Raw genomic sequence first — 230,686 nt, 5'->3', positions numbered from 1 at the left:
ACGTTCTGCTGTTTCCAACGTTAAAATTTTTTCCATAGTGCCGCTTGCTCCTTTTGTTCCTCGGTCTTTTCCTCCATGCCCCGGATCAAGGACGATGGTTTTTCCTTTTAGAACGCTTGGATCCAGTGCTGATTGGGAAGAAACATTGGCTTGATGAACAGCGACTACCCAGCTGGCTATATACCCTGTCTGCCCTTTCGATAAATAAATTTCATACCAATTTCCAACCTCTTTGTTGATCGGATAACGATCACCCGCATTTGCTTTTGCCGTAACAGCGGAATCGGTAGATGGTTCAGTTCGAATATTGGTATTGTTGTAAAGAACGACGGCCATCCTATTGTTCAAAACGTTTTCTTTTTGATCATTGAGGCGAATAAATTGTTGATTTACCCAAGCTGTTTGGTTTTGGTATTCGATTTGCACCCATTCATTTTTCGTTTGTTCGGCCTTCACTGAATCTCCGCTATTCAACTTTCCGACAATATCTCCTTGCTCTGAAGGAATGTTTCGAACATTGACGTGGTCTGCTATGATGATCCCTTGTCGGCTGAAATCGCTCTGTTTTTGATCCAACGTAGTTAAGTAGCCGGCGATCCATCCTTTTGTTCCATTCTTTAATTCAATTTTGTACCAGCCGTTTTGTGATTCCAGCACAGAATAGGTTTCGTTGTTTTTCACGTTGCCGATGATTCCAAAAGAATAGCCGGGGCCTTCCCGAACATTGACGACATCAGTGTTTACGGTGATGCTGTTTGCGTAAGCCAAGCTAGTCTGAAGCAAAACAATCAAAAGCGACAAAAGAAACAACGTCAAAAAACGTGTACCCATCACTCACCATCCATGTCTGTTTTGATTCTGATCCGTCTTTTGAAAGGAACTCACTGTTTCAATTCTTCTTTTTCAAAAAAAATCCTGTTTTTTTATGAAAAATTAGGAAAAAGGAAATAATAGAAACAATCTCACTGCGGATGGATCAGATTTTACGAAAGGCAGGTATCATCATGCGGGCAAACGATAAACAAACAATGGTCTCAAGTGAAAACAAGCCTTTATTTGGCATCCATTTCCATGATCGTATAGATAGAGAAGAAGCGAATTTATGGGAGCTTGCTTCTGAATTCGGTGTGTCTCTGAACGAAATCAAGCGGATAAAAAAGAGGCTTGAACGTTCTTGAGAAATTCCTTATAATAAGGACATTGGCATGTGCGAATTCTATCAAACACATATAGATAAAACCAATGAGGGAGAAGAGTAGTTAAAAACGCATGCAAAGAGAGGAAATGCCTTGGGCTGAAAGCGTTTCTGCATGGCTGTTTAACGAAAAACACTCCTTAGGTTTCCCTCTGAACTTTTAGTAGGAGGGAACGCAGATGGCGTTAACGGACAAAGTGGGAGCAATTTTCGCTCCAATTAGGGTGGTACCACGGGAATCTACTCTCGTCCCTTGTTTTGGCAAGCGCAAGCAAGGGGCGAGAGTTTTTTATGTGCGCCCGGCATGTACATGAACTATAGGGTGTAAGTCCCAAACCCCGAAGACAGAAGTAGAGGTTAGCCAAGAGCAAGGGTGTCCGTGGTGACGCGGAATCTGAAGGAAGCTGGAGGCAAAACACCGGTCCGAGGAACACGAACCTCATATAAGGCTAGGTATGATTGAGTGAGTTTGCATAACAAAACAAAGCTCTTTCTGTCGAAGGTCATATCGAGTAAATGAGGCGGATAGATGGTGTGAAAGTGCATGTACTTACCCGGGGAGGTCTGGCGGATATGTGAAGTACTCTTCATAACCTACTTAGTGATAAGTAGCTGAACCGTCAGAAGTCAGCAGAGGTCATAGTATTAGTTGGTCTAGAACAACTAAGAAGGACCGAACAATTAAGAGAGAATAGCCCTTGGTATTCAGTGAGTCATGATGAACACAGAAAACGTAGTACCTCACTTGAGGGAGGAAGCGGTGAATCCCGTGGGAGACCTCTTGGAGGGTGGAGTGACCACTGGCATAAAGAGAACAGCTATTCACGGAAGTTATAAAGACTTGCGTCAATTATCTTAATTGAACCGCCGTATACGGAACCGTACGTACGGTGGTGTGAGAGGACGGGAGTTAATCGCTCCCTCCTACTCGATTAGCCCGATGGGTTCATCCGTAAGAACTCATGTACATAGTGGTTAGGTACGAAGGAGGAGAAATCATGATACAAATTCCAAGAGGCACTCAGGATATCCTTCCGGGAACTGTAGAAAAATGGCAGTGGATTGAGCAAACGGCCAAAGAGGTTTGTCGGACCTATAATTATTCTGAAATTCGTACTCCGATTTTTGAACACACTGAGCTTTTTCAGCGGGGGGTCGGAGATACAACGGATATTGTGCAAAAAGAAATGTACACGTTTGAAGACAGGGGCGGACGCAGTCTGACGCTTAGACCGGAAGGAACCGCTTCTGTCGTCCGTTCTTATGTGGAAAATAAAATGTACGGAGATCCTAATCAGCCTGTTAAGCTGTTTTACACAGGGCCGATGTTTCGCTACGAACGTCCTCAGGCCGGACGTTTTCGCCAATTTGTCCAGTTTGGGGTTGAAGCGATTGGAAGCGAGGATCCGGCTATAGACGCTGAAGTCATTTCAATTGTCATGACTATTTTCAAAAAGTTAGGTCTAAAAAATATTCAACTTGTCATAAATTCGTTGGGCGATAAAGAAAGTCGACTTGCTCATCGGGAAGCTCTTATTCAGCATTTCAAACCTCGGATCGGTGAATTTTGTGCTGATTGTCAAAATCGGCTGGACAAGAATCCGCTGAGGATTTTAGACTGCAAAAAAGATCGCGACCATGAATTGATGAAGACGGCTCCATCGATATTGGATTATTTAACAGAACCTTCCAGAAAATTTTTTGATAAAGTTCAATTTTATTTAAAGGAACTTGGAATTGAATTTATTGTAGATCCTACGCTTGTCCGCGGATTGGATTACTACCATCATACCGCTTTTGAAATTATGAGCAATGCTGAAGGATTCGGTGCCATCACGACTTTATGCGGCGGCGGACGATATAACGGACTTGTCCAAGACTTGGGAGGTCCGGAAATGCCGGGAATTGGCTTTGCATTCAGCATCGAACGGCTTTTGCAGGCACTTGAAGCGGAAAAAGTCAAATTGCCTGTAGAACGAGGTCTCGATTGTTTTCTTGTTTCTTTGGGAGAGGAAGCAAAAGATTATTCCGTCAAGCTGTTGCAAGAGCTTCGCCATGCCGGAATTCGGGCCGATAAAGACTACCAAGATCGAAAAATGAAAGCTCAGTTGAAACAGGCGGACCGGTTAGGCGCTCGCTTTGCGGCGATTTTAGGTGAAGACGAATTAAAGAAACAGGTGGTCGTCCTAAAACAGATGGAAACAGGTGAGCAAAGAGAAGTTCCTATTGACCGGCTTGTTTCTGAATTAAAAGAAATATAAAGTACGAATCAATCTGTATATCGACCCCTCTGCAAAACAGAGGGGTAAATGCCAAGATCAATGAACCATTTCATCTATGTCTATCAATTGAGGAGGAGAAAAGATTGTTTGGAAGAACTCATTATTGTGGAGAAATTACAGACCAGCACATTGGTGAAGAGGTCGTTTTAAAAGGATGGGTGCAAAGAAGAAGAGATTTAGGCGGCTTGGTTTTTGTGGATCTGCGTGACCGGACGGGAATTGTCCAAGTGGTATTCAGCCCGGAAACATCAAAAGAAGCTTATGAAACAGCAGATAAAGTTCGGAACGAGTATGTTCTTGACATAAAAGGAAGAGTGGTGGCGCGCAGTCGTGAAACGATCAACCCTAATATTAAAACTGGGACCATTGAAATTCAGGCGAATGAAGTGACGATTTTAAGCGCAGCCAAAAATCCGCCGTTTACGATTGAAGACCGGACCGAAGTTTCGGAAGATGTGCGCTTGAAATACCGTTACTTGGATTTGCGTAGAAATACGATGTTTGAAACGTTTCAAATGCGTCACAACATTACAAAATCGGTTCGCAGTTTTCTTGATGAAGAAGGATTTATCGAGGTAGAAACGCCGATTTTGACAAAAAGCACACCGGAAGGAGCACGCGATTATTTAGTGCCGAGCCGAGTGCATCCGGGAGAATTTTACGCACTTCCGCAATCTCCCCAAATTTTTAAACAGTTGTTAATGGTGTCGGGATTTGATCGCTATTATCAAATTGCTCGCTGTTTTCGAGATGAAGATTTGCGCGCTGACCGCCAACCGGAATTTACTCAAATCGATATCGAAGCAAGCTTTTTAAGTCAAGAAGATATTATGGACTTGACTGAACGAATGTTGAAACGATTAATGAAAGAAGTCAAAGGACTGGAAATCACCGAACCATTTCCGCGAATGACTTATGCAGAAGCAATGAGCCGCTATGGTTCCGACAAACCGGATACCCGCTTTGGCATGGAACTGATCGATGTCTCTGAAATTGTTAAAAATTCAAGTTTTAAAGTATTTGCCAATGCCGTAGCTCAAGGGGGGCAAGTAAAGTTAATTAACGCCAAAGGAGCTGCAGGCCAGTATTCCCGAAAAGATATCGATCAGCTGGCAGAATTTGCAGCGCGTTACGGTGCTAAAGGTCTCGCATGGCTAAAAGTAGAAGATGGAGAATTAAAAGGACCGATCGCCAAATTTTTCAGCGAAGAAGAACAAGATCAGCTGAAGAAAACGGCGGAAGCAGAGAGCGGCGATTTGCTTCTTTTCGTCGCAGATAAAAACTCAATTGTGGCCGATGCTCTCGGTGCTCTTCGTCTTAAACTTGGAAAAGAACTAGGTCTGATCGATGACAATCAATTTAATTTCTTATGGGTAACCGATTGGCCGCTCCTTGAGTATGACGAAGAAGATGGAAGATATTACGCTGTCCACCATCCGTTTACGATGCCTTTCAGAGAGGATTTGCCGTACCTTGAAAGCGAGCCTGAAAAAGTACGGGCTCAAGCATATGATATCGTTCTCAATGGCTATGAACTGGGCGGAGGTTCACTGCGGATTTTTGAGAAAGATATACAGGAGAGAATGTTTAAAGCGCTAAGTTTTACAAAAGAAGAAGCAGAGGAACAATTCGGTTTCCTGCTTGAAGCGTTTGAATATGGAACTCCGCCGCATGGAGGAATCGCATTAGGACTGGATCGGATCGTCATGCTTCTGGCTGGCCGGTCTAATCTGCGCGATACGATTGCTTTTCCGAAGACGGCCAGTGCAAGCTGCTTGTTGACGGATGCACCGGGGGAAGTTAGTCAAAGCCAACTGGAAGAGTTGCATTTGAGACTGTCTGTTGAAAAAAATGGGTAAAGATTATGTGTATTGAATGTTGATAAATCAAGAAGGCTATGTTAATATATCAGTAACGATTACGAGTCCTGATGTGTACGTTAGTAACCTATTCTGTTTTGACCGAACACTTAGATTTACGGGAGCCTGGAGTTTTTAAGTAGCGCAAATGCCTCTTTCTCTGGATGGAGGACTTGCAAAGCTTAAAACAGGGCACCCACCTGCCGAGAGCGGGTTCAAAACGTATAGATCTTTGACAACGGCACGATTGGGACTCGTACTTTTGTTTCCGTAGACTTTAAATAGCCCGAATAAACCATTTTGCTTTGATGAACAACCGCTGCATGCAGCGGTTGTTTTTGCGTATTGAATGAAAAGGTTTTCTTATCAGGCAGGTCATTCGACTATCCTCCATAAAAACGTCTATTGAATCCTTTCTATTAGATGAGGTAAGATAGTTTTTGGCGAAAAAACTGTCGAGCTTAGGCAACGGCTGATTACATAATAGGAGTGAGAATATGCTTCACCAATTTTCGAGAAATGAATTAGCGATTGGAAAAGAAGGGCTGGAAAAATTAGCAAACAGCACGGTTGCTGTACTAGGCGTTGGAGGAGTCGGTTCCTTTGCTGTTGAAGCGTTGGCACGTTCCGGAATTGGACGTATTGTAATGGTGGATAAAGATGTAGTGGATATAACGAATGTGAACCGGCAAATTCCCGCTTTGCTGTCCACGATCGGAAAAGCAAAGGTGGATGTGATGAAAGAAAGAATCGCGGATATAAATCCTGATTGTGAAGTCATCGCCTTAAAAATGTTTTATACGGAAGAAACGTATGAGCAATTCTTTGGCTATCGCCCTGATTTCGTCATTGACGCATCCGATACCATTACTTATAAGATTCATTTAATGAAAGAATGTTTGAAACGAGATATTCCCATCATTTCTAGCATGGGAGCCGCTAATAAGATGGATCCAACCCGATTTCGGATTGCCGATATATCCCAAACGCACACTGACCCGATTGCGAAAGTGGTTCGTACCCGATTGCGGAAAGAGGGGATCAAAAAAGGGGTCCCTGTTGTGTTTTCCGATGAAAGCCCCATCGTTATCCGCGAAGACGTCCGCAAAGTGGTCGGCAACGACGAAGCAAGTATTCGAAAAGCGAAAATGCCCCCATCTTCGAATGCGTTTGTTCCATCTGTATGCGGCCTGATTATGGCCTCATACGTGGTTCGAAAGCTGCTAGAAGGAATAGAAATAGCACGGGTGCAAAACGGGTAAAAGCCGCCGGTACAGGCGGCTTTTTATGTGCGCCCGGCATGTACATGAACTATAGGGTGTAAGTCCCGAACCCCGAAGACAGAAGTAGAGGTTAGCCAAGAGCAAGGGTGTCCGTGGTGACGCGGAATCTGAAGGAAGCTGGAGGCAAAACACCGGTCCGAGGAACACGAACCTCATATAAGGCTAGGTATGATTGAGTGAGTTTGCATAACAAAACAAAGCTCTTTCTGTCGAAGGTCATATCGAGTAAATGAGGCGGATAGATGGTGTGAAAGTGCATGTACTTACCCGGGGAGGTCTGGCGGATATGTGAAGTACTCTTCATAACCTACTTAGTGATAAGTAGCTGAACCGTCAGAAGTCAGCAGAGGTCATAGTATTAGTTGGTCTAGAACAACTAAGAAGGACCGAACAATTAAGAGAGAATAGCCCTTGGTATTCAGTGAGTCATGATGAACACAGAAAACGTAGTACCTCACTTGAGGGAGGAAGCGGTGAATCCCGTGGGAGACCTCTTGGAGGGTGGAGTGACCACTGGCATAAAGAGAACAGCTATTCACGGAAGTTATAAAGACTTGCGTCAATTATCTTAATTGAACCGCCGTATACGGAACCGTACGTACGGTGGTGTGAGAGGACGGGAGTTAATCGCTCCCTCCTACTCGATTTTTAAGGCAAGCATTTCTTTTTTGAGCAGTAATCCATGAAAATAAAGGCAAAGAGAATGACGCCCGTTTGACATGCTGGTAAAGGTGTCAAGAAACGACGTCATCGTTCATCATTTAGGCTGCCGTAATAGAACGATGATGTTCTTTCCAATGATCATCGCTCTTTTTTTGGTACATTGATGGATCGAAGTTTTCCCTCATCTAATCAGCTGCATTTTCGGCATTAAGCCAGATCTTTCGCTTTTGTTTCCGTTCCTAATAGGGCGATGCTGACAACGCTGATGATAATCGCCGCACAAAAAATAGGGAAGATGGCGGAGATAGAAGTCTCGCTGCCAAGAAAACCGATCAAAAGCGGACCGAGGATGCCTCCTATTCGTCCGAAAGAAGTGGCCATTCCAACCCCTGTACCGCGGATAGCCGTCGGGTATTGTTCCGGTGAATAAGCATAAAGTGCTCCCCAAGCGCCTAAGTTAAAGAAAGATAGTAAAATTCCATAAGTAATCAACAACGGCAAAGTTTCCGCATTTCCAAAAAGCCATGCGCTGATGGAAGTACCCAGCAAAAAGATTATTAAGACCCATTTACGGCCGATTCTGTCAATCAGCCAGGCAGCAGTGAAATAGCCGGGAAGCTGTGCAAGAGTCATAATCAGCACATAGCCGAAACTTTTAATTAGGCTGAATCCTTTCATGACCATAATGCTTGGGAGCCAAAGGAACATGCCGTAATAAGAGAACACGACGCAAAACCAGACGATCCATAGCATGATCGTTTTTCGAATATGTGGACGAGACCATACTTCTTTTATGTTTAGAATGAAAGAACGTTTTGTTTTTACCGATTGAAAACGGGCTGAATCGGGTAAATTCCAGCGTAAATACAGGGCGTACAGTGCCGGAATGGCTCCTAATAATAATGCCATTCTCCAACCGTATTCTGGAATAATAAAATAGGAGACGACAGCAGCAAGCAACCAGCCGCCTGCCCAGAAACTTTCCAAAAGGACAATGATTCTGCCACGATCTTTGGCCGGTACGCTTTCCGATACAAGTGTTGATGCAACGGGAAGTTCGCCCCCTAAGCCCATCCCGATAAAAAATCGGAAGAATAGAAATAAGACAAGAGTGCTTGTGAACGCCGATAATCCGCTCCCGATCGTAAAGAGAAGCAACGTGATCAGAAAGACCGGCTTTCTTCCGATTCTGTCAGCCAGCAAACCAAATAAAAAGGCGCCTGCTGCCATACCGATGGAGTTAACGCTTCCAATCCATCCCATTTCCTTGACCGACAAATTCCAATCTTTTTGCAGGGCAGCTTGGATAAACGACAGCATTCCGACATCCATGGCGTCAAACAGCCAAGCGAAACCGGCTATACCTAGGAGCTTGCGAGTGTTTTGTTTTAATGCGTCATTCATTGAAGATTTCCTCCTGTAATTACATATGTAAACAAATGTATTTACAACTAATTATACAGATAAAGGCTCATTGGAACAATCCTTTTCGTATTTTTTGAATCATCCTGCAAGGATTTATCAATTTTATTGTCAAAGAAAATATAATGAGATCAAGGAAAGGATAGGATCATTCATTATGTATGTAATATGGACGTTGTTCTTTGGATTATTAGCCATTGGGACCATTTTAATATTGGTTGGGAAAATATGACGAGTGGTCAACAATTAACGAATGGCATTTTATTCGTTGCTTGGGTTGTCCGTACGAGGGGACTAAGTGCGGATGAACATTCCGTTGCATGCATCTTATTTTCTAAAAAGTCAATGTTGAATTTTTATCGAACAGTTCAAAACGAAGTGCTAGAGGGTCATGCCGAAGAAAAGAGGTAACGGAAAAGCTTTCTGAATTAGTGGAAAGCTGTGAAATACAGATCATCACGTTTCTTGAAAAGAGATGAAAAAGCTTGTCCACTAAATACGGACAAGCATTTCATTTCTTTACGAGACTTCTTTCAAATATTCTTTTCCTTTTTCAGCGTCGTATTGTCCAACCAATTTGGAAACGATAATAGAAGCAAGTGAATTTCCGATAACATTGACAACTGTACGTGCCATGTCCATAATTCGATCAATTCCAGCTATAAAGGCCAATCCTTCCACTGGTAAATGGGTGGTGCTCAGTGTCGCAAGTAACACAACGAATGAAACACCGGGAACCCCCGCAATTCCTTTGGAAGTGACCATAAGAACTAACACTAGGGAAATTTGTTCAGCAATTGAAAGATGAATGCCGTACATCTGGGCGATAAAAATGGCGGCTATTGATTGATAAAGAGTGGAGCCGTCCAAGTTGAAGGAATAACCGGTAGGAATGACAAAAGTGGTAATCCCTTTTGCACATCCGAATCGTTCCATTTTCTCCATTAACTTTGGCAGAACGGTTTCTGAACTGGAAGTGGAATAAGCAAGGATTAACTCGTTTTTTAGGATTTTAAAGATATGAAAGATATTAATGCCAAATAGTTTGGCAACTAATCCTAAAACGACCAGAATAAATAAAAACATGGTTCCGTAAACTGTTAATATAAGTTTACTTAGCGGAATTAAAGAACTTACTCCAAACTTCGATACGGTAATGCCGATAAGGGCAAAAACGCCAAACGGTGCAAACCTCATGACCATGTTTGTCACATTAAACATGGCATCGGCAGTTGCTTGGAAAAATTTCAGTACAGGTTTTCCTTTGTCTCCGATCGCGGCAACTCCGAGCCCGAACATAACGGAGAAAAAGATAATGGCTAACATATCGCCGTTCGCCAATGCTTTAAATAAATTGTCAGGGACGATGTTGACAATGGTATCTGCAAATGAGTGAGAGGTTGCTTGTTCTGTGGTGCTTAAGTAACTTGAGATATCACCTTTTTGAAGAGAGTGTATGTCTACGCCAACACCAGGTTTTACGATATTTCCTACCAACAGCCCTAAAATGATTGCGACGGTGGTAATGATTTCAAAGTAAAGCAGCGTAATACCGCCCAATTTTCCCAATTGTTTGATGTCGCCAAGCCCTGCAACTCCAACGATGAGGCTGGAAACAACAATCGGGATTACAATCATTTTAATGAGTCTTATGAATATATCGCCGATAGGTTGTAGGAATCCTTGAACGGAGGGATTGCCATAAAAAATAACCCCGACGATAATTCCTAATATTAGCCCAATAAATATTTGCCAAGCTAATCCAATTTTTTTCAAAAAAACCACTCCTTTCTCTCTATTCGACAAAATAACATAAAATGCGACGAATATCATTTTAATTTATTTTTTTGAAAAGAGTCAAGATTTTTGTAAAGAAAATGGTCTACTTTTTATTTTCAGAAATCGATAATTGTCACAGCCATAGCATGATGAAGAGGTCACCACTGGCCGATTGACCCTCGTCAGTTGCGTTTAAAAAATAGCGGTATGACAAGCCGTACCTTTATGTCAATTACCATGAATATAAGGGGAATCTGCCGTTCGAATGATCCTGGCATCGTTTTATTGGGTTTTAAGAATGATCGTTTTGAAGTTTGGAAATATTTTCGTAAACAGATGCCAGCGCCTTTTCGAATTTCCCGGTTGTTTTTGGGTGATAATAGACGGCATCTTTTAATGTGTCTGGTAAGTATTGTTGTTTTACCCAGCCGCTTTCATAGTCGTGCGGATATTTATAGCTGATTCCTCTTCCTAACTCTTTTGCCCCTTTGTAATGGGCATCTTTTAAATGGTCTGGAACATCTCCGCTTTTCCCTTTTCGAATGTCCGCTAAAGCCGAATCAATGGCCATGATGGCAGAATTGGATTTTGGAGACAAACAAAGTTCGATAACGGCTGCTGCCAACGGAATTCTCGCCTCTGGAAAGCCTATTTTCTCTGCTGTTTGGACGGCGGCCAATGTTCGAACTCCAGCTTGAGGATTGGCAAGGCCGATATCTTCGTAAGCGATGACAAGAAGCCTTCTTGAAATGCTGGGAAGGTCGCCAGCTTCAATCAGCCTTCCTAAGTAATGAAGTGCGGCATTTACGTCGCTTCCTCGAATGGACTTTTGGAAAGCGCTGAGCACGTCGTAATGGGCATCTCCATCTTTATCATGAACAAAACTTTTCTTTTGCAGACATTCCTCTGCTATTTCAAGATTAATGTGGATCGTACCGGTTTCATCCTCTTTTGTAGATAAGACAGCCAATTCGAGCGCGTTTAAAGAACTGCGGGCATCTCCGTTTGATCCATGCGCGAAATGGAGCAACGCGTCTTCGTCGATTTGAATGTTCCATTTTCCGAGTCCCCGTTTTTCATCATGAAGAGCTCTTTTCAACAATGAGAGAATCTGATCCGGGGTTAACGGCTTTAATTCGAATATTTGACAGCGGCTGCGAATAGCCGGATTAATCGAAAAGTATGGATTGTTGGTTGTAGCTCCGATTAATGTAATGCTGCCATTTTCAAGATAAGGAAGAAGAAAGTCTTGCTTCCCTTTATCCAGACGATGTACTTCGTCTAAAAGCAGAATCACTTTTCCGGACATTTTCGCTTCCTCAGCGACAATTTCCATATCTTTCTTGTTATTGGTGACTGCATTCAGTTGTCGAAAAGCATATTGAGTACTGCCGGCAATCGCGGAAGCAATGGAAGTTTTGCCTATTCCTGGCGGCCCGTAAAGAATCATAGATGAAAGCTGTTTTGCTTCGACCATTCTTCTAATGATTTTTCCTTCTCCGACTAAGTGTTCTTGTCCGGCAATTTCATCAATGGTTCTCGGTCTCATTCGAAATGCTAACGGTTTTGTACTCATACTTCATCTCTCCAGATCTAAAGTTATATCGGTTTCCCGTTTTTAAAATGTCTTTTGTCTTTTAAACATCTTTGACAATAACTTACCATAGGAAAAGGCAAGTTCAACTGTATTCGCTCAGATTGTATGCTATAATGACAAAAGCTAATCTTTATTTGTTCTACGCGGGGGATCTAAAGGGGCGTTTATGTGAAAACAAAGGGGAATATCATCTTTCGATTAGTCGTTTTTATGGCTGGTTTGCTTGTCATGTCTCTCGGCCTTGTGTTCATGATTCGATCGGATCTCGGAGCAACACCTTGGGACACGATGCATGTAGGATTATATTATAAACTAGGGTTAACGGTTGGGACTTGGTCAATACTTGTAGGGTTGGCTGTTTTAGCTTTATCTGCTTTACTGATGAAAGAGTGGCCTCAATTTGGCGCTTATTTAAATATGCTTCTTGTTGGCATATTCATGGATATGTATTTAAGTCTGCCTTTTATCGTAACACCCCACAGTTTTTTAGGAAAGCTGTGCATGTTTCTGCTCGGCATCATCATCAATGGATACGGAATGGGTATTTACATTTCTGCCCAAATTGGAGCCGGACCTCGAGATAGTTTAATGATTGCCGTTACTTCGAAAACGGGATGGAAAGTTTCCCACGTTCGAAGGGGAATGGAAGTAATCGTTCTCATAATGGGTTTTCTTTTGGGAGGACCTGTACATGTCGGAACCATTTTATTTAGTCTGTTCATGGGTACGATTGTAGGCATAACACTTCCACAATGTCAAAAAATCACTGATTACTTTATCCATAAAATGCAAAAATCAAAAAATGAATTGAATAGAGGTGCAAAATATGAAAATTTCCACTAAAGGCCGATACGGCTTGACGATTATGATTGAGTTAGCCAAGAAATACGGAGAGGGACCGACCCCTTTGCGCTCCATTGCAAAAACGCATGACTTATCTGAGCATTACTTAGAGCAGCTAGTCGCTCCACTAAGAAATGCTGGCTTGGTCAAAAGTATCCGCGGAGCATACGGAGGTTATGTACTTGCCAGAGACCCTTCCAAAATTACAGCAGGTGATATTATCCGTGTATTGGAAGGGCCGATTAGCCCGGTGGAAGGAATCGAAGATGAAGATCCTCCAAAACGAGAGTTATGGATGCGCATTCGAGATGCTGTGAAGGACGTTCTTGAGAGCACAACATTGGAGGACTTAGCGAATTATACCGATCGAGGCGAATCGGATGCCTATATGTTTTACATTTAAGGAGGAATTTCTCAAAATGGAACGCATTTATCTGGATCATGCAGCAACAAGTCCTGTTCACCCGGAAGTGATCCAAGTCTTAACCGAAACCATGCAAAATCATTATGGAAACCCGTCCAGCATCCATTACTTCGGCCGCGACGCTCGTCAAGTAGTGGATCTAGCTAGAGAATTCATCGCGAAAAGCATTCATGCCAACTTTGATGAAATTATTTTTACAAGCGGTGGGACTGAAGCGGATAATCTGGCGTTAATCGGTGTGGCCAGAGGCATGGCGGATAAAGGCAAACATATCATCACGACAGCCGTTGAACATCATGCTGTTTTGCATACATGTGAATTTTTGGAGAAAGAAGGATTTGAAGTTACTTATTTACCGGTGGATGAAACCGGCCGTATTTCTGTGGAAGAGTTGAAGAAGGCTTTGCGGGACGATACGATCCTTGTTTCGATCATGTTCGCCAACAATGAAGTTGGTACGCTGCAGCCGATCCGGGAAGTTGGAGAGTTGTTAACGAATCATCAAGCTGTTTTTCATACGGATGCAGTTCAAGCATACGGATTGGCAGACATCGATGTGCAAGACCTTCATATCGATTTATTGTCTGTCTCCAGTCATAAAATTAATGGACCGAAAGGAGTAGGCTTCCTGTATGTTAGGGACGGTGTTCGCTTAATTCCAACGGTTCACGGTGGGGAACAGGAAAGAAAACGGCGGGCAGGAACGGAAAATGTCGCATCGATTGCTGCTTTTGCTAAAGCCGTGGAAATTTCCCAAAAGACAAAGCCGGAAAAATATGCTTTTTACCATAAATTGAAGCAATTGCTCATCGAAACGCTGAAAAAAGAAGGAGTCGAGTTTTCAATCAACGGAACGCTTGAACAGTCTCTTCCGCATGTAGTAAACTTGAGTTTTCCTGGCACGAATGTGGAAGCGATGCTTGTGAACTTGGATTTAGAAGGGATAGCAGCTTCCAGTGGATCTGCATGCACAGCTGGGTCTGTGGATCCTTCTCATGTTCTCCGAGCTATGTTCGGAAGCCAATCTGACCGTTTGACCAACTCCATCCGATTTAGCTTCGGCATTAATAATACAGAAGATCAAATTCTTCAAGCGGCGGCTATTATTTCAAAGATAGTAAAACGATTGACAAAGCAGTGAGGGAAGTGGACAAGCAGAATGAAAAAATCACCGAAAGATACCCGTGTCGTCGTCGGCATGTCCGGCGGAGTAGATTCATCTGTAGCCGCTCTTTTGCTAAAGGAGCAAGGGTATGATGTAATTGGCATTTTTATGAAGAATTGGGATGACACAGATGAAAATGGCGTTTGTACAGCCACGGAGGACTATAATGATGTCGTTCGCGTTTGCAACCAAATCGGCATTCCTTATTATGCGGTAAATTTTGAAAAACAATATTGGGATAAAGTTTTTACGTATTTTTTGGATGAATACAAGGCGGGCCGCACTCCTAATCCGGATGTCATGTGCAATAAAGAAATTAAATTTAAGGCCTTTTTGGATCATGCCATGAATCTTGGTGCGGACTATGTGGCCACCGGACATTACGCTCAAGTTGAAGAACGGGGCGGAGAAGTAAAACTTTTGCGAGGAAAAGATTCGAATAAAGATCAAACGTATTTCCTCAATCAATTGCAGCAATTCCAGCTCGAAAAGGTAATGTTTCCCATCGGACATTTAGAGAAAAAGCAAGTAAGGGAAATCGCACAGGAAGCAGGGCTTGCTACAGCGAAGAAAAAAGACAGCACCGGAATCTGCTTTATTGGGGAGCGGAATTTTAAAGAGTTTTTAAGCCAGTATTTGCCCGCTCAGCCCGGTAAAATGGAAACGCTGGATGGAAAAGTGATGGGAGAACATGATGGATTAATGTATTATACCATCGGACAACGCCATGGCCTTGGAATTGGTGGTTCAGGCGAACCGTGGTTTGTCGTAGGAAAAGATGTGAAACGCAATGTTCTATATGTAGGACAAGGCTTCCACAATGATGCCCTATACTCAGATTCGATTATTGCGACAAACGTCGGCTGGGTATCGGATCGCGAAAAACCGCAGCAATTTACCTGTACGGCTAAATTCCGCTATCGTCAACCAGATACGAAGGTAACAGTCCAATTGCTTTCGAACGGTCGCGCCAGCGTCGTGTTTGACGAACCCGTACGAGCTGTGACCCCGGGACAAGCGGTTGTTTTTTACAACGGTGAGGAATGTTTGGGCGGCGGAACCATTGACCAAGTGTTTAAAAACGGCAATCGTTTGTCGTATGTCGGGTAATAGGAATCCAAATCGCTTCAAAATAAACCAAAGATTTACCGCCGTTTTCAAGTGATCATCTAGAATCAGTCGATTTATCAGGGTTTGACCTAATCGGGCTGCACGATATATAAACTTATTATATATTGTGTCGGAAGGTCTAACCCTTTCTTTTTGTAAATGAAAATGGGATCTCCAAATATGATATACTTCCTATTAGAACAAATCAGAGGTGTCATGATGGACAAAAATGCAAAAGGAATTGAATATTTGCAAGCTGGAAAAGTCGAAGAAGCATTGAAGATGTTTACAGAACATATCGAAGAGAATCCGCAAGATCCCGCTGCCTATATTAATTTTGGAAACGTTCTAGTTTCTGTGGGCGAGATGCGCAAAGCGGAAAATTTTTTTCAAAAAGCCATTGAGGTGGACGGCAATGCGGCCGCTGCTTATTATGCACTCGGCAGCCTTTATTATAATGAAAATCGTTTTGAGGATGCGGTCGGCTGTTTTGAAAAAGCGATTCAAAAAGGAATGCAAGATGAAGACAGCTATTTTATGGCCGGGATGTGTTTTGTCCAACTGGAACAAAACAAACTCGCTTTGCCTTATCTACAACGGGCAGCCGAATTGAATCCGAACGACAGCGAAGCTCTTTTTCAATACGGACTTTCTTTGGCAAAGCTAAACGTTTATGAAGAAGCGATTCGACAGTTTGAAAAAGTCATTCAGCTCAATCCTAATCATGCCGACGCTTATTATAATTTAGGAGTTGCTTATGCCGGTTATCGAGAGGACCGGGAGCAAGCTAAAAAAATGTTTCAAAAAGCGCTTGAACTGCAAGAAGATCATCTTCTTGCCGGCTACGGTTTAAAGATGCTGGAAAAAATCTAATGAAATTTTCATCTTCTGTGAAACTTTTTCCGATCGCTGGTTGGTGGAACGAATCGTCCTTTAAGGAGAGTTTCCCGTTTTCTTTCCACTTTCGAGATGAAGGGAATCATCAAACATGAGCTGTGGGATTTGGAGCCGAAGCAAGGAGGTTCAATGATGGAAGGGCAGCACAATATCGGCCTGTTTGCAGAACAGGAAACATATGTGAAAGGCCGCCATATCGCGACCATCTTTCGCAATGAACAAAATCTTTATACCGTCATAAGGGTAAAAGTGGAAGAAACAAATGACCAATATGAAGAAAAAGAAGCGGTCATTACTGGTTATTTTCCGCAAGTACACGAACATGAAACATACACCTTTTATGGCTTTTTTCAAGAGCATCCAAAATTCGGAATTCAATTTCAATGCAAACATTTTCAAAAAGAAGTTCCTCAGACAAGGCAAGGAGTGATCAATTATTTATCGAGCGAATTGTTCAAGGGAATCGGGCGAAAAACGGCGGAAAGAATTGTCGATCACTTAGGCGAAGATGCCATTTCCAAAATATTGAAATCCCCTTCCGTGCTTGATGGTGTTCCGAATCTATCCTCAGAAAAAGCGAAAGCTCTTTACGATGTTTTAAAGGAAAATGAAGGGCTCGAACAAATCATGGTCGCCTTAAATCAATACGGATTCGGTCCGCAAATGTCCATGAAAATTTACCAGACCTATAAAGAACAAACGTTGGATATTATCCAAAAAAATCCTTATCAGCTTGTGGAGGACGTGGAAGGGATCGGATTTTCGCGCGCTGATGAATTAGGAAAACAGCTTGGAATGGATGAGACACACCCAGAACGTTTGAAAGCAGCCTGTTTGTATACGCTGGAATCGGAATGTCTGCAAGAAGGTCATGTCTATTTGGATCAAAAGGACTTGCTTTCAAAAGGAAAAGCTCTCTTGGATAAAAACAGCAGCACTCCAATCGCTGAGACTGACATATCCGAACAGCTTCATCAATTGAAAAAAGAGAAGAAGCTGATTGAAGAAGAGGACAGAATTTATATTCCGTCTCTCTATTTCGCTGAAAAAGGGATTGTTTCCAATATTCAGCGAATCTTAGCCCAAGATCAATACGAGGAACAATTTCCTGAATCAGAATTTTTATTAGCCTTGGGAAAATTAGAAGAAAGAATTGGCGTACAGTATGCTTCCTCTCAGAAAAAAGCGATCCAAACGGCTTTATTATCGCCGATGCTGCTGCTGACGGGCGGCCCCGGAACGGGAAAAACCACAGTAATCAAAGGAATTGTCGAATTATACGCAGAGCTGCACGGTCTATCTTTGGATCCGAAAGATTATAGTAAAGACGACCCTTTTCCAATCGTCTTAGGAGCGCCTACGGGAAGAGCTGCAAAAAGGATGGCGGAATCAACGGGCCTGCCGGCAGCAACGATCCACCGATTGCTTGGCTGGAACGGACAAGCCGGAATCGATTTTGAACAAGACCGGACCATTAACGGAAAATTAGTGATCATTGATGAAATGTCCATGGTGGATACATGGCTGGCTTATCAATTTTTTAATGCGCTGCCGGAGGAAGTTCAAGTCGTGCTGGTAGGGGACGAAGATCAGCTGCCATCTGTCGGCCCGGGACAAGTGTTAAAAGACTTGCTGGACTCGAAAACGATACCGACTGTACAGCTTACGGATATTTATCGGCAAGAAAACGGATCTTCCATCATTGAATTAGCTCATGAAATCAAAAAGGGAAAACTGCCTGCTGACCTAGCTGTTCAAAAAAAAGATCGCTCGTTTATTAAATGTTCCACACAACAAATTGCCAGCGTTGTTGAGCAAGTGGTGGAAAATGCTCGCAACAAAGGATTTACGGCAAAAGATATTCAAGTTTTGGCTCCGATGTATAAAGGGCCTGCCGGGATTGACCGTTTAAATAAAATGCTGCAGGAAATTTTAAATCCAAATCATGATCAATCTCGAAAAGAATTGGCTTTCGGGGATACAGTCTACCGTATTGGAGATAAAGTGCTTCAGCTTGTCAACAAACCGGAAAAAAATGTATTTAACGGCGATATCGGTGAGGTCATTTCCATTTTTTACGCGAAAGAAAACACGGAAAAACAAGACATGGTCCTTGTTTCTTTTGAAGGAAATGAAGTCACCTATACACGCCAAGAATTGAATCAGATCACTCATGCTTATTGCTGTTCCATCCACAAATCACAAGGAAGCGAATTTCCTATCGTGATTTTGCCTGTTGTGAAAAGCTATTATCGCATGCTGCGAAAAAATTTATTATATACTGCCGTGACGAGAAGCAAAAAATTTTTAATTTTATGCGGCGAAGAAGAAGCGTTTCGTTGGGGCGTTGAACGTAACGATAGTTTGTTGAGAAAAACAACTCTTCGCCAAAAACTGTCAGAAGCGTTGGCTAATAAAGATGCTGACAGCAAGGAGGAAAATTCCATTTCCTATCCGGTGAGTGAAGAAGAGTGGATGCAAATCAATCCTATGATAGGAATGGAAAACGTTACCCCTTATGATTTTATGGAGTAAGTCCCACAATAATAAATAGTTCGGGAAAGGTGGGACACTTTTTGCGAACATTTTCTTCCTTAAACAGGCTGCCTGTTTTCGATGTCTGTACAGGCAGCCGCCTTGGGGAGGTTTGCGATCTTTGTATATCGGAAAAAGGCGAGGTAAAGTCGCTGTTAGTTAAGACGGTCTCCCTTTTTTCTGTGAAAAAGCAGCTGCCGATTGATTCGGTAGAATGCTTTGGGGTCGACTGCATCATGACGAAAAAGGAATGGTTGATTCCATTTTGTTCAGATAAAATTTTTACGTTTTTTCATAAACAATCGATCGAAGGAACGCCTTTTTTTGATAAAAATGGAGAAATCCTTGGCCGGTTGAAAGATGTATATTTTCTGGAAAATTTGGGCATGATCGTAGGGTATGAGTTGACGGATGGTTTCTTTTCGGATCTATTGGAAGGCAGCAAAATTATCCGCACGAATACACCCCCTGCGATCGGAAAAGATGCCGTTATCGTCACGCCAGAACGTGTGCGAGGTGGCTTTCATGCTTATTTGTCCAAATTGCCAGAGTAAAGATATCGGCAAAATAGGGATCAACCAGTATTATTGCTGGAATTGTTTTATTGAGTTAACCGTATCCAATCAAATGATTTACACTCATCAAGTGGAGGAAGATGGTTCTTTAACCTCTTTGGACGATTTGTTCGATGAGAAACAACGACGACTAAGCTGAAGGAGTGTTTGTTTCATGAACAAAGCCATGATTTCATTGCTGGGATTTGGAGCCGGTGTGGCTGCTTCTGCTTGGGCCGGCCGTTCCTCCATGCTTAATCAACGGCAAATACGGAAACTCAGAAAACAGGTGAGAAAATTATTTTAGCGAGAAAAGAGATGCAGTCCGCTGCATCTCTTTCTCTTTCCATCTTCCTTGAACATTCAGTCTGAAGCCCCTCAAAACTTCAAGTCACGATTTGAAACCAACCAATCTTGGTTGAAAAGTACAGCAGGCTGGATGATTTAGGAAAAAGATTCTTCGAATAAAGTCAGCATCCCACTCGCAACCTAATAGTAGATGGTGTGCTATGTTGGGGATGAGATGATGGATCCTAAAAGATACATAAAATGGATGTACCAATTGGGTTTTTTATTATTGGTCTTTGTGACACTTTATTTGCTTGTTCTCTTAAAACCGGTATGGCTGCCTTTTTTAAAAGTCATCTTCACCGGGCTTTTTCCATTTTTCTTAGGGGCTTTTATTACCTATTTGCTTCATCCGTGGGTGGAGAAACTTTATCAAGCGGGCCTGCCTCGCGGACTGTCTATTTTCCTGATTTATCTCCTCTTTTTCGGGGGAGTGGGTTATTCCATTTACAAAGGTATTCCTGTCATTATCGAGCAGCTGAACGAGTTGTCTGAGAACGCTCCCGTGTTAGTATCTCAATATCAACATTGGATGTTTCACCTCGAAAGAAAAACTTCCACTTGGCCGGATGGCCTTCAAGATCAGATTCAAGCGAGAATTCATGCTTTTGAAACTTGGCTTACCAATCTTTTGGCTTTGTTTATCGGTTGGTTGACGAAAATGCTGAATTTTCTTTTGCTGTTTGCCGTTGTTCCATTTGTTTCTTTTTATTTGTTAAAAGATTTTCATGATGTTAAAAAGGTGATTTGGTATTTAACGCCGAAAAAGTGGCGGAGAAAAGGGCTTTATTTTCTGAAAGATTTGGATGAATCGCTTGGTGGGTATATAAGAGGACAGATTCTAGTCTGTGTGCTGCTCGGAACGGTTGCTGCTTTCCTTTTTTGGATGATTCATATGAAATATCCTGTATTGCTTGGAATCATTATAGCTGTTACCGACATCATTCCTTATTTTGGGCCTATTATCGGTGCGGTGCCGGCCGTTGTCATTGCGGTGGCCATTTCAAATAAAATGGCCGTCTACGTGATCATCATCATTTTGGTTCTGCAGTTTTTAGAAGGAAATGTATTGTCCCCGTTTATTGTCGGCAAAAGCTTAAACATGCACCCTTTATTTATCATGGCTGCCCTTATCATCGGCGGAGAAGTCGGAGGAATTGCCGGATTAATTTTCGCCGTGCCGTTTCTGGCCGTTGTAAAAGTGGCAATGGTGCATGCAAAAACGCATTTATGGAAGCCCCAGAAATAACGTTGACAAATATTGAATAACTTTCTATAATGCGACATAGACAAGTGAATCCAAATTGTATGAACAAATTAAGGAATTACCAAGATTGATCGATAAGGCCATTTCCTTTAAAAACAATTTCAAATGGGTATAAAACAAAGAAGGATCGAGTATGTTATAGACCATCTGAGTGTAATGATGATTACACGCAAGAGAGGAATTTCCCCGGGCTGAAAGAAATTCCAGATGAAGGATAACAGAAGGCTAATCCGGAGTGCAGGCAAAAACTGCCGTAGTACGCCGCGTTAAGGCGCCAAAGAGATGGATTGTGTGAATCGATGGATCCATAATCAGGGTGGTACCGCGAAGAGCCCTTCGTCCCTGTCCGGGAAGGAGGGCTTTTTTTATGTGCGCCCGGCATGTACATGAACTATAGGGTGTAAGTCCCGAACCCCGAAGACAGAAGTAGAGGTTAGCCAAGAGCAAGGGTGTCCGTGGTGACGCGGAATCTGAAGGAAGCTGGAGGCAAAACACCGGTCCGAGGAACACGAACCTCATATAAGGCTAGGTATGATTGAGTGAGTTTGCATAACAAAACAAAGCTCTTTCTGTCGAAGGTCATATCGAGTAAATGAGGCGGATAGATGGTGTGAAAGTGCATGTACTTACCCGGGGAGGTCTGGCGGATATGTGAAGTACTCTTCATAACCTACTTAGTGATAAGTAGCTGAACCGTCAGAAGTCAGCAGAGGTCATAGTATTAGTTGGTCTAGAACAACTAAGAAGGACCGAACAATTAAGAGAGAATAGCCCTTGGTATTCAGTGAGTCATGATGAACACAGAAAACGTAGTACCTCACTTGAGGGAGGAAGCGGTGAATCCCGTGGGAGACCTCTTGGAGGGTGGAGTGACCACTGGCATAAAGAGAACAGCTATTCACGGAAGTTATAAAGACTTGCGTCAATTATCTTAATTGAACCGCCGTATACGGAACCGTACGTACGGTGGTGTGAGAGGACGGGAGTTAATCGCTCCCTCCTACTCGATTTTAGAGCGCCACAATTGGTCAGTTAGCCGGACTCTTTTCATCCGTTTTGCTTGCAAAACGATTTTATCCATAACTCTAGTTTTTCATTGTACATACAGAATTGTTTATGTAGGAGGTTATATCATGAAAAAATTAACTGGCGCCCAAATACGCCAAATGTTTTTGGACTTTTTTAAAGAAAAAGGCCATCAAATTGAACCGAGCGCATCACTCATTCCAAATAATGATCCATCTTTGTTGTGGATCAACAGCGGTGTGGCCACTTTAAAAAAATATTTCGATGGCAGGGTGGTACCGGAAAATCCGCGAATTACAAATGCTCAAAAATCTATTCGCACAAATGACATTGAAAATGTGGGGAAAACGGCTCGCCACCATACGTTTTTCGAAATGCTTGGAAACTTTTCTATTGGAGATTATTTCAAAGAAGAAGCCATTGCATGGGCATGGGAATTTTTGACCGATCCAAAATGGATGGGTTTCGAGAAAGAAAAGCTTTCTGTTACCATCCATCCCGAAGATCAGGAAGCCTATGAAATTTGGAACAAGAAAATTGGGATTCCAGAGGAGAGGATTATTCGTTTAGAGGGCAACTTCTGGGATATAGGCGAAGGGCCAAGCGGTCCCAACTCGGAAATTTTTTATGACCGCGGTCCGCAATATGGAGACGACCCTAATGATCCTGAACTGTATCCTGGCGGTGAAAACGACCGCTACCTGGAAATATGGAATTTAGTATTTTCCCAATTCAATCATAATCCGGATGGCACTTATACACCGCTTCCAAAGAAAAATATTGATACCGGTATGGGTCTTGAGCGAATGGCTTCCGTTGTTCAAGAAGCGGAAACGAACTTCGATACCGATTTGTTTTTGCCTATTATAAGAGCTACTGAAAAAATTTCAGGAGAAACTTACGGAAAAGATCCGGAAAAAGATGTTGCATTTAAAGTGATTGCCGATCATATTCGTACGGTCACTTTTGCCATTGGAGACGGGGCATTGCCTTCCAACGAAGGAAGAGGCTATGTTCTTAGACGATTGCTGCGCAGAGCTGTTCGCTATGCGAAAAAGATCCGTATAAATCGTCCTTTCATGTATGAACTTGTCCCAGTTGTGGGAAACATTATGATTGATTACTATCCGGAAGTAAACGATAAAGCTGCCTTTATTCAAAAAGTCGTGAAAAATGAAGAAGAACGATTCCATGAAACACTGCATGAAGGTCTTTCTATTCTCGAATCGGTGATCCGTAAGGCAAAAGTACAAAATCACAAAACGATTAGCGGTGAAGATGCCTTCCGCCTATATGATACTTACGGATTCCCGGTGGAGTTAACGGAAGAGTATGCAGAAGAAGAAGGCTTGAAAATCGACTATGAAGGATTTGAAAAAGAAATGGAACGTCAGCGGGAACGAGCCCGTTCAGCACGTCAAGACGTCGATTCCATGCAAACTCAGAACGTTCTTCTGCAATCCATTACAACGAAAAGCGAATTTATCGGATATGATCAGCTGGAAACAGACGCAGTGGTAGAAGTGATTTTGAAAAACGGAGAAATAGTTTCAAAAGCCAGTGCAGGCGACACCGTCCAATTCATCCTCAATCGGACTCCTTTTTATGCAGAAAGCGGCGGTCAAATCGCAGATAAAGGAGTACTTGTGGCTGATCATGTGAAGGTCACCATTCAAGATGTACAAAAAGCGCCAAATGGACAACACCTTCATAACGCCGTCATTGATGAAGGGATTCTCGAACAAGGACAATTGGTTCACGCGCAAGTTGATAAAACGGCCCGTGCAAACGTGACTCGAAACCATACAGCTACTCACCTTTTGCATCAGGCGTTGAAAGATGTACTTGGAAATCACGTTAACCAAGCAGGTTCGCTGGTAGAACCTGAACGGCTGCGTTTTGACTTCTCCCATTTCGGTCAAGTGAGTCCAGAAGAATTGGAAAAAGTTGAAGCGATTGTGAACGAAAAAATTTGGAAAAGCCTTCCGGTCGGAATTGAATATAAAGGACTGGAGGAAGCAAAAGCACAAGGTGCGATGGCTTTATTCGGCGAAAAGTACGGCGATATTGTCCGCGTTGTCTCCATCGGAGATTACAGCTTGGAGCTGTGCGGTGGCTGCCATGTGCCGAACACGTCAGTTATCGGGTTGTTTAAAATTGTTTCCGAGACGGGGATCGGCGCTGGAACCCGCCGGATTGAAGCTGTCACAGGTGAAGGAGCATACCAGCTGTTAAACAGCCAAGTGGCGTTATTAAAAGAAGCGTCTGAAAAATTAAAGACGCATCCAAAAGACATTTTGACGAAAATTGACAGTATTCAAGCAGAAATGAAAGAATTGCAGCGTGAAAATGAATCACTTGCTGCAAAATTGTCCAATATAGAAGCGGGCAGTCTTATCAATCAAGTGAAACAAGTTGATGGAATCAATGTGCTGTCAGCGAAAGTCGATGCGTCGGATATGAATCAATTGCGAAGCATGGCAGATGAATTAAAGCAAAAATTGCCGTCAGGAATCATCGTTTTAGGTTCCGTTCAAAAAGAAAAAGTGAATTTTATCGCCGGCGTGACGAAAGACCTTGTGGCGAAAGGATTCCATGCAGGAAAACTTGTAAAAGAAGTGGCCGCTGTTTGCGGCGGGGGCGGAGGAGGCCGCCCGGATATGGCTCAGGCCGGCGGGAAACATCCGGAAAAAGCGGAAGAAGCGCTCGCTTTTGTCGAAGAGTGGGTGAAATCCGTTTCCATTGAATAAAAGATAGTGTACAATATGGGTAAATGGACTGAAGGCGTGAAGCCGAAACGAGGTGCGAGGGAATGAGCTCTTTTGATCAGACAATGAAATTCCATTTTTCAGATGAGCCTTTTGATCATGACGTGAAAGAAATTCTTTTCCAAGTTTATGACGCTCTTCAAGAAAAGGGATACAATCCCATTAATCAAATTGTTGGCTATTTGCTTTCAGGAGACCCAGCTTATATTCCCCGGCATAAAGATGCCAGGAACTTGATTCGAAAATTGGAACGGGACGAAATTATTGAAGAATTGGTGAAGACGTATTTGAAGCAGCGAGAGGAATAATCATATGAGAACTATGGGGTTAGACGTGGGCTCCAAAACAGTCGGCGTTGCGATAAGCGACGAATTAGGCTGGACAGCCCAAGGGATTGAAACCATCAAGGTGGATGAAGACAAAGGCGATCTTGGTTTCGACCGTTTAAAAGAACTAATCGAAGATTATCAAGTCGATAAGATTGTGGTCGGGTTGCCCAAAAACATGAATAACACGATCGGCCCGAGAGGAGAAGCTTCTCAAGCGTATGCGAAAAAACTGGAAAAAGAGTTTTCTCTTCCCGTTGTGCTCTGGGATGAAAGGCTGAGTACGATGGCTGCCGAAAGAGTTCTGTTAGAGGCGGACGTGAGCCGCAAAAAAAGAAAAAAAGTCATTGACAAAATGGCTGCTGTCATGATTCTACAAGGTTATTTGGATAGTTTGAAATAGCTGTTAGAAAACAATGCGGTTGCCGTTCAATAAATAATGAGGTGAAGAGATGGAACACGGAGATCAACATATTACTGTAGTAGATGAAGAAGGAAATGAGATTTTATGTGAAGTGCTTTTTACATTTGATTCCGAGCAATTTGACAAATCTTATGTGCTCTATTATCCGGCGGAAACAACCGATGATGAAGAAATTGAAATTTTTGCCGCTTCTTTTCATCCCGGCGAAGGAAATTCCGGTGATCTCGAACCGGTAGAAACCGAAGAAGAATGGGATCTTATTGAAGAAATGCTGAATACGTTTCTCGATCAAGAAGAAGAGCACGAACATAATCATGAACACGAACACGAAAAATAATCATTGGAGAATTTTTCAGGCCGTTCTAAAATTTAGAACGGCCCTTTTCCACGTTCTGTAGTATAATGATGGATGGAAAAAATGATCGATTGATCCCGTTTTATGTCGGAAGGGGAAAGAGAATGTCGAAGTTTCATTGGAATTTAACTGACTATAGAAGAAAAAAAAGAAAAAGAACCTTTTTTTTATCACTATTTGCTGTCATTGTTGCCTTGGCAGCAGTGGTCTTTTTCTATATCTACCAGTCGCTGCAGCCAGTAGATAAGGGAAATCGCACACCGGTCAAAGTGACCATCCCCCAAGGGTCAAGCGCCGCAAAAATCGGAGAAATCCTAGAAAAAAAAGGTATTATCCGCAATCAACAAGCCTTTAAATATTACATACAATGGAAGGGAAAAACAGGATTCCAAGCTGGAACCTATTATTTTGCGCCCTCCATGTCTCTTGATGATATCATACGTGATTTGCAGAAGGGAAATTCTTATGAATTTGCCAAAATCGTATTCACGATACCAGAGGGACGTCAATTGCGCGAGATTGCCAAAACGATTAGCAAACATTCGCCTTATGATTACAATACTGTCTGGAATCGTTTAAACGACCGTGCTTTTATTCAGCAATTGATCAAAAAATATCCGGATTTGCTGACAAAGGAAATTTTGAATCCAAAAGTAAAATATCCATTAGAAGGGTATCTGTACCCGGCTGTTTACGCTTATTATGATCCGAAAACTCCGCTGGATACGATCATTGAAGATATGATCGCCAAAACAGATCGCGTCCTATCTCAATATCAAAAAGCCATGAAGGTCAAACATTTGACCCCTCATCAATTGCTTACAATGGCTTCTCTTATTGAAGAAGAAGCGACAAAGAAAGCGGATAGACGTAAAATCTCCAGCGTTTTCTATAACCGGCTGGCCAAAAAAATGCCGCTGCAAACAGATCCGACTGTGCTTTATGCACTCAACAAGCATAAAAGTCGTGTCGTATATAAAGACTTAAAAGTGAATTCGCCATACAATACGTATAAATATAAAGGATTGCCCCCTGGTCCCATCTCAAATTCCGGAATATCTTCTTTAGAAGCAGCTTTAAATCCGGAACAAACGGATTACCTGTATTTTCTTGCGGCGCCTAGCGGGGATGTTTATTATGCTAAAACGTTGGAAGAACACAATCGATTAAAACAAAAATTTATTACCAATTACTACGATGCTGAAAAGAAATAAGAGCTATTAGCATTTATGATAAAAGTATGGTAAACTAGACAAAGTTAAACTTCCGCCAATTGTACTCCTCGGCATCAACGGTCGGGGGAAAAGGCTTTTTAGAAGACGAAATGAAAGACGAGTGGAAAGCTTTCGGGCTTTCTGCTTTTTCTTGTCAATCGATTTTCGCTTCTTTTCAATTCATTTAGCAGGAATGGGGAAGAAAGATGGAAGAAAAGATAGCACAATACTGGCAGTCGCTCCTTCCTGAAAAACCGCTTTTCATTCAGGAGATGGAACAATTGGCGAAAGAAGAACATGTTCCTATTATGGAATCGGCCGGCATCGAAACGATGCTGCAATTTATGAGAATCCAAAAGCCTAAAAAAATTCTCGAAATCGGCACGGCGATTGGATATTCAGCGATTCGAATCGCACAAGCCATCAGCGGGTCTGAAATTGTCACGATTGAACGTGATGAAAGCCGCTACAATCAAGCGATTCAATTTATTCGTCGGGCAGGTTTAGAGAACCGCATTTCCGTGATTTTGGGCGATGCATTGGAAGTGGCAGCGGAAGCAGGCGAGATGGGGTCTTATGATGCCATTTTTATCGATGCGGCAAAAGGTCAGTATCAAAAGTTTTTTGAAATGTACACACCGTATTTAGCGGAAAACGGTGTTGTGTATACTGATAATGTGCTCTTTAAAGGACATGTGGCTGAAACGGATATAGCAAAGAAGCGAATTCGCCAATTAGCATCCAAAATCCGTCAATATAATCAATGGTTGGTGAATCATTCGTCCTTTTCGACGATGATCATTCCTGTTGGCGACGGGCTGGCAATCAGTATTTATCGAGGTGAAAAAGATGGCAAATAAACCAGAGTTACTCGTTACTCCTACCAGTGTTCAAGATATTTTGCCTTTGTGCGATGCTGGAGCAGATGCATTTATGATAGGGGAGCAGCGATATGGGCTCAGACTGGCCGGCGAATTTTCTCGCGATGACGTGAAAAAAGCAGTTGAACTTGCACATTCGCGAGGGAAAAAAGTATATGTGGCAATGAATGCCATCTTTCATAATGAAAAAGTCGAAGAATTAAAAGATTATATTCTGTTTTTAAAGGACGTAAAATGCGATGCGATCGTTTTTGGCGATCCTGCGGTGTTGATGACAATCCGGGAAATAGCACCAAATATGAAATTGCATTGGAGTACGGAGACTACGGGAACCAATTGGTATACTTGCAATTACTGGGGGCGCCTTGGATCAAAGCGTGCCGTTTTGGCTCGTGAATTAAGCATGGATGCCGTCATTGAAACAAAAGAACATGCCGAAGTGGAGATCGAAGTTCAAATACATGGTATGACTTGCATGTTCCAATCGAAGCGTGCTTTGCTTGAGAATTACTTTGAATATCAAGGAAAAATGTTGGAAATAAAGAATAAAAACCAAGACAAAAATATGTACCTTTATGATAAAGAACGGGACAATAGATACCCGATTTTTGAAGATGAAAACGGTACTCATATTATGAGTCCAAACGATGTTTGCATGATCGATGAACTCACCGAAATGGTGGAAGCAGGAATCGATAGCTTCAAAATCGACGGCATATTAAAAGAACCGGACTATATCATCGAGGTGACAAAACTGTATCGCAAAGCAATCGATTTATGTGCAGAAGATCCGGATGCCTATGAAGAAGTGAAAGATCAGTTATATGAACAAATAGTGGCCATCCAGCCGAAGCATCGTCCATTGGATACGGGCTTTTTCTTTAAGGAAACGGTTTATTAATTAAGGACTGTAGGGAATGCCAAGTTGAATACAGCCCAATGGAGATTGAGTGGAGCGGATGTTTAAGTCTTTTTCTATATTTTAAAAGGAGGCATCGGAATGTCTACGATATTGAAAGATAACATTTCACAAATTGTTGACGGAAAACGAGTGATCGTCAAAAAACCAGAGTTGCTGGCGCCTGCCGGCAATTTGGAAAAGTTGAAAATTGCTGTCCATTACGGCGCCGATGCTGTCTTTCTCGGAGGGCAGGAATATGGATTGCGCTCCAATGCCGATAACTTTACCCTTGAAGAAATAAAAGAAGGGGTGGAATTTGCGAAGAAATACGGCGCTAAAATTTATGTCACAACCAATATTTATGCTCATAACGAAAATATGGACGGACTAGAAGAGTATTTAAAAGCTTTGGAAGATGCAGGGGTAGCTGGAATTATCGTCGCTGATCCGTTAATCATTGACGCGGCTGGACGAGTTGCTCCTAAACTGGAACGACATTTGAGCACGCAGCAGTCTTTAACGAATTGGAAAGCTGCCCAATTTTGGAAGGAGCAAGGACTCGAGCGTGTTGTGCTTGCGCGTGAAACAAGCGCGGAGGAAATTAAAGAAATCAAACAAAAAGTCGATATTGAAATTGAAGCGTTCATCCATGGCGCTATGTGCATCGCTTATTCAGGAAGATGCGTTTTAAGTAATTATATGACAGCACGCGATTCCAACCGTGGAGGATGCTGCCAGTCCTGCCGTTGGGATTACGACCTCTATCAATTAAACGGAGACAAGGAAAAGCCTTTATTTACTGAAAAAGATGCTCCGTTTGCGATGAGTGCCAAAGATTTGAAATTAGTCGAATCGATTCCGAAAATGATTGAACTCGGGATTGATAGTTTGAAAATAGAAGGCCGAATGAAGTCCATTCATTATATTGCGACTGTTGTCAGTGTATATCGGCAAGTGATTGATTCTTACTGCGCGGACCCGGATCATTTTACGATAAAACAAGAATGGCTGGATGAACTTGAAAAATGTGCCAATCGTGAAACGGCTCCTGCCTTTTTTGAAGGGGGAGTACCGGGTTATGAAGAACAATTATTTGGCACACACAGCAAAAAAACAGCTTTCGATTTCGCGGGGCTGGTATTGGATTACAATCCGGATACCCAAATGGTGACATTGCAGCAACGCAACCATTTCCGTCCGGGAGACGAAGTGGAATTTTTCGGCCCTGAAATCGAAAATTTCACCCAAACCATTGGAACGATTTGGGATGAGGAAGGAAACGAAATCGACGCTGCGCGCCATCCTTTGCAGATTGTACGATTTAAGGTGGATCGCCCGCTTTATCCATACAACATGATGCGAAAGGAGACAAAATAGCTAGATGGATAAAAAGCCAGTGATCATCGGGGTTTCCGGCGGTTCCGGCTCCGGAAAAACGAGCGTTACAAAAGCAATATATAATAATTTTAAAGGACACTCCATTTTGGTATTGGAGCAAGATTCCTATTATAAAGACCAAAGCGATGTGCCTTTTGAAGAACGATTAAAAACGAATTACGACCACCCTTTGGCTTTTGACAATGACCTATTGATTGAGCACTTAAAAAAATTGCTTAATTATGAACCGATCGAGAAACCGGTTTACGATTATACCATCCATACTCGATCTAACGAAACGATCCATGTAGAACCGAAAAATGTCATTATATTAGAAGGCATATTAGTACTGGAAGATGAAAGGCTTCGCAATTTAATGGATATTAAGCTCTTTGTGGATACCGATCCAGACTTGCGCTTCATAAGACGCTTGACACGAGACATAAAAGAGCGCGGTCGAACTTTAGAATCCGTAGTCGAACAATATATTCAAGTGGTTCGTCCAATGCATAATCAATTTATCGAACCAACGAAACGGTATGCGGATATTATTATTCCGGAGGGCGGTCAGAACCATGTAGCCATCGATTTAATGGTTACTAAAATTCAAACGATTCTTGAACAAAAATCAATTTTGTAATAACATGTTTAAAAAAATGCAATAGATATGAATAGAAAAGCGAAACATTGCTAGTTGTTTTTTCAATTAGAGATGGACAGCTTAAAAAGGAGTGAAGGGACATGTCTACGGAGAAAGAATATCCAATGACACGGGAAGGAAAATTAAAACTGGAACAAGAACTTGAATACTTAAAAACGGTGAAACGGAAAGAGGTAGTTGAAAGAATTAAAATTGCCCGCAGTTTTGGTGACCTTTCCGAAAACTCAGAGTATGATTCTGCAAAGGAAGAGCAAGCATTTGTTGAAGGACGGATTAACACGATTGAAACGATGATCCGCAATGCGAAAATTATTGAAGATGATGAATACAATCCGGATACAGTAACGCTTGGAAAAACGGTTACCTTTGTGGAACTTCCAGAAGGAGAAGAAGAAAGCTATACCATTGTAGGAAGTGCAGAAGCTGATCCTTTTGAAGGCAGAATTTCCAATGATTCACCTATAGCGAAAAGCTTATTGGGCTGCAAAGTAGGCGATGAAGTGACCGTGCAAACACCGGGCGGGGAAATGTCTGTAAGAATTGTCGCAGTAAAATAAGAAAAAGGAGGGCTGAATGCGAAAGCGTTCAGCCTTTTATGCATGAAGCTCAAATTGAATTCTCCCTTGTTTTGTTCTTTTTGCCTTTCGGCTCATAAAACAATATGGAAGATCTCCGGCTATTTACATAATCTTTTTTAAAAACTGCATCATTATAGTAGAATAATGTACAAGAGCGACTTCGAATTTGGTTAAAAACGAATAGAAAGTCACTTTTCAACGGACGAGATATATGGTACATTTCATCATGTTGCAAGGGATGGTTTCTTGCACATCCGTCAGTGTGTACCAATGGAGATCACGAATGGGAAGGGGTAGTTGGCCCTAGAGGAAGTTTCACTTTATCAGCAAACATGATAGAATGATGAATAATCCCCTAAGAGAGGAGAAGGTTTTTCCATGAATGATCAATATCCGTCTCGTTCAGAGAAGCGATTGAAACGAAAGAAAACGAATCGCATTTTAAATACGGCGATTGTTGTGGTTATTATTTTAATTATTCTAGTAGCTTTTTCTATTTTTTCCGGCGGAAATGATGATGAAACATCGAAAAAAACAAGCGATGAGCCGAAAACTTCCCAGCAAGAAACGGCTAGCGTGAATAATAAGGACAAGCAGGAATCTAAACAGGAAAAGCATACGAAGAAGGAGAAAAAAGAGAAGAAAAAGGAAGAGAAAAAAGAAAAAGTGATTGTTGAACAAGGCGGCGGTCCCAATGTCGAGGAGACGATCAAGGATCCCAACTGGGAGCCGGTCGCCACTCAGCAAAGCGGAGAACATGTGTCTTCTTTTGATACGAATTCAGTCGACTGGAAAGAAAAGGTGAAGGCGCTTTCTTATGCTACCGGCATTCCCGAAGACAGCATGACTGTATGGTTTATAAGCGGCCAAGGACCCGATAAGGCCATTGGAACGGTTTCTCCGAAAGGCCGTAAAGATGATGCGTATCGGGTATATATAGAATGGGTAGACGGGAAAGGATGGAAGCCTGTTCAGGTGGAAAAATTGATTCATAACGATAAAGCCTAACCCAAGTTGGAATAGGAGGAAAAAGGGTGAAAATCGCAATCATTGGCGCCATGGAAGAAGAAGTGGCGATTTTACGCAATCAAATCAAATCTAGCAGTACTGACACAATAGCGAACAGCGAATATACGTCCGGCAAGCTAAAAGGGGCAGATGTCGTCTTGCTTAAATCGGGCATCGGAAAAGTGAACGCCGCTATGTCAACAGCTGTGTTGCTTTATCACTATCAGCCGGATGTGGTGATTAATACCGGTTCTGCAGGAGGATTGAACCCTGAATTGCAAGTAGGAGATATCGTGATCTCAACAGAAGTACGCCATCATGATGTTGATGCCACCGTATTTGGATATGAATATGGACAGGTGCCGCAGATGCCTGCCGCGTATTTGGCGGATAAACGTTTAATTGAAGCGGCAGCCCGATCTGCAGAAACATTGACTGGGGTTCAAGTTGTCAAAGGGCTGATCACGACGGGAGATTCTTTTATGAGCGATCCGGATCGCGTCGAATCGATCCGTCATAAATGGAATGATTTGCAGGCAGTTGAAATGGAAGCTGCAGCGATTGCACAAGTATGCTATCAATTTGGTACACCTTTTGTCATCATTCGTTCTCTTTCCGATATTGCCGGCAAGGAGTCGAATATCAGTTTTGATCAGTATTTAGAAAAAGCAGCTCGAAATTCTGCTGAACTTGTGGTTAAAATAGTAGAATCTTTAAAATAGATTGCTACTATCATTATTTTTAAGATGATTTTCCAGACCTGTATTTAAGTTACTAATTCATGATTAACTCCTCTATGCTAAAGTAGAAGAAAGGGTTTGAACCCATCTTTTAGAACGGCCTTCAAAGACAAGAATCCGGATGCCCCGCCATTTCTCGAATGTGCCTTAAAGCTGTTTTTGGTTCATGTTTTTTATGGAAGTGAAGACAACCAAGAATAACGATTGTACGATCAAGCTTTAGTATGGAGGTATAGGTCGAGTGGAAAATCAATGCAAAAAAATAAAAGAGAAAATAGTAGATTTCAAAAGGTTTGGATGTACTTTGACGGCGCTAAGTGTTTTTCTTTATTTAGGTGTGGTTTTGCCGGTTGAAGGGAAAACAGAGATCCAGACCAATATGCTGATGGCAGGTACAATGGTTTTGATCATAGGGTCTGCTCTTTTTTTCTATAAAGCTCAGAAATATCATGTTCAATTGACTGAGTACGAAGAAGATGACTGAAGAAATTGGAAGAGAACGGATATTGTGCAGGTATTTTCTCTGTTTTCAATATATGTAATGCCATCCATCTTTTTACAAAAAATGATATGATATTTGTGGCACTCTTAGTGTAAGATGTAAGAAGGGGTGGTTCGATGGCATTAATGATCCTTGGATTGCTTCTTGCGACGACTATCGGTATCGTGATTGCTCTCGAGGTTGGAGCCGAATAGTGCCTAAAAAGGAAGAGCCGAGATACCTTTAAGGTGTCCCGGCTCTTCCTTTTTATCTTAGTCAGGCTCCATCTTTTTCTTTTCTTTTTCTTCTCGATAAAACTCATGAAACATTTTCATAAGTGCGCGCTTTTCAATTCGAGAAACATAGCTGCGTGAAATGCCGAGTTCTTTGGCAATTTCCCGTTGTGTTTTTTCTTCCTGCATATTCAATCCAAATCTGCCGATGATCACTTCTTTTTCTCTTTCATCAAGTACCCGTAAATATTTCATTACTTTTTCCAGTTCCATGTTTAATTGAATTGTATCAATCACATCTTCAGATTCGGATTTTAAAATGTCAATGAGCGATATTTCGTTTCCTTCTTTATCTTGCCCGATTGGATCGTGAAGAGAAACATCTTTTTTCGTCTTTTTTAATGCTCTTAAATGCATTAAAATCTCATTTTCTATACAGCGGGCTGCATATGTGGCCAGCTTTGTTCCTTTTCCTTCTGAATAACTTTCAATTGCTTTAATGAGCCCTATGGTCCCGATGGAAATCAAATCTTCCGGGTCTTCCCCTGTATTTTCGAACTTCTTGACAATGTGGGCGACAAGGCGCAAATTGTGCTCGATTAATAAATTTCGTGCTTCTTCGTCGCCTTCTGCCATCCGTTTTAAATAGATTTTTTCTTCATTTGGGGACAGAGGCTGGGGAAACGCGTTGTTTTTTACATAGGAGACGAGAAAGAGAAGTTCTTTAAAAAAATACGAAAAGGCTGAAAATACTCCAAACATAACATCCCCCCTCAAAAGGTGTGCCTATTCTCTATTCATATGCACATGGGGGAACATCATTGCACGTCCTGTTTTTTCTCCATCCGATTTAATGAAATTCCTCAGCAGATTGGATGTTCATCCATCCGGGACGGTGCATTCGTTTCTAGCGCCGGAAAAATCGTCGAAGTCTAAACAATCGGATAAAATATTTTCGGAAAACGTTAGCGAAAGTGCACTTGATTGGTCACAGACATTTTTTTTTGAGACTTACGCGTTCAATGAAAGCGATAGCCATTATGTTAAGACGAGAGGGAGAAATAGCACCTTTAAGGAAGAAGAAATCATGAGAGCGGCGGCAGATGCTGTTTGCGCTGTTCATGACTGGTGCACGGCATTCTTCCTTTTCCTCCACAATCTGGACAATGTACTTTGAAAATATAGAATTTCGGAATGGTTCCTTTTCCGTTGCACGTTTGGCAAATTTGAATCACCTTCATCTTTTGAGACCTTCTTTCTTCTTTTTCTACTTATTTTATTCATTACCTTTCGGCAAGGTGTTATTCATGATTCAGCTCATAAATGGCCATTTTTGATTAGAGTTTTAGAAACAAAAAAAAGCCCGGTGTTTTGGCACGGGCAGAAAAAAGAATGGGATTAAGAGGAAACCTTTACGTTACGATTCAAAGCTCGACGATCCATTTCCGTTTCAATGAGGCGAATAAATTCAGGACTCAACTTGAGTTCAATTGCCTTATAATAGGTTTCAATTAAAAGCTCATCTGATAAAAGTCGCATTCATCTTTCACCTCCAATGAAACGTTCTACTTGTGAATCGTTCTGCATATCATGGTAGGTTACTCAAGTTGTATCTTTACTTTAGCAGATTTTTCTAAATAGAACAAGCGTTCTGTTGTCCACATCGATAAGTGGATAAGTTGTGGTTAACCTGTTTATAAAAAAAATAATGGGTTATTTTACTGGCGGGAAAATGTGAATAAAGTTATCCACAATGGGGGATGCAGGGAATTTGTCGAAAAGTTTTTCCGACGAAACGGTCATATTTTATTGAAAATCAAAGTCTCTTTTCATCTTCAATCATGTATGAAATGGAAAAAGCAAGCCGTTCGGCAAAATTCGATCTTCCTTATAAAGAATCAAGTTTCAATGGTCGGTTGGCATTTTAAAACTCTATCTTCGGACCTTCTTTTTTGGAAGCAGGCGGAGTGTCGGCTTGGCGCTTACATGATAATGAAAAAGACGATTTTTGCATTGTCTAAGTTAAATTTTACAGTGATGATTGCGAAGTGGGCGAGACTCCTGCGGGAAAGCTCGCGGATCGCCCGCAGAAAGCAAGTGAATTTTGCGATCATCAACAATTCTCGATAAAAAAGGGGTCCCCAGGTCATTTTACTGCCTTTTGGGACAGCTCCGACCGAGTTGGCACAGATAATAGATACGAATTTATTTTGAAACTATGAAGAAATTTATGTATGATAATATCGACATCTACATCATAATTGAGGTGCACTTAATTGATTAAAGCATTTTTGCCGAATGAACAAGTCAAAAGCATTTTCGACATTGATCCAGCTACCTTGAAAAAAAGAGGCATAAAGGGGATTATTACCGATCTGGACAATACGTTGGTAGAATGGAATCGACCGAGCGCGACTCCTGAGCTTGAAGAGTGGTTTAATAGAATGAAAAAACACGGTATTCAAGTGACCATCGTTTCGAATAATAATGAAGATCGTGTAAAAGCATTCGCTGAACCGTTGAATATACCTTTTATTCATAAAGCAAGAAAGCCGATGGGCAAGGCTTTTCGCAAAGCGCTGAAAAGGATGAATATAAGCAAAGAGGAAACCGTTGTGATTGGAGACCAGCTTCTGACAGACATTTTAGGCGGAAACCGCGGCGGATTTTATACCATTTTAGTCGTGCCGGTTGCTCAAACAGACGGATTTTGGACGAGAATCAATAGAACGATTGAAAGAAGAATTATGAATGTGTGTAAAAAGAAAGGGTTAATACAATGGGAGGATGAAAGGTGAGCGAACAAGAAATTTATTGTACAGGATGCGGAGTGAAAATACAGACAGAAGATCCGGAAAAAGTAGGCTATACGCCACCTTCTGCATTGCAAAAAGAACAAGTGGTATGCCAAAGATGCTTTCGCTTGAAACATTATAATGAAATTCAAGATGTTTCGTTGACGGATGATGATTTTTTGAAAATTTTACATACGCTTGGCGAGACTAAGAGTCTCATTGTAAAAATTGTGGACATCTTTGATTTCAATGGAAGTTGGCTGCCTGGTCTGCCTCGTTTTGTCGGAAATAATCCTGTTTTGCTGATCGGAAATAAAGAGGATTTGCTTCCGAAATCATTGAAACGGGAACGATTAATAAACTGGATGAAAAAAGAAGCGGAGAAACTGGGGCTCAGACCTATTGATGTTATTTTGGTAAGCGCCTCTAAAGGACATTTTATAAGGGAAGCAATGGAAATGATCGAACACTACCGCGCGGGAAAAGATGTGTACGTGGTGGGATGCACCAACGTAGGAAAATCCACTTTTATCAACCGTATTTTGAAAGAAAGCGGTGAGTCGGGCGAACTGATCACCACATCCCATTTTCCCGGGACCACACTCGATAAGATCGAAATTCCGTTGGAGGACGGAAGTGCTTTAATTGACACGCCGGGGATTATAAACCACCATCAAATGGCGCATTTCGTAGATAAACGTGATTTGAAAATCATCATGCCCAAAAAAGAAATTAAACCGAAAGTATATCAGCTGAATGAAAAACAAACGTTGTTTTTCGGGGGTTTGTCCCGTCTTGATTATCTGAAGGGCGGTCGTCGCTCGCTTGTTTGCTACATGCCGAACGAACTGCAAATTCATCGTACAAAATTGGAAAAAGCCGACTCGTTATATGAAAAGCATGTCGGTGAAATGCTCGTTCCTCCACGGGAAGAACAGCTGGATGATTTTCCGCCGCTTATCCGCCACGAATTCAAAATCACAGATGCCAAAACGGACATTGTCTTTTCAGGACTTGGTTGGGTAACGGTTCATGAACCGGGTGCAGTGGTAGCGGCTTACGTGCCAAAAGGAGTCAGTGTATTGATTCGAAAATCTTTAATATAATGGTGGGGAGAATGATGAAACTGTATGGAGTGATCGGCGATCCTATCGCTCATTCGATGTCGCCGGCCATGCATAACGATGCTTTTAGCAGGTTGGGAATACCGGCTTATTATCATCCTTTCCATGTCAAGCCAAATGATCTGAAAAAGGCTGTGGAAGGCATGAAAGCCATTGGTGTGGAAGGATTCAACGTAACAATTCCGCATAAAACGGCGATTATTCCGCTATTGGATGAGCTTGATCCTCTGGCGGAAGCGATTGGAGCTGTGAATACTGTTGTTCGCAAAAACGATCGCTGGATCGGTTATAATACAGATGGCGATGGATTTGTCAGAGGATTGAAAGAAGCACTGGGCAGAGATCTTCATCTTGATCATATTTTAATCATCGGTGCCGGGGGAGCGGCGAGAGCCATCTATTATACACTGGCATCTGAACATGTACGATTGATTGATATTGCGAATAGAACGATGGAAAAAGCGGCTCGTCTTGCTGAACAGTGCCCGTTTGAAACAAAAACAAACGTTCTTTCGATTTCCGAAGCTGAGCAAAGAATGGGAAACTATTCGATTGTCATTCAAACGACATCGATCGGGATGAGTCCAAAAACAGATGAAATGCCGTTGTCGCTTTCTTTGTTAAAGAAAGGAACATTTGTATCGGACATTATTTATAATCCACTTGAAACAAAATTTCTGGCGGAAGCCAAAAAACAGGGGGCTATCACCCAAAATGGAATCAAAATGTTTGTCTATCAAGGTGTGTCCGCCTTTGAAAAATGGACGGGCGTGGCTCCTGATGCAAACAGAATGGAGAAAATTGTGCTCGAACAACTAGGAGGGTATCATGTTAACAGGTAAACAAAAACGTTTTTTGCGATCGCAGGCTCATCATTTGAATCCGATTTTTCAAGTGGGAAAAGGCGGCGTGAATGAAAATATGGTGAAACAGATCAATGATGCGTTGGAGGCGCGTGAACTATTAAAAGTGAGCGTCTTGCAAAACTGCGAAGAGGATAAATCGGAAGTGGCCGAACAGTTGGTGAAGGGGACAAACGCAGAACTCGTGCAATTGATCGGTAATACCATTATTTTGTACAAAGAATCCTCTAATAACAAACAGATCGTTCTGCCAAAATGAAGAAAAGAGTAGGCATACTGGGCGGTACTTTTAATCCTCCCCATATCGGTCATTTGATTATTGCGAATGAAGTGCTTTGTGCACTTGGTCTGGATGAAGTTCGATTTATGCCGAATTATGAGCCGCCGCACAAACAAAAAATGGACAGCGTAAGTGTGGAAGATCGACTGGCCATGGTGTCGTTGGCGATTGCCGATCATCCAAAATTCACCATTGAAGAAATTGAACTTTTGAGGATGGGAAAATCGTACACGTACGATACGATGGTTCTATTGAAAGAAAGAGAGCCTGATACGGAATTTTACTTTATCATCGGCGGCGATATGATTGAATATTTGCCTAAATGGTATCGCATTGAAGAGTTGTGCAAGTTGGTCCAATTTGTTGGCGTTAAGCGCCCCAACTACAGCGTGGATACTCCTTATCCTGTTCTAATCGTGGACGTTCCTGAAATTCAGCTGTCATCTTCGTTGATTCGAAAAAAAATAGCCAAAAACGAAACAGTGAAATATTTATTGCCGGATAGTGTGATTGCCTATATAAAGGAGAATCGATTGTATGAACCGTGAGAAAGCGTTAAAGATTGTGAAAGAACAATTGACGGAACATCGCTTCCAGCACACATTGGGCGTCATGGAGACAGCCATCAAGCTGGCTGCGAAATACGGAGCGGATGAGAAGAAGGCGGAATTGGCGGCTATTTTTCACGATTATGCTAAATTCCGGCCTAAAGAAGAAATGAAACAAATTATCATTGAACAAGCAATGGACCCTAAGCTTCTGCAATTTAATGCTGAATTATGGCATGCACCGGTCGGAGCGTACTTAGCGAAAACAGAAGCAGGCATTGAAGACGAAGAAGTTTTGGATGCCATTCGCTACCATACGTCTGGCAGACCGGATATGACGGTGCTTGATAAAGTCATTTATTTAGCTGACTACATCGAACCGGGCAGACAGTTTCCGGGGGTGGATGAAGTACGGGAAATGGCGGAACGAAACTTAGATGAAGCCCTTATTCAGGCATTAAAAAATACCATCGTGTTTCTTTTGAAAAAAAACCAACCTGTTTTTCCCGATACGGTTGATACGTACAATCACCTAGTGAAAAAGTGGAGGGAAGTAAATGAGTAGTCATGATCTCTTGTTTACCGCCGTTAAGGCAGCGGATGATAAAAAAGCCGAAAATATCGTCGTTTTAAATATGAAGGGGATTTCCCTTATCGCTGATTATTTTGTCATTTGCCATGGCGGCTCAGATAAGCAAGTTCAGGCCATTGCCAGAGAAATAAAAGAAAAAGTAGAAGAAAAAGGCTTGTTTGTCAAGAGAATGGAAGGGTTCGATGAAGCACGTTGGATTCTTCTTGATCTTGGCGACGTCGTTGTCCATGTTTTCCACCGCGATGAGCGAAGTTACTACAACCTAGAGCGTTTGTGGGGAGATGCGCCGACGGTTGACGTTCAAAGTGAGATTCTAAAATGACGTACGAACGTTTTGCTCTTATATACGACGATTTGATGGAAGATGCTCCTTATGATGCCTGGATTGCATTTTTGGACAGGCATATGAAAAAACATGGGAACGGAGGGGCTCGTATACTGGACTTGGCATGCGGCACAGGAGAGTTAACGGTAAGGCTTGCAGAAAAAGGCTGGAAAACAACAGGCGTTGACTTGTCTGAGACCATGCTGATCGTTGCTCAACAAAAAATAAGCGAGCACGGCTTTCATGTTCCGCTGTTTCAGCAAGATATGCGAGAATTAGAAGGGTTAGGGCGGTTTGACGGAGTAGTGATGTTCTGCGATTCACTGAACTACTTATTAAAAGAGGAAGATGTCCTCCGTACGTTTGAAAGAATATATCAACATTTGGAAGACGAAGGGCTTTTTATGTTTGACGTCCATTCCTTATATAAGATGAACCATGTTTTTCTTCATCATACGTATGCTTTTAATGATGAGGATGCATCCTATATTTGGAATTGTTTTCCCGGTGAGCAGGAGAACAGCGTCGAACACGAACTAACTTTTTTCGTGCGGCAGCAAGAAAACGGCTTATATGAGCGTTTTGACGAATTTCATGTTCAGCGTACTTTCCCGATTGCGGAATATCAAAAATGGCTGGAACAATGCGGTTTTCAAGTGCTTCAAATTAGTGCGGATTTTACGGATGATCCGCCACTAGAACAATCAGAACGAATTTTTTTCGTATGTAAAAAGCTAAGTTCGTAAACAATAGGCCAACCAACTATATGGAAAAGGGGCAGTCACTCAAAAAAGAGTGCGCCCCTTTTTTAAAAAAATTTTTGAAAGCGGAAGGATATTGATCTGTAGAAGAAGAATTCATTATGTTAAGCTCCGAACTGCTGATTGATCTCCGCAATATCTTCTGCAAATTTCGCGTGAGTTTTGGCAAACAGCTTCTCAAACATATCTCCGATTTCTTGCTCCAAAATAGCAATGCCTTCTCCGGTTATACCGCCTTTGACACAAACTTTTTCTTCCAAGCTTTGCAGTGTATAAATCTTCTTTTTCAATAGTTCTCCCATTCCGATTAGCATTTCAGAAGCAAGATTTTCCGCTGTTTTTTGACTGATGCCCGTTTCGTTCACCGCAGCTTGAATAAACTTGCGGGTCATATAACTGAAAAAAGCCGGCCCGCAGCTGACGATATCCGAAGCGGCCCTTGTCCAACGATCATCTATTTCAACCGGATGAGAAATGGCCTTAATTAAGTGTAAAAATTGATTTTTCCACTCCTCTTGGCAATTTTCTCCAAATGTTACTAATACAGCACCTGCCAAAGCCCGGTTCGTGATGCTGGGGATCGCTCTTATACACGAACAGGGCAGAAGCGACTCCAATTGGGCCGTGGTAATGGGGCTAGTGATCGAAACGACGCATTTTTCTTTTAAAAAAACCGACTGGTGTTCGGCAATAAGCGAATAGATTTCTTTTGGTTTGACACATAGAAAAATGATGTCGCTTTTTTCAATGACTTCACGGTTATTAGCCGCTACGTTTAATCCAGGGTATTGGGATTTAAGTTTAAGTGATTTCTCAGGAGTGCGATTGTGTATATATACATCCGAAGGGACTAGGGCTTTTGATTCGATGAACGATTCGACTAGAATGGTTCCCATATTTCCCGTACCGATAATTCCTGTCTTCAAATGAGGTCCCTCCTTAAATGACATTTCTCCTACAATGTATGCGTTGAAAAAAATAATATGACTTGAGGTGAAGAGGAACAAAAATGGAACTGCTGCAGCGATATCGTATCCCCGCCTTGATTGCGGCCTCTATTGGGATTCTTCTCTTATTTTTTTACCAAACCGGCCATAAGGAGAAAACAGACCAACCGTCTATTGTGATGCCAAAGGAAGAAACAAAAGAGAATATGACTGAAAAAGCTGTAGAGGAGAAAGAAGAGGGAGCGGCAAAACCACAATCGGTGGTGATTGATGTAAAAGGAGCAGTCATGAGACCGGGAATTTATGAAGCAACGACCAATGACAGGATTTATGATATCGTTCAAAAAGCAGGGGGCTTTCGGAAAGAAGCCGATCAAACAAAAGTAAATTTAGCACAGAAACTACAAGATGAAATGGTTGTGTACATCCCGAAAGTCGGGGAAAAAGAATCGACAACGCTTTCTCAAAGTATTCCTTCCGCTCATCCCGCTATTAGTGGAAATGGCCAAGGAGAGCAGCTTGTGAATATTAATACGGCAACGGCGGAGGAATTGCAAAATTTACCCGGCATCGGTGAAACAAGAGCACAATCTATTATTGAGTATAGGGAAACAAACGGAGCCTTTCAAAAGGTCGAAGATTTAAAAAACATTTCTGGAATCGGAGACAAAACTTTTGAAAAATTAAAAGATAAAGTAACAGTGAAATAAGGCGGTATTATTGACGTCAACTTTTCGTTGCCTATAAACTAGAAAGAAAAGCAACGCTTCAGAAAAATATGTCGATTTAAAGGAGAGCATCGCTGTGAGCACAAGAATCACTTGGCATCAATATTTTATGGCTCAAAGCCATTTATTGTCACTAAGAAGTACATGTACGAGATTGGCGGTCGGAGCTACTATTGTTCGGGAAAAAAGAATTATTGCGGGTGGATACAATGGATCCATTGCTGGTGGGGAACATTGTGTGGATGTCGGATGCTATATGGAAGAAGGACATTGCATCCGGACGATTCACGCTGAAATGAATGCTATTTTGCAATGCGCCAAATTTGGAGTGCCGACGAAAAATGCGGAAATTTACGTCACTCATTTTCCGTGCGTGCAGTGTACAAAATCCATTATTCAAGCGGGAATTTCCTCCGTATATTATGCGAATGGCTATCACAACCATCCTTTCAGCCTTGAATTATTTGAAAAAGCGGGGGTAAAAGTAGAACACATTCCCTTTGAATGGCCGATCATTGATCGCAAAAACGAGGAAAAGAAAAAACTTGTACAAACATTGATGGACAAATTGGAATTATCCGGAGAAGATGCTGAAACTTTGCAACAGTTAAAAGCGCAGGTCACGGACTTATTTGGCTAATATATTGGGGGTGGGGAATGAAAGGAAATATTCTCTATTTCGCCGTTTTTTCTCTTTTCGGCAGCATTTGGGCACTGCCTCGTTCTTTAGGCAGCGTCCGTCTTTTTCTTTTGATGATTTGCTTGTTTCTTTTATTCAAGCTTCCTAAAACAGTAGTCATTTCCCTGTTAGCGGTGTCTGTGTTTTTTTATTTGGCCACCTTCATTCGCTCAAGTCATCATCATAGTTTATATGTTGGTACGGAATCGAATTGGACGGTTTCTTTTCAACAAGATATGACCTTCGACGGCGATCAGCTGAAGGCCCGTGTTATTTCTCAAGATGGAGAAAAGCTCGAATTGCGATACACTCTTCATTCTCCAGAAGAAAAACAGCTTCTCCAGCAAAAATTGGTTTCTCCCCTCGTTTGTTCGTTTTCCGGAAAATTACTGGAGCCATCCACAAGCAGAAACGAGAACAGCTTTGATTATAAAACCTATTTATCGGATCATCAAATTTATTGGATCATCGAACCGATCGGCAACATTCGTTTAGACGATTGCTACTACACAAAACCGACGTTTTTGGATCGACTTCAAAAGATGCGTGCACAGGGCATCCAATTAGTCATGGATCAATTTCCGCAAGAAATGAAAGCTGTAGCGGCAGCCCTTCTATTTGGTGATCAAAGCAAAGCAGATGAAGAATTGATGACAGCTTATCAAAAATTGGGGATTATTCATTTGCTTGCCGTTTCCGGTCTCCATGTCCAATTGATAGCAGGCGCCTTTTTTTATCTTTTGATCCGACTAGGGGTGACAAGAGAAACCTCAGCGTGGATTCTGCTGTTTTTATTGCCTCTTTATGCGGTGATGACCGGAGGATCTCCTCCTGTTGTAAGATCTGTACTGATGACGAGTTTTCTCCTCCTTGCCTCTCTAACCAAAAGGGGATGGACTTCATTAGATGCCATCGGAGCCAGTTTTATGTTGGTCATCTTATACGATCCTTTTTTGCTGTACCACATCGGTTTACAGCTGAGCTATATGGTGAGCGTTTCTCTTTTGCTTTCCTCCCCGTTGATTTCCCGATTGAAAAGTGCTTTGGGAAAGTCATTTGCCATTACGTTGATCTCCCAAGCGTCCAGTATTCCGCTTCTACTTTATCATTTCTATGAAATTTCCATTATATCCCTTGCGGCCAATTTATTCTTTGTTCCATTTTATTCTTTTTTGATGATGCCGCTTTCTCTTTTCAGTTTTTTGTTTCTCAAAGTTGCTGGAGGATTGCCGCCACCCGTCCAAACATTTTCATGGTTGTTCGGCAAAATCAATCAGTTTGCTGAAGATTGCGGAAACCTGCCATTTGCCACTATTGTCACTGGAAAGCCTAATGAGTTCTTTCTTTTTTTGTACATGGGGGCTGTTTTCTTCTTCTTTTTTTTGTGGGAAAAATATCATTCCATGATAAAGGCAAGTCTTTTATTAGCTGCAGTATTGGTCGTCCATCTTATGTGCTTGCGTATGAGCCCTTATGGAGAAGTTACTTTTATCGATGTCGGTCAGGGGGACTCTATTTTCATCCATCTCCCGTTTCATAAAGGCAACTATTTAATCGATACTGGCGGACATCTTCCCTTTCAAAGAGACGAATGGCAAGAAAAAATCAGGGAATTTTCCGTTGGGAGGGATATTTTAGTACCTTATTTGAAAAGCAAAGGAATTACGGAAATTGATAAACTGATTTTGACTCACGGCGATTATGACCATGTCGGAGCGGCGACAGAAATCATTCCTTCTGTCCATATCCGGGAAATCATCATTACTCCGGGATCTGAAAAAGACGCCATCATGAAAAGAATAATTCGGCTTGCTTTCCAAAAACAAATCAAAGTTACAGAAGGGATAGAGGGGCAAGGATGGAACACAGGCAACTTTGCCTTTTTGTTTCTTTCTCCTGACGATTCATTTTATGAAGGAAATAATGATTCTCTAGTGCTGTATGCCAAGATAGGCGGATTGAGATGGCTGTTTACAGGAGATTTGGAGAAGGAGGGGGAGGCTGAGCTTGTCCAGCAATGGAATTTAAAAGCGGATATATTAAAGGTCGGGCATCATGGGAGCAAGACATCTACATCCCCAAAATTTCTAGAGGCTGTGAACCCGAAAATCGCAGTGATTTCAGTCGGAGTGAAAAATCGTTACGGACATCCTCATCCGGAGGTGATCCGTTTGTTGGAGGAGCAACATATCAAAGTGTTTCGCACAGATCTCAATGGGCAGATCACCTACAAATTTTACAAGGAAAAAGGAACGTTCCAGACTCATTTTCCATAGCATATAGTAGTTCAAAAAAAGAAGTTCGTCCCTTTATGACGAACTTTTCATCCACTTACCCAATCGCTTTAATCGTTACTCCTATCAGAAAGATAATGGTGAAGAAAAGAAACGAAACCCCAAAACCTACACCAGAATCTACGGCGTCATTGCGCTTTGACTGGACATCTTTTTCGAATTCGTTCATCCTATCCCCTCCTATTTTTTTCAGTATATTCGATCTATACAAAAAAATCTATAGCTCCTCGAACAATTTCCTTCTATGACAAGAGTTGACACCTATATTTTGATCTTGTATGGCGACAATATAAACAGCGAGGTTTACCGCTGGCCAACAAAAGTTCCCGGGACTTTTTTGCCAGCGTTTATATAGATTTGGCAAGGGGTGCATCAACGGGTAAAAGATGTTCCCCTTGTCAAAAAGGAATTGCTTTTTTATGATAGATCTGCAATGGATGAATAAAAAAGCAATTGGAGAGTATAGACGCTGATGAATGTATGGGAAAAAATTGAGAAAAGACAATTTTCTCCGCTTTACTTAGTATATGGACCAGAAACGTTTTTTATGAGTGAATTAAAGCAAAAGTTGCTTCAATATGCGTTAAACGAAGAAGAAATGGATTTTAATTTTTCCTCGTACGATTTGGAAGAAACACCGGTCGAGTTGGCGATTGAAGACGCCGAAACGCTTCCGTTTTTAGGGGAAAGGCGTTTAGTGGTGCTACATAATCCCGTTTTTTTAAAGGCGGAGAAGTCGAAAGAAAAAGTGGAGCATAACCTAAAAAGGCTGTTGGATTATATTGAAAAACCGGCGCCTTATTCCATCGTCGTTTTTGCCGCGCCTTATGAAAAATTGGATGAACGTAAAAAAATCACAAAGCGATTAAAGGAAAAGGCTGAAACGTTTGAGGCGAAAAAACTGAATGAGAAAGAAACCATGATCTGGATAAAAGAACGCGCAAAAGCCAAAAACAAAGAAATGGATGATGCTGCTGTCCAACAACTGATGACTCTTGCAGGAATGAATTTAATGATTTTGGCCAGCGAGATTGACAAACTTGCCATGTACGCTACAGAAACAAGTGTTATCGATGCAGGAATGGTGGAACGGTTAACGGCAAAATCACTCGAACAAAATGTTTTTTCTTTAGTGGATAAAATAGTGAACGGCAAGATCGAAGAAGCGTTTGAAATTTATTATGATTTGTTAAAACAAAATGAAGAACCCATCAAATTATTATCTATCATTGCAAGCCAATTTCGGCTTATTTACCAAGTAAAAGAGCTGGCAAGGAAGGGTTATGGACAGCAAAAAATAGCTGCCATTTTGAAGGTGCATCCTTTTCGTGTAAAGCTGGCTCTTGAAAAGGCACAGAAATTTACAGAAGAAGATTTGGCGCGGATCATCCATCTGCTGGCAGAATGCGACTATGCGATGAAAACAAGCGCGATGGATAAGAAGATGGTCATTGAGTTATTTTTATTAAAATTTTTTGGAAGGAATCAAAAATAAGCAGTGTTCCTCTTCGAGAATGGACCATCTACCATCTTTTGTCGGGGTTTGAAAAACTGGAATTTTGTCTGTGGGGGAAATTAAGTCACCTTCATGGATAAAAAGTGCAAAATAAAAAAGGATGTCCGTTTGACATCCTTTTTTATTTATGCGTTGACAGATAATTTTTTCATTAAGCGGGATTTAGTACGGCTTGCCGTATTTTTATGAATAATGCCTTTAGCCGCTGCTTTGTCGACGAGCTTCACCGCATTTTGGAGAAGTTCTTGAGCATTATCGGCATTGTTTACAGCCGCTGCTTCGAACTTTTTGATCGCTGTACGCATAGAAGATTTAAATTGTGCGTTTCTCGCTCTGTGTTCTTCATTTGTTTTTACACGTTTAATTGCAGACTTAATATTTGGCATCTCTGTCACCTCCTGTGAGCGATCGAGATTTTTATAGATACTCGACTTTCACTTTTCTTAAACAATAAGAACAAAAGTTATTCTATCAAACGAATGCCGATATTGCAATACTGGAATTGATAAAGCGAACTTTAAGCCAAGCCGATTTGCCAATAACGGAAAACATCTGTTCGTTTGTAATATCGAAGGAATGAAGCTTTGTCTAATGGGAAAAATAATCAAAACAGGTGGTTTCGGAAAGGGCTGATCATAGTGGAAAAAGAAAAAAACATCGATTATAGCGTATATGCCGTTCGAACGGATTTGGCGATAGAAGCGAAAGAAATGATTGAGGAGAAGGATAAAGAAAAATCAGAACTTAAGGGAGTCATTGTTCAAGAGCGGGACAAAAATGGCGTCCACATTTCCTATGTGGAAATTACAGAGGAAGGCGAGAAAAAAATCGGGAAGAAAGCCGGTCATTATTTAACGATTGAAGCTCAAGGAATTCGGGAGCAAAACACGGAACTGCAAAAAGAAGTAACCGCCGTTTTTGCCAACGAATTCTCGCAGTTTTTGCAAAAAAATCATATTTCTAAAGATGCCAGCTGTTTAATAGTCGGCCTTGGAAATTGGAATGTCACCCCCGACTCGTTAGGGCCGATCGTTTGTGAGAATGTGCTAGTGACAAGGCACTTATTTCAATTTCAGCCTGAAGCGGTAGAAGAAGGGTATCGGGAAGTGAGTGCTCTTGCTCCAGGAGTCATGGGTCTGACGGGGCTTGAGACGAGCGACATTATTTACGGAGTGGTTGAAAAATCAAAACCTGATTTTATTATTGCGATTGATGCTCTGGCCTCAAGATCTATTGAACGTGTAAACGCTACGATTCAAATATCGGATACAGGCATCCAACCCGGCTCAGGTGTCGGAAACAAACGGAAAGAATTGAGCAAGCAAACCTTAGGAGTGCCGGTTATTGCCATTGGAGTGCCGACTGTTTTGGATGCAGTGTCGATTACGAGCGAAACGATTGATTTTATGCTTAAGCATTTCGGACGAGAAATGAAAGAAGGAGACCGGCCTTCTAAAGCACTTGCACCTGCCGGCTTTCTGTTCGGGAAGAAGAAAAAATTAACAGAGGAAGACCTTCCCGATGAGGAACCGCGAAAAATGTTTTTAGGGCTGATTGGCACTTTAAGTGAAGAAGAAAAAAGAAAGCTCATTCATGAAGTTCTGGCTCCACTTGGCCACAATTTAATGGTGACGCCAAAAGAAGTGGACGTGTTTATTCAGGACACTGCCAATATTATTGCTAATGGTCTGAACGCTGCTCTTCATAGTGCTATTGGACAGCATAACGCCGGTTTCTACACTCGCTGAAACCGGCTGCTTTTTTTTGGGCAAAATCATCGATAGCATCACGATTTTGCCAAAACGGGAAAGAGAAGTTCTACCTTTTCTATGAAAGTCATAGATATATTACTAGACTGAAACGAAAGGGTGGAACGATGAAAAAAACAAACTCCCACTATATCCTGTCTATCGACATTGCGACTATCGTAAAAGCAGCTTTTACTTTTTTTGCCGCTCTTTTATCCGTTTTTTCTTTGGTGGGGATTTTAACAACGTTTCAAAATGAATACCGGCTATCCTCCAATTCTGTGAATAAGGCGACAAAAAATATATCGGGAGCGGTCCTATATCATCTATTTACGATGGAGAATAAGTTGTTTTTAAAAGAGGAACCAAAAGATATCCGCGTTCCTTCGCTGAATGAAGTGTTATTTCAATTTGCGACGAATATTAAAATGAAAGATCAGCGAAGTTTATTAGGCAGGGAAATCCCCGGATTTTCCATTTATGATGGTTATATCCTCGTAGCCGGAAAGGGGACAAACTATACGAACCTTCCGATTGAGTCGGAACCGCCAAAAGAAGTATTAAGCAAAGAGAAGGAGGCGCCTTTGAAAAACACGAAGGATCTCGAGACCGAAAAGAAACAGAATCCTCCTCTGTCGACTAACGAAAAACAAACCGTATATCTTTATTTTACCCACACCCATGAATCATACTTGCCATATTTGAACGGGGTGAATGATCCGGATGCTGCGCAAAATTCAAAACTAAATGTCACAAAAGTGGGAGAAATTTTAAAAAGCAAGCTTGAAGAGAAGGGAATTGGCACTTATGTAGATAAGACGGATATCGTCGATTTACTCAATAAACGTGGATGGGACTACGGATTGGCTTACCAAGAATCAAGGCAAGTTGTCGCTTCGGCCATGAAACGTCATCGAGATTTACAGTATTTTATCGATATTCACCGTGATTCTCAGCGGAAAAATGCAACCACCACTCGAATTCATGGAAAGAGCTATGCGAAAATCGCTTTTATTATCGGAGCTGAACATCCGAATTATGAAAAAAATGCTGCCCTTGCCACGGAGCTTCATAAACGATTAGAAAAAAAATATCCTGGGTTATCAAGAGGGGTTATCGTCAAGCAAGGCAAAAACACAAACGGAAAATTCAATCAAGATTTGTCGGACAAAGCATTTTTAATCGAGGTGGGAGGAGTGGATAATACAATGGATGAAATCACTAGAGCATGTGAAGCCTTTGCCGATGCCTTCAGCGATTATTATTGGCAAGCAGAAAAAGTGAATCAGTCCGGCGAAACTCAGCGTTCAAAACAGTAGAATTCATATGATCCACTGCTTTTAAAAGAAGAGGGTGCTATGAGCCCCTCTTCTTTTATGTAAAAACGTTCTTTCAAGCAGGAAAAAGATACTTCTTCCACTAAGAGAGGGATAACCGCCGTGAATATCTCGAAACACATGAGTGATCCGAACTAACCGCATCAGATAAAATCGGATAAATCCGATTGAACAGCCAAATATGTGTACGGATTGTGGAAGAGAAGAAGACCGTTTTTGATAAGAAAGGTTTTCATTGAATCTTGGCAATCTGACTGCTATAATCGACAATAGTGTACGTGTGCCGATAAACAGGAGTGAATGAGTATGAAGCGGGAAGAAAAACTGAACAGACAGAAGCATATTCGCAATTTTTCCATTATCGCCCATATCGATCATGGGAAATCCACGCTTGCTGATCGCATTCTTGAAAAAACAAACGCCCTATCGGAACGGGAAATGAAAGATCAGCTGCTGGATACGATGGATCTAGAAAGAGAACGCGGCATTACAATCAAGCTGAATGCTGTTCAATTGAAGTATAAAGCGAAAGACGGAGAAGACTATATCTTTCATTTAATCGACACGCCTGGGCATGTCGATTTTACGTATGAAGTTTCGAGAAGCTTGGCAGCTTGCGAAGGAGCCATTCTCGTCGTGGATGCTGCCCAAGGCATTGAAGCTCAGACGCTTGCCAATGTCTATTTAGCCATTGATAATGATTTGGAAATTATCCCAGTCATCAATAAAATTGATTTGCCGGCCGCTGATCCGGAAAGAGTGCGCCAAGAAATCGAGGACGTCATTGGATTAGATGCTTCGGAAGCCGTGCTGGCATCAGCGAAAGCAGGTATCGGGATCGACGAGATACTGGAGCAGATTGTGGAAATGGTTCCGCCTCCGGAAGGGGATCCTGACGCCCCTTTGAAAGCGCTCATTTTCGATTCTTTATATGATCCGTATAAAGGGGTTATCGCCTATATTCGTGTAGTGGATGGATCGGTCAAAGTAGGGGACAAAATTAAAATGATGGCAACGGGAAAAGAGTTCGAGGTTACGGAAGTGGGTGTGTTAACTCCTAAGCCTGTCACTCGCGATGAATTAATGGTTGGAGATGTCGGCTATTTAACGGCCTCCATCAAAAATGTCGGTGATACAAGAGTCGGTGATACCATTACTTCGGCAGTCAACCCGGCTTCTGAACCGCTTCCCGGCTACCGGAAATTAAATCCGATGGTTTATTGCGGAATGTACCCTATCGACTCTGCTAAATTTAATGATCTTCGCGAAGCGCTTGAAAAATTACAATTGAACGATTCTGCTTTGCAATTTGAACCGGAAACGTCACAAGCACTCGGTTTCGGTTTCCGCTGCGGTTTCTTAGGACTTTTGCACATGGAGATTATTCAAGAGCGGATTGAGCGTGAATTTAAAATTGATTTAATTACGACGGCGCCAAGCGTTATTTATAAAGTTCATACGACGGATGGGAAAGAAGTTCAAGTAGATAATCCGACCAATATGCCGGATCCTCAGAAGATCGATCGGATCGAAGAACCTTATGTTCGAGCTAGCATGATGGTCCCAAATGATTATGTCGGTGCTGTCATGGAACTGGCGCAAGCAAAGCGCGGTCAGTTTATCGATATGCAATATCTTGATGACACTCGCGTCAATGTTATATATGAAATTCCGCTTTCTGAAATTGTGTATGACTTTTTTGATCAGCTAAAGTCCAGTACAAAAGGGTACGCTTCTTTTGATTATGAACTTATTGGATACAAACCGTCGAAATTAGTGAAAATGGATATCTTGCTGAATGGGGAGAAAGTCGATGCCTTAAGCTTTATTGTCCATCGCGATTTTGCTTATGAGAGAGGAAAAGTGATTGTAGAAAAGCTGAAAGACTTAATCCCTAGACAACAATTTGAAGTTCCGGTACAAGCCGCGATCGGGAGCAAAATCATAGCCAGATCCACGATCAAAGCAATGCGGAAAAATGTATTGTCGAAGTGTTACGGAGGAGACGTTTCCCGGAAACGAAAACTGCTGGAAAAACAAAAAGAAGGAAAGAAACGGATGAAGCAAGTAGGGTCCGTTGAAGTACCGCAAGAAGCCTTCATGGCAGTATTAAAAATGGATGACTCTAAATGACAGCGACTGTATTATCAAGTTTCTTTGTAAATAGAAAACGAACGATCGAATGGGAAGGCGAAGTTCCGCTTTCCCTTTCTCGTTTTTTTTCTTGGACCCATTTCTAGATCAACGTCGTGTAAAGGACTTTGCTGATTGTGTACAAGGATCTTTTTTAATAGGAAAGGGGTGAAGACTTTATGATCGAGTCTGCCTATATCCATATACCGTTTTGTAAACAAATTTGTTATTATTGCGATTTTAATAAGTTCTTTTTGAAAGGTCAGCCGGTTAAACGCTATTTGAAAGCGTTAAAAGAAGAGATGAGGATCACTCTTGAAGCATTTCCCACCCGAGAGCTGAAAACGATCTTTGTCGGAGGGGGGACTCCCACCGCGCTGGAAGCTGACCAGCTGGAAGAGCTTTGCAAAACGATCCGCGACATTCTTCCTTTCCAAAAAGGAGAATTTACATTTGAAGCCAATCCGGATGACTTAACAAAAGAAAAATTGGCCATTCTACACCATTATGGCGTAAACCGACTGAGTTTAGGAGTTCAATCATTTGATGATGAATTGCTGAAAAGAATCGGCCGGACTCATACGGGCAAAGACGTCGTGAAAACAGTGGATATGGCAATCAAAGCAGGATTTGAAAATATCAGTATTGATCTAATGTATGCCCTTCCCGGACAAAAGAAAGAGGATTTTCAGTTGTCGCTGGAAAAAGCGCTTCAACTCGATCTTCCTCATTATTCAGCGTATTCTTTAATCATTGAACCGAAAACGGTTTATTACAATTTAATGAAAAAAGGGAGACTGCCGCTGCCATCCGAGGATTTGGAAGCGGAAATGTATGATCTGCTGATGGATGAAATGGAACGGCATGGAATTCATCAATACGAAATCAGCAATTTTGCTAAAAAAGGCTATGAAAGCAAGCATAATCTTGTTTACTGGAATAATGGCGAATATTATGGGTTTGGCGCTGGGGCACATTCGTATGTGAATGGGAAGAGACGAGCTAATTACGGGCCGCTGAAAAAATATATGGCGCCGGTGGAAAACGGCCAGTTTCCTGTTATGGAAGAAATCAGTCTCAGCCAAGAAGAAAAGATGGAAGAAGAAATGTTTTTAGGATTGCGAAAAACAGAAGGAGTGTCAATGACTCGCTTTCAGCATAAATTTGGGATAGAGCTTATGGAGATTTTCTCATCTCCTGCGAAAGAAATGGAAAACAAAGGACTAGTGGAAGTACAAGGAGATTTTATCCGTCTCACGAAAAAAGGAAGGTTTTTGGGAAATGAAGTGTTCCAAGCTTTTCTTGGCATTAGTTAAATGATTGACAGAGGAGTCCCCTTTTGATAAGTTATTTAATAGATTTAGCACTCGATAGAAGAGAGTGCTAACAGAGGTGATGTAAGGTGTTAACAGATCGCCAATTGCTGATTCTGCAAGCAATTATTGATGACTTTATTCGATCTGCACAACCTGTCGGCTCGCGCAGTTTATCCAAAAAAAGCGAAATCCATTTTAGTTCGGCCACCATTCGCAATGAAATGGCTGATTTGGAAGAATTGGGATTTCTCGAAAAAACGCATACTTCATCAGGGAGAATTCCGTCTGAAAAAGGGTATCGCTACTACGTTGATCATCTCCTTCATCCGGAGAAACTCAATAAACAAGATATTATGATGATCCGCTCCATCTTCGCTGAAAGGATTTATGAAATGGAGAGGATCGTACAAAAGTCGGCGAAAATTTTATCAGAGCTGACCAATTATACAGCGATTGCGCTGGGGCCAAGATTAAAAGAGAACAAATTAAAAAGAATCCAAATTGTCCCTTTAAATAAGGAAACGGCGGTTGCCATCATTGTGACGGATACTGGACATGTGGAAAATCGGACCTTTACTCTCCCGAAAACGATCAGTTCAGGCGATATAGAAAAAATGGTCAATATTTTAAATGAACGATTATTTGGCGTTCCGCTTGACAATTTGCAGGATCACATATATAAAGAAGTGGCAACGCTGCTTCGCCAGCATATATCTAATTATGACGATATTCTTCGCTCGCTGGTGAGGGCGGTAGAACTTCCAGCCGATGAAAAATTATTTTTCGGCGGGAAGACCAATATGTTGAATCAGCCTGAATTTCATGATATCGAGAAAATTCGGTTATTACTGGATATGATTGAACAAGAGAAAGGCATTGCCCGTTTGTTGAACCAAATTCCAATCGGCATTCAAGTGAAAATTGGAAGAGAAAACAAAAATTTGGCCATGAAAGATTGCAGTCTCATCACGGCTTCCTATTCTATAGGAGATAAACATGTGGGAACCATTGCCGTTTTAGGTCCGACTCGTATGGAGTATTCAAGAGTCATTAGTCTGCTCCAGTTTTTTAGCGATAGTTTGAGTAATGTATTGACAAAATTGTATCAAAATTAAACATGGTGGAAATATTGAGGAGTGTTGATAGCGGGCGGTAACCGGCTTTTAGGCTGGCTGCTCTCTTTTTCTTTGTCTTTCCACTTTCCGCCATTTTAAGGAGGTGAATCCATTGACAGAAGAAAAAAAACAATCGATGGATGAGACAGAGCAAGAATTAAAAGAGAAAGAAAACGAAGAACTTCAGTCTGAAACTGAGAATAAACCGGAACTTTCTAAACAAGTAGCTGAATCCGAGGAACAATCGGAAGAATCTCCAGAAAATGGGGAGAATGTTCAAGAAGAAAATCAAACAGATATCGAAAAGCAAAAACAAAAAATTAAAGAATTGGAGACTAAACTGGAGGAAGCAGAGAATCGTTATTTGCGATTGTTGGCGGACTTTGAAAATTATCGCCGGCGTGTGAATATCGAAAAGCAAGCCAGCGAAAAATATCGAGCCCAAAGCTTAATCTCTGACCTTCTTCCCGTTCTGGACAATTTTGAACGAGCATTGCAAGTAACGGTCTCTGATGAGCAAGCAAAATCTCTTCTTCAAGGAATGAAGATGGTTTACAATGGTGTTTTGGAAGCCTTAAAAAAAGAAGGACTTGAAGAAATTGAAGCGGCTGGAAAAGAGTTTGATCCAAATATTCATCAAGCCGTCATGGTGGCTAACGATGAAACGGTTGGTCCTAACATCGTAGTGGAAGAACTTCAAAAAGGCTATAAATTAAAAGACCGTGTGATACGTCCTGCGATGGTGAAAGTAAATCAATAGGACGGAAAGTTTTACATAACAAGTTAGGAGGTATGAGACATGAGCAAGATCATTGGGATTGATTTAGGAACTACAAACTCTTGTGTTGCCGTTCTTGAAGGCGGTGAACCGAAAGTAATTCCCAATCCAGAAGGAAACCGTACAACTCCTTCGGTTGTAGCCTTTAAAAATGGGGAAAGACAAGTAGGGGAAGTGGCAAAACGTCAAGCCATTACCAACCCGAATACCATTATTTCCATTAAACGTCATATGGGAACGGACTATAAAGTGGAAATTGAAGGAAAACAATATACTCCACAAGAAATTTCTGCAATGATTTTACAATACTTAAAATCTTATGCAGAAGACTATTTGGGAGAAAAAGTAGATAAAGCGGTTATTACTGTACCTGCTTATTTTAATGACGCACAACGTCAAGCCACAAAAGATGCCGGTAAAATTGCCGGTTTGGAAGTCGAACGGATCATCAACGAACCAACTGCGGCTGCTCTTGCTTATGGATTAGACAAAATGGAAGATGATCAAACAATTTTAGTATACGACCTTGGTGGAGGAACGTTTGACGTCTCCATTCTTGAATTGGGCGACGGCGTGTTTGAAGTGCGCGCTACTGCCGGAGATAACCATCTTGGCGGCGATGATTTTGACCAAGTGATTATTGACTACTTAGTGGAAGAATTCAAAAAAGAAAACGGAATTGATTTGTCAAAAGACAAAATGGCTATGCAACGTTTAAAAGATGCTGCCGAAAAAGCGAAAAAAGATCTTTCCGGTGTAACGACGACACAAATCTCCTTGCCGTTCATTACAGCAGGCGAATCAGGACCTCTTCATTTGGAAATGACCTTGACGCGTGCTAAATTTGACGAACTCTCCGCGCACCTGGTAGAACGTACAATGGGACCGACGCGTCAAGCACTTCAAGATGCCGGTTTAACTCCTGCTGATATCGACAAAGTTATACTTGTCGGGGGATCTACTCGTATACCGGCGGTTCAAGAAGCCATTCGCAAAGAAATTGGAAAAGAACCGCATAAAGGGGTCAATCCGGATGAAGTAGTGGCCATGGGTGCTGCTATTCAAGGGGGAGTTTTGACAGGCGATGTGAGAGACGTTGTATTGCTGGACGTTACTCCGCTTTCACTCGGAATTGAAACGATGGGCGGCGTGTTCACGAAATTGATCGAACGCAATACCACGATTCCGACATCGAAGTCGCAAATTTTCTCCACTGCAGCCGATAACCAAACGGCTGTGGATATTCACGTTCTTCAAGGAGAACGCCCGATGGCAGCGGATAACAAAACACTTGGCCGCTTCCAATTAACGGATATTCCACCTGCTCCAAGAGGAGTACCGCAAATTGAAGTGACTTTCGATATCGACAAAAACGGTATTGTTAACGTTAGTGCGAAAGATTTAGGAACTGGAAAAGAGCAAAAAATTACGATTAAATCGTCCTCTGGATTGTCCGAAGAAGAAATTCAACGCATGGTCAAAGAAGCAGAGGAAAATGCGGAAGCCGACAGAAAACGCAAAGAAGAAGCAGAACTTCGCAACGAAGCTGACCAGCTCGTCTTTACGGTTGACAAGACTTTGAAAGAGCTGGAAGGAAAAGTGGATGCCGGCGAAGTGAAAAAAGCGGAAGAAGCTAGAGATGCCTTGAAAGCCGCCATTGAAAAAAATAATTTGGAAGAAATTCGCCAAAAGAAAGAGGCTCTTCAAGAAATCGTTCAAAACCTCTCCATCAAACTTTATGAAAATGCAGCCCAACAAGCACAATCTCAACAAGGAAATGACAGCAAGAAAAAAGATGACAATGTAGTGGATGCGGAATTCGAAGAAATGAACGACGACAAGAAATAATGGCCGTTTGAGGAAAAGAAAAAAGTCAAAGTCAGGTGTTCTTCATGGCTTTGGCTTTTTTCTTCATTGGCATCAAACATTTCCTTTCACCGCAGCTAACGATTTCATTGCATAACGGCTGGATTCAATGATAAAATATTCTTTATGTGAGATGCGGGAGTGTTCTAGGTATGAGTAAAAGAGATTATTATGAAGTTTTAGGCGTGAGTAAAAACGCTTCAAAAGATGAAATTAAAAGAGCATATCGAAAACTTTCAAAGAAATACCACCCGGATATCAATAAAGAACCTGGCGCCGAAGAAAAGTTTAAAGAAGTGAAAGAGGCATATGAAGTTTTAAGCGATGATCAAAAACGCGCCCGCTATGACCAATTTGGACATGAGGATCCAAGTCAAAATCAAGGCTTTGGCGGAGGATTCAGCGGTTTTGATGGTTTTGGCGGCTTTGAAGACATTTTCAATACATTTTTTGGCGGGGGCGGTTCAAGAAGAAGAAATCCGAATGCTCCAAGAGCAGGAGCCGATCTGCAATATTCCATGAGCATTTCGTTTGAAGAGGCCGTTTTTGGAAAAGAAACCGATATTCAAATTCCAAAGGAAGAAACATGCGATACTTGCGGCGGTTCCGGAGCAAAGCCGGGAACGAAACCGGAAACTTGTCCACATTGCCACGGAACCGGGCAAATCAGCACGGAGCAAAATACGCCATTTGGACGCATTGTCAACCGACGGGTATGTACGCATTGTGATGGCACTGGTCAAATCATTCGAGAAAAATGTTCGACTTGCGGCGGAACCGGTAAAGTGAGAAAAAGACGTCGCATTCATATTAAAATACCGGCTGGAATCGACGATGGACAACAACTGCGTGTGGCCGGTCAAGGAGAACCTGGGGTTAACGGGGGTCCTCCTGGAGATTTGTACATTGTATTCCATGTAAAGCCTCATGAGTTTTTCGAGCGGGACGGAGACGATATTTATTGTGAAATGCCACTTACCTTTGCCCAAGCGGCATTGGGAGACGAGATAGAAGTCCCTACCCTTCATGGCAAGGTGAAATTGAAAATTCCTGCCGGCACACAAACAGGAACAAAATTCCGCCTGCGCGGAAAAGGGGCTCCGAATGTGCACGGCTATGGAGTCGGAGACCAGCATATCATTGTGAAAGTCGTAACGCCAACGAAGCTCACCGAAAAACAAAAACAATTATTGCGTGAATTTGCGGAGATTGGCGGTTCCATTCCAGATGAACAACACGAATCATTGTTTGATAAGGTGAAAAGGGCAATTAAACGCGATTAATAAGAAACGGAGCAAAGCAAAACATGAAATGGTCGGAAATCAGTATCCATACAACAAACGAAGCAATTGAACCTATTTCAAATATTTTGCACGAAGCTGGGGCAAGCGGTGTTGTGATTGAAGATCCTTATGAGTTGAAAAAAGAAAGGGAAGATCAATTCGGGGAAATTTATCAACTAAATCCTGATGATTATCCTGAAGAAGGGGTTATTATTAAAGCCTATCTTCCCATTAACAGTTTCCTTGGCGAAACGGTAGAAGAGATCAAGCAAGCAATCAACAATCTTGTCTTATTCGACATTGATATCGGAGAAAATAAGGTTACGATCAGCGAAGTGCATGAAGAAGAATGGGCGACGGCTTGGAAAAAATATTACAATCCTGTCAAAGTATCCGAGAAATTCACGATTGTACCGACATGGGAGGAATACAAGCCCGTTTCGACGGATGAACTGATCATTGAATTAGATCCGGGAATGGCGTTTGGAACCGGCACCCATCCAACGACGGTTATGTGCTTGCAGGCGTTGGAGAAAATCGTCAAACCGGGGGATAGAGTGATCGATGTCGGTACTGGTTCCGGGGTATTGAGCATCGGTGCTGCCTTATTGGGAGCCGAAAAAGTGATGGCCTTCGATTTAGATGAGGTGGCCGTTCGGGCCGCAAGGTTAAATACGAAATTAAATAAAGTCCAAGACGTCGTAACAGTGCAGCAAAATAATTTATTGGATGGGGTCTCCGAACAAGTGGACGTTGTCGTAGCCAACATATTGGCGGAAGTGATTGTAAGATTTGCGGAGGATGCTGCAAAGGTTGTCAAACCAGGGGGATATTTTATTACTTCCGGCATTATTCAGAAAAAACGTCAAGAAGTAATAGAGGTCCTTACAAACTGCGGATTTAAGATAGAAGAAACAATGTTGATGGAAGACTGGGTGGCGATCATCGCCAAACGAATGTAGAGATTGGATGGTGACAGCGTGCAGCGCTACTTTATTCACGAACCAATAAAGGATGATCAGTCATTTAGAATAAAAGGCGAAGATTTTCATCATTTGTCGCGGGTTATGAGAATGAAAGCCGGAGACCATTTTTATGCTGTTTTTTCTGATCGCCAAAACCAAACGGCGTTGGCGGTTTTGGACGAAATTTCTAGCGACTGTGCCCGGGCCACGGTAGTAAAATGGATCCGTGATGAAAAGGAGTTGCCGATCCAAGTGACGGTGGCCAGCGGATTGCCAAAAGGAGATAAACTAGAGCTGATCATTCAAAAAGGAACGGAACTTGGAGCTTCTTCTTTTTTGCCTTTTATGGCAGAGCGCTCCATCGTAAAATGGGATGAAAAGAAGATGCACAAAAAAGTAGTCCGCTGGGAAAAAATTGCGAAAGAAGCGGCGGAACAATCTCAGCGAACCGTCATTCCGGAAATATACGAGCCCGTTTCGATTGAAAAGTTATGTGAAATGGCTGACCGCTATACTTGGAAATTATTTGCCTATGAAGAAGCGGCAAAAGAAGGAGAGCATCGGCAATTTTATGAAACGTTGAAAAATGTAAAGCAAAAAGACACCCTGTTGATCGCATTTGGGCCGGAAGGAGGCTTTTCCCAAGAAGAAGCTTCCTTATTGTCTGAAAAAGGGTTTATTCCGTGCGGCTTAGGGCCAAGAATATTACGGACGGAAACGGCTCCTCTTTATGCTTTATCCGCGATTTCCTATCATTTTGAATTAATGAGGTGATTTACATGCCGACAGTGGCATTCCATACATTAGGATGTAAAGTAAACCACTATGAAACGGAGGCCATTTGGCAGCTGTTTAAAGGTGCAGGCTATGAACGGGTTGATTTTGATTCTATTTCGGATATTTATGTGATTAATACTTGCACGGTGACCAATACAGGCGATAAAAAAAGCCGTCAAGTCATCCGGCGTGCTGTTCGAAAAAATCCTGACGCTGTTATTTGTGTCACGGGCTGCTATGCGCAAACATCGCCTGCGGAAGTTTTGGAAATTCCGGGAGTCGATATTGTCATCGGCACTCAAGATCGGACGAAAATTCTTGATTTTGTTGAGAAGTATCAAAAGGAACGGCAGCCAATCAACGCTGTCAAAAACATTATGAAAAACCGAGTGTTTGAAGAAATGGACGTTCCGGCCTTTACGGATCGCACAAGAGCTTCTTTAAAAATTCAAGAAGGCTGCAATAATTTTTGCACATTCTGCATTATTCCATGGGCTAGGGGACTTATGCGTTCACGCGATCCGAAAGAAGTCATTCGCCAAGCGCAACAGCTTGTCGATGCCGGCTACAAAGAAATTGTTCTTACCGGAATTCATACAGGCGGATATGGGACTGATATGAAAGATTACAATCTGGCTATGCTATTAAGAGACATAGAAGAACAAGTTCATGGGCTGAAGCGCCTGCGTATTTCTTCGATTGAAGCGAGCCAGCTCACGGATGAAGTAATTGATGTAATCGACCGCTCCAACATCGTCGTTCGTCACTTACATATTCCGTTGCAATCGGGTTCTAACACTGTGTTGAAAAGAATGCGCCGCAAATATACGATGGAGTTTTTTGCGGAACGGTTAAATCGACTGCGCGAAGCGCTTCCGGGATTAGCTGTCACGTCCGATGTGATTGTGGGCTTTCCGGGAGAAACAGAAGAAGAATTTATGGAAACCTATAACTTTGTAAAAGAACATAAATTCGCAGAGCTCCACGTATTCCCGTATTCTAAAAGAACGGGAACTCCGGCAGCCAGAATGGAAAATCAAATTGACGAAGAAGTCAAAAATGAACGGGTTCACCGTCTCATTACGCTTTCCGATCAATTGGCAAAAGAATACGCTTCTCAGTTCGAAGGGGAAGTGCTGGAAGTGATACCGGAAGAACGTTATAAAGAAGACCCAGAAAGCGGGCTGTACGAAGGATATACCGATAATTACTTAAAGGTAGTGTTCCCTGCTTCAGAAGACATGGTAGGAAAGCTTGTCAAAGTGAAGATTACAAAAGCCGGCTATCCATACAACGAAGCACAGTTTGTCCGCGTCCTTGATGACGATGTTCCCGCTGGAAAAGCTGCGCGTTTAGCGTAAAAGAAAGGAGAATGCACTAGAGGCATTCTCTTTTGCTTTTATACAAGTTCCATCGTATCCTGCCTTTGTTATACATGGATCGTCTCATTGTTCTGTTCTTTTTTGGGACGCGACAAGAAACTGTGCAAAAGCATGCCGATAACGACAAAACTGATTCCCAGCCAAGACAGGGGAGAAGGAAGCGGAGCGGATAATACGATCATTTCACCGATTATGGCGAACAACACTTCCGATGACTGGGTTGCTTCCACAGCGCACAATTTTTGCATGTTTCCTTTTACCATATCAGTAGCCGCAAAAAACATAACGGTTGCGATCACTCCGGAAAATATAGCCACCCAACCAGTTTGAATGATCTGTCCGAGGCTGGGAGGGCCGATCACAGCTGCTCCGTACAACGAAAGGACGATCCAAAAAGGAAGGCTCGCGATCGTCATGCCAAGTACACGTTGATAAGCGTCTAAGCGATGAGAAACGGCCTCCATCATTTTCCGATTCCCGAGCGGATAAGCAAAGGAAGCCAACATAACGGGGAAGATGCACAGCACAGCGTAGGCAGCTGAAATTCGAGCAGCGTGTTCGAATTGTATAAAAGCCACCCCTAACAGAATGAAGCTAGACATGGCCAGACCACGGGTGGGAATGTGTCCTCGCAGCTTGAGGGGGCCTCGTGCGGTTTGGACGGTTTCGTAAAAAAACGGTGCAAGAAGTGAACCCGAAATGATGGTTATTTGCCAAGTGGTGGCAATCAGCCAACCAGGACCATAGGCAGCGGCAAAACACAAAGGCGCATAAAATAGGCCAAAGCCAACCGTACTCCATAACAGCCATTCATAAGGCTGGTTTTTCATTTCTTGCCAAAGAGTTTTAAGACCCTTGCGGAAAGCAACGATCACCATCATGGGAGGAACCATAAAAAAATAGCGCAAAGAAGCGCTCCATATCCAGCTTCCGCCTTCTAAATCCATCATCCGGTTGAATAGGAATGTAAACGCAAAAAAGAAAGCGGCTAAAACCCCTAACAGAATCGGACGCATACTCATCGTCTGCCTTTCGGAAAAGAGTGAATATTCTTACAAAAATGTTTCGTTTTTATCCGCTGAAAAAACTTATGGTCTAAATTTGATCCATTTTGAACCATTTGGATAAATTGAACGCAACAAACTACTCGAAAATTATTTTACTCCGGGCAGTTTGTCTATGTAACCAGTTATCAGAAAAAAGAGATTCGAATCATTCAATACTGTTTCTCCAGAAATGGAATGGTGGCTGTAGAAACATTTTGTCTAAGGCATCCATTTCCTCATGAGGAGAGAATTGTTGACCTAAAGACAAGCATATATTATAATGTCATAGTACATGTTATGGTCATAAACCAATATGTAATCGTACTGTGTTCGGAGGGAGGGGAAGAGAGATGTCAAAAACGATTGTTCGCAAAAATGAATCGCTTGAAGATGCTCTTCGTCGTTTTAAACGTCAAGTATCTAAAACAGGTACTTTACAAGAGTACAGAAAACGCGAATTTTATGAAAAGCCAAGCGTAAGACGCAAGAAAAAGTCTGAAGCGGCCAGAAAACGCAAGTATTAAGAGAGGGTGTAGTCATTGAGTCTTCTCGAACGTTTAAATCACGACATGAAACAAGCGATGAAGAATAGGGAAAAAGAAAAGCTTTCTGTCATTCGCATGCTGAAAGCTGCTCTTCAAAACGAAGCGATCAAGCTTGGAAAAAGTGAGTTGGCAGAAGACGAAGAGTTGACAGTCCTTTCTCGCGAAGTAAAACAACGGAAAGACTCCCTCCAAGAATTTCAGAATGCAGGTCGTGAAGATCTTGTTGAGAAAATTCAAACTGAACTGACTTACGTGAGTGAATATATGCCTAAACCATTAACAGAAGATGAACTTGAGCAAATTGTTACGGAAACAATTGCTGAAGTGAATGCTTCTTCAAAAGCTGATTTGGGAAAAGTAATGAGCGCCATAATGCCAAAAGTAAAGGGGAAGGCAGATGGCTCTCTTGTCAATAAGCTAGTTCAGAAACATTTATCGTAAATAAAAAAGAGAGGCGAAGACGATCGCCTCTCTTTTTTTGCGGGCAAATTTTGAGCGTTTAACCTCCTTTTTCTGATCCATTTTCATATATAAATAACTCAACTTTCGCACACAGAAATATTTAAGCATTGCTTGATATAATTAGGTATAGTGGCCAACCATTTATTCATTTGATTTTTAAAGATGTCCATGTTCAAAGAAACCTCGGCTTCCGCCAAAGTTTGGAAAAGGTCAATAAGTGATTGAAGGGCAGTAATAAAATCTATGTCTTTTACATCTTCGCAAAGGATGTAAAAAAGGTTGCCAATCGTCTTAGGATCCTCCTCTTTTCGCATTTGCCAAGCAATGAGAATATATCGTGTAAAAACAATGGTTGTATGGCTAATTAACATGTCGTAGGAACGTCCCTGGAATTCTTTCTCTAAATTTAAAAGGGATTTATTGCATTTGAAGAAGACTTCAATGTCCCAACGCATGCCGTAAATACGAATGATCTCTTCATTTTCTAATGTTGTATCTGTGCTGAGAATGGCAAGCCATTCGCTCCGTTTATTACGGTTTCGTACAAATAGAATTTTTACTGGAATTCCATTGTCTAAAGTAGCATAAACGGATCCGCGAATGTCTTTTTTACCCATGTGAGGTTTTGCCAATTTGTAAAGTTGATTCAGTGTGAAACGTTCACCATTGTAAACGTATCGCTGCTTTAATTGCTTCACCAAGCCAATGACAAATAACCCTTTGTTCGTAATCTTCTCAATTAAAGGCGCTTGTGTAAACCAGGAATCCATGAGAACATAGTCAGCTATAATCCCTTTTTCAAGCGCATGATCAAGTAAAGCTGAAGCCACGTCCGGTTTTGATTTCAGAGCTTCCTGGCGACGCTTATAGCCAGATGTTCGTTTATCAATATTGGTATTGATTTCTTGCAGGCGATTTTCCTTTTTCGGTGAACTTAGAAGAGCAAAATCAACGGGAATAAAAGTAAAACTATCGGTCCAGCCAAGGGTAAGCATTTGAAACCCTTTCAAGTACTGATGGGTAGAGTGATCAAAAACCTTAGCCAACAGTTCAACCGACTTACTACGGTTTCTTGAAAAGACAGAATCATCAATCACAAAAGCTGTGACACGATCTTTTGAAGTTAATGGTTGAAGCAGACGGATCATTTCACTGCTTAATGAAAGCAGAAACTTTCTCCAATGATAGGTTGGTGTATTTAAAAAGCGATAGACTGTATCCTTTCCGGGCAGATCCTGAGATCGTTTACTCATAAAAGCACGAAACCAGTTCTTATATTGGAAGACTAAAAGAAAAATCAGTTTGAAAACAGTAAGACAAGAATACCCGGAAAGTTTCGTAATATTCGCTTTTCTTAAATGATATCCAATATTTAATTCGGAAAATCCTTGTTTAATTTCTTTTGGTAATTGCGCAAAGTAGTCTTTATTCGTTATCATAGTGGTGACACCTTTCTTTTGGATTTGGTTTCGTCACCAATATTTTACCAAAAGAATAGGTGTCTTTCTTTATGTTTTAAAAAATGTCAAATGATAATTTTGTACTTCCCAAAACCATTTACATCAAGCATTTAAACAAGATTTTGGACTGCGAAAGCTGAGTAAATAAAAAATCATTCGAAACTTTTTTCGGCATCGGGCGTAAATAAGATAACGGGAATGGTGGAGGTGTAAGCGATCGCGAGAATATCATTTTTATTCGTACTTTGTTTACTGTTGCTGCCTGTAGAAGTGTGTGCCAATCAATCGGAATCCTCTCTTCAGCAAGGGAAATCGTTTCCCGGAGAGAAGAGTGTTTTGGCGTTTGAAAAGGAGAAGGGAATGACAAATGAAGTTCATGAAAGCTTTGCAGAGAAGTGGAGCCGTATTCTGACCCATCCAGCCATGGTGACCATTTTGTTGAGCATTGCCAGTTTGGCATTCGTCATGGAACTTTTTACTCCTAGATTTGGAATTGTCGGAATTATAGGTATATTGGCTCTTGCGTTTTTTTTCTGGGCACATATTACTGCTGGTACGGCCGGGTATGAAGCCGTTGCATTCTTTTTAGTGGGTGTTGTTCTTTTAACCGCTGAATTATTTTTACCGGGCGGAATAGCCGGAATATTAGGGCTTTCCGCCATGATCGTAAGCATTTTGACGGTTGGAGATAATCGATTATGGATGGGGATTTCACTGTTGATCGCCATCGGGGTTGCCGTGACGGGGATGATCGTCATGAGAAGAGTGTTTCACCAAAAAATGAAGCTTTTTCAAAGGATGGTCCTGACCGATTCCACAGATTCAGAAAAAGGCTATGTTTCCCATGTGAATCGATATGATTTGATCGGAAAAACAGGTGTTTCGGTTACTCCTCTTCGTCCATCCGGGACTATTCTGATAGATGAGGAACGAATCGATGCGATTACGGAAGGAAATTATATTGCGAAAGATAAAAAAATTCAGGTAGTAAAAGTGGAAGGCGTTCGTATTATTGTAAGAGAAGTAAAACAATAAAAGGCAGGAGGAATAGGAATGGATCCAGGAATGATATTTGTTCTTATCCTGATTGTGATTGGACTTATTTTATTAGCCATACTTTTGACCATTGTTCCGGTTATGCTTTGGATTTCGGCATTGGCGGCCGGAGTCAGAGTCAGCATTTTCACATTGATTGGGATGAGGCTTAGAAGGGTGATTCCAAGCCGTGTCATCAATCCGTTAATTAAAGCGTCGAAAGCCGGCTTACACGTAACAACCAACCAGTTGGAAAGCCATTATTTAGCAGGCGGGAATGTCGATCGTGTCGTCAACGCTTTGATCGCAGCGCACCGGGCGAATATCGAACTTTCCTTCGAACGCGCCGCTGCGATTGATCTTGCCGGCCGTGACGTCTTGCAGGCAGTGCAAATGAGCGTCAATCCAAAAGTCATTGAAACTCCTTTTATTGCTGGTGTAGCGATGAACGGGATAGAAGTCAAAGCGAAAGCTCGAATTACGGTAAGAGCCAATATTGACCGCCTTGTCGGGGGAGCGGGGGAAGAAACGGTTATTGCCCGTGTCGGGGAAGGAATTGTTTCGACGATCGGTTCAGCTGATGACCATAAAAAAATATTAGAAAACCCGGATATGATTTCGCAGACAGTACTTGCGAAGGGGCTTGATTCTGGAACTGCATTTGAAATTCTTTCGATCGATATTGCCGATGTGGACGTTGGAAAAAATATAGGGGCCGAACTGCAAACAGAACAGGCGGAAGCAGATAAACAAATTGCTCAGGCTAAAGCGGAGGAACGTCGCGCCATTGCTGTGGCGACCGAACAAGAAATGAAAGCTAAAGTTCAAGAAATGAGAGCGAAAGTTGTAGAGGCAGAAGCAGAAGTGCCGTTGGCCACTGCGGAGGCTCTTAGAAAAGGAAATCTAGGCGTTTTGGATTATTTCAATCTTCGTAATATCGTAGCTGATACAGGGATGAGAGAATCAATCGGCAAACTGACTGGGGATTCAAAAGAGAATGATACACGAAAAGCGTAGAAGATGAAAGGAGAATCGCGATGGAAACCATGATCGGACTTTTGATTATCATTGTCGGAAGCTATCTATATAACATGTTCATGAGAAAAGCGAAAATCCAGCAAAAACGTTCAATCAATCGCATTAAAAAGGAAAGAACGGCGGAAAAAACGCATCCTTTGTCGGCAAAGGCTACGAAGGAACTTGAACCGAATTTCATTCGACATTCAAAACGAAATGAACGAGAAGATCATCAAGCCCGGGCAGCGTTTGAAATCAAAGAGGCTGCGGAAGAACAGTCTGCCATGACCATTCAAGAAAAGGAATTGGTTAAGGGGATCATTTTAGCTGAAGTTCTTGGTCCTCCAAGAGCGAAAAGGAATTATTTTTCCTAGGCAGGAAAGATCAAAAGAAGTGCTGAAACTTCCTTTTATTTCATACATATGAAATGAGAGGAGGTTCTTTTTTTATGGCAAAAAAGTGGCGGCAGCAAGTAAAAAGCTGGTTTGCTAAAACACTTGACCTACCTGAAGATGTCATGATGGACCTTCCAAGAATTACGATGATCGGACAAATCCATATATACGTGGAAAACCATCGAGGGTTGCTATCTTTTTCTGATAAAGAAGTTAGGCTGTTGCTGAAACAAGGACAGTTATTAATAAAAGGAAGTTCGTTTGTCATAAAAACCATTTTGCCGGAAGAAATTTTGCTGGAAGGTAGAGTAGATCAAGTTTTGTATTTGGAACAGTAGGGGGATAGTGATGAAAAACCAGTGGACGATGTTTTTGAAAGGAAAAGTATTGGTCAAAGCGGAGGGCCAAGGGACGGAACGATTCCTTAATCATTTGATAAGATCCAACCTTTCTGTCTGGAATGCCAAAAAAACCGGGACGAAATCGGTGATATTCTATATTCAATTGGAGGATCTTTCCGAATTTCGTAAAATTGCCCGTCATTTCGAAGGAAAAATCACGTTTCTCGAAGGAAGCGGCGGTCCGTTTATAGGAAAGAAGCTTATGAAAAACAGCGGCTTGTTGGCGGGGGTGCTCTCGTTTCTCATTATATTGGTGGTGCTTTCCAATATGGTATGGGGGATCGAAATAACGGGCGCCAGTCCGGAAATGGAACATGCCATTCGGAAAGAATTAAAAAGCATGGGCATTCAAAAAGGAAAACTGCAATTTTTCATAGATGACGTCGATTCGATTCAACGCCAGTTAACAAGTCGGGTAGAAGGAATTACATGGGTTGGTGTACATTTAAACGGGACAACCTATCATTTTCAAGTAGTCGAAAAAACGGAGCCAAAGGAAAAAAAGACAACAGGACCGCAAAATTTAGTAGCGAAAAAGAAAGCTGTCATTGTTAAAATGTTTGTTGAGAAAGGACAGCCTGTAGTGAAGCGAAATCAGTTTGTTCAAAAAGGACAATTGCTTGTTTCCGGTTGGGTTGGCAACGAAGAACATCTAAAAAGCGTGGCTTCCAAGGGAAAGGTTTGGGGAGAAACGTGGTATAAATCATCCGTTGAACTGCCGCTTGAGACGACGTTTCAAGTTTTTACCGGCAAGGAAAATCGAAGCTATTTTTTGAAAATAGGAAAGTTTTCTTTTCCTGTCTGGGGATGGTGGAAGAAGGAAACATTTAAATTGACGGCCTTGGAAGAAAGCAGCCATCCTATCAAGTTTTTCCGTTGGGAACTTCCAGTTGAATGGGGCCAGTCGATCAAACGTGAATATAAAATCGTGGAACGTCGATATACGGTGAATCAGGCGGTTCAAGAGGCGAATCAATTGGCAAGAAAGGATTTGAGAAAGCATCTTCAGTCGGATGCACAAATTACGGGCGAAAAAATTTTGCATCGAAGAATAGAGAATGGTAAAGTTAGGATAACAGTATATTTCCAAGTGATTGAAGATATTGCAAAAGGACAACCAATCATTCAAGGAGATAAAGAGAATGACAGAAAAAACCAAAAATCTGGAAATCATCCTGGAAGATCCGAATGAGGCAGTAGCTTTGTTCGGCATCTCAGACAGCAATTTAAAAACGCTGGAAGAAGAATTTCAAGTTTCTCTCATTACAAGAGGTGAAACGATTCTTATTTCAGGGAAAGAACAAGAAGTCGAGATTGTACACAACATATTAAAACAGCTGTTGAATGTGATGAGGAAAGGGATCCACATCAGCCAAAGAGATGTTGTGTACGCTGTACAAATGGCGAAACAAGGGACAATCGATTACTTCGATGGATTGTATGACAAAGAAATTGCGAAAAATGCGAAAGGAAAATCCATTCGCGTCAAGACGATTGGCCAGCAGCATTATGTTTCAGCCATTCGACAACATGACCTTGTATTTGGGATAGGACCTGCGGGAACGGGGAAAACGTTTTTAGCGGTCGTGATGGCGGTGCATGCACTCAAAAATGGATTCGTAAAACGCATCATTTTAACAAGACCTGCCGTTGAAGCAGGGGAAAGCCTAGGATTCTTGCCCGGGGATTTAAAAGAAAAAGTAGATCCCTATCTGCGGCCTCTCTACGATGCGCTTCATGATGTATTAGGCGTTGAACATACGCAGCGCTTGATTGAGAGAGGAACGATTGAAATTGCTCCGCTTGCCTATATGCGGGGCCGAACATTGGATGATGCTTTTATTATATTGGATGAGGCTCAAAATACCACTCGTGCCCAAATGAAAATGTTTTTGACCCGGCTTGGATTCGGATCGAAAATGGTCATCACTGGCGACAGAACTCAGATAGATCTCCCGAAAGGGGTCCATTCCGGACTTATTAGTGCTGAACATATTTTGCGGGATGTACCGGGGATTGGTTTTATATACTTAGAACAAACGGATGTTGTAAGGCATCCATTAGTTTCTAAAATTATTGAGGCCTATGATCGTTTCGATGAATAAGTCCGGTGGCGACACCCGGGCTTATTCTTTATCCAAGTTCCGTCTGTTAACGTTTCCTTGCTTCAGATGAATGACAGTTTTTTAAAAAATTCATTGATACAAAGCTATCATCGCTTTCATTGTTGGATTCTACTGATATCAGGTGAGTAGTGGATGGACGTGTCGGATATCGCCGTTTAAAGGAGTCATCACACGATGTCCGTAAAAGATCCTGATGCTTGATCGGGGGATATGTACGATGATTGTACAAAAGTGGATAACCCGTATACGCTCTGCTGTCAGCTATTCGATGTTGGCTGCGCTCATGTATACACTCCTCACAATTATTTTGTTTGTCGTCCTTTATATGAATGTAAAACCCGAAACGTATGATGTAGAATTGTTTTCCGTTGCGGATAAAACAATCCGTTCACCGAAAACGATCGTTGATAAAGAAAAAACGGAAGAGGAACGAAAAAAGGCAGCTGAAGAAGTGGAAGATGCCTATGTCTATAATCAAGATACTGCTCTCAATCGGGTTTCTCTCGTGAATTCCATATTTGATTTTATACAAGAAGTGAAAAAAGAAAGTCAAAAGGAAGAACGGGCGCCATTAGCCGAACTGAAAGATAAACTGACGAAAAATGTGACAGAAGATGTGACGAAATCGATTAGCGATGATGTTTTTTTAACGTTGTTGTCCGCCGATCAAGAAGAACTAGAAAAAACACGGAATGCGATTGTGGACAATGTGGAGTTTACGTTGCAGCAGCGGATTCGCAAGGAACATTTGACTGATTTTCAAAACCAAGTCGAACAAGCGATTGAAAAAAATCCATTGGCCCCAGATTTAAAACGGGCTGCGGTTGAAATTGGACGTTATGCCATCGTGCCAACTGAAGAGTATGACAGCCGGTTGACCTCCGAGCGGAAAGAACAGGCCCAAGAAGAAGTGGAACCGGTAAGGATTTTACAAGGACAAGTCATCGTCCAAGAAGGTCACTTAATTGACAGGGACATTTATCGGCAATTAAAACTGCTGGGTCTTATCAATCACCAACGTTCTTATAAACCTGTTTTTGGACTCCTTATTTTTGTTTTGGTTGTCGTTTTTTTGCTCATTTATTCTTTTCATACCGCTTCTTTGCCTTCAGAAAAGAAAAAGAGCTATCTGCTTTTAGTGGGCATGATTTTTACTTTTTCTTTTTTGTTAATGAAAATCATTGCCTGGATTGGAAATAACGACTATGCTCAGTTGAGCTTCCTGTATCCGGGAGCGCTTTCTTCCATGCTCATTACCATTTTAATCAATGAGCGGACAGCAGCAATCGTCGCCATTCTTTTGGCGGCTTGCGGGAGCATTATGTTTCATAATGGAACGAGTGAAACCATTCATGTCGAAATGGCTATTTATCTATTGTTCAGCGGTTTAACGGGAAGTTTGTTTTTATTGAAGCATCGCCGCCGCTTGAATATTTTACAGGCGGGAGTTTATGTGTCCATTGTCAATGTGCTCGTCATCTTATTTTTGAAATTAATCGGCAATGGATCGTATTCTGGAAAGGAATATTTGTTTTTTGCCTTGTTTGCTTTTATATCCGGGATAGCATCTGCCGTGCTGACGCTAGGCTTATTGCCGATGATTGAAAGTGGATTTGGCGTTTTGTCGACGATGAAGCTGATTGAACTATCGAATCCGAACCATCCTTTATTGAAAAAGATTTTAATGGAAACGCCGGGTACTTACCACCATAGCATCATGGTGGCCAACCTTTCAGAAGCGGCATGTGAAGCGATAGGAGCGAATGGCTTGCTTGCAAGGGTGGGATGTTATTACCATGATATCGGCAAAACAAAAAGACCAAAATTTTTTATTGAAAACCAAATGGATCATGAAAATCCCCATCAACATCTGTCTCCTGAGGTCAGTAAACAAATGATCATCGATCATGTGGTGGACGGAGCGGCTATGCTGCGAAAAGAAAAGCTGCCGAAGGAAATTGTGGATTTTGCTGAGCAGCATCATGGGACCACTTTGGTAAAATATTTTTATTATAAAGCGATTGAAAAAAACCACGAAGTGAATGAAGAAGATTTTCGATATCCGGGTCCTAAGCCGCAGACAAAAGAAATTGCCATCGTCAGCATTGCCGATAGTGTGGAAGCGGCTGTCCGATCGATGAAACAGCCAACTGTTGAACAAATAAAAAGCCTCGTCCATAATATTATTCAAGACCGTTTGCTGGACGGGCAGTTTAGTGAATGTGATATTACTTTAAAAGAACTGGAAATTGTCAAACAAACGATTTGTGATGCATTAAATGGCATTTTTCACTCGCGGATCGAATATCCGGAAATGAAAAAACAGACGGAGGAAGCAACATGAGTTTAATGATTGATTTAGTCGATGAAACGAATGAATTAAAGCAAGAAGATTTGGAATTAGTGGAGCAACTGCTGCAATTTGCGTCTGAAAAAGAAGGGATTCAGGAGGAAAGCGAAGTGTCTGTAACCTTTGTCGATAATCAGCGCATCCAAGAAATTAACAGGGATTATCGCCATAAAGATCAACCGACAGATGTGATTTCCTTTGCTCTTGAAGAGACTGACGAGGAGGAAGTGGAAATCATTGGTGAAGATATGCCTAGAGTTTTAGGGGATATTATCATCTCTGTTCCTAAAGCACGTGAACAGGCTCATGATTATGGCCATTCTTTTCAGCGTGAACTCGGATTTTTAGCGGTGCATGGATTTCTTCATCTTCTCGGATATGACCACATGACAGAGGAAGAAGAAAAAATCATGTTTTCACGGCAAAGGGAAATTTTAAATGAATATGGACTCAAAAGATAAAGATCGGAACGTTTTCAGCGTCCATCGATTAAAACGGTCCTTTTCGTTCGCTTTTGGCGGAATAGGTACGGCATGGAAAGAAGCGAACTTTAAAATTCACGTTATGGCGGCATTCTTAACTACGGCGGCCGGTCTCGCTTTTCAACTCTCAAAATGGGAGTGGGTGATCCTCTTACTTTTATTCGCAGGAATGTTCGCGCTGGAAATGGTGAATACCGCCATAGAAAAAATAGTGGATTTAGCGACACAAGACTACCATCCGCTGGCAAAAGAGGCAAAAGATTTAGCGGCGGGGGCGGTGCTCGTCTACGCTATTTTTGCTGTTGTGATCGGCATGATCATCTTTTTACCAAAATGGTTTCGACTTTTTGTATGAATGGAAGAGTCGCCCTAAAGGCGGCTCTTTTTCAAATCATGCGATTTGTGGGTAGTTCAGAGGAAGCGAAACGGAATTTCCATGAAATACGACGCATTTGGTTGAAAATGATGGATATGGGGGAGAAAACACCAAGTTTTAACTTACCCAATTTGAAATCATGCCATTTGTCGGTTAAAATGAGAGCGTAAGCCAATGAAAAACAGCCTTGTGGAATTAAATGGTTTTTTGAATCAACGAGGCAATAATGACGAATTTTTCTGAAATTTTCACTTCTCTCTCTCCATATGGAGAAAAAATGGTGTAAAATATAGATAGTGATTCAATCCAGTTGGGGATTTGGCTTTTTAAAGCGCTTACAAACGAAAGTCTTTGGTTTCACAAAGGATTTGCTCAAAATCATCATACTAAGAATCTTACAACAGTGGAGGATTTTCGAAAACTATGGCGACAATCAATGCAGATTATAAATCAGGATTTATTTCCATTATTGGTAGACCGAATGTCGGTAAATCAACCTTTCTGAACAGGGTGATCGGTCAAAAAATTGCTATTATGAGCGATAAACCGCAAACAACAAGAAACCGAATTCAGGGAGTTTATACAACGGACGATGCCCAAATGATTTTTATCGACACTCCCGGCATCCATAAGCCAAAGCACAAACTTGGCGACTTTATGGTAAAAACGGCTGTAAACGCCCTTAAGGAAGTAGATTTGATTTTATTTATGGTGAATGTGACGGAAGGGCTCGGCCGGGGAGAACAATATATCATCGAAATGCTAAAAGATATCCAAACACCCGTTTTTTTAGTATTAAATAAAATTGATCAAATACATCCTGATGAGCTTTTTCCTATGATTGAACAGTACAAAGAACTTTATCCTTTCCAGGAAATATTTCCGATTTCCGCGCTTAATGGAAATAATGTTGATCGCTTGCTTTCGGCCATTAAAGAATATTTGCCGGAAGGTCCTCAATATTATCCGGCGGATCAAGTGACTGACCATCCGGAACGTTTTATCGTTTCGGAATTGATCCGGGAAAAAGTTCTGCATTTGACAAGAGAAGAGGTTCCGCATTCGATTGCGGTTCTGATTGACAAAATGGAACGCGAGGAAGAGAAGGATCTTGTGCATATCATGGCCACGATTATCGTAGAACGAGATTCCCAAAAAGGCATTATCATCGGTAAACAAGGGAGAATGCTGAAGGAAGTAGGAAAACGAGCTCGAATAGACATTGAAAATCTTCTCGGTTCCAAAGTCTTTTTAGAATTATGGGTAAAGGTTCAAAAAGATTGGCGTGATAAAATATCTGCTCTACGCGAATATGGTTTTCGAGAAGACGAATATTAAGATCTTGAGTTTTTGACAAGGTACTTGAAAAAATTGCACCTAATAAATCGGGTATAGGCGGGGGAAAATATTATCACAACATTTTTGCTAGTTTCAATCAAAGAAAGGCGGGGTTATGATGTTGGATTTTACCTGGAAGCTGTTTTCGAAAACGGGTAATATTGATACGTATCTCTTGTACAAAGAGTTGGAAAAAGAAAGCCAATCTGCTCGCTTGAAAGAAGAGGAAGAACTAGCAGAAGCCGAATTTCCTTTGTCTTGAAAAGGCCCGTTGGTGCAATGAAAGGATGGCCTTCAACGTGTTTCAAAAGTGTGAAGGAATTGTCATACGATCGACTCCGTATGGCGAATCAAATAAAATCATCACATTGTTTACAAGAGAGTTTGGAAAAATGGCTTTAATGGCGAGAGGGGCTAGAAAACCGAATAGCCGCCTCTCCGCCATTACCCAGCTGCTCTTTTGCGGGCAGTTTTTGTTTCAGCAATCAAGAGGATTAGGAACTCTGCAGCAAGGAGAATCTATTCATTCTTTCAAAGAAATAAGGGAAGACTTGTTTAAAACTGCTTATTCTTCGTATTTGGCTGAACTGCTGGATAAAGGAACAGAAGAAAGTAAAGTCAACCCGTATTTGTATGAGCTTTTTTACCAAACATTGGATTACATAGATGAAGGCTATGATGCAGCTATATTGACCAATATTTTTGAAATGAAAATGCTGCAGGTGATCGGCCTTCGTCCGGAGTTGAATCAATGTGTGAACTGCGGCAGCAAAGAAGGGCGTTTTGCCTTCTCGATTAGAGAAAACGGTCTTCTTTGTCATCGCTGTTTTGAATTAGATCCTTATTTGCTTCCAGTTTCTCAAGCCACTGTAAAATTGCTGCGCCTTTTTTATTATATTGATCTTCGGCGTCTTGGAAGTATATCAGTGAAACCTCAAACAAAAAAAGAACTGCGTACTGTCCTTTCCATGTATTATGACGAATATTCGGGTTTGTTTTTGAAATCTCGAAAATTTCTCGAGGAGATCGAAAAAATGCAAAGCATGCTTGGTCCATCTGCGAAAGAAGGAGATTGACAAACGTGGTGGGATCGATTATTTTTGAATATGAGGAATAGCTATTCAATCTGTGGTATTATTAGAGTCCACGGTTAGTTGAAATGTAAATTTCATATTTTGCGAAGAAGGAAAGGAGTACCTGAATACGTTCTATCTCAGCGAATCCGGGATGGTGGGAGCCGGACATAGGGCATCAGGGAACGGCAGTCCGGAGCAAATATTTTAAAAAGTGGCCAGACGCTAAGAAAGCGGAGGCAAATAGGGTGGAACCGCGGGTGTAACTCTCGTCCCTATGCAGATTTACTGCATAGTGGCGGGAGTTTTTGTTTTGGACTCCATGCGTGGAAAAACGAAGAATGTCTTTAGCAAGACTTGTTTTTAGCAATTGGATCATATGGAGGTGTACGAAATGAATATACAAGAAATGATTCTTACGTTGCAGAAGCATTGGTCGGATCATGGCTGCATTCTCATGCAGGCTTATGATGTAGAAAAAGGAGCAGGGACGATGAGCCCGTATACGTTTTTACGGGCAATTGGACCGGAACCTTGGAATGTTGCTTATGTGGAACCAAGCCGACGGCCGGCAGATGGCCGTTATGGGGAAAACCCCAATCGACTGTATCAGCACCATCAATTTCAAGTGATTATGAAACCTTCGCCATCCAATATTCAAGAAATCTATTTGGATTCTTTGCGTGCTCTTGGAATTGATCCGCTTGATCATGATATTCGCTTTGTAGAAGATAACTGGGAAAACCCGTCTCTCGGCTGTGCAGGCCTCGGTTGGGAAGTATGGCTAGACGGGATGGAAATCACGCAATTTACTTATTTTCAACAAGTAGGCGGACTGGAATGCAAGCCTGTGTCCGTGGAAATTACGTATGGAATTGAACGATTGGCTTCCTACATACAAGAAAAGGAAAATGTTTTTGATTTGGAGTGGACAAATGGATTTACTGTAAAGGATATTTTCTATCAGCCTGAATATGAACACTCCAAATATACATTTGAAACATCGGATCCTGACATGTTGTTTAACTTGTTTAATACGTATGAAAAGGAAGCGAAGCGCCAAATGGAGGAAGGATTGGTTCATCCTGCCTATGACTACATTTTAAAATGCTCCCACGTATTTAATATTCTCGATGCGCGGGGCTCCATTTCAGTGACTGAACGAACGGCTTATATCGCTCGGATGAGAAATTTGGCAAGGCAAGTAGCCAAAACATTCTACGAAGAAAGAGAAAAATTGGGATTTCCTATTTTAAAAGGGAAAGGGGAGAAAGCGCATGACTAAAAGGGACCTTTTGCTTGAGATTGGATTGGAAGAGATGCCGGCCCGTTTTGTGACCGAGTCCATGAATCAGCTTGGAAAAAAAGTAGAGGAATTTTTTCAAAAAGAAAACATTGATTATGGAACGGTTTCCCTATTTTCCACTCCTCGCCGATTAGCTGTTCTTGTGAAAGATGTGGCGGAATCCCAGGCAGATGTTCATGAAGAAGCTCGAGGCCCAGCTAAAAAAGCGGCTTTAAATGAAGCGGGTGAATGGACAAAAGCAGCAATCGGGTTTTCAAAAAGCCATTCAGCTACTGTTGACGACATTTATTTCAAAGAGGTCAAAGGGATTGAATACGCTTTTGTGAAGAAATTTTTGAAAGGCCAGCCAACGGTTCAATTGCTTCCCAAATTAAAAGAGTTGATTGAGGGTATGAGCTTTGGGAAATATATGCGCTGGGCCGATTACGATTTGCGGTATGTACGTCCTATCAAATGGCTCGTTGTCTTATTTGGAAGCGAAGTGATTCCATTTGCGATTACGGATGTAGAAACGAATCGATTCAGTTATGGACACCGTTTTCTTGGCGGGAAAATTCAATTGGATTCTCCTGCTGAATATGAAACGAAGCTAAAAGCGGAATATGTCATTCCGAACCCCGATGAGAGAAAACAGTTAATCCGCAGCCAGTTGAAGAATTTAGAAGAAAAGCATGGCTGGGTCATCCCGATTGACGAAGAATTATTGGAAGAAATAAATAACATTGTGGAATACCCTACCGCTTTATTCGGCTCTTTTCAGGAAGAATTTTTAAATCTGCCAGAGGAAGTGTTAATTACTTCCATGAAGGAGCATCAGCGCTATTTTCCTGTAAAAACTGCCGACGGAAAGCTTCTTCCTCATTTTGTGACGGTCCGAAACGGAAACGATCGGTCTCTTGAAACGGTAGCTAAAGGGAACGAAAAAGTGTTGAAAGCGCGTTTAGCTGATGCTGATTTCTTCTATAAAGAAGATCAAAAGCTGAAAATTTCTGAAGCGTTGGAAAAACTTTCGTCCATCGTATATCACGAGAAAATTGGGACATTGGCAGAAAAAGTAGCCAGGATACGAAAATTGTCGTCTTATCTTGCAGAGAGACTGCGTGTAGAAGAAGAAACAGCGCAGAAAGCAGACCGTGCTGCTGAAATATGCAAGTTTGATTTAGTCACGCATATGGTATACGAGTTTCCGGAATTGCAAGGGATCATGGGAGAAAAATATGCGCTTCTTCAAGGAGAAAATCCTGAGGTGGCAAGGGCGATTAATGAACATTACCAACCGCGGAATTCGGAAGATGAACCTGCGGAATCACTTGTAGGCGCCATCGTAGGCGTGGCCGACAAATTAGATACGATTATCTCTTGTTTTGCTGTGGACATTATCCCAACCGGCTCTCAAGACCCATATGCTCTTAGAAGACAGGCGACTGGCATTGTACAGACCATGTTGAAGCATAAATGGAATCTTTCGCTGGAAGCTTTGTTAAAGGACAGCATTGATATCGTGTTAAGCGATGGAATCGGCCAAAAGGAAACAGCAGAAATCTATACGGCTGTATTGGACTTCTTTAAACAACGAATGAAACACATTTTAGAAGAAAAAGAAGTGCGCTATGACGTTATTGAGGCTTTGTTAGATGTTTCCATTCATTCTTTGGCAGAGGTTGAAGCGAAAGCGGAAGTTCTGATGAAACGAATCGGTCAACCTTCATTCAAGGAAGTGGCGGAAGCACTAAGCCGAGTCCTTAATATTACGAAAAAAGCAACTGAGGACAAAGAAATTCGTGAAAATCTATTTGCGAACGAAAGTGAAAAAGAACTATATGAACGTTATGTGAACTTGAAAAAAGAATGGAAACAAGATGTTTCTGCTGAAGAGCGTTTCCAACTGCTTGAAAGTTTGCGTCCTGTGATTGAACGCTATTTTGATGAAACTATGGTCATGACCGACGATGAAGAGATCAGAAACAATCGGTTGGCGCAAATGAAGGAGCTTTCCCGCTACATTCTAGAGTTTGCCAACGTGAATTTGTTAGTGATAAAATGAACTTTCAGAAGGAAAAGATGGTTTCCGTTGTAAGTTGTTTTTGCGTAAGTTTGACTGTTCCGGCCCATACTATATCAAGATGTGAGAGCCTGTCGAACGAAGGCGGGCTCTTCCTCGTTTATGTTAAATAGTATATAATATTTTCGTATGAGTATAACACTTTTAATTGTGTTGGGTGGTGAGGATCATAGAACTTACAAAGCGTCAGGAACAAATATTGCAAATCGTGAAAAATAACGGACCTATTACAGGAGAACATATCGCTGAAAAATTAAATTTAACCCGGGCGACATTGCGTCCGGATTTAGCTATTTTAACAATGGCCGGCTTCCTTGACGCAAGACCTCGGGTAGGATATTTTTATACTGGAAAAACGGGCGCGCAGCTGCTGACGGAAAATTTAAAAAAAATTTATGTAAAAGACTATCAATCGATACCCGTCGTTGTGCATAAAAACGTATCGGTTTATGACGCCATTTGCACGATGTTTTTAGAGGATGTCGGCACTTTATTTGTAGTGGATGACGATTCTTTGTTGGTAGGGGTGCTTTCGCGAAAAGATTTATTGAGAGCAAGTATAGGGAAACAAGATCTCAATAGCCTACCGGTAAACATTATCATGACGAGAATGCCCAATATTACGATGTGCTATAAAGATGATCTTTTGATCGATGTCGCCCAAAATTTAATCGAAAAACAGATTGACGCAATGCCTGTAGTAAAAGAAAAAGGAACGGGCTTCGAGGTGATTGGTCGAATCACAAAAACGAATATTGCGAAAGCGTTTGTCGCTTTAGCGAATGAAGATTAATGCCGAGAAAGAGAGAGGACAGTGATGATGAATGAGTGATCCAATTATCTACGTTGTTTCCGACTCTGTTGGCGAGACCGCAGAACTGGTCACAAAAGCTGCCCTCAGCCAGTTTGACGGTTCATATACGGTCCTCAAACGCTTTCCATACGTAGAGGAAATTTCTCATATTGAGGAAGTTATTTCTTTAGCCAAAATGGATAACGGAATGATTGTCTATACGTTAGTAAAGCCTGAAATGCGCCGATATTTGCAGGAGCGAGCCAAGAAGGAAAACATACAATCCTTTGATGTTATAGGTCCCATCATTGATGAGTTGGAGAATATGTTTCAGAAAAAGCCGCTGTACGAACCGGGACTTGTCCGCCGACTGGACGATGAATACTTTAAAAAGGTGGAAGCAATCGAGTTTGCTGTCAAATATGACGATGGACGAGATCCACGAGGATTAATGAAAGCTGATATAGTGTTGGTCGGTGTTTCCAGAACTTCCAAAACGCCCCTGTCCCAATATTTGGCGCACAAACGTTATAAAGTAGCCAATGTTCCGATTGTACCAGAAGTGGATCCTCCTGAAGAGCTGTTCAAAGTACCGAAAGAAAAATGCTTTGGTTTAAAAATTGGACCGCAAAAATTGAATCAAATTCGGAGGGAACGGCTGATTACTTTAGGGTTGGATGATCAAGCCAGCTATGCACAGTTGGACAGAATCAATAAAGAATTAGAGTATTTTGATTCAATCGCCAAAAAAATTGGTTGTGAAGTCATAGATGTAACGAATAAAGCGGTGGAAGAAACGGCCAATATTATCATAGAAAAAATTCGAAAAAAATAAGCGCATAATCACATGATTGTGTGCTTCTTTCCTTTTGAAAAAGAATTAGCTTTGACGATCCTTCTAATGTCTTGCCAAATGAAATAAATAATAGCCAAATAAAAAAGTTTGTATTATAATAAAAAATTGTGATAAAAATATCTATTCGAGGTTTAGACTGGCCTCATTACGAATAAACTATTTATGGTGATATGTCAAAGACCGGGGCAATGGATACCCAGCGGCCAAATTGCTATCTGTTTGAACAGCCCGTAAACCTACACCAGAGAAAGAAAGAGAAAAGGATGATGATTCATTAATCGTCATAGGTCGGAACGTTGGAGAATAAGAGCGAATCGTCACTTGATGAATGCTGGCGAGAAAGCCGTGAGAAAATTCGACAAACCTGGCTACACTTCTTTTTGACAGGAAACTTGCTGTGAAAAAGAAGGAATCCACCATATGGTGTAGAATAATTAATTTATGACAAAGAAGAAAAGAACGATGAATATTTTTGTCGATGCAGATTCCTGCCCTGTAAAAAAGGAAATTATTTCGTTGGCAAATGAATATGGCTTGAATGTGTTCTTTGTGGCATCGTACAAACACCAGCCGTCTGAAGAAATTGGAGGCATATGGAAATATGTCGACTCCCATTTTCAAGCTGTGGATCTGTTCATAGTCAACCATTTGCAAAAAGGAGATCTGTTGATTACACAAGATATTGGATTAGCAAGTTTGGCCACCTCAAAAGGAGGGTATGCTTTTTCGCCGCGGGGGAATCAATACAGCGAGAGTGAGATGGCTTACATTTTGGACATACGGCATCTCCAGGCAAAGGCACGCCGGTCAGGACGTTTTGAAAAAGGGGCAAGGCCTTTTACAGACGCTGACAGGAAGCAATTTTTAAAAAAAGTACGGAGATTTTTGTCGAAGTATGAAGGATAAATTCGACACTTTCGCGAATGTAATAAGCTGGTGATCTTTTATGGCAGGAAAAATCCCTGAGGAAACGCTTGACAGAATTAAACATTCGGTGAATATTGTCGATGTTATTCATGACTATGTTCAATTAAGCAAACAAGGGAAAAATTATTTTGGTCTTTGTCCGTTTCATGGCGAAAAAACCCCATCTTTTTCGGTTTCCCCTGATAAACAGATTTATCACTGTTTCGGCTGTGGAGCAGGGGGAAATGTTTTTACCTTTCTGATGGAAATCGAAAATATTTCTTTTCAAGAAGCGGCTGTCCAATTAGCGGAAAGAGCCGGGATCAAGCTGAATGTGGACGTAACAGCCGAACCCGTTCAAGCGTTGCCGAAGGACCATGAACTCATGATGTCTGCTCATGAGCTTCTAGCTAAATTCTACCATCATTTGCTGATAAATACAAAAGAAGGCCAAAATGCACTGGAATATTTATTCTCGAGAGGCTTCACAAAAGATCAAATAGAAAAATTCCAAATTGGCTGGTCTCCAACGGGGTGGAACGTCGCTGCGCTTTTTTTAAAAAGAAGAGGGTTTCCGATTTCATTGATGGAAAAAGCGGGTCTTGTTATCCGCCACGAAGGAAAAGGAGACTACTATGACCGATTTCGCGATCGAATTATGTTCCCTTTGCATGATTCGAAAGGAAGGGTCGTGGCGTTTTCCGGACGAAGTTTGAGGGATCTGCAGCCGAAATATTTGAACAGTCCGGAAACTCCCATATTTCATAAGAGCCGACTCTTATACAACTTGAACCGCTCAAGAAACTCGATTCGAAAAAAACGCCAGTTGATTCTATTTGAAGGATTTGCGGACTGCATAGCAGCGGACCGAGCCGGGATTGACAACGGTGTTTCAACGATGGGCACATCTTTGACGGAAGATCATGTGCATATTATTCGCCGTCTAACCGATGAAGTGTTAATATGTTATGATGGAGACTCTGCCGGAGTTGAAGCAGCATTTCGGGCCGGGAATCTTCTTGAAGAGGCTGGCTGCCGTGTGAAAGTTTCCGTCATTCCCGACAACTTGGACCCCGACGATTACATTCAAACATACGGCGGAGATAAATTCCGTCTGGATGTTATAGAGGCCAGCATGACGTATATGGCTTTTAAAATGCAGTATTATAAACGGGGGAAAAATCTTCAAAAAGAAGATGAGAAACTTCAGTATATCGATGAAATATTGAAAGAAATTACAAAGCTTTCAAAGGCGGTGGAGCGCGATTATTATATGAGACAGCTGGCGGAAGAATTTTCGATCTCATTGGACGCGTTAAAATGGCAACAGCGTCAAATATATTATGCAGAAAAACGGAATTTGCCGCCATCGCGACCGAATTGGGCAGGGAGAATTTCCGAAATGCCTTCAACCGGAAAAATATATCCTGCCTATATAACGGCAGAACGCCGCTTGATTGCTTATATGCTGCAAGATCCTGAATTAGCGTATCAAATCCACGAAAAACTGGCAGGGGAGACTTTCAATCTGGATGAGCATCAAGCAATTTTCACTTATTTATTAGGTTATTACGAAGAGGGAAAGCACCCTGATGCCAGTGCTTTCATCAATTTTCTGCCGGATCCGAATTTAAGAAAAACGGTGACGGAAATAGAAATGATGAATGTCAACATGGATGTCTCGGATGAAGAAATAAATGATTATATAAATGAAGTGTTAAATCACCAAAAAATGTTAAAAATAAAAGCGAAGATGGAAGAAAGCAAAAGAGCAGAACAACAACATGATTATAAAAAAGCGGCAGCCATAGCCATGGAAGTTATGCAATTAAGAAAGATGTTGAAAAGGAAAGGCAGTTTCAAGGATGTTGGAAGGAGGGGAACTAATGGCTGAAAAGTCAACACGTTCCAAAGAAGTTGAGCCTGAATTAACACTAGATAAAGTAAAAAATCAAATAGTGGAAAAAGGAAAGAAACGCGGTGAGCTTTCATACGATTATATAGCCGATAAACTATCGAATTTTGATCTTGATTCCGAACAAATGGATGATTTTTATGAATACTTGAACGAACAGGGAATAGAAATCGTCAATGAAGATAGCGATCATGAAGAGGATCCTGATATTCATGAGCTCTCAAAAGAAGAGGAAGAAGAATTTGATTTAAACGATTTAAGTGTTCCGCCTGGAGTTAAAATTAATGACCCTGTTCGTATGTATTTAAAAGAAATTGGGCGTGTTGATCTTCTCTCCGCTGAAGAAGAAATTGAGCTGGCAAAACGTATTGAACAAGGGGATGAAGAAGCAAAACGTCGTTTGGCAGAAGCGAATTTGCGTCTTGTTGTAAGCATTGCGAAGCGGTATGTTGGGAGAGGTATGCTGTTCCTTGACTTAATCCAAGAAGGTAACATGGGGCTGATTAAAGCCGTTGAAAAATTTGATTACCGAAAAGGATACAAATTCAGCACCTATGCAACATGGTGGATTCGTCAAGCGATTACTCGCGCTATTGCAGACCAAGCAAGAACCATTCGGATTCCGGTTCATATGGTTGAAACGATCAACAAGCTGATTCGAGTTCAGCGGCAATTGCTTCAAGATTTAGGCCGCGAACCGACTCCGGAAGAAATCGGAGAAGAAATGGATTTTTCTCCTGAAAAGGTACGAGAAATCTTAAAAATTGCCCAAGAGCCAGTTTCGCTTGAAACACCGATCGGGGAAGAAGACGATTCTCATTTAGGCGATTTCATCGAAGATCATGAAGCCACTTCACCGTCGGAGCACGCAGCTTATGAGTTATTGAAAGAACAGCTTGAAGATGTTCTCGATACTTTAACGGACCGTGAAGAAAATGTCTTGCGCCTGCGCTTTGGTCTGGATGACGGCAGAACTCGTACTTTGGAAGAAGTCGGGAAAGTGTTTGGCGTTACCAGAGAACGTATTCGCCAAATTGAAGCGAAAGCATTGCGCAAACTTCGCCATCCAAGCCGCAGCAAAAGATTAAAAGACTTTTTAGAATAATTTCATTTTGCCTTTAAAGTTTACTTCTTTTGAAGTAAACTTTTTTTTGTCGAAGAAAACGAATCATTGTGAATCTGAACGGCATTGAAAATCAGTGCCTATATTGCAATGGAAAGTGGGTTGAACATGGATAAGCGAAAGCAAATCATTATCAAAGAAATCTTATTTTGGAAGCAAAACAAGATGCTGCCTGAAAAATATTGCGATTATTTACTAACACTATACAGTGAAGGAGAAGAACTAAACTCAGCCGCTCATTTGCCACGGTTCCATCGATCATATCGAATTCTGCAAGCCATATTGTTGCTGTTCATTCCAATTTCATTATTTGTCCTTTATTTTACTGAAATGCCTTTCATAATGCAAATGGCGATTTTGACAATTTTTGTCGTTTTATTGATAGGAGCGGGTATCTACTATGGGCGAAAAGGATTTTTTGTGCAGTTCATATTTCTATCTGCAGCGCTCATTTTTTTATTTTTCACAATCAAAATCAATGATAAGTTTTTGTCGGGAAATTCTATCAGCCTGTATTTGATTATTTTGATGAATTGCCTTTTATGGATAGCGGTTGGAAAAACCAAAAAATTACTATATTTTACTATTTCGGGGATTGCAGGAATATTCATAACCTTTGCTTTCATCCTGTTTCATTCTTGAGGAGAGGGAGGCTTCGGATGAATATTTGTTGACGAGAAATGATAAAATATAAGTCGAATTCTTTTTTCTGAAAAGGGAAAAACGGGAAAAAATTAACAATCAAGGACTTTTCCTCATCCGGTTTTTGAAGTAAAATAGAAGGTGTTTGTACTGTGAAGATTGAAATCGCATACATAAAGGAGGGGATAGCATGAATCGAAATCCAATTATTCCGTTTTTGCTGATTATGGTATTTGGAATCGGCCTGGTGTTTTTTTTATCATTAAAAGGTCTAAATGACAGCGAACAGGCTGCCAAAGAAAAAAAGGGCGGCGGCGAAAAAACGGAACAGACGGCTGAGACTTTTGATCCCGAAGGTTTCTTTAAACAAACATGTGCGGGCTGCCACGGGCAAAATTATGAAGGCGGCGTAGGGCCATCCTTAAAAGGGGTTGGCAAGAAATTATCCAAAGATCAAATCAAAAACATCATTCAGAACGGAAAAGGCGCTATGCCTTCAGGACTTGTGTCCGCTGACCATGCTGACCAAATGGCAGACTGGCTGATGAAATTAAAATAATGGTATCAAAGTTCTTTGCTGATCGACGCAAAGAGCTTTTTTTGTGGCAGCATTCCGTTTAAAATAGATGAGGAAAGAAAAATGGTTAAGTGGTGAAAACATGAATATCTATCAATTATCGAAACGTCTGGAAACTGTGGCAGAATACATACCGAAACATTCAACAGTGGCTGATATCGGCTCTGACCACGCTTATTTGCCTTGCTACGCTGTAAAGAAAGGATTGGCAAAAGCGGCTGTCGCCGGGGAGATTGCAGAAGGTCCTTTTCAATCGGCGAAGAAGCAAGTGCAATCGTCCGAACTGGAACATTTAATTGACGTCCGTAAAGGAGACGGACTGGAAGTGATAGCAAAAGGAGAAGTTGATTGCATCGTCATTGCCGGAATGGGTGGCAGTTTAATCGCCTCCATTTTAGAAGCGGGAAAAGAAAAGCTCCCGGGAGTGAGCCGGCTTATTCTTCAGCCGAACGTCGGATCTGGACAAGTTCGAGAATGGCTTTTAAAAAACGGTTGGGAAATCGTCGACGAACAAATTCTGGAAGAAGATGCAAAAATATATGAAATTATCGTCGCCGAAAAAGGGGACCCGTATCGCCCTTATGATCAGTTGGAAGCCGGCATTTTAATGGGACCGATCTTATTAAAAAAGAAAAACGACGCTTTTTATCAAAAATGGAAGCATGAATATGAAAAGTGGGGAAATATTCTTAACCAATTAAATAAAGCAGAATCAGCGGATAAGACAGTGGAAAAACGTACCGAACTCATGAAAAAAAGGAATTTGGTAAAGGAGGCGCTGGGATTATGAAAACAGTCAATGGACATGAAGTGATCCAGTGGTTTGAACGCTTTGCTCCTAAATCTTACGCGATGGAAGGCGATAAAATTGGTTTACAAGTGGGAAGACTGAATCAGCCAGTGAAACGGGTTCTGATTGCTCTGGATGTGTTAGAGGAAGTAGTCGATGAAGCCATTGAGCAAAACGTTCAATTAATTATTGCTCATCATCCGCCCATTTTCCGTCCATTAAAAGCGATACGGACGGACGAACCGAGTGGAAGAATAATGGAAAAATTAATCAAAAACGACATTGCCGTCTATGCCGCTCATACCAATCTTGACATTGCTCCCGGTGGCGTCAATGATTTATTGGCTGAATGTTTGCAGCTGGAAGACACGGAAGTGCTCGTCCCGACCATCGAAGAGCAATTGAATAAACTAGCTGTTTATGTACCTGTCGACCATGCAGAAGAAGTCCGAAAAGCAATAGGAGATGCCGGTGCCGGTTTTATTGGCGAGTACAGTCATTGTTCTTTTTCGGTAACGGGAACAGGAAGATTTCTTCCAGGGAGTCATGCTAATCCTTATATTGGCGAAAGAGGAAAACTGGAAGAAGTACAGGAAGTAAGAATTGAAACGATTTATCCAAAACGGTTGGAGAAAAAGATTTTGACAGCGATGCTGAAAGCACATCCATATGAAGAAGTGGCGTATGATCTTTACCCTCTGGAAAATAAAGGAGAAATTCTTGGGCTGGGGAGAATTGGCAAACTAAAGCAAGAAATGACGCTCGAAGAATTTGCCCGTTTTGTGAAATCCCAGTTGGAAGTAGAAGGTGTGAGAGTCGTAGGAGATTTGAAGAGCAGAGTGAGAAAAGTGGCTGTTCTTGGCGGCGACGGCAATAAATATTATCAATCGGCTGTGTTTAAAGGCGCCGATGTATATGTGACGGGAGACATGTATTATCATACCGCCCATGATGCCATGATGGCTGGTTTAAATATAGTCGACCCGGGACATAATGTGGAAAAAGTAATGAAAACAGGGGTGGCCAAAATATTATCCGCCATTTCGGACGAAAAAGGGGCGGACGTAGAGTTTATTCCTTCAAAAGTCAATACGGATCCGTTTCGGTTTTTATAATTTGCTTATGATTTGATCTCTACTGTTGACGATGCCTCATTTTGTGGGGAATAAAAAACCGGCAAAGGCTGTGGATCAGCCTTTTGCCGGTTTTTTTGGATGTTTAATTTTAGGCAAGATCTTTTCAAGCGGAACTTTCTTTTCGCGGACCCAAGTCGTTTCGTCATTTGGATCAAAGGCTTCCAAAAATTCAATCACTTCTCTTACGATCGGCGTCGGTGTGGAAGCTCCTGCGGTAACAGCCACTTTTTTCACGTCTTTAATCCAATCGATTTCAATCTCGGTAATATCGGAAACGCGGTAAGCTTTTGTTCCTGCAATTTCTTCAGACACTTGGGCTAGACGGTTGGAATTGTTGCTCTTAGGATCTCCAACCACAATCAAAACATCCGCTTCTTTTGCCTGTTCAGCAACCGCTTCTTGGCGCACTTGAGTGGCAAGGCATATTTCTTTATGAGTTTCCGCTTGTGGATATTTTTCTTTCACTTTGTCCATAATGTGAGCGACATCCCATTGGCTCATGGTCGTTTGGTTGGTCACGATCACTTTATCATTTTGGATGGACAAATTCTCAACATCTTCCGGCGTTTCCACCAAATGTACAATGTCGGGCGCCACCCCAACTGCTCCTTCCGGCTCGGGATGCCCTTTTTTGCCGATATAGATGACATCATATCCTTGTTCTTTTTTTTCGCGGATTAATTCATGGGTCTTTGTGACATCCGGACAGGTAGCGTCAATTGTCACCAGTCCTTTTTCTTTGGCCAGCTTTCTGACTTCCGGCGAGACGCCATGGGCGGTAAAAATAACCGTTCCTTTATCGACTTTTTGCAAAATTTCTTTGCGGTTTTTTCCGTCTAATGTAATGATCCCTTCTTTTTCAAACGCCTCTGTGACATGCTGATTATGAACAATCATGCCTAAAATATGAATGGGGCGGGGAAGGGTTTTATCTAAAGCGGCATTGCGGGCGATGACCATGGCATCTACAACGCCGTAGCAATAACCGCGAGGTGATATTTTAATGACTTCCATGCGCTAAAATCCCCCTGTACAATAATAGAATTCGGGTCCTTACGATTTTTATTATATAGGAGGATACAAAAGAAGACAAAGAAAGATTGTTTGGGTCCGTTATTGTAAAATAAGAATAGCCTTGTTAAATATAGAGTTTAGGAACGGATTCGCCGCTTCTTTTCTCCGCTTTGGCGGACGATGCTTTTTTGCTTTTTTGGATGCGTGATCTTTTTGTCTGATGAGAAGAGCTGGATGCTTTTTTTGCGCTGTCCTTTTTTTCGGCGTTTTTTTCCTCTTCATGACTGTCTTCATCCGGTGAATCGGATTCTGTATCTGCGTCTGCGTCTGCATCTGCATCTTCTTCGGCGGTAGCATTTTTAAATCCTTTGTAAAGCCTCCACATAGCCGGCAAATTTCTCACCATAGGCCCGTATTGCTGGATCATAGGCCCGATTTGCTGAGCAGTATTTAAAACTTGCTGGGTGTTTGCTAAAAATTTATTCAGTGTTCCAGGGGAAGCAAGATTTTGGACAGGGGACTGGCCGATCAAGGAAGCGGGGCGTTCGAAACCGGTCATCCCGGGAAAAGCGGTGTTGCCCATTCGTCCCGATCGATTCAAAAGTCGCGACAATAATCCCCCACCGCGGGCAGGTCTGCTCACAGGGGATCCGGCAAAAGGTGGAAAAGATTGAAAAGGCTGCGTTGGCTGCGGTCCGCGAAAAAGATTGAAACCTCTTTGTACAGGGGGCATTTGTCTAGGGGGCATGTACGTTCCTCCTTTCTGATACGATTACACTCTTTTATAGAATATGCAAGGAAGATATAAAGTGAAACATCTTGTCAGCGAGCTCTTTTCCAATGAAGAACAAGTTGACATTTCTCAAACAGTTACGGCGAAAACGGATTGGTAAAAGAAATGAAGTATGAACTCTTGGCATCAACCTCTTGATAAAAGAAAAAAAGCGAAGGCACATAAACAGGCTGAAAAGCGGGAAAAGGTTTTTGGTTAAAGAAGAAGCGATGAAAATCGAATTTTGACTCAATCATACAGAAAAGATGAGGGCGGAGAGAAAAATGAGGAGTTTATAATCCGAAAAATAGAAAGAAAAGATGATTTATTGGATTGATTATTATATAATGTGGCAATGGAAATGACCTTCAAGGAGTGGCTTAAATGATCAACCATCAATTTAAGAAATTTGGATTTCAGCCTTTTCTTAATAAAGCAATTGAAGAATTAGGATTTTATCAACCTACAGAAATACAGGAAAAAATGATCCCTTTGATCTTGAAAGGGGAGAGTGCGGTCGGCCAGTCGCAAACGGGGACGGGGAAAACGCACTCTTATTTGCTGCCGATTTTAGAAAAAATAGATCCGGAAAAACAAGAGGTGCAAGCTGTCATAACGGCTCCGACGAGAGAATTGGCCAGTCAAATTCACCAAGAAATAGTATCGATTACGAAGTTTTCTGAGAAGACGATCACCGCCCGTTGCCTAATAGGCGGAACGGATAAACAAAAAGATATGGAAAAGTTAAAAAAACAGCCGCATCTTGTGGTTGGTACACCTGGAAGGATTCGTGATTTGATTACAGAGCAGGCTTTATCCGTTTATAAAGCTCAAATTCTTGTGGTGGATGAAGCGGATTTAATGTTGGACATGGGGTTTATAGTGGAAGTGGACCAAATTGCCAGCCGAATGGACAAAGATTTGCAAATGCTTGTTTTTTCTGCAACCATTCCGGAAAAATTAAAGCCTTTTATAAAAAAATATATGGAAAACCCGGAATACGTTCAAGTACAGCCTAAAAAAGCGTCGGCAGAGACAATCGAACATATTCTAGTCCCTCTGAAAAGTCGGGAAAAAATCGACTTGCTTTATCAGCTGCTGATTGCCTTTAACCCCTATCTGGCTTTGGTTTTTACCAATACGAAACAAATGGCAGATGAAGTGGCAGATGCGTTAGCAGCAAAAGGATTAAAAACGGGAAGAATTCATGGCGATTTAACTCCCCGCGAAAGAAAGAAAATGATGAAACAAATCCGCGACCTTGAGTTTCAATATATAGTGGCCACAGATTTGGCTGCTAGGGGTATTGATATTGAGGGAGTCAGCCATGTAATAAATTACGAATTGCCGCAAGATCTCGATTTTTATATTCACCGTTCAGGACGGACCGGTCGGGCGGGTTTTTCAGGAATATGTGCTTCGATTTATACACCGAGCGATGAAGATATTTTAAATCGTTTGGAGAAAAGAGGAATTCGCTTCTTGCATCGTGATATTCAAAAGGACGCCATTATAGAAATTCCGGATCGGAACAGAAGGAAAAACCGGGAGAAGATGGCGGATGAAACAGAATTAAAAGCGAAAGCCCTCGTACGCAAGCCTAAAAAAGTGAAGCCGGGTTATAAGAAAAAAATCAGACAGGAAATAGAAAAATTAAAGCGAAGAGAAAAACGATTGAAAGCGAAAAAGAAATAAACCTTTTGTTCGATGACACGAAAGCAGCAACACCATTGGTGAACCGCTGCATTTAAAGGATAAGGAAAAGGGAGCTGAAACGGATGTTGAAAATAGGGTCTCATGTTTCAATGAGCGGGAAAAAAATGCTTTTAGCGGCGAGCGAGGAAGCTGTTTCCTATGGGGCGAACACGTTTATGATTTATACCGGTGCACCGCAAAATACGAGACGCAAGAAAATAGAAGATTTAAATATAGAAGCGGGCCGCAAGCATATGGAGGAACATGGAATTACGGAAATTATCGTCCATGCACCTTATATTATTAATATCGGTAATGCCAAAAACCCGGATACGTTTCAATTAGGTGTTGACTTTTTGCGCAGCGAAATTGAAAGAACAGAAGCGATCGGAGCTAAACAAATTGTTCTCCATCCCGGCGCCCATGTCGGAGAAGGACCGGAAGTCGGCATTAAAAAAATTATTGAAGGTCTAAACGAAGTATTGACTCGTGAGCAAAATGTACAAATTGCGTTGGAGACGATGGCTGGAAAAGGTTCGGAATGCGGAAGGACATTTGAAGAATTGGCGATGATCATCGATGGTGTGGTTCATAATGACAAGCTTTCCGTATGCTTTGATACGTGTCATACACACGATGCAGGATATCCGATTGTCGAAGATTTCGATGGAGTGCTTGAGGAATTTGACCGAATCATCGGCATTGATCGTTTAAAGGTGCTGCATGTGAACGACAGCAAAAATGAAAGAGGGTCCCGTAAAGACCGCCATGAAAATATTGGCTTTGGTCATATAGGCTTCAAAGCTCTTCATTATATAATTTATCATCCACAATTAGAAGATGTGCCAAAAATTTTGGAAACGCCGTATGTAGGGGAAGATAAGAAAAACAAAAAACCACCGTATAAATTTGAAATCGAAATGATCCGTAGCCAAAAGTTCGATGAGAATCTTCTGCAAAAAATTGCAGAAAGCTGATTAGAGAACAGAGAACTCCAAAGCCCTTTTCGATAAGCCGCAAGCGGGGAATATAAAGGCAAGGAAAAGGGCCAGGAGTTTTTCGCCTTTATCTTTGCTGTTTTCATCACCGTCATTCTGAGTTCATAAACAATATAAACAGCTCATTGATTTCTTTTGCTTTTTTCGGTCCGATGATTTTAGCGATTTCCTTGATTAGCTGAGTCCGCTGCTTATCATCAAACAAGTCGATTTTTTTTCCGCGCAAATGCGCCGCAATCGCATCTGCTTGTTCTTTCGTGATCGAAATTTTGAACTGTTTTCCCCATTTATAAAGTTCTGTTCCCGTCATGGTGCTGATTTTATGATTGATCATCGTTTGAATAAATTTCAACGCCCATCACTCCCTGATTCACTATATGCGTCAACTTGAAAATTGTGTCTATAAAAAGGGAATGGAACGGAGAATTTTCATTTTCGTTTACTTATTGGCGTTTTTCATGTATACTTCACTTATCTATAAATCGGAATCATTCTGAAAAATGAGAATGAAAATCGCCCTGAAAGCGATGATTAAAATCAAATAAAATTCGTTAAGCATATAGGTTTGAAAATATTCATAGTTTTTTCTGGCATTAGAACGGTTATTTATTTTGTCCATGAGCTCGGCAGCATACGGAAAATGACACAGTGGGGGTGCAATGTATGGAAGTAGCAGAAGCCATTTCGATTTTGAAAGAAAAAGGATTTAAACATACGGATAAAAGGGAGGATTTGCTTGCATTATTTGCCAAGCACGATAAGTATTTATCGGCCAAAGAAGTGCTGGAGATGATGAAAGGACGTTATCCGGGCGTCAGCTTTGACACGATTTACCGGAACTTGGCTTTATTTGTCAAAATCGGAATATTAGAAGATACGGAACTAAACGGAGAAAAATTGTTTCGGTTTTCTTGTTCTGCCATGGAGCATCATCACCATTTTATTTGTCTATCTTGCGGAAAAACAAAGGAAATTCATATTTGCCCGATGAATTCGATTCAAGAAAATTTGGACGGATATGAAATCGCAGATCATAAATTTGAAGTGTATGGAACATGTCCAGAATGCAGAAACGGCGAAAAATAAGGATTTTTTCCTTATTCTTCGCCGTTTTTTTGATGGGTTTGTACGTACTCACTGTTAAAATAATCGTTTTACAATATCATTTGCTTCTTTCCATGAGTCGACCCGCATCACTCCTTTAGGGACTGGCTCCTGGTTGTAAGGGGTATTGAACAAAATAACTGGAATATCCAATTCTTTATGGATTGAAACAGCATTGTCATGCTTATCCTCAAAAAATATATCCACTTCATGTTTTTTGGCGGCTTCAATTTTGTGGTGAGTTCCGATCAATTCAATGTGATCATAGAGGATGTCGTTCTCTTCAAACCATTTTTTTGTAATATCGAACGCATGATCGCCTCTTGCGCTGATAAAGAACAGCTGAAAACGTTTTTTCCATTCTGTTAATACTTCTTTTGCTCCTTCTGCAATCGGGGAAAGTTTATATATGAGCGGTTCTTTTTCCGTGTACCATTTGTTAAAAATGTCTTCCGGGATATTTAATGCTTCTGTTAAATCATATTTTGTAATATCTTTTAAAGTGATGTTTAATTGGAAGTCTTGGTTGATAAAAGGAATTAAACTGTCAGGGGATGTTACTGTACCATCGATATCTATGCCAAACCGTTTTTGTTTCATTTCTCTCTGCTCCTTTGATTCATCCTGCTTTTTTCTGTTGTCGCTTTTACGGTAATCCGTTGCAAATAAAAGTGTATCATACTTTATTTTTATAAGATACAAAAGGTTTTTCAAACCGAAAGGGCAGGAAAGGTGATATTGATTAAAATGTCTTTCCTTCAAGTTTTTTACCAAAAGCACCAACCATTCACGGAAGTAATGAGATGCCTGTTCGGTAATATTATAAATGTTCCTGTAACAAGGAACCTCAAATGAGCATCCATATTCCGTATGAAAAGCGGGGGATTGCATTGGACGAAGAAAAACAAGGTACAGAAGAAAACGAATATAAAAATACGGATCATAAAGAGGAAACGGCTGCAGAAATTGCCGCACCTGTAATAGATGATCGAGAGGATCATACAGTTCATGAACGTGAACGGGATGACGATGAGGAAAACTCCGGAAATTATATCGGCATCGCCGCGCTGGTGCTTTCCATTATTTCTCTGTTTACCATGCCTATTTTATTTGGGGTTGCCGGCATCATCGTCGGTTTCATGGCCAGAAGAAGAGGGGCGGAGTCGCTTGGAATATGGGCGATCGGCATTGGAGCTGTTGCAGTCGTGATGGGACTTTTTGTCCTTCCGTTCTTTTAGCATTTTACAGAAAAAAAGAGGCTGGCTTAAGCCGACCTCTTTTTATGCATTTTGTTCTTGCTTTTGTTTTTGATAATATTCTTCTGCAATGGCATCGATTTCTTTTTTCAACTCTTCAACCATCGTTTCTTCAGGTACTTTTCGCACGATTTTTCCTTTTCGGAACAGCAGTCCTTCACCGCGTGCTCCCGCGATGCCTATATCTGCTTCTCTTGCTTCACCAGGACCATTGACGGCGCATCCAAGAACGGCCACTTTAATCGGGGCTTTAATTTTTTGAATATATTCCTCGATTTCGTTTGCAATGCTGATTAAATCAATTTCAATTCGGCCGCATGTCGGGCAGGAAATTAATGTCGCCGCATTGGAAGAAAGACCAAATACTTTTAATAATTCCCGGGCAACCTTTACTTCTTCAACAGGATCGGCGCTTAAAGAAACACGCAAGGTGTTTCCGATGCCTTTGCTAAGAATGGCTCCTAATCCAGCTGCGCTTTTGACGGTGCCGGCAAAAAGTGTTCCGGATTCCGTAATTCCTAGGTGAAGCGGATAATCAAACGTTCTTGCAGCCTTTTCATATGCTTCGATCGCTAAATTGACATCAGAAGCTTTTAAAGACACGATGATATCGTGAAAGTCGAGGTCTTCTAAAATGCGAATATGGTGCAGTGCACTTTCCACCATTCCATCAGCGGTCGGATATCCGTACTTTTCAAGAATTTTTTTCTCAAGACTTCCTGCGTTGACGCCGATTCGGATCGGGATCCCTCTTTCTTTGGCTGCTTTGACAACCGCTTCTACTTTTTCCCGTTTCCCGATATTGCCGGGATTAATCCGAATCTTGTCTGCTCCGCCTTCAATGGCTTTTAAAGCTAATCTATAGTCAAAATGAATATCCGCTACTAATGGGATATGGATTCTTTTCTTTATCTCGGGGATCGCATTTGCTGCTCGTTCATCCGGACATGCAACACGAACAATTTGGCAGCCGGCTTCTTCCAATTGATGAATTTGCCGTACTGTCGCTTCTACATCATGCGTTTTCGTGGTGGTCATGCTTTGAATAATCAATTCATTGCTACCGCCAATCGTTAAATTTCCCACTTTTACCGGCCGCGTTTTTGAACGATGTATAATTTCACCCAAGTGGATTCTCTCCTTTTGATATCATTAAATTAATAAGCTCTTTTCATTAAATAATTGTACCAGTCTTTGTTGAAATAGCAATAAATAAACTTAAGTTCACTCATATACGGGGAATTTATACGTTCTTCCAACCATAATGTCCTCCGGTTTCAGACCGTTGTTTAATGTTTCGAAGTCATGGATGACTTCGTCAATCGATACCGGCAAAGTTCCCTGTTGAATTCGTTCAGCGACCGACAGAACCGTATCTCCCGAGTGGATTTTGATTTCCTTATAAGGAATGGATGAATGGGCGGCAGGTGCTGATAATGAAAATGGGCTGGTTTTTGGTTGGTTTGACGGAAGAGTTCCAATTTTTAGATCATATCCTATGGCTATAATGACGACAACAAGAGCGAGTAACATTCCTAATCTTTTCATATTTGTCCCTCCGTAGTATACCTTATGACCGCTTTGTTCTTTTTATGAAGGGATAGAAAGAATGTTTTTCTGAAACCACGAATATTTTCTTTATGTTTTCTCTTTAAAATGTGCGTGTTTTTTTTTGTTGATCGGTGAAAAGGTTTTGAAGTATCGTCGTTTTCCGCTACAATAAATAAAGCATAATGATCTTTCTCTCATGTATGTTTTATTGGGGGCATAAAACTTTCTGTAAAGACATGAAATGAGAATGGTCGAAAGCAAAAAAAGGGAGGAGACTTTTTTGTCGATTCTTTTTTGGATCCTTATATGGATTTGCATCATCATTGCCTTTATCGGACTCATTTATCCGGTCATACCAGGAGTGCTATTTTTGATGGGCGCTTTCTTGCTGTATGGACTGTTTTTTTCATTTGAACCGTTTAGCTGGGTATTTTGGACGGTTCAAGGGATTTTGGTCGTTTTGCTGTTTCTTTCAGATTATATGGTCAATTACTTCGGGGTCCAAAAGGTTGGCGGTTCCAAAGCAGGAATTTGGGGAAGCACAATTGGGCTTATTCTCGGGCCTTTTGTCATTCCGGTTTTCGGTATCGTGATCGGACCGTTTCTTGGCGCGTTGATTGGAGAATGGGTATTTCATCGGACTTCTTTTTCTCAAGCGGTGAGAATTGCTCTTGGTTCTGTTGTGGCCTTTTTTGCGTCCGTATTGACAAAAGGTATCATTCAGATCGCCATGATCGTGTATTTCTTCTGGCAGATTCATTGATGTCATTGACAGATCGATCATCAGGGTGTTATATTGTGGGGTGAAATGAGGAGGACCCTTAGCTCAGCTGGTTAGAGCAGACGGCTCATAACCGTCCGGTCGCAGGTTCGAGTCCTGCAGGGTCCATAGACTTTGTTTAGCCGCAAGATCGTTGCGGTTTTTTTTGTCAAAAAAAATCGCAGTTTTAATTCAGGCGAGTATTGGGAATCCTATCATTGGTCCTTTCGCGAAGAAAGAATTTCAACAAAACAATCCAGCTTAGATGAAAAGGAAAAAGGACAAATAGGGGGCGGGTACATTCCATTTTGGCAAGTGCTTGCCATATTTTTTATGGGTAATGGCCAACACAAATTTTATGCAAATAAAAGCAAAAAAATTGAAAGTCCACACTATCTTTGGTAATGTAATAATTGGAAACGGTTGAATCACATGATTCAAAATTTAAAAATGGATTACATAGGGAGGAATTAATCATGGCTTTTGAACTTCCAAAATTGCCTTATGCTTATGACGCTTTAGAACCACACATTGACGCGAAAACAATGGAAATTCATCATACGAAACACCATAACACTTATGTGACAAAATTAAACGATGCATTGAAAGGAAATGATGAACTTCTCAGCAAATCTGTTGAAGAAGTGATTTCTAACCTAGATGCCGTTCCAGAAAATGTACGTACGGCTGTTCGCAATAACGGCGGTGGACATGCTAACCATTCTCTTTTCTGGACGATTCTTTCTCCAAGCGGCGGCGGTGCTCCTTCAGGCGAATTGGCAGATGCTATCAACCAAAAATTTGGAAGCTTTGAGAAATTTAAAGAAGAATTTTCTGCTGCAGCAGCAAACCGTTTTGGTTCCGGCTGGGCTTGGCTCGTAGTGAACAACGGTGAATTAGAAGTAACGAGCACACCAAACCAAGATTCTCCATTAATGGAAGGTAAAACTCCTATTTTAGGATTAGACGTTTGGGAACATGCTTATTATTTGAATTATCAAAACCGTCGTCCAGACTATATCCAAGCATTCTGGAATGTAGTCAACTGGGATGAAGTAGCAAAACGCTACAGCGCTGCAAAATAATGACAAAGGCGAATCCTTTCAAAGGGATTCGCCTTTTCTTGTATAAGAGCCCCCTTTGTTTCAAAAGATAGGAGAGAGACAAAGGGGAGTTTTTTATGAACAAACAATACAAAAAATGGTTTGGAGATGTAGAATTAACAAAAGAATTGCTGATTTTATTAACGATCGGCGGATGCTATTCTTTAAGCGTGGCGCTTTCCAACACATTTGTAAACATTTATTTATGGAAACAGTCCGGAAAGTTTATGGATTTGGCGATTTATAATTTAATGGTGGTCATCTTTCAGCCATTAACGTTTATTCTCGCCGGGAAATGGGCCAAAAAAGTCGATCGAATCATGGTTTTGCGTATGGGAGTCAGTTTCTTGGCCCTTTTTTATTTATCTGTCCTTTTTTTTGGCGAACGGGCCCATGAATTTTTAGCTATTCTCGGCGCTTTGCTGGGAGTGGGATATGGTTTTTATTGGCTGGCGTACAATGTCTTAACGTTTGAGATTACGGAACCAGAAACCCGTGATTTTTTTAACGGATTTCTCGGAACGTTAAGTTCAGCCGGAGGGATGGTCGGTCCCGTTTTAGCCGGATCCATTATTTCACGGTTTGAGTCGTTTGTCGGGTATTCCATTATCTTTGCCGTGTCGCTCGGCTTATTTACGATCGCTGTTCTTTTAAGTCTTATGCTGAAAAGAAGGCCGGCTCATGGTCAATATTTTTTGAAAAGGATATGGAAGGAGAGGAAAACGAATCAGAATTGGAACCGAATTACGATTGCTCATTTTTTCCAAGGTTTGCGGGAAGGCGTGTTCGTATTTGTTATTTCCGTTTTCGTCTTTATTTCGACGGGAAGTGAATTTTCGTTAGGTACCTATGGGTTGGTGAACTCAGGAATTTCTTTTATTGGCTATTCTTTAGCTTCGCGTCTGATCAAACAGGAATTTCGGAAGCCAGTGATACTGGCTGCAGGTGTGGTCCTATACTTGTCCCTTTTTTTGATTGTGTTTCATCCCACGTTCCCGAAACTTTTGATTTATGCAAGCATGATTGCCATCGCGTATCCCTTTCTACTTGTTCCGTATATTTCGATTACTTATGATGTGATCGGCCGTTCTTGGAAAGCAAGTGAAATGCGGGTCGAGTATATTGTGGTGAGAGAATTGTTTAACAATGCCGGCCGTATTTTTTCGATTTTATGCTTTATATTCGCCATTCATTTTTTTCCTGAACAAAAAAGCATTCCGATCTTGTTGTTAATCGTTGGAGCTGGTCATACGCTGATTTATTTTTGTATTCGAAACATTCGCATCGAATAGTCAGTGCTCGTACTTAAGGACGGATCCTTCCATTTCATCATGGAAAATACAATAAATAATTCCGTGAAAAGGAGGGATCTGTTCCAATTACGATATCTTAATCTATAATTCACCATACATAACATTAATAGATGTAGATTTACGCACCAAAATGGGCGTTTTCCGTTTTAATATTCGATTTTTCCATGTTTTAAAAGAAATCATCTATCATTTTACATGCTCTTTTTTATAGAAAAATGGCTTGGTTTTGTTTAAAATGATAAAGAGAAAAGAGTTATTGTAAAGAGAGGATTGTTCCCATTGAAAAAAGCAAAGAGAGCAAAAAGAACGCATGTACCTTTTCGGGTGAACATGTTGTTTTTTATTGTCTTTGTGTTGTTTTCTATTTTAATTTTTAGGTTAGGGGTTGTACAAATCGTTCAAGGGGAGGACTACGAAAGGAAGATTGAACGCACGGAGAATGTGACGGCCAATACAAGCGTTCCTCGCGGCATCATCTATGATCGAAATGGTCAACCGGTGGTGGAAAACCGCTCCAAATACGCCATTACGTATACAAGATCGAAAAATGCCGGTCCTAAAGAAATGCTGAAAACGGCCAAAAAATTGGCTGCTTTGATTCACATGGATACGGATAAAGTCACCGAAAGAGATAAAAAAGATTATTGGATCATGACTCATCCGAAAGAGGCGAAACAGAAGATTACGAAAGAAGAATGGAAAAAATATAAAGACAATCAATTGTCTGACGATCAATTATATCAATTGCAGCTGAAGAGAGTCACCAAAAAGGATTTAGCTTCCTTGACAAAACATGACTTAGAGGTATTGGCGATTTATAGTAAATTTAATTCTGGATATGCGATGACGCCGCAGATTGTGAAAAACAACGGAGTGACACCGAAGGAATATGCTTTGGTTAACGAGAATCTCGATTCTCTTCCTGGTGTGGATACAACCGTTGACTGGGACCGTTCCTACGCTTACGGGGAAACGTTAAAGTCGGTGCTAGGGAAAATTTCGTCTTCTAATGAGGGGCTTCCTCAAGATATGCTTGATTATTATTTATCAAAAGATTACAGCCGTAATGACCGTGTTGGCAAAAGCTACATAGAATATCAGTATGAAGACGTTTTGCGCGGACAAAAAACAAAAATTAAAAATATAACAGACAAAGACGGCAACATCCTTGATTCCCAAGTTGTCAGCAAAGGGAAGCGGGGAGATGATCTTGTTCTGACAATCGATATGGATTTGCAAAAAGCGGTGGATGAGATCATTTCCCAAGAACTGTCAAGAGAAATTCCGGGAAGACGGTATTTGGACCGAGCTTTTGTCACTATGATGGATCCGCATACCGGTGAAATTTTGGCCATGGCCGGAAAAAAATACGAAATCGACAAAAAAACCGGTAAACCTGAACTTGTGGATTTTTCCCTTGGCAATATGACGACTTCCTATGCTATGGGGTCAGCTGTCAAAGGGGCCACATTATTAACAGGGTATATGACTGGTGCGATTCATCCGGGACAATACCTCGTGGATGAACCTTTAAAATTTAGAGGAACCCCCCCTAAGAGCTCATGGTTTAACCGCACCGGCGCCATGTCCATTAATGATTTATATGCTCTTAAGCGGTCTTCAAACGTTTATATGTTTAAAACGGCCATTGCCATCGGAAAAGGAACCTATCGTCCGAATCAAAGCCTTCAAATTGATATGAATGCCTTTAATGTCATGAGAAGCCATTACGCTCAATTTGGCTTAGGTGTGCCTACGGGTATCGATTTGCCGAATGAACAAGTCGGCTATAAAGGAAAGATCGATCCAGGTCGTCCTGGTTTGCTTTTGGACCTTGCGATCGGGCAATTTGATACGTATACGCCTCTGCAAATGGCACAATATGTTTCAACCATTGCCAACGGCGGCTATCGAATGGAGCCGCACATCGTAAAAGAAATTCGCGAACCAGTATCAGATTCCAAAAAGATTGGTCCGGTCATCAAAACGGTTGAACCAAAGGTGCTGAACAGAATCGATGCTAAAACCTCTTGGATTCAACATGTACAAGAGGGCTTTAGAGAAGTCATGCAGGATCCGCAGGGAACGGCTTACAGCGCTTTTCATGATGCGCCTTACAAACCGGCCGGGAAAACAGGGACGGCAGAAGGGGTATATGATGGACCAAAAAGCGAAGAATTTTTGAAAAGAGGTCAACAGCTGCCGATGGTTTGGAATTTGACGCTTGTTGGTTATGCTCCTTATGACAATCCGGAAGTTGCGTTTGCCGTCGTTGTGCCGTGGGTCTATGAAGGAAACGGAAGCTCGCAAATCAACTATCGTATTGGTCGTCGAATTTTGGACAAATATTTCGAACTAAAGAAAGAACGTGCGCAAAAACAAACATCCGACGTCGTCGTGGACGAAATGCCAAAACAGGACAACCAATCCAACGATAAGTCGAAGAGCAAAAGCTCCGATTCAGATAATAGCCAAGGATAATCGAAAAAGGGCCGAAACGAACAGTTGAGATGTTCGTCTCGGCCTTTTTATGTGCGCCCGGCATGTACATGAACTATAGGGTGTAAGTCCCGAACCCCGAAGACAGAAGTAGAGGTTAGCCAAGAGCAAGGGTGTCCGTGGTGACGCGGAATCTGAAGGAAGCTGGAGGCAAAACACCGGTCCGAGGAACACGAACCTCATATAAGGCTAGGTATGATTGAGTGAGTTTGCATAACAAAACAAAGCTCTTTCTGTCGAAGGTCATATCGAGTAAATGAGGCGGATAGATGGTGTGAAAGTGCATGTACTTACCCGGGGAGGTCTGGCGGATATGTGAAGTACTCTTCATAACCTACTTAGTGATAAGTAGCTGAACCGTCAGAAGTCAGCAGAGGTCATAGTATTAGTTGGTCTAGAACAACTAAGAAGGACCGAACAATTAAGAGAGAATAGCCCTTGGTATTCAGTGAGTCATGATGAACACAGAAAACGTAGTACCTCACTTGAGGGAGGAAGCGGTGAATCCCGTGGGAGACCTCTTGGAGGGTGGAGTGACCACTGGCATAAAGAGAACAGCTATTCACGGAAGTTATAAAGACTTGCGTCAATTATCTTAATTGAACCGCCGTATACGGAACCGTACGTACGGTGGTGTGAGAGGACGGGAGTTAATCGCTCCCTCCTACTCGATTATCAAAACCATAATGGGATTGCGTGAGAGAAGCTCTTTTCTTAGCTTCTCTTATGTACAATATGGTCTATCATATCGAAATCGGAAAAACACTTGATGGCTAAAATCGATTATTTTGACTTTGTAATGGTGTTGGCAATATCCTCCATCGTCATTTGCGAGTTTAATGAATACGTACCGATTTGCAGTTTTTTGGAAAAGCCGTTTTGGTTCATGTACTCACTAAATTGACTGGCGCTATTGATGATTTTTTCTTGTTCCAAACGTTGGGCGATTTGATCTGGCGTCGTTCCAGGCGATATCGTTAACCGGAACGAACGATTGGCATTGTTCGTTTCTTTAGATGACTCATTCTTCGTCTTGCGAGATGTATCCGCCTGCAGTTTTTCGCGCTTCGAGCTATATGATTTTCGATTTATCGGCTGATTACTTGACTCTTTCGGGGAAGAAACCGTGTACCCCTGTTTTTTCAATGCGTGTATCATCTCTTGAGTGCTCATACTGGCTTCAGGTCGATAAAAAAACTGTACAAATAAAAATAAGGCCAATGCTGCTGAAAGCAATCCAAAAGCGAATGCACGTACTGTTTCTCTGCTCATTTCCATTCCTCGCTTTTTATTGTCTTGCGGGTTTTCGATTTTTTATTTTCAGAATCCGTTTCCAATCATCCGGATTCTTTGCATCCCGTCATCAAAAAATCATGTCCTTCTTATATTCATTGCTTTGATAGGGTTTTAAAATTTGTTTGACTTGGCTGAGAGAAAGGGAAGATTGTTTGGCGATTTGATCCATGCTCTTTCCTTGGAAATATAAGGATATCACTTGATTGCGAATGATTTCGTTCACTTTTTGACGGGAATTTTTCTCTTCGGAATAGGGATCTCCCATTAAAAGTTCCTCTTCTAAAACTTTCAGCTTCTTTTTCACCTGGTAATTTTCTTGAAGGAATTGAAGCGATATTTCTTCTAGCTGCTGTTCCATCGTTTTGAAACGACTTTTCATGAAGAAAGATAGAATGAATAAAAGGAGCGATGCGGCTAATAATCCCAAGATAAATCCATACATACTTTTCACCCCAAATCGATATAGATACTGTTAGTTATAGCATATTCCGCAAAATTCTTCCATACATCATTGTAGAATAAGAGTATCTAATAAACGAAGGGAAATTTAAAAAAGGTGCCTGAAAACACATTGGTGGACTCTTAATCTGTGTATAAAGGGAAAGAGTCGATAGGGAATGGTAGATGAGAGCAAAGGGGCCTGTGCAAAGAATCGTCATGATCCATAAGTGGTGGGTCTATGCAGAGAAAAGAGTTTTCTTAATTTATTTTGAAAAAATCAGTCGATCAGAATGGATAACAAGCGGTGCGGCAAATTTTGACAAAATGCGTTTATTGTGGAAAAGCGGCAGGGGTGATACCATGAAGATAACGAAAAATATACTGAATGCGAGAAATGGCAACGGAGGACCAAAAAGAAGCAAGAGAGGGCAGATGAAATGGTGCAAACAACTTGGAAGCCATTTGTGAATGAATTATCGGCGGCTCTTCTTCCGTTTCAAAAAGCGCTATGCTCATGGATCATAGATGAGCGATTTGTTGCGGCCGTGATGGAATTTTATCAAAAACCAGCTAACGAACATATTTGGGATTTGCGGCTGTATGACATAACGGGTATTTGTTTCGATGGCAATAATGCTTTTAGTGCCCAAACATTTAAAATAGCGAAAGATCATCATTATTGGATCATAAAAGGATTGCAATCAGGACATTCTTACATTTTTGAATTGGGGTTTTGGACCATTACCCATGAATTTTTTCCTCTTCTTCGTTCTAATGAAATTCATTGTCCTAGTGCCGAAACAGGGGCTGAAAAACTTTCAGATGGGGTGATCAGCGAGGATAGACAACGACCTAAATGGCGCGGACATATAAGCACCTATTCTTATTATGAATAATGGAGGTGCTTTTGCTTTATTGACAAAATAAGGGAAGCTTTTATTGCAATACAAAAAAGGGCTCTGCGAATAACCTCCTTAATCTTCCCGATTCATCGGAAAAATGGTCCTCGAAATAAACAGAGCAGAAGAATCGACATCCGGAAAACAAAAGCTTTCACGAAAGTATATGAAGGAGATACGAATTTATGATGAGAAGGGAAAAACGGGAAGGAAATGAATTTCTAATCTTTGTCCTTTGTCATTTTTGGAAAAATGTTTCGCCCATTTTCTTGCCGGGAGTTTTGCAGCTGTGACCAACTCTTGCCGACTTGCTGTTTTGATGTTTTCATGGGAGTTTCCTCCGCATTTGGCAGGAGGGCTTGCGAGACATGTGGAGGGGTTGTCATCGGCGCTTTCAGACGAAGGTGTTGAGATTCATCTCATCACTGCTGAAAGCGAGGGAATGCCCGTATATGAACGAAAAAACGGCATCCATATTTACCGATCAGGTCCCCTTCATCCAAATGAACCCCAATTTCTGAAGTGGGTCGCCGATTTAAATAGTTGTATGATTCGCAAGGCAGGAGACATTCTCGCCCATCATGAAATACATCTCATCCATGCCCATGATTGGCTGGTAGCAGGCGCAGCGCTTTCGTGCAAACGAATTTTTGGTCTTCCTCTTATCACAACGGTTCATTCCACTGAATATGGTCGAAGCGGAAACAGGATGTCCGATATACAGCGAATCATTCATGAAAAGGAATGCGAATTGATGCTGCAGAGCGACCGCTTGATTGTCTGCAGCGCACCAATGAAAAAAGAAGTCCAACAAATCTTGACTCACCACCCGCCGTTATCCGTTATTGCCAACGGCATCGATACAGAAAAAGATAAAGAATGGTCATCTTCGTGTTTGAGTGGACGCTTTCAATGGCTGAAAGACAAGACGTATTTCTTTTCAATTGGAAGAATGGTATGGGAAAAAGGATTTCAGACTATCATCGAAGCGGCGCCGATGATGGACTCGGCTGATCTTTGTTTCATCATTGCCGGAAAGGGACCGTTGTTGGAACGGTTTCGCCAACAGGTAAAAGAACGCGGTTTGGAAGATAACGTTTATTTTGTCGGATATGTAACGGAAGAAGAGCGCATTGCGTTATTAAACCATTGTACGCTTACGATTTTTCCCAGCCTTTATGAACCGTTTGGCATCGCTGCCTTGGAAGCAATGGCCGCCAAGAAATTGGTCGTGTCCGCCAACACCGGAGGACTCGAGACGTTTATCAAGCACCAGCATTCCGGGATTCTTTTCGAAGCAGGAAATCCCGAAAGTTTAACGAAAGAAATCGTCTCTGTATTGAATCATCCAAGTATGATGAATAAACTGGCGCGGCAAGGCTATCATACGGCAAAACACTTATACAGCTGGGAAGAAGCCGCGAAGAAAACGAAAAAGCTATATGAGTCCATATGGACCGTTTAATAGAATCGAAGACGAGGGAACCGTTTTATAAAACAATAAAGAATAGGGTGTGAAGAGATGAAAAAAAAGCAGCGACTCGTAAAAAATGACATGGGTAGCACTCATTTTCATTGCTATTGTTTGGTGAATAGTCGGAAATTTTCGAACATAGATAACGGCATTTTCTTTGAAATCGAAGAAAATAACGGTTATGACGGAAAAAAGCTTGATTTTCGCATAGAAAGCAAATCTCCGAAAAATAATGAGATTCAAATCATCTTTGTATTGGCAACGTCGCCAATGGCTGAAAAATCCCAAACAATCGGCTATCTTTCGCCCATAGACGGAACGGTTTGGAGTTTTGAACAGAAAAAGAGATGTATGTTATCGGCCGAAGCAACGAATGGAACGGTGCTGAAAAGCGTTTACCCGGTCAATGAACGAAAAACATTTATGAAGTGGTTTGAAGAGCTTCCATACGGAACCGTTCATTATCATCCATTTGTTTTCGGGCGGCATGCTGTCATCTTGTCCTTTCGCTTTCACCTTTGTGAAGGAGAATCGGGCAGAGGAACCATCTTGCTGTTTGAACAGGAATATGAGGAAAATCAATATTCCAAGAAGGATCTGCGGGAAAAACAGACTAGCATTTCGAAAAAAAAGATGATATTATAGAAAAGTCATATGGAAAACGAGACTTGCTTTGAGGTTTGGAGGGAAAAAAATGCGCGTAAACATCACTTTAGCATGTACGGAATGCGGTGATCGTAATTATATTTCTACGAAAAATAAGCGTAACAATGCTGATCGTCTTGAGCTTAAAAAATATTGCCCAAGAGAAAAACGCGTTACTTTGCACCGCGAAACAAAGTAAACAGCAGGCTGTTCCCTGCTGTTTTTTTGTGCATGTCGACTGCGGCTGTTTCCGTTTTTTTAATATAATTAATAGAGACAGGTATTAGAAGAACGAAGGCGGTTAAAAGGAGGAGGATGTTTTGGACAAGAAGGAATGGAGAAAGAAAATGAAAAATACGTTGTCATCTCTTTCTAAACAAGAATATGAGCAATATTCTTATCGTATTTCTAAGTCATTGTTTTCAACAAAAGAGTGGCAGGAGGCTGCTGTCGTCGGTGTAACGGTTTCCATCGCTCCGGAAGTGGATACATGGCAGGTGATCCGTGAAGCATGGAATCAAAAAAAGACAGTGGCCGTTCCTAAATGTCTTCCCGATGAAAAAAGGCTCCAGTTTCATACATTAACTTCTTTTCTGGAGTTGGAAACTGTTTATTACGGGTTATTTGAACCGAATCCGGAACGAACGGAAAAAATGGATCCGGCAGATATCGATCTTCTCCTTGTACCGGGCCTTGCTTTTATGAATAATGGCTATCGATTAGGCTTCGGCGGCGGCTACTATGATCGATTTTTAAAACTATATAAAAAGCAAACGGCGTCGCTGGCCTTCTCTAGTCAAATCGTTTCGCAGCTGCCTGTGGAATCTCATGACATTCCTGTTCAAAAAATCATCACGGAAGAAAGGATCATTGAATGTGACAGCATTTGATTGTTTCGTGATGACTGTGATTGTTCTCGTTAGTTTGGCGGGCGTTTATGGAAATGCCTTATCTGTTTCAGGTGGTATCGCGGCCATTATTACGGGTTTGACGATTTATTGGGCTGCCGATTGGAAAGGGCTCGTCGTGCTGGGTGCTTTCTTTTTCTCTTCAAGCCTCTTGTCTAAGTGGAAATCGAAAGTGAAAGAGCCATCGGAAGAACGTTTGGCGAAAGGATCCAGGCGAGATTGGCAGCAAGTATTGGCTAACGGGGGACCGGCTGTCCTTTTTCTAATCATTTACCATTTCGAAAGAGACATACAATGGCTTTGGGCCTTTATCGCTGCCATTGCTGCGGCCAATGCTGATACATGGGCTTCAGAAATCGGGATTGTCGGTAAAAAGAAACCGATTTCCGTAAAAACATGGAAACAAGTCGAAAAAGGTGTGTCCGGTGCGGTGTCTTTAGTGGGAACAGCGGGGGCTGTCGGTGGCGCGGCGTGGATTGCTGTCATTGCATACTTACTATATTTGCCCTCCCTTTTAAGCGTGATCGGTTTCGCCGCAGCAGGCTTTTTCGGAAATGTAATCGATACGTTTTTGGGTGCTTATTTCCAGAGCGAATATGAATGTCCGAATTGCGGGGTTCATACTGAAAAACGTTTTCATTGCGGGAAGAACACCATCCTTAAGAAAGGGCATCCTGTGTTTAACAATGAAACCGTCAACTTTCTTTCAAGCTTATTGGGCGGCTTGTTGGCATGGATGATGATCTAAATGATTCCTTTTTGTCTTTGCCGCTAAGAGATATTATCCCTTGAAATCTTGAATGAGCGCGTGCTGAAGAAAAGTTGTTGCCGGCTTTTGAAATTTGCTCCATTCATAATCTCACGAAATGGCGCTGGCCAATCTGTTTTTCTTTATATGAGGAAATCATTCCTTCAATCGGAATAATTGCGACCAATGTATCGCAAATTAATCCTAGGAGGGATGAATATGAGAACAAACTGGACAAAATGGATCGGCTTCGGAGTACTGGCCGTTGTTATATACCGCTATCGTTATCGGCTGGTCAATCTTGCGCTGGGAAGCATGATTCTTAGAAGGGTTGCCGTCCAACTATTCATGCGCATTCCAGGCGTCCAAAACAGAATCATGCGTGTACTGACTCCTGTTACGAGCTATAAATGAATGGAAAATGGATCCTTCAAAATTCTTTACAATTGGATTGTGACTTCGCTATAGTAGAGTCATAATAGATGCGCTCTTTTTGCGCAGTGGCTCAAAGGAATGTGATTTCATGAGTTTTCGCGAAGACTATATTTTTTGGCGCCTTGCTTATTTTTTGTTGATGGAACAAGATTATCAGCTCATGGCAATATCCGATGACCGCCGGGAGATGTGGTTGGAAAATACGGCAATAAAACGAGCTCCAGTTGTCCGGTTGCTTCGCCGTGAACTTGACTGGAGCAATTGGCTGCAAAGGGACATTCAGCTGACGGCAGCAAACGGGGAGAAGATCCGCAAGCGTTTCATGAGAAGAAGGCTCAATGTTGTCAGTATGTATGTATCCAAATACCCACCGGTCGATGATTATGAACATTTGCTGAAAGCACCTTATACTCCGCTCGAGACTTCTCAAACAAACGTCACCCCAATATTGTTCGCTCAAGGTCATGAAGAAGAAGCATTTGATCAGTTGAATACGCTGTTTCAAAATGGAGCTCGACACTGGCATTTTCGTGATGCTTATGAGGAAAGCGAAGTTCAATCCCTTGAACAGCTTGTTTTGACTGGAGCTGTTCAAAAAGAAGAAAAGGATCGAAATTTACTTGAGTATGGCAACCCTTTTTTCACCTACCTTTTTATCGCTGTTCAAGTCGCCGTGTTTCTCTTGCTGGAGATAAACGGCGGGAGTACGAATACGGATACGTTGATTCGATTTGGCGCTAAGTTCAACCCGCTTATTCTTGATGGGGAGTGGTGGCGCTTTTTTACCCCGATTTTTCTTCATATCGGCGTTCTGCATTTGCTGATGAATACGATGGCATTGTATTATCTTGGAACAATGGTCGAGAAAATATTCGGAAGATGGCGGTTTTTATGGATTTATTTGTTTTCCGGTTTTCTCGGTTCGGTTGCCAGTTTTGTCTTTACTCCCAATCTGTCCGCAGGGGCGAGCGGTGCTATATTTGGTTGTTTCGGCGCTCTTTTATTTTTCGGATTTGTAAATCGTAGTTTGTTTTTTCGGACAATAGGGATGAACGTGATTGTGGTCATAATCATCAATTTAATTTTCGGGTTTACTGTGCCCGGAATAGATAATTCGGGACATATCGGCGGATTAATCGGCGGATTTTTAGCTGCCGGTGTTTCCTATGTTCCGAGTCAACGCAACTGGAGCCTTCAGGCGACGTTTTTCCTCCTTTCTTTCCTGCTGACCGTTTTTCTTTTATGGGCAGGATATCATGGCGGATTTTTTCGGATAGCTTAAATTTGGTTTATCATGCCGGTTAAACCCATATCAGCGATAGGCAAAGGAACTATAAAAGATTAAGGGATGATTTGTTTTAATGCGACGATCTCTCCGTCTTTCGTTTCAAAAACGACGTAAAGGACATTTCCTGTTTTAGGGAGAAGAATAAGCGGAATGGTGCTACCGATAGGATCCTCGATAGTGCCATTTTCTTTTTTTATTCCAAGAAAATAATTTTTGTAAAGCCCTTCCCATAAACGGCCGATAATCGTCTTCGATTGAGGCAAAGACAAGTTAGGAAGTTTCATATGACTGTAGGCGGCTAAGTCCGTTAACGGAATTTGGATAAAAGCATTCGGCTGTAGCTGGTATTTTTGATAGGCTCTGGAGGCGATCTTCTCCAATTGTTTATTGGTATGTTCGGTTAAAGTTTTGGACCATTTGATTTCGATTGGGTTTCCAGGCGTCCGAAAAGAAAGTAACGGGGTTTCGGCGGAATCAATGACAAACAATTGATCCGAAGACATTTCTTGGGCGCTTTTGATCTCACTCTGGTTCTGATGCAGTTCAGCATAGTGAAAAGAAATAGCTTGTAGGAAAGCGGATCCGTTTCCGATGTAATCATCGCGGACCGTGATTTTTTGCGTTTGTTCTTTCCATTTGTTTAAAGTTCCTCGCAAGCGTCCGTTAACAAATAATAGGCTGATATCTTGACGCAAATAGGCCTTTTGGGAAAGAAAGGACTGAATTTCCCAGGAAACTTTGTAAGCTTGATTGACATGTCCTGTTTTGAATTGAAGCTTCGTATAGGCAGAAGGAAAATCTGCAGTGGGATGGAGAGGAAAATACATAATGCTTTCTTCTGTTTGATTCATGTTGCGAATGATGAAAAAAATAATGAAAGAACATAGGATGGCGGCCAATCCCAGATATGTCCCTTTTTTTATCACTTCGGATACCTTCTTTCCTGTTTGTCCATTACAATGTATGATCATTCTTCTTTTTTATGTCTCTCTTTTCATTTTTACGAGTCTCGCACATAAACAACGGTTGTTCCAATCATTATTTAGGTCGTGGAGGGTATGATTGGTACATGGCAGATGGAAATTTGGGAAAAACTGATACTAATGTTTTCCTTCGGTTACTGTCGTCCCTGTACGGTTTTTCTTGTTCTTTTTGGAATCGTCCCCTATACTATTCTTGGAATAAAGTTGTCGCAAGGAAAGCTGGTGGGGAATTTTGAAAACGATTTATGATGTTCAACAGCTTTTAAAACAATTTGGCACCATTATATATATCGGGGACAGACTGGCGGATTTGGAATTGATGGAAATGGAGTTAAAGGAACTGTATAAATCGCAGCTAGTGGATACAAAAGACTTTCAATCCGCCATTTTGCTGCTTCGTCATGAAATTCAAAAAGAAAAAGAGAAAAGAGAGGGTTTAGGCGGATGATGGCGAAAGAAAAATGGATTGCAGCCGTTGACTTAGGAGGAACATCGGTTAAACTGGCTTTTTTGAATATGGATGGGGAGATTTTAGATCATTGGTCAATCCCAACGGATCGATCGTCTAAAGGTCGAAACATTGTTCCGGATATCGCGAAATCGATTTTTGAAACACTTCATGCTAAACAGGAAACGAAAGACAGGCTCTTAGGGATTGGACTCGGCGCACCTGGTCCGATTGATTATTCTACCGGACGAATTTATAAAACCGTTAACCTGGGTTGGGAAGACGATTATCCGCTAAAACAAGCATTGGAAAAAGAAACGGGTTTGCCTGTTGTGGTTGAAAATGATGCCAACTGTGCTGCTCTGGGGGAAATGTGGAAAGGAGCAGGCAACGGGGCTGCAAATCTTGTTTGTGTCACTCTAGGCACAGGGGTTGGCGGTGGCGTCATTGCCAATGGAGATATTGTTCGGGGAGCAAAAGGTGCCGCCGGAGAAATTGGCCATATCGTCGTGGAAATCGAAGACGGATTTTCATGCAATTGCGGAAAAAAAGGATGCTTGGAAACCGTGGCTTCAGCGACAGGCATCGTTCGATTAGCCAAAGTGGAGCTGGAGCGAGCGGATAGCGGTTCCGTTTTAAAAGAAAAATTTAATGCCAATCAAGATATAAGTGCAAAAGATGTATTTGAAGCGGCTGATGGCGGCGATGATTTGGCAAAACGTATCGTGGATCGAGTTGCCTTCTATTTGGGCTTTGCACTTGCCAATTTAGGAAACAGTTTAAATCCGGACTATATTGTGGTAGGCGGTGGTGTATCCAATGCCGGAAGCACTCTTTTGGACCCTGTCCGAAAATATTTTAAACAGTATGCATTCCCGCCTGTCGGTGAATCCACAAAGATTGAACGTGCATCACTTGGGAATAGCGCCGGTGTAATCGGGGCAGGCTGGCTTGTGAAGAAAGAATTCAGCCGTGAACAATAGGCACTGTGAAACGGTCTTTCCGGTCAGCGGATGGAAAAATCATTTTGAAGAAAACTTGAATATCTTGCTCTGTCTGTTGAGGGATTTTCCGCTGTTGGTAGAGTTGTATCGCATTTTTGGCTTTTGATCAAGCAAGGGGTGAAGAACATGAAATGGCTGGTCGGAAGGAAGCTTCCGCTGACATGGGCGGCCGTTTTGCTCTTATGGATAAAGACGTTTATCGTTTATCTGGCAAATTTTCATATTGATACAGAAAATACTCTGCAAAACTGGATTTTATGGATGAATCCCCTTAGCTTTCTTTTGTTTGTTTTAGGGTTGGGGCAATTATGGAAAAAAGCCGAAAATCAAATGACTTATGTCGTGGCGATCAGTTTGATTTTGTCTTTGCTCTTATATGCAAACGTTGTCTTTTATCGCTTTTTTAACGATTACCTTACATTGCCGTTGTTATTTCAAACCAATAATTTTGGAGATTTAGGCAATAGCGCATGGGAAGAATTTCAATGGTACGACTTCTTCTTTTTTACAGACGTTCTTTTGCTGTTTCTCATCGTAAAAAGGAAGCCTTCCTTTATCTCTTTTCAACCGTTTTCTACTATCTCGCGCCGTGCCTATTTTTATGTAGCGGCGTCTCTGTTGTGTCTAAATTTAGGCTTGGCAGAGACGGAGAGGCCGCAGCTGTTGACGAGAACATTTGATCGAGAAGCGCTTGTAAAAAACATCGGAATTTATTATTACGACATTTATGATATTTTGCTTCAGTCAAAATCTTCTGCCCAACGCGCTTTAGCAGACAGCAGTGAATTGTCTGATATTGAAAATTATATCCATGCGAATTATGCCAAACCAAGTGACAAATGGTTCGGCATTGCACAAGGAAAAAACGTCATCGTCATTTCCATGGAATCGATGCAAAACTTTGTCATAAACCATAAAGTCAATGGACAGGAGATTACTCCGTTTTTAAATCGCTTGATCAAAAATAGTCTGTATTTTGACAACTTTTATCATCAAACGGGTCAAGGGAAAACATCTGATTCTGAATTTTTGCTGGAAAATTCATTGTACCCTTTAGGCAGAGGAGCTGTCTTCTTTACGAATTCAGGGAATACATACTACTCAATGGCTAAAAAGTTGAAAAATTCAGGATATTATACAGCTGCCATGCATGCCAATAATAAATCTTTCTGGAATCGGGACATCATGTATTCGGCGCTTGGATATGATCGTTTTTACAGTGCCGACGATTACCATATAACGCCGGAAAATGTCATAAATTGGGGGTTGAAAGACATTCCCTTTTTTGATCAGTCCGCGAAGTTTTTGGAAGAATTACCCAACCCTTTTTATGCAAAGTTGATTACGTTAACGAACCACCATCCGTTTTATTACAGTCCTGAAGATCAGAAGATTAGTGAATTCACATCTAATGATGGGACCGTCAACCGCTATTTTGTTACGGCTCGATATACGGATGAAGCGGTGGAACGTTTTTTGGAAAAATTGAAAAAGAACGGTTTGTACGATCGTTCGATCATTGTTCTGTACGGGGACCACTACGGAATTTCTCAAAACCACAATGAGGCGATGAGCCAATATTTAGGGAGGGAAATTACTCCATTAGAAGCGGTTAAACTGCAAAAAGTGCCATGCATTATCCATATCCCAGGAATGAAAAAAGGAATGACCATTCATGAAGTGGCGGGTCAAATCGATTTGCGCCCGACCATTTTACATTTGCTTGGGATCGAAACAAAACACGACATTCAATTCGGTCATGATCTTTTGTCGCGCGATCACCCGGATTTCGTTGCTTTTAGGGATGGGAGCTTGGTGACCGATCATTATGTCTATACTCGAAATCAATGCTACGAGCAAGAAAGCGGCATATTATTGGACCGCCAAGTTTGTAGTCGATTCAGCAAAACAGCACAAACGGAGTTAAGTTATTCCGATCGGATTATTTATGGCGATTTGCTGCGTTTTTATAAGGACAAATAGAAATCAAAATTGATCCGATTGAAAACATGAGCCATACGATTGGTTATCCAGTTCAGTAGTTTTTTCATTTTCCATCAAATCTCTGTTTGACCTTTTCAACGAATTTTTTCTATATCCTTCTTCTTTCATTCGATGTCTTGAAATTTGCACACGTATTTATAAAAAAGATGATTTTTTCCCGACAAAGAACAGCCGTTAGCCCCAAAAGCCGATCTTTTTTCTTTCCGGCATAACCAAATGAAGCGGTTCATACATGTGATAAGAGGCGATTCGAAGGGAGAATGCCATTATGGATATAACGGTGCGAAAAGGGGATACGTTTTTCCGCTACAGCCGATTATTCAGCATTCCTGAACAGCTGATCGCTGATTCCAATCCCGGTATGGACCCTCAATGCTTGAAAATCGGGGAAAAAGTAAAGATTCCGGGGTTTGTGGCAAAACGTTATCGTATGAAAAAAGGAGATACATTTTGGAAAATGGCAATCGAAAGATGTTTGTCTCCTACTGCTTTGCAAACAGTCAACCCCGACATGGACCCCCAGCATTTACTTCCGGGAAATGAAATTTTCTTGCCGAAACGAGTGCTAAACTTGGAAACATCCTTGGATCAACCGTATGACTCCAAACGATTAGAAGAGGAAATCAACAGGATTGCGGCTATTTATCCGTTTGTCCGTGTTCAAAAAATCGGAGAAAGCGTGGATCAAAAACCGATATGGGAACTAAAGATTGGAAAAGGAAATAAAAAAATTCATATGAACGGTTCTTTTCACGCGAATGAATGGATCACAACGGTTGTGTTGATCACTTTTTTCAAACATTTCTTGCTGTCTTTGACCAACCACTGTTTTTTCCACGGAATTCAAGCTTATTCTCTCTACCCGCATATTACATTGTCCGTTGTACCGATGGTGAACCCGGATGGCGTCGATTTAGTATTAAATGGGCCCCCGGAATCCAAGCGTGAACAATTGATGAAATGGAATGGGGGGAGCAAGGAATTTTCGAAATGGAAAGCGAATATTCAAGGGGTGGATTTGAACAATCAGTTTCCGGCAAATTGGGAGATTGAAAAAAAACGCAAAAAGCCAAAATCTCCTGCGCCGCGGGACTATCCCGGAAAACAGCCATTGACAGAACCGGAAGCTGCAGCAATGGCTGAACTGGCGAAAAAAGAAAAGTTTGACAGGGTGATTGCTTTGCATACTCAAGGAAAAGAGATTTATTGGGGGTATGAAGGAAAAGAACCGGAAGAAGCAGAAGTTTTGGCGAAATGGTTTTCCAGAATGAGCGGCTATAAGTCGGTGAGGTACGTGGATAGTCATGCCGGGTTTAAAGATTGGTTTATTCAAGAATTTGGAAAAGCGGGATTTACGATCGAACTGGGGAAAGGATTAAACCCGTTGCCTCCTTCCCAATGGAAGGAAATTTATCGAGATGTTTCAGGAATTTTTTTGTGTGCGCTGCTTGGATGATTTATGCAACGCAACTAGAACAGGGTGGTTTTCTTTCGTTTCCAGTCTCTTACAACGAGCGAACATAAGAGGAGGAAGCGGGATCAATAGAAGAACAAAAAACCTCGCTTACAACAGCGAGGTCCACTTTTATTGCCCAGGATAACCACTATGAAGAACCGTCATAACTGTGAACCAGCCAAATACGCTTAAAGTAGCCAGCCCGAACACAATCCCCAGCAAGTTTTTATTTTTGAGAGCGCTCACAGTACTAAATATCGAAAGCAAGGTAATGAGAGAAAAGATAATGACTAGACCCATGAATGAATCTCCTTTCCTGTTTAAATAGATGGCATATCTTTCAAACACAGGAAACAAATTGTATTTTACCATTATTTTATAGTGTTTTCATCTCTTTGTCGAGTTGAAATAAAATGTTTTTGTCACAGAGATGCACTCTCTTTATTTGTGATACGATTACTATGGAAAAGTGAAAAGGAGGAAAGAAAAATGAAATGGAGTAGAATGCTGCTTGGACCCCTGCAAACGAATTGCTATATTTTATGGAACGATGACAAAGATTGTATCATTTTCGATCCCGGTGATGAAGGGGATAAGCTGTGCCGTTGGATTGATCAACACGAGTTGAAGCCGCTGGCAATATTATTGACGCATGCTCATTTTGATCATATTGGTGCGGTTGATCAAGTAAGAGAAACGTATCGGATTCCTGTATATGTCCATGAGAATGAAGCTAAATGGCTTTTGGATCCGACATTGAACGGCTCTCAGCTTTTTTTAAGAGATAAAGCCGTTCGAGTAAAGCCGGCTGATGTGATTTTAACGGTGGAAAAGGAACTGACGCTTGGATCTTTTCGTTTTCAGCTTTTGGAAACCCCCGGCCACTCACCGGGAAGCCTATCTTATTATTCGCAGGAATTGGAAGCTGTTTTTTGTGGAGATACGCTGTTCAATGGCAGTATTGGTCGGACAGACCTCCCTGGCGGAAACCATGAAGATCTTTTGAAAAGCATCCATGAACGTCTCCTCACTCTTCCTGAAGAAACCGTTGTATTACCTGGACACGGTCCGGAAACCTCCATCGAAAACGAAATGGATATGAATCCTTTTTTAAATGGATTTTGATCCCATCAGTCACTTACTATGATGCCAGTTGAACGAACAAATATTCAATAAAAGCGAAAAACCCTTCTCAGGTTCGAGAAGGGTTTTTGTGGGATGTTCTTTTCGCAATGGGAGGGGATTTTTGTTACTTTTTACGATAAATCAAGATTTTTATTGTGTCAATATTTTAAAAGAGGAGCCGTTCCAGCAGCAGTATGTTAGAACTCGATTTAGATTTTCAATTGCCCCCATTTTGATTGATGTCTTACACCGTTGAATGGCTTCCATTGGTTCATTTTGTGTTATTATATCTTACATACATTTATGAAAAAGAAGATCTTATTCTTTTATGTGTTATTTTTCTTAACACAGTATTGATAATTTTCTGAATATTATTTATAATAAATATAACAAATATATGTTATATAGGTGAACTGTCGTTGAAAATGGATCGTTTGGAAGAACGTTCTTCTTCGATGTTTTTGTTTTTTTGGACATGGAAAAAGTCATCTTGTCGAAATTGGGGGGCGTTTTATGAAGAAAAAATTGGTATTAATCGGAAATGGTATGGCCGGTGTTCGCTGTATAGAGGAAATTTTAAAGATTGATGAAAACGCATTTGATATTACGATATTTGGAAAGGAACCTTATCCGAATTATAATCGAATATTATTGTCATCCGTGCTGCAAGGGAAAACAAGTTTAGACGATATTACCCTTAACGATTGGGATTGGTATGAGAAGCACCAAATTTGTTTGAATTCAGGAGAAGAAGTCACAGCGATAGATCCGGATCGGCATATTGTCATGACAAACAAAGGAAGAGAAACGGAGTATGATCAATTGATTATTGCGACAGGTTCAAAACCTATTATTCTTCCTATACCTGGAGCAGAAAAAGAGGGGGTGATGGGGTTCCGCGATATTCAAGATTGTGAAAAGATGATCGAAAGTGCGAAAAGCTATAAAAGGGCCGTTGTGATCGGTGGAGGATTGCTTGGATTAGAAGCCGCTAGAGGTTTGCTGAATTTAAGGATGAAGGTGGATGTTGTTCATATTGGAAAACACCTAATGGATCGCCAGTTGGACCCGGCTGCATCCCGATTGCTGCAGCAGCAATTAGAGGATCAAGGGATGAATTTCCTTTTAGAAAAAAATACGGTTGAAATTATGGGTTTGGAGAGGGTGAACGGAATCCGCTTCAGCGATGGAATGGAATTAGAGACAGATTTGGTGGTCATGGCAGTTGGAATTCAGCCTAATATAGAATTGGCTAAAAAATGCGGTTTGCATGTCAACCGCGGCATTCTAGTCGACGATTACTTGCGAACCAATATTCCTAATATTTATGCGGTAGGAGAATGCGCTGAGCACCGCGGTGTTGTTTACGGTCTGGTGGCGCCTCTTTATGAACAAGGAAAAGTTTTGGCTGAGACAATTTGTCATCAAAAAGGGAAAGGATACAATGGATCCGTCTTATCGACTCAATTGAAAGTTTCAGGAGTTGATGTATTTTCCGCAGGGATCATTGCCGATTCTGACAATACCAAGTCAATGAAAATATATGATGAGTATCGAGGAATTTACAAAAAAGTAGTTATTCGCGACAAGAGAATAGTAGGAGCTATATTAGTCGGTGACACGAATGAAAGCCGAAAACTGATGGAATGGATTAGAAAAGAGGAGACGGTTCCGGAAACGTTTCAATTATCGCTATGGTCTTCTGAATCAGGAGCTCTCAATGAAAACACCGCCTCGGTTATGAAGGATGATGAGATTGTTTGCGGCTGCAATGGGGTGTCAAAAGGAACGATTTGCAAAGCGATTGTGGAGCAGGGCTTAACGACAGTTGAACAAGTAAAGAATTGTACAAATGCTTCTCGTTCGTGCGGCGGCTGCAAAGGCTTGGTAGAAGAACTTTTAGAATATACGCTGGGAGAAAAATTCGATAAAAGCACGTTGAAAGAAACGGTTTGTGGATGTACAACATTAAGCCGTGATGAAGTGATCGCTGAAATCAAAAGAAAGCAGCTAAGAAGCGTTAAGGAAGTTATGGATGAATTGGGATGGAAAAATAAAGAAGGCTGCTCCAAATGCCGTCCAGCCTTGAACTATTATTTAGGAATGCTTTATCCAACCGTACACTACGACGAAAAGGATTCACGCTTCGTAAATGAGCGTTTGCATGCGAACATTCAAGCGGATGGTACTTATTCAGTGGTTCCGAGAATTTATGGGGGTGTAACGACGGCGGAACAATTAAGGAAAATAGCGGATGTGGCGGAAAAATACAATGTTCCCTTGATCAAATTAACAGGGGGGCAACGAATTGATTTATTGGGGATTGAAAAAGAAAATCTGCCTAAAATATGGGAAGAGCTGGATATGCCATCTGGATACGCGTATGCAAAAGCGCTCCGCACAGTAAAAACATGTGTCGGCAAACAATTTTGCCGTTTTGGAACTCAAGATTCCATCCAGCTCGGGATCCGATTAGAAAAGAAACTCGAGCGCCTCTCGACTCCTCATAAAGTAAAAATGTCTGTGTCGGCTTGTCCGCGCAATTGTGCGGAATCCGGTATAAAAGATATCGGCATAGTCGGCGTTGATGGCGGCTGGGAAATTTACGTAGGTGGAAACGGCGGAACTCATTTGCGATCGGGTGATTTGTTTTGTACGGTGGAAACCGAGGAAGAAGTGATCGAAATGTCAAGTGCCATTCTTCAATATTATCGTGAGACCGCTCGTTATTTAGAAAGAACATCTAAATGGGTTGAACGTCTAGGGATTGAGAAAATTCGTGAAGCGATCTTTGATGTTGATTTTCGAAAACAACTGCTTCAGCGCCTTGAGGAGACATTAGCTGCAACGACAGATCCGTGGAAAGAAATTGTGGAGAATAAAGGAATACAGAGTCAATTATTTGGAAACATAACGACCAAAATTCCGGCAAATCATTAGGAGGAGATGAAAATATGCGAATTAAAATAGGATCTGTTCGCCATGTTCCGGAGAGACTGGGAAAGACCGTTGCCATTCAAAATACGAAGATCGCGTTGTTCCGTACAACAGATGGCCGTGTATATGCGATAGAGAATCGTTGTCCGCATAAAGGTGGGGATCTCTCACAAGGCATACTTTGTGAAGAATTTGTCTATTGTCCTTACCATGATTGGAAAATATCCGTCAAGGATGGAATTGTGCAAGCTCCTGATCAAGGATGTGTCAAAACGTTTCCAGTCGAGATCGAAAACGGAACGATATATATACAGTTTGACGAATTAGGTGAGTCTCAATGACGAAAGTATTAGGAAATGGTTTGCGTTTTGAAGAACAGGATTCTTCAGCCAATTTGTTGCATTCACAGTGCCCGTTTTGCAGCGTTCAATGTACAATGCAGATTTTGGAGAAGACCGAAGGCGAAAGAAAAACGTATAAAGTGGCGCCGACCCAAAACTCGACCTCCAATGGACGTCTTTGTATCAAAGGGTTAAATGCGCATCAGCATGCTTACCATCCGGAGCGTCTGCAGTATCCGCTTTTAAAAGCGGATGGAAAATTTGTCCGTGTCAGTTGGAAAGAAGCGTTGGAGTTCATTAAAGAAAATTTTTTCAATATTCAGAAAGGGAATGGCTGTGACTCTATTGGAGTTTACGGGAGCGGATCACTGACCAATGAGGAAGCTTATTTGCTCGGTAAATTCGCCCGTGTGGCCTTAAAGACAAAATACATTGATTACAACGGTCGCTTTTGCATGTCCGCAGCAGCGTCCGCCATGAATGATGCGTTTGGAATGGATCGTGGACTTACAAACAAGATCACGGAAATCCCCTATACTAGCTGCATCATTTTGGCGGGAACCAATATAGCCGAGTGTCAGCCGACCATCTGGCCGTATTTTCATCAAGCGAAACAAAACGGAGCTTTTATCATAGTGATTGATCCGAGGGAAACAGCCACGAGTAAGTTGGCCGATTTGCACCTAAAAGTGAAACCGGGAACAGATGCAGCATTAGCAAACGGATTTTTAAAAGTCATTTTTGAGGAAGGATATGTGGATCAAGTTTTTGTCGATCAGAAAACGGAAGGATTTGCAGAACTGAAAGCCCATATGAACCATATTCAATTGGAGGAAATCGAGGCGTTAACAGATATTCCGGCAGAAAAGATACGATTGGCAGCTAGACAATATGCGACAGCGCCAACAGGAATGATTTTTACCGCTCGAGGAGTTGAACAGCAAACAAACGGATATTTGACTGTAAGAAATTTTATTAATCTCGTCCTGGTGACTGGAAAAATTGGCAAATTTGGATGTGGATTTGGAGCCATTACCGGACAAGCAAATGGCCAAGGAGGACGGGAACATGGGCAAAAAGCAGATCAACTTCCCGGATATCGTTCGATTGTTCATCCTGAACATCGAAAATATATAGCGAAAGTATGGGGAATAGATGAAAAGGATTTGCCGGGAAAAGGGGTATCCGCCTTCGAGATGATGCAAAAAATAGCCAAAAAAGAAATTTTGGGACTATTTGTGATGGGTTCAAATCCTGTCATGTCCAATCCCAACGCCTTATTCGTTGAGAAAGCATTGAAATCCTTACAATGTCTTATTGTGGTAGACACCTTTCTATCAGAGACAGCGCAGTTGGCTGATTTAGTGTTGCCATCTTCTGGCTATTTGGAAGACGAGGGGACGATGACCAATTTTGAAGGGAGAGTTACATGGCGGCCAGCAAAAAAAGAACTTCCCAATGAAGTCAAACATGATTGGCAAATTCTTTGTGAAATAGCCAAAGTCTTAGGGAAAGGAACCTATTTTTCCTTTTCTTCACCGGAAGAAATTTTTGAAGAGCTGCGGCTGGCGAGTAAAGGAGGAAAAGCCGATTATTACGGAATTACGTATGACCGCCTCCGGAGAGAAAGAGTATACTGGCCTTGTCCTTCCATCGGTCATCCAGGAACGGGAAGACTGTTTGAACAAGCATTCGCCCATCCGGATGGAAAAGCAAGACTGATGGCTGTCGAAAACAAATATCCAAAGGAATCCATATCTGAAAACTACCCGCTCTATTTAACAACCGGAAGAGTGCTTCCGCATTATTTAACGGGGGTGCAGACACGGAGAAGTCCGGCTTTGGCAGCCCGCTATACGGAATCATTTATTGAAATACATCCAAAGACAGCAAAAAAATATAAAATTGAACCGAATGTTTTAGTAAAAATAGAATCAGCAAGGGGCTCGGCTGTAGCGCGCAGCAAATATTCCTTAAAAATTCGCGAAGATACAGTATTTGTGCCTATTCATTGGGGCCGAAAGCAAAATATTAATCAAATTACAACGGATGATCTTGATCCTGTTTGCAAAATGCCCGGTTTTAAAGTTTGTGCTGTCAAGATTCGCCCAGTGGTAAATTTGGAAAAAAGTGTATAAAAAGGTCTAATGGCAAGAATGGTGGCATTTTACGGGTTGGGAAAAAGGTTTTCAAAGGGGGAACGAAAATGACCGTCAAACATTTTTTTAAAATTGGTCATGTACCTACGTTAGTTTCGTCATTTTTGTACTTTGACATTAGTTTTATGATTTGGGTGATCTTAGGGTCTACTGGCACATTTATAGCAGAACACTTGGGGTTGACTTCCGCTGAAAAGGGTATGATGGTCGCCATACCCGTGTTGGGCGGCGCTTTGCTCCGTATTCCGATGGGGCTTCTGGCTGACCGTTGGGGAGGAAAGAAAATAGGGATCATCGGAATGATTTTAACGATGGTTCCCTTGTTTTGGGGGTGGTTACTGGCAGATGGCTTGAATGAAATTTATGCATTAGGTTTTTTATTAGGGATTGCCGGCGCAAGTTTTGCGGTTGCCCTTCCGTTAGCAAGCCGATGGTATCCAAAGGAATATAGGGGGCTAGCCATGGGCATTGCTGGAGGAGGAAATAGCGGTACGGTGTTGGCGACTTTATTTGGTCCAAGATTGGCAGAAGCGTATGGTTGGAATGCAGTCTTTGGTTTGGCCCTTATCCCGCTTTTCATCGTATTGGTCATTTTCTGTTTGTTTGCGAAGGACTGCCCAACGGCTGTCAGGCCAACCAAAATCGTTGAGTATCAACGCGTGTTCAAAAGGAAGGAAACATGGCTATTCAGTTTTTTTTACAGCCTTTCTTTTGGTGGATTTGTTGGATTGACTAGTTATTTATCTATATTTTTCTTGGATCAATACGGAGTGGATAAAGTAACAGCAGGTGATTTTGTCACGTTCATCGTGTTAGCTGGGAGTTGCGCTCGGCCGATTGGCGGATATTTAGGAGACAGGTATAGCGGGCTTTCATTGATTTTTTGGTTATTCATCGGGGCTTTCGCTGCCCTCTTTTTGGTCGGTATTCTTCCCCCGCTGTCTGTTTCGCTTCCTTTATTGCTTTTGACATTCCTATTTTTAGGCGCAGCCAATGGAGCCGTCTTTCAAGCGATTTCCGAGTATTTTATGAAAGAAGTGGGATTAGTGACAGGAATCGTTGGTGCGGCTGGTGGATTAGGGGGATTCTTCTTGCCTAATATTCTAGGGATGTTTAAACAATGGACCAACTCTTATACGTACGGATTTTGGCTCATTTCCGCAACGATTTTAACAGCCGTTTATTTAGTTGCAAAACTCCAAAAAGAAAGTGCACGTAATCGCCGCCAAAATGATGAACAAATCAAAACAGCCACCATTCCCAAATAGTTGTTTCTTCGATTGAAAGCTCTTGCTGCCTCAAAGGCAGCGAGAGCTTTTCGTTGTTTTTAAGGTGTGTATCTAAGGAGTGCAGAATTAAATGTTAGACCGGTCGAAAGCTTAGGATAGCGTAGCCATGTCTTGATCGTATGGTGCGTGTATTACTGTCCGCCGCCTAATGGCATCATGAAGTTCGTCCAATACGTGAAGCCTGCAAAGAAAATCGTCAAATAAGCTCCAAAGACATACATATACATACGTTCTGACAGTTTCAAATAGCCCAATAGATAAAAAAACCCTGTCTGTGCCAAGAAAATGAGCGCGGTGATTTTCATGTCTCCCAAATAAAACATGATTGTAAAGATGGCGGTCCAAAAACCAAGTACACGAAACATCCGGTCCACAATGCATCCCTCCTTTGTCCCTCTCATTATTAAAAACATTATAATGGAAAGGACATCCAAATGTAAATAACGCTTTCATTACCAAATATGTCAAATTTCGTGGGGTTCCATTATTCTTTTCATACATGAGTGCCATTGTTTTCTTTAACTGGCATTACGGAGAATTCCAAATAACACCAACAACAAATACCCATAAAATATAAATGATCACAGTCAATAAGTTGCCCCACATGGCGATATGGTTCAATACAAGGCTTTTTTTATCCTTACGCTTTCCGACGTACCCTATAAAAGCACCTATTAGCCATAAAGTAATAAAAAGATATCCATTTGGATTTTCAGAAAAAATGATCATTAAAAAAGCAATGATCCAAAGACCTATTGAAAAGTTTTTATACAAAAATATCCTTCCCCCTTTGATGCAAAATATAATGTTATGTTATTTTACGAAATAAAAAAGATGTTGGAAATACATTCGACATCTTTTTACATTCGTCTTTGTCTTTTATAAATATCGACTGAGATGACACGTGTTGTCGCCGGACAGGAAAAGATCGCTAAAGTGTGTGCCCTCTTAAACTCATTTGATTTTTATATTGCGTTGCAAATTTTTCGTTGTATCATCGAGCAATATCAAAGTTTGTATCTTGGATAGGCATGTATCCAATATGGGAATACATATGAAGAAAAATTTGTTTTCTTTCTGACAATGTCAGGTCATACCACTGAATCTTTTCAAACTGTGCTTAAATTGTCATGAAGATATTCCCACTGTGAAAAAGGGTTTGATATACTGAAGAAAATGAAATTTCTGACTATAATAGAAAGGGTTTTAATATGCAAACAGTGGAGATAGTCATATTGGAAACAAGCGATCTACACGGAAACATATTGCCGATCAACTACGGGACTAACAAAATGGCCGAGAAAGGGCTGGCGAAAGTGGCTGCCCTGATAAAAAAAGAAAGGAAAAAAAATCCTGATGCTGTGTTAATCGATGGCGGGGACGTCATTCAAGGAACCCCTCTGACTTACCATCATGCACGTTTTCAAAGTCACGAACCTAACCCGATGATTAAAATTTTAAATCAATTAGAGTATGATGCCGGGGTCATCGGCAATCATGAGTTCAATTACGGATTGGAATTTTTGAACAAGGCTGTAGATGAATCTGCCTATCCATGGCTTTCTGCAAATATCATAGACAAAGAAACTGAAAAACCTTATTTCGGCAAACCTTATATCATAAAAACCGTTTCTCAAGGAATTCGAATAGGCATTCTAGGAGTAACGACACCATACATACCTAACTGGGAAAAGAAAGAACATATCAAGGGGCTTCGCTTTGATGATGCGGCAGAGACGGCCAAGAAGTGGGTCCGCTTTTTGAAAGAACAGGAAAAGGCTGATCTTGTCGTGGTGGCTTATCATGGCGGATTTGAACGTGATCTTGACACAGGTGAGGCAACCGAAACGTTTACCGGCGAAAATCAAGCGTATCAAATATGTATGGAAGTTCCGGGCATCGATGTGCTTCTCACGGGTCATCAGCATCGCAAGCTCGCTGGAAAAAACATTAATGGCGTAACGATTCTTCAACCGGGATGTAATGGGATTGCTCTTGGAAAAGTAACGGTGGAAATGGAAAAGACAGACGATGGATGCCGCATAAAAGGCAAACATTCAGAACTTCTTTCCGTAAACGGGGTGGAGCCAGATCAAGAAGTGATAAGATTGGCAGAACCCTATGAACAAGCTGTTCAAAAATGGCTTGATCAACCGATTGGGTATATTCAAGGGGATATGACCGTTTCTGATCCAATGGAAATTCGATTAAAAGATCACCCTCTCATTGAATTTATTAACCATGTTCAAATGGATGCCGCCGGCGTAGATATCTCCAACACGGCTTTGTTTGATAATCAATCTCCGGGATTCTCATCCATTGTGACGATGCGCAGTGTGGTCGCCAACTACATTTATCCGAATACATTAGTTGTATTGCGGGTGAAGGGTAAGGTCATAAAAGACGCGTTGGAAAAATCAGCGAGTTATTTTGAACGGCTTGCCGACGGCTCGATACGGGTAAGCGATGCATTTACGACGCCCAAGCCTCAGCATTATAACTACGATATGTGGGAAGGCATCGAGTATATCATTGATGTTCGCAAGCCTGTCGGACAACGTGTGACCCACTTGAATTATAAGGGTCAGCCGCTTCGTGCAGACCAACAAGTAGATGTCGTGATGAATCATTATCGCGCTGGCGGAGGCGGTGACTATTGGATGTATAAAAACCAGCCCGTTGTGAAGGAGATTCCGATCGATGTCCCCGAGTTAATTGCCAATTATTTTTTAAAACACAAAGTCATTGAGGCAGTCGTCGATGAAAACTGGAAAGTGATTTATTAATGATTTGGAAACAGTTCTACAAAACGGAAAATGATACTGTTGACGATATATTGCAGTTGATGAAATGCATGTACAATTATGCGTCCATATAACAATGCGGCAACCGTTACGCTCACGATTGATAGGATAAGAATTTAATCTATCTTTTAAAGACTTTTCATTTTTTTGTTTTATCATGGTAATTTAACGATTAACTGGATGATTATAATACTGTTTTCTTTTTTATTTTTCAAAATATCTAAAATTAAAGAGAAGGCCTATTAAGTTTATCTTGACATCACTGAATAAAAAATATAATAAGTCCGTAAAGTGGGTTATAGACCATTCTTAAGGTATAGATTCCCTATCAAAATGTGAGGTTAATAACTTTTATTTTTTAGAAAATATATTAAAAGTAAAACAAATAGTTTGCTTAGGTGAGAATGGACATGGAATTAATAGTTCAATCCATATTTTCCTATGGGAAACAGAAGGAACATTCCATTAATCAATCAAAGGCCAGAATCCCCCCAGCTTCTAGGAGAGTTAGAGAGTAAGTGGGGATCTAATCGTCTTGGGACAAGGGATGGTTACCTTACATCTCAATCGTTCGTAAGTATGAGAACGTATGGAATTAGAGTAACATACGAATACCAATCATCTTTGAGTGTATATAGCTTTGTCTCTGCACCAAAACAGAACAAATGTTTGTGTTTTGTATATAAAAATGGTATAATAACCAAAAAAAGGGGGTGGAAATCGTGTTCATCCATAAAGCCTATAAGTTCCGTCTTTATCCGAACAAAGAACAAACTACCCTTATTAACAAAACTATGGGATGTAGTCGTTTTGTGTTTAATCATTTCCTTTCTCTGTGGAACAAAATCTACAAAGAAACAGGTAAAGGATTAACGTATTCTACATGTTCTGCTCAACTTCCACAATTAAAGAAAGAGTTAACCTGGTTAAAAGAAGTGGATAGTATTGCTCTTCAGTCATCCCTTAAAAACCTTGCGGATGCCTTCACTCGATTTTTCAAGAAGCAAAATGATGCCCCTCGATTCAAGTCTAAAAAGAACAAGATTCAATGCTATACCACTAAAAACTCGAATGGAAACATCCAGATTGTAGGAAATCGTATCAAACTCCCCAAACTCGGCTGGGTTCGTTTTGCCAAAAGTCGTGACGTAGAAGGACGTATTCTTCGTGTAACGGTTAGACGAAATCCAAGTGGGAAGTATTTTGTGTCCATTTTAGTAGAAACAGAGGTTCACCCCTTCAAAAAAACGGGTTCATCTGTTGGTATCGATTTGGGATTAAAGGACTTTGCGATTCTTTCCACAGGAGAAGTTTTCCAAAACCATAAATTCTTTCGCACTCTCGAAGAAGAATTGTCAAAAGCACAACGTATCCTCTCTCGACGTGTAAAAGGTTCGGCTAATTGGCAAAAACAACGGATGAAGGTTGCTCGCATCCATGAACGAATAACCAACGCAAGAGCCGATTACTTGCACAAAATCTCAACCTATATCATCAAAAACCACGATGTAGTAGGCATAGAGGATTTGCAGGTATCGAGTATGCTCAAAAATCATCATTTAGCTAAAGCCATTAGCGAAGTGAGTTGGTCGCAATTCCGCACTATGCTGGAATACAAAGCAAAATGGTATGGAAAGAAAGTGATAACGGTGGCAAAAAACTTTCCTTCCAGTCAACTGTGTTCCCGTTGTGGCTACCGTAATAAAGACGTGAAGAATCTCGCTTTGCGTGAATGGGTCTGCCCTTATTGTGGAACACATCACGATAGAGATGTGAACGCAGGACAAAATCTTCGGAATGAAGCGATTCGTCTCTTAACTGTTGGAACGACAGGGATAGCCTACTAAATATCTGTTCGATGGAACGGAGTTCGTAGGAATCCCCCACTTCAAACAGACCGCAAGGTCGTTAAGTGACGGGAAGTTCAAGAGATCATCAGCGGGTCTTTACTTCAAGAAGTTTTAAAGGAAGGTTGGCAAGGAAGGACGATACCGCTATCCAACGCTGAAGCAATCATACGAAAGGGGATTGGTCTTGGATTTCTTGTGGACAATGAATTAAATTGCTAGGTATTGGAAGAGAAAACACCGAAAAAAGAGATATACGGGTGACTTTATCTACAAGCTTGGAGAAATGTTGAATGAAGGATTCAATATGAGTCGAACATTTTTCGACAAAATCAATGTTTATCTCCTTCTCTTCTTAATGTAAAGGCGAGAAGAGAAAGGAGGAGAATTATTTGTTAGAAAGGTTAAATATACATAAATTTTTATGCCTACTATTAATTTTCCAATCCATAAGTTGACAAAATAGTAAAATGATTTATAATAAAAATATCTTTTCCATAGCATGTAATATTTTGGGTCACTGAAATTCAGTGGCTGTTTTGTTTTGTATACAGAAAATCCCACCCCGACCTGGGTGGGATTTTTGCTTTGTGCGCCCGGCATGGGTGTAATCTTTAGGGTGAAAGTCCCGAGCCGTGAAGACAGAAGTAACGGTTAGCTTAACGCAAGGGTGTCCGTGGTGACGCGGAATCTGAAGGAAGCGAGCGGCAAACTTCCGGTCTGAGGAACACGAACTTCATATGAGGCTAAGTATCATTGGATGAGTTTGCAAAGCAAAACAAAATCAATTCTGTCGAAGGTGATAAGGAGTAAATGAAGTAGATAGGTGGAAGGAAAGATTGCACTCTTACCCGGGGAGGTCTGACTGATACGCCAACTAAGTTGGCAACCAATCTAGTGATAGATTGCTGAACAGTCAGAAGTCAGCAGAGGTCATAGTACAAATAAGGTCGCTCCTTATTTGGAAGGACGGAACAATCAAAGAGAGATTTCCTGCTCTGATATTCTGATGAAGCGATGACACAGACAATCCGAAACGGACTTACTTGAGGAAGGTAGTGGTGAATTCCACGAGGGGCTTCAAGAAGGTGGAGTTTATATCAGGTCTATGGAAGAGGATAGGATTTTAACAGCTAAAGGTTTGTTAATAGTTCCAGTAGAGTTGTGTGAGGATAAGAATTGTGTTAAAAAACTAGAAGAAAAAAGAGGAAAATTAATTCATTACACTTAATTTGGTTCTCTGTTTGTTTATAAGGATTTTTTCATTTGAAACTCTAAATTTTTTTGACATATATTAAATGCTAGGAACTGTAATTTGTAAATGGTAAAATTAATGAAGGTACAGGAGGAGATAAGTATTGGTAAAAAAACAAAATAAGAATGTTTATAATAACAAAGTTGTGACTACTGTTGAAGAAAATGATAGAAGTATTTTGGAGCTAACTTTGGAAACATTAAAGGAGGAGGCTTTAAAGTTTTGCAAGTATCAGGAGCATGTGAAAGTACCTCATTTATATAGCTCAAGTGATGGCAAAGCTGTAGGTACATATATAGAACATGAATTTAAGAAATTCCTCAGTCAAAATTACTCATTTATTAATGGTAATTCTGCTAAAGGTATAGATCTACCTGGAGATGAAATTCTTACTGATATAAAAGTAACTTCCATTAAACAACCACAATCATCTTGTCCATTCAAGTCAGCTAGACAGAAAATATATGGTTTAGGATATAACTTACTATTGTTTGTTTATGAAAAGATTGATGATCATGCTACTCAAACAGCTAGTTTTAAATTTGTTAGCTGCGCTTTTATTGACAAAGATAGAACAGGTGATTTTCAAACCACTAAGATGATTAATGATATTCTAAAAAATGATGGTAACATGGATGATTTGTTAGCATTTTTTGAGGATAAAAATATCCCAGGGGATGAAATTGTTTATACCCAGTTAGCTAAGGAAATCCTTGAAAATCCTCCAAAACAAGGTTACCTTACCATTTCTAATGCATTACAATGGAGGTTACAATATGGTAGAATCGTATCCTTACCAGAATCTATAGAAGGAATTGATAAAATAATATGATTAGAAACAATAACAACTTAAACAAGATATTTCAACAAGATACAACTTTTAATATTGAAGAATTGAATAATTTGATGTTTTCTGTAAGTGGCATTAAAAACTTTTTTAAAAATGAGAAAGAGTTTAAAGTTTGGAAAGAATGGTATAATCATGATGATTTTGATGTAGGTGCTAGAGAGTTTGGAGATTTTCAAACACCAATTGATTTAGCTGATAGAACATGTAAAGTCTTACTTGATAATAATGTTAATCCTACAATAATTATAGAGCCTACTTTTGGTAAAGGGAATTTTATTCATGCCTCATTAAAGAACTTTAAAGCTGTAAAAAAAGTTTATGGGGTGGAAATTCAAAAACCTTATGAGCTTTATTTTAAAAAATCAGTTTTAGAGGAAGACAGTAATGCTTTTGAAAAAGGTATCTCAATAGAAGTGCATCATGATGACTTTTTTAAACATGAGTTCCCTAACTACTTATTAGATGAAAATGAGGAGTTACTTGTCATAGGAAATCCTCCTTGGATTACTGTAGCAGAATTAAGTACTCTAAGATCTGCTAATATTCCAGAGAAGTCAAATTTTAAAGGGTATATTGGGCTTGATGCAATTACTGGAAAGAGTAACTTTGACATATCAGAATATATCATCATTAGGTTACTTGACTTAATTACAAAAGCTAAAAAAGGTACACTTGCAATGCTATGCAAAAACACAATTGCAAAAAACATTGTTCAATTAATACCTAACAATAAATGGAAAATAACAACATTAAAATTATATAATTTTGATGCTAAGAAAGAATTTAATGTTGCAACAGATGCTTCATTGTTTCTTGTAAAAATTGGAGAACGTGATAAAGAGCCGTTAAAAACTTGTGATGTTTTTAATTTAGATGAGCCTGAAAAAAGGTTAAGAACTTTTGGTTGGGTGAGAGACAAGTTTGTTTCAGATGTAGATAGCTATAAAAAAACCTCATTCATTGATAATATTAGCCCTCTTATTTGGAGGTCAGGGGTAAAGCATGACTGCTCTAAAGTTATGGAACTTACAGTAAAAAAAGATAATTGCTTACAAAATGGTTTAAAAGAGCAGGTAAATGTTGAGGAGGATCTACTTTATAACCTATTGAAAAGTTCTGATCTAAAAAAGGAAACGATACCTAATCATACTAGAAAAAAAGTAATTATTACACAGAGAAAAATTGGAGAAGACACTTCCTATATTAAAGAGCAGTATCCAAAACTTTGGGATTATCTGACAAGTCACAGAGAATATCTTGATAAGAGAAAGTCATCAATTTATGTGGGCAAGCCTGATTTTTCTATTTTTGGAATTGGAGATTATTCTTTTGCTCCTTACAAGGTGGCTATATCAGGAATGTATAAGAAGTCTAACTTTTCTTTAGTAATGCCTATTAATGACAAGCCTGTAATGTTAGATGATACGTGCTACTTCTTGAGCTTTAACAAATACTTAGATGCATTATTTACATTATTAATCCTCAATAGTGAATTAGTACAGAGCTTTTTAAAGTCCTTGACTTTTGTTGATAGCAAAAGACCATATAACAAAGATACTTTAATGAGAATTGATTTATTAGAAGCAACAAAACATCTTACTTTAGACGATCTTTTAAGATCTGCTAATGAGTTTGACATCTACATTCCTTTTGGAATATCAGAAGATGATTATAAAGACTACATTGAAAGATTAAATTCTGAGCCTGAATCTTTTTTCAAGGGGGATATAGACTCTGCTAATTTGCAAGAGATTTCACAGTGATATAACAGGTTGGAGAGGCTGAGCCTCTCTCTTTTTTATATAGACAGTATGACATATTGCTTGTAAATTTATGCAATGCAAAATTTTTTATGAAAAACATCCTCAGAGAGTACACCCAATGTCTTTCTATTGCTTTTACTATTCTGTCAGTCTCTAAGACTCTACCTAAAGGTTGTTACTTCATGTTAACAGATCTATATACTCAACCATAGGACAGCAGGAGGGAAAAAATAAAGCTTACAGCAGGGAGTCTATAGTATGATTATTCGTCAATGTAATCAACGATGTTAAAATCCCCAATAACTGTTTTTGGCAATTAAAAAATGCATCAAATGGCAAATAATTATATTCATCTTCCTGTATAAAGTTTCATAAACAAAGTCGCTTGACATGGAGCCTCTGCGGGTATAATTCATCACAAAGGGGCGGGCCGTATGGCTTTGCTAGGCAGATTAGCCTATCAGACCCGCCACTCCATGTAAAGCGGTGAATATGCACTAGTTTATGCAAACTCTTAATTGCCAAACACTACATTTCTTAATTGCCATCAACACAATAACAACGGTTTAAAATTCCCCAAAAATAACAGATAATCGTTTCGAAACAACGTCTTAGATGGTATGAAGAACTATGATGAGGATTGGGGAATTTTTTATGATTCGAGAGTTATATTAGAAAGGTTGGACTCAAACATTGAAGGAATTGACCAATTATTATGAGACAAAGGTGATGGAAACACTTGCTTTAAAGAAAATTTTAGCCAACGCCCCGGATATCGAGAGCGGTCCAAAGACGTATCCATATTCTGCAGGGAAAGTCGAATATACGACTAAGCCGTACGAGGATCCGCAATATGTGATTTTGCAATTGACCACGATCAAAGGAAATGGGGCTAGTTTTACATCCAGCTTCCTATATAATAAAAATAACGGAAAAATAGAGAAAGTGTTGAATTAAAGGGGAAGATAAAGATGAAACCGGTATTTCTCATCGGGTTTATGGGAGCAGGGAAAACGACCATCGGTCAAGCACTAAGTGCCCGCCTAAACAAGCCCGTTTACGATACGGACCAAATGATAGAAAGAAAATACGGCAAAAGTATATCCCAAATATTTGAATTATACGGAGAACAAGAGTTTCGAAAAATGGAAACCGCTCTGCTCAAAGAAATAACAGAGAAAAGCGGCATTATAACGACAGGGGGCGGCATTATTTTAACGAATGAAAACCGGGAATGGATGAAAAAAACCGGTGATGTCATTTTTCTTCAATGCGATTTTTCTTCTTTGTGGGAAAGGCTGGAAGGAGATCATACACGTCCTCTAGTTTATCATCGAAAAAAAGATGAAGTGGAGTCATTGTACAAAAACCGCCTGCCTCTCTATCTGGAGAGCGCGACAATAACGATTGATACCACCGATAAAACGGTGGAAGAAACTGTCGATGAAATTATCCGTCGTTTAAATGGTTGATGGATTGGGCAAAATGAAGCCAAAAGGGAAAAGGCAGGTGTTTTGAATGACGGCGAATGATTTGGTGAAAGATATCGTCAAAACTTTCGTTGCTTACTTGAACCAGCCTCCATCAAAAAGAACTGAACGGCGCCGAACCAAAAAGCAATATCGCCCTCCGTTTCTATACCGATGGTTTGGGCAGATTCCATACGAACTCCTTTCTATATTAAAAAGGAAATAGAAAAGGAAAAATGAAAGCTGGTTTCCGGTAAGGGAACCGGCTTGATTGTTTTTCTTTACAAGAAACAACCTGTCAGCGCTGCCTTAAATAAAATATTCCTCCGTTAATGATATCAATGTTAATGCGCGGTTCGTATTGTTCGCGAAGCGCTTCTTTTTCAATCTGATAAGCATCCGGTTTTTCTTCTGTTTCTTCATAAAAATGATCGAGCAGCGCTAAATCATCTTCCCATCTCTCAATAGCTCGAGCAGCCCATTCATGGCTCTCTGTCGATATTTTTTGCTCGATATATCTTCTAATGCGATGGATCCCGCTCACTGGACTGATCATAGGGGTTAGGGTGAATGAGAAATCCGGGATTTTCGGTGTCATGGACAATGTTTTGACATAGTCGAAAAAATGTTCTTGTATTTGGCCATAAATTAAATTGATTCCGTACGATCCAAAGATCTCCTTTTTTCGGTCTGCCTGATAAGAAATTTTTACATTTAAGCAAACCCATGGATGAAGGGGAATATGGCCGTTTGGTTTCTCTTCAGATTGTTCATATAAGCGAATAAATCCAGCTAATTTTTTCGTACATTGAAAAATTTGATGCAGTCGGGGGGAACCGTAATGAATGATTTCTCCCTTTTCATTCGGCGCTTCGTTTTGATCCGTAATAAGCGCCAATTTCATTGGATTAGGGGCACCACCGGTTTTTTCAATATAATGCCAATAAAAAGGCCGATTCATTAATTCTTTATCCATTTCTTTCGTTAATTGAACATGGAGGAATCCTTTTTTGTTTTCTAATATCGGGCATTTATTTGCTGTGAAAAAACGTTCAAGATATTGATGGATTTGCTTGTTTTCCATGCTTCCACTCCTCTTTTCCCATCGTTTGGGCCCATTGAATCATAGATGATAAATTGTCCATTTTTATTTTCATTTCCCCTTCGGATTTGGAATGGAGGAAGATGTCAGCGAATAATTCTTCTAGATTTCCCGCTTCAAAATGAGTCAAAATTTCATCTAACTCTCCGACAACTTGTTCAAACAAACGAATTTTTTCGTATAGCAATTTTAAAATATGCTCTTCGACCGTTCCTTTAATGGCAAAATTATAAATATGGACATCTTTGGTCTGTCCCAGCCGATGAACCCGGCCGATCCGCTGTTCCAAACGCATCGGATTCCATGGCAAATCAAAATTTATAATGTGATGGCAAAATTGCAAGTTGATTCCTTCCCCGCCTGCTTCCGTGGCGATCAATACTTGAGCGTGGTTTTGAAATAATTCTTTCATCCAATCTTTTTTGCCCCTTTTAAACCCGCCCCGGAAAGGAACAGAGGTGATACCGTGCTGTTTTAAAAACCATTGAAGATACATTTGAGTGGCTCTGTATTCCGTAAAAATAATGACTTTGTCATTGATGTTTTGTATGAGTTCAAGTGCTTTCTCTGCTTTGGCATTCGATTGGACTTCGTTGACAGCTTGAAGCAGCTCATTCATTTTTTCTGCGAAATAAGGAGAGAGGCCTTCATTTTTCTCCAGCATGTTTTTGATTGTGAAAAAGACCGCTTCTCTGCTGCTGCAAGCTTCTCTTTGAAGCGTCAATATGGAAATGGCGCTTTGCACAAAGTGGTCGTATTCTTCTTTTATGGTGGACAGCTGATCGTACAGCTTTCTTTCTGAATCAGAAAACTCAATCAAGATCGTTTGCACCTTACGTTTTGTCCATTCTATCCCTGTATCTTTTCTTCTGTTTCGGATCATGACCTTTTTCACCAATTCTCGTAAATGCACGCTGTTCTGTACAGAACGTTTATCTTTTTTAAAGCGCTCGAAAAAGACGCTTTCATTCCCTAAATGTCCCGGTTTCAACAAAGATACGAGATGAAAGAGTTCATCGATTCGATTTTGAACGGGGGTTGCCGTTAGCAGCAGGCAAAATTTTTTCTTTAAGTTTTGTACAAATTCATAGTTTTTGGTCTTGGGATTTTTAAGTTTATGGGCTTCATCGATAATGACGAAATCATAGTTTTGTTCGTAAATGATCGATCGATGCGGATCGCGTTTGGCCGTATCAATGGAGGTCACAACGACATCGCACTGTTCCCATACATAACTTTTTTTTTGAGCAACGGCCGGAATCAGAAATTTGGTGTTCAATTCATGTGTCCATTGCGATACGAGTGAAGCGGGAACGAGAATAAGCACTTTTTTGGCGAGACCTCGAATCATATACTCTTTTAAAACCAGACCGGCCTCAATCGTTTTCCCCAGCCCCACTTCATCTGCCAATATAGCTTTTCCGTTCATTTCTTCAATTACTTGCTGCGCTGCCTCAAGTTGATGAGGAAGAGGGGTAAGATGAGGCAAAAATTTAGGAGCGACCAAGCCTGTAAAGTCAGGAATAATCATATCTTTTTCCATTTCAACGGCTAATTGAAATAGATCCCAATGTCCCCATGGACCGTCCTGTTCGAGTTTGGATGCGAATTCTTGCGACCATCGTTCATCAAATAGAATTTTTAATTCCATATAAGTCATCTCCTTTCAAAAAAAGATTGCTGGAATGGCCTCCTTAATGGTAGGATAAAACCAAAGAAAGTTTAGAAAGTTTTTTATTACAAAATTAGTCCGACAAGTGTGCTAGGGATCATTTCTGTTTTGATTTTCCTAGTATGCCCAAATTTCAATTAAATATCGGCGAATGAAAACAGGGGGAGAGACTGCTTTATGCAGCGCCGAAGGAGCAAGCAGAAGTGCGAATCTCTCAGGCAAAAGAACTCCTGTTGGACGCACCTCTGGAGAGTGTTCCATTTGGAGCCACCAAAGAAGACAACATTTTTGGAAACTTTCAGGTTTAAGGACAGAGAACTCAACTAAACGGGAGTTCTCTGTCTTTTTCTGTTTCACGATCTATGAAATAGGGGGAGAGATATGGAACGTTTAAAAAGGACGGCCCTTTTCCACTTGTACAAAGAATATGGGGCTAAAACGATTGATTTTGGCGGATGGGAGATGCCTGTGCAGTTTACAAGTATAAAGGAAGAACATAGTGCGGTAAGGGAAAGAGCCGGATTATTCGATGTATCCCATATGGGGGAAATTGTCGTAAAAGGGGATGACAGCGAAAAGTTTCTTCAAAAAATGGTAACGAACGATGTTTCCCGTTTAAAGTCAGGCAGGGCCATGTATACAGCCATGTGTTACGAGAACGGCGGGACAGTAGATGATCTTCTGATTTACAAGCTGGATGAAAAAGAATATTTGCTGGTTGTCAATGCTGCCAATACGGAAAGTGATTTTCAATGGCTGAAGGGCCATCTGGAAGGAGACGTAATGGTCGAAAATGAATCGGAGCATTGGGGACAGCTGGCGATTCAAGGACCGTTGGCGGAAAAAGTTTTACAAAAATTAGTGGATATCGATCTTTCTAAGCTAAAAGCTTTTACGTTTCAAACGAATGTGGATATCCAAGGTTCAAAGGCGCTGGTTTCCCGGACAGGATATACGGGAGAAGACGGGTTTGAAATTTATTGCCGCGCCAGCGATTCCCCTGATATTTGGAATCATCTTTTAGAGGCAGGAAAAGAAGAAAAGGTGCTTCCTTGTGGATTAGGCGCAAGAGATACGCTCCGATTTGAAGCTTGCTTGCCGTTGTATGGTCAGGAGCTGTCGGCTGATATCACTCCGATTGAGGCCGGCATCGGGTTTGTTGTAAAACTCCATAAAGACGAGTTTATCGGAAAAGAAGCGTTAAACATTCAAAAAGAAAGAGGGACACAACGAAAAATAGTCGGTTTGGAAATGATCGATAGAGGGATCCCTCGAAATGGATATCCTGTTTTTTCGGATGATCAGCCAATAGGATATATCACATCCGGCACGCAATCGCCGACATTAAAGAAAAATATCGGGCTTGCTCTTCTAAAGAGTGAATTTGCCCATCTTGACTGCGAGGTTCAAGTGGAAATTCGCCAACAAAAGCTGGCAGCCAAGATAGTCGAGACACCTTTTTATAAGCGTTCGAAATAGAGAAGGGGAGGAGAATGGAATGAAGCATCGTTATTTGCCTATGACAGAAACGGATCAACAAGAAATGCTGAAAGCCATTGGTGTGGAGTCGGTGGACGAACTTTTTCGTGATATACCGGAAAAAGTGCGATTCCAAGGTGAGTACAATATTAAAAAAGCGTCACCGGAATCGACATTGAAAAAGGAATTGACCCAGCTTTCCCGTAGAAATGCGAACACAAAAGAGTATATATCCTTCTTAGGGGCGGGTGTGTACGATCATTACATTCCCGCGATTGTCGATCATGTTCTTTCACGCTCTGAATTTTATACCGCCTATACACCTTATCAGCCGGAAATTTCTCAAGGGGAATTGCAGGCCATTTTCGAATTTCAAACAATGATCTGTGAATTAACAGGAATGGATGTAGCCAATTCTTCGATGTATGATGGGGCGACGGCTCTTGCTGAAGCGGCGCTGCTTTCTGCTGCCCAAACGAGACGCAATAAAGTGCTGATTTCTTCCGCCGTTCATCCGGAATCAAAAGAAGTTCTGAAAACGTATGCGAAAGGACGACGGCTTGAAGTGGTGGAAATCGCGGCGACTCAAGGTACGACGGACGTACAAGAGTTAGCCAATAGAATCGATTCGAATACTGCGGCGGTCATTGTTCAGTATCCGAATTTCTTGGGCAGAGTCGAACCGCTCGCTGAACTGGCGGATATCGCTCATTCCGAAAAGGCGATGTTTGTTGTTTCCGCCAATCCGCTTGCTCTTGGGGTTTTAGAGCCGCCTGGAAAATTCGGGGCAGACATTGTGGTCGGCGACTGCCAGCCCTTCGGAATTCCTGCAGCATTTGGGGGACCGCATTGCGGCTATTTTGCCGTCACGGAAAAATTGATGCGGAAAATCCCCGGAAGGTTAGTGGGGCAAACGGTAGATGAAGATGGCAAAAGAGGATTTGTATTGACTCTCCAAGCACGGGAACAGCATATCCGCCGAGATAAAGCGACATCCAATATTTGTTCCAACCAAGCTTTAAACGCTTTAGCAGCTAGCGTAGCGATGACGGCTCTTGGCAAAAAAGGATTAAGAGAAATGGCGGAACAAAACGTGCAAAAAGCTTATTATGCGAAAAAACAGCTTCAGAAAAATGGCGCCATCGTCGCTTTTGACGGACCCTCTTTCAATGAATTTGTCATTCGTTTAAATAGACCGGTGAAGGACGTAAATAAGCGGCTTTTTCAAAAAAAGATAATCGGCGGTTACGATTTAGGCAAAATGGATTCAATGCTTCAAAATCATATGCTGATTGCGGTAACGGAACTTCGCACAAAGGAAGAAATTGATTTATTGGTCAAAGAATTGGGGGGATTATGATGAACAAAACGGATCAGCCTCTTATTTTTGAAATTTCCAAGTCTGGCCGCATCGGATACAGTTTGCCGGAGCTGGATGTCCCTAAGGTTGATGTGGCGGACATTCTTCCAACGTCATATATAAGGCAAGAAGAGCCGGATTTGCCGGAAGTATCTGAGTTGGATATTATGCGTCACTACACGGCTCTTTCCAAACGAAACCACGGTGTAGATTCCGGGTTTTATCCGCTCGGTTCCTGTACGATGAAATATAATCCCAAAATAAATGAAGATGTCGCCCGTTTGGAAGGCTTTCGTCATATTCATCCGCTGCAGGACGAAGAAACCGTTCAAGGTTCACTGGAGTTGATGTACGATCTTCAGGAACATTTAAAAGAAATAACAGGAATGGATGAAGTGACTTTGCAGCCGGCTGCCGGAGCACACGGCGAATGGACAGGTCTTATGATGATTCGCGCCTATCACGAAGCGCGAGGCGATGACAAACGAACGAAAGTGATCATCCCCGATTCCGCTCACGGTACCAATCCCGCATCGGCGACCATTGCCGGATTTGATACCATTACGGTAAAATCGAACGAACAAGGTCTTGTCGACTTGGAAGATCTACGGAGAGTAGCGGGGGAAGATACAGCGGCCTTAATGCTGACGAATCCGAATACGTTAGGGCTCTTTGAGGAGAATATTCTTGAAATCGCTGAAATCATCCATCAAGTCGGAGGAAAGCTTTATTATGACGGCGCTAATTTAAATGCCGTTCTTTCAAAGGCGCGTCCGGGTGATATGGGCTTTGATGTAGTCCATTTGAATCTTCACAAAACTTTCACAGGACCGCATGGGGGAGGCGGCCCCGGTTCTGGACCTGTCGGTGTGAAAAAGGAATTAATCCCTTATTTGCCGAAGCCCGTATTAACAAAAAAAGATGGGATCTTTGTTTGGGATGAGGACCGTCCGTATTCTATCGGCAGAGTGAAACCGTATTATGGCAATTTCGGTATTCTTGTTCGCGCTTATACGTATATTCGTTCCATGGGGCCGGACGGTTTAAAAGCGGTAAGCGAAAATGCCGTCATTAATGCCAACTATATGATGAGAAAGCTGGCTCCATATTACGAACTGCCATATGACCGGCATTGTAAACATGAGTTTGTGCTAAGCGGAAAACGCCAGAAAAAATTGGGCGTTCGGACATTGGACATTGCGAAACGGCTGCTGGATTTTGGCTTTCATCCCCCGACCATTTATTTTCCGCTCAATGTGGAAGAATGTCTGATGATCGAACCGACGGAAACGGAATCGAAGGAAACGCTGGACTCTTTTATTGAAGCGATGATTCAAATTGCGAAAGAAGCGGAAGAACAGCCGGAAATCGTCCAAGAAGCTCCTCATACCACTGTGATCCGCCGCTTGGATGAAACGGCCGCTGCCCGAAAGCCGATTTTGCGATTTAAACGATCATAACGGTTGATGGAGTTTTCGCATTTCCATCCTTCCTTATCAAGGAAGGATGGAAATCAGGAAGACGGCCTACAAGCGAGGACGAATGGACAGAAAAAAGAACGAAACCATGGAAAACGACCAAATGGTTGAACATAAATAAGTCCGATCGTTTGCAGAAAAAAAGAGACTGGTTCAAGAAAAAGGAATATTTGGCCTATTTGCTGCGAACTCCCTTTTCTCGTCCAGTCTTTGTCATGATGTTCGTTTAAAATGACGAAATTTCGTTATTTTCCGGTTTTGATTTTCCCCGTCCATTTTTTGAAGCCGCCTTCTAACTGATAAAGTTGACGGTAACCGTGCCGGTATAAATATTGTGCAGCTCGTCCGCTTCTTAAACCGCTTTGACAATAAAGATACACCGGTTTGTCCGGACGGATTTCCTTCATTCTCATTTTGATTTGTGTGAGAGGAATGTTGCGGGCTCCCAGGATGTGACCGGCTTCAAATTCATTCGGTTCCCTGACGTCGATCAGTTGCGCTTTTCTGTAGCCGGCTTTAAATTCATCTTCTTTTAATGTTTTGACAACTCTTTTTTGTGTAAAATACACGAAGAGAAAATAAATAAGAACAACTACGATAATCGTGGCTAGCGTATACAGCAAGTTTATAGCTCCTTTCCCTTAAGATGCACTAATATTTATTATAGTCATCGCTGTTCTTTTAATCAAAATCTTTTCTATGATTTTTTGTGCAGAATTCTTTCTTTGTGTTTTCCCGGATCCTTTGATAGACTAGAGAAGGAAATTTTCAGGTTAAAGAGGGTGAATGGAATGGAAAAAAAAGAAGTGTGGAAATTTATTGATTCCGGTAAATGTTCGCCTTCTTTCAATATGGCCCTTGATGAAGCTCTTTTGGATTGGCACAGCAAAGGAGACATTCCTCCTGTGATCCGATTTTACGGCTGGAATCCACCGACGTTATCGATCGGTTATTTCCAAAAAGTGGAAAAAGAAATCGATCTGGAAGCTGTTAAAAAACACGGCTTAGGATTTGTACGTCGCCCCACAGGCGGAAGAGGTGTTTTGCATGAACATGAACTTACATACAGTGTCATTGTAACGGAAGAGCATCCGCGCATGCCGAAAACCGTAACGGAAGCTTACAGGGTGATTTCCGAAGGAATCCTTAAAGGGTTCCAATACCTTGGTTTAGACGCTTATTTTGCCATCCCCCATACGGAAGAAGAAAAAAACAAATTAAAGGATCCGCGTTCTTCTGTTTGTTTTGATGCCCCAAGTTGGTATGAACTAGTAGTGGAAGGACGGAAAGTGGCAGGAAGTGCTCAAACAAGGCAAAAAGGAGTCATTCTGCAGCACGGTTCCATTTTGCTTGATTTGGATGAAGAGAAACTTTTCAGTTTGTTTCGCTATCCGAGTGAAAGAGTAAAAGAACGGATGATGAAATCGTTCAAAAACAAAGCGGTGGCCATTAATGAAATCAGTGCAAATCCTGTTACCATTGAAATGGCAAAGGAAGCTTTTAAAAAAGGATTTGAAGATGGCTTAAATATCCAATTGGAACCATACGAGCTGTCCGAACAGGAAAAGACGTTTGTGGAAAAATTAGCCAAAGAAAAATACGAATCGGATGAATGGAATTTCAGACGTTAGCTACTGGGGAGAAAGCGGAGACCGCATCCGCTTTTTCTCTTTTTTCGTTGCCGTGCCTTCTTTTTGCTGAGGGCAGTGGTGATACATGTTGCCTTTCATTCTGCAAGTTTCAGAAATGATCATTTTTCGGCAATTATGGTCGTTTTCCCCTAAATATCTCTATTCTCCCAACGAAACCATCTTTTTTTTTCGCTTGACAAAAAAGCGAATATAAATCAATATATAGTAATAGTGAAAGGGATAATGGCACAATATATTGTGCGGTTCGTTTTTGTGAGTATAATATATGGCTTGGGTTTGTCCAAATGAAGAAACGTTTAAAGCTAGAAAAGGAGTTGTCGATATGTCTGTTGCGTTGAATAAAAACATGACGATTAACAAGGAACGGTTAAACAAGGATATACAGCTTTTCCCTCAAGTTCATCCCATTACGGATGACATGAAAATCACCTTTAAAGGTGTATCCCGGCTGGTGATGATCGATCGATATTCGTTTAAAGATACAGAGAAAATTACTTTGGCAGAAGGGGATTTTGTCGTTTTAACGGTGAAAGAGGATCCAAAATTTCCGGCCCGCGGATTAGGGTATATCGTCGGGATTGATTGGGAAGCCAAAAAGGCAGATGTATGGATTGAAGAGGAATACCGAAGTGCCATTGACGATCCGAAAGAATTGGAAACAGGTATCGTTCGTCGGCCGCTCAACGTCATTGAAAAACCTCTGGAAGTCTATTATGAACAAATCGCAAAGAGAAACGCAACAGGCCTAGCCTCCGTTGAAAAAGCGGAAGAAAAAAGAAAAGAATGGTTTGAAAAATTTTATCGCGAGCTCGTCAGTTTGAATTTTGTTCCGGCTGGACGTGTGCTGTACGGAGCGGGATCCGGAAAGGATGTTACTTATTTCAACTGCTATGTGATGCCGTTTGTAAAGGACTCCCGCGAAGGCATCTCCGAACATCGCAAACAAGTAATGGAAATTATGTCGCGAGGCGGTGGGGTCGGAACGAACGGATCAACGCTTCGTCCTCGTCATGCATTGGCAAGAGGGGTAAATGGAAAATCATCAGGATCCGTTTCTTGGCTGGATGATATTGCTAAATTAACCCACCTGGTGGAACAAGGCGGTTCAAGACGTGGAGCTCAAATGATTATGCTGGCAGACTGGCATCCTGATATTGTGGAATTTATTATATCCAAAATGCAAAATCCGCGTATTTTGCGTTTCTTAATTGAAAATTCAAACGACGAACAAATTAAAAAGGCTGCGAGCGACAAACTGAAATTCACACCGCTTACTGAACTGGAAAAAGCGATGTATCAAGGGATTCTCAATTATAAAAACATTCCGGGACAAGGCGGTTTTGGCGAAAAAATTATTCAAGAAGCCGAAGAAAAGCTTCGTACAGGTGGAGTATATTCTGTCCATAATCCGGACTTTTTGACGGGAGCGAATATTTCGGTCTGCTTAACGAAGGAATTTATGGAAGCAGTCGAAAAAGATGAAGAATATGAACTCCGTTTTCCGGCTGTGGAATCTTACGATGAAAAAGAAATGGAAATTTACAATAACGAATGGCACAAAGTCGGAGATGTGCGCGAATGGGAGAAAATGGGCCACAAAGTGAAAACATACCGTAAAATTCGTGCACGTGAATTATGGAACTTAATCAACATTTGCGCTACATACTCTGCAGAGCCGGGCATTTTCTTTATTGACAATGCTAATGAAATGACGAACGCGGTAAGCTACGGACAAAAAATAGTGGCAACCAATCCGTGTGGTGAACAGCCGCTGGCTCCGTATTCTGTGTGCAACTTGGCAGCAGTCAACCTTGCCGAAATGGTGGATAAAGAAAACAAGACGGTTGATTTTGAAAAATTAAAACAGACGGTGGAAGTGGGCGTTCGCATGCAAGACAATGTCATCGATGCCACTCCTTACTTCCTGGAAGAAAACCGAAAACAAGCCCTCGGCGAACGTCGTATCGGTTTAGGCGTGATGGGTCTGGCGGATTTGCTGATCTACTGCGAGAAAGAGTACGGTTCGGAAGAAGGCAACAAGCTGGTTGACCGAGTATTTGAAACGATTGCAACGACGGCTTACAGAACATCGATTGAATTGGCGAAAGAAAAAGGAAGCTTTCCATATTTGGTCGGAGAAACGGAAGAAGAAACGAATAAGCTTCGCGAGTCCTTTATTCAATCCGGTTATATGAAAAAAATGCCGGAAGATATCCGTCAAGATATTTTGAAATACGGAATTCGCAATTCCCATTTATTAACGGTGGCGCCGACTGGATCCACAGGAACGATGGTGGGCGTATCCACGGGATTGGAACCGTATTTCTCCTTTACTTACTACCGCAGCGGCCGGTTAGGAAAATTTATCGAGGTAAAAGCGGATATCGTACAAGAATATTTGGATCAACATCCAGAAGCTGATCCGGATCATCTGCCGCACTGGTTTGTAACGGCGATGGATCTATCTCCGGAAGCTCATGCCGATGTACAATGTGTGATTCAACGCTGGGTAGACAGCTCGATTTCCAAAACGGTCAACGCTCCTCGCGGTTATACGGTTGAACAAGTGCAGAAAGTGTACGAGCGTCTCTATAAAGGCGGGGCAAAAGGCGGAACCGTTTATGTTGACGGAAGCCGTGATTCACAAGTATTAACGTTAAAAGCAGAAGAAAACCATCCAGAGGAAGAGCCGATTGTGAATGATGCGGAAAAATCGGAACAACATGTCGTCATACTAGATACGATTCAAGATGTTCGTTCAACATCTGTGAAAATAGGCAACGAAGTCGGCGATACATGCCCTATCTGCCGCAAAGGGACGATTGAAGAAATCGGTGGCTGCAATACTTGTACAAACTGTGGTGCACAATTAAAATGTGGACTATAAAATAAAACTTCTGCTGTTTTTTGTAGATTTGAAAAAAAGTCGTACCGTTTGAAAAAAAGTCATACCGTTTAAAAAAAGTTGTACTGTTACACCTCTTTAGATTATTATTTTCTAAAGGGGTGTTTTTTTATGTCTAAACGAAAAAGAATAGCTAAAGAAGAGCAATGGATTCGTGAAGGGCGAGGTTCTGGTCGAGGTGCTAATTATAAGCCTTGGTTAACAATTCAAGACGTTCCATCATCAGGAAGGGTATCAAGAATAAAAGGAAATAAAATAAATAGGCAACACGAAATGTTTTCGGACTTAGAAAGAAACTATTTTTATATTTCTGAATTTTCTGACCTCGTAGTTGATATTCGAGAACAATTTCCATTGTTGCCTAAATCAGAAACAATTGTTATTGCCAACGAATTAGGTATTAAACATCCTACAAATCCAAAAACGAATGAACCAGTCGTAATGACTACTGATTTTTTATTAACAATAGAAAAAGATAATCGATTTATTGATGTTGCAAGAACGATAAAAATGAAAGATGAGCTATTGAAGGAGCGAGTTATTGAAAAATTTGAAATTGAAAGAGTTTATTAGGAGAGAAGGGGTATTGAATGGGGGATTGTAACGGAAGAAGAGATTCCAAAAGCTATAGCAAGGAATATTAGCTACATCCATAATTATTATGATTTAACACAGTTTGATGCCTTTCGAAATATGAATGATTCTCAAATTGAAGATTTTGCGATTGCATTTTTACAACGAATTATACAAGGAGACTATAGTGTAAGAGAAACAGCATTTTTATTTGATAAAGATATGCATTTACCATTGGGTAGTGGTTTAACCCTATTTTATCATTTAATTGTACAGAAAATTCTGATAATAGACATAATAGAACCTATAAATATTGATGAACCACTTGTTATTCAGTCAATTGATGAAGACAAGATGAAGAAGGTGAGGTACGGATGATTTATATTAATCAAGTTTTTCAATTAACGGAAGATTTAACTCGAATTCGTATTGTAGAAATTTATGAACCTTATGTATATGTAGTCATTATTGATGCTAATACATCTATGCCTCAAAAAGAATTGTATTCAACGTTAATAACAGATATAGAGCAAAAAAAGTTGATTCCAATTGCAGATCCTTTTTCCCGTGTTGTTGTAGAAAAAGAATTAACAAAAACCCAAATTGAAAAGAGGGACAAGGATTGGGATATTATTCAGAATTACTTATTACTTGTTAAAGGATATAAAAACCTTACTTCAAAGGAATGGTAGAGAAACAAAAATTAAAGAAATTGCAGAAGAACTTAATGTTACTCCAACAAAAATTAAAAAGTTACTTAGCCGTTATTGGCAACGAGGAATGAATAAAAATGCAATGTTTCCAGATTATTCAAAATATGGTGGTAAAGGGAAAAATGAAAACGCTCTCTAATGAAAAAGTTGGACGTCCACGTAGAGTAACTATTGATGGAGAATATCGGAGTGGTATTAATATAACGGATGAAGTGAAAGTTCAATTTGAACATGCTATCAATAAATATTATCGTAAATCCAATAACTATACATTAAGAGATGTATATCATTTCGTATTACGGGTACCGTCAAGAATTTTGTGTTATGTAAGATAGATAGGGTATCTCTGAAATGGATTTGGAATGGATAGGGGTTCGGTTTCCTCACACAGGAGACTGAATATTCAGTCTCCACTGCGGAAAGGAGAATCCCTTTATTTTGTTCGTTTACAATATTTGGTTAGTTATAACGTTTTTCAAACATTTGTTGAAGGGTTTCATAGGCTTCAGCAAATCCTCGTAATTTTCGTCCTGCCCATTTCTCATTAAAATCTTGGATGGTCAAATACACGACTTTTTCAGCGGCTTCTAAACTACTCAAACTGTTCATCGGCTTTAGACGTTTCCGAATCTCTTTGATCGTTCGTTCAATGGCATTGGTCGTGTAAATCACACTTCGAATACTGCTTGGATAATCCATAAATGTAAGGAGGACATCCAACTCATTGGCCCAAGATTGAACTTCTCTCGGATACTTGTTCGACCATTTCGACTCAAACTGTTGAAACATCTGTAACGCAATCTCCTTATTCGGTGCGCGATAAATCAGTTTGAGATCCTCTGCCACTTCAAATTGATCTTTTTTCCGAACACGATTTAAGGTATTACGTACTTTGTGAACGACACAGCGCTGCACATCGGCTTTCGGATAAACAGCCTTAAAGGCTTCCTCTAGCCCCGGAAGGCCATCAAATACGCCCAGAAGCACTTCCTGCACGCCTCTTTTGTAGAGCTGTTGGAGAATCTCCTTCCATCCATAGGCACTCTCCTGTCCTCCTACGAAAAAATCAAGAATTTCGCGATATCCTTCTTCGTTGACCCCCAACACCACATAAATCACTTCCTTCTCCACGGTATCGCGACGAAGTTTTACATACAAGCCGTCTAAATATAAGACAGAATAACGTTTGTTCAGGGGACGTTTGTGCCATTTCTCATTGTCTTCTTTCACGACATCGGTCATACGACTGATCGTTGAAGGAGAATAGGCCTTGCCTAAGATTCGTTCAATGAACTTGCCAATTTCACGCGTACTCATACCACTTTGATACATCTTGATGATGGCTTCCTCGAGCCAGCCCGTATGGCGTTGGTAAGGAGCAAACAGCTGCGTTTGAAATTCCCCCTTCGGTCTCTTGGGACAGAAAGATCTTTCATACGACCATACTGCGTGTCTAGTTTTCGAGAGTAATAGCCGTTTCTCCTATTCGACGTTCCCTCTTGTTCCATTTCGAGGAAAGTCTGGATTTCTTCCTTCAGATCAGCTCTAATTTTTCCTTTACAAACTCACGAATAACGTTTTCCAGTTGATTCATCCAATCTATATTCGATATACTTTTAGACATAGGTAGGGTACTCCTTTCTCTAGATGATTGGTCAAATCAGAGAATACCCTACCTTTTTCTTTGGGTCTAACTAAATGCTTGACACAAAATTTTATACATCATCCGAACGGTTAATAAAGTAAAAAATGAATATATTATTGTTGTTAAATATAGTTCGTTTTTATTGATTAAAAGTTTAGTAACGTTTTTTTATTAAGGTCTAACGATTTCGAACGTACCCTTATAATTGTTATTATATACTGTACCCACACGAGGGATAATCTCATGCGATATGTTTTGCCAGATACTAATTTATACGTAAGCATAAAATAACGCCCACGAAAAACACGTGGGCGTTATTTTATGCTTATTTTTCTATGAATCATCGTTAAAGTCTACTCCTTTTTTCTAAAAATTTATCGATATTCTGGAATGTCAACACTAAATTGAACAATCTTTTTAAGGGTCGTTTTTGTTTTGGGGATTGTTCCTATTTTAAAAGTTTCCTTATACCTGCAGTGGCTTGACACGGAGCCTCTGCGGGCATGACTCTTGAGCCAAGGAACCAGCTTCATGGGGCTGGCTCTGCCAATCGAGGCTATCATGCCCGACACTCCATGTAAAGCCGTTCTTCGATTGGAGCCTTCATCTATGGCTAAGCTCATATTGTTGCTTAAATTCAACTGGCGTTAAATTGCCAAGTGTTTCATGAATTCGAATGTTATTAAACCAGTTCACATGATCCCACATTTCAAGGTTGAGTTGTTCAAGAGTGTGGAAGGTTTTCTGATAGACAAATTCAATTTTGAAACTTTTAAACGTTGCCTCCGGTACGGCATTATCATATGGACATCCTTTTGTACTTAAAGATCGTTGAATTCCAAAGGCTTGTGTCGCTTCAGCGATTAATTGATTATCAAATTCTGAACCACGATCTGTATGGAATAATTGTACGTTCGTTAAATTGCCTTTAATACTGCTTAGTGCTTTATAAACTAGGTTGGCATCTTTGTTTGGACCTGCACTTGCACCCACAATTTCTCGATTGAAAAGGTCGACAAATAAGCATACATAGTGCCACTTTTTTCCGACACGCACGTATGTTAAATCACTAACTAACACAGATAATTTCTTTTCTTGTTGAAATTCTCGATTTAAGACATTGGCGATTTGCTTCATTGCTTTGTTTCTTTTGCGGTTTGTAATAAGCAACCGTGTAATTGGAGACAAGATTTAACTGCTTCATTATTCGACCAATCCGACGTCTTGAAACTGTCTTATCTTGTTTTTCTAATTCCTTCTTAATTTTACGTGTACCATAATTGTTACGGCTTTGCTTAAAAATCTTGAAGATTCGTTCTTGTAAATCTGCTTCTTCTGCTTGTCTTTCATCATCTTCACGCTTTTTAATGTGATGATAGTAAGTACTTCTTGGAATTTGTAGGACGTCACACATTGCTGATACCGAATATTTGTGAGCATTGTTTCGAATCACATCTATTTTCGTCCCATGATCAGCGCTGCTTGCTTTAAAATGTCGTTCTCCATACGCAAGCGTTGGTTTTCTTTACGTAACTGGATCAGTTCATTTTCTTCTTCAGAGCGGTTATCTTCTGCCTTGAAAGACCCTGTTTCCTGATGATTTTTTATCCAACGATCGAGTGAGGATGGTGTAATATCATATTCTCTGGCAATGTCTGCTCGCGATTTACCGTTTTCATAAAGCTTTACCATTGTAATTTAAATTCGGGTGTAAAAGTTCGACGTTTTCTTCTCATTGTTTCGCTCCTAAAGGTTAGTATGTTTAGTGTACTACCCCTTATAAGAGTTGTCTAACTTAGTGTATCCTATCCATTCTATATTGCAATTTTCTATATTCTAAGAGGGCTATGTATTTTTTGATAAATAATTAAAAAACTTAGTGTTGGAAATGTAGTAATCATTAGGACTTGATTTAGGAGAAAGATTTAAGTGTTGCGTATAAGGTAAGGCTCTACTATAAGAGTATAATATGGAAAATAGAGGATATTTATCATTTGCGGCTATTAAAAACAATATTTTTTAATGTATGATAAGTGAGAGTAAAAATTATTTATTGTGACAATTTAAAGTTTATAGGCTAACTGACGTCCTATTAATTATAATGATTAAGGAATGCTTCACTAGCTTCTTAGATTTAGGGGTTGCGAATGATTTGATAAGAACAAGGATTTTTAAATCAGGAGATACTATGGAAATAGAAAATTACTAAGTTAGAATTAGAAATTTAAAAATTGATTTGGAATTCAGCGAATTATAAAAAGATAAATGAATATACAGAGAAAGAATTGGGGAATGAAATATGGCGGAAAAAAAGGCACTATCTCTTTACCAAGCATTATGGAATTCAGCAGATGTACTACGTTCAAAAATGGACGCAAACGAATACAAAAACTATTTATTAGGTTTAGTTTTTTATAAGTATTTGTCCGATAAGATGTTAATTCATGCATCAGAATTACTTGAAGAACCTACAACTGACTTAAAAGTTGCGCAGAAATTATATGAGGAAGCCTACAATGATGATGAAATAAGAGACGATTTATTAAGTGAGCTTCAATATGACTTCTCTTATACGATTGAACCGCACTTGACGTTTACAGCGCTGGTTACGAATATTTACAAAGGTACTTTCCAATTGGAAGATTTAGCACAAGGCTTCCGTAATATCGAACAATCCAGTGAACTCTTTGAAAATTTATTCGAAGATATCGATTTATACTCGAAAAAATTAGGCTCATCACCGCAAAAACAAAACCAAACAATTGCAGAAGTAATGAAACAAATCAATGAATTAGATTTAGCAATACACGATGGTGATGTACTCGGAGATGCATACGAATATTTAATTGGTCAATTCGCATCCGATTCAGGCAAAAAGGCTGGGGAATTCTACACTCCTCAGCCAGTTGCAAAACTCATGACAAGAATTGTTTTAAATGGCAAAGAAGATAAAAAAGGTTTCACCGTATATGACCCAACAATGGGATCGGGTTCACTATTATTAAATGTACAGAAATATTCAAATGAGCCTGGAACAGTTTCTTACTTTGGTCAAGAGTTAAATACATCAACGTATAACCTTGCTCGTATGAATATGATTTTGCATGGTGTTGATACGGCAAACCAACATTTGAGTAATGCCGATACACTTGACCAAGACTGGCCTACTGAAGAACCAACAAACTTTGATGCGGTGTTAATGAATCCTCCATATTCAGCAAAATGGTCTGCGGATAAAGGTTTCTTAGATGATCCACGCTTTTCAATGTATGGAGTTTTACCACCAAAATCCAAAGCTGATTATGCATTCTTACTCCATGGTTATTACCACTTAAAAGAAGATGGAGTCATGGCAATCGTTCTACCGCATGGTGTGTTATTTAGAGGAAGTGCTGAGGGAAAAATTCGTAAAATTTTATTAGAAAATGGTGCGATAGATACTGTAATCGGTTTACCGGAAAATATTTTCTATAATACAAATATCCCTACAGTCATTATTGTTTTAAAGAAGAATCGTCCTACAAAAGATGTACTATTTATTGACGCATCAAAAGAGTTTGAAAAAGGTAAGAACCAAAACATCTTAAAAGACGAACATATTGAAAAAATACTCGATGCGTATATAAACCGTAAAGATATAGAAAAATTTTCATATATCGCCTCTTTTGAGGAAATTGTTGAAAATGATTACAATTTAAATATCCCACGATATGTGGACTCTTTTGAAGAAGAAAAAGAAATATCTCTTGATAATCTTTCAAATTCAATTCAAAAAACAGAGCAGAATTTACGTCAAGCTGAACAAAATTTATTGAAAATGTTACAACAACTTGAAGGGACAAATGAAGTGGTAAATAGAGAGTTACAACACTTTATTCGAGGTTTTGAATTGGACGGTGAAACAAATGAGTAAGAAGGTACCAGAATTAAGATTCAAAGGATTCCATGATGTGTGGGAAAATAGAAAGCTAGGTGAAGTATTCGAACAAACTAGTGAGTATATTAATCCTCAGGAAGAAGATATAGAATTATACAGTTTAACAATTGAAAAAGGATTAACCCAAAAGACTGAAAAATATGATAGATCTTTTCTTGTAAAAAAAGAGGATAAATTTAAAAAAGTTAATCCCAATGATTTTGTTTATAATCCAATGAATATAACTTTAGGTGCAGTTGGATTTAATGAGACAGGATATAGTGTTGCTGTATCTGGATATTATATAACGATGAAAATTAATTCTAATTTTAACAATCAATATTTTAAAATTTGGCTTTCATCACCACAAGCAATATATTCATATAGGAAATATGCTACTGGTTCACTTAAAGAAAAGCAAAGAGTTCAATTTCCAACTTTTTCACAGATAAAAATTAAAGTTCCATCTTTTGAAGAACAACAAAAAATCGGGGCTCTTTTTAAACAATTAGACGATACAATTTCCTTACAACAAAAACTCGTTGAACAATATCAACAATACAAAAAAGCAATGCTACAAAAAATGTTTCCTCAAAAGGGAGAACGTGTTCCTAAATTAAGATTTAAAGGGTTTAATGATGAATGGAAACGATATCAGCTTGGCGATATTTCAGATAAAGTAACAGAGAAAAATAAGGGTAATGTATATTCGGAAACATTCACGAATTCAGCAGAACATGGAATAATTAGCCAAAGAGATTTTTTTGAAAAAGATATTTCAAATAAAAATAATTTGGATGGTTATTATATTGTTCGTCCAGGTGATTTTGTTTATAATCCTCGAATATCAAATTTAGCTCCAGTAGGACCAATAAAACGAAATAATTTGGGGAGAACAGGGGTAATGTCACCTCTCTACTATGTATTTCGTGTACATGATGTTGTTAACAAAGATTTTTTAGAAGCTTATTTTTCATCTACCGGATGGCATAAATTTATGAAATTAAATGGAGATACTGGAGCTCGTTCGGATAGATTCGCTATTAAAGATTCTGTTTTTCGCCAGATGCCTATACCATTGCCATCAACTGAAGAACAACAAAAAATCGGTATTTTCTTCAAACAACTAGACGATACAATTGCCCTTCATCAGAAAAAACTTGAAAATTATAAACAGCTGAAAAAAGCATTGTTACAACGTATGTTTGTTTAATCATTTAATTAATTGAATGGATGTGAGTTAAATGAGACAAACTTTTACGTCAGAAGCCGAATTAGAACACAATTTAATTAAACAATTAATTAATGGAAAATCACAATGGACATATCGCGAAGACCTAAAAACTGAAGAGCAATTATGGCAAAACTTTAGAGAAAAGCTTGAATATAATAATAAAGACGTTTTAAATGGAGTACCATTAACGGAACAGGAATTTCAACAAGTAAAAAACCAACTTAACTTTTCCAGTTTCTATGAAGCAGCTAAATGGCTAACTGGTGAAAACGGGATTGCTAAAGTTGAAGTGCAGCGTGAAGATGCAACACTTGGTACTATTCGTCTAAAAGTCATTAATCGTGCTGATATAGCAGGTGGAATGTCATCCTACGAAGTGATTAACCAATTTGTATGCGACAAAAAAAATCCAGAAGATCGTAATAGACGTTTTGATGTAACACTGCTTATTAATGGTCTACCAATGATTCACATAGAGTTAAAGAGTCGTAGGCATTCTTATATGGATGCTTTCCGCCAAATTAAAAAGTATTTAAAAGAGGGTAAATTTACGGGCATTTACTCAGCAGTGCAAATGTTTGTTGTATCAAATGGTACTGATACACGTTATATTGCGAGTGCATTAGATACAAAACTCAACGAAAAATTCCTTACTAAATGGGTCAATAAAAACAACGAGCCTGTCAATGATTACTTATCCTTCGCACGGGAAGTGTTATCAATTCCACAGGCACATAAAATGGTTACACAATATACCGTTATTGATAAGGACAAAAAGGCATTAATTCTTTTACGTCCTTATCAAATCCATGCAATTGAAGCTGTAAAAGAAGCTTCTAAACAACAAAAATCAGGCTATATATGGCATACAACGGGATCTGGAAAAACACTTACTTCCTATAAAGTTGCTCGTAATTTATTACAAATTCCGTCCATTCAGAAAACAATTTTCATTGTTGACCGAGTAGATTTAGACCAACAAACGACAACTTCATTTGAATCTTATGCAGAACATGATGTAATCGATATTGATGAAACAGATAATGTAAAGGATTTAATCAAAAAATTATTATCAGATGAACGAACGGTTGTCATTACAACTATTCAAAAACTAAATTATGTAATGAAACAATTTGCCGGAAAAGAGGACAAAAGAGCTCAAAAACTGCGAAAAATGAAAGTTGCATTTATTATTGATGAATGTCATCGTGCTGTTTCACCACAAAAGAAACAACAAATTGAACAATTTTTCGTTAATTCATTGTGGTATGGATTTACTGGTACACCGATTTTTGCAGAAAATGCAAAAAAAGTTGTAGGTGACTTACCACGTACAACTGAAGAACAATATGGGGAACGACTGCATGAATACACAGTAAAAGAAGCCATTCATGACGAAGCAGTACTCGGTTTTCAAGTGGAATATAAAAGTACACTTTCTGAAGAAAAAATAGATGAGCTTTTAAAACAATTAGACAATGATATTGATTTAGACGAATTAACCCTTGCAGAAAAAGAAGCTCGTTTACCTAAATCGGTATATGAAGATGAACGACATATGCTTGAAGTCATTGATTCCATTGTCAATAAATCTAATTCTAAACTAGGTTTCAAAAATGGGGCTGGGAAAACGTATGCTGCAATTTTAACAACTTCATCCATTGAAAAAGCTCAACGTTATTATGACTTATTTAAGAAAGTAAAAGCTGGTAAATCCAGTGTGAAAATCAGTGAGCAAACAAAACGCGTGTTGCCCGACTTTCCAAAAATAGCCATCACATACTCTATTTCAGAAAATGAAGAAGCATCTGTTATTAATCAAGAAAAAATGAAAGAAGCGATACGTGATTATAACGAAGAATTTGGAACAAATTTTACGTTAGAAACAATCAGAGCATATAATCGAAACGTTAATGATCGATTAGCTCGTAAAAAGGACAAGTATTTATCGCGTTCAGAACAACTAGACCTAGTTATTGTTGTTGATCGATTATTAACAGGCTTTGATGCTCCTTGTCTTTCAACATTGTTTATAGACCGTCCACCAATGAAGCCACACGATTTAATTCAGGCATTTTCTCGAACAAATCGACTATTCGATAAATCGAAAAAATACGGTCAAATCGTAACATTCCAAACACCAACCATTTTTGAAGAAAAGGTAAACGAAGCACTGTACCTATATTCAAATGGTGGAGAAAACTATGTTTTAGCACCTACATGGAGCGAAGCGAAACAAGCCTTTTTAGAAGCTATTAAGGAATTAAGGAAAATTGTGCAAACACCACAAGATGTAGATCAATTAAGCAGCATACAAAAAAAGAAACAGTTTGCGAAAGCTTATCAAAAGTTGAACAAGACATTTGCATCTATTCAAGTGTATAGCCAATATGATGAAACACAACTAGGCAATGATTTTCCTATTACATTCGAAGAAATTGAAGAATTCTACGGAAAATACGTAAATATCATTGAAGAACTAAGAGGCGAACCAGACGATTCAGACAATGAAGTAGAAATTGACATTGAATACGAATTAGAATCCATAAAAACAGAGGAAATTAATTATGAATATATCTTGATGCTGATTCAATCTTTTGTTCCATCAGAAGACGAGGAAATGGAATTAATTCGTAAGCAAGATGAAAAAGCAATAAAAGAAGTCGAACAATACTTAGAAGAATTAGCGAAAAGCAATCCGAAGTTAGCGCAACTAATGAAAGAATTATGGGAAAACATTCAGCATGATCCTGAAGCATACCGTGGCCAAAATGTATCTATTATATTAGAAGACATGATTCAAACGGCTATTTCTAAATTAATCGAACACTTCGCTAAAAAATGGTACGTAAATGAAGAAGAGTTAGCTTTCATGATTGAGAACTACAATCCATCGAAAGAAAAACAAAATGGTGAAGCTGAACTCAAACGAACAAGCGATTATGAAGCCTATAAGGCCAACACTGAAAATCCTGTACGACGCTTATCCTACTGGAAGTCTGTAATGAAAGACTTCGAACAAATGATGATAGAAGATATTTTACCATTACAAAAGCGGTAAAATGACTAACATTTTATTGTTTTATAATTCAAATTAAATACCTTCATTATCTGAATACAAATTTTTGTAGTTGCTGATGTTAAATTAGCAGTTTTTAATACTCTCATTACCAAAAAATTCAAAAGTTACTGCTTAGTTGTCCGAGAAAACTCTTCTTAATTTTGTTAAACGTATTAATTGATTTAAAAAATCCTTATTATTTTTTAAAAGCTACATCTGAAAAACAGCCTCTTGTGAGTGATAGACATAAGAGGCTGTTTTTTTGAAATTAACAGAATGAATTTGTAACCAAACATATTTTCTGTGATATAATAAGAACATACATTCCCTTTCTAAAAGTGATTATATCTATGTATTTAGACTTCAAAAACTGGCTATGTACCTTTACAAAAAATTATTATTGAAATTAAAGGTTTAATATAGCGGATAAATCGAGAATTATCATGTTTGATGGAGGGATAAAATGGAATCGATAGCAGAAAAACTTCTTAGTATATTTGAAGAGAAAATTCCAAGTCACTATCAAACGGATGTTATTAGAACATCACAAGTTCAAATGGCAATGGATATTGCAGCGTTTTTAGATAAAAATGAACCAAAAAAATTTTTGATTATAGAAGCTCCTGTAGGTACCGGAAAATCTTTAGGTGCGCTTATCCCTTCAATGTTAAGTACAAAAAGTGAACGTAAACATCGAGTTGTTTACGCAACTGCAACAATAAACCTTCAAAGTCAATTAATGAATAGTGAAGTTCCGTTATTAAAAAAACTATTATTACTTAAACGACCAATATTAGCAATGGGGAAAACCCACTACTATTGCCATAAAGAATTTAAGGTTAAACGTAATAAATTTACCTCACAAGAACAAGAACTGTTTTTGAAGTTTTTTAATAGAGCAGAAACAGGTCAGAGAAATGAATTTGAAGAAAAGTTTCAACTAGATATATCTGAAGAGAAATGGTCAAAAGTTGCATTAAATGCAACAAAAAGAGAATGTGAAAGGTGTTCTGATTATTGGAAGTGTCCTACGATTCAGCATCGAAATGATTTTCTCTCCAGAACACATGACTTAATTATTACAAACCATGGTCAATTAATACAATCTGTTTTGAATATTACTGGCGAGCCTGAACAACCTGCTATGATACCTGTAAATCCTGGCATAATCATCATTGATGAAGCTCATCATTTTATTGAAAACTTTTTAAATCAACTCGAAGAATCATTTACGTTATCAAAATTATATGAAATGAAGAAATATATTTCGGAACAATATACAGAAGATTATGATAAACAGCTTAATATATTAAAAAAAATAATAGATAATGAAATGAGCAAAGTAGAAGGTTCTTTACAGGGACGATACATAATTAACGATGAAATGATTGATAACCTAGTAAAAATACATGACATCGTAAAAAATTCAATGATTGGTGAAGAAGCAAGACACATAAATCGCGTTTCGTTTATGAATAAAGCTACTTATGGTTCAGAGCTTGAAGATCTTTTTGAAAAGTTAAAAAAGGTTCTTGATAACAAATATATAAAATGGATCAATTATGATGAAAAAAAGTTCAGTATGATTTCTGAAACTTTTCCGACAGACTTTAGAAAATTTTTAGATTTCTTGAAACAAAATAATAAGATTATTATAATGTCTGGAACGTTAACCACCAATGGCGATTTTAGTTCTTTACTTAACCAATGGCGGTTAAATAAAGCTGAAGTAATAACAAAAAAATTTGTTACCCCTTTTGATTATTCAAATCAGGCATTGATTTATGTGCCTGAAACAATGATTGAACCAAATAAAAATAATACAGATTATTATTTAGAAAAGTGTTTAGAGCATATTCAAAAACTTATTACTTTAACAGAAGGTAGAAGTCTAATTCTTACAACAGCAAAGGAACATATGAACATTATATCAACAGGTTTAACAGATTTTTTGAATGACAAAAATATAAAATTGTATGTTCAAGATCAGAGTGGTGTGGAGAAACTAACAAAACAATTTAAGGAAGATGAAACAAGTGTATTAGTGGGTTCTGGAAGTTTCTTTTCAGGTTTTTCGGTTCCTGGAAAGTCTTTGATTTCAGTTATTTTAACTAAACTACCGTTTCCTGTGCCAGATGACCCTTTTTTAGAATTAATTGGTCAAGGATACGAAGATGAATTTTTTAAAATGATTAGGTTTCCATACATGATGAATAAATTAAATCAAGCTGCAGGTAGGTTAATTCGTGATATTAAGGATTTTGGTATATTTACAATCTTAGACCCACGTATTTTCACTAAGGAATATGGTAAAGAAATACAAGCAGATTTAATTAAACAAGGCTACAAAATAACACGCTCTTTTGAAGAAGTGACACAATTCATAAAACACAAATTTATTAATGGTGCAGAAGCGCAGTATCGTACTTATAAAAGAGAGGATATTGAAATAAAACAAATATTATGGGAAAAACAAGAAGTGGTAAAAAAAGAAAGTATTAAAAAAACATATGATACAACTACGACGAAAAAAATTGAGGCTCAAAATAATGATAATGGGGTTACTGAAAGCCAAATAGAGTTTGCTAAAGAAATCTGTAAACAGTTTAATATAAAACTACCAACTCCAAAAAATAAAAAAACACCTGATTTATTATATAAATATTTGATTAATAAACTTTATTGGATATATGAAGAAACAAGCATAATTGAAGATAACTTTCCTTTTAGTGATGAATCAGAAAGGAAACGTCTTTTAAAGATAAAAGGGAAGGATAGAATGCCTGTTACTTTACCTAGTTGTTCAAAGTTTGGTTGTGATGGAAATTGCAGTGAAAGTAAAAAAAGTGAAATTAGTGAAATGTTAAAAGAAAAGTATGGAGCTAACCATATTGACTTTTGTAAAGGTTCGTCTAATTGTTTGGTAAGTGTTGAGCCTAAGAGAATTATTGTTAAACATTTCATGGAAAATAAATGATGCAAAAAGTAGTATCATTAAAAACTATAACTTACAACACTTGATAAACTCCATTTATTATTGATAATTAAGGAGGATTATTATTGAATGAATTATAATTCTCTTGTTGTATTTGAACCAGAAAAATTAGAAAAGGAAATCTTGAAAAAAATTAAATATATTAAACAAATAATTTATAAAACAAATCCATTAGTTAATTTAGTTTTAATTCAATTATATCGACATACTCATTATCTAGGTAATGTAGAAGCTAGTATTCATGGGAATGTCACCCCAGGTTTAAATAAAGTCCAAGATTTAATTCAAAGTATTATTGTTACTTCTTCAAAGAAAGCTAATAGTGATAAATTTATCGGTAATAAAAAATTTAAAAGATTAATCAAAAATGTTGAACAACTGTTTATATTGAATACAATTTATATAAATGCTATTGAAAAAGATGAGTTAATAAAATATTCACAAGGTATGTTTACAAATGTTTCAGGAAATTTGTATCCATATTTTGAAGAAGAACATTTTACCTCTTTATTACAACCATATTCAAAAATTTGTGAAGATACATTTGGTTTGACAAGTAAAGAAATTGTAGATGGCCTTCAGAAGATTAGTTGGCAGTTAAGGACTAATGGATTGATGAAGGATATTCTTGAATTGGAAATAGCCATTGAACAATCGGATAAAAATACAATTTATGATATAGCAAATCATTTCGATGTAGAACAGATTACTGGCTGGCCTTTAAATTTTATAGAACAATTTTCTCTTTCTGAGGGTGAATTAAGTAATTATTATCAACAAGATATAGAGTTAATGAATAAAGAATTGCCTCAAAAGTTTAAACCATTTTTGAAATACGATGATAAATATTATTGTTTTTCTATTGATAATTTGATGGATAACTTTTACAGAGCATTTGTAAAAGTTTTAAGAAAAGTTAAACCTGAATTATCTGTAGAGATTAACGAAATACAAAAAGCCTTATCTGAAGAACTACCATTTAATTTACTAGAGAAATTACTACCTAAAGGCGAAATGTATAAAAATATTTTTTATAAGGCTCCTGTTGGAACGAATGGAAGAAATGAATGGTGCGAATGTGATGGGGTAATTATTTATGATGATGTAATGATAATTGTTGAAGTTAAAGCAGGTGCAATTTCACCAGCTTCACCACTTTCTGACGAAGAAAACTTTAAATCGTCAATAAAGCAATTGACAGAAAACCCATATAGTCAAGCTATTAGATTTTATAAAGAATTTATTAAAAATAATAAAATTGAAATTTATCGTAAGGAATTGAAAAGAAAGTACCAATTCGTTAAAGAAATAAAGGATATTAAGTTCATTCAAGCTTGTTGTATCACTCTAGATGATTTCAATGAAATAGCTGCACAAATCGAAAAAACAGACTTAATACAAAATTCGTCTTTACCAGTATGGTGTATCTCGGTAGGAGATTTAAGAGTATATGCGGAAATTATAGATTCGCCTAGTCACTTTTTGAATTTTTTATATCAAAGAAGTAAAGCATCACGTAACCCAAAAGTAAAATTGAATGATGAATTAGATCATTTAGGAATGTATCTAGCTTATAATGACTATTCAAATCATGTTGATAAATTACTTGATAGCCATGAAGGAGCTTCACCGAATTTAGTATTTTTTGCAAGTCATAGAGATGAGATAGACGAATACATGGCTTATAAACTTATGTACAAGCTTGGATTAGATTATAACGAATTACCTTTATATGATTTGAAGAAAGAAAAACCAAAACAAAACATGGAAATTGAATTTGAAAAATTGATAAGTTTACTTGATCATTCTAACGATGTATTAAATATAAGGGTGGCAAGATATCTTCTCTTACTAGATTCATATACAAGACAAAATATTGCTGAGTTTTTAAGAACAAGAACTAGGAAGTTAATTCAAAATAGATATAAGAAAATATTTTATAATCCCTATGCAGCTTATAATTATGAAAAAGAATGTAAAATTGAGGAAATTCCAGTAATTATGATATTCCTGTTAGAATCTTCTAGTAAGTTGTTTAAAGATATTGTTGCTAGAAAACGATTTTTAATGGAAAGAGTTATTAATCCTAAAGAGGATAATTTGTGTATCTTAGTTGGAATAAATAAAGAAGGACATTTTAAAAAGGCCCAAACAGTATTAATTAAAGAAGAATATTTTAAACAATTAGATAAAAGATCATATGATTTATTAATGCAAGCACGAGAGGCTGTCACAAAATCTAGAACCTTTATAGAGAGTTGATATTTTAAAACAAATACAATCGTTGCTAAAAAGCGATGAATTAACTGGCAAATGTATATTGCAAAATTATTAACTATTTCAGCATGTCAATTTTTTTATTTTGTAAGTAATATAACTCTAATAAAGTATAAAATGATTAAACTTTTTTTCAAACAAATGCGAATGGTTTCACAATTTTAATAACGTTTTGATTAAACTTTTTTTCAAAATGGTTTTTTTGTAGGTCTTATAAAATAAGGGTTTTTGGAGATATTTTGATCAAACTTTTTTTCAAAGCTACATTTTTCAGAGAAATCTCTTTCTAAGAGGCTGATTCGCATTTAGAGTCAGCCTCGTTTTTTATATCCGGAAGTTCTAATTGTCGTGCCCCATTCTTAAACATATAAAAGAAAGTTTGCATCGAAGGAGGGGCCGTATGAAAATCGATGGGGTTTTTTCCGGAGGGGGAATAAGAGGTTTTGCGTTAATTGGCGCTTATCAAGAACTGGAAGAGAAAGGATATCAATTTATCAGGCTTGCGGGTACAAGCGCCGGTTCGATCATTGCCGGTTTTATAGCGGCCGGTTATAGAAGCAGCGAAATTTACCAATTAATAGATGAAGTGGACTTGAAGGATTTGTTGGACGATTCTCCACGATACTTTCCGGCATTTTTAAATTGGCTAAAAGTCTATTGGAAATTAGGACTTTATAAAGGAGATTCATTAGAAGCATGGTTAAGCGAAAAATTGGCGCAAAAAGGTGTTCGGACATTTGCTGATTTACCTCCCGAGACACTGAGAGTCGTCGCTTCCGATTTGACAAACGGCCAGTTAATCGTTTTGCCGGATGATCTTCAGCCCTACGGCATTTCGCCTGAGAATTTTTCCGTCGCTCGAGCGATTCGCATGAGCTGTTCGCTCCCTTATTTTTTTCAGCCGGCAAAGCTTAAAACAGCTAAGGGAACAGCGTTGATCGCGGATGGTGGCATTTTGAGCAACTTTCCCATGTGGATTTTCGGCCAGGAGGGTAGAAAACGTCCGGTGATCGGGATTAAGCTGGTTCCGCGAGATTCCGATATTCAGGAAAAAAACATTCATAATGCCATTGAGTTGTTTAGCGCCCTTTTTAAAACGATGAAAGATGCTCACGATGCCCGTTATATATCCCGTAAACTGGAGAAAAATATTGTATTTATTAAAACGAATGGAATTAGTTTGACGGAGTTTGAATTAAATGATAATGAAAAACGCGTCCTTGTGGAATTAGGACGCGAACAAACTCGGCGGTTTTTAAAAAACTGGAGCTATGGTTAATGGAAGCGAGCCAAGGGTTAAGCTCGTTTTTTCTTTTTCCCTTTTTTTCCTTCGATGACGGTCAGATGGACGTCGTTTCTTCTGCGAATCGGTTTTCTTTTTTGGGTAGAAAGTCGGGATGATTGACGTTTCCTGATTCTTTTCTTGGATTTTTTAGCTGCTCTTAAAAATGCTTGCTGGTCTTTGCGTACCGGCTTTTTGATTCCCATTCTGTAGACGATATACAGAAGACTTGCAACAAAGATTAAAAACAGGATTCGCTTTCCCAGTGCATTAGGAGAGCCTGCAAAGAAAGACAATAACCCGATGGCGGCAAGACCCGTGATTAAAAAGAAAACGAAAGTGCGAATCTTCAAGAAACCCACCTCCCTGCCAGGCATGAAATTCATTGTCGATGGATGATCTATTGATAGTTTAGACAATTTTCTGTTCTTTTAATCTTTTTTCTTCCATCATTTCCAAACGGAGTAGTTCGTTAAAGGAAGCGATGGCCACTTCTACTTGATCATCACTCGGTTCTTTTGTCGTCAGCAATTGAAGCCATAAGCCAGGATAGCCTAAATATTTTAATATCGGCACTGTTCGCAGTTTGTTGGTGATCTGCAGCATTTCAAAAGACAGACCCAGCACAACAGGTATCAGAGCAATCCGGTTTACTACTCTCAGCCAAAGAGGGTGAACCGGAGCAAACATATATACAAATATTCCGACAATTACGGTAAAAAGAAGAAAACTGCTGCCGCAGCGATAATGCAAGCGCGACTGAGATTGAACATTTTCAACGGTTAAATCGAGACCATTTTCAAAGGCATTGATCACTTTATGCTCTGCTCCGTGATATTGCAACACTTTTTTTACAAGGGGAGTCAACGAAATAAAATGAATATATGCTAGAAGCAGTAGAAGTTTAAACATACCTTCTATGAAAATTTGAGTCAAATCTCCGGGAAAAATGGGACGGGTGAATTCTGCCAAAAACACGGGCACAAGGGTGAAGACAAATTTGGCAAACAGAAAAGACAGAATACCGACGATCGCTGCATTTAAGGCCATCGTCCATTTTTTTGTTTCTTTTTTTGGAGCTTCATCATCCATGTCTTTTTCCCAATTGGATTCATACAGATCGGAAGAAAATTGGAGATGTTTTGAGCCGGTGGCGGTTGCGATGATGATGGCCGCGATACCCCGCAGCAATGGGATGTTTTTGATTTTTTGAAAGATCGGTTTTTGTTCTCGAGGAAGGCGGTAAAACTCCATTTCACCGTCTTTTTTCCTGACAGCGGTGACCGTAAAGTGTCTACCCCCAAACATCACTCCTTCGATTACGGCTTGGCCTCCATATAAAGGCTTTGTTTGTTTCAATGGAATCCCTCGCTCATCGTAAACTTTTGTTATCCCTATTTTAACTTTCTTTTCTGAATAAGGAAAGGTCTGCACGAAAGGACGAAAAACTTTTTTTAGATAGGGCATATTAAAAGAGGACTTCAATAGAAGAGGCTTCGTGGTGAAGGAGGAAATAGCTTTGGTCTTGAGTCATGCGTGTTTGCGAACTTCACGTTGATAGATCATCCTTCCAAACGACGTACAGAAAGGTTGAGGAATTCATTTTGGTCATTATTCACAAAATAATCAAGGGAATATGTCAGATGCAAGTAAGGTGAGAATCTTTATGATGAAGCGAAACGTTCACGTCAAATGGAGGTGAGCAACATGGACGGAAATGCAAATGGAAAGAATCAATCAGAACACAGTCAGCCAACGATGTCAATGTTTGCATATGTGGCCGTTACAGGCTTTTTTGGAGGATTGTTATGGAGTTTTGTGGCTTATTTTGCCTACTGGTTTCATTTTACCACGATTGAACCGAATGTTTTGCTGGAACCGTTTACTGTAGGAAAATGGCGGGAAACATGGATTGGTTTTTTCATGACATTGTTCGCTTATGGAATCGTTTCGATTCTAGCGGCCTTTATCTACTATCTTTGCTTCAAAAAAATAAAATCTATGTGGATGGGAGTAGGATATGGGATTGCCTTGTTTTTGGTTGTCATATTTATTTTCAACCCAATTTTTCCCGGCATAAAACATTGGAAACACATTTCTTTTCATACTTATGTGACAAGTCTTTGTCTCTATTCGCTTTATGGCTTATTTGTCGGATTTTCCATTTCTTATCAATATGGAGAAGTATATGGTCAATATTATAAAAAGCTTCAAAAACAAGAAAATCAATAATAGGTCATAGTTAAAAGCTTCCTGTTTATTATACGCTCTCCCCCAACGGAAAAGTGTGGTCTTTCAGAGAAGGCTAATGAAAGATATGGGATATTTGTGATAAAATGTTTTAAAGAAATCTTTTTCAATAAGGTGGTCGCTGTGCATATACTTTTATTAAACGGCCCGAACTTAAATCGTTTAGGAAAACGAGAACCGGCGATTTATGGAACCGAAACATTGGATTCCATTGAGAAAAGAGTTCGGGAAAAAGGAAAAGAGTTTGGAGCAGAGGTGGTTTGTTTCCAATCTAACTATGAAGGGGCCCTGATTGACCGCATTCATCAAGCAGAAGACGAAGGGATAGAAGGCGTCATTTTCAATCCAGGGGCTTTTACGCATTACAGCTATGCGCTAAGAGATGCAATAGCTTCCGTTCAAGTCCCGGTGATAGAAGTTCATTTGTCAAACATACATCGACGTGAATCCTTTCGACACCATTCTGTCATCGCTCCCGAAGTCATTGGTCAAATTGTCGGATTGGGGGCACTGGGTTATGAGTTGGCGCTTCAAGCCATTATTCAGTACATACAGGGGAGAGAATCTTAATGGAAAAAATCAAAAGACTTCGTGAACAATTTGCTCAAGCCGGTATTGATGGGATGCTAGTGACAAGCCCCTTTAATCGACGCTATATGACAAATTTCACCGGAACGAGCGGAGTAGCGCTTATTTCTGAGGAAAAAGCTTTATTTATTACCGATTTTCGCTACGTGGAACAAGCAGGGAATCAGGCAAAAGGATATGAAATTGTCCAACATGCCGTTCCCATTCATGAAGAAGTGGCGAAACAGGCTGAAAAGCTAGGCATTCAAAAATTAGGCTTTGAAAAAGATTACTTAACCTTTTCCAATTATCAAGACTATCAGAAAGCTTTTAAAGGCGAGCTAGTTCCTGTCGGTGATATCATCGAAAACTTGCGCTTGATTAAGAGCGAATCAGAGATTAAGATATTAAAGGAAGCTGCCGATATTGCCGATGCTGCGTTTAAACATATTTTGGACTTTATCAAACCGGGAATCACTGAGCTTGAAGTCGCCAATGAACTTGAGTTCTTTATGAGAAAGTGCGGGGCAACTTCTTCTTCGTTTGATACGATCGTTGCTTCAGGAAAAAGATCCGCTTTGCCACACGGAGTGGCCAGCGATAAAATCATCGAAAAAGGGGACTTAGTCACTCTTGACTATGGAGCCCTTTACAAAGGATATGTTTCCGATATTACTCGCACGGTAGCCGTTGGCGAGCCTTCCGACGATTTGAAAAACATTTATCAAATTGTTCTCGAGGCTCAATTGTTGGCGGTGGAAAAAATAAAACCGGGAATGACCGGGAAAGAAGCAGACGCGATTGCGAGAAACTACATAGCAGAAAAAGGTTTCGGCGATCGATTTGGCCATTCTCTTGGTCATGGAATTGGATTGGAAGTTCATGAAAAGCCTTTATTGTCTATGCGTTCGGATATTGTGCTGCAGCCGGGAATGGTTGTAACGGTTGAACCGGGGATCTATGTGCCCGGTCTTGGCGGAGTACGCATTGAAGACGATACGATTATCACGAGCAGCGGCAATGAAACGATCACGCATTCAACAAAAGAATTGATTATTTTGTAAATTACAGGAGGAAGCCATACATGATTTCAGTAAATGATTTTCGAACAGGTTTGACGATTGAAGTTGATGGAGAAATTTGGCGCGTACTGGATTTCCAGCACGTGAAACCGGGTAAAGGAGCGGCATTCGTTCGTTCGAAGCTGCGCAACTTGCGCACAGGCGCCATTCAAGAAAAAACGTTTCGCGCCGGCGAAAAAGTAGAAAGAGCACAAATTGATAATCGAAAAATGCAATACTTGTATGCAAACGGCGATCAACACGTTTTCATGGATAATGAAACATACGAACAAATCGAATTAAGCAGCTCCCAAATCGAGTACGAATTAAAATTCTTAAAAGAAAATATGGAAGTTTTCATTATGATGTATCAAGGAGAAACAATCGGTGTGGAACTTCCGAATACAGTGGAATTGACGGTCGTGGAAACGGAACCAGGAGTTAAAGGAGATACAGCATCAGGCGGTACAAAACCAGCAACGCTTGAAACAGGGCTTGTCGTACAAGTTCCGTTCTTTGTAAATGAAGGCGACAAACTCGTTATTAACACATCAGACGGCTCATACGTTTCAAGAGCGTAATCATACTACATTTTAAGTTGAAGGAAGCCAGATCAAGATCCTTTTATGGATTTTGATCTGGCTTCTTTTTTTCCTGCTTTTGGATTTGGGTGAAATGAAGTCATACTTCCTTCGATCGAAAATATATTTGTAGTAGAGGGGGCTTGTACTAGGAGGAATGAATGTGGAAGAAATTTTTGATTATTTGCCAAAGACAATTGCGGATGAAATGAAGCGACTGCCCGACAACTATTGGATGAAAGTGGAAGAAATCCGTATGAGAATTGGTCGTCCGCTTGAGATCGCTGTCAAGGGACGCCCCCTGTTTCTTTCTCATGTTGTCACGAAAGAGGACGGGGAAACGTTTATGAGTAAAATAAGCCACCATTCTTTTTATACGCTGGAAGAAGAATTGAAACGGGGGTACATTACCATCGAAGGAGGGCATCGAGTGGGGCTGGCGGGAAAAGTCATCCTTGAAAATGGACAAGTCAAGGGATTGCGCCATTTGTCCTCTTTTAATATAAGAATTGCCCGGGAGATCATAGGGATTTCACGTCCTCTTATCCCTTTTTTATTTGAAAAAGGATGGAAACATACGATGATTATCGGGGCTCCCCAGACAGGAAAAACGACTCTTCTCCGTGATATCGCCAGAGTCGTTTCGACCGGTTGTGACCAATTGAATATTCCACCCTTAAAAGTAGGAATTGTCGATGAACGTTCCGAAATCGCCGGCTGTATGTTTGGGATTCCTCAGCTTTCCTTTGGACCAAGAGTGGATGTGTTGGATGCATGTCCAAAAGCGGAAGGCATGATGATGATGATTCGTTCGATGAGTCCGGATGTTTTAGTAGTAGATGAAATCGGGCGGGAAGAGGATCGAATGGCTGTGCTGGAAGCGGTCAATGCAGGGGTAAAGCTTGTCATGACGACACACGGAGATTCTCTTGAAGAGATTCAAAAACGCCCTCTTCTTGCTGATATTGTCAATCGGCAATTAATCGAAAGGTATGTGGAACTGACACGAGAAAAAGGTCCCGGTACTATTTCCGTCATTAGAGGAGAAAAAGGGCAACGGCTGTCCCGCCAAATGAGGGTGGAAAAAGGATGAAATGGATTGGTGCCATCTTGATTCTGGGGTCCGCTTGCTGGTTCGGATTCGAACAAGCAAAACAATTAGCCGATCGGACGAAGCAATTGAAAATGATGATCGCGGCGTTGCAGTCGTTGGAGGCGGAAATTATGTACGGGCATACCCCTTTGCATGAAGCAGCGAGAAAAATCGGTCATCAGTTCGGATTCCCTGTCTCCCAGTTGTTCCTTACTTTTGCAGAAACGATTTTATCGACAGAAATTTCAGTCGATGAAGCATGGAAAAACAGTCTCCATTTTATCAGAAATAAGGCAGCCTTTAAGCGGCCGGAATATGAAATTATAGAACAATTTGGCGGATCGTTAGGCAAACATGACCTTCTGACCCAGCAGAAGCACATTCTTCTGACCCTTGCCCATTTGCAAAGAGAAGAGGAAGAAGCGCGGGAAAATCAAAAAAAATACGAAAAAATGTACAAAAGTTTAAGCATTTTAGTAGGGCTGCTTTTGGTCCTTTTGCTTTTCTAAAACCAGGGGGAATCGTACATGGGGATAGATGTGGATATTATTTTTAAAATCGCCGGTGTCGGACTCGTTGTCGCCTTCTTGCATACGATTTTGGACCAAGTAGGAAAAAAAGAGTATGCCCAGTGGGTTACATTATTTGGATTTATCTATATTTTGTTTGTTGTTGCCACCATCGTTGGGGATTTGTTTGAAAAAATCAAATCTGTATTTTTGTTTCAGTAGAAAAGGGGGAGAGGAAGATTGACATAATCAAAATTGCGGGGATCGCGCTTATTACAGTATTTTTAACTCTCCTCTTAAAAGAACAAAAGCCCAATTTTGCTGTGTTGCTTGTTCTATTTGTCAGTGTTGGAATTTTTTTGTTTTTAATCGATCAAATTCAATCCATTATTCAAATGATTCGTGAAATTGCTTCCAAAACAGACATCAACATGGTGTATGTGGAGACGATTTTGAAAATTATCGGGATCGCCTATATTGCCGAACTGGCTTCTCAAATATCAAAGGATGCGGGACTTTCGTCTCTGGCATCAAAGGTTGAATTAGCAGGAAAAATCTTGATATTGGCCATGGCTGTTCCTATTTTATCAGTCCTGCTCGAGACGATTATTTCTTTAATTCCGGCAAAATAAATCAATATTCATCGTCGACCATTACTCAAGAGGAAAAACTTCATCCGACTTTTAACCTGAATGCGTTATCCGGGACTTTTGTTCCGGTCGAGGAAAGCAGGACAGAGCCCTTTTAGGATGGTGAAAAAGATTGCGTGTCTATTCAATGCTTTTCGTCTTCGCTCTCTATTCTTTTGCCTTTTCTGGAACTGTTGTCCATGCGGAAGGTTCTTCGGATTCTCGTGAACACCCTTCCCAAAAGGAAATGGTGCAAACCCAGCTGGAAAACCTAGGGGTAGATGAGCTGATGAATTACTGGAAAGAAGTAGTCAATGAATATGGCGGATATCTTCCTGAATCTCAAACAGGATCCCTTATGGATTATTTAAAAGGCGAAAAGCAGTTTTCCATCCAAGCATGGTTTTCAGCCATAGTCAAATTTTCTATTCAAGAAGTGTTAAAGAGTGGAAAACTTTTGGGATCGTTGATCGTGCTCACTGTTTTATGCGCCCTTTTGCAATCGCTTCAAAATGCTTTTGAGCAGGGGACCGTCAGCAAAGTGGCGTATGCCGTTGTTTTTATGGTGCTGATTGTCATTGCATTGAATAGTTTTCACATTGCCATTCAATATTCAAAAGAATCGATTGAACGGATGACTCATTTTTCATTGGCTCTTATTCCTTTGCTTCTTGCGCTTATTGCTGCATCGGGGGGAGCTGTTTCCGCTGCCTTTTTCCATCCCGTTATGATCTTTTTAATGAATACGAGCGGGTTGTTTATTCAAAACATTGTGTTTCCCCTGCTTTTTCTATCTGTCGTGGTCAGCATGGTCAGTTTGTTTTCAAAGGAGTATAAAGCCACTCAGCTTGCCTCCTTGTTAAGAAATTGGAGCATCGGCCTTTTAGGGATTTTGATGGCCGTTTTTCTGGGAGTCGTTTCCGTTCAAGGGACCGCCACCGCTGTGACGGATGGCCTGGCTGTGAGGACTGCGAAATTTGTAACGGGTAATTTTGTCCCTGTTATCGGACGGATGCTCACAGAAACGGCCGATACCGTCATCAGCGCATCCGTGTTGTTAAAAAATACGGTCGGTATAGCCGGTATGGCGATCATACTCATTATTGCCGCTTTTCCGGCTGTAAAAATTTTGCTCATTGCCTTGATCTATAAGGTGGCCGCCTCTGTTTTGCAGCCGATTGGAGCAGGCCCCGTCATAACTTGCTTAGATATTATGAGCAAAAGCATTCTTTATGTCTTTGCCGCTTTGGCGATTGTTTCCATCATGTTTTTTCTCTGTATTACGATAATTGTGACAGCCGGAAATATCACGATGATGATGCGCTAGGAGGTTGACATGGATTTTTTTGCGAAATGGATTGCCAACATCATTCTTTTGCTTTTATTTGCTGTTACCATCGAAATGCTGCTTCCCTCTTCGACCTATCAAAAATATTTAAAAATCATCGTTGGACTTATTTTAATCGTTGTCCTGTTAACGCCGCTGCTCTCGGTGTTTTCCGGCCAATTCCAGCAAGAAATCGTTTCGGCGATCAAAACGAGCGGCGGAGAAACCTGGGAAGCAGAAAATCAATTGAATCAAAAGAAAAATGAAATACAAGCGTCTCAGCGTGAATATATTTTAAAACAGATGGCTGTCCAATTAAAACATTCGGTGGAAAAGGAGCTGATGAAGAAGTACAAAAAAGAAATTGTGGATATTCAAGTGGAAATGAAAGATCAACATGGGTATAAGCAGGAGGATATAAATAAAATCAAGGTGGTTTTAAAAGACGCAAAAGACGGAATGACAGAATCTGTTCAAGAGGTCAATATCGACATTCACGATTCTCGAAGTTCAAAGCCGCATGAAGAAGAGAAAAAAATCGCTGCTTTTTTAGCCAAACAGTGGGGAGAGGATCCGGAAAAAATCGTGGTACTGGATGAAGAGGGGACGGATGGGCATGGATTCTAAAAACAGTTCTGATAAAAAATGGCTCCCGCTAAAACTAGGCGATGGGAAGAACGATAAGAAAAAGAACAAATTGCTGTTTTTGGTGGTCGCTGCCGTTATTGGAGCCGCCTTGATGGCCGCAAGTGATATGTGGAACAAGAAAAATCAGGCAGTTACGACAACTGTGCAGCCCCCTTCGCAAAAAGATGTGGAAACCTTTGCGACAGATAAGAAAACAAAGCCGAAAAACATCCAAGATTACGAAACTCAATATGAAAATCAACTAAAAGAAGCACTTGATGAAATGCTGGGCGTCAATAATGTCACGGTTGTCGTAAATGTAGAAGCAACAGAAAAAAAAGTATTGGAAAAAAACACGAAAACCCAAAAGCAAACGACGGAAGAAAAGGATAAACAAGGAGGGAAAAGAACCATTCAAGATGAAACAAAAGAAGAAAACGTGGTGATGGTCCAAAAAGGTGAAACGGATGAACCGCTCGTCGTAGAAACGATGAAACCGAAAATACGCGGGGTTCTAGTTGTAGCGGAAGGAGCAGAAAACATTGAAGTCAAAAAATGGATTATTGAAGCGGTTACGAGGGTATTGGATGTTCCTAGCTACAGAGTGGCCGTAATGCCTAAAAAATAGAAGGAGGATTCTGAAAAATGCTTTTAAAAAAACAGACTGTATGGCTATTAACCATGCTTAGCCTAGTTGTGGTGCTATCGGTATATTACATTACTTCTCCCGAACAGCCGAAAAACGGCGGCGAATTGGCAGAACAAAAACAAACCAATCCAGCAGCGGATGAATCGGCAAAAGATAAATCGGCCAAAAACCATAATGTGGAAGTCATTACGAAATCTGCGGGGGATGAAGCTTTCGAAGCTCTGCGTCTGGAAATTCAAGATGAACGCAGCAAATTGCGGGAAGAGCTGACCAACAAATTAGCTTCCTCTGATTTGTCTCCTGAAGAAAAAAACAAGGCTTATGACGAGATGGAAAAGCTGACGGAAATGGCAACAAAAGAAAATGTTCTTGAAACGCTGATCAAATCGAAAGGATATAAAGATGCGCTGGTTCGCGATGACGGAAAGCAAATATTAATTACAGTAAAATCGAATGAACATTCCGCTAAAGATGCGAACGAGATCATTCACCTTGTTGAAAAAGAAATGGATAATCAATATTTGCCAATTGCCGTGGAATTCCAGCCTTCTAAATAGCATATAAGAACAGTCTATAGGAATGGAAAACGGCGGACGATAAATCAGTGATATTTCTCAATAGATTTTGAGAGAGGGTATGAGGTTTCACTCACCTGATTCATCTATCTTTGCTTATGAACTTGTTTTTCGGATTGTATGAAAAAGTCCTCAAAGCGAGGAATGAAGAAGAAATCTCATTGAAGTCAAAAGGGATTCAAACAACAAATGTTTTCTGAATATTCCGTGTTATGAAATGGAGCCTTGTCATTCATTTTGAGACAAGGTTTTATTTGTGGGCTGAATGATTTTTCAACGTATTTCTGGTTTTCAAAGAGGGGGACATGATCGCCTTATGAAAAAAAGTATTTGAATTTTTTCTTTTCCGAAAAGCAGGATTGTCATTTGTTTTGGCGAAAACTGAAAAAGTCCGGGAGGAAGAAAAACAATCCTGATCTTTATTATTGCATGAAAAACAGCTAAAATAGGGATATTCATGGAAACATGAATAAAGCTGTTCTTGTCTTTTCACAAATTCTTATCGTATGATGTTATTAATTAGGCTTATTATTTAGTCATTATTTAGGAAAGGGTGCTAAAAATGAAAGTCCAAGAAATTAGGGAGCTAATTAAGCTTGTCGATCAATCAAGCATTGACGAGTTTGTATATGAAGAAGACGGCGCTAAAATCCAAATGAAAAAGCGTGCCGGTGTTACATATGTACAGCAAGAGCCTGTTTCTGTTCAACCTGCTGCATCCCTGCAGCCTGCTGCCGCCCAAGCAGCGGCGCCAAAAGAACAGGCGGCTGTGGAAAAAGCTTCGACAGAGGCGGCGCAAGAGAAAGCAGAAACATCCAATACGGATTCAGCATTACATAAAATTACATCTCCAATGGTCGGAACGTTTTATCAATCTCCGTCTCCAGACGCTGATCCTTACGTAAAAGTAGGATCAAAAGTACAGAAGAATACAGTGGTTTGCATTATAGAAGCCATGAAGTTATTTAATGAAATAGAGGCAGAAGTAGACGGAGAAATTGTGGAAGTGCTAGTAAAAGACGGACAATTGGTGGAATATGGGCAACCGTTGTTTCTAGTGAAAACAGAATAAGGAGAGATCGGCATGATAAAAAAACTACTGGTTGCGAACCGTGGGGAAATTGCGGTCCGAATTATTCGCGCTTGTCGGGAATTAGGTATAGAGACCGTCGCCATTTATTCGGAAGCAGATAAAGAAGCGCTCCATGTCCAGCTTGCGGATGAAGCTTATTGCGTTGGTCCGAAGACATCAAAAGAAAGCTATTTGAACATGACGAATATCATCAGCGTAGCCACCTTGACTAACTGTGATGCGATTCACCCTGGATATGGATTTTTGTCGGAAAACGCCGATTTCGCAGAATTATGCCGTGAATGCAATATCACGTTTGTTGGCCCTTCACCGGAAGCCATTTCTAAAATGGGAACGAAAGACGTAGCGAGAGAAACGATGAAAAAAGCCGGTGTTCCAATCGTTCCGGGATCTCATGGGATTATCAAAAACATCGATGAAGCCCTATCACTGGCTGAGGAAATTGGCTATCCTGTGATTATAAAAGCGACCGCAGGCGGTGGCGGAAAAGGCATTCGCGTTGCCAGAAATCCACAGGATCTGGAAAAAGGAATCAATATTACTCAACAAGAAGCGGCTACTGCTTTTGGCAACCCCGGTGTATACATCGAAAAATACATTGAAGATTTCCGTCATGTAGAAATCCAAATTTTGGCGGACCAATACGGCAACGTCATTCATTTAGGTGAACGGGATTGTTCGATACAAAGACGTCTGCAAAAATTGTTGGAAGAATCTCCATCACCTGCTTTAGACGGTGAAATTCGAAAAGAAATGGGAGAAGCGGCCGTGAAAGCGGCAAAGGCGGTTGATTATACAGGAGCCGGTACGATAGAATTTATTTATGATTATCGTAACCGCCAATTTTATTTCATGGAAATGAATACCCGGATTCAAGTGGAGCATCCTGTAACAGAACTGGTTACTGGCGTTGATCTTGTGAAAGAACAAATTCGTATCGCTTCTGGAGAACAACTTTCCCTTAAACAAGAAGACGTGACTTTTCATGGATGGGCGATTGAATGCCGTATCAATGCAGAGAATCCTGAGAAAAATTTCATGCCTTCCCCGGGCAGAATCCAAATGTATTTGCCGCCGGGAGGGCTTGGAGTTCGTGTGGATTCCGCTGCGTATCCAGGCTATATGATTCCTCCTTATTACGATTCTATGATCGCCAAATTAATTGCTTACGGCGATACCCGCGAAGAAGCGATCGCCCGGATGAAACGTGCTTTAAGCGAGTTTGTCATTGATGGTGTTCATACAACCATTCCGTTTCATTTGAAATTATTAGCGCATGAAAAGTTCGTGGAAGGAGACTTTAATACAAAGTTTCTTGAGATGTATGATGTGATGAACACATAATATGCCCGGAGGTGCAGAAAATGGTTGAAAATAACCAACTGTTGGAAATGAACAATGATGAAAATGAGCTGGGGAAAATAGAGATTGCGCCTGAAGTCATTGAAGTGATTGCCGGAATTGCCGCTTCTGAAGTAGAGGGCGTTGCTCAAATGCGCGGAAGTTTTGCGTCGGGTGTAGCGGAACGTTTAGGACGGAAAAACCATGGGAAAGGTGTAAAAGTGGAGTTGACAGACGAAAGCATGAAGGTGGACGTCTATTGTGTCGTCCATTTTGGCATCTCCATCCCGTCTGTAGCTCAAAAAGTTCAAGACAGTATTCGCCAGGCGCTGCTCAATATGACATCGCTTGAGGCTGATGAAGTAAATGTCCATATTGTAGGAGTACAATTTGAAACGAAAACGAGTGACGGCGAAATTGAACAAGAAGTGTAAAAATAGCTGACCCCATGCCGAGGATCATGTCCCTCCTCATCTTTGTCTGAATAAAGACAACAATTCTTGAGTGATAAGGAGGGGCGGGTCTTTTTGGGTCGGCCTCTTTTTGTACGTGCCGTTATGCGAATGGTCGCTTAATTGGTCGGAACTTCTTTTCTCATTTTTGATTGTCTTGATATAATACCAGCAAGAAATACATAAAAAGAAGGAGAGCACGAATGAACAGAAGAGAAGCGCGCGAAAAAAGTCTGCAAGCGTTATATCAGATCGATGTAAGCGGTGCGGATCCAGCGGAAGCTATCCGAAATGTAGTCCCTGAAGAAGTGGACGACAGTTATGTGCATCAATGTGTACTCGGTACATATGAACATCTGGATGAAATAGATGGCTGCATTAAACAGCATTTGGAAAATTGGTCATTTGACCGCTTGGCAAAAGTCGACCGCAATATTTTAAGATTGGCTGTCTACGAAATGAAATATCGGGAAGATGTTCCCGCCAATGTGGCAATCAATGAGGCAGTAGAAATCGGCAAACGATTTGGAGACGAACGTTCAGGAAAATTTATTAACGGTGTTTTATCAAGAATTAAAAAGTCGCTAGAGAATAAATAGGAGGCGAAAAGCATTGGCAGGCAAACTAATTGATGGGAAAGCGGCGGCAAAGGAAATTCGTGAAGAAATAAAAAAAGAAGTGGATGAATTAAAAGCGCAAGGTGTTGTTCCGGGTCTTGCCGTGATACTGGTCGGAGATGATCCCGCATCCCATACGTATGTAAGGAATAAAGAAAAAGGCTGTAAGGAAGTAGGCATTCATTCGGAAATTTATAAATACCCTGCTGCCATTTCGGAAGCCGAGCTGCTCGATAAAATCCGCGAATTGAATGAGGATAAGCGAATTCATGGCATTCTTGTTCAGCTGCCGCTTCCTGGTCACATTTCCGAATCAAAAGTCATTGACACGATTTCTCCAGAAAAAGATGTCGATGGGTTTCATCCGGTGAACGTTGGGAAAATGGTAATAGGAAAAGAAGGGTTTTTGCCGTGTACCCCATATGGCATTATGAAACTGCTGGAAAGGGAACAGATCGATTTGCAAGGAAAACGGGCAGTTGTCATTGGGCGGAGCAACATTGTTGGAAAGCCTGCCGGACTTTTATTACTTCAGCGTAATGCGACTGTCACTTATTGTCATTCTAAAACAGAAGATCTTTCGTATCATACGAAACAAGCCGATATCATCATAGCGGCAGTTGGAAAAGCGAAATTTTTAAAAGCAGAAGATGTGAAAGAAGGGGCTGTCATCGTTGATGTCGGTATGAACCGCGACGAAAACGGAAAGCTTTGCGGGGACGTTGACTTTGAATCCGTTCGAGAAAAAGCAAGCTTCATTACTCCTGTGCCTGGTGGAGTTGGACCGATGACGATTACGATGTTGCTTTACAATACGGTTCAATCAGCCAAAAGAATGGTAAAAGATCGCATTTCCAATTGATTCATAGTACAATAATAAAAAAGAAGGCTGCCTTCCAGCGATTGGCGTGGAATGCAGCTTTTCTTATGACATTCCGGCAGCCGTAGCCGGGAAAAAGACGAAAAGGTGATTTTTTATGAATCAGCCAGCGTATTTAACGGTGAAGGCATTAACGAAATATCTCAAAAGAAAATTCGATGCGGATCCGTACCTTCGAAACGTCATGGTAAAAGGTGAAATTTCCAATTTCAAACAGCATACGAGCGGACATATGTATTTTACGTTAAAGGACGACCAGGCGAGAATTTTGGCCGTGATGTTTTCCACGATGAATAGACGATTAAAATTTCAACCTGAAAATGGCATGCAAGTGTTAGTTAAAGGGGAAATCACGGTATATGAAGCGAGCGGCCAGTATCAAATTTATGTCAAGGAAATGCAGCCGGACGGGATTGGCGAATTGTTTCTGGCCTTTGAACAATTGAAAGAAAAATTGGAAAAAGAAGGCCTCTTTCGTCCGGAATTAAAGAAAAAAATCCCGTCATTTCCTGCGGCTGTTGGAGTCGTTACTTCTCCGACGGGAGCCGCCATTCGTGATATTATAACGACTATTAAAAGACGATTTCCCATCACTAAAGTATATGTTTATCCGGCGCTTGTTCAAGGAGAAAATGCCGCTAGTTCTGTGGCGAAAGCCATTGCTGAAGCGAATCGCAATGAAGAGATTGATGTTCTGATCGTTGGCCGTGGCGGTGGATCGATCGAGGAGTTATGGGCATTCAATGAAGAAGTGGTGGCCAGAGCCATTCACCATTCCCGTATCCCGGTTATATCCGCCGTCGGACATGAAACGGATTTCACCATCGCGGATTTCGTTGCCGATATGAGAGCGCCGACGCCAACGGGAGCCGCTGAATTGGCCGTACCGCAAATAGAGGACGTATTGGAGAAAGTGTTGACGAAAAAAATGCGCTTGATTCGGGCCGTTTCAGAAAAGGTAAATAGAGAACGAAAACGTTATGAAGCGCTGAAGGATTCCTATGTTTTGCGCAATCCGGCATCGATATACGTTCAGAAAATGGAGAAAGTGGACAGGCTGACGGAAAAATTAATAAGGGAACAGAGATTTCAGTTTCATCGTTTGCAAGATTATTATTCTTATTTGAGCAAACAACTATTCAAACATCATCCGGGAAAACGAATTCAACTAGCTTCAGAAAATGTAGAACATCAGCAGCTTGAGCTTCACAAACAAATGGTTCGCTATTTGAATGAGCATAAGAAAAAGCTGGGAAATACTTTATCGGTTTTTAGTGCCCTCAATCCTATGAAAATTATGGAAAGAGGTTATGGCGTTGTGTTTTCGGAAGATCAAACGGTCATCAAAAGCACCGAACAAGTGGATCGAGGAGACAATATTCAAATCCGTCTTTCAGACGGTCAATTGGATTGCCGAGTAACGGAAGTAAGGAGGGATCATAATGGCAATTGAGCAGGAACTATCATTTGAACAAGCGATGGAACAATTGGAGGACATTGTGAGAAAGCTGGAAGAAGGAAATGTTCCATTGGAAGAAGCGATTTCAATCTATAAAAAAGGTATGGAACTTTCTAAGCTTTGCCATGATAAATTGCAAGATGCGGAAGAACAGGTAGCAAAGCTCATGACTGAAGAAGGCGAAAGAGAATTTCGCATTCAAGAGGAGGAGTAGACATTGTCCCAATCTACGTTGGCCGATTTTATGAAAGAATACAAACAAAAAATAGAACAGAAATTAAGATTTTATATTTCCTCTTTGGACTCTCCTCCCGTTTTAAAAGAAGCGATGGATTATTCTTTACAGGCGGGCGGAAAAAGAATACGTCCGGTTCTTTTATTTGCTGCTATTAACAGTTTTGGGAAAGACCCTGAAAGGGGAATGGATGCAGCAGCCGCTCTCGAAATGATTCATACTTATTCTTTAATCCATGATGACTTGCCAAGTATGGATGATGACGATTTGCGCCGCGGAAAACCGACGAACCATAAAGTTTACGGAGAGGCAAACGCTATTTTGGCAGGAGATGCGCTATTGACGTACGCTTTTCAAATTATCGCTCAATCACCTGACTTGTATGAAAAAGAAAAAGTGGCTATCATAGAGCAATTGGCTAAAGCGGCGGGACCGGAAGGAATGGTAGCAGGGCAAGTCGCAGATATGGAAGGTGAAAAAAAAGCTCTTACTTTAGAGGAACTAGAAGCCGTTCATAGAAATAAAACCGGGCGATTGATTGCCTTTAGCGTAAGAGCCGGGGCTTTGATCGGCGGGGCAACGGAAGCAGAATTGGCTGTTTTCGAAAGATATGCCTACCACATCGGAATTGCGTTTCAAATTCAAGATGATATATTGGACATAGTCGGCTCAGAGGAAAAACTCGGAAAAAGAGTCGGAAGTGATATAGCGAACCACAAAAATACGTATCCGGCTTTATTAACCGTTAGCGGGGCGAGAGAAAAATTAAAAGAACATGTCCATCAAGCAATAGAAGAGTTGAACCGTTTAAACGTTGAGACAGCTCTTTTAAAAGATATTGCCCTAATGATTGCCACCAGGGACAGCTAATGACGTGAAATTTCCATCATCGGGAGTGTTTGCATCCTTCTCTGAAGATGAGTCGAACCAATCGGGTATATACGGTTAGTCTACATCGTTTTTCAATGGAGATTCGAGTCTCCGGATAAAGGAGTGCACTATCTCTCAAAATGGTTTGTGGGGTCATTCGTTTTGTGATATGATCAAATACAAAGTGACATTAGCATTATCGAGATGCTGTTCGACAGCTCAGGTTCCAGTCATATCAATAAAGGCACTGCCGAAAAATGAAATCTCTCATACACGAAAAAAGCGGATAAGGCTTAGTGGACGGAAGCTTTAGGAAAAGACGGCAGCTGAAAAGCCCGATTTGAATATCGGGATGATGCGGACGTTTAAGCGGTCGAAGAAAAGAGCTGCTGTCATAAAGGTGTGAGCGTTTTTGCCCAACGTTCTTGTGCTTTCCGTTCGATGTATTGAGATTTATTGCTTTGAGTTTTTGAGGCAAGTGCTCCTAAACAAATGGCTTCTTCCAATGTTTAGGAAGCGGTCTTAATGCCTGTTTAAGCAGAATCATTGAAATCTGAACAGAATGAAAGCGAGTGATCCTCTTGGATCTATTATCAATAAAAGACCCTTCTTTTTTACGAAATTTAAGCATACAAGAATTAGAAGCATTAAGTGCTGATATACGTCAATTCCTGATCGAAAAACTTTCTAAAACAGGCGGGCATATCGGACCCAATCTCGGGGTAGTGGAGTTAACCATTGCGCTCCATCGTTGTTTTCAAAGTCCACAGGACAAAATTCTATGGGACGTCGGCCACCAGTCTTATGTCCATAAAATTTTGACGGGACGCGCCGATCAATTTGATACGCTTCGCCAATATAAAGGCCTCTCTGGTTTTCCAAAGCATTCTGAAAGTGAACATGATGTTTGGGAAACGGGCCATAGCTCCACTTCGTTATCTGCAGCGATGGGAATGGCCATTGCCAGAGATTTAAAAAATGAATCGTCTTATATTGTACCCGTTATTGGAGACGGAGCGTTAACAGGAGGAATGGCATTAGAGGCGCTGAATCATATTGGTCACGAAAAAAAAGACATGATCGTCGTCTTAAATGACAATGAAATGTCGATCGCTCCAAATGTAGGCGCTCTTCACAGTATGTTGGGCAGATTGCGAACAGCGGGGAAATATAATCGAGTGAAGGACGAATTAGAACAATTATTGAAAAAAATCCCGGCTGTAGGCGGAAAGATTGCCCAAACGGCTGAGAGGTTAAAAGACAGCTTGAAATATTTGGTTGTCAATGGCGTTTTTTTTGAAGAACTCGGATTCAAATATTTTGGTCCGATTAACGGCCACGATTTTCATGAATTGATTGAAAATATTCAGTATGCCAAAAAAACAAAGGGACCTGTGCTTCTTCACGTCATTACGAAAAAAGGGAAAGGGTACCAGCCTGCCGAGTCGGACAGAAAAGGAACATGGCATGGAACCGGACCATATAAGATTGAAACAGGGGATATCATCAAACCGGTAGATGCTCCTCCGGCTTGGAGTGCAGTGGTCAGTGAAACCGTCCGAAAATTGGCCAGAACGGACAAACGAATTGTGGCGATTACTCCGGCAATGCCGGTCGGATCGAAATTGCTTGGGTTTGCCGAAGAATTTCCGGATCGGATGTTTGATGTTGGAATTGCAGAGCAGCATGCAGCCACGATGGCCGCCGGTTTGGCTACACAAGGCATGAAACCTTATTTAGCTATATATTCCACCTTTTTGCAAAGAGCATATGACCAGGTAGTTCATGATATATGCCGTCCTAATTTGAATGTGTTCATTGGTATTGACCGCGCCGGACTTGTGGGCGCAGACGGGGAAACGCATCAAGGCGTCTTTGATATTGCCTTTTTAAGGAGCTTGCCTAATCTTGTTTTAATGATGCCAAAGGACGAAAATGAAGGCCAAAACATGGTGTATACCGCGTTGCAATATGATGATGGCCCCATTGCGATGAGATTCCCCCGCGGAAACGGGCTAGGCGTACCAATGGACGAGGAATTTACAGCCATTCCGATTGGAACATGGGAAGTGTTGAAAGAGGGCAAAGATGCGGCTATTCTTACTTTTGGCACGACCATTCCTATGGCATTGGAGGCAGCGAAAGAATTGGAGAAGCAGGGGCAGTCTGTCAAAGTGGTCAATGCCCGCTTTATTAAGCCGCTTGATGAAGAGATGCTGCTCTCGATTTTAAAGGAAAACATCCCTATTCTCACGATCGAAGAAGCGGTTCTTCAAGGGGGATTTGGAAGCGCGGTGATGGAATTTGCCCACGACCGTGGTTTCCACCATACCGTCATTGAACGCATGGGAATACCGGACCGTTTTATTGAACATGGCAGTGTCAACAAGTTGCTGGAAGAAATGGATCTTACTTTTGAACATGCAGTGAAGATTCTTCATTCCATCATTCCAGAAAAAAAGAAAAGGGCTTGATTATGAAAGTAAAAAAACAGCGACTAGATGTGCTACTTGTGGAAAGAGGATTAATAGAGACAAGAGAAAAAGCAAAAAGAGCAATCATGGCGGGAACCGTTTTCTCCAACGAGACTAGGCTTGAAAAACCGGGAGACAAGGTTCCGGAGGACATTCCTTTAGAAATAAAGGGAAATCCGTTGCCATATGTTAGCCGTGGAGGTTTAAAGCTAGAAAAAGCGTTAAAAGAATTTGATGTGGATATAAAAGGAAAAATTTTATTGGATATCGGAGCTTCTACCGGAGGATTTACGGATTGTGCTCTTCAAAACGGAGCAAAAATGTCGTATGCATTGGACGTCGGATATAATCAATTAGCATGGAAATTGAGAAAAGATGAACGCGTAGTGGTCATGGAACGTACTAATTTTCGCTATGTACAGCCGGAAAATTTTACAAAAGGCTTGCCTAATTTTGCTACCATTGATGTTTCATTTATCTCATTGCGATTGATTTTTCCGGTGTTGAAAAAAGTGCTGGTGCCTTCCAGTGATTGCATTGCCTTAATTAAACCGCAGTTTGAAGCGGGAAGGGAACAAGTAGGAAAAAAAGGAATCGTTCGTGATCCTCGCGTTCATCAAGAAGTAATCGAACAAACAATCGATTTTGCTGCCAAAGAAGGATATATAGTCAAAAATTTATCGTACTCTCCCATTACAGGAGGAGACGGAAATATTGAATTTTTGCTCCATCTTTTTTGGCCGGGAGAGAGCCGATCGATCGAGCAAGAGGATCAAAAATATCCTTTTTCGATTGAATCGATCGTAAAAGAAGCTCACGAGCAGTTCAAAAAATCGAAAGATCCATCTTAAAAACAGGAGACGGACGGAATTGCCTTGCTTCCGGGAGGCGGCCGGGTCTCCTTTTCAGTGTAATGGCGGCTCTTTAATGGTAGGCCGTTTTTCTTTTTGTTTTCGCATATTTGTTTTACACAACAGGAGATACTACAATACAGATTCTCGGCATCGGCCTTTAGAAAAGAACGCGGCAGACCCGGATGCCCGGGCGAAGAACTATGACTATACTTCCTCGTTCATTTAATATATGATAAATGTATAAACAAGCATGTTTATACAAAGTTTATGGGGTGTTATACATGAATAAAGGACAACGCCATATTAAAATTCGCGAATTTATTGCACATCATGATATTGAGACTCAAGACGAGCTTGTTGAATATTTGCGAAAAGCAGGATTTAATGTTACGCAGGCGACTGTTTCCAGAGATATAAAAGAATTGCACCTTGTCAAAGTGCCATTGCCGGATGGCAGATACAAATACAGTCTTCCGGCTGATCAGCGTTTTAATCCGTTGCAAAAATTGAAAAGAGCTTTGCTTGACGCTTTTGTCAGCATTGATTCCGCAGGGCATTTTGTGGTGTTGAAAACGCTCCCCGGCAATGCTCATGCTGTAGGAGCTCTGCTTGATAATTTAGATTGGGAAGAAATTTTGGGAACCATCTGCGGCGACGACACTTGCTTAATTATTTGCAGAGAACAGGAACATACAGAGTTGTTGAAAAAACGATTTCTGGAAATGTTGTAATAACAGGTTTGGAGGGATGTAATTGCTGCAAGAATTATCCATCCACAATTTTGCCATTATCGATGAACTTTCCCTCTCCCTCGATAAAGGATTGACGGTTTTAACCGGTGAAACCGGGGCCGGTAAATCGATTATTATTGATGCCATCTCGCTGTTGATAGGCGGAAGAGGTTCTGCTGAATTTGTCCGGCACGGAGAAAAAAAGGCAGAAATTGAAGGGTTGTTTTTGCTGGATAATCCCGATCATCCTTGTTATCAAAAAGCAGAGGAATTGGGAATCGACATTGAAGATGGAATGATTGTCCTTCGCCGGGAGATTTCGACTTCTGGAAAAAGTGTCTGCCGAATTAATGGGAAGCTGGTCACGATATCCATTTTGAGGGAGATTGGCGCCTCCCTCGTCGATATTCATGGTCAGCATGAGCATCAAGAACTGTTAAATCCCGCTCTCCATTTGCAATTGCTGGACGAATTTGCAGGCAAAGAATTGGAGAAAGCCAAGATGAGCTATCAAGAGCTGTATGAGCAATACGTAAAAACGAAACAAAGAATTAGCCAATTAAGCGAGAATGAACAAGAGATGGCTCATCGACTCGATCTCATTCAATTCCAACTGAATGAAATTCAAAGCGCTGACTTGCAGCTGAATGAAGATGAAAAGCTGCTGAATGAAAAACGAAAACTTTCCAATTATGAAAAGTTATATGAAGCCATTACGACAAGCTACGATGGCCTGCAAGGGGAAGGAAAAGGACTCGATTGGGTCGGCCTTGTCATGAGCTATTTAGAGACAGCTGCTGAACTGGATAGTGAATACGAACCCGTTTATAAAAATGTGTCAAACGCTTATTATATGCTGGAAGACGCTGCAAGGCAAATCAGCGGAGAAATGGATACGATCGAATTTGATCCTAACAGATTAAATGAAATTGAAGCCCGATTGAATGAAATCAATCTTCTGAAAAGAAAATACGGACAAAGCATTGAAGAGATTTTGGAGTACGGGGCCAAAATAGAAGAAGAGATCGAAACTTTAACCCATAAAGAAACCAGGCTCGAGGATTTGGAAAAAAAATTAGCGTCCATCAAACAAGATCTGTTATTGGAAGCGAAAAATTTGAGCAATTTGCGCAAAAAATGGGCAGAAACACTGACTGAAGCGATTCACCACGAATTAAAACAGCTTTATATGGACAAGACTGTATTTGAAATTCGATTCCTACCTGTGGAAGAAGACACATTCCATAAAGACGGGATCGATCAAGTGGAATTTTATATTTCTACCAATCCGGGCGAACCCTTGAAACCTTTAGCAAAAGTGGCTTCTGGAGGAGAATTGTCGCGGATTATGCTGGCGTTGAAAACGATTTTCTCCAGCCACCAAGGGGTTACTTCCATCATATTTGATGAAGTGGATACAGGGGTTAGCGGCCGCGTCGCACAGGCGATTGGCGAAAAAATTTATCAAGTATCTGTTCAATCCCAAGTTCTGTGCATTTCTCATCTGCCGCAGGTCGCGGCCATGGCGGACACTCATTTATATATTTCCAAAGAGACCGACGAAGGACGGACTAGAACGTCTGTCAAACCGTTGGAATATGAAGAAAAAGTAAAAGAGATCGGCCGGATGATTTCGGGAGTAGAAATGACCACTTTGACGAAGCAGCATGCAAAGGAACTGCTTGACTTGGCCAAATCCATTAAACAAGTTTGAAAAGCTATCCTAAATTGGATAGCTTTTTGCTGTTTACACAGTTATAAATCCATTCCGGAAAGGTCAAATTAAAAGTGTAGCCTAATAAGAAGCGAGGAGAGTGAAAAGATGAGTTTGGATCGTCTAAGGAAAATAATTGGTGGAATTCTCCTTGTTTCTTTGATCATGGCTTTGGTGTGTCAGCCTGTTGAAAAATACATGTCCATACCAAAATCGATATCTTTGCCAGAAGGAGAACAAATTTCTTTCGGCAAATCTCAAGCAGTGAGTGCATTTGCTTCTTCAAAGGACCATGTTGATGTTCATAATCGAAAAAGTGCGTTTTCTATAAAAGGAAAGGATATAGGAAAAGAAGAAGTATTGCTGGAATATGCAGGATTTCCAATGAAAAAAGTGGATATACGAGTAGTCAAAAACATTAAAATCATACCCGGCGGCCAATCGATAGGGGTAAAATTAAATTCGCTAGGCGTCCTCGTCGTAGGTCATCACTTGGTAGATTCTGCATCTGGGAAAAAATCACCTGGTGAGGAAGCCGGCATTCGAGTCGGTGACATTATAACGGAAATCAATGGTCAACCCGTAGAAAAATTAAACGATATTTCTCGATTAATAAAGCATGCCGGCATTGAAAAAAAGCCGCTGGAAGTCATAGTGATAAGAGATAACCAAAAAATCAAAACAAAACTTCTTCCACTAAAAGACAAAAACGAAAATACCTACAAACTGGGGCTTTATATCCGAGATTCAGCAGCAGGAATCGGTACGATGACCTTTTATGATCCAAAAACAAAAAAATATGGCGCTTTGGGTCATGTCATTTCCGATATGGATACAAAAAAACCGATCCTTGTTCATGATGGCAATATTGTACGATCGACCGTGACTTCTATTGAAAAAGGACGTCATGGCGATCCTGGAGAAAAGTTAGCCCGGTTTTCAGAAGATCGCCAAACGATCGGCGATATTCGCAAAAACAGCTCGTTTGGCATTTTCGGCAAATTAAATCAAAATATCTCGAATGGAGTATTAAACAAGCCGATGCCAGTGGCTTTATCTTATCAAGTAAAAGAAGGACCGGCTAAAATATTGACGGTTTTAAATGGTGAAAAAGTGGAATCTTATGATATTGAAATTGTCAGCACGATTCCGCAAAAATATCCCGCTACCAAAGGAATGGTGATCAAAATAACCGACCCGAGACTACTCGATAAAACAGGTGGAATTGTTCAAGGGATGAGCGGGAGCCCCATTATACAAGATGGAAAAATTGTGGGTGCCGTAACCCATGTTTTTGTCAACGATCCAACTTCCGGCTATGGCGTTCACATTGAATGGATGTTGCATGAAGCGGGGATCGATATTTACGGAAATAAAAATAAAAAAGCAGCAAGTTAAAAACCAGATGGAGCAATCCACCTGGTTTTTTCTTTTCAAAAACGAAAACTGCTAAAATCTTCATTAAAAATTTGAAAACTTAAAGGATTTTTTTTGGATTTGTCGAAAAAATAATTCAGAGAATGAATATAATGAGAAATATAAAAGAGAGAAATCAGGATTGAGGAGGAAACCTGTAGTGAAAAAAATAAAAGTGGCTGTTGTTGACGATAATCGCGAATTGGTGAATTTGTTGGTAGACGCTATTTCTTCTCAAGAAGATATGGAAGTAGCGGGGGTTGCTTACAATGGACATGATTGCTTGGAAATGCTCCCAAGAACGGCTCCCGATGTGTTAATATTGGATATTATCATGCCTCATTTTGATGGATTGGCTGTACTGGAAAGTATCAGAGAGAATCCTTTGGAGAAAACGCCGAATGTCATTATGCTAACAGCTTTTGGACAGGAAGATGTGACGAAAAAAGCTGTTGAATTAGGAGCTTCTTATTTTATTTTAAAGCCTTTTGATATGGAAAATTTGATCAGCCATATTCGTCAAGTAAGCGGATCAGCACCATCGATTCTAAAAAAATCCACTCATTTTTCCCGAATGGCCTCCGAGCAAAAGCCGAAAAATTTAGATGCAAGCATTACGAGCATTATTCATGAAATTGGTGTGCCGGCTCATATTAAAGGCTATTTATATTTGCGCGAAGCCATCGCAATGGTGTACAACGACATTGAACTGCTGGGATCCATTACCAAAATCCTGTATCCGGATATCGCTAAGAAATACAATACGACCGCAAGCCGAGTGGAGCGGGCGATCCGTCATGCCATCGAAGTTGCTTGGAGCCGTGGAAATATAGAATCCATTTCTTCTTTATTTGGTTATACGGTGAGCATGTCGAAAGCAAAACCTACGAACAGTGAGTTTATCGCGATGGTAGCCGATAAGCTGAGATTGGAGCATAAAGCTTCTTAAATATCCGTTTGGACGATCATTTTAACGATCGTTGCAATGTCTGATCCATTTTTACTCAGCGTTAAAGACTTCTTTCATTTTTATGTATGAACATTCTTTTTTGGTCAAATGGTAAGCCTCTGAAAGAATGTTCTTTTTTGTTCCAAAGGAAAAATGGATTAAGGGGATGAGTGGGTCGTGACTCTCATATTTGCCCATAGAGGGTTTTCCAGCATTGAGCCGGAAAATACGATGTCGGCTTTTCAAGAAGCGGAAAAATGCGGTGCTGATGGAATCGAATTAGATGTGCAATTGACAAAAGACGGCGAAGTAGTGGTTATTCATGATGAAAAGGTGGATCGTACCACCAATGGAAAAGGGTATGTAAAAGATTACACGTTGAGCGAGCTGCAGCAATTGAACGCACACTATATTTTTAAAAAACAGAACGAAAAAGTGCGAATTCCAACGTTAAAAGAAGTGTTTGACTGGTTGGCCGGAAATCATTTGATTTGCAATGTAGAAATAAAAAGCCACGAATTTCAGCAATTCCATTTAGAGGAAAAAGTCATTGCATTCATCCGCCGCTATGGATTTGAAAAACGAGTGATTCTTTCTTCTTTTAATCATTACTCGATCGTTCATTGTTATCGGCTGGCGCCCGATGTGGAAACGGCCCTTTTGTATTCCTACGGGATATATTTACCGTGGGTCTATGCGAAAGGATTACATGCAAGAGCCATTCATCCCCATTATCAGACATTAACGGAAGAAATCGTTCAAATGTCCCGTCAAAATGGAATTAAAGTACGTCCTTATACCGTTAACCGTGAGAAAGACATGAAACGCCTTTTTGCGATGGGGTGTGACGCCATTATCACGGACGAACCGAAGAAAGCACTCCGGTTGCGGCAAAGTGATGGCCAATCGTCATCATAAAAAGAACGACAATGTGGATATTTTATATACTCAATGGAAATGGATTAGATCAGTTAAATGAAACGGCTTCGAGGAAAACATTCCCTTGAAGCCGCTAATCTTGTTTGTGGACAATCTTTTCAAGCAAAATCCATTTTGCGAACACGAAGAGCAAGATGGTCATTCATGAATCCATTCTTTTTATCTTTTTTGGAATCGTTTTTGTACTTTGTTTCTTTTACGGTCGCGGTAAAAAACAAAACCCCCTACAAACGAAAGCCCGGCTCCAAACAGTAAAAAGCCGATAAGAAATTGCAGCCATAAAGAAAGAAAGGGCGGGTGTAGAATACCGAATACCGTATCTCTCATCCACTTTATTCCCAGACCCGCGAGAAGCGCGGGAATGACCAATATTAATAGCGCAAAAATACGAGCCATGACTTTCTCCCCTTTTTGTCCGTATGACCAAATAGTATCCAACTTTTCAAAATTGTCAAGCGGATATTTTCCATTAAAATGTAAAAGATGAAAAACCTCTCAAAGCGTGGTGAAGCGACATTGCAAAAGGTGTTAATTGTCGGTGCAGGAAGAGGCGGAATGACGATCTTAAAATTTCTTCGGGAAACAGCGCTATTTCAAATAGCGGCCATTGTCGATATCCATGAGAATGCTCCGGGCATGAAATTGGCCAGAAAGATGGGGATACGGACAGAATCCGATTGGAAGCCGCTTTTAACAGATGAAATCGGAATGGCTGTCGAAGTGACAGGGGATGAAAAGGTATTTCAAGAGATGAAAGAAGTGTGCGGAAAGCAAACGGTCTTGATTCCCGGCAATATCGCTCATATGATGGCCCGTCTGTTGCAAGAAAAAGAATCGCTCATTCTCCAGCTGAAAAATGAACAAAATAAGCATAATGTCATTTTTGATTCCACAGATGAAGGAATGGTCGGAATTGATCTTCGCGAAAAAATTATTCTCTATAATAAAAGCGCGGAACGAATCATCGGAATCAAAAAAGAACAAGCGATAGGCACTCCCGTACGGCAAATCATTCCCACAAGCCGGCTTCCTCGTATATTAAGGACAAAAAAAGCGGAAGTCAATCAAGAACAATTATTGGCGAACGGCTTGAAAATTATTACGACGCGAATACCGATGATGGACGAAAATCAAAATATGATGGGAGCGTTCGCCGTCTTTCGGGATATTACGGAAGTACTGAACCTCGCCGAAGAGATCACCAATTTAAAAGAAGTTCAAACCATGCTCGAAGCGATTATCCATTCAAGCGACGATGCCATTTCCGTAGTGGATGAAAAAGGAAGAGGCATTTTAATCAATCCTGCCTACACAAGAATCACGGGTTTAACGGAAGAACAGGTGATCGGAAAACCGGCCAATGCGGACATATCCGAAGGGGAAAGCGTCCATATGGAGGTATTGGAGAAACGTAAACCGGTTCGAGGAGTGAAAATGAAGGTTGGTCCGAAACGGAAAGAAGTGGTGGTGAATGTAGCGCCTATTATTGTCAATGGCACACTGAAAGGAAGCGTCGGTGTGATCCATGATGTTTCAGAAATACAGGCGTTGACTCAAGAATTGAATCGGGCTAGACAAATTATTCGTACGTTGGAAGCGAAATATACGTTTGAAGACATAGTGGGTGAATCAGAAGAAATCAAATTCGCGATTGAACAGGCCAAGCTAGGTGCGAATACCCCTGCTACCGTACTATTAAGAGGGGAGTCGGGCACAGGAAAGGAATTGTTTGCTCACGCTATACATAATGCCAGTGATCGCCGCTACAATAAATTTGTCCGCGTGAATTGCGCTGCGATATCGGATACGTTGTTGGAAAGTGAATTATTTGGTTACGAAGAAGGGGCTTTTTCCGGTGCGAAAAGAGGGGGCAAGATTGGACTGTTTGAAGAAGCAAATAACGGCAGCATTTTTCTGGATGAAGTTGGAGAATTAAGCCCGAATACACAAGCCAAATTATTAAGAGTTCTTCAAGAACAAGAAATTGTTCGTGTAGGCGGCACAAAACCTATTCCCATTAATGTTCGGGTGATTGCCGCGACAAACGTTTCTTTAGAAAAAGGCATTGCGGAAGGAACATTCAGGGAAGATTTATATTATCGTTTAAATCGAATGCCCATTCAAATCCCTCCATTGCGCCGAAGGAAGACGGATATTCCATTGCTTTGCCGATACTTGCTGGCAAAAATCAACCAAGATTACGGACGAAATGTGGAAAGAATTTCTTCGGAAGCAATGAAAAAGTTAATGGATTATGACTGGCCAGGGAATGTAAGAGAACTAGAAAACGTATTGGGAAGAGCTGTGATTTTTATGAATTATCATGAGACGATGATGGATGTCGATCATTTATTCTTTTTGCAATCCCAGCCAAAAGAATATCCTCTTGAATCCCCGATTCATGGCTTAAAAAAAGGGACAACCCTATCTTCTTTGATGGATGAATATGAAAAAAACATTATTCAAGAAACGCTTATGCAGACGGGAGGAAACAAAACCGAAGCTGCGAAAAGGTTAGGAATTTCCATTCGTAATTTGTATTACAAAATTGCAAAGTACAAACTGCAATAATTTGCATGCAAATGATGACACTTTTGCAAGAAACGGCAAAATCAAGGGGAAAGGACAACTGGAAAAACGATTTTTTCTTATTGGCATCCATTTTGCATGACAATGAATGAAGAAAGTTAGAAAATAGAGCAGGAATCGTCTTTCTTTTTTGCGCTCATTCAGACAGTAAAAAATGGAATCAACCATGAGCGATGCTACGATTTCGGTGATTCGTACGATATCCTTTGTCGGATCTTATTCTCGATCACTATTGTTTATGCGCATATGAGCAATGGAATGATAGTCAGGAAATCCTGCATTCCCATGTTGGGACGACAAAGACGACAAGTAGTATGTTTTTGTCCTTTAGCTTATAATGGATTCAGCATCATGAGGGAGGAATAGAGAATGGAAATATTTCGCAATATGGAAAAATACGATTATGAGCAGCTATTGTTTTGCCAAGATCAAAATTCAGGGCTAAAAGCTATTATTGCCATACATGACACAACGTTGGGACCTGCCCTAGGCGGAACGAGAATGTGGACTTATGAATCGGAAGAAGCGGCAATCGAAGACGCCCTTCGATTGGCAAGAGGCATGACATATAAAAATGCAGCAGCAGGATTGAATTTGGGCGGAGGAAAAACCGTCATTATTGGCGATCCTCATAAAGATAAAAATGAAGAAATGTTTCGTGCGCTCGGACGATTTATTCAAGGTTTAAACGGGCGTTACATTACCGCGGAAGATGTCGGCACAACGGTAGCGGATATGGATATCATTCACGAAGAGACCGATTTTGTCACCGGCATTTCACCTGCTTTCGGGTCTTCAGGAAACCCCTCTCCCGTTACAGCGTACGGCTGTTATGTCGGAATGAAGGCAGCGGCAAAAGAAGCATTTGGATCAGACTCATTAGAGGGATTAACCATAGCGGTGCAAGGGGCAGGAAATGTCGCTTATCATTTATGCAAATATCTTCATGAAGAACGGGCGCGTTTGATTGTAACGGATATTCATAAAGAACCGGTTCAACGCATTGTTCAAGAGTTTGGGGCGGAAGCGGTTGATCCAAATGACATCTATTCTGTAGAAGCGGACATCTTTTCACCTTGCGCCCTTGGTGCCATTCTGAACGATGAAACCATTCCGCAATTGAAAGCGAAAGTCATCGCTGGTTCTGCCAATAATCAACTAAAAGAGGCGAAACACGGGGATATGTTATATGAAATGGGCATTGTGTATGCTCCGGATTATGTGATTAATGCCGGTGGAGTAATCAATGTTGCCGATGAACTTTACGGCTACAACCGCGAACGCGCATTAAAAAAAGTAGAACAAATTTATCAAAACATAGAAAAGGTATTCGAAATTTCTAAAAGAGACGGGATTCCGACTTATATAGCGGCCGACCGTATGGCAGAAGAAAGAATTGAAAAAATCCGCCATTCTCGGAGCCAATTTTTAACCAACAGCAAACATATACTCAATCGCCGTCGCTAAGAGATTTAAAAAGGCAGCCATATGGGCAGAATTTGTAACAACCATAATCCATAACGGAAAAATCGATCCTTTCTATAGAACGTGAATCAGCGGCCAATTTGGTTTTGATAAGGAGGATTTCCTGATGGCAAAAGAATATGACATCGTGATTTTAGGAGGAGGGACGGGTGGATACGTAGCAGCCATACGGGCTTCCCAACTTGGATTGAAGACCGCGGTTGTCGAAAAAGAAAAACTTGGAGGCACTTGCCTTCACAAAGGATGTATTCCAAGCAAATCCCTTTTGAGAAGCGCGGAAGTTTTTGCACAAACAAAAAACGGTGAAGAATACGGAATACTTGCCAAAGAAATTAAACTTGATTTTCAAAAAGTACAAATACGAAAGCAACGGATTGTGGATCAGTTGCATCGTGGTGTTCAACAGTTAATGAAAAAAGGAAAAATTGATCTGTATCATGGGGTCGGACGGATTTTAGGCCCTTCCATTTTTGCGCCCGTTGCCGGGACGATTTCCGTTGAAATGAACGATGGGAATGAAAACGAGATTTTGATTCCTCAACATGTCATCATCGCTACTGGTTCACGGCCAAAGACGTTGAATGGTTTGGAAATCGATGGAGACTTTATTTTATCTTCCAACGAAGCATTAGAGTTGTCCGATATTCCTTCTTCCGTTTTGATTGTTGGCGGAGGGGCGATCGGAATAGAATGGGCCTCGATGCTAAGGGATTTTGGATCGGATGTTACGATCATCGAATATGCCCCACGTCTTCTTCCATCTGAAGATCACGATATTTCAAGAGAATTGGAAATAAGGCTGAAGAAAAAAGGGATCCGAATTGTAACAAATGCCAAAATTCTCCCCGATACGGTTCAAAAAGAAAAGACAACGGCTACGGTCCAAGTAGAAGTAAACGGGGAACGACTGGCGTATTCAGCTGAAAAAATTCTGGTTTGCGTTGGTCGTCAAGCGAACATTGAAGATATCGGTTTGGAAAACACCGATATTCAAGTGAATCAGGGGGTCATTCAAGTCAACGATTATTTTCAAACAAAAGAACGCCATATTTATGCGATTGGGGACGTCATTGGAGGATTGCAATTGGCTCACGTGGCTTCCCGTGAAGGAATGATTGCAGTCGAGCATATTGCAGGCTTGAATCCTGAACCGCTTGACTATTCGCTTGTTCCGAAATGCATTTATTCATCCCCTGAAATCGCCAGTGTTGGCTGGACGGAACAAGAGGCAAAGGAAAAAGGACTGAATTTGAAAATTGGAAAATTTCCGTTCCGAGCTGTTGGAAAAGCGCTTGTTTACGGACAGTCCGATGGATTTGTCAAGTTGATTGTCGATAGGGACACGGATGACGTATTAGGAGTTCATATGATTGGACCGCATGTGACCGATATGATATCCGAAGCCGTATTGGCGCGCTTTTTAGATGCTGCTTCTTGGGAAGTGGCTCATGCCATTCATCCGCATCCGACTTTGAGTGAAGCGTTGGGAGAGGCGGCCTTTTCCGTTGATGGAAAGGCGATACATCTGTGATGAAGAGAAGGAATGGAGGGTTTCAAATGGTTCAAAACCGACATAAGGAATTGGGCCTCAGCGACGATAGAGTTTTAGAGATGTATAAAACGATGCTTATGGCTCGTAAGATAGATGAACGTATGTGGCTTCTGAATCGTTCAGGAAAGATTCCGTTTGTCGTTTCTTGCCAAGGACATGAAGCAGCCCAAGTGGGAGCAGCCTTTGCGCTTGATGCAAAAAAAGATTATGTACTCCCTTATTACAGAGGTGTAGGGATTGTACTGTCCTTTGGAATGACGGCGAAAGATTTAATGCTTTCGGGTTTTGCGAAAGCGGAAGATCCAAATTCAGGGGGCCGACAAATGCCGGGGCATTTCAGCCAAAAGAAGCTGCACATTGTCACCGGATCCTCTCCAGTCACCACGCAAGTGCCTCATGCAGTCGGCATTGCACTGGCGGGAAAAATGGAGAAAAAAGATTTAGTAGCGTTAGCAACGTTCGGAGAAGGTTCATCCAATCAAGGCGACTTTCATGAAGCGGCTAATTTTGCGGGCGTTCATAAGCTTCCAGTTATTTTTATGTGCGAAAATAATCAATATGCGATTTCTGTTCCGCTAGAAAAACAGCTTGCCTGCGAAAGAGTGTCCGATCGAGCCGTCGGTTATGGAATGCCGGGCTATACGGTGAACGGCATGGATCCGCTCGAAGTTTACAAGGTGGTAAAAGAAGCTGCGGACCGTGCCCGCAAAGGAGAAGGTCCGACCTTAATTGAAGCATTGACCTATCGGTTGACGCCGCATTCTTCAGATGACGATGACCGCAGCTATCGTTCCCCGGATGAGGTGGCGGAAGCGAAAACAAAAGATCCGATTATCGTTTTTGGCGCTTATTTAAAAGAAGCAGGTGTCATGGATGACCAGCTTGAAAAGGAAATCCATAACGAAGTAATGGAGATCGTGAATGAAGCAACGGAGTATGCAGAGCAAGCACCATATGCTTTGCCGGAAGACGCACTGAAATATGTCTATAAGGAATCATTGTAAGGGGGATTCAACATGCCTGTCATTTCCTATATTGAGGCTGTGACCATGGCGATACGCGAGGAGATGGAACGAGATCCTCGTGTATTCGTGCTTGGAGAAGATGTCGGCAAAAAGGGCGGAGTATTCAAAGCGACCCAAGGATTATTTGAACAATTTGGGGGAGAACGAGTAATCGATACCCCGTTGGCTGAATCGGCGATAGCCGGTGTAGGAATTGGAGCGGCCCTTTATGGGATGCGGCCCATTGCCGAAATGCAATTTGCTGATTTTATTTTGCCCGCTGTCAACCAAATTATTTCGGAAGCGGCTAAGATTCGCTATCGCTCGAACAATGATTGGAATTGTCCGCTTGTGATAAGAGCTCCATACGGTGGAGGAGTTCATGGCGCTCTTTACCATTCTCAATCGATGGAAGCCGTTTTTGCCAACCAGCCGGGTTTAAAAATTGTGATGCCTTCCACTCCTTATGATGTGAAAGGTCTGTTGAAAGCGGCTGTTCGCGACGATGATCCCGTTTTATTTTTTGAACATAAGCGGGCCTATCGGCTGATCAAAGGAGAAGTGCCTGAAGAGGATTATGTGCTTCCAATCGGAAAAGCGGATGTAAAACGAGAAGGAGATGATGTGACCGTTATAACGTACGGTTTATGTGTTCATTTCGCTCTTCAGGCCGCAGAAAGACTCGCGAAGGATGGAATCGAAACGTATATATTGGATTTACGAACTGTTTATCCTCTTGATAAAGAAGCGATTATAGAAGCAGCCAAAAAAACAGGAAAAGTGCTGCTTGTTACAGAAGATACGAAAGAAGGAAGCATCATGAGTGAAGTATCGGCCATCATTGCAGAGCATTGTTTATTTGATCTTGACGCTCCTATTAAGCGGCTCGCAGGACCTGATATTCCGGCAATGCCTTATGCCCCTACCATGGAAAAATTCTTTATGGTAACTCCTGAAAAAGTGGAAAACGCCATAAGAGATTTAGCAGAGTTTTAACCGCACTTTCTTTAGAACCCTTTTTCGGAAGTGCCGACATAATGCAAATCTTATCTTTTTGGAGTCTATTACACGTCTATTTTGAGTGAGTCGCATGGTTTAAGGAGCAATGAAGATACAAGGAGTGGTTACGATGGCACGGGAAAAAATGACGATGCCGCAGCTAGGCGAAAGTGTGACAGAAGGAACCATTAGCCGGTGGCTTGTAAAACCGGGTGATCATGTCAAAAAATACGATCCGATTGCGGAAGTTTTAACCGATAAAGTAAACGCTGAAGTCCCTTCTTCTTTTACCGGCACAGTCGTTGAACTTGCTGCCGATGAAGGTGAAACGCTCGAAGTGGGGAAAGTGATCTGTGTCATTGAGACAGAAGAAGAAGGTTCGACACAGAAAGAAACAACAGAGCAAGAAGTGCCGGCAGCCGGAATGACAATGAAACAGAAGGCGGTGGTTTCGGAGGCAAAGACCCGTTTCTCTCCGGCTGTATTAAAGCTTTCACAAGAGTATGGGATTGATTTGTCAAAAGTTCCAGGCACCGGAAAAGGGGGGCGTATTACCAGAAAAGATGTATGGAAATGGATTGAATCGCATCATCATTCGAAAACTTCTGGGGAAGCACCTGCAACTGTTCATTCGGATGCTGTGGAAGAACGACCATTGAATGATCCTGAAAAGAACGACATGAAAAAGCACTTGCATTTGTCCGGAGCTCACGGTGATTTGGAAATACCGGTGACAGGAGTACGCAAAGCCATTGCCCAACATATGGTTCGAAGCAAACAAGAAATCCCTCATGCTTGGACCATGATGGAAGTCGACGTTACCAATCTTGTTCAGTACCGCGATTCCATCAAAGAAGAATTTAAAGAGAGGGAAGGTTTTAATTTAACGTATTTTGCCTTTTTTGTAAAAGCAACAGCTCAAGCCTTGAAAGAATATCCGCAAATGAATTCGATATGGGCAGGGGATAAAATCATTCAGAAAAAAGATATTAACATTTCGATCGCTGTAGCGACGGATGATGCGCTGTATGTACCTGTCATAAAGCATGCAGATGAAAAAACGATCAAGGGCATCGCAAGGGAGATTCATGAATTGGCCGTGAAGGCCCGTAACGGCAGCTTAAAGCAAGAAGATGTGGAAGGGGGCACGTTTACCGTTAATAACACAGGTTCCTTTGGTTCCGTGCAATCCATGGGAATTATCAATTATCCGCAAGCCGCCATTTTGCAGGTGGAATCGATCGTCAAGAGACTCATGGTAATGGATAACGGAATGATTGCGGTTCGCGATATGGTCAATCTTTGCCTCTCTATCGATCATCGAATACTGGATGGGCTTATTGCCGGGCGTTTTTTGCAAAGGGTGAAACAAATTCTCGAAAATATTTCGAAAGAGAATACACAGATTCATTGATCATTATCTCGAATCAAATACCTTTATCTTTCGAAATTTTAATCAAAAAATGATTTCTATCAAGTAAAAGGCCAGACTCAAAAAAAACAGGGCTGATTCCTCCTATCCACGATAAGGAGGAATCAGCCCTTTCATAATGGGTCGGCCTTTTTAGAGATTATTTAAAAAGGCTTGCAATGGAGTTAACGATCGATTGCAAAAAGTCGATGATCGATTGGAGGAAGCTTTTTCCTTCGTCCGAATTTTTAAATTCATTCCATTTCTCTTTTGCTTTTTCAATTTGAGAATTGACTGCATTCCAGTTGATGTTTAAGTTTTTCATTTTGTCAAACAAAGAGACAAGCTGATCCTTTTGATCCGGTGTCAAGGAAATATTTAATTCATTGGCAACGTTATTGACGATCACTTGAATATCTTCTTTTGTTTGAGGATGTTGTTTAGCGATTTCTTCTTTGATTTTTTCGATTAATTGTGTGGCATCGTTTTTCCCGATATCATCGGCTAGTTTGGCGGTTGTCACCATTTCTTGGTTGGCCACTTGCTTTTGTGCTTCCGGAATTTGTTTGCCTGTTGTGGATTCATAAGCTTTAATGATTCCGGTAAGCGCAGCCGTTCCGGATACGTCAAAAGGTGCCGTGATATAAATATCGGCATCTTTCACACCGGCCGTTGTCAACGCGTTCATATACATTTCTTTCGATACCCACGTAATATGATTGGTTTGCACTTTCAGGCCATATCCACTTTCTTTAGTGGTAATTTTGCTGGAAGAAATGGCTTTCGTGCCAATTTGCGAATTGGGAATATAGTTCCCCAAATATTTATGTTCTTCGGCGTTCGTAACCGTGATCGTATTGACATCACCGGATACGCCCATTTCATTTAAAACTTGTTCTTTTTGCTGAGGGGTTAAATCCGCTCCGAGAGTTACGGTTGTTTCGCCCGTAATGCTGTCAGCCTGCACAGACATGGTGAAACCCAATGTAAAGATGGCAAGCAACAAAAATAATTTTTTCATAAAATCCTCTCCTGTACAATTTACCTTTCGTTTTGGAATACAATGAGACTTCAGCTACGCTAAACTAAAGCAGTCGCTGAATGTTCATGGCGGAAGGTTGATTTTGACAGATTTGATCAAACCCGGGATTCCGCCGGCATCGTTCTTTCTCTCAGCTTTCGCATTTATTCGGATCAGCGAGGGAAAAGGACTTTTCTAATTCTTTATTTTAATCGAAATACAAATGGTTCTACAACTTTTTCTGCAATCCATCTTCCAAGTCGCTACTTTCGTCCTTTGCAGGAAATGATTCCTATAATGAAATAAGCAGGTATTTGTATGCGTATATTCATGAATGGAAAAACGATCGTTTTTTTTCGGAAAGAAGATGCCAAAGACTTACACATTGGCCCAATGATATAGCTTCCATTTTTTAAAGAGATGAGAATCAGGAAAAACTTTGCCGGCTAAAAAAGGAGCGCCGTAGATCGACGCCCCGATGATAGGGAGTTTAGGGTATGGATCTCGTTGTACCATGATTTTACCCTAATTTTTGATGGATAAACCTTTTATCATACCATAAAAAATTTGAAAATAAAGGTAAATTCCTTTATGATAGGTACATGATACGGAAAGGAGGAACGTTCCATGAGCATGAATTTTAACATTTTTATGAATGATATCGTGAATCAGTCTCGTAAAGAAATTGTCGACGCTGGTTATAGAGAACTTAGAACTCCGGAAGAAGTGGATGAAGCGTTGCAGAAAAAAGGCACGACTCTTGTGATGGTGAATTCGGTTTGCGGCTGTGCCGGAGGAATTGCACGTCCTGCTGCCGCTTATGCGATCCACTACGATAAACGTCCGGATCAGCTTGTTACAGTTTTTGCCGGACAGGATAAAGAAGCAACAGCGAAAGCTCGCAGTTATTTTACCGGCTATCCACCTTCTTCTCCATCTTTTGCACTTTTAAAAGATGGGAAACTGGTTGCCATGGTTGAACGACATGAGATTGAAGGACATGAGCCTTTGGAAGTCGTTCAAAAATTGCAAGCGGCTTTTGATCAATATTGCGACGAAGTGTAAGAAGTGTAAGATGGCAGCGATTTCGTTCTGCGATCACAACGTTTAAACGAAAAACGTGCCAAGGATGGAACAGAAAAATCCATGTCCGATAGATCCACTTTCATGCTGGCTCAACAAGGTCAGCCCTTTCAAATGGGAGATTTTTTTATTCTGCATTTGAAAAGGCTTTTGAGGCTCCTTGTGATCCAGCTTTTTTATTGATTATCCGGTCCAAAGTGTGATCTTGCTTGAAAACAAAGAAAGGGTTGAGCATACTAGAGGAGAAAATAATGGATTTGAGGTTATGGATATGTTTCGAATCGGTTATCGAACGATCAAAACAGCGGTAGGTACAACATTGGCGATCATGATTTCGCAATGGCTTCACTTGCATAATTTTGTCTCTGCCGGGATCATTACAATATTATGTATCAAAAATACGAAAGTGAAATCATTTGAGGCAGCATGGACGCGTTTTTTCGCTTGTGTGCTGGCGATGATTTTTTCTGCTTGTTTCTTTGAAGGAATTGCTTTTCATCCAGTTGTGATTGGTCTCATGCTATTGTTTTTTATTCCAACAACCGTAAAGCTAAAAGTAACAGAAGGCATTGTTACAAGCAGTGTCATTATTCTTCATATTTATTCAGCCGGTCATGTCACCCTTTCTTTGTTGTTGAATGAGCTGTGCCTCATTGTTGTCGGCATCGGCATTGCTTTATTGATGAACCTTTATATGCCCAGTGCAGATGAAACGTTGTATCGCTACCAGGAAGAAATTGAAAAGAACTTCCGGAGGATTTTTGAGGAAGTGATTTCGTATTTACGCAGTCATAAAAATGATTGGGATGGAAAAGAAATAACGGAAACGGCGCGTCTGTTGAAAGAAGCAAAATCACTCGCTTTAAAAGATGCAGAAAATCATCCAACAAGAGAAGAAAACTTATTTTATCACTATTTTGTCATTCGTGAAAAACAATTTGAAATACTCGAACGATTGTTGCCGATTTTAACGTTTGTCTCCTACCAAACAAAACAATCCCACATGGTTGCCGATTTTTTGGAAGAGTTAAAAGACAATATTCATCCTGGAAATACAGCTCATTTTTATTTGAAAAAACTATACGATATGAAGGTGGAATTTGAAAGAATGGAGTTGCCTAAAACAAGGGAGGAATTTGAAACAAGAGCGGCTCTTTTTCAATTTGTCCGAGAAATGGAACAATACTTGATCATCAAAAGTTCGTTTAAGGGTTTAAAACGAAAGGCGAATAAAAACAGCCAAAAATCCGCAACATACTCTTAAATAAACCCATCCCGGCAAGCAAAGATTGCGCTGGGGTGTTTTAGCAACATTTGATTTTCCGTTTTCCGACTGTTTTTCCATTCAAGCATCTAACGGTCGGTGAAGCGGGAAAGAAAAGTGGTGATCAAGTTGAAAAAACTTTGGTTAATTCTATTCATATTCGCTTTTTTGTTTCCGAATTCGACCTTTGCACAAGGCTCTCCTCTTATTGTCATCAATAAAAAAACAAATGAATTAGCATTTTATAACCATGGCAAGTTGCAAATGAGGGAAAAAGTGGCCACCGGAAAAACGAATGAACTGACACCGGAAGGGCTGTTCACTGTAACGGTCAAAGCGAAAAATCCTTTCTATCGGAAGAAAAATATTCCCGGCGGGCATCCAAATAACCCGCTTGGAACGAGGTGGATCGGATTTAATGCCAAAAATACCGGCGGTCGGATCTATGGTGTCCACGGAACCAATAATCCATCTTCCATCGGGCACTATATTTCCAACGGCTGCATTCGTATGAACAATCAGGCGATTGAAAGATTGTATGAAAATGTTCCCATTGGAACGAAAATCAAGGTGGTCACATCCACACAATCGTTAGACCAGATAGCCAGGCAGTACGGTGCCATTCGTTAGGAAAATAACCAAAATGAAAAGCAATCGGCTTTCCAGCTGATTGCTTTTTTCGTTTTTACAAAAACATTGTAAGCCCGGCGAGGACCGTTGTGGCAATCATTGCCAATAACATGATATAGACAACGACTTTTTGGAATTTCTTATTTCTCATGATCTCCTCTCCTTCAATTCCGCTGTCTTTATATTATCGATTTTTCCAGTTGTCATCAACATGATCCTATAGAGGGATGGGTAAGATTTTTTGAAAAAAGAGGAGTTTTTAAAAATCATATCGAATATTAGAATGAAAAAATACTTGAACGTTGTCGCCCCTTTTGCCATTGACTTTTTATGCCGCCATACCCTAAAAATCCGAGAAAATTGATATTATTCGAAAAATAAAGCCATATGATCAGAATCTACCTTTCGTTTGTAGACTTTTTTTCAAAGGAGTATACTGAATGGTGAGTACATAAATTGGAGGTAATTTTTGCTATGGTGAATAAAGAAAGATTAGTCAATGAATTTTTGGAACTTGTACAAATTGACTCGGAAACCAAAAACGAAAGCGAGATTTCTAAAGTTTTAAAACAAAAATTTACAGAATTAGGCTTGGATGTCTATGAAGATAATGCGAAAGAAAAAACAGGGCATGGCGCCGGAAACTTGATTTGTACTTTACCGGGAAATAAAGAAGGCGTGGATCCTATTTATTTTACTTCACATATGGATACCGTCGTTCCCGGAAAAGGGGTGAAACCGTCCATTAAAGACGGTTACGTCGTCACGGACGGAACGACGATTTTAGGTGCTGATGATAAAGCCGGATTGGCGGCCATGTTTGAAGCAATCAGAATGATCAAAGAACAGAACATTTCTCATGGGACGATTCAATTTATCATAACGGTGGGGGAAGAATCCGGCTTAGTGGGAGCCAAAGAGCTTGATCCATCGCTTATTAAAGCGAAATATGGGTATGCTCTCGACAGCGATGGGAAAGTGGGAAATATTGTCGTGGCAGCTCCAACACAAGCAAAAATCAAAGCGGTGATTCTTGGAAAAACGGCTCATGCAGGTGTGGCTCCTGAGAAAGGGGTTTCCGCCATCACGATCGCCTCAAAAGCTATTGCAAGAATGCCGTTAGGACGAATCGACGAAGAAACCACTGCCAATATCGGCCGATTTGAAGGTGGGCAAGCAACGAATATCGTATGTGACCGTGTCGATATTTTGGCGGAAGCAAGATCGTTAGTTCCTGAAAAAATGGAACAACAAGTAGCCAAAATGAAAGAAGCTTTTGAAAGTGCCGCCCAAGAAATGGGAGGACGGGCAGAAATTGATGTGCAGGTTATGTACCCTGGTTTTAAATTTGGCGAAGGAGATAAAGTGGTGGAAATTGCGAAAAAAGCAGCGGCGAAAGTGGGCCGACCTTCTGAATTGCTGCAAAGCGGCGGCGGAAGCGACGCGAACGTGATTGCCGGATTAGGGATTCCTACTGTCAATTTAGCTGTAGGATATGAGGAGATTCATACAGTGAATGAGAAAATGCCTATTGAAGAACTAGTGAAATTGGCAGAAATGACAGTGGCTATTGTGGAAGAAGTAGCAAATCCATCGTAATTTCTTTTGAAAAGAGAGCTCTCCAGCTCTCTTTTCGACCGTTTTCAAAAGGGGGCACAAGAAATGGAAGAAACAAAAATGGTTGTTTTTCAATCAGGCAAGGAAGAATATGCCGTTCCGATTCAATATGTCGTTTCGATTGAAAAATTGGATCATATCAATCCCATTCCTCATTTGCCTGCTTATTTAAGGGGAATTGTCAAAAATCGTGGTGAATTGATTCCGGTCATTGATTTTGAGCAAGTTCTATATTCTCAATTTATCGAAAATTTGTCTGAAAGCCGTCTGATTGTTCTTCAAGTAGAATCATTCTTTTTCGGAATATTAGTAAAAGAGGCGAAAGAAATCATTGACATTCCGATTGAACTCCAAAAACAGATCGGCCTAATGGCTTACGAGGGAACCCGTTATTTTTCAGCAGTGGCAAACATGGAGAAACGCTTAGTGACCATCATTGATCCTAAAATTCTGGTGGAATCGCTAGAAGGCATTCAAGACATACAAGAATATATGAAAACGATGCAAAATGCCTGACGGTGGAACTTCCTGTTGTTATATCCCCGTTTTATCGCTGATCATAATATAGCAGATTCCTGCAGGCCACTTGTTATAACAGAAAAAATTGAATATAAGGAATAGCTGTTTATTTTGTCATTTGATAGAAGAAGGGAGCTAAAAGTTCCCTTCTTAGGATTGGCTCATAAAATTTGGTTGCGAAGCTACGATTCCATTTTGTTTATCGCGATAGGCGAGTAAATGCATGGCGCTACAAGCACTTGAAAGAATAGGTGAATCTTTATTCATTCAGCTTGAAACGGAATCCTCTGTGAACGGCCATGCGGGGAGCATTTTATGGAGCGGTTTATCCTGTCGGTAGCCGAGAGCGTATTCTGCTTGCATGATCGTATGAATCTCCCTCGTTCCTTCGTAAATAACCGGTGCTTTGGAATTTCTTAAATATCGTTCCACGGGATATTCATTGGAATATCCGTATGCGCCATGAATTTGCACCGCGTCATCCGCCGCTTTGTTGGCAAAATCACAGGCTTGCCATTTGGCTAAGGAGGTTTCGCGTGTATTGCGTCGGCCTTTGTTTTTCAATTCGCCGGCTCGATAGACAAGAAGCCGACTTATTTGCAGTCCTGCTTCCATGTTGGCGATCATTTGTTGAACGAGCTGATGGCGGCCGATTTCTTTTCCAAATGTCTTGCGTTCGTGGCAATATTTGACGCTTGCTTCCAGGCAGGCCATGATGAGGCCGCAGGCTCCGGCTGCGACAGTAAATCGACCGTTGTCAAGAGCCGACATAGCAATTTTAAATCCTTCACCTTCTTCGCCAAGCAAGTTTTCTTTTGGAACCCGGACGTTGTCAAAAAACAGTTCTCCCGTATTTCCGGCTCGAATTCCCAATTTTCCTTTAATCGCTTTGGAAGAAAATCCGGGCATGGTCCGTTCAACAATAAAGGCGGAAATCCCTTTATGTTTTTTGCTTTTGTCCGTATAGGCGAATACAAGAAAATGATCCGCCACGTCGCACAAGGAAATCCAAGTTTTTTGTCCGTTTAAAATATAGTCGTCGCCGTCTCGAGTCGCTGTCGTGCCTAAAGCGGCTACATCAGATCCTGCTCCAGGCTCAGTTAATCCAAAGGCGCCGATTTTTTCACCTTTCGCTTGAGGAACAAGATAAGTTTGTTTTTGATATTCGTTGCCCCATTGAAGAAGAGTCAGGCTATTCAGTCCGGTATGGACCGACACGGCTGTCCGAAATGCTGTATCTCCTCTTTCTAGTTCTTCGCACACAATCGCAAGCGAGTTGTAATCCATTCCGCTTCCACCATACTGTTCGGGAATACAGACACCCATCAAGCCGAGTTCAGCCAATTTTTTAATGATGTTTGTTTCAAAATGATGGTTTGCGTCCCATTCGCCGATATACGGCATGATCTCTTTATCCACGAACTGGCGCACGGTTTTTCTTAATAGTTGTTGCTCTTCCGAAAATTCAAAGTTCATGGGCTCATCGCTCCTTTAAATAATTTGATTCGTTTTCAAATCTTCAATCTCTGCATCAGAATAGCCTAAATGGCTCAAAATGAGTTCGTTGTGTTCCCCGGGCAAAGGAGGATATTGATTTTGTTTTACGGGTGTTTTCGAAAGTTTTAAAGGACTGCCAACGACTTGAATAGTCCCTGCTGTTGGATGTTTCATGGAAAGAAACATTTCCCGTGCTGTCAGCTGAGGGTCACAAACCATTTCATCCAATTTTTGAATAGGTCCGCACGGTATTTTTTTCTGTTGACAAGCTTCCATCCAGTAGGCGGTTGATTTCATTTGAAACCGTTTCTCTAAAATTGGGATAAGCTCTGTCCGGTGCTTCACCCGCTCCGGGTTGGTGGAAAAACGCGGATCGCTGGGAAGTTCCCGCATTTCCAACACGCTGCATAAATCTTGAAACTGCCGATCGTTCCCTACCGCAATGACCATTTCTCCATCGGCTGTGCGAAATGTTTGATAAGGTACGATATTAGGATGGCGGTTTCCCATTTTGGGCGGCACCTTTTTAGTCATGAGATAATTGCTGGCAACGTTGACTAGTGAGCTGACAGCGCAGTCATATAAAGAGAGATCGATCTTTTGCCCCCTTCCTGAACGGTCCTTTTCTAACAATGCTGCTTGAATGCCAATGCAGGCGTAGAGCCCGGTTAAAATATCCGTATTGGCTACTCCGGTTTTGAAGGGAGGCGTATGTTCGTCACCGGTAATTGACATAAGCCCACTCATTCCTTGAATGATAAAATCATATCCTGGCAGATTTTTATAAGGACCTGTCTCGCCAAATCCGGTAATGGAGCAGTAGATAAGTTTCGGATTGCATCGGGACAACTCCTCATATCCCAAACCGAGCCGGTCCATTGTGCCTGTTTTAAAGTTATGAATGACAACATCGCTTTTTTCCACTAGTTGATAAATGATCTTTTTTCCTCTTGGATCTTTTAAATTGACAGTTAGGCTTTTTTTATTTCGATTGGCGCATAAATAGTATGCGCTTACACCGTTTTGAAACGGAGGCCCCCATTTTCTTGTTTCATCGCTTCCGCCGGGGGCTTCTACTTTAATCACTTCCGCGCCTAAATCGCCTAAAATCATCGTACATAATGGTCTCGCAAGCACTCTTGTCAAGTCGAGAACTTTTACACCGTCTAACGCGCCAACCATCGTTATCACCCCTTTCATTCGTTATAAATGAAAAAGCCGGCTTCTTTCCGGCTAATAAACTGCGGAGCGAAAGAAACGGGCTCTTATCTGCCTGAATCGTTCGGACAATCAAGGTTGAAAAAATGAAAAGTTTTTTGCTTCAAACTGCCTTACCATGGCGGTAAGCAGAGATGAACAAGTATAGGCGGTAAACTATTATCCCGTTCTTTTTGTACTTTTCTACTTTATATTATTCTGAATAGCAAAAAAATAGTATGGGATATGTTGAAAAGGAAAGGAAAATCCCTTGATGGTAAGCAGGAGAAGGAAGGAAATCTTTTAGTTGCTTTCATTCATCGGAGGAGCGCTCCATTGTTTTCTTCAAGCTGACAATTGGTATAATAAATTACAGAATGAATGGAGGTGGACGGAGGTGAAGCGGTATTACCCTAAAAACGGTCGAGTGATTTTACATGTCGATATGAATAGCTTCTATGCTTCGGTTGAAATGGCCTACGATCCATCCTTAAAGGGTAAACCATTAGCGATTGCAGGTGATCCTAAGCAACGAAAAGGGATTGTCGTCACATGCAGCTATGAAGCTAGAAAGTTCGGAGTAAAAACGACTATGCCAATATGGGAAGCGAAAAAACGCTGCCCGGAACTGATTGTGAAACCGCCGAATTTTGATCGGTATCGGACCTTATCTCAGGCGATATTTAACATTTTGCGTGAATACACTCATCTGGTAGAGCCTGTTTCCATCGATGAAGGGTATATGGATATTACAGAAAGCTATGAATGGGGAACGCCGATTGAAATCGCCGAAGACATCCAAAAAAGACTTCAAAACGAATTGGACTTGTCTTCCAGCATAGGGATTGCTCCCAACAAATTTTTAGCGAAAATGGCTTCCAATATGAAAAAGCCGATGGGCATCACAATATTGCGCAAAAGAGATGTGCCTGTTCGATTATGGCCGCTTCCTGTTGAGGAGATGCACGGAGTGGGGGAGAAGACGGCTGCGAAATTACGAACGATTGGCATTCAGACGATTGGCGATTTGGCAAAAGCGAACGATATCCAGCTGAGATCTCTTCTAGGCATCATCGGGGTGCGTCTTCGCGAGCGGGCAAATGGTCGAGATGATCGAAAAGTGGATCCGGAGTCAGTGAATGAGCGCAAAAGCATTGGAAATTCAATGACTTTGCCTCAAGATGCGGAAAGTGAAGAGGAATTGTCCGAGGTGACTCACAAGCTGGCTGAAAAAGTCTCATCTCGTCTTAAGGAGCGGGGACTGCTCATGACCCATCTTTCGGTTATGATTCGCTTTCGAAACAGACATACGATCACGAGAAGCAAGAAATTGGACAGTCCGACGGATTCAGTGGGAGACATTCAGCGGATTTCTCGGGCGTTGGTTTTAGAACATTGGAATGGCACCCCTGTTCGTTTGCTTGGCATCACAGCACAAGATTTAGTGGAAAAAGAAGAGGCTTACAAGCAGCTGGATTTATTTACGTACCAAAAAGAAGCCAAAATAGAGCCTCTGTTGGAAACGATGGAAAAACTGAAAGAAAAATTTGGCAGCCAAATCATTCAAAAAGGGTTCCCGCGTTCTTAACAAATGAAAAAGTGGCGTTTTTCTTTTTTAAAACATCCCGATTTGGAATGAATAGTGAGAAAGGCGATTCTTTCACCATCGGGAAGATTGTCAGAAGAAATCATGGTCTCTATTTGAACGTTATTCCGTTATATAGGAAAGACGATGGTCTGATTCAATCATTTGCAACCCACGTCGAAAATTGATACAGTAAAATAGCGATAACAGCTTTAAATATAGTGCAGAAGGGGCGTAAGAAATGATGGCAAAACAACAAATTGGTGTAATCGGATTAGCTGTTATGGGAAAAAATTTAGCACTCAATATTGAAAGCAAAGGGTACTCTGTTTCGGTTTATAATCGTTCAAGAGAAAAAACAGATGCCTTATTAGAAGAAGCAAAAGGAAAAAATATTGTCGGAACATATAGTATTGAAGAATTTATTGATTCCTTGGAAAAACCGCGGAAAATTTTGTTGATGGTCAAAGCTGGAGCTCCGACGGATGCAACGATTGAACAATTAAAACCGCATCTCGAACCGGGCGATATTTTGATTGATGGAGGAAACACTTTCTTCAAAGATACACAGCGCCGCAATAAAGAGTTGAGTGAATTAGGCATTCATTTTATCGGCACTGGGGTATCCGGAGGAGAAGAAGGAGCATTGACCGGTCCTTCCATTATGCCCGGTGGACAAAAAGAAGCATATGATCTTGTTTCGCCCATTTTAAAGGATATTTCGGCTAAAGTGAATGGCGATCCATGTTGTACATATATTGGTCCAGACGGTGCCGGCCATTATGTGAAAATGGTTCATAATGGCATCGAATACGGCGATATGCAGCTGATTTCAGAAGCATACTTTTTACTGAAGAATTTGCTTGGTTTAAATGCTGATGAACTGCATCAAGTTTTTGCCGAATGGAATAAAGGTGAGCTGGACAGCTATTTGATTGAAATTACTGCTGACATTTTTACGAAAAAAGATGAAGAAACCGGAAAACCGCTGGTAGATGTGATTTTGGACAAAGCGGGTCAAAAAGGAACAGGAAAATGGACCAGTCAGAGCGCGCTCGACTTGGGAATTCCGCTCCCGCTTATTACCGAGTCGGTTTTTGCCCGCTTTATTTCTGCGTTGAAAGAGGAAAGAGTAAAAGCAAGCAAGCTTTTAAAAGGGCCGGAAACAAAAGGATTCGAAGGCGATCGCAGCAAACTGATCGAATCGATCCGCAGAGCGCTTTATATGAGCAAAATCTGTTCTTACGCCCAAGGATTTGCACAAATGAGAGCAGCTTCGGAAGAATACAATTGGAATCTTCGCTACGGTGACATCGCCATGATTTTCCGTGGCGGCTGCATCATTCGCGCGCAATTTTTGCAAAAAATTAAAGAAGCATATGATCGAGATCCAAACTTAACGAATTTGCTATTAGATCCTTATTTCAAAGAGATCGTCGAAAAATATCAGTCTTCTTTGCGTGAAGTCGTTTCGTTGGCTGTCCTTCAAGGAATCCCTGTTCCTGCTTTTTCTGCTGCTTTGGCTTACTATGACAGCTATCGGACAGAAACATTGCCTGCCAACTTAATTCAGGCGCAAAGGGACTACTTCGGCGCTCACACTTATGAAAGAGTGGACAAAGAAGGCATTTTCCATACAGAATGGATAAGCAAGTAATTTTGAAAAAGAAACTTTGTTTTCATATATGAAGAGAGTCCCCTCATAGCAGAAAAATCTGTTTGCTATGAGGGGATTTTTCTATGGAAAAATTTGATCGTCTTTTAAGGTCCACTTTTTAACTGCGGCAGATCAGCGAAGATTTTTCCATTCTACCATTGAGAATAGAGTAGTTTTTTGTGAAACAGTATTTTAAGTTTAAGAGAATTTTCGAATTTCACAAAATCCCTTTAAAATCACTTTCATACTTGATAATGAAGAATCCAAACAGAATGGAATTTTAGGCAGTAATAGCTTTGACAACCATCGAAGCAAATCATGAGTATTCCTTTTATCCCGTCGCCTCAAAACAAATATACATACATACTAATGGGCTACACATGTAGAAACCTCATCCATCCCTTTTTTAACGCTGCCATAAGAAGGTTTTCAACATTCAGCAGTTTTATGATTTCGTCACACATGAGAATTTTTACTTTCCCAACATGTCATTCTTGTTATATTATTTAACAATTAAATCATAAAAAATGGTTGTCTGTTTTACGCATGGAAGATCCATTTATAAGCATTTTACATTGGGGAATCAGTATGATTGACTGATTTTTTACTTTGAAATGAAAGGAGTTTGAACGAATGTGGTGACTTTAAAAAAAATGGTCAATTTACCTGATTTTCAAATGCTTAAGTTGGTTGCCGGAGAAAAAGGGATGGATCGTATGATCACAGGAGTAAACGTAACGGAAAGTGTAGATTGGGTGGATTTTTTCAGACCAAATGAACTAATCGTGACAACCGGAATTAATATGGAAAATAATCCGGAGAAAGTGGTGGAAATGGTTCGATCTGCCTATCGGCGCAAGGCTGTTGGCATTGTGTTAAATACGGGGCCATATATCCCCGATATTCCTGAAGAAGTTTTGCATTTTGCTGAAAAATATCAGTTTCCCGTTTTTCAAATGCCTTGGGAATATCGTGTTGCCGATTTTATAAAAATGACCGTTCAATTTTTAATTTCGGAACAACACAAACAAACGAAAGCTGAACAACTTCTTTCGGATCTGTTATTTAACCATGATATTCATGAAGGAACAGTGGCGAAAGAACTGGCCCAACTCGGATTTAAAGAAGATGCCGATTTCGGAATCATCGTATGTACACCATCCCAACGCTCTAATAAATCTTCTTCTTTCGTTCAAATTATTGAACATGCCTTTACAAATAGATATGAAAATTTTCTTTCGACCATTTATCAAGATGAAATGATCTATCTTGTAGATCGTTCAAAAGTTCGTACACCGGAAATTCCTTTTATCAAAACGGTAGAACATATACAAATGATGATTAACAAACAAGAAGCGAATGTAAAACTGCTAGTTGGGATGGGGAATTTTTATAGAAATATTTTCGATATTCCTAAAAGTTATTTTGAAGCCAAAAAGGTTATTCATCTTGCCCGGCGTCATTCTGCCCCATTCATTTGTAAGTACAAAGATATTGGCGCTTATAAAATTATTATGGCCGTGAAAGATCGCAACATGATTGAGATGTTTCATCAAGATATGTTAGGTCTTCTTTATCGTTATGACAAGCTGCATAAAACGGATTATGTACATTTTCTTCGTGTATTTCTTGAAGAGGACGGCCAGACGACCAATATCAGTCGAAGAGAGTTCATTCATCGCAACACGGTGCTTTATAAAATGAAAAAAATAGAGTCAATATTAGATGTGGATTTATCACACTCTTATACAAAAACGAATTTATTACTCGCGTTTATGATTGAAGATATTTTGAGATAATATTCTCCTTGTCATATGTGCAAATGCACAATTTATTTTGTTTGAATATTCATTGTTTTCCGAATGATAAATAATGTATTCTTTATATGTAAGAATTAATAACATTGAATGGAGTTGCGAATCAAATGAAAACGATGGATGTGATTCAAACAAAAAAAGAAGATCAACAGTATGTCTTGCATTCATGGTCCAAACAAAAGAATATTCATCCGAAAGTCATCACGAAAGCTGAAGGCATTTTTTTCTGGGATGATGAAAACCGAAAATACTATGATATGTGTTCACAACTCGTTTACTTGAATGTTGGACATCAGCATCCTAAATTGTTGGAAGAATTTAAGCATATGGATGAAATTCCTATCGCTGCACCATCATTTGCGACACCATCAAAATCAGAACTCGCTCGCAAAATTATTGAAGTTGCGCCGGACAACATGGCGAAAGTATTTTTTGCAAACGGTGGAGCAGATTCAAATGATCATGCTATTAAAATCGCAAGGATGGTCACAGGACGTTATAAAATTTTTTCAAGGTATCGTTCGTACCACGGTGCCACATTCGGCGCCGGCAATTTAACCGGTGAAAATCGTCGATTTGCTGTTGAACCTGGGATGCCGGGTTTTATTAAATTTGATACACCTTATTTGTACCGGGAGTCTATTAATTTTGAAAATGAAGAAGCGGCAGCAAAGTTTTACCTTGATCGGTTGCACAATCAAATGCTATATGAAGGACCGGAATCCATTGCTGCTGTATTTCTTGAACCCATTCCGGGCAGCAATGGTGTTCTCATTCCGCCAAAAGGATATCTTGAAGGGGTGCGTGAATTATGTGACCGCTACGGAATTCTTATGGTTTGTGATGAAGTGATGTCGGGATTTGGAAGAACGGGAAAAATGTTCGCGGTCGATCATTTTAACTTCCAACCAGATATGATGACGTTTGCTAAAGGGGTAACAAGTGGTTATAGCCCGCTTGGCGGTGTGATTGTCAGCCGAAAAGTGGCGGAGTTTTTCGATGACCATGTATTAATGACAGGTTTAACATACAGCGGACATACCGTTTCAACCCAAATCGGGTGTGCAACGCTTGATATTTATAAAGAAGAAGGTCTCATTGAAAATGCTTCTGAAGTAGGTGAAGTGCTAGGAGCAAGATTGGAAAAACTAAGAGCGTTTAACTCAGTTGGTGATGTTCGTCATATCGGTTTATTCGCAGCCGTTGAACTTGTTAGAGACAAAAAGACAAAGGAACCGATTATATCGTATGGGATGGATTATGGAAAAGATGAAGCGGGATTAATGAAAACATTCATTCATTTATTGAATGAAAAGGGATTTTATACGTACTCGCATGAATCCAGTGTGATCATTGCACCTCCATTAATCATTACAGAACAACAGATAAATGAGGCGATGGATCTTTTCGAAGAAGCATTGACCAAGTTTGAAAAGGAGCATTTATTCTCTGCTGGAACATTGGTAACTAAATAAATGAAAGGAATTCACGGAATGGAAAAATTTTTTTATAAACAACCAGTACCGATTGATTTTGGCCCAGGCAAAATAAACTTATTACCACAAATCATAAAACGATTAAATAGGAAGCGCGGGATATTAATTAGTGCCCCGTCGATGGTTCGCAACGGTACGGCACAAAAAATTATGGATCAAGCGGAGGGGCGTATTGTAACGATATTTTCGGATATTCAAACAAACCCGACTGTGTATAACACGGATGCCTGCGCCCGCATCATTCGCGAATACAAATGTGATTTTGCCGTGGCTTTAGGAGGAGGGAGCATTTTAGACTGTGCAAAGGTTGCTTGTTTTGTGGCCGAAACGCCCTATAGTTCTGCTGACTTTTTATCTCGTGAACGTTCAGTGACGAAGCCTGGAATTCCTTTAATCGCTGTACCGACAACGGCTGGAACGGCGAGTGAAGTGACATCTGTTTCAGTGCTGACAGACACGGAAAGAAATGTGAAGGCTCCTCTCTCAAGCGATTATTTCTATCCGGCCTATGCGTTAATAGATCCTGAACTAACGGTCACTTGTCCGCCCGATGTGACTGCATCGAGCGGTCTGGATGTCCTGGCCCATTCACTGGAGGCATACTACGGAAAAAAGCATCAGCCTTTCACCGATATGGCGGCGGAAAGAGCAGCGTCGATTGTTTTCAAATATTTATTAACCGCCTATCATGAGCCTGAAAATATGGAGGCAAGAGCAAAAATGAGTGAAGCTTCCGTTACGGCAGGTCTGGCATTTAATATGACACAAACGGCTGCTGCGCATGCATGTTCTTATCCACTGACACAAGAGTTTCATATTCCTCATGGCGAGGCTTGTGCTTTTACTCTTCCTTCCTTTTGGAAAATCAATAGCCGGCTTGGGTTCGAATCGGAACGTCTTCAAGCGTTCAGTAGGAGGCTGGGTTTCAAAGATTCGGAAGACTTGGCGGATCGAATAGACGAAATGAAAAAGGAAATGGGGTTAAGAATGACATTGGAAGAAATAGGGGTGTTGACAGAAGGAGATTTAGATAAACTTGTATCTCATAGTTTTTTTCCTAATATGATGAATAATCCAGTTTTGATGACGAAAGAAAGTTTAAAAGAAATGTATAATGCTTTGCGGAAAAAAACTAAAAAAATTGTGTGATGAAATATGACATTAATTCAGCAGTATGGAAGTTTTCTTGGTTTGAATTATCGTAATTTTCTTTAAATGATTTTAGGCTGGCTATTTCTTCAATGAAGGAATAAGGAAATAGATCAAATAAGGCGATCAATACGACAATTTGAAATTGTAAATAAGGAGGACTGCCAAATGCAACAACAAAAGATCTTAATTCATTCGGACAGATTGAAAAAGACGTTAGAAACGTTTGCGGAATTTGGCCGTACAAAAAATAATGGGGTCACACGATTATCTCTTTCAAAGGAAGATATAGCGGCTAGAGATTATTTTGTTTCGTGTTGTAAAGAAATAGGAATGACAGTAAAAATGGATGATATGGCTAACATTTATGCAACGATGGCAGGTGTTGAAGACAAACCTCCTCTTGTGATGGGTTCCCATTTAGATTCGGTAACGAAAGGCGGGAGGTTTGACGGTGTTCTTGGCGTGGTTGCTGCATTAGAAATTGCTCGTACGCTTCATGATCATCATATTCAACCAAAGATTCCATTTACGATTGTCAATTTTACAAATGAAGAAGGAGCAAGATTTGAACCGGCCATGATGTCTTCAGGTGTACTTTCCGGGAAGTTTGAGAAAACGGAAATGATGAAGAGCCGAGATACTGACGGGATAACATTTGGTGAAGCCTTAGCTGCTAGTGGATATAAAGGTGATATTGAAAATCGTTTGAAGGAAGCTACCGCTTTTTTAGAAATGCATATTGAACAAGGGCCGGTATTAGAAAGTGAAAATGTGAAGATTGGCATCGTAGAAGGTGTAGTTGGAATGGTGAATTATGAAATGGAAGTAACCGGTGAATCAGATCATGCCGGCACAACACCAATGAACATGAGAAAAGATGCCCTCTTTACAGCAACGGATATTATGACTGATTTGCGTAAAAAACTAAATCAATTAGACAGTGATTTAGTGTACACGGTGGGAAGAATGAACGTTCTTCCCAATATACACACGGTGATTCCGAATAAAACTATTTTTACGCTTGAAGCAAGACACAAAGATCCGAAAGTCATCCATCAAGTTGAAGAAGCCATTCAAGATTTACCGAAATCGCTAAAAGGCTGCGCTATATCCGCAAGAAAACTATGGGGGCGTGATACGGTAGTGTTCGATCAAAAACTATGTGATCGACTGGAAAAATCAGCTCAATCGCTCGGTTATTCAAGTAAAAGAATGTACAGCGGAGCGGGGCATGATGCCCAATTTATTGCCAGTTATCTGCCTACAGCTATGATATTTGTACCTAGCGTCAATGGAAAGAGCCATTGTGAAGAAGAGTTTACATCTTATGAAGAATGTGCGAATGGAGTGAATGTCGCTTTGGATACGGTTCTTTCCATTTTGGATTATTGATTCGTACCGTTGAAAAATATGTATAAATCATTGAATGTTGATTTTTAAATCTGAATATTATGTTTATTCAAAAAACAATTTATTGATCATCATAAATTGATTAAAGGGTGAAGTCTATGAAATCGCAAATAGAAGAAAATGGCATAGTCACTTTAACCAATGAAGCAATGGATAGTATAAAAGGGAGCAACTTATGGAATGAAGACTTAAGGCCGACAACGAAAGAAGAACATTCATGGTCGGGCATGAATTTTGCTACTTTGTGGATGGGGATGTGCCTTATCATTCCTTCTTATACAATGGCCAGTGGCATGATTTCGCTGGGAATGAACTGGTGGCAGGCATTGCTCACTATTTTTCTTGGGAATTGTATCGTCTTGATTCCCATTTTATTAAATGCACATGCTGGAGCAAAATTCGGTATCCCATATCCGGTGTTTGCCAGATTATGGTTTGGTTCCAAAGGAACTCACATCCCCACCTTGGCACGTGCCATTGTTGCGGCTGGTTGGTTTGGAATTAACACATGGATTGGCACAACAAGTATAGACGCTCTTTTTGCCCGTGTTTTTTCGGGATGGGTGAATTTTCCTTTTCATACAGCGATTGTATTTATGATTTTTTGGGCGCTGAATGTTGGCATAGGAGTGAAAGGGCCTGAAGCGATCAAATGGCTAACGATCATTGCAAGTCCGATTGTCGGTCTTTCTTCCATCATCTTATTCATTTGGGCAATGACCCATATTCATGGTTGGGGGCCGATTTTAACAGCACCAAGTAAATTTCATTCTCTTGGAGAATTTTTGTCCACTTTCTTCCCTGCTTTAACGGGTGTTATAGCTTTTTGGGCAACCTTAGCCCTAAATATTCCTGATTTTGCTCGTTATGCCCGACAACAAAAATCGATGATGGTTGCACAAAGCTTGGCTCTACCCATAACTATGACGGTATTTTCTTTTATTGGGATATTTGTCACATCCGCAACCGTTGTGATTTTTGGAAAGGCTATTTGGGAACCCGTTGAATTATTAGCAAAATTTCCGACATTCATTGTTTTCCTTGGAGCCATTGTCATTGTTATTTCATCCATAACCGTAAATGTAGGGGCAAATCTTGTCGCTCCTGCCCGAGCTGCAGAAAACTTGTGGCCAAGGAGAATTACATTTTCCATTGGTGCTATACTGACCGGTTTATTTGCTATAGCGATGCAGCCATGGTATCTCATGTCGAATTTTCAAAACTTGATTTTTGGTTTTCTTGGAGGATACGGCGCTCTTCTCGGACCTATCGACGGTATTGCCATCGCAGATTATTGGATTGTTCGTCGACGCCGTTTGGCGTTGAGAGAATTATATCAAGTGAATGGACGTTATAGTTATTCTTCAGGAGTGAATAAAAACGGCATTTACGCTTTAATCATTGGAATTGTGATTCCGCTGGCAGGTTTAGTTATTCCGAGTTTGTCTTTCCTATGGAGCAATGCTTGGACGATAGGTTTGCTCGTGGCAATGGCGGTTTACAGTTATCTTATGCGCGACGATAAAAGTCTTCTATCATTAAAAGAGTATGAGGAAATAACCCTTTTTATGAACAACGATGAAACAAGTCAGAATCAATCAGCTGCGGTGAATGAGCTAAATTAAGTGACAGAGAATGAGGTCAAGGTAACAATAGATTATCAGATATTATGAAAGTTAGGAAAGGATTTAAAAAACCAGATAAAAGGGGTGTTCGAATGCAATCTTCAGTGACGTTGGATGATTTGCCATTGAATTTTCAAGAAGTAAAAAAAGATTTAAGTCCTAAAGAAGCGGTTGATGAAGCAAACCGATGTTTATATTGTTACGATGCCCCATGTACGAAGGCCTGTCCGACTGGTATTAACATTCCTGCTTTTATCAAAAAGATCGCTTCTGAAAATTTAAAAGGGTCTGCTCGTGTTATATTAGATGCTAATCCATTGGGAGCGACGTGTGCAAGGGTCTGCCCGACAGAGGAATTATGCGAAGGAGCTTGCGTTTTAAATGATATTTCAGTTCCTGTTATGATTGGGCAGTTGCAAAGGCATGCAACGAATTGGGCAATCCATCATCATCAACCGCTTTTTAAAAAAGGAAATCCTAATGGTAAGAAAGTGGCCATCATCGGAAGCGGTCCGGCGGGATTGTCTGGTGCCAGGGAACTTGCCCGATTAGGATACGAAGTAACGATTTTTGAGGCAAAAGAAAAAGCCGGGGGCTTGAACACTTATGGTATCGTGCCGTTTCGATTGCCGCAAGAAATTTCACTTTGGGAGGTAGAACAAGTAAAACAGCTGGGGGTAGAAATTCTGACTAATACAATTTTTGGTGAAGATATTATGGTAAACGAGGTGATGGAAGATTATGATGCAGTATTGCTGGCTATTGGAATGGGAAAGGTTCCGATGCTCGGCATCCCGGGAGAAGAGCTGCATGGAGTGTATGATGCGATTCAATTAATTGAAGAAATTAAAGATGGTGATATCACTGATCGTTTTATTGGAAAGCGTGCAGCAGTGATTGGAGCGGGAAATACAGCTATCGATGCGGCTACTTGTTTAAAACGTATGGGAGCATCTAATGTAAAGATCGTTTATCGAAGAAGTGAATCTGAGATGACGGCTTATGCCAGTGAGTATGAATTTGCCAAGCAAGAAGGAGTGGAGTTTAGATGGTTGACCCAACCGACAGAGATCATTGACGACGGGAACGGAAATGTGGGGAAATTGAAATGTTCTCGAACGAAATTAGGAGAACTTGATCATTCGGGAAGACGTTCCGTTGAAATAATTGAAAATTCCGATTTTTCGATGGATGTAGATATTGTCGTGAAAGCCATTGGTCAAACCCGTCATAAAAAATTGATTGAAGAACTTGGTTTAGAACATGATCAAGGCATCGTCAAAATTGATCCCGTAACCCATCAAACCTCTAATAAAAAATTATTTGCCGCCGGGGATGTCGTTGTTGGGAAGGGACAAGGTGATGCAATGGTTGTCAGTGCCGTTGAACAAGGAAAAAAAGCAGCACGCGCCATTCATAGGCACATACAAAGCAGCTTGTAAAAAAGGGGGAAAACGAATTGGCAGATTTACGAATTCATTTTGCCGGAATTCAATCAATGAATCCTTTTTGGTTGGCATCCGCGCCGCCAACCAATTCAGGATATCAAGTTCAGAGGGCTTTTGAATCAGGTTGGGGCGGAGTCGTTTGGAAAACGTTGGGCGATCCGATTCTGAATGTTTCTTCACGTTTTGCTGCATTCAATTATAACGGTCAAGTGATGGCGGGCTTTAATAACATTGAATTAATCACTGACAGACCGTTGGAAGTCAACTTAAAAGAAATTTATGAAACAAAAAAGAAGTTTCCTAAACATGTGATCGTTGCTTCTTTAATGGTAGAACCAAATCAAGAAAAGTGGCATGAGATTGTAAAAAGGGTGGAAGACGTTGGCGTTGACGGACTTGAATTAAATTTTGGCTGTCCGCATGGCATGGCAGAAAGAGGGATGGGAGCTGCCTCGGGGCAAGTCCCTGAATTGGTTGAAAAACAAACGTATTGGGTAAAAGAAGTAGCTCAAACCCCCGTGATAGTGAAATTGACCCCCAATATTACGGATATTACAGCAACGGCCTATGCTGCTGTTCAAGGCGGTGCTGATGCCATCAGTTTGATAAATACCATTAATAGTTTGATGGGGGTTGATTTGAATACATGGAACACGATTCCGAATGTAGCGGGAAAAGGAACGCACGGCGGTTATTGCGGCCCGGCTGTTAAACCTATTGCATTAAATATGGTGGCTGAATGTGCGCGTCATCCGGATATTTCTGTACCCATTTCGGGGATCGGGGGCATATCTACTTGGAAAGACGCAGCGGAATTTATGTTGATGGGAGCGACAAATATACAGGTATGTACAGCTGTCATGCAGCATGGATTTAGTATAGTGGAAGACATGATTGATGGGATGAATAACTATCTTGAAGAAAAAGGCTTACATTCAGTTATGGATCTTATCGGCCAATCTGTACCGAAGTACACAGATTGGGGCGATCTGGATCTCAATTATAAAGTAGTTGCCCACATTAATAATGAATCATGCATTCATTGCAATAAATGTTACATTGCCTGCGAAGACGCTTCACATCAATGTATTGAAATGCTATCAGATGAAAATGGTGAAAACATCTTAAAGGTAAGAGAGGAAGATTGTGTCGGTTGTAATCTTTGCTCCATCGTTTGCCCGGCAGAGGGGGCTATTGATATGGTGGAAAAACCAAGTCCAATCCCTCTCACATGGAATGAACGGCAGAAATTAATTGACCGTTTCTTATCCAATCAAAAGATGATTAGTTAAAAGATATGGAGGGAAAAAGATGAAAAAATTAATTAAAAATGGAACTATTGTAACGGCTGCTGATACGTATCAAGCGGATATTCTCATTGAAGGAGAAAAAATTGTTCAAATAGGTTCTGACTTGCTTGCCAATGGTGCAGAAGTAATCGATGCAGAAGGCGCATACGTATTTCCTGGGGGCGTAGATCCACATACACATTTGGATATGCCGTTTAATAACACGGTGACTGATGATGATTGGGAAACGGGAACGATTGCTGCCGCGTTCGGCGGAACCACTACGATTCTTGATTTTTGTCTTTCAACGGAAGATGACACTTTGAAAAAAGCCGTTCAAAGATGGCATGAAAAGGCGAAAGGAAAAGCGGCCATTGACTATGGATTTCACTTAATGCTATCCAATTTAGATGAACAAGTCGTTCAAGAATTGCCTGAAGTGCTTGAAAGCGAAGGAATCTCTTCTATAAAAATTTTTATGGCATATGCCAAGGAATTCCAAGCAGATGATCGGACGTTGTTTCGAACTTTTCAAATAGCTAAAGAAGTAGGAGCATTAGTGATGGTTCATTGTGAAAACGGAACAGTCATTGATGAACTTGTTAATCAAGCCTTGTCGGAAGGACACACTGAACCTATCTACCATGCTCTAACCAGGCCGCCTGAAGTTGAGGGAGAAGCAACTCACCGAGCCATTGAATTGGCTAAAATCGCCGATTCACAATTGTATGTGGTCCATGTTACATGCCTGGAAGCAGTCAAACAAATTGCTGAAGCACGCGCTAAAGGATATAAAGTATGGGGAGAAACGTGCCCGCAATATTTGGTTCTTGATCAATCTTATTTAGAGAAACCGGATTTCCAAGGGGCAAAATACATTTGGTCGCCGCCTCTTCGTGAAAAATGGAATCAAGATGTTTTATGGAATGCATTAAAGTCAGGCGTGTTGCAAACAGTGGGTTCTGACCATTGCTCTTTTAATTTTAATGGGAAAAAACAACTTGGTCGCCATGATTTTTCGAAGATTCCAAATGGCGGACCCTTTATTGAGGATCGATTCAGTATTTTATTTTCTGAAGGCGTGAAAAAAGGTATTTTGACATTAAATCAATTTGTTGATATTGTTTCCACTCAAGCCGCTAAATTATTTGGAATATTCCCTCAAAAAGGCACGATCGCTGTAGGAAGTGATGCGGATATTGTCATTTTTGATCCTAATGCAAAACGCTCGATTTCCGCTAATACCCATCATATGAACGTTGATTATAGTGCGTTTGAGGATATGAAAATTGTAGGAGAACCGATTTCGGTGCTTTGTCGCGGTCATTTTATTATTAAAGATAAGCAATTTGTAGGCACATTAGGAAGCGGTAAATATTTAAAACGCAGAAAATTCAACCAGGAAATAACGCCGACGGTATCTCAAGCAAAGATATAAAAAACGTATTGATTAAAAGCTACAGTTGGTCTTACCTGTTAAACAGGAGGTGTTCGAGATGTTTGATTCTGAATTATTCAGGGATGAAAAAAGAGAGATTGATACATTATTAGAAAAAGGGTATCAAATTGTAGCTGTGACGGAAAATTTAAGCGGTGCTTTTGTCGATTTTCGAATAACAGACAATCACAAACAAACTGAAGAAATAAAAACATTGCATATTATGACACCGAATGGTAGAAAATACTACTCAACAAAAATGCTTTTAAGAAAAAAGTTTTCTGAAACGATATAAATAACTATAAAAAATAAGAAAGAAATAAATTCCCTTATAGCAGATAACTATTATTTGTTATGCTATGAAGGGAATTTTTTTATGCTCTTCAAAATATAAGAGATTCCTAGTGAAGACGAACTTCGTTTACGGTTGTTTTTCAATGTTTGAGTTTGTTTTATCGTAGTGTTCCCGCCAGCAAATCCTGTATAAGCGTATCCTTGATCTGAAACAGGATTAGTTGTTTATCTTCTCTGTTGGATCGTATTGTAAAGTGCTTATGTTGCTTTTCCAAGAAGAGAGGAATCGACTGCAACGTTGTTGAAATATTTAGCGATAGAAGGAGTTGATTGGAGTGGAGAAAAATCGCCAAATACAAATGGACAATTGGAAAACTTTTTGGCAGTTAATCCGGAGCACGGATCCTCCCAAATGGATTTTGTTTTTGGCTGTAGCTTTCAGTTTGATCGAGACAGCGGTTGGACTCATAGTACCGTGGTTTACTAAATCTCTTGTTGACCAGATTTCTGAATCCGCGTTAAAGCCATCCATCATTCTTATACTTGCTGCTTCATTTATCGTTCAAACGATCACTTCCGGTTTTTCTTACTACTTCCTTACCTATATTGGAGAATATGTGGTGGCGGCGATTCGTAAAAAGCTTTGGAATCAGGTTTTATTACTGCCTGTTCCTTTTTTCGACAATCACGAATCAGGAGAAACGATGAGTCGAATTACTCAAGACACCAATACGGTGAAAATGCTGATCACCCAACATTTCGTGACGTTTCTGACCGGATTCATTTCGGTGGGAGGGGCAGTCTGTATTCTCCTTATTATCGACTGGAAAATGACCCTTATGATGGTGACGGCAGTTCCGGTTTCGCTTCTTCTCCTTTGGCCGCTTGGACAAAAAATGTACAAAATTTCAAAAGCCACCCAGGATGAAATGGCCGGTTTTTCCGCTCATCTTGGCAGAGTTTTGTCCGATATTCGTCTTGTCAAAGCTTACAGTGCAGAGAAAGAGGAACAAAAAAACGGGGAACAAGGGATTCATCATTTATTTCAATTCGGTCTAAAAGAAGCGAGAATACAGTCTGTCATTTCCCCTTTTATGACATTTGTGATGATGCTTGTTTTAGTTCTATTAATCGGCTATGGCGGCGTTCGTGTAGCCTCGGGCACGCTTTCATCCGGCTCGCTTGTCGCCATCATTATTTATATGGTTCAAATCGTTGTTCCTTTTAGCCAGATGGCTGTATTTTTCACCTCATTTCAAAAAGCGATGGGCGCAACAGAACGAATCCAAAGCATTTTGTCCTTTGAGAAAGAACCGATCGACAGATTGCCGGCAGTACAAAATTACGATCAAGACATACATTTTCGAAATGTTTCCTTTTCTTATAAAAAGGGAGAGCCTGTACTCAAACAAATAACACTCACTATTCCTTCAGGAAAAACAACAGCGATCGTTGGTCCTAGCGGCGGTGGAAAAACGACTTTGTTTGCTTTGTTAGAGCGATTTTACACCCCCGACGAAGGAGAAATATTGCTAGGGAAAACCAATATTGAAGAATTTCACTTACATTCGTGGCGCCGCAATATCAGTTATGTCTCACAAGAAAGCCCGATGATGTCAGGAACGATACGAGACAATATTTGTTATGGACTAAGTAGAGACGTTTCCGATCAAGAAATCATACAAGCGGCTAAACTGGCAAACGCAGCGGAATTTATCGATCGGCTTCCAAAAGGATATTGGACTGAAGTGGGGGAACGGGGAATCAAATTATCAGGTGGACAGCGGCAGAGAATCGCCATTGCACGCGCTCTTATACGCGATCCTAAAATCCTTCTTCTGGATGAAGCGACCTCAAACTTAGACAGTTCATCGGAAGTTCTTGTTCAAAAGGCCTTGCAGCGGCTGATGGAGGGAAGAACAACCATTGTTATTGCCCATCGTCTCTCAACGGTTATCGACGCAGACCAAATGGTTGTATTAGAGAAAGGGGTTATCACCGGGATCGGCACACATAGAGAATTGCTGCAAACCCATCCTCTCTACAGAGAACTTGCCGAACAACAACTACAAACTAGTTCGGAGTAATCATAAATGATATTTTTTGGATCGCAATGTTCAGACATGCCGTATAAGAAAAATATTTGTGTTTAAAGGATAGAAACGATACTTGCGATTCCTTTATCAGTTGACTCCTTTTCCAATTTCATTTTATAGTGAAACAAAGTAGTTGCATAATGGGGGAAATCATGTGAATTCGTTACTCGAGAGAATTAAGAAAGAATGGCATAAACTTACGGATGCAGAGCGGAAAATAGGTGAGTATATTTTAGAGCATCCTGAATTGGTTCCACATATGACGACGAAAGATTTATCGGAGAAAACGGGAGTCAGTGAATCAAGTGTAGTGAGGTTTTGCAAATCCATTGGTATGACGAGTTTTAAAACGTTTAAGATGGAGCTAGTCAAACATTTAACATTATCTGAAACAAATATTTCTGATTTCTCCATTTTACAGAAAAAAGATTTACCTTATGATTTATTTCAAAAAGTGACGTATGTGAACAAGTTAGCGATTGAATCCGTACTGACATCGTTGGATCGGAGAGAATTAGACAAAGCAGTAGATGTGATACAAAAGGCAAGAAAACTCGTTTTTTACGGTGTCGGCGGCTCAGCAACGGCTGCTTTTGATGCTCAGTACAAATTTACAAAACTGGGATTTCAATCGATCATGGCTCATGATTTTCACTACTTGCTTTCTCTTATTCCTTATTTAGATGAACGGGATGTTTTTGTGGCGATCAGTATGTCGGGGAAAACGAAGGATGTCCTTGAATTAGCTCAATTTGCCAAAAAAAAAGGCGCAACAGTGATCGCTATAACCAATATGGATAAATCTCCTCTTTATAAGAAAGCAGATATTCGGCTGTGTACACCGGTTGTCGAACAAGATTTTCGGATAGGAACCATTTCTTCAAGGATGGCACAACTTGATATTGTGGATGCCCTTTATGTAAGCGTGTTTAATCGAATTGGAGAGAAAGTAGTGGATCGGTATTATGAGGCAAGAAATGAAGCAGTGAAATTGCGTAGATAACCTTGAATCCAAAAAACATCCTTGGAAACGAAGGATGTTTTTTTAATGTGCGCCCGGCATGTACATGAACTATAGGGTGTAAGTCCCGAACCCCGAAGACAGAAGTAGAGGTTAGCCAAGAGCAAGGGTGTCCGTGGTGACGCGGAATCTGAAGGAAGCTGGAGGCAAAACACCGGTCCGAGGAACACGAACCTCATATAAGGCTAGGTATGATTGAGTGAGTTTGCATAACAAAACAAAGCTCTTTCTGTCGAAGGTCATATCGAGTAAATGAGGCGGATAGATGGTGTGAAAGTGCATGTACTTACCCGGGGAGGTCTGGCGGATATGTGAAGTACTCTTCATAACCTACTTAGTGATAAGTAGCTGAACCGTCAGAAGTCAGCAGAGGTCATAGTATTAGTTGGTCTAGAACAACTAAGAAGGACCGAACAATTAAGAGAGAATAGCCCTTGGTATTCAGTGAGTCATGATGAACACAGAAAACGTAGTACCTCACTTGAGGGAGGAAGCGGTGAATCCCGTGGGAGACCTCTTGGAGGGTGGAGTGACCACTGGCATAAAGAGAACAGCTATTCACGGAAGTTATAAAGACTTGCGTCAATTATCTTAATTGAACCGCCGTATACGGAACCGTACGTACGGTGGTGTGAGAGGACGGGAGTTAATCGCTCCCTCCTACTCGATTTCTGATAAATGAAACAAAATTTCAAAAATAAAAATGTAATTATTGACATTTTATTTCAGTCATATACAATAAAATCAAAAAATAAGTTTTAAAAAGGATGATTAGATGCTTGAAAAATTGACAACAGAACAAAGAAATGCCAGCACGATGGACTTAGATTTAATGTCAACAAGAGAAATATTGGAGGTGATGAACCGAGAAGACCAAACGGTTCCGCAAGCAGTTGCAACGCAAATCCCTTTGATTGAAAAAGCTGTTCAGTTGGTGATCCGATCTTTTCAAAATGGAGGCCGACTTATTTATGTAGGGGCTGGTACAAGCGGCAGATTAGGGGTTCTCGATGCAGTAGAGTGTATGCCTACATTTAGTGCACCTAAAAACATGGTAAGTGGTATTTTAGCAGGAGGTTTGGAAGCGCTTACTAAAGCGGTGGAAGGAGCTGAGGATAACGAATCTTTAGGAAAAGATGATTTGAAATCGATTTTCTTAAATGAAAACGATACGGTCATCGGATTAGCTGCGAGTGGAAGAACGCCCTATGTAAAAGGAGCGCTGTCATATGCAAAAGAACAAAAAGCGAATACGGTGAGCATTAGCTGCAATAAACAGGCAGAGATTAGTCAGTTGGCTGATGTGGCTATTGAAGTCGAAACAGGACCGGAGGTGTTAACGGGTTCTACAAGACTAAAAGCAGGAACCGCGCAAAAGCTCGTACTGAATATGATTTCAACAGCTTCCATGATCGGAATAGGGAAAACCTATCAAAATTTAATGGTAGACGTACAACCGACGAATCAGAAGCTAGTAGAAAGATCAAAGCGAATCATTATGGAAGCGACGGATGTTGATTATGAAACAGCCAGCCAATATTTTGAAAAAGCCAATCATCATGTAAAAGCAGCCATTATTATGATTTTACTTAAATGTTCATATGAGGAAGCCATAAAAAAACTGGAGAAGGCAAAAGGGTTTATTCGCAAAGCACTTTAGATCGGCTTGGAGGGAGAAGTATGACAAAAGAAGAACAGATTGCAAAGAAGATTCTCCAATACACGGGCGGTAAAGAGAATATCCGCAAATTGGCACACTGTATGACGAGAGTACGTCTTGAATTGAAAAACGAAGAAAAAGCGGATATAGAGGCATTACGGCAAATAGAAGGCGTCATGGGGGTCGTGGATGACGGCACTTTACAAATTATTGTAGGTCCGGGAACCGTTAATAAAGTAGCCGATGCCATTAGCCGTTCGACAGGGATTAAAATAGGAGAAGAAACGGCGGAACCAGATGAATTGACTTTTGAGGAAAGAGCTGCACTTAAAAAAGCCAATATAAAATCGAAAAATCAGACGCCTTTTAAAAATTTCTTGAGGAAAATAGGGAATATTTTTATACCTTTAATCCCTGGTCTTGTAGCTTCAGGGATTATCAATGGAGCAGCGAACTTTGCAAAAAATGTTGGTGTAGATGACAAGACGACTTGGATGCAAATTTTATTGCTAGTTGGTAGTTGTATTTTTACGTATTTAGCTGTTTTAGTAGGTTGGAATACGGCAAAGGAATTTAATGGCACTCCGGTTCTTGGAGCCATTGCCGGCATGCTGTTGTTTAATCCGGGTCTTGCTGAAATTCATATTTATGGAGATGCTCTTATCCCTGGGCGAGGCGGTTTATTCGGAGTCATTTTTGCTGCTTGGTTGATGACGGTTGTAGAAAAACAAATCAGAAAGATCATGCCGAATTCAATTGATATTATTTTTACTCCACTGATTACGGTATTGATCGTTAGTATTTTAAGTCTTTATGCGATACAACCTGTTGCAGGAGTCGTGGCCGATGGCATCACGACCGGAATCAAAGCTATCTTAGATGTCGGTGGCGTTATAGCGGGTGCGATATTAGCCGGATTCTTCTTGCCGCTTGTCATGCTTGGATTGCATCAAGGATTAACGCCTATTCATCTTGAATTAATTCATGCTACAGGGAGCACCCCGTTATTGCCTGTTTTAGCAATGGCAGGCGCCGGTCAAGTTGGTGCTGCGATTGCCATATTTGTCAAAACTAAAAATAAAAAATTAAGAAGTATTATTAAAGGGGGATTACCTGCAGGCTTTCTTGGAATAGGGGAACCGTTATTGTATGGAGTTACTTTGCCGTTGGGAAGACCGTTTGTTACTGCTTGTTTAGGCGCGGCGGTTGGCGGGGCCTTTCAAGCTTTTATGAAAACAGCTGCTTCTGCTATAGGAGTGTCAGGTTTGTCCCTTACACCACTTATTGTTGATAATAAATATTTTTATTATCTAATAGGCATTGTGATCGCTTATGCATGTGGCTTTATTTTCACTTACCTATTTGGTTATAAAGAAGAAATGTCGGAAAACATAAAATAATAGAAATATATTTTCGTTCAATGAAGAGAGAAGTGTCTGACAGCCAATCCATCTTGTATATAGGATTTTTCTATAAGAGTGGCCCCTATATAGATCGATGTCTGACACTTTTCTTTTTTATTAGTAACTCAACTTTCGCACACAGAAATATTTAAGCATTGCTTGATATAATTAGGTATAGTGGCCAACCATTTATTCATTTGATTTTTAAAGATGTCCATGTTCAAAGAAACCTCGGCTTCCGCCAAAGTTTGGAAAAGGTCAATAAGTGATTGAAGGGCAGTAATAAAATCTATGTCTTTTACATCTTCGCAAAGGATGTAAAAAAGGTTGCCAATCGTCTTAGGATCCTCCTCTTTTCGCATTTGCCAAGCAATGAGAATATATCGTGTAAAAACAATGGTTGTATGGCTAATTAACATGTCGTAGGAACGTCCCTGGAATTCTTTCTCTAAATTTAAAAGGGATTTATTGCATTTGAAGAAGACTTCAATGTCCCAACGCATGCCGTAAATACGAATGATCTCTTCATTTTCTAATGTTGTATCTGTGCTGAGAATGGCAAGCCATTCGCTCCGTTTATTACGGTTTCGTACAAATAGAATTTTTACTGGAATTCCATTGTCTAAAGTAGCATAAACGGATCCGCGAATGTCTTTTTTACCCATGTGAGGTTTTGCCAATTTGTAAAGTTGATTCAGTGTGAAACGTTCACCATTGTAAACGTATCGCTGCTTTAATTGCTTCACCAAGCCAATGACAAATAACCCTTTGTTCGTAATCTTCTCAATTAAAGGCGCTTGTGTAAACCAGGAATCCATGAGAACATAGTCAGCTATAATCCCTTTTTCAAGCGCATGATCAAGTAAAGCTGAAGCCACGTCCGGTTTTGATTTCAGAGCTTCCTGGCGACGCTTATAGCCAGATGTTCGTTTATCAATATTGGTATTGATTTCTTGCAGGCGATTTTCCTTTTTCGGTGAACTTAGAAGAGCAAAATCAACGGGAATAAAAGTAAAACTATCGGTCCAGCCAAGGGTAAGCATTTGAAACCCTTTCAAGTACTGATGGGTAGAGTGATCAAAAACCTTAGCCAACAGTTCAACCGACTTACTACGGTTTCTTGAAAAGACAGAATCATCAATCACAAAAGCTGTGACACGATCTTTTGAAGTTAATGGTTGAAGCAGACGGATCATTTCACTGCTTAATGAAAGCAGAAACTTTCTCCAATGATAGGTTGGTGTATTTAAAAAGCGATAGACTGTATCCTTTCCGGGCAGATCCTGAGATCGTTTACTCATAAAAGCACGAAACCAGTTCTTATATTGGAAGACTAAAAGAAAAATCAGTTTGAAAACAGTAAGACAAGAATACCCGGAAAGTTTCGTAATATTCGCTTTTCTTAAATGATATCCAATATTTAATTCGGAAAATCCTTGTTTAATTTCTTTTGGTAATTGCGCAAAGTAGTCTTTATTCGTTATCATAGTGGTGACACCTTTCTTTTGGATTTGGTTTCGTCACCAATATTTTACCAAAAGAATAGGTGTCTTTCTTTATGTTTTAAAAAATGTCAAATGATAATTTTGTACTTCCCAAAACCATTTACATCAAGCATTTAAACAAGATTTTGGACTGCGAAAGCTGAGTTAGTAAGATTTGAAAAGGAGCAATAGTGATGCGTGGAATATCGATTTA

The 230,686-nt window shown here is 40.6% G+C and carries 213 protein-coding genes, 1 tRNA gene, 1 other RNA gene, 2 pseudogenes, 2 riboswitches and 1 other annotated feature (2 of these 220 only partly in view); of the genes and pseudogenes, 180 read left to right on the top strand and 37 right to left on the bottom strand.

Features of this window, described 5'->3' with window-relative positions; all coding sequences use genetic code 11:
• A protein-coding gene (locus NST12_RS11460; protein WP_341101284.1) for an N-acetylmuramoyl-L-alanine amidase crosses the window boundary here: on the bottom strand, positions 1–831 show its 5' portion. It extends 426 nt beyond the left edge of the window; only the first 831 of its 1,257 coding nucleotides appear in the window; it begins with the start codon at positions 829–831; the stop codon falls past the left edge of the window.
• A 173-nt stretch (positions 832–1,004) separates the two neighbouring features.
• On the opposite strand from NST12_RS11460, the gene NST12_RS11455 reads away from it, so the two are divergent.
• From NST12_RS11455 to NST12_RS11435, 5 genes are all read left to right on the top strand, one after another.
• Entirely contained in the window at positions 1,005–1,178 is a 174-nt protein-coding gene (locus NST12_RS11455) for a hypothetical protein (protein ID WP_340395997.1), read from the top strand.
• A gap of 55 nt (positions 1,179–1,233) precedes the next feature.
• Positions 1,234–1,452 (top strand) — a binding site (T-box leader).
• Positions 1,453–2,190: 738 nt separating this feature from the next.
• Positions 2,191–3,456, top strand: coding sequence for a histidine--tRNA ligase (gene hisS / locus NST12_RS11450; protein WP_061778474.1), 1,266 nt, complete (start codon positions 2,191–2,193; stop codon positions 3,454–3,456).
• A 104-nt stretch (positions 3,457–3,560) separates the two neighbouring features.
• Positions 3,561–5,336: an aspartate--tRNA ligase gene (gene aspS / locus NST12_RS11445; RefSeq protein ID WP_341030011.1), complete on the top strand. Its 1,776-nt coding sequence runs from the start codon at positions 3,561–3,563 to the stop codon at positions 5,334–5,336.
• 62 nt (positions 5,337–5,398) lie between these two features.
• A non-coding RNA gene (gene ssrS / locus NST12_RS11440) (6S RNA) lies at positions 5,399–5,594 on the top strand.
• Between the two features lie 239 nt (positions 5,595–5,833).
• Positions 5,834–6,598: a tRNA threonylcarbamoyladenosine dehydratase gene (locus tag NST12_RS11435; RefSeq protein ID WP_003355475.1), complete on the top strand. Its 765-nt coding sequence runs from the start codon at positions 5,834–5,836 to the stop codon at positions 6,596–6,598.
• Positions 6,599–7,489: 891 nt separating this feature from the next.
• On the opposite strand, the gene NST12_RS11430 is transcribed toward NST12_RS11435, so the two are convergent.
• Positions 7,490–8,686 carry an MFS transporter gene (locus tag NST12_RS11430; RefSeq protein ID WP_341101281.1) on the bottom strand — a complete coding sequence of 399 codons (1,197 nt, stop codon included), beginning with the start codon at positions 8,684–8,686 and terminating at the stop codon, positions 7,490–7,492.
• A gap of 246 nt (positions 8,687–8,932) precedes the next feature.
• Between NST12_RS11430 and NST12_RS11425 the strand changes: the two genes are divergently transcribed.
• Entirely contained in the window at positions 8,933–9,115 is a 183-nt protein-coding gene (locus tag NST12_RS11425) for a hypothetical protein (RefSeq protein WP_341101280.1), read from the top strand.
• A gap of 108 nt (positions 9,116–9,223) precedes the next feature.
• Here NST12_RS11425 and NST12_RS11420 read toward each other — a convergent pair whose 3' ends face one another.
• Positions 9,224–10,480 (bottom strand): cation:dicarboxylate symporter family transporter, encoded by a 1,257-nt coding sequence (locus NST12_RS11420; protein WP_048623739.1) that lies wholly within the window; start codon positions 10,478–10,480, stop codon positions 9,224–9,226.
• Positions 10,481–10,775: 295 nt separating this feature from the next.
• Entirely contained in the window at positions 10,776–12,059 is a 1,284-nt protein-coding gene (locus NST12_RS11415) for a replication-associated recombination protein A (RefSeq protein WP_048623738.1), read from the bottom strand.
• A 189-nt stretch (positions 12,060–12,248) separates the two neighbouring features.
• On the opposite strand from NST12_RS11415, the gene NST12_RS11410 reads away from it, so the two are divergent.
• The 23 genes from NST12_RS11410 to NST12_RS11300 all read left to right on the top strand — a co-directional run bounded on the left by NST12_RS11410 (position 12,249) and on the right by NST12_RS11300 (position 33,966).
• Positions 12,249–12,923, top strand: a complete 675-nt coding sequence (locus NST12_RS11410; RefSeq protein WP_003355471.1) for a YczE/YyaS/YitT family protein — start codon at positions 12,249–12,251, stop codon at positions 12,921–12,923.
• Positions 12,907–13,326: a cysteine metabolism transcriptional regulator CymR gene (gene cymR / locus NST12_RS11405; protein WP_003355470.1), complete on the top strand. Its 420-nt coding sequence runs from the start codon at positions 12,907–12,909 to the stop codon at positions 13,324–13,326. Before NST12_RS11410 ends, cymR begins: the two co-directional genes overlap by 17 nt.
• A 16-nt stretch (positions 13,327–13,342) precedes the next feature.
• Complete coding sequence (locus tag NST12_RS11400; protein ID WP_341101278.1) at positions 13,343–14,488, top strand: cysteine desulfurase family protein; 1,146 nt, start codon at positions 13,343–13,345, stop codon at positions 14,486–14,488.
• Between the two features lie 18 nt (positions 14,489–14,506).
• On the top strand, positions 14,507–15,622 hold the full coding sequence (mnmA, locus tag NST12_RS11395; protein ID WP_327796934.1) for a tRNA 2-thiouridine(34) synthase MnmA: 1,116 nt from the start codon (positions 14,507–14,509) through the stop codon (positions 15,620–15,622).
• 219 nt (positions 15,623–15,841) lie between these two features.
• Positions 15,842–16,495, top strand: a complete 654-nt coding sequence (locus NST12_RS11390) for a tetratricopeptide repeat protein (RefSeq protein WP_048623735.1) — start codon at positions 15,842–15,844, stop codon at positions 16,493–16,495.
• Between the two features lie 156 nt (positions 16,496–16,651).
• The gene (gene recD2, locus NST12_RS11385; RefSeq protein ID WP_327804032.1) at positions 16,652–19,054 is read left to right on the top strand and encodes an SF1B family DNA helicase RecD2; all 2,403 of its coding nucleotides are present in this window, start codon (positions 16,652–16,654) and stop codon (positions 19,052–19,054) included.
• Positions 19,055–19,095: 41 nt separating this feature from the next.
• On the top strand, positions 19,096–19,608 hold the full coding sequence (locus tag NST12_RS11380) for a PRC-barrel domain-containing protein (RefSeq protein WP_270583161.1): 513 nt from the start codon (positions 19,096–19,098) through the stop codon (positions 19,606–19,608).
• On the top strand, positions 19,580–19,768 hold the full coding sequence (locus tag NST12_RS11375; RefSeq protein ID WP_003355463.1) for a hypothetical protein: 189 nt from the start codon (positions 19,580–19,582) through the stop codon (positions 19,766–19,768). Before NST12_RS11380 ends, NST12_RS11375 begins: the two co-directional genes overlap by 29 nt.
• A 15-nt stretch (positions 19,769–19,783) precedes the next feature.
• Complete coding sequence (locus tag NST12_RS11370) at positions 19,784–19,915, top strand: YrzQ family protein (protein WP_003355462.1); 132 nt, start codon at positions 19,784–19,786, stop codon at positions 19,913–19,915.
• A 219-nt stretch (positions 19,916–20,134) separates the two neighbouring features.
• Complete coding sequence (locus NST12_RS11365) at positions 20,135–21,205, top strand: AI-2E family transporter (RefSeq protein WP_048623734.1); 1,071 nt, start codon at positions 20,135–20,137, stop codon at positions 21,203–21,205.
• A 1,151-nt stretch (positions 21,206–22,356) separates the two neighbouring features.
• The gene (gene alaS, locus NST12_RS11360) at positions 22,357–24,999 is read left to right on the top strand and encodes an alanine--tRNA ligase (RefSeq protein ID WP_341101273.1); all 2,643 of its coding nucleotides are present in this window, start codon (positions 22,357–22,359) and stop codon (positions 24,997–24,999) included.
• Positions 25,000–25,061: 62 nt separating this feature from the next.
• Positions 25,062–25,325 carry an IreB family regulatory phosphoprotein gene (locus NST12_RS11355; RefSeq protein ID WP_003355459.1) on the top strand — a complete coding sequence of 88 codons (264 nt, stop codon included), beginning with the start codon at positions 25,062–25,064 and terminating at the stop codon, positions 25,323–25,325.
• A gap of 4 nt (positions 25,326–25,329) precedes the next feature.
• Positions 25,330–25,746, top strand: a complete 417-nt coding sequence (gene ruvX, locus NST12_RS11350) for a Holliday junction resolvase RuvX (protein ID WP_341101270.1) — start codon at positions 25,330–25,332, stop codon at positions 25,744–25,746.
• Positions 25,747–25,795: 49 nt separating this feature from the next.
• A complete protein-coding gene (locus tag NST12_RS11345) occupies positions 25,796–26,104 on the top strand; it encodes a DUF1292 domain-containing protein (protein WP_341101268.1) in 309 nt (102 codons plus the stop codon).
• A gap of 122 nt (positions 26,105–26,226) precedes the next feature.
• The gene (gene mltG, locus NST12_RS11340; protein ID WP_341101266.1) at positions 26,227–27,336 is read left to right on the top strand and encodes an endolytic transglycosylase MltG; all 1,110 of its coding nucleotides are present in this window, start codon (positions 26,227–26,229) and stop codon (positions 27,334–27,336) included.
• 206 nt (positions 27,337–27,542) lie between these two features.
• Positions 27,543–28,196 (top strand): O-methyltransferase, encoded by a 654-nt coding sequence (locus tag NST12_RS11335; protein ID WP_341101263.1) that lies wholly within the window; start codon positions 27,543–27,545, stop codon positions 28,194–28,196.
• On the top strand, positions 28,186–29,118 hold the full coding sequence (locus NST12_RS11330; RefSeq protein WP_340395893.1) for a peptidase U32 family protein: 933 nt from the start codon (positions 28,186–28,188) through the stop codon (positions 29,116–29,118). The genes NST12_RS11335 and NST12_RS11330 overlap by 11 nt, the downstream gene beginning before the upstream one ends.
• A 99-nt stretch (positions 29,119–29,217) precedes the next feature.
• Positions 29,218–30,495, top strand: a complete 1,278-nt coding sequence (locus NST12_RS11325) for a peptidase U32 family protein (RefSeq protein WP_341101261.1) — start codon at positions 29,218–29,220, stop codon at positions 30,493–30,495.
• 4 nt (positions 30,496–30,499) lie between these two features.
• Positions 30,500–31,135 carry a uridine kinase gene (udk, locus tag NST12_RS11320; protein ID WP_270583165.1) on the top strand — a complete coding sequence of 212 codons (636 nt, stop codon included), beginning with the start codon at positions 30,500–30,502 and terminating at the stop codon, positions 31,133–31,135.
• Between the two features lie 101 nt (positions 31,136–31,236).
• Positions 31,237–31,713 carry a transcription elongation factor GreA gene (gene greA / locus NST12_RS11315; protein ID WP_003355448.1) on the top strand — a complete coding sequence of 159 codons (477 nt, stop codon included), beginning with the start codon at positions 31,237–31,239 and terminating at the stop codon, positions 31,711–31,713.
• 399 nt (positions 31,714–32,112) lie between these two features.
• Complete coding sequence (locus NST12_RS11310; RefSeq protein ID WP_341101259.1) at positions 32,113–32,742, top strand: YrrS family protein; 630 nt, start codon at positions 32,113–32,115, stop codon at positions 32,740–32,742.
• Positions 32,743–32,768: 26 nt separating this feature from the next.
• Positions 32,769–33,464, top strand: coding sequence for a 5'-methylthioadenosine/S-adenosylhomocysteine nucleosidase (mtnN, locus tag NST12_RS11305; RefSeq protein ID WP_341101257.1), 696 nt, complete (start codon positions 32,769–32,771; stop codon positions 33,462–33,464).
• A 259-nt stretch (positions 33,465–33,723) separates the two neighbouring features.
• A complete protein-coding gene (locus NST12_RS11300; RefSeq protein ID WP_003355444.1) occupies positions 33,724–33,966 on the top strand; it encodes a YrhC family protein in 243 nt (80 codons plus the stop codon).
• Between the two features lie 269 nt (positions 33,967–34,235).
• Here the strand turns inward: NST12_RS11300 and sigK are convergent, their stop codons facing one another.
• The 3 genes from sigK to NST12_RS11285 form a co-directional block, all read right to left on the bottom strand.
• On the bottom strand, positions 34,236–34,958 hold the full coding sequence (gene sigK / locus NST12_RS11295) for an RNA polymerase sporulation sigma factor SigK (RefSeq protein ID WP_048623726.1): 723 nt from the start codon (positions 34,956–34,958) through the stop codon (positions 34,236–34,238).
• Between the two features lie 323 nt (positions 34,959–35,281).
• Positions 35,282–35,437 (bottom strand): hypothetical protein, encoded by a 156-nt coding sequence (locus tag NST12_RS11290; RefSeq protein ID WP_327796943.1) that lies wholly within the window; start codon positions 35,435–35,437, stop codon positions 35,282–35,284.
• A 157-nt stretch (positions 35,438–35,594) separates the two neighbouring features.
• Positions 35,595–35,735, bottom strand: coding sequence for a sporulation histidine kinase inhibitor Sda (locus NST12_RS11285; protein WP_327796944.1), 141 nt, complete (start codon positions 35,733–35,735; stop codon positions 35,595–35,597).
• A 195-nt stretch (positions 35,736–35,930) separates the two neighbouring features.
• On the opposite strand from NST12_RS11285, the gene NST12_RS11280 reads away from it, so the two are divergent.
• The 9 genes from NST12_RS11280 to NST12_RS11240 all read left to right on the top strand — a co-directional run bounded on the left by NST12_RS11280 (position 35,931) and on the right by NST12_RS11240 (position 41,469).
• On the top strand, positions 35,931–36,326 hold the full coding sequence (locus NST12_RS11280) for a hypothetical protein (RefSeq protein ID WP_003355440.1): 396 nt from the start codon (positions 35,931–35,933) through the stop codon (positions 36,324–36,326).
• A 146-nt stretch (positions 36,327–36,472) separates the two neighbouring features.
• The gene (locus NST12_RS11275) at positions 36,473–36,994 is read left to right on the top strand and encodes a YqeG family HAD IIIA-type phosphatase (RefSeq protein ID WP_003355439.1); all 522 of its coding nucleotides are present in this window, start codon (positions 36,473–36,475) and stop codon (positions 36,992–36,994) included.
• Positions 36,991–38,097 carry a ribosome biogenesis GTPase YqeH gene (gene yqeH / locus NST12_RS11270; RefSeq protein WP_003355438.1) on the top strand — a complete coding sequence of 369 codons (1,107 nt, stop codon included), beginning with the start codon at positions 36,991–36,993 and terminating at the stop codon, positions 38,095–38,097. Before NST12_RS11275 ends, yqeH begins: the two co-directional genes overlap by 4 nt.
• An 11-nt stretch (positions 38,098–38,108) precedes the next feature.
• On the top strand, positions 38,109–38,957 hold the full coding sequence (gene aroE, locus NST12_RS11265) for a shikimate dehydrogenase (protein WP_048624502.1): 849 nt from the start codon (positions 38,109–38,111) through the stop codon (positions 38,955–38,957).
• Positions 38,944–39,237: a ribosome assembly RNA-binding protein YhbY gene (gene yhbY / locus NST12_RS11260; protein WP_003355436.1), complete on the top strand. Its 294-nt coding sequence runs from the start codon at positions 38,944–38,946 to the stop codon at positions 39,235–39,237. The genes aroE and yhbY overlap by 14 nt, the downstream gene beginning before the upstream one ends.
• Positions 39,234–39,806, top strand: coding sequence for a nicotinate-nucleotide adenylyltransferase (locus tag NST12_RS11255; protein WP_327804014.1), 573 nt, complete (start codon positions 39,234–39,236; stop codon positions 39,804–39,806). The genes yhbY and NST12_RS11255 overlap by 4 nt, the downstream gene beginning before the upstream one ends.
• On the top strand, positions 39,796–40,371 hold the full coding sequence (yqeK, locus tag NST12_RS11250) for a bis(5'-nucleosyl)-tetraphosphatase (symmetrical) YqeK (protein ID WP_327804013.1): 576 nt from the start codon (positions 39,796–39,798) through the stop codon (positions 40,369–40,371). Before NST12_RS11255 ends, yqeK begins: the two co-directional genes overlap by 11 nt.
• A complete protein-coding gene (gene rsfS, locus NST12_RS11245; RefSeq protein WP_003355432.1) occupies positions 40,364–40,720 on the top strand; it encodes a ribosome silencing factor in 357 nt (118 codons plus the stop codon). Before yqeK ends, rsfS begins: the two co-directional genes overlap by 8 nt.
• Positions 40,717–41,469 carry a class I SAM-dependent DNA methyltransferase gene (locus NST12_RS11240; protein WP_327823966.1) on the top strand — a complete coding sequence of 251 codons (753 nt, stop codon included), beginning with the start codon at positions 40,717–40,719 and terminating at the stop codon, positions 41,467–41,469. Before rsfS ends, NST12_RS11240 begins: the two co-directional genes overlap by 4 nt.
• A 119-nt stretch (positions 41,470–41,588) precedes the next feature.
• On the opposite strand, the gene comER is transcribed toward NST12_RS11240, so the two are convergent.
• Complete coding sequence (gene comER / locus NST12_RS11235; protein ID WP_327796949.1) at positions 41,589–42,410, bottom strand: late competence protein ComER; 822 nt, start codon at positions 42,408–42,410, stop codon at positions 41,589–41,591.
• 83 nt (positions 42,411–42,493) lie between these two features.
• Between comER and NST12_RS11230 the strand changes: the two genes are divergently transcribed.
• The 3 genes from NST12_RS11230 (at position 42,494) to NST12_RS11220 (ending at position 46,114) form a co-directional block, all read left to right on the top strand.
• Positions 42,494–43,141, top strand: a complete 648-nt coding sequence (locus tag NST12_RS11230) for a helix-hairpin-helix domain-containing protein (protein ID WP_328203304.1) — start codon at positions 42,494–42,496, stop codon at positions 43,139–43,141.
• A gap of 127 nt (positions 43,142–43,268) precedes the next feature.
• Positions 43,269–43,799, top strand: a complete 531-nt coding sequence (locus NST12_RS11225; RefSeq protein ID WP_040341964.1) for a ComE operon protein 2 — start codon at positions 43,269–43,271, stop codon at positions 43,797–43,799.
• Positions 43,800–43,816: 17 nt separating this feature from the next.
• Positions 43,817–46,114, top strand: coding sequence for a DNA internalization-related competence protein ComEC/Rec2 (locus tag NST12_RS11220; RefSeq protein ID WP_341101249.1), 2,298 nt, complete (start codon positions 43,817–43,819; stop codon positions 46,112–46,114).
• Positions 46,115–46,169: 55 nt separating this feature from the next.
• Here the strand turns inward: NST12_RS11220 and NST12_RS11215 are convergent, their stop codons facing one another.
• A complete protein-coding gene (locus tag NST12_RS11215) occupies positions 46,170–46,301 on the bottom strand; it encodes a YqzM family protein (RefSeq protein WP_003355426.1) in 132 nt (43 codons plus the stop codon).
• Positions 46,302–46,604: 303 nt separating this feature from the next.
• On the opposite strand from NST12_RS11215, the gene holA reads away from it, so the two are divergent.
• A complete protein-coding gene (holA, locus tag NST12_RS11210) occupies positions 46,605–47,627 on the top strand; it encodes a DNA polymerase III subunit delta (protein ID WP_048623719.1) in 1,023 nt (340 codons plus the stop codon).
• Between the two features lie 146 nt (positions 47,628–47,773).
• On the opposite strand, the gene rpsT is transcribed toward holA, so the two are convergent.
• Entirely contained in the window at positions 47,774–48,034 is a 261-nt protein-coding gene (rpsT, locus tag NST12_RS11205; protein WP_003355423.1) for a 30S ribosomal protein S20, read from the bottom strand.
• Between the two features lie 252 nt (positions 48,035–48,286).
• Between rpsT and gpr the strand changes: the two genes are divergently transcribed.
• The 11 genes from gpr to mtaB all read left to right on the top strand — a co-directional run bounded on the left by gpr (position 48,287) and on the right by mtaB (position 62,327).
• Positions 48,287–49,396, top strand: coding sequence for a GPR endopeptidase (gene gpr / locus NST12_RS11200; RefSeq protein ID WP_341102215.1), 1,110 nt, complete (start codon positions 48,287–48,289; stop codon positions 49,394–49,396).
• Positions 49,397–49,524: 128 nt separating this feature from the next.
• Positions 49,525–50,715, top strand: coding sequence for a stage II sporulation protein P (gene spoIIP / locus NST12_RS11195; protein WP_003355421.1), 1,191 nt, complete (start codon positions 49,525–49,527; stop codon positions 50,713–50,715).
• A gap of 324 nt (positions 50,716–51,039) precedes the next feature.
• Positions 51,040–52,866: a translation elongation factor 4 gene (gene lepA, locus NST12_RS11190; RefSeq protein WP_003355420.1), complete on the top strand. Its 1,827-nt coding sequence runs from the start codon at positions 51,040–51,042 to the stop codon at positions 52,864–52,866.
• Between the two features lie 179 nt (positions 52,867–53,045).
• Positions 53,046–54,182, top strand: coding sequence for a radical SAM family heme chaperone HemW (hemW, locus tag NST12_RS11185; RefSeq protein WP_341101246.1), 1,137 nt, complete (start codon positions 53,046–53,048; stop codon positions 54,180–54,182).
• A gap of 86 nt (positions 54,183–54,268) precedes the next feature.
• Positions 54,269–55,297 (top strand): heat-inducible transcriptional repressor HrcA, encoded by a 1,029-nt coding sequence (gene hrcA, locus NST12_RS11180; protein ID WP_048623717.1) that lies wholly within the window; start codon positions 54,269–54,271, stop codon positions 55,295–55,297.
• Positions 55,298–55,433: 136 nt separating this feature from the next.
• Entirely contained in the window at positions 55,434–56,057 is a 624-nt protein-coding gene (gene grpE, locus NST12_RS11175) for a nucleotide exchange factor GrpE (protein ID WP_445662346.1), read from the top strand.
• A 39-nt stretch (positions 56,058–56,096) separates the two neighbouring features.
• Positions 56,097–57,923: a molecular chaperone DnaK gene (gene dnaK, locus NST12_RS11170; RefSeq protein ID WP_048623716.1), complete on the top strand. Its 1,827-nt coding sequence runs from the start codon at positions 56,097–56,099 to the stop codon at positions 57,921–57,923.
• Positions 57,924–58,093: 170 nt separating this feature from the next.
• Positions 58,094–59,224: a molecular chaperone DnaJ gene (gene dnaJ / locus NST12_RS11165; protein ID WP_003355414.1), complete on the top strand. Its 1,131-nt coding sequence runs from the start codon at positions 58,094–58,096 to the stop codon at positions 59,222–59,224.
• Between the two features lie 23 nt (positions 59,225–59,247).
• The gene (gene prmA, locus NST12_RS11160) at positions 59,248–60,186 is read left to right on the top strand and encodes a 50S ribosomal protein L11 methyltransferase (protein ID WP_327796955.1); all 939 of its coding nucleotides are present in this window, start codon (positions 59,248–59,250) and stop codon (positions 60,184–60,186) included.
• 18 nt (positions 60,187–60,204) lie between these two features.
• Positions 60,205–60,963: a 16S rRNA (uracil(1498)-N(3))-methyltransferase gene (locus NST12_RS11155; protein WP_003355412.1), complete on the top strand. Its 759-nt coding sequence runs from the start codon at positions 60,205–60,207 to the stop codon at positions 60,961–60,963.
• A gap of 5 nt (positions 60,964–60,968) precedes the next feature.
• A complete protein-coding gene (mtaB, locus tag NST12_RS11150) occupies positions 60,969–62,327 on the top strand; it encodes a tRNA (N(6)-L-threonylcarbamoyladenosine(37)-C(2))-methylthiotransferase MtaB (protein WP_003355410.1) in 1,359 nt (452 codons plus the stop codon).
• 68 nt (positions 62,328–62,395) lie between these two features.
• Here the strand turns inward: mtaB and NST12_RS11145 are convergent, their stop codons facing one another.
• Positions 62,396–63,364, bottom strand: coding sequence for a DMT family transporter (locus NST12_RS11145; protein WP_341102212.1), 969 nt, complete (start codon positions 63,362–63,364; stop codon positions 62,396–62,398).
• A gap of 380 nt (positions 63,365–63,744) precedes the next feature.
• On the opposite strand from NST12_RS11145, the gene rpsU reads away from it, so the two are divergent.
• Together rpsU and NST12_RS11135 are read left to right on the top strand one after the other, a co-directional pair.
• Positions 63,745–63,918 carry a 30S ribosomal protein S21 gene (rpsU, locus tag NST12_RS11140; protein ID WP_003355405.1) on the top strand — a complete coding sequence of 58 codons (174 nt, stop codon included), beginning with the start codon at positions 63,745–63,747 and terminating at the stop codon, positions 63,916–63,918.
• Between the two features lie 15 nt (positions 63,919–63,933).
• Positions 63,934–64,380 carry a GatB/YqeY domain-containing protein gene (locus tag NST12_RS11135; RefSeq protein WP_003355404.1) on the top strand — a complete coding sequence of 149 codons (447 nt, stop codon included), beginning with the start codon at positions 63,934–63,936 and terminating at the stop codon, positions 64,378–64,380.
• A gap of 98 nt (positions 64,381–64,478) precedes the next feature.
• Here NST12_RS11135 and NST12_RS11130 read toward each other — a convergent pair whose 3' ends face one another.
• On the bottom strand, positions 64,479–65,840 hold the full coding sequence (locus tag NST12_RS11130; protein ID WP_087960047.1) for an IS4 family transposase: 1,362 nt from the start codon (positions 65,838–65,840) through the stop codon (positions 64,479–64,481).
• Positions 65,841–66,221: 381 nt separating this feature from the next.
• On the opposite strand from NST12_RS11130, the gene NST12_RS11125 reads away from it, so the two are divergent.
• From NST12_RS11125 to NST12_RS11015, 23 genes are all read left to right on the top strand, one after another.
• Positions 66,222–66,896, top strand: a complete 675-nt coding sequence (locus tag NST12_RS11125; protein WP_327823973.1) for an NfeD family protein — start codon at positions 66,222–66,224, stop codon at positions 66,894–66,896.
• Positions 66,897–66,914: 18 nt separating this feature from the next.
• The gene (gene floA, locus NST12_RS11120; protein ID WP_327796958.1) at positions 66,915–67,913 is read left to right on the top strand and encodes a flotillin-like protein FloA; all 999 of its coding nucleotides are present in this window, start codon (positions 66,915–66,917) and stop codon (positions 67,911–67,913) included.
• Between the two features lie 20 nt (positions 67,914–67,933).
• The gene (locus NST12_RS11115; RefSeq protein ID WP_341101240.1) at positions 67,934–68,287 is read left to right on the top strand and encodes a hypothetical protein; all 354 of its coding nucleotides are present in this window, start codon (positions 67,934–67,936) and stop codon (positions 68,285–68,287) included.
• Positions 68,288–68,361: 74 nt separating this feature from the next.
• A complete protein-coding gene (gene yqfC, locus NST12_RS11110) occupies positions 68,362–68,646 on the top strand; it encodes a sporulation protein YqfC (RefSeq protein ID WP_340402387.1) in 285 nt (94 codons plus the stop codon).
• 10 nt (positions 68,647–68,656) lie between these two features.
• On the top strand, positions 68,657–69,901 hold the full coding sequence (gene yqfD / locus NST12_RS11105) for a sporulation protein YqfD (protein ID WP_341101238.1): 1,245 nt from the start codon (positions 68,657–68,659) through the stop codon (positions 69,899–69,901).
• Complete coding sequence (locus tag NST12_RS11100) at positions 69,852–70,814, top strand: PhoH family protein (RefSeq protein WP_003355397.1); 963 nt, start codon at positions 69,852–69,854, stop codon at positions 70,812–70,814. The genes yqfD and NST12_RS11100 overlap by 50 nt, the downstream gene beginning before the upstream one ends.
• A gap of 238 nt (positions 70,815–71,052) precedes the next feature.
• The gene (locus NST12_RS11095; RefSeq protein ID WP_341100970.1) at positions 71,053–73,179 is read left to right on the top strand and encodes an HD family phosphohydrolase; all 2,127 of its coding nucleotides are present in this window, start codon (positions 71,053–71,055) and stop codon (positions 73,177–73,179) included.
• Positions 73,176–73,646, top strand: a complete 471-nt coding sequence (gene ybeY / locus NST12_RS11090) for an rRNA maturation RNase YbeY (RefSeq protein WP_327823975.1) — start codon at positions 73,176–73,178, stop codon at positions 73,644–73,646. The genes NST12_RS11095 and ybeY overlap by 4 nt, the downstream gene beginning before the upstream one ends.
• Positions 73,624–74,022, top strand: coding sequence for a diacylglycerol kinase family protein (locus NST12_RS11085; RefSeq protein ID WP_341100971.1), 399 nt, complete (start codon positions 73,624–73,626; stop codon positions 74,020–74,022). Before ybeY ends, NST12_RS11085 begins: the two co-directional genes overlap by 23 nt.
• Before the next feature lie 444 nt (positions 74,023–74,466).
• Positions 74,467–75,381 (top strand): GTPase Era, encoded by a 915-nt coding sequence (gene era / locus NST12_RS11080; RefSeq protein WP_341100972.1) that lies wholly within the window; start codon positions 74,467–74,469, stop codon positions 75,379–75,381.
• A gap of 118 nt (positions 75,382–75,499) precedes the next feature.
• Entirely contained in the window at positions 75,500–75,643 is a 144-nt protein-coding gene (locus tag NST12_RS11075) for a YqzL family protein (protein WP_341101234.1), read from the top strand.
• 37 nt (positions 75,644–75,680) lie between these two features.
• On the top strand, positions 75,681–76,457 hold the full coding sequence (recO, locus tag NST12_RS11070) for a DNA repair protein RecO (protein WP_341101232.1): 777 nt from the start codon (positions 75,681–75,683) through the stop codon (positions 76,455–76,457).
• Between the two features lie 391 nt (positions 76,458–76,848).
• Positions 76,849–77,739 (top strand): glycine--tRNA ligase subunit alpha, encoded by an 891-nt coding sequence (gene glyQ, locus NST12_RS11065; RefSeq protein WP_003355389.1) that lies wholly within the window; start codon positions 76,849–76,851, stop codon positions 77,737–77,739.
• Positions 77,732–79,804: a glycine--tRNA ligase subunit beta gene (gene glyS, locus NST12_RS11060; RefSeq protein ID WP_341101230.1), complete on the top strand. Its 2,073-nt coding sequence runs from the start codon at positions 77,732–77,734 to the stop codon at positions 79,802–79,804. Before glyQ ends, glyS begins: the two co-directional genes overlap by 8 nt.
• Positions 79,805–79,982: 178 nt before the next feature.
• Entirely contained in the window at positions 79,983–80,615 is a 633-nt protein-coding gene (locus tag NST12_RS11055) for a helix-turn-helix transcriptional regulator (protein ID WP_169799141.1), read from the top strand.
• 31 nt (positions 80,616–80,646) lie between these two features.
• A complete protein-coding gene (locus NST12_RS11050; protein WP_327796964.1) occupies positions 80,647–81,450 on the top strand; it encodes a pyruvate, water dikinase regulatory protein in 804 nt (267 codons plus the stop codon).
• A 483-nt stretch (positions 81,451–81,933) separates the two neighbouring features.
• Positions 81,934–82,377 (top strand): YaiI/YqxD family protein, encoded by a 444-nt coding sequence (locus NST12_RS11045; protein ID WP_048623704.1) that lies wholly within the window; start codon positions 81,934–81,936, stop codon positions 82,375–82,377.
• A gap of 40 nt (positions 82,378–82,417) precedes the next feature.
• On the top strand, positions 82,418–84,271 hold the full coding sequence (gene dnaG, locus NST12_RS11040; RefSeq protein WP_341101227.1) for a DNA primase: 1,854 nt from the start codon (positions 82,418–82,420) through the stop codon (positions 84,269–84,271).
• Positions 84,264–85,397, top strand: coding sequence for an RNA polymerase sigma factor RpoD (rpoD, locus tag NST12_RS11035; RefSeq protein ID WP_048623702.1), 1,134 nt, complete (start codon positions 84,264–84,266; stop codon positions 85,395–85,397). Before dnaG ends, rpoD begins: the two co-directional genes overlap by 8 nt.
• A 126-nt stretch (positions 85,398–85,523) precedes the next feature.
• Entirely contained in the window at positions 85,524–86,057 is a 534-nt protein-coding gene (locus NST12_RS11030) for a hypothetical protein (RefSeq protein ID WP_040341779.1), read from the top strand.
• 190 nt (positions 86,058–86,247) lie between these two features.
• Positions 86,248–86,616, top strand: a complete 369-nt coding sequence (gene cccA, locus NST12_RS11025; protein WP_048623700.1) for a cytochrome c550 — start codon at positions 86,248–86,250, stop codon at positions 86,614–86,616.
• Positions 86,617–86,716: 100 nt separating this feature from the next.
• Positions 86,717–87,424, top strand: coding sequence for a tRNA (adenine(22)-N(1))-methyltransferase (locus NST12_RS11020; protein WP_341101224.1), 708 nt, complete (start codon positions 86,717–86,719; stop codon positions 87,422–87,424).
• The gene (locus NST12_RS11015) at positions 87,421–88,539 is read left to right on the top strand and encodes a Nif3-like dinuclear metal center hexameric protein (protein WP_327796967.1); all 1,119 of its coding nucleotides are present in this window, start codon (positions 87,421–87,423) and stop codon (positions 88,537–88,539) included. Before NST12_RS11020 ends, NST12_RS11015 begins: the two co-directional genes overlap by 4 nt.
• Before the next feature lie 75 nt (positions 88,540–88,614).
• Here NST12_RS11015 and NST12_RS11010 read toward each other — a convergent pair whose 3' ends face one another.
• On the bottom strand, positions 88,615–89,574 hold the full coding sequence (locus NST12_RS11010; RefSeq protein WP_270584032.1) for a 4-hydroxy-3-methylbut-2-enyl diphosphate reductase: 960 nt from the start codon (positions 89,572–89,574) through the stop codon (positions 88,615–88,617).
• Positions 89,575–89,698: 124 nt separating this feature from the next.
• Positions 89,699–90,322 carry a VrrA/YqfQ family protein gene (vrrA, locus tag NST12_RS11005; protein ID WP_341101221.1) on the bottom strand — a complete coding sequence of 208 codons (624 nt, stop codon included), beginning with the start codon at positions 90,320–90,322 and terminating at the stop codon, positions 89,699–89,701.
• A 408-nt stretch (positions 90,323–90,730) separates the two neighbouring features.
• Between vrrA and NST12_RS11000 the strand changes: the two genes are divergently transcribed.
• A complete protein-coding gene (locus NST12_RS11000; protein WP_048623695.1) occupies positions 90,731–92,041 on the top strand; it encodes a DEAD/DEAH box helicase in 1,311 nt (436 codons plus the stop codon).
• A gap of 83 nt (positions 92,042–92,124) precedes the next feature.
• Positions 92,125–93,018: a deoxyribonuclease IV gene (locus NST12_RS10995; protein ID WP_003355374.1), complete on the top strand. Its 894-nt coding sequence runs from the start codon at positions 92,125–92,127 to the stop codon at positions 93,016–93,018.
• A 112-nt stretch (positions 93,019–93,130) separates the two neighbouring features.
• Here the strand turns inward: NST12_RS10995 and NST12_RS10990 are convergent, their stop codons facing one another.
• Positions 93,131–93,391, bottom strand: coding sequence for a DUF2624 domain-containing protein (locus tag NST12_RS10990; protein ID WP_003355373.1), 261 nt, complete (start codon positions 93,389–93,391; stop codon positions 93,131–93,133).
• A 311-nt stretch (positions 93,392–93,702) separates the two neighbouring features.
• Between NST12_RS10990 and NST12_RS10985 the strand changes: the two genes are divergently transcribed.
• Positions 93,703–94,125: a Fur family transcriptional regulator gene (locus NST12_RS10985; protein WP_003355372.1), complete on the top strand. Its 423-nt coding sequence runs from the start codon at positions 93,703–93,705 to the stop codon at positions 94,123–94,125.
• Positions 94,126–94,179: 54 nt separating this feature from the next.
• On the opposite strand, the gene NST12_RS10980 is transcribed toward NST12_RS10985, so the two are convergent.
• The gene (locus NST12_RS10980) at positions 94,180–94,743 is read right to left on the bottom strand and encodes a 5' nucleotidase, NT5C type (RefSeq protein WP_327803987.1); all 564 of its coding nucleotides are present in this window, start codon (positions 94,741–94,743) and stop codon (positions 94,180–94,182) included.
• A 251-nt stretch (positions 94,744–94,994) separates the two neighbouring features.
• On the opposite strand from NST12_RS10980, the gene NST12_RS10975 reads away from it, so the two are divergent.
• The gene (locus NST12_RS10975; RefSeq protein WP_328202162.1) at positions 94,995–95,381 is read left to right on the top strand and encodes a DUF4190 domain-containing protein; all 387 of its coding nucleotides are present in this window, start codon (positions 94,995–94,997) and stop codon (positions 95,379–95,381) included.
• A 42-nt stretch (positions 95,382–95,423) separates the two neighbouring features.
• Here the strand turns inward: NST12_RS10975 and ispG are convergent, their stop codons facing one another.
• On the bottom strand, positions 95,424–96,518 hold the full coding sequence (gene ispG, locus NST12_RS10970) for a flavodoxin-dependent (E)-4-hydroxy-3-methylbut-2-enyl-diphosphate synthase (protein ID WP_390895381.1): 1,095 nt from the start codon (positions 96,516–96,518) through the stop codon (positions 95,424–95,426).
• 105 nt (positions 96,519–96,623) lie between these two features.
• A complete protein-coding gene (locus tag NST12_RS10965) occupies positions 96,624–96,947 on the bottom strand; it encodes a hypothetical protein (RefSeq protein ID WP_327796970.1) in 324 nt (107 codons plus the stop codon).
• Positions 96,948–97,230: 283 nt separating this feature from the next.
• Between NST12_RS10965 and NST12_RS10960 the strand changes: the two genes are divergently transcribed.
• The 5 genes from NST12_RS10960 (at position 97,231) to NST12_RS10940 (ending at position 102,607) form a co-directional block, all read left to right on the top strand.
• Positions 97,231–97,713: a DUF456 domain-containing protein gene (locus NST12_RS10960; RefSeq protein WP_003355366.1), complete on the top strand. Its 483-nt coding sequence runs from the start codon at positions 97,231–97,233 to the stop codon at positions 97,711–97,713.
• A gap of 52 nt (positions 97,714–97,765) precedes the next feature.
• A tRNA-Ile gene (locus NST12_RS10955) sits at positions 97,766–97,839 on the top strand.
• 347 nt (positions 97,840–98,186) lie between these two features.
• Positions 98,187–98,795: a superoxide dismutase SodA gene (gene sodA, locus NST12_RS10950; RefSeq protein ID WP_341101219.1), complete on the top strand. Its 609-nt coding sequence runs from the start codon at positions 98,187–98,189 to the stop codon at positions 98,793–98,795.
• Positions 98,796–98,890: 95 nt separating this feature from the next.
• A complete protein-coding gene (locus tag NST12_RS10945; protein WP_341101217.1) occupies positions 98,891–100,105 on the top strand; it encodes an MFS transporter in 1,215 nt (404 codons plus the stop codon).
• A gap of 351 nt (positions 100,106–100,456) precedes the next feature.
• Positions 100,457–102,607 carry a peptidoglycan D,D-transpeptidase FtsI family protein gene (locus NST12_RS10940; protein WP_341102210.1) on the top strand — a complete coding sequence of 717 codons (2,151 nt, stop codon included), beginning with the start codon at positions 100,457–100,459 and terminating at the stop codon, positions 102,605–102,607.
• A gap of 801 nt (positions 102,608–103,408) precedes the next feature.
• Here NST12_RS10940 and NST12_RS10935 read toward each other — a convergent pair.
• Together NST12_RS10935 and NST12_RS10930 are read right to left on the bottom strand one after the other, a co-directional pair.
• A complete protein-coding gene (locus NST12_RS10935) occupies positions 103,409–103,897 on the bottom strand; it encodes an endolytic transglycosylase MltG (protein ID WP_048623690.1) in 489 nt (162 codons plus the stop codon).
• Positions 103,898–103,988: 91 nt separating this feature from the next.
• Complete coding sequence (locus NST12_RS10930; RefSeq protein WP_003355360.1) at positions 103,989–104,363, bottom strand: helix-turn-helix domain-containing protein; 375 nt, start codon at positions 104,361–104,363, stop codon at positions 103,989–103,991.
• A 436-nt stretch (positions 104,364–104,799) separates the two neighbouring features.
• On the opposite strand from NST12_RS10930, the gene NST12_RS10925 reads away from it, so the two are divergent.
• The 8 genes from NST12_RS10925 to NST12_RS10890 all read left to right on the top strand — a co-directional run bounded on the left by NST12_RS10925 (position 104,800) and on the right by NST12_RS10890 (position 110,753).
• On the top strand, positions 104,800–105,258 hold the full coding sequence (locus NST12_RS10925; protein ID WP_327796972.1) for a DUF4912 domain-containing protein: 459 nt from the start codon (positions 104,800–104,802) through the stop codon (positions 105,256–105,258).
• A 349-nt stretch (positions 105,259–105,607) separates the two neighbouring features.
• Positions 105,608–106,726 carry a glycosyltransferase family 4 protein gene (locus NST12_RS10920; RefSeq protein ID WP_341101215.1) on the top strand — a complete coding sequence of 373 codons (1,119 nt, stop codon included), beginning with the start codon at positions 105,608–105,610 and terminating at the stop codon, positions 106,724–106,726.
• Positions 106,727–106,783: 57 nt separating this feature from the next.
• Positions 106,784–107,380, top strand: coding sequence for a hypothetical protein (locus tag NST12_RS10915; protein ID WP_341101213.1), 597 nt, complete (start codon positions 106,784–106,786; stop codon positions 107,378–107,380).
• Positions 107,381–107,429: 49 nt separating this feature from the next.
• Complete coding sequence (rpmG, locus tag NST12_RS10910) at positions 107,430–107,579, top strand: 50S ribosomal protein L33 (RefSeq protein WP_003355353.1); 150 nt, start codon at positions 107,430–107,432, stop codon at positions 107,577–107,579.
• A gap of 121 nt (positions 107,580–107,700) precedes the next feature.
• On the top strand, positions 107,701–108,270 hold the full coding sequence (locus tag NST12_RS10905) for a 5-formyltetrahydrofolate cyclo-ligase (protein ID WP_081473110.1): 570 nt from the start codon (positions 107,701–107,703) through the stop codon (positions 108,268–108,270).
• The gene (locus tag NST12_RS10900) at positions 108,257–109,036 is read left to right on the top strand and encodes a DUF92 domain-containing protein (RefSeq protein ID WP_003355351.1); all 780 of its coding nucleotides are present in this window, start codon (positions 108,257–108,259) and stop codon (positions 109,034–109,036) included. The genes NST12_RS10905 and NST12_RS10900 overlap by 14 nt, the downstream gene beginning before the upstream one ends.
• A gap of 219 nt (positions 109,037–109,255) precedes the next feature.
• Positions 109,256–109,450, top strand: a complete 195-nt coding sequence (locus NST12_RS10895; protein ID WP_003355350.1) for a hypothetical protein — start codon at positions 109,256–109,258, stop codon at positions 109,448–109,450.
• A gap of 109 nt (positions 109,451–109,559) precedes the next feature.
• On the top strand, positions 109,560–110,753 hold the full coding sequence (locus NST12_RS10890) for a rhomboid family intramembrane serine protease (RefSeq protein WP_341101211.1): 1,194 nt from the start codon (positions 109,560–109,562) through the stop codon (positions 110,751–110,753).
• Between the two features lie 59 nt (positions 110,754–110,812).
• On the opposite strand, the gene NST12_RS10885 is transcribed toward NST12_RS10890, so the two are convergent.
• A complete protein-coding gene (locus NST12_RS10885; protein ID WP_341101209.1) occupies positions 110,813–111,685 on the bottom strand; it encodes a hypothetical protein in 873 nt (290 codons plus the stop codon).
• A 289-nt stretch (positions 111,686–111,974) separates the two neighbouring features.
• Here NST12_RS10885 and NST12_RS10880 point away from each other — a divergent pair, with 289 nt between their 5' ends.
• From NST12_RS10880 to NST12_RS10865, 4 genes are all read left to right on the top strand, one after another.
• A complete protein-coding gene (locus NST12_RS10880; RefSeq protein ID WP_048623687.1) occupies positions 111,975–112,190 on the top strand; it encodes a YqgQ family protein in 216 nt (71 codons plus the stop codon).
• Entirely contained in the window at positions 112,187–113,173 is a 987-nt protein-coding gene (locus NST12_RS10875) for an ROK family glucokinase (RefSeq protein WP_341101206.1), read from the top strand. The genes NST12_RS10880 and NST12_RS10875 overlap by 4 nt, the downstream gene beginning before the upstream one ends.
• Positions 113,174–113,320: 147 nt before the next feature.
• Positions 113,321–115,177, top strand: a complete 1,857-nt coding sequence (locus tag NST12_RS10870) for an LTA synthase family protein (protein WP_341101204.1) — start codon at positions 113,321–113,323, stop codon at positions 115,175–115,177.
• A gap of 289 nt (positions 115,178–115,466) precedes the next feature.
• Complete coding sequence (locus NST12_RS10865) at positions 115,467–116,654, top strand: M14 family metallopeptidase (RefSeq protein WP_341101203.1); 1,188 nt, start codon at positions 115,467–115,469, stop codon at positions 116,652–116,654.
• Positions 116,655–116,783: 129 nt separating this feature from the next.
• Here the strand turns inward: NST12_RS10865 and NST12_RS10860 are convergent, their stop codons facing one another.
• Positions 116,784–116,954, bottom strand: a complete 171-nt coding sequence (locus NST12_RS10860; protein WP_341101201.1) for a DUF2759 domain-containing protein — start codon at positions 116,952–116,954, stop codon at positions 116,784–116,786.
• 189 nt (positions 116,955–117,143) lie between these two features.
• On the opposite strand from NST12_RS10860, the gene NST12_RS10855 reads away from it, so the two are divergent.
• From NST12_RS10855 to NST12_RS10835, 5 genes are all read left to right on the top strand, one after another.
• Complete coding sequence (locus NST12_RS10855; protein ID WP_341101200.1) at positions 117,144–117,779, top strand: MBL fold metallo-hydrolase; 636 nt, start codon at positions 117,144–117,146, stop codon at positions 117,777–117,779.
• Positions 117,780–118,292: 513 nt separating this feature from the next.
• On the top strand, positions 118,293–120,719 hold the full coding sequence (gene nirB / locus NST12_RS10850) for a nitrite reductase large subunit NirB (protein WP_341101198.1): 2,427 nt from the start codon (positions 118,293–118,295) through the stop codon (positions 120,717–120,719).
• 14 nt (positions 120,720–120,733) lie between these two features.
• On the top strand, positions 120,734–121,057 hold the full coding sequence (gene nirD / locus NST12_RS10845; RefSeq protein WP_270583916.1) for a nitrite reductase small subunit NirD: 324 nt from the start codon (positions 120,734–120,736) through the stop codon (positions 121,055–121,057).
• Complete coding sequence (nasC, locus tag NST12_RS10840) at positions 121,054–123,195, top strand: assimilatory nitrate reductase catalytic subunit NasC (protein ID WP_341101196.1); 2,142 nt, start codon at positions 121,054–121,056, stop codon at positions 123,193–123,195. The genes nirD and nasC overlap by 4 nt, the downstream gene beginning before the upstream one ends.
• Positions 123,196–123,263: 68 nt before the next feature.
• Positions 123,264–124,484 (top strand): nitrate/nitrite transporter, encoded by a 1,221-nt coding sequence (locus NST12_RS10835; protein WP_341101194.1) that lies wholly within the window; start codon positions 123,264–123,266, stop codon positions 124,482–124,484.
• Between the two features lie 152 nt (positions 124,485–124,636).
• On the opposite strand, the gene NST12_RS10830 is transcribed toward NST12_RS10835, so the two are convergent.
• Together NST12_RS10830 and NST12_RS10825 are read right to left on the bottom strand one after the other, a co-directional pair.
• Positions 124,637–124,879, bottom strand: a complete 243-nt coding sequence (locus tag NST12_RS10830; RefSeq protein ID WP_003355335.1) for a DUF2626 domain-containing protein — start codon at positions 124,877–124,879, stop codon at positions 124,637–124,639.
• Between the two features lie 154 nt (positions 124,880–125,033).
• Complete coding sequence (locus NST12_RS10825) at positions 125,034–125,279, bottom strand: hypothetical protein (protein WP_341101193.1); 246 nt, start codon at positions 125,277–125,279, stop codon at positions 125,034–125,036.
• Positions 125,280–125,716: 437 nt separating this feature from the next.
• On the opposite strand from NST12_RS10825, the gene NST12_RS10820 reads away from it, so the two are divergent.
• From NST12_RS10820 to NST12_RS17140, 7 genes are all read left to right on the top strand, one after another.
• Positions 125,717–127,291, top strand: coding sequence for a bifunctional metallophosphatase/5'-nucleotidase (locus NST12_RS10820; protein ID WP_341101192.1), 1,575 nt, complete (start codon positions 125,717–125,719; stop codon positions 127,289–127,291).
• 740 nt (positions 127,292–128,031) lie between these two features.
• Positions 128,032–129,156 (top strand): IS200/IS605 family element RNA-guided endonuclease TnpB, encoded by a 1,125-nt coding sequence (tnpB, locus tag NST12_RS10815; RefSeq protein ID WP_341101190.1) that lies wholly within the window; start codon positions 128,032–128,034, stop codon positions 129,154–129,156.
• A gap of 1,358 nt (positions 129,157–130,514) precedes the next feature.
• Positions 130,515–131,243 (top strand): hypothetical protein, encoded by a 729-nt coding sequence (locus NST12_RS10810; protein WP_341101189.1) that lies wholly within the window; start codon positions 130,515–130,517, stop codon positions 131,241–131,243.
• Positions 131,240–133,024 (top strand): hypothetical protein, encoded by a 1,785-nt coding sequence (locus NST12_RS10805; RefSeq protein ID WP_341101187.1) that lies wholly within the window; start codon positions 131,240–131,242, stop codon positions 133,022–133,024. The genes NST12_RS10810 and NST12_RS10805 overlap by 4 nt, the downstream gene beginning before the upstream one ends.
• Before the next feature lie 693 nt (positions 133,025–133,717).
• Positions 133,718–133,981, top strand: coding sequence for a competence type IV pilus minor pilin ComGG (gene comGG, locus NST12_RS10800; RefSeq protein WP_341101185.1), 264 nt, complete (start codon positions 133,718–133,720; stop codon positions 133,979–133,981).
• Positions 133,982–133,995: 14 nt separating this feature from the next.
• Positions 133,996–134,496 carry a shikimate kinase gene (locus NST12_RS10795; RefSeq protein ID WP_327803952.1) on the top strand — a complete coding sequence of 167 codons (501 nt, stop codon included), beginning with the start codon at positions 133,996–133,998 and terminating at the stop codon, positions 134,494–134,496.
• A 46-nt stretch (positions 134,497–134,542) separates the two neighbouring features.
• Positions 134,543–134,719 (top strand): YqzE family protein, encoded by a 177-nt coding sequence (locus NST12_RS17140; RefSeq protein WP_082142312.1) that lies wholly within the window; start codon positions 134,543–134,545, stop codon positions 134,717–134,719.
• Between the two features lie 72 nt (positions 134,720–134,791).
• Here the strand turns inward: NST12_RS17140 and NST12_RS10790 are convergent, their stop codons facing one another.
• Entirely contained in the window at positions 134,792–135,577 is a 786-nt protein-coding gene (locus NST12_RS10790; protein WP_341101181.1) for a YqhG family protein, read from the bottom strand.
• Positions 135,546–137,246 (bottom strand): DEAD/DEAH box helicase, encoded by a 1,701-nt coding sequence (locus tag NST12_RS10785; protein ID WP_048623675.1) that lies wholly within the window; start codon positions 137,244–137,246, stop codon positions 135,546–135,548. Before NST12_RS10785 ends, NST12_RS10790 begins: the two co-directional genes overlap by 32 nt.
• A 172-nt stretch (positions 137,247–137,418) precedes the next feature.
• Positions 137,419–137,507, top strand: a riboswitch (glycine riboswitch).
• A gap of 3 nt (positions 137,508–137,510) precedes the next feature.
• Positions 137,511–137,583, top strand: a riboswitch (glycine riboswitch).
• Positions 137,584–137,648: 65 nt separating this feature from the next.
• Between NST12_RS10785 and gcvT the strand changes: the two genes are divergently transcribed.
• From gcvT to gcvPB, 3 genes are read left to right on the top strand one after another with little or no spacing between them, the layout of a single operon-like run.
• Positions 137,649–138,746, top strand: a complete 1,098-nt coding sequence (gcvT, locus tag NST12_RS10780; RefSeq protein ID WP_341101177.1) for a glycine cleavage system aminomethyltransferase GcvT — start codon at positions 137,649–137,651, stop codon at positions 138,744–138,746.
• Between the two features lie 19 nt (positions 138,747–138,765).
• On the top strand, positions 138,766–140,106 hold the full coding sequence (gene gcvPA / locus NST12_RS10775; protein ID WP_327796990.1) for an aminomethyl-transferring glycine dehydrogenase subunit GcvPA: 1,341 nt from the start codon (positions 138,766–138,768) through the stop codon (positions 140,104–140,106).
• Entirely contained in the window at positions 140,106–141,566 is a 1,461-nt protein-coding gene (gene gcvPB / locus NST12_RS10770; RefSeq protein ID WP_327824000.1) for an aminomethyl-transferring glycine dehydrogenase subunit GcvPB, read from the top strand. The genes gcvPA and gcvPB overlap by 1 nt, the downstream gene beginning before the upstream one ends.
• A gap of 263 nt (positions 141,567–141,829) precedes the next feature.
• Here gcvPB and NST12_RS10765 read toward each other — a convergent pair whose 3' ends face one another.
• The gene (locus NST12_RS10765; RefSeq protein ID WP_390895380.1) at positions 141,830–142,213 is read right to left on the bottom strand and encodes a rhodanese-like domain-containing protein; all 384 of its coding nucleotides are present in this window, start codon (positions 142,211–142,213) and stop codon (positions 141,830–141,832) included.
• 162 nt (positions 142,214–142,375) lie between these two features.
• Between NST12_RS10765 and NST12_RS10760 the strand changes: the two genes are divergently transcribed.
• From NST12_RS10760 to NST12_RS10735, 6 genes are all read left to right on the top strand, one after another.
• Positions 142,376–143,215: a lipoate--protein ligase family protein gene (locus tag NST12_RS10760; RefSeq protein ID WP_327803940.1), complete on the top strand. Its 840-nt coding sequence runs from the start codon at positions 142,376–142,378 to the stop codon at positions 143,213–143,215.
• A 343-nt stretch (positions 143,216–143,558) separates the two neighbouring features.
• Complete coding sequence (locus NST12_RS10755) at positions 143,559–146,123, top strand: vitamin B12-dependent ribonucleotide reductase (protein WP_328202009.1); 2,565 nt, start codon at positions 143,559–143,561, stop codon at positions 146,121–146,123.
• Positions 146,124–146,252: 129 nt separating this feature from the next.
• Positions 146,253–146,714 carry a TnsA endonuclease N-terminal domain-containing protein gene (locus NST12_RS10750; protein ID WP_341101175.1) on the top strand — a complete coding sequence of 154 codons (462 nt, stop codon included), beginning with the start codon at positions 146,253–146,255 and terminating at the stop codon, positions 146,712–146,714.
• Between the two features lie 12 nt (positions 146,715–146,726).
• Entirely contained in the window at positions 146,727–147,092 is a 366-nt protein-coding gene (locus NST12_RS10745; RefSeq protein WP_341102207.1) for a TnsA endonuclease C-terminal domain-containing protein, read from the top strand.
• Complete coding sequence (locus NST12_RS10740) at positions 147,089–147,406, top strand: hypothetical protein (RefSeq protein WP_341101173.1); 318 nt, start codon at positions 147,089–147,091, stop codon at positions 147,404–147,406. Before NST12_RS10745 ends, NST12_RS10740 begins: the two co-directional genes overlap by 4 nt.
• Positions 147,366–147,566, top strand: coding sequence for a sigma-70 domain-containing protein (locus tag NST12_RS10735; protein ID WP_341101172.1), 201 nt, complete (start codon positions 147,366–147,368; stop codon positions 147,564–147,566). The genes NST12_RS10740 and NST12_RS10735 overlap by 41 nt, the downstream gene beginning before the upstream one ends.
• A gap of 320 nt (positions 147,567–147,886) precedes the next feature.
• Here the strand turns inward: NST12_RS10735 and NST12_RS10730 are convergent.
• Together NST12_RS10730 and NST12_RS10725 are read right to left on the bottom strand one after the other, a co-directional pair.
• Positions 147,887–149,051, bottom strand: a pseudogene (locus tag NST12_RS10730) (IS256 family transposase).
• A 624-nt stretch (positions 149,052–149,675) separates the two neighbouring features.
• A pseudogene (locus NST12_RS10725) lies at positions 149,676–150,808 on the bottom strand (IS3 family transposase).
• Positions 150,809–151,371: 563 nt separating this feature from the next.
• On the opposite strand from NST12_RS10725, the gene NST12_RS10720 reads away from it, so the two are divergent.
• From NST12_RS10720 to NST12_RS10695, 6 genes are all read left to right on the top strand, one after another.
• Positions 151,372–152,985, top strand: a complete 1,614-nt coding sequence (locus NST12_RS10720; protein WP_341101169.1) for a type I restriction-modification system subunit M — start codon at positions 151,372–151,374, stop codon at positions 152,983–152,985.
• Entirely contained in the window at positions 152,978–154,201 is a 1,224-nt protein-coding gene (locus NST12_RS10715) for a restriction endonuclease subunit S (RefSeq protein WP_341101167.1), read from the top strand. The genes NST12_RS10720 and NST12_RS10715 overlap by 8 nt, the downstream gene beginning before the upstream one ends.
• 31 nt (positions 154,202–154,232) lie before the next feature.
• A complete protein-coding gene (locus NST12_RS10710; protein WP_341101166.1) occupies positions 154,233–157,283 on the top strand; it encodes a type I restriction endonuclease subunit R in 3,051 nt (1,016 codons plus the stop codon).
• 463 nt (positions 157,284–157,746) lie between these two features.
• Entirely contained in the window at positions 157,747–160,260 is a 2,514-nt protein-coding gene (locus tag NST12_RS10705; protein ID WP_341101164.1) for an ATP-dependent DNA helicase, read from the top strand.
• A gap of 87 nt (positions 160,261–160,347) precedes the next feature.
• Entirely contained in the window at positions 160,348–162,540 is a 2,193-nt protein-coding gene (locus NST12_RS10700; RefSeq protein WP_341101162.1) for a hypothetical protein, read from the top strand.
• A 415-nt stretch (positions 162,541–162,955) separates the two neighbouring features.
• Complete coding sequence (locus NST12_RS10695) at positions 162,956–163,834, top strand: patatin-like phospholipase family protein (RefSeq protein WP_048623669.1); 879 nt, start codon at positions 162,956–162,958, stop codon at positions 163,832–163,834.
• Between the two features lie 17 nt (positions 163,835–163,851).
• Here the strand turns inward: NST12_RS10695 and NST12_RS10690 are convergent, their stop codons facing one another.
• Complete coding sequence (locus NST12_RS10690) at positions 163,852–164,190, bottom strand: SA1362 family protein (RefSeq protein WP_048623668.1); 339 nt, start codon at positions 164,188–164,190, stop codon at positions 163,852–163,854.
• Positions 164,191–164,248: 58 nt separating this feature from the next.
• Positions 164,249–165,145: a DUF1385 domain-containing protein gene (locus NST12_RS10685; protein ID WP_341102204.1), complete on the bottom strand. Its 897-nt coding sequence runs from the start codon at positions 165,143–165,145 to the stop codon at positions 164,249–164,251.
• 399 nt (positions 165,146–165,544) lie between these two features.
• Here NST12_RS10685 and NST12_RS10680 point away from each other — a divergent pair, with 399 nt between their 5' ends.
• The 27 genes from NST12_RS10680 (at position 165,545) to NST12_RS10550 (ending at position 189,708) form a co-directional block, all read left to right on the top strand.
• Positions 165,545–166,069: a YqhR family membrane protein gene (locus tag NST12_RS10680; RefSeq protein WP_048623667.1), complete on the top strand. Its 525-nt coding sequence runs from the start codon at positions 165,545–165,547 to the stop codon at positions 166,067–166,069.
• Positions 166,070–166,210: 141 nt separating this feature from the next.
• Positions 166,211–166,657: a type II 3-dehydroquinate dehydratase gene (gene aroQ, locus NST12_RS10675; RefSeq protein WP_048623666.1), complete on the top strand. Its 447-nt coding sequence runs from the start codon at positions 166,211–166,213 to the stop codon at positions 166,655–166,657.
• Positions 166,657–167,718 carry a M24 family metallopeptidase gene (locus tag NST12_RS10670; RefSeq protein WP_048623665.1) on the top strand — a complete coding sequence of 354 codons (1,062 nt, stop codon included), beginning with the start codon at positions 166,657–166,659 and terminating at the stop codon, positions 167,716–167,718. The genes aroQ and NST12_RS10670 overlap by 1 nt, the downstream gene beginning before the upstream one ends.
• 20 nt (positions 167,719–167,738) lie before the next feature.
• The gene (gene efp, locus NST12_RS10665; RefSeq protein WP_003355307.1) at positions 167,739–168,296 is read left to right on the top strand and encodes an elongation factor P; all 558 of its coding nucleotides are present in this window, start codon (positions 167,739–167,741) and stop codon (positions 168,294–168,296) included.
• A gap of 163 nt (positions 168,297–168,459) precedes the next feature.
• Positions 168,460–169,389 carry a stage III sporulation protein AA gene (gene spoIIIAA / locus NST12_RS10660; protein ID WP_048623664.1) on the top strand — a complete coding sequence of 310 codons (930 nt, stop codon included), beginning with the start codon at positions 168,460–168,462 and terminating at the stop codon, positions 169,387–169,389.
• Entirely contained in the window at positions 169,386–169,898 is a 513-nt protein-coding gene (spoIIIAB, locus tag NST12_RS10655; RefSeq protein ID WP_003355305.1) for a stage III sporulation protein SpoIIIAB, read from the top strand. The genes spoIIIAA and spoIIIAB overlap by 4 nt, the downstream gene beginning before the upstream one ends.
• 18 nt (positions 169,899–169,916) lie before the next feature.
• Positions 169,917–170,120 (top strand): stage III sporulation protein AC, encoded by a 204-nt coding sequence (spoIIIAC, locus tag NST12_RS10650; RefSeq protein WP_003355303.1) that lies wholly within the window; start codon positions 169,917–169,919, stop codon positions 170,118–170,120.
• 26 nt (positions 170,121–170,146) lie between these two features.
• Complete coding sequence (gene spoIIIAD / locus NST12_RS10645; protein WP_082142310.1) at positions 170,147–170,530, top strand: stage III sporulation protein AD; 384 nt, start codon at positions 170,147–170,149, stop codon at positions 170,528–170,530.
• A 130-nt stretch (positions 170,531–170,660) separates the two neighbouring features.
• On the top strand, positions 170,661–171,854 hold the full coding sequence (gene spoIIIAE / locus NST12_RS10640) for a stage III sporulation protein AE (RefSeq protein WP_445662330.1): 1,194 nt from the start codon (positions 170,661–170,663) through the stop codon (positions 171,852–171,854).
• Between the two features lie 9 nt (positions 171,855–171,863).
• Positions 171,864–172,481 (top strand): stage III sporulation protein AF, encoded by a 618-nt coding sequence (gene spoIIIAF / locus NST12_RS10635; protein ID WP_048623663.1) that lies wholly within the window; start codon positions 171,864–171,866, stop codon positions 172,479–172,481.
• Positions 172,465–173,109: a stage III sporulation protein AG gene (spoIIIAG, locus tag NST12_RS10630; RefSeq protein ID WP_003355299.1), complete on the top strand. Its 645-nt coding sequence runs from the start codon at positions 172,465–172,467 to the stop codon at positions 173,107–173,109. Before spoIIIAF ends, spoIIIAG begins: the two co-directional genes overlap by 17 nt.
• A gap of 17 nt (positions 173,110–173,126) precedes the next feature.
• Positions 173,127–173,687, top strand: a complete 561-nt coding sequence (locus NST12_RS10625) for a SpoIIIAH-like family protein (protein ID WP_048623662.1) — start codon at positions 173,127–173,129, stop codon at positions 173,685–173,687.
• A 580-nt stretch (positions 173,688–174,267) separates the two neighbouring features.
• The gene (gene accB / locus NST12_RS10620; protein WP_003355297.1) at positions 174,268–174,777 is read left to right on the top strand and encodes an acetyl-CoA carboxylase biotin carboxyl carrier protein; all 510 of its coding nucleotides are present in this window, start codon (positions 174,268–174,270) and stop codon (positions 174,775–174,777) included.
• Positions 174,778–174,789: 12 nt separating this feature from the next.
• The gene (accC, locus tag NST12_RS10615) at positions 174,790–176,142 is read left to right on the top strand and encodes an acetyl-CoA carboxylase biotin carboxylase subunit (protein ID WP_003355296.1); all 1,353 of its coding nucleotides are present in this window, start codon (positions 174,790–174,792) and stop codon (positions 176,140–176,142) included.
• 20 nt (positions 176,143–176,162) lie between these two features.
• Positions 176,163–176,573 (top strand): Asp23/Gls24 family envelope stress response protein, encoded by a 411-nt coding sequence (locus NST12_RS10610; RefSeq protein WP_328202017.1) that lies wholly within the window; start codon positions 176,163–176,165, stop codon positions 176,571–176,573.
• A gap of 221 nt (positions 176,574–176,794) precedes the next feature.
• Entirely contained in the window at positions 176,795–177,190 is a 396-nt protein-coding gene (gene nusB / locus NST12_RS10605; RefSeq protein ID WP_048623660.1) for a transcription antitermination factor NusB, read from the top strand.
• 13 nt (positions 177,191–177,203) lie between these two features.
• Positions 177,204–178,070 carry a bifunctional methylenetetrahydrofolate dehydrogenase/methenyltetrahydrofolate cyclohydrolase FolD gene (gene folD, locus NST12_RS10600; protein WP_327796997.1) on the top strand — a complete coding sequence of 289 codons (867 nt, stop codon included), beginning with the start codon at positions 177,204–177,206 and terminating at the stop codon, positions 178,068–178,070.
• A gap of 115 nt (positions 178,071–178,185) precedes the next feature.
• Complete coding sequence (xseA, locus tag NST12_RS10595; protein ID WP_328202020.1) at positions 178,186–179,541, top strand: exodeoxyribonuclease VII large subunit; 1,356 nt, start codon at positions 178,186–178,188, stop codon at positions 179,539–179,541.
• On the top strand, positions 179,531–179,761 hold the full coding sequence (xseB, locus tag NST12_RS10590) for an exodeoxyribonuclease VII small subunit (protein WP_003355290.1): 231 nt from the start codon (positions 179,531–179,533) through the stop codon (positions 179,759–179,761). The genes xseA and xseB overlap by 11 nt, the downstream gene beginning before the upstream one ends.
• A gap of 3 nt (positions 179,762–179,764) precedes the next feature.
• Complete coding sequence (locus tag NST12_RS10585) at positions 179,765–180,652, top strand: polyprenyl synthetase family protein (protein ID WP_048623657.1); 888 nt, start codon at positions 179,765–179,767, stop codon at positions 180,650–180,652.
• A 581-nt stretch (positions 180,653–181,233) separates the two neighbouring features.
• A complete protein-coding gene (gene dxs, locus NST12_RS10580) occupies positions 181,234–183,126 on the top strand; it encodes a 1-deoxy-D-xylulose-5-phosphate synthase (protein ID WP_048624491.1) in 1,893 nt (630 codons plus the stop codon).
• A 2-nt stretch (positions 183,127–183,128) separates the two neighbouring features.
• Positions 183,129–183,977, top strand: a complete 849-nt coding sequence (locus NST12_RS10575) for a TlyA family RNA methyltransferase (RefSeq protein WP_003355287.1) — start codon at positions 183,129–183,131, stop codon at positions 183,975–183,977.
• 284 nt (positions 183,978–184,261) lie between these two features.
• The gene (ahrC, locus tag NST12_RS10570) at positions 184,262–184,711 is read left to right on the top strand and encodes a transcriptional regulator AhrC/ArgR (protein WP_328202025.1); all 450 of its coding nucleotides are present in this window, start codon (positions 184,262–184,264) and stop codon (positions 184,709–184,711) included.
• Between the two features lie 22 nt (positions 184,712–184,733).
• A complete protein-coding gene (gene recN, locus NST12_RS10565; RefSeq protein WP_270583231.1) occupies positions 184,734–186,425 on the top strand; it encodes a DNA repair protein RecN in 1,692 nt (563 codons plus the stop codon).
• A 108-nt stretch (positions 186,426–186,533) separates the two neighbouring features.
• Positions 186,534–187,823: a SpoIVB peptidase gene (gene spoIVB / locus NST12_RS10560; protein ID WP_341101155.1), complete on the top strand. Its 1,290-nt coding sequence runs from the start codon at positions 186,534–186,536 to the stop codon at positions 187,821–187,823.
• A gap of 178 nt (positions 187,824–188,001) precedes the next feature.
• On the top strand, positions 188,002–188,790 hold the full coding sequence (gene spo0A / locus NST12_RS10555; protein WP_003355282.1) for a sporulation transcription factor Spo0A: 789 nt from the start codon (positions 188,002–188,004) through the stop codon (positions 188,788–188,790).
• 177 nt (positions 188,791–188,967) lie between these two features.
• A complete protein-coding gene (locus NST12_RS10550) occupies positions 188,968–189,708 on the top strand; it encodes a glycerophosphodiester phosphodiesterase (protein ID WP_341029935.1) in 741 nt (246 codons plus the stop codon).
• A 180-nt stretch (positions 189,709–189,888) separates the two neighbouring features.
• On the opposite strand, the gene NST12_RS10545 is transcribed toward NST12_RS10550, so the two are convergent.
• A complete protein-coding gene (locus NST12_RS10545) occupies positions 189,889–190,125 on the bottom strand; it encodes a DUF2627 domain-containing protein (protein WP_003355280.1) in 237 nt (78 codons plus the stop codon).
• Between the two features lie 120 nt (positions 190,126–190,245).
• Between NST12_RS10545 and NST12_RS10540 the strand changes: the two genes are divergently transcribed.
• The 6 genes from NST12_RS10540 (at position 190,246) to NST12_RS10515 (ending at position 198,772) form a co-directional block, all read left to right on the top strand.
• The gene (locus tag NST12_RS10540; RefSeq protein WP_341101152.1) at positions 190,246–192,300 is read left to right on the top strand and encodes a sigma 54-interacting transcriptional regulator; all 2,055 of its coding nucleotides are present in this window, start codon (positions 190,246–190,248) and stop codon (positions 192,298–192,300) included.
• A gap of 387 nt (positions 192,301–192,687) precedes the next feature.
• Positions 192,688–193,785, top strand: a complete 1,098-nt coding sequence (gene bcd, locus NST12_RS10535) for a branched-chain amino acid dehydrogenase (RefSeq protein ID WP_341101150.1) — start codon at positions 192,688–192,690, stop codon at positions 193,783–193,785.
• Between the two features lie 124 nt (positions 193,786–193,909).
• On the top strand, positions 193,910–195,334 hold the full coding sequence (gene lpdA, locus NST12_RS10530) for a dihydrolipoyl dehydrogenase (RefSeq protein ID WP_341101147.1): 1,425 nt from the start codon (positions 193,910–193,912) through the stop codon (positions 195,332–195,334).
• A 26-nt stretch (positions 195,335–195,360) separates the two neighbouring features.
• Positions 195,361–196,359: a thiamine pyrophosphate-dependent dehydrogenase E1 component subunit alpha gene (locus NST12_RS10525; protein WP_003355275.1), complete on the top strand. Its 999-nt coding sequence runs from the start codon at positions 195,361–195,363 to the stop codon at positions 196,357–196,359.
• A 12-nt stretch (positions 196,360–196,371) separates the two neighbouring features.
• The gene (locus tag NST12_RS10520) at positions 196,372–197,355 is read left to right on the top strand and encodes an alpha-ketoacid dehydrogenase subunit beta (RefSeq protein ID WP_003355273.1); all 984 of its coding nucleotides are present in this window, start codon (positions 196,372–196,374) and stop codon (positions 197,353–197,355) included.
• Between the two features lie 133 nt (positions 197,356–197,488).
• Positions 197,489–198,772: a dihydrolipoamide acetyltransferase family protein gene (locus NST12_RS10515; protein ID WP_327797005.1), complete on the top strand. Its 1,284-nt coding sequence runs from the start codon at positions 197,489–197,491 to the stop codon at positions 198,770–198,772.
• Between the two features lie 157 nt (positions 198,773–198,929).
• On the opposite strand, the gene NST12_RS10510 is transcribed toward NST12_RS10515, so the two are convergent.
• Positions 198,930–199,790, bottom strand: a complete 861-nt coding sequence (locus tag NST12_RS10510) for a DUF1002 domain-containing protein (protein ID WP_048623650.1) — start codon at positions 199,788–199,790, stop codon at positions 198,930–198,932.
• Positions 199,791–200,417: 627 nt separating this feature from the next.
• Here NST12_RS10510 and NST12_RS10505 point away from each other — a divergent pair.
• The 3 genes from NST12_RS10505 to NST12_RS10495 all read left to right on the top strand — a co-directional run bounded on the left by NST12_RS10505 (position 200,418) and on the right by NST12_RS10495 (position 202,767).
• Positions 200,418–200,855 carry a BrxA/BrxB family bacilliredoxin gene (locus NST12_RS10505; RefSeq protein WP_048623649.1) on the top strand — a complete coding sequence of 146 codons (438 nt, stop codon included), beginning with the start codon at positions 200,418–200,420 and terminating at the stop codon, positions 200,853–200,855.
• A gap of 289 nt (positions 200,856–201,144) precedes the next feature.
• Positions 201,145–202,137 carry an aromatic acid exporter family protein gene (locus tag NST12_RS10500; RefSeq protein ID WP_003355269.1) on the top strand — a complete coding sequence of 331 codons (993 nt, stop codon included), beginning with the start codon at positions 201,145–201,147 and terminating at the stop codon, positions 202,135–202,137.
• 129 nt (positions 202,138–202,266) lie between these two features.
• Complete coding sequence (locus tag NST12_RS10495) at positions 202,267–202,767, top strand: L,D-transpeptidase (RefSeq protein WP_416333746.1); 501 nt, start codon at positions 202,267–202,269, stop codon at positions 202,765–202,767.
• A gap of 55 nt (positions 202,768–202,822) precedes the next feature.
• Here NST12_RS10495 and prli42 read toward each other — a convergent pair whose 3' ends face one another.
• Complete coding sequence (gene prli42, locus NST12_RS10490; protein ID WP_003355267.1) at positions 202,823–202,918, bottom strand: stressosome-associated protein Prli42; 96 nt, start codon at positions 202,916–202,918, stop codon at positions 202,823–202,825.
• Between the two features lie 323 nt (positions 202,919–203,241).
• Between prli42 and NST12_RS10485 the strand changes: the two genes are divergently transcribed.
• Both NST12_RS10485 and NST12_RS10480 read left to right on the top strand, forming a co-directional pair.
• Positions 203,242–204,366: a tripeptidase T gene (locus tag NST12_RS10485; RefSeq protein ID WP_048623648.1), complete on the top strand. Its 1,125-nt coding sequence runs from the start codon at positions 203,242–203,244 to the stop codon at positions 204,364–204,366.
• A 63-nt stretch (positions 204,367–204,429) separates the two neighbouring features.
• Complete coding sequence (locus NST12_RS10480; protein WP_048623647.1) at positions 204,430–204,900, top strand: chemotaxis protein CheW; 471 nt, start codon at positions 204,430–204,432, stop codon at positions 204,898–204,900.
• A gap of 270 nt (positions 204,901–205,170) precedes the next feature.
• Here the strand turns inward: NST12_RS10480 and NST12_RS10475 are convergent, their stop codons facing one another.
• Together NST12_RS10475 and NST12_RS10470 are read right to left on the bottom strand one after the other, a co-directional pair.
• On the bottom strand, positions 205,171–206,379 hold the full coding sequence (locus tag NST12_RS10475) for an acyl-CoA dehydrogenase family protein (RefSeq protein WP_340395942.1): 1,209 nt from the start codon (positions 206,377–206,379) through the stop codon (positions 205,171–205,173).
• A gap of 15 nt (positions 206,380–206,394) precedes the next feature.
• Positions 206,395–207,582, bottom strand: a complete 1,188-nt coding sequence (locus NST12_RS10470) for a CaiB/BaiF CoA transferase family protein (RefSeq protein WP_341101142.1) — start codon at positions 207,580–207,582, stop codon at positions 206,395–206,397.
• Positions 207,583–207,994: 412 nt separating this feature from the next.
• Between NST12_RS10470 and NST12_RS10465 the strand changes: the two genes are divergently transcribed.
• The 15 genes from NST12_RS10465 to NST12_RS10395 all read left to right on the top strand — a co-directional run bounded on the left by NST12_RS10465 (position 207,995) and on the right by NST12_RS10395 (position 228,985).
• Complete coding sequence (locus NST12_RS10465) at positions 207,995–209,185, top strand: DNA polymerase IV (RefSeq protein ID WP_341101140.1); 1,191 nt, start codon at positions 207,995–207,997, stop codon at positions 209,183–209,185.
• A gap of 241 nt (positions 209,186–209,426) precedes the next feature.
• Positions 209,427–210,839, top strand: coding sequence for an NADP-dependent phosphogluconate dehydrogenase (gene gndA / locus NST12_RS10460; protein ID WP_040341911.1), 1,413 nt, complete (start codon positions 209,427–209,429; stop codon positions 210,837–210,839).
• Positions 210,840–211,474: 635 nt separating this feature from the next.
• A complete protein-coding gene (locus NST12_RS10455) occupies positions 211,475–212,638 on the top strand; it encodes a PucR family transcriptional regulator (protein ID WP_328202051.1) in 1,164 nt (387 codons plus the stop codon).
• 125 nt (positions 212,639–212,763) lie between these two features.
• Complete coding sequence (locus NST12_RS10450; protein WP_048623642.1) at positions 212,764–214,131, top strand: aminotransferase class III-fold pyridoxal phosphate-dependent enzyme; 1,368 nt, start codon at positions 212,764–212,766, stop codon at positions 214,129–214,131.
• 18 nt (positions 214,132–214,149) lie between these two features.
• Positions 214,150–215,301: an iron-containing alcohol dehydrogenase family protein gene (locus NST12_RS10445; protein ID WP_048624489.1), complete on the top strand. Its 1,152-nt coding sequence runs from the start codon at positions 214,150–214,152 to the stop codon at positions 215,299–215,301.
• 168 nt (positions 215,302–215,469) lie between these two features.
• Positions 215,470–216,696 (top strand): Zn-dependent hydrolase, encoded by a 1,227-nt coding sequence (locus NST12_RS10440; RefSeq protein WP_048623641.1) that lies wholly within the window; start codon positions 215,470–215,472, stop codon positions 216,694–216,696.
• Between the two features lie 116 nt (positions 216,697–216,812).
• Positions 216,813–218,339, top strand: a complete 1,527-nt coding sequence (locus NST12_RS10435; protein ID WP_048623640.1) for an NCS1 family nucleobase:cation symporter-1 — start codon at positions 216,813–216,815, stop codon at positions 218,337–218,339.
• 92 nt (positions 218,340–218,431) lie between these two features.
• Positions 218,432–219,781 (top strand): NAD(P)-dependent oxidoreductase, encoded by a 1,350-nt coding sequence (locus tag NST12_RS10430; RefSeq protein ID WP_048623639.1) that lies wholly within the window; start codon positions 218,432–218,434, stop codon positions 219,779–219,781.
• A gap of 17 nt (positions 219,782–219,798) precedes the next feature.
• Positions 219,799–221,079 carry an NAD-dependent dihydropyrimidine dehydrogenase subunit PreA gene (gene preA / locus NST12_RS10425; protein WP_048623638.1) on the top strand — a complete coding sequence of 427 codons (1,281 nt, stop codon included), beginning with the start codon at positions 219,799–219,801 and terminating at the stop codon, positions 221,077–221,079.
• A gap of 19 nt (positions 221,080–221,098) precedes the next feature.
• On the top strand, positions 221,099–222,514 hold the full coding sequence (hydA, locus tag NST12_RS10420; protein ID WP_341101135.1) for a dihydropyrimidinase: 1,416 nt from the start codon (positions 221,099–221,101) through the stop codon (positions 222,512–222,514).
• A 58-nt stretch (positions 222,515–222,572) separates the two neighbouring features.
• Positions 222,573–222,809, top strand: coding sequence for a hypothetical protein (locus NST12_RS10415; protein WP_048623636.1), 237 nt, complete (start codon positions 222,573–222,575; stop codon positions 222,807–222,809).
• 358 nt (positions 222,810–223,167) lie between these two features.
• Positions 223,168–224,895, top strand: coding sequence for an ABC transporter ATP-binding protein (locus NST12_RS10410; RefSeq protein ID WP_412678311.1), 1,728 nt, complete (start codon positions 223,168–223,170; stop codon positions 224,893–224,895).
• 163 nt (positions 224,896–225,058) lie between these two features.
• Positions 225,059–225,907, top strand: coding sequence for a MurR/RpiR family transcriptional regulator (locus NST12_RS10405; RefSeq protein ID WP_003355255.1), 849 nt, complete (start codon positions 225,059–225,061; stop codon positions 225,905–225,907).
• Between the two features lie 793 nt (positions 225,908–226,700).
• Positions 226,701–227,585 carry an N-acetylmuramic acid 6-phosphate etherase gene (gene murQ / locus NST12_RS10400; RefSeq protein ID WP_048623634.1) on the top strand — a complete coding sequence of 295 codons (885 nt, stop codon included), beginning with the start codon at positions 226,701–226,703 and terminating at the stop codon, positions 227,583–227,585.
• A gap of 20 nt (positions 227,586–227,605) precedes the next feature.
• Positions 227,606–228,985 carry a PTS transporter subunit EIIC gene (locus NST12_RS10395; RefSeq protein WP_048623633.1) on the top strand — a complete coding sequence of 460 codons (1,380 nt, stop codon included), beginning with the start codon at positions 227,606–227,608 and terminating at the stop codon, positions 228,983–228,985.
• Positions 228,986–229,113: 128 nt separating this feature from the next.
• Here NST12_RS10395 and NST12_RS10390 read toward each other — a convergent pair whose 3' ends face one another.
• Complete coding sequence (locus NST12_RS10390; protein WP_087960047.1) at positions 229,114–230,475, bottom strand: IS4 family transposase; 1,362 nt, start codon at positions 230,473–230,475, stop codon at positions 229,114–229,116.
• Positions 230,476–230,666: 191 nt separating this feature from the next.
• Between NST12_RS10390 and NST12_RS10385 the strand changes: the two genes are divergently transcribed.
• A protein-coding gene (locus tag NST12_RS10385; RefSeq protein ID WP_341029921.1) for a DUF871 domain-containing protein crosses the window boundary here: on the top strand, positions 230,667–230,686 show its 5' portion. 1,054 nt of this gene lie beyond the right edge of the window; 20 of the gene's 1,074 nt are visible here — the first part of the coding sequence; its start codon is at positions 230,667–230,669; its stop codon lies off the right edge, out of view.

Origin of the sequence: Bacillus sp. FSL W8-1127 (genome assembly GCF_038006725.1) — a bacterium.
Classification (GTDB): domain Bacteria; phylum Bacillota; class Bacilli; order Bacillales; family DSM-4216; genus Bacillus_O; species Bacillus_O smithii.
This window is presented reverse-complemented; position numbering and strand designations above follow the sequence as displayed.

Excerpts from the sequence above, each read along its gene's own strand:
- NST12_RS11455 (WP_340395997.1), top strand. The coding sequence starts at position 1,005 with ATGCGGGCAAACGATAAACAAACAATGGTCTCAAGTGAAAACAAGCCT.
- NST12_RS11435 (WP_003355475.1), top strand. The coding sequence starts at position 5,834 with ATGCTTCACCAATTTTCGAGAAATGAATTAGCGATTGGAAAAGAAGGG.
- NST12_RS11430 (WP_341101281.1), bottom strand. The coding sequence starts at position 8,686 with ATGAATGACGCATTAAAACAAAACACTCGCAAGCTCCTAGGTATAGCC.
- NST12_RS11425 (WP_341101280.1), top strand. The coding sequence starts at position 8,933 with ATGACGAGTGGTCAACAATTAACGAATGGCATTTTATTCGTTGCTTGG.
- NST12_RS11415 (WP_048623738.1), bottom strand. The coding sequence starts at position 12,059 with ATGAGTACAAAACCGTTAGCATTTCGAATGAGACCGAGAACCATTGAT.
- cymR (WP_003355470.1), top strand. The coding sequence starts at position 12,907 with ATGAAAATTTCCACTAAAGGCCGATACGGCTTGACGATTATGATTGAG.
- NST12_RS11400 (WP_341101278.1), top strand. The coding sequence starts at position 13,343 with ATGGAACGCATTTATCTGGATCATGCAGCAACAAGTCCTGTTCACCCG.
- mnmA (WP_327796934.1), top strand. The coding sequence starts at position 14,507 with ATGAAAAAATCACCGAAAGATACCCGTGTCGTCGTCGGCATGTCCGGC.
- NST12_RS11390 (WP_048623735.1), top strand. The coding sequence starts at position 15,842 with ATGGACAAAAATGCAAAAGGAATTGAATATTTGCAAGCTGGAAAAGTC.
- recD2 (WP_327804032.1), top strand. The coding sequence starts at position 16,652 with ATGGAAGGGCAGCACAATATCGGCCTGTTTGCAGAACAGGAAACATAT.
- NST12_RS11375 (WP_003355463.1), top strand. The coding sequence starts at position 19,580 with ATGCTTATTTGTCCAAATTGCCAGAGTAAAGATATCGGCAAAATAGGG.
- NST12_RS11370 (WP_003355462.1), top strand. The coding sequence starts at position 19,784 with ATGAACAAAGCCATGATTTCATTGCTGGGATTTGGAGCCGGTGTGGCT.
- NST12_RS11365 (WP_048623734.1), top strand. The coding sequence starts at position 20,135 with ATGGATCCTAAAAGATACATAAAATGGATGTACCAATTGGGTTTTTTA.
- alaS (WP_341101273.1), top strand. The coding sequence starts at position 22,357 with ATGAAAAAATTAACTGGCGCCCAAATACGCCAAATGTTTTTGGACTTT.
- NST12_RS11355 (WP_003355459.1), top strand. The coding sequence starts at position 25,062 with ATGAGCTCTTTTGATCAGACAATGAAATTCCATTTTTCAGATGAGCCT.
- ruvX (WP_341101270.1), top strand. The coding sequence starts at position 25,330 with ATGAGAACTATGGGGTTAGACGTGGGCTCCAAAACAGTCGGCGTTGCG.
- NST12_RS11345 (WP_341101268.1), top strand. The coding sequence starts at position 25,796 with ATGGAACACGGAGATCAACATATTACTGTAGTAGATGAAGAAGGAAAT.
- mltG (WP_341101266.1), top strand. The coding sequence starts at position 26,227 with ATGTCGAAGTTTCATTGGAATTTAACTGACTATAGAAGAAAAAAAAGA.
- NST12_RS11335 (WP_341101263.1), top strand. The coding sequence starts at position 27,543 with ATGGAAGAAAAGATAGCACAATACTGGCAGTCGCTCCTTCCTGAAAAA.
- NST12_RS11330 (WP_340395893.1), top strand. The coding sequence starts at position 28,186 with ATGGCAAATAAACCAGAGTTACTCGTTACTCCTACCAGTGTTCAAGAT.
- NST12_RS11325 (WP_341101261.1), top strand. The coding sequence starts at position 29,218 with ATGTCTACGATATTGAAAGATAACATTTCACAAATTGTTGACGGAAAA.
- udk (WP_270583165.1), top strand. The coding sequence starts at position 30,500 with ATGGATAAAAAGCCAGTGATCATCGGGGTTTCCGGCGGTTCCGGCTCC.
- greA (WP_003355448.1), top strand. The coding sequence starts at position 31,237 with ATGTCTACGGAGAAAGAATATCCAATGACACGGGAAGGAAAATTAAAA.
- NST12_RS11310 (WP_341101259.1), top strand. The coding sequence starts at position 32,113 with ATGAATGATCAATATCCGTCTCGTTCAGAGAAGCGATTGAAACGAAAG.
- sigK (WP_048623726.1), bottom strand. The coding sequence starts at position 34,958 with ATGTTTGGAGTATTTTCAGCCTTTTCGTATTTTTTTAAAGAACTTCTC.
- NST12_RS11290 (WP_327796943.1), bottom strand. The coding sequence starts at position 35,437 with ATGAAGGTGATTCAAATTTGCCAAACGTGCAACGGAAAAGGAACCATT.
- NST12_RS11285 (WP_327796944.1), bottom strand. The coding sequence starts at position 35,735 with ATGCGACTTTTATCAGATGAGCTTTTAATTGAAACCTATTATAAGGCA.
- aroE (WP_048624502.1), top strand. The coding sequence starts at position 38,109 with ATGATGAAACTGTATGGAGTGATCGGCGATCCTATCGCTCATTCGATG.
- yhbY (WP_003355436.1), top strand. The coding sequence starts at position 38,944 with ATGTTAACAGGTAAACAAAAACGTTTTTTGCGATCGCAGGCTCATCAT.
- NST12_RS11255 (WP_327804014.1), top strand. The coding sequence starts at position 39,234 with ATGAAGAAAAGAGTAGGCATACTGGGCGGTACTTTTAATCCTCCCCAT.
- yqeK (WP_327804013.1), top strand. The coding sequence starts at position 39,796 with ATGAACCGTGAGAAAGCGTTAAAGATTGTGAAAGAACAATTGACGGAA.
- rsfS (WP_003355432.1), top strand. The coding sequence starts at position 40,364 with ATGAGTAGTCATGATCTCTTGTTTACCGCCGTTAAGGCAGCGGATGAT.
- NST12_RS11240 (WP_327823966.1), top strand. The coding sequence starts at position 40,717 with ATGACGTACGAACGTTTTGCTCTTATATACGACGATTTGATGGAAGAT.
- NST12_RS11230 (WP_328203304.1), top strand. The coding sequence starts at position 42,494 with ATGGAACTGCTGCAGCGATATCGTATCCCCGCCTTGATTGCGGCCTCT.
- NST12_RS11225 (WP_040341964.1), top strand. The coding sequence starts at position 43,269 with ATGGCTCAAAGCCATTTATTGTCACTAAGAAGTACATGTACGAGATTG.
- NST12_RS11220 (WP_341101249.1), top strand. The coding sequence starts at position 43,817 with ATGAAAGGAAATATTCTCTATTTCGCCGTTTTTTCTCTTTTCGGCAGC.
- NST12_RS11215 (WP_003355426.1), bottom strand. The coding sequence starts at position 46,301 with ATGAACGAATTCGAAAAAGATGTCCAGTCAAAGCGCAATGACGCCGTA.
- holA (WP_048623719.1), top strand. The coding sequence starts at position 46,605 with ATGAATGTATGGGAAAAAATTGAGAAAAGACAATTTTCTCCGCTTTAC.
- rpsT (WP_003355423.1), bottom strand. The coding sequence starts at position 48,034 with ATGCCAAATATTAAGTCTGCAATTAAACGTGTAAAAACAAATGAAGAA.
- spoIIP (WP_003355421.1), top strand. The coding sequence starts at position 49,525 with ATGAAAAAAACAAACTCCCACTATATCCTGTCTATCGACATTGCGACT.
- lepA (WP_003355420.1), top strand. The coding sequence starts at position 51,040 with ATGAAGCGGGAAGAAAAACTGAACAGACAGAAGCATATTCGCAATTTT.
- hemW (WP_341101246.1), top strand. The coding sequence starts at position 53,046 with ATGATCGAGTCTGCCTATATCCATATACCGTTTTGTAAACAAATTTGT.
- grpE (WP_445662346.1), top strand. The coding sequence starts at position 55,434 with ATGGATGAGACAGAGCAAGAATTAAAAGAGAAAGAAAACGAAGAACTT.
- dnaK (WP_048623716.1), top strand. The coding sequence starts at position 56,097 with ATGAGCAAGATCATTGGGATTGATTTAGGAACTACAAACTCTTGTGTT.
- dnaJ (WP_003355414.1), top strand. The coding sequence starts at position 58,094 with ATGAGTAAAAGAGATTATTATGAAGTTTTAGGCGTGAGTAAAAACGCT.
- prmA (WP_327796955.1), top strand. The coding sequence starts at position 59,248 with ATGAAATGGTCGGAAATCAGTATCCATACAACAAACGAAGCAATTGAA.
- mtaB (WP_003355410.1), top strand. The coding sequence starts at position 60,969 with ATGCCGACAGTGGCATTCCATACATTAGGATGTAAAGTAAACCACTAT.
- NST12_RS11145 (WP_341102212.1), bottom strand. The coding sequence starts at position 63,364 with ATGCGTCCGATTCTGTTAGGGGTTTTAGCCGCTTTCTTTTTTGCGTTT.
- rpsU (WP_003355405.1), top strand. The coding sequence starts at position 63,745 with ATGTCAAAAACGATTGTTCGCAAAAATGAATCGCTTGAAGATGCTCTT.
- NST12_RS11130 (WP_087960047.1), bottom strand. The coding sequence starts at position 65,840 with ATGATAACGAATAAAGACTACTTTGCGCAATTACCAAAAGAAATTAAA.
- NST12_RS11125 (WP_327823973.1), top strand. The coding sequence starts at position 66,222 with ATGACAAATGAAGTTCATGAAAGCTTTGCAGAGAAGTGGAGCCGTATT.
- floA (WP_327796958.1), top strand. The coding sequence starts at position 66,915 with ATGGATCCAGGAATGATATTTGTTCTTATCCTGATTGTGATTGGACTT.
- NST12_RS11115 (WP_341101240.1), top strand. The coding sequence starts at position 67,934 with ATGGAAACCATGATCGGACTTTTGATTATCATTGTCGGAAGCTATCTA.
- yqfC (WP_340402387.1), top strand. The coding sequence starts at position 68,362 with ATGGCAAAAAAGTGGCGGCAGCAAGTAAAAAGCTGGTTTGCTAAAACA.
- yqfD (WP_341101238.1), top strand. The coding sequence starts at position 68,657 with ATGAAAAACCAGTGGACGATGTTTTTGAAAGGAAAAGTATTGGTCAAA.
- NST12_RS11100 (WP_003355397.1), top strand. The coding sequence starts at position 69,852 with ATGACAGAAAAAACCAAAAATCTGGAAATCATCCTGGAAGATCCGAAT.
- NST12_RS11095 (WP_341100970.1), top strand. The coding sequence starts at position 71,053 with ATGATTGTACAAAAGTGGATAACCCGTATACGCTCTGCTGTCAGCTAT.
- ybeY (WP_327823975.1), top strand. The coding sequence starts at position 73,176 with ATGAGTTTAATGATTGATTTAGTCGATGAAACGAATGAATTAAAGCAA.
- NST12_RS11085 (WP_341100971.1), top strand. The coding sequence starts at position 73,624 with ATGAATATGGACTCAAAAGATAAAGATCGGAACGTTTTCAGCGTCCAT.
- era (WP_341100972.1), top strand. The coding sequence starts at position 74,467 with ATGGCGACAATCAATGCAGATTATAAATCAGGATTTATTTCCATTATT.
- NST12_RS11075 (WP_341101234.1), top strand. The coding sequence starts at position 75,500 with ATGTTGGATTTTACCTGGAAGCTGTTTTCGAAAACGGGTAATATTGAT.
- glyQ (WP_003355389.1), top strand. The coding sequence starts at position 76,849 with ATGAATATACAAGAAATGATTCTTACGTTGCAGAAGCATTGGTCGGAT.
- glyS (WP_341101230.1), top strand. The coding sequence starts at position 77,732 with ATGACTAAAAGGGACCTTTTGCTTGAGATTGGATTGGAAGAGATGCCG.
- NST12_RS11050 (WP_327796964.1), top strand. The coding sequence starts at position 80,647 with ATGAGTGATCCAATTATCTACGTTGTTTCCGACTCTGTTGGCGAGACC.
- NST12_RS11045 (WP_048623704.1), top strand. The coding sequence starts at position 81,934 with ATGAATATTTTTGTCGATGCAGATTCCTGCCCTGTAAAAAAGGAAATT.
- dnaG (WP_341101227.1), top strand. The coding sequence starts at position 82,418 with ATGGCAGGAAAAATCCCTGAGGAAACGCTTGACAGAATTAAACATTCG.
- rpoD (WP_048623702.1), top strand. The coding sequence starts at position 84,264 with ATGGCTGAAAAGTCAACACGTTCCAAAGAAGTTGAGCCTGAATTAACA.
- NST12_RS11030 (WP_040341779.1), top strand. The coding sequence starts at position 85,524 with ATGGATAAGCGAAAGCAAATCATTATCAAAGAAATCTTATTTTGGAAG.
- cccA (WP_048623700.1), top strand. The coding sequence starts at position 86,248 with ATGAATCGAAATCCAATTATTCCGTTTTTGCTGATTATGGTATTTGGA.
- NST12_RS11020 (WP_341101224.1), top strand. The coding sequence starts at position 86,717 with ATGAATATCTATCAATTATCGAAACGTCTGGAAACTGTGGCAGAATAC.
- NST12_RS11015 (WP_327796967.1), top strand. The coding sequence starts at position 87,421 with ATGAAAACAGTCAATGGACATGAAGTGATCCAGTGGTTTGAACGCTTT.
- NST12_RS11010 (WP_270584032.1), bottom strand. The coding sequence starts at position 89,574 with ATGGAAGTCATTAAAATATCACCTCGCGGTTATTGCTACGGCGTTGTA.
- vrrA (WP_341101221.1), bottom strand. The coding sequence starts at position 90,322 with ATGCCCCCTAGACAAATGCCCCCTGTACAAAGAGGTTTCAATCTTTTT.
- NST12_RS11000 (WP_048623695.1), top strand. The coding sequence starts at position 90,731 with ATGATCAACCATCAATTTAAGAAATTTGGATTTCAGCCTTTTCTTAAT.
- NST12_RS10995 (WP_003355374.1), top strand. The coding sequence starts at position 92,125 with ATGTTGAAAATAGGGTCTCATGTTTCAATGAGCGGGAAAAAAATGCTT.
- NST12_RS10985 (WP_003355372.1), top strand. The coding sequence starts at position 93,703 with ATGGAAGTAGCAGAAGCCATTTCGATTTTGAAAGAAAAAGGATTTAAA.
- NST12_RS10980 (WP_327803987.1), bottom strand. The coding sequence starts at position 94,743 with ATGAAACAAAAACGGTTTGGCATAGATATCGATGGTACAGTAACATCC.
- NST12_RS10975 (WP_328202162.1), top strand. The coding sequence starts at position 94,995 with ATGAGCATCCATATTCCGTATGAAAAGCGGGGGATTGCATTGGACGAA.
- NST12_RS10965 (WP_327796970.1), bottom strand. The coding sequence starts at position 96,947 with ATGAAAAGATTAGGAATGTTACTCGCTCTTGTTGTCGTCATTATAGCC.
- sodA (WP_341101219.1), top strand. The coding sequence starts at position 98,187 with ATGGCTTTTGAACTTCCAAAATTGCCTTATGCTTATGACGCTTTAGAA.
- NST12_RS10945 (WP_341101217.1), top strand. The coding sequence starts at position 98,891 with ATGAACAAACAATACAAAAAATGGTTTGGAGATGTAGAATTAACAAAA.
- NST12_RS10940 (WP_341102210.1), top strand. The coding sequence starts at position 100,457 with ATGTTGTTTTTTATTGTCTTTGTGTTGTTTTCTATTTTAATTTTTAGG.
- NST12_RS10935 (WP_048623690.1), bottom strand. The coding sequence starts at position 103,897 with ATGAGCAGAGAAACAGTACGTGCATTCGCTTTTGGATTGCTTTCAGCA.
- NST12_RS10930 (WP_003355360.1), bottom strand. The coding sequence starts at position 104,363 with ATGTATGGATTTATCTTGGGATTATTAGCCGCATCGCTCCTTTTATTC.
- NST12_RS10925 (WP_327796972.1), top strand. The coding sequence starts at position 104,800 with ATGGTGCAAACAACTTGGAAGCCATTTGTGAATGAATTATCGGCGGCT.
- NST12_RS10915 (WP_341101213.1), top strand. The coding sequence starts at position 106,784 with ATGAAAAAAAAGCAGCGACTCGTAAAAAATGACATGGGTAGCACTCAT.
- rpmG (WP_003355353.1), top strand. The coding sequence starts at position 107,430 with ATGCGCGTAAACATCACTTTAGCATGTACGGAATGCGGTGATCGTAAT.
- NST12_RS10895 (WP_003355350.1), top strand. The coding sequence starts at position 109,256 with ATGAGAACAAACTGGACAAAATGGATCGGCTTCGGAGTACTGGCCGTT.
- NST12_RS10890 (WP_341101211.1), top strand. The coding sequence starts at position 109,560 with ATGAGTTTTCGCGAAGACTATATTTTTTGGCGCCTTGCTTATTTTTTG.
- NST12_RS10875 (WP_341101206.1), top strand. The coding sequence starts at position 112,187 with ATGATGGCGAAAGAAAAATGGATTGCAGCCGTTGACTTAGGAGGAACA.
- NST12_RS10870 (WP_341101204.1), top strand. The coding sequence starts at position 113,321 with ATGAAATGGCTGGTCGGAAGGAAGCTTCCGCTGACATGGGCGGCCGTT.
- NST12_RS10865 (WP_341101203.1), top strand. The coding sequence starts at position 115,467 with ATGGATATAACGGTGCGAAAAGGGGATACGTTTTTCCGCTACAGCCGA.
- NST12_RS10860 (WP_341101201.1), bottom strand. The coding sequence starts at position 116,954 with ATGGGTCTAGTCATTATCTTTTCTCTCATTACCTTGCTTTCGATATTT.
- NST12_RS10855 (WP_341101200.1), top strand. The coding sequence starts at position 117,144 with ATGAAATGGAGTAGAATGCTGCTTGGACCCCTGCAAACGAATTGCTAT.
- nirB (WP_341101198.1), top strand. The coding sequence starts at position 118,293 with ATGAAGAAAAAATTGGTATTAATCGGAAATGGTATGGCCGGTGTTCGC.
- nirD (WP_270583916.1), top strand. The coding sequence starts at position 120,734 with ATGCGAATTAAAATAGGATCTGTTCGCCATGTTCCGGAGAGACTGGGA.
- nasC (WP_341101196.1), top strand. The coding sequence starts at position 121,054 with ATGACGAAAGTATTAGGAAATGGTTTGCGTTTTGAAGAACAGGATTCT.
- NST12_RS10835 (WP_341101194.1), top strand. The coding sequence starts at position 123,264 with ATGACCGTCAAACATTTTTTTAAAATTGGTCATGTACCTACGTTAGTT.
- NST12_RS10820 (WP_341101192.1), top strand. The coding sequence starts at position 125,717 with ATGCAAACAGTGGAGATAGTCATATTGGAAACAAGCGATCTACACGGA.
- NST12_RS10805 (WP_341101187.1), top strand. The coding sequence starts at position 131,240 with ATGATTAGAAACAATAACAACTTAAACAAGATATTTCAACAAGATACA.
- NST12_RS10795 (WP_327803952.1), top strand. The coding sequence starts at position 133,996 with ATGAAACCGGTATTTCTCATCGGGTTTATGGGAGCAGGGAAAACGACC.
- NST12_RS17140 (WP_082142312.1), top strand. The coding sequence starts at position 134,543 with ATGACGGCGAATGATTTGGTGAAAGATATCGTCAAAACTTTCGTTGCT.
- NST12_RS10790 (WP_341101181.1), bottom strand. The coding sequence starts at position 135,577 with ATGGAAAACAAGCAAATCCATCAATATCTTGAACGTTTTTTCACAGCA.
- NST12_RS10785 (WP_048623675.1), bottom strand. The coding sequence starts at position 137,246 with ATGGAATTAAAAATTCTATTTGATGAACGATGGTCGCAAGAATTCGCA.
- gcvT (WP_341101177.1), top strand. The coding sequence starts at position 137,649 with ATGGAACGTTTAAAAAGGACGGCCCTTTTCCACTTGTACAAAGAATAT.
- gcvPA (WP_327796990.1), top strand. The coding sequence starts at position 138,766 with ATGAAGCATCGTTATTTGCCTATGACAGAAACGGATCAACAAGAAATG.
- gcvPB (WP_327824000.1), top strand. The coding sequence starts at position 140,106 with ATGAACAAAACGGATCAGCCTCTTATTTTTGAAATTTCCAAGTCTGGC.
- NST12_RS10760 (WP_327803940.1), top strand. The coding sequence starts at position 142,376 with ATGGAAAAAAAAGAAGTGTGGAAATTTATTGATTCCGGTAAATGTTCG.
- NST12_RS10755 (WP_328202009.1), top strand. The coding sequence starts at position 143,559 with ATGTCTGTTGCGTTGAATAAAAACATGACGATTAACAAGGAACGGTTA.
- NST12_RS10750 (WP_341101175.1), top strand. The coding sequence starts at position 146,253 with ATGTCTAAACGAAAAAGAATAGCTAAAGAAGAGCAATGGATTCGTGAA.
- NST12_RS10740 (WP_341101173.1), top strand. The coding sequence starts at position 147,089 with ATGATTTATATTAATCAAGTTTTTCAATTAACGGAAGATTTAACTCGA.
- NST12_RS10720 (WP_341101169.1), top strand. The coding sequence starts at position 151,372 with ATGGCGGAAAAAAAGGCACTATCTCTTTACCAAGCATTATGGAATTCA.
- NST12_RS10715 (WP_341101167.1), top strand. The coding sequence starts at position 152,978 with ATGAGTAAGAAGGTACCAGAATTAAGATTCAAAGGATTCCATGATGTG.
- NST12_RS10710 (WP_341101166.1), top strand. The coding sequence starts at position 154,233 with ATGAGACAAACTTTTACGTCAGAAGCCGAATTAGAACACAATTTAATT.
- NST12_RS10705 (WP_341101164.1), top strand. The coding sequence starts at position 157,747 with ATGGAATCGATAGCAGAAAAACTTCTTAGTATATTTGAAGAGAAAATT.
- NST12_RS10700 (WP_341101162.1), top strand. The coding sequence starts at position 160,348 with ATGAATTATAATTCTCTTGTTGTATTTGAACCAGAAAAATTAGAAAAG.
- NST12_RS10695 (WP_048623669.1), top strand. The coding sequence starts at position 162,956 with ATGAAAATCGATGGGGTTTTTTCCGGAGGGGGAATAAGAGGTTTTGCG.
- NST12_RS10685 (WP_341102204.1), bottom strand. The coding sequence starts at position 165,145 with ATGTTTGGGGGTAGACACTTTACGGTCACCGCTGTCAGGAAAAAAGAC.
- NST12_RS10680 (WP_048623667.1), top strand. The coding sequence starts at position 165,545 with ATGGACGGAAATGCAAATGGAAAGAATCAATCAGAACACAGTCAGCCA.
- NST12_RS10670 (WP_048623665.1), top strand. The coding sequence starts at position 166,657 with ATGGAAAAAATCAAAAGACTTCGTGAACAATTTGCTCAAGCCGGTATT.
- efp (WP_003355307.1), top strand. The coding sequence starts at position 167,739 with ATGATTTCAGTAAATGATTTTCGAACAGGTTTGACGATTGAAGTTGAT.
- spoIIIAB (WP_003355305.1), top strand. The coding sequence starts at position 169,386 with ATGAAATGGATTGGTGCCATCTTGATTCTGGGGTCCGCTTGCTGGTTC.
- spoIIIAC (WP_003355303.1), top strand. The coding sequence starts at position 169,917 with ATGGGGATAGATGTGGATATTATTTTTAAAATCGCCGGTGTCGGACTC.
- spoIIIAF (WP_048623663.1), top strand. The coding sequence starts at position 171,864 with ATGGATTTTTTTGCGAAATGGATTGCCAACATCATTCTTTTGCTTTTA.
- spoIIIAG (WP_003355299.1), top strand. The coding sequence starts at position 172,465 with ATGGGCATGGATTCTAAAAACAGTTCTGATAAAAAATGGCTCCCGCTA.
- NST12_RS10625 (WP_048623662.1), top strand. The coding sequence starts at position 173,127 with ATGCTTTTAAAAAAACAGACTGTATGGCTATTAACCATGCTTAGCCTA.
- accB (WP_003355297.1), top strand. The coding sequence starts at position 174,268 with ATGAAAGTCCAAGAAATTAGGGAGCTAATTAAGCTTGTCGATCAATCA.
- accC (WP_003355296.1), top strand. The coding sequence starts at position 174,790 with ATGATAAAAAAACTACTGGTTGCGAACCGTGGGGAAATTGCGGTCCGA.
- NST12_RS10610 (WP_328202017.1), top strand. The coding sequence starts at position 176,163 with ATGGTTGAAAATAACCAACTGTTGGAAATGAACAATGATGAAAATGAG.
- nusB (WP_048623660.1), top strand. The coding sequence starts at position 176,795 with ATGAACAGAAGAGAAGCGCGCGAAAAAAGTCTGCAAGCGTTATATCAG.
- xseA (WP_328202020.1), top strand. The coding sequence starts at position 178,186 with ATGAATCAGCCAGCGTATTTAACGGTGAAGGCATTAACGAAATATCTC.
- xseB (WP_003355290.1), top strand. The coding sequence starts at position 179,531 with ATGGCAATTGAGCAGGAACTATCATTTGAACAAGCGATGGAACAATTG.
- NST12_RS10575 (WP_003355287.1), top strand. The coding sequence starts at position 183,129 with ATGAAAGTAAAAAAACAGCGACTAGATGTGCTACTTGTGGAAAGAGGA.
- ahrC (WP_328202025.1), top strand. The coding sequence starts at position 184,262 with ATGAATAAAGGACAACGCCATATTAAAATTCGCGAATTTATTGCACAT.
- spoIVB (WP_341101155.1), top strand. The coding sequence starts at position 186,534 with ATGAGTTTGGATCGTCTAAGGAAAATAATTGGTGGAATTCTCCTTGTT.
- NST12_RS10545 (WP_003355280.1), bottom strand. The coding sequence starts at position 190,125 with ATGGCTCGTATTTTTGCGCTATTAATATTGGTCATTCCCGCGCTTCTC.
- bcd (WP_341101150.1), top strand. The coding sequence starts at position 192,688 with ATGGAAATATTTCGCAATATGGAAAAATACGATTATGAGCAGCTATTG.
- lpdA (WP_341101147.1), top strand. The coding sequence starts at position 193,910 with ATGGCAAAAGAATATGACATCGTGATTTTAGGAGGAGGGACGGGTGGA.
- NST12_RS10525 (WP_003355275.1), top strand. The coding sequence starts at position 195,361 with ATGGTTCAAAACCGACATAAGGAATTGGGCCTCAGCGACGATAGAGTT.
- NST12_RS10520 (WP_003355273.1), top strand. The coding sequence starts at position 196,372 with ATGCCTGTCATTTCCTATATTGAGGCTGTGACCATGGCGATACGCGAG.
- NST12_RS10515 (WP_327797005.1), top strand. The coding sequence starts at position 197,489 with ATGGCACGGGAAAAAATGACGATGCCGCAGCTAGGCGAAAGTGTGACA.
- NST12_RS10510 (WP_048623650.1), bottom strand. The coding sequence starts at position 199,790 with ATGAAAAAATTATTTTTGTTGCTTGCCATCTTTACATTGGGTTTCACC.
- NST12_RS10505 (WP_048623649.1), top strand. The coding sequence starts at position 200,418 with ATGAGCATGAATTTTAACATTTTTATGAATGATATCGTGAATCAGTCT.
- NST12_RS10500 (WP_003355269.1), top strand. The coding sequence starts at position 201,145 with ATGTTTCGAATCGGTTATCGAACGATCAAAACAGCGGTAGGTACAACA.
- prli42 (WP_003355267.1), bottom strand. The coding sequence starts at position 202,918 with ATGAGAAATAAGAAATTCCAAAAAGTCGTTGTCTATATCATGTTATTG.
- NST12_RS10485 (WP_048623648.1), top strand. The coding sequence starts at position 203,242 with ATGGTGAATAAAGAAAGATTAGTCAATGAATTTTTGGAACTTGTACAA.
- NST12_RS10480 (WP_048623647.1), top strand. The coding sequence starts at position 204,430 with ATGGAAGAAACAAAAATGGTTGTTTTTCAATCAGGCAAGGAAGAATAT.
- NST12_RS10475 (WP_340395942.1), bottom strand. The coding sequence starts at position 206,379 with ATGAACTTTGAATTTTCGGAAGAGCAACAACTATTAAGAAAAACCGTG.
- NST12_RS10470 (WP_341101142.1), bottom strand. The coding sequence starts at position 207,582 with ATGGTTGGCGCGTTAGACGGTGTAAAAGTTCTCGACTTGACAAGAGTG.
- gndA (WP_040341911.1), top strand. The coding sequence starts at position 209,427 with ATGGCAAAACAACAAATTGGTGTAATCGGATTAGCTGTTATGGGAAAA.
- NST12_RS10450 (WP_048623642.1), top strand. The coding sequence starts at position 212,764 with ATGAAAACGATGGATGTGATTCAAACAAAAAAAGAAGATCAACAGTAT.
- NST12_RS10445 (WP_048624489.1), top strand. The coding sequence starts at position 214,150 with ATGGAAAAATTTTTTTATAAACAACCAGTACCGATTGATTTTGGCCCA.
- NST12_RS10440 (WP_048623641.1), top strand. The coding sequence starts at position 215,470 with ATGCAACAACAAAAGATCTTAATTCATTCGGACAGATTGAAAAAGACG.
- NST12_RS10435 (WP_048623640.1), top strand. The coding sequence starts at position 216,813 with ATGAAATCGCAAATAGAAGAAAATGGCATAGTCACTTTAACCAATGAA.
- NST12_RS10430 (WP_048623639.1), top strand. The coding sequence starts at position 218,432 with ATGCAATCTTCAGTGACGTTGGATGATTTGCCATTGAATTTTCAAGAA.
- hydA (WP_341101135.1), top strand. The coding sequence starts at position 221,099 with ATGAAAAAATTAATTAAAAATGGAACTATTGTAACGGCTGCTGATACG.
- NST12_RS10415 (WP_048623636.1), top strand. The coding sequence starts at position 222,573 with ATGTTTGATTCTGAATTATTCAGGGATGAAAAAAGAGAGATTGATACA.
- NST12_RS10410 (WP_412678311.1), top strand. The coding sequence starts at position 223,168 with ATGGACAATTGGAAAACTTTTTGGCAGTTAATCCGGAGCACGGATCCT.
- murQ (WP_048623634.1), top strand. The coding sequence starts at position 226,701 with ATGCTTGAAAAATTGACAACAGAACAAAGAAATGCCAGCACGATGGAC.
- NST12_RS10395 (WP_048623633.1), top strand. The coding sequence starts at position 227,606 with ATGACAAAAGAAGAACAGATTGCAAAGAAGATTCTCCAATACACGGGC.
- NST12_RS10390 (WP_087960047.1), bottom strand. The coding sequence starts at position 230,475 with ATGATAACGAATAAAGACTACTTTGCGCAATTACCAAAAGAAATTAAA.